Source organism: Pseudoxanthomonas sp. CCNWLY206-1 (assembly GCF_039710385.1).
Classification (GTDB): Bacteria; Pseudomonadota; Gammaproteobacteria; order Xanthomonadales; family Xanthomonadaceae; genus Pseudoxanthomonas_A.
In genome coordinates this window covers 158,626-337,298 of record NZ_JBDKXI010000006.1, presented here as the reverse complement: position 1 = coordinate 337,298, position 178,673 = coordinate 158,626, and the positions used below count along the sequence as shown (strand labels likewise).

Genomic DNA, 178,673 nt, shown 5'->3' with positions numbered 1-178,673 from the left:
GCGGGCGCCAGCACGTTGCCCTCGGCATCCAGCGGGACGAAACCGTGTTGCTGGCCCGACACCGCAATCGCCGCGATGCCGGCGCGGGTGGCCGCATCCAGTTGCGCGAAGCAGGCGCGCACGCCCTCGAGCCACCACGACGCGTGCTGCTCGCGGCTGCCGTCGTCAGCGCTGATCAGTTCCAGGGGCGCGCTGGTGGTGGCGACCACCTGCCGCTGCTCAGGGTCGTAGACCACCAGCTTGATGCTTTGGGTGCCGGCATCGAGGCCTGCGACGAGATTCATAAAAAAGCCTTCCCAAAAGTATGTGGAGCCGAGCTTGCTCGACTATTCACGATCGCCTGCCGTTGCGACGGCCTCATTGCTACCGACCCGTCGCTATCGCGGGGCGCAGCCCCGCTCTACGAGAGCGAGAGCATGCATGGCTTCCGCGCTGTGTTTGTGCGGGATGGCCGTTCACGCCTTCACCAACTTGCCGTTCTTGAGGCGAAGTTCAGCCGATTCGCCTGCTTTCAACTCGATATCCAATGTTTGACCGCCATAGACCACGTTGTAGGTGCCGCCACGTTCGCTACGCAGCAACGCATTGTCCAGCTTGCCGTTCTTCCAGCTCAGATCCACCCCTGCCGCGTTGCGGACCTTGAGGCCACGCACGGCACCGGCGCGCCATTCCGCGGGCAAGGCCGGCAGCAGGAAGATCGAACCGCCCCAGCTTTGCAGCAGCATTTCGGTAATGCCTGCGGTGCCGCCGAAGTTGCCATCGATCTGGAACGGTGGATGGGCATCGAACAGGTTCGGGTAAGTCCGTTGCGGACCCAGCAGCATGCGCAGGATCTGCATCGCGTGCTCGCCATCGCCCAACCGCGCCCACAGATTCAGGCGCCAGCCAATGCCCCAGCCGGTGGCGTCGTCGCCACGGATTTCCAGCGAACGCTTCGCTGCCGCCGCGAGTTTCGGCGTGTCGCGTACGTTGATCTGCGAACTCGGATGCAAGGCATAAAGATGCGAGACGTGCCGGTGATGGATCTCCGGCACCTGCATGTCCCAGTCTTCGCGCCATTCCTGCAGTTGGCCCGCTTTGCCGATACGGTCAGCCGGCAGTTGCTCGCGCAGTTGTTTCAACTGCTGTGCGAAACCAGCATCCACACCCAGCAGACCCGCCGCCTGGATGCATTGCGCGAACAGATCGCGGAGCAGTTGCGAATCCATCGCCGGTCCCGCACATAGAGCGGCGCCGTGCGGATGAATATTCTCGGGCGATATCGATGGGTTGGTGACTATCTCGCCGGTACCCGGATCGCGCACCAGCGTGGCGGCAAAGAACTCCGCCGCGCCTTTGAACAGTGGATAGATTTTCCGAAGGTAAGCCTCGTCGCGACCGTAGTCCCAGCGGTCCCACAACTGCTGCAGCAGCCATGCGCCGCCCATCGGCCACAGCCCCCACTCCGCGCCATCGATGGGCCCGGTCTGTCGCCACAGGTCGGTGTTGTGGTGCACGACCCAACCGGGCGCACCGTACATTTCCTTGGCCCGCCGCGCGCCTTTTTCCGCCAGGTCGAACAGCATGTCCTCCAGCGGTTCCACGCATTCGGGCAACGCATTGGCCTCGCTGGGCCAGTAGTTCATTTCGGTGTTGATGTTGATCGTGTATTTGCTTTCCCACGGCGGATCCATCAGATCGTTCCAGATGCCCTGCAGGTTCGCGGGCTGCGTACCGGGACGGGAACTGGAGATCAGCAGATAACGGCCGTACTGATGGTAAAGCGCGGCCAGCGCGGGATCGCCGCCGTTAGCGAAATGCTCGACGCGTTCGTCAGTGGGAAGCTTCGCTGCTTCGCTACTTCCCAGATCGATGGCAACCCGACGAAACAGACGTTGGTGCTCGGCGATGTGCGCTGCCCTCAGCGCTTCGTAACCGCGCTTCTGCGCGCCCGCGAGCTGCCGGCGTGTGATCGCCTCCGGGTCGCCGCTGACATCGTCGTAACGGCGATAGCTGGTAGCCGCGGTGACCAGCAGCACCACTTCATCCGCATTTTCGATCTCGATGCGGCCGCCGCGGATCTGCAATGAGCCGCCACGGGGAATCGCACGCACGCGCGTGGCGAACTTCAATTTGCCCTCGATGCCACGCCGCTCCGAGTTGCGGCCACGCAACAGCAGGGCGCCGTCTTCCACCGACACTTCGGTCTCTTGGTCGCTGTCCAGCGATATCCGCAGATTGATCGCGCCAGGCCGATCCGTGGCTACACGCATCACGATGCATTGGTCGACCGGCGAAACAAAGGCTTCGCGCGTGTGCGCGGTCTTCCAGGTATTGAACTGCGTGCGCGTGATCGCCGTATCCAGATCGAGTTCACGGCGATAGTCGTTGGTATCCGGGATATCGCGGAAATCAAGCACCACGTCGGCCAGCGGCTGGTACGGCATCTGCTTGAGCGGCCGCGCCATCATCTTGGCGTTGGCCAGCGCTTCGGCCTTGGCGTATTCGCCGGCGAAGATCAGCCGGCGTACTTCCGGCAGCGCTTCCAGCGCGCCGGAAGTATCCGCTTCGTACGGACCACCTGCGTACAACGTGTCTTCGTTGAGCTGCAGGCGTTCGTGTTCGATACCGCCCCACACCATCGCGCCCAGTCGACCATTGCCCAACGGCAACGCTTCCACCCAACGCGTCGCCGGCCGGCGATACCACAGTTTGAGCGCATCCTCCCCGGCGCTGCCCATGGCGGGTGAGGGCGTCGCCGCCCTCACCGCCGATGGCGCCAAGCCAGCGAGCGCGAGTCCCGCGCCCACCGCCTTGAACAATTCGCGCCGGGTCGGATCGACGCTCATGTCACTTCTTCTCCGACTGCTTCACGGTGATCGCCTTGCCGTCGTACTGCACGGTGGCATCGGTCGCCGGTTCCAGCGTGCCGGCATCGGCGCGTGGACCACTGATCCAGCGGACGCGGACTTCGCGCTTGGCCTGCATGCCGGGGAACGAACCCTGGCGTGCACCAATACTCAGTTCGCCGGTCTTTTCATTCCACGTCAGCGGAATGCGGCTGAACTCGCCTTTCTCGTAGCCGTAGCCCTTGCCGTCGTCTTCGTACAGCGAGAACTCGCCATCGGCACCGGTATAGACCACCACGGTGAGCGGGGCGTCCTTCTTCTCGTCCACGTACTGCTGCACCGGACCGGTCGGGATGATCGAACCGGCACGGACGAACAACGGCATGCGTTCCAGTGGTGCGGCGGCTTGAAGCGCCTGGCCACCATCGTGGCGCTGACCGGTATAGAAGTCGTACCAGGCGCTGCCGGCCGGCAAATAGACCGGACGTTGCGTTGCCTTGAACGTGGTCACCGGAGCCACCAGGAACGCCGGCCCGAACAGGTACTGGTCGTTGATGTCACGGACCTTGGGATCGCCCGGGAAATCCATCGCCATGCCACGCATCATGCTGCCGTCGTGGTGATAGGTATCGCCCGCCAGCGTGTAGACGTACGGCAACAGCGTGTAACGCAGGCGGTTGTAGTAGGCCATGCTGTCGTAGTACGGCGTGCCTTCCGGTGCGATGTTCCAGATCTCGCGGTACGGGAACTGGCCATGCGAACGGAACAGCGGCACGAACGCGCCGAACTGGAACCAGCGCGTGTTGAGTTCGCGCCACTCCGGCAGATGCGCCGGGTCCTGGTTTTCGTAGCGCTTCTCGACTGCGAAACCGCCCGCATCGAACGTCCAGTTCGGCAGGCCCGACATCGACAGATTCACGCCCGCGGACACCTGGTCGCGCATGTCGTCCCAACGCGAGACGATATCGCCGCTCCATACCGCCACGGCGTTGCGCTGGGTGCCGGCATAGCCTTTGCGCGACAGGATGAACACGCGCTTGTCCGGGTCGGCGGCACGGTCGCCGCGATAGACGCCCTGCGTGTGCGGCAACGGGAAGGAATTGAAGAACTCGGTGGACGGGCCCAACGCGGTCGGCGTGGTACGGGCCTTGCGCTCGCCGATGTCGATGTTGGAATGCAGGTCAGGTTCGTCCGCATCCAGCCACCATGCATCGAAGCCCTTGCTGTTGAGCTTCTCGTTCATCTGGCGCCAGAAGATGGCCTGCGCTTTTTCCGAGTATGGGTCGTAGAACGAGCTCAGATAGCCTTTGCCGATCCAGTCCTTCTCGCCCACTTCGACATTGCGCTTGTACATGAAACCGGCCGCATCCAACTCTTTGTAGTTGGCGGTGGTCGGATAGAACTTGGGCCACACCGAAATCATGATCTGCGTGTGCATGTCATGCACCTGCTTGACCATGCCATCCGGATCGGGGAAGTGCTTCTTGTCGAAATCGTGCGAACCCCAGGCGTCTTCCGGCCAGTACGACCAGTCGAGCACGATGTTGTCGATGGGCAGCTGGCGCTTGCGGTATTCGGCAACGGCACCGACCAGTTCATCCTGTGATTTGTAGCGCTCGCGGCTCTGCCAGAAACCGTAGGCCCACTTCGGCAACATCACCGCCTTGCCGGTCAGCTGGCGATAGCCCGCGATGACCTGATCGGCCGAGTCGCCGGCAACGAAGTAGTAATCGACCATCTGTCCGGCTTCGGACCACAGCGACAGGTCCTTGGCTTCGGCAGCAGGCAATGGGTCACGATGCAGCAGTGCGATGTAGCTGGGATCGATCAGTTTCCACTCGATCTTCAACTTGTGGCGCTTGCCCTGCTCCAGATCCAGCGCGAACTCGTGATGCCACGGGTTCCAGTTCTGGCGCCAGCGGTCGATCACCAGCTTGCCGTCGACCCACAGCTTGGCGTATTCGCTGGAATACAGAGAGAACGTATGACGGCCCGAGCTGAGCGCTTCGATCTCGCCCTCCCAGGTGACCTGCATCGGCTGGGTCTTGCTGGAGGCCTCCGCCGGGTAATTGGCCAGGTCCTTGATGTATTGGTAGTTCACCTCGGTCTCGCGGCGCTCGACCTTTTGAACCCCGTTGAGCGAATAGCGCGCGGTCAGCGCGCCTTCCTCGCCCTTGGCGTCGTACAGCTTCAGGCTCTTCGGCAGCGGCTGCAGGCCGCGCGGATCGCCCATGCGGGTGATCGCATTGTTGTCCCACAACAAACCATAGTTACGGCTGGACACCAGGAACGGCACCGCCATGTCCACGTTGTGCTGCAGCAGCTCGACGTCGCGGCCCTTCTGGTTCATCCAGCCCTGCTGGTGCTGGCCGAAACCGTAGATGGCTTCATCGTCCGGCGATTCGAAACGCTGGCGCACGCTGAGGTAGGACTTGCCCTCGACTTCCAGCGGGGCGAAGCTGCGGCCGCCATCGACTTCGGAGAGGATCGGCTTGCCGGCCGCATCGAAGAACGCCACCCGGCCACTGCTCAACGACACGTCCGCGGTGACGCGGGCCGTGCTCAGACGCAGGTGGCCATCCTGCTCGGCGACTTTGAATTCCGGCGCTGCCTTGCCCGCATCTTCCACCCGCATCAGGCTGGGCGTGCGGACGAAGTCGCCATCCGGATCGGCGCTGACGCGAATCACGCCATCGCTGACCACTTCCAGACGGACCGCGGCCGCGCCCTTGGTCGTGGGACGCACGATCACGCCATCTTCGATTTTCTCGTAGTGCTGCGCAGTGGCATCGCTACGGCCCGCCTCGGCATCCGCACCGCCGCAACCGGCGAGCAGTGCCACCAGCGGTAAAGCCAACCCCATCAAGTAACGCATCGTTTCACTCCTCATGTGGAGCCGAGTTCATCGGTTCCGGAAAATCTCGTGGAACCAGAATTACCGGCTCCGGATGTCTTGTAGAGCCGAGCTTGTTACATCCCCTGGGGGGGGCTCGGCTCCGGAAATTTTCAAACTTACGTGACGTCGGAAACTCTCAGCGGAGCAAGCTCCGCTCTACAAATCAATACGTCGCCAACTTCACTTTCAACATCTGATCGGCACTGGAGAAATTCAGGCCGTAATCGGTCTGGTCGCCGTTCCAGACGCGGCGAAACTTCCATTCGCCGTTCTCGTACGTGCCTTCCTCAACGCGATCATAGATCTGCCGTGCCGCTACCGCCGGATCGGCGGCCACGATAGTGACGCGAGCGTGGTAGGCCGTAACCAGGAATTCATCCGGGCCCACCTCGGCGATCAACGCGGCGCCCGTCGGCTTGGGATTGCCTGGCGGTTCGCCCTGGTACCAGAACTGCGGCACGCCATAGGTGACCACCGCGTTCCAGCGGTCATTGAGTTTCAACGTCTGTACCGGCTCGCCGCCTTGCTCCGCCGTGCCACGCACCTTGCCTTCGAAACTCAGCTTGGCCAGCACCCGCGCGGCAGGACGCACCAGGCGATAGTTCAGCGCGAACGGCTCCAGCGTTTCCGGGTTCATCTTCTTGGCGCCCAACGGATAGTTGGAATAGCGCGTGTAGTCGATGCCGAACGGCGACCAGCCGATCGCTTGCTGACCCAATGCAGCGAAGAAATAGCGGGCGAAGTCGGTGTCGTTGCCGGTTTCGGCGACGAACAAGGCATTGTCCTCGCGTGAATAGCGGTCCAGCACCGTCGTGTACTTCTCGTACTCGCGCAGGTAGATGTCCGGCGCCAGCAGATCGAGGTTGGGTCCGGCGGCCTTGTAGATGTCCAGCACGTTGTCGGTGGGGCCGCCGCTTTCGTATTGGCCCGGCAGGCCTGGAGTGAACGGATCACGCAGCGCGGCGTTCACGTACATCGGCAATGGATACTCGGCCTTGCCTGCGGCCGCGACCTGGTCGATGAAATGCGCGACGTGCCAAGCGTGGAAGTACTCATCCGCGTCGTTGCCGAACACCTCTTTCCAGGTGCCCGGCGTCTTGCTCATGCGCTTGATCAGCGCATCCGGCACCGCCGCATCGAACGCCTGCTGCGCCAGCGGAGAGAAATCGCGTGGCGCGCCATAGGTACCCGGTTCGTTCTCGGGCTGGATCATGATGACGGTGCGCTGCGGGTCCACCTGTTTCAGGTGGCGCATCAGCTGCACGAACGCCTTCTTGTCCGCTTCCAACGTGTCCTTGCCTAGCGGCGACAGCGAGTTCAGCGTGCGTCCGTCGGCGGTCATCACGCGCGGGAAGCGCTTGTTGTCCAGCTTGACCCACGCTGGCGCGTAGTTGGGGCCGTTGTTCTTCCAGGTCGCGAACCACAGCAACACCAAACGCACGTCGTGCTCGCGCGCCTGCGCCAGCAGCGTGTCCACGAAAGAGAAGTCGAACTGCCCTTCCTTGGGTTCGATCTGTTCCCAGGCAATCGGCACCATCACCGTATTCGGCTTGACCACATCAATCGCCGGCCAGACGTCTTTCAGCGCTTCCGGATAGTTGCTGGAGTTATTGACCTGGGTGCCCATGATCAGGAACGGCTGGCCATCGACCAGCAGCGCGTGGCGGCCATTCTCGGTCACCAGCTTGGGGATCGGCGCTTCCGCGGCTACCTGGGTTACCGGCTTTGCCTCGGCCTTGACGTCTGCCTTGACATCAGCTGGTGCGGGCGTTTCTTCGGCCGGCTTGCACGCTGCAAGCAACATCAACGCGGCGCTGAGCGCAGCGCAACGCAGCATCGATAAACGTGCCTTGTCCCGAAGGTTGCGTTGAATCATCTCTTTGTTCTCCTTGATGCGGGCATGCCGTTACCAAGCATCGGTACGGAAGGGCGATGCGGGCAAGCCATCGCGATTGATCAGGTTGGCGTCTTCGGGATTGTCGCGCCAGGCGTAACGCACCGCTTGGGGTTTTGCGACGGCATCGCTGCTGACGACGACGGTATCGCCATCGATGACGGCACGCGCCGGATGGAACTTGCGATCGGCACCGGCGATCTCGAAACCATGAAGTTCGTTGCCACTGCCGCGTATCGCCAAGGCGCTGTCGCCCAGGTCGAACACCACGCGTGCGCGGCCAGCTTCAAGACTCACGCTGCGGTAAACCGGCCCGGAATACACCAGCGTTTCGCCATAAACCACATGGCGTGCGGCCAACGCCAGCCGATGTCCGACCGTTTTCTTGTCTAGCGGATGGATGTCCTTGGCGTCGCCGACATCGATCGTCACCACCTGCGCGGTAGCGAGAAGCGCCAGCGTGCGCGATTGCGATTCGCGCAGCATTGCCCACGGGCTTTCGGTGCGGCCTTCGGTTGACACGTCCACGCCGCTGTCGAAGTTCGCCAGCTGTACCCAGAGGAACGGCAGTTGCGGCGCATTCCATTGACGCCGCCATTGGCCGATCAACGCGGGAAACTGCTCGCGATAGCGATACGCATCGGCCAACTTGTCGGCATTGGCCTCGCCCTGGTACCAGATGACGCCGCGCAGAGCATACGGCTGCGCGGGGAGGATCATCTGGTTGTACAGCAGCGTCTCGATCAGGTTCTTGCCATCGCTGGCATCGAGGCGAGCCTGGGCCACGCGGAACTTCCATTCGCGCGCGAGCGGCAAGCGGGTGCCGTCGGCGAGCTGTACATGCAGTTCCTCCGCGCTGCCATGAATGCCGCCGCCACCGCCATCATCGATCACCTTGACGGCCAGCACGTTGCGACCCGCGCGCAATGCCTTCGCAGGCACGTCGTACTGGCGCGGCGTGTTGTATTCGCGCGTGATACCGCCGACCGCAACGCCATTCACCCAGGCTTGATCTGAATCATCCACGCGGCCGAACGACACGCGCACGCCGTTGCGCGCCTGTTCCGCAGTCAGTTGAAACGAAGTGCGATACCAGCCCACACCGTCCAGGCCCAACCAGCCCGCTTCTTCCCACAGCACAGGCACGGCGATATCGACCCATGCCGAATCGTCCAGGTCGGCGACCTGCCAGCCGGTATCGTCCGCCGGCAGTGCGCCCCACTGCGCCAACTTGCCTTCCACGATGGCCATGTCGCGATCTTCTTTCACCCGCAGGTCGCGCATGCGCTTGGCCAGGCGGGTAGTCTCGATGCCCAGCGTCTGTCCATCCATCCAGGCTTCGACGCGGCTACCGCCCCAGGTACTGTTGATGATGCCGATCGGCACCCCGGTGTTGGCGCGCAATTCGCGGGCAAAGTGGTAACCCACTGCCGAGAATTCGCCCACGGTTTGCGGCGACGCCGCTTTCCAGGAACCTCCAACCAGACGCGTCTCCGGCTTCTCTGACCACGATTTCGGCACCTTGAAATGGCGGATCAGCGGATCGTTGGCGCTCGCGATGGCCTGCTGCGCATCTTTCGCCTGGTGCAGCGGCCACTCCATGTTCGACTGGCCCGAGGCCAGCCAGACATCACCCACCAGCACGTCCCTCACGGCGACGGGTTCACCATCCCCGCGAACACGCAAGGTGTACGGACCGCCGGCCTTGTGTGCAGGCAGCTCGACGCGCCAGGCACCGTCCTTAGCCGCGGTAGCGGTGGCGCTGCGGCCATCGAACTCCACTTCGATATTCGCTCCCGGCGAAGCCCAGCCCCATACCGGCAACGGCTTGTCGCGCTGCACGACGGCGCCGTCGGAGAACAACAGTGGCAACTCCACCTTCGCCTGTGCGCATGGCGAGAACAGAACCAGCGCGCCCAGCCACGCAAGCAACGGTTTCACCGGCCAATCTCCTGGTAGTAGTCGTGGATCACGTGCCAAGCCTGCTTGCGCTCACCACGTTCGGATAACAGTCCCTTGCGGTTATAACCCGCCTGGAACGGATGCAAACGTACCGGCGAACGGAAATCCGCCATGACCCAGGGGGCGACGCCGCGCAAAAATGGAATCCGCTTCAGCATGCGTAGCTGCTTGTTGTAGAACTCGGCCTGGAATTCCTCGTTCCAGGCACTGGCCACATCGTTCGCACCGTGATTCCCCAGTCGCGCTTCGGCACCGAACTCGGTGATAAGCAGCGGCTTGCCGAACGGCTTCCACACCGCTTGCTCAGGCTCCACCGGCCACGGCGTATACCAGCCGAAGTATTCATTGACGCCCACCACATCCAACGATGCGACCAGCGGATCGGAGACGGTGAGCGTATTGCCATGGAAGCCCGGGCCGTACAGCGCCGCTGATACCAGGCGGGTCGGATCCAACTCGCGGCTGCGTTGCGCCAGTGCGGCGAGCGCCGCATTGCGCTCGGGTCCCGGCGAGGTTTCGTTGGCGATGCCCCAGAAAATCACCGCAGCGCGATTACGGTCGCGACCGATCATTTCGCTCAACATCGTATCGAGTTTGGCCTGCATGCCGGCGTCGGCGAAATCGATGCCTTGATAGACGGGAATTTCCTGCCATAGCAGCAGGCCCATGCGATCCGCCAGTCGCACCAGATGCTCGCTGTACGGATAGTGCGACAGACGGACAAAATTGGCACCCAGTTGCTTGGCGTGCCCCAGCAGGCGTTCGGCATCGGCAGGCGAATGCGCGCGGCGGCTGTCGATCTCTTCGTGGAGATTGACGCCGCGCAGGAACACCGGCTTGCCGTTGAGCAGGATCTCATCACCGCGCACGGCGATGCTGCGGAAGCCGATCGCTTCTTCCAATGCATCGTCGGGAGTCGACACGCTCACTCGGTAGAGTTTCGGCTGCGCCGGCGACCACGGTTGGAAAGGTGCTTCGAAACTCAGTTTCGCCAGGCCTTCCGCATTGGTTTGCACGCGCGCGTCCACGCCGAGTTCGGCGATGCGTACCTGCACGGGTTGTTGTGGCGCTGCGCCAGCAAGCTTTACCCAGCCTTCCACCCGCCGCAGCGAACCTGGCGCCAGTTGGATGGCGTAATCCTGGATATAGGTCGCCGGTGTTTCCACCAGATCCACATCGCGGGTCAAACCGCCGTAGTTGAACCAATCGAAGCCTTGCGCCGGAATGCCGTCCTTGCGCCGCTGACTATCGACGTGCACCAGCAGCCGGTTCTCGCCATCACGCAACTTGCCGGTCAGTTCGAACTGGAACGGCGTGAAGCCGCCTTCGTGGCTACCCAGCTTCTCGCCGTTGAGAAATACATCCGTTCGATAGTTGGCGCCGCCGAAATGGACGAACAGGCGGCGGCCGCTACGCTGTGCCTTGATGAGATCGTATTCGAACGCCTTGCGGTACCACACCGAACCTTCCAACCAGGTCAGCTCCGGCCGCTGCGTGTTGAAGTCGCCCGGCACCTGCAAGGTGTTGCTGTCATCGAACCCGTACTCGAAGAAGTCATGCTTGCCGGTAGCCGTCTTGTCCTTCCACACAGCCTTCCAGTCGCCTATGCCAGAACCATAGGCGTCCACCAGCGCCTGCCATGGGCCATTGAGACTGCGGCGCTGGCGTGCTGGCAGGTTGGTCAGCGGCGACTGCAGATTGTCCACCGGTGCGGCAGATACTGGAGCAGGTGCTGCAGCGTCCTGGGGACGTGCGGTATAGCCTTGCGCTTGAGCGAACATCGGCAGAGACAACAGCAAGGCCACAGCAAACCAGCCCGCTCGCAGCGGGCTGGTTAACTCAATGCGGTTCACTTCAGCGCGGATCGCCATAAACGATTCCACGGCCGCCGGTGGCGAAGTAGACGCGCCCGTACACGCGCGGGTCGCCGGTCACATGCGAGATCTGGCCGAAGCGATGCGCATCGTCGTCGATGCGCTGCCAGCTGCGGCCGTCGTCGTCGGAACGGAACATGCCCACTTTGCCTTTCACCTGACCGTGCAGGAACAGCGTGTATGGCCCGCCTTCGGTACGCGGCTTGCCCAAGCCGAGCGAGAAAGCGTTTTCCACGTCGGGCAATCGTTCCAACTTGCCCGGGGACCAGCGCAGCAGGCCGCGCCAGGACGCGGTGATATACACCTTGGCGGTTTCGCTGGGCGACGGATGCACTTCCGCGCGGTGCCAGTCGCCCACGTCACCGGTACCACCGCCGGCTTCCTTGAACTCAACGCCGCCGTTGCCGCTGACATACAGCTTGCCGGTGCTTGCGTCGTAACCGTAGTAGATACCTTCATCAACGCGATCGGCCTCCACCACCGCACGTGCGGGAAGACCCTTGACCGCCTGCCAGCGCTTGCCGAAATCGTCGGTGATCCAGGTGCCGGCGTTCTTCGGCTGCCAGATGACGCGCTTGCCGTCGGCGGCGATGGTGATATGCCCGGCGCCCTCGCCTTCCGGTGGTTCGCTGGCGAACAGCGCCCAGCTTTTTCCGCCATCCAACGAGTACGCGGCGCGCACCTCGTTGTTGTTGCGATCGCGCACGGTGCCGCTGCGCACGATGATCGAAGGCGCTTTGCCGGCATAGGCGATGCTCTCGCCATTGGTCAGGCGTGGTCCGGCGAACTGCAGCGGCGGCACGGTCAGATCATCATGGCGGAAACCGTCGATGTCGCCCACCGCGCTGAGCAGGTGCGCGCCCTCCGGCGGGCTGATCAGGTCCAACGGGACGGTTTCTTCCAGATAGGTGTTCTTGAACCACCACTGCACACGCGAAGTGCCGTCGTCGAAGGCAGTCAGATTGCGTGACGCCCAGATGCCGTAGCCGGTGACGAACATCGCCTCGTCGGAGTTGTACGGATCGATTTCGATATCGGCCATCCAGTGCGGCGTGTGATCCGCCGTCCAGCGCGACACGCTGTGGTCGAAATCCGAACGCGCAAACAGCGCCTTCCATGTCACGCCGCCATCGATGCTTCGGAAGATGTCGTCGTGCGGTCCGTAGCGAGTGAATGTGCTGGCCAGCAGTACCTTCGGGTTCTGCGGATCCACCGTTACCGCGCCCCAGCCGAAACCGTCCTTCTCGGTGTCGATGGATTGCGGCGCCGGTGTGATTTCCGTCCAGGCTCCGGAGGCGGGAACGTACTTCCACACCGCGCCATTGCTCATCTTGTCCGGGCCCGGCAAGTCCGCATAGCTCAGGTAATAGGTACCGTCACTGCCACGCGCCATGTGGTTGGGTCGCAAACCGGTGGGCTGGCCAGGCACCGCGCGCCAGCTGCGGCCGCCATCGTCGGATTGATAGAGACTGGCTTCCTGAGTGGAAACACCGGCATAGAGCTTCGGTGTAGGCGCGCCCGGCTTGCCGCTGGCCGCTTCGAACGTCACGAACACGATGCCGATCTGTTGCGTGCGGTTGTTCCAGCCTTGTGCGCTGGCGGCTGGCGAAGAGGCGATGGCGGGGAAACTTTCCACTGGTTTCCAACTCGCGCCATGATCTTCGCTACGCCATAGTCCGTGACTACGCGAACCCAGGAACAGTACGCGGCCGTCGTTCGGATCGACCGCCAACCGTTCGCCGTTACCGCGCGAGAGTTCGTTGCCGCCCAGCTTGAACGGCAGGTCGCTGCGCTGGAATGTCGCGCCACGGTCTTGCGAACGCAGAATGGCGCCGTTGCCGATCTTGGGGTTGGTGTACGTGCCGGCGGCAAGGTAAACGCGATTGGGATCGGACGGATCGATGGCCAGGCTTTCGATGCCGAGCAGGTTGACGTCTTCCTTGCCGATCCAATCGGTCAGCGGTACCCAGCGCTTGCCCTTGGCGTCCCAACGATAGGCGCCGCCCACATCGGTGCGCGCATAGGCCAGGCCGCGTTCGGCAGGGTGATAAGTCAGGCCGGTGACGAATCCACCGCCACCAATGGCGACGTTCTGCCATTGGTAGGGCACATCGGCGGCAAAGGCTGCCGAAGAAGCAGCGCAAGCGAGAAGCGCCAGTAGCGCCGTTTGTCGCCAGCGGCGCAAGCGTGCAAGAACGCCCCGCGCTTTGCTTTCCCCTTTTACGCTTTCAACAGCCGAATGACGGGTCAAGAGGAATTGAGGGAGATTTGCTCCCTCTTTTGCCGGAATTGAATCATTGTCATCCCGGCGCACGCCGGGGCCCAGTACCTTGCACTCCCGGTACCAGAAGTCGCCAGGTCCCGGCCTGCGCCGGAGTGACGAATCTGGCAGGGCTTGATACGGAAATGCGCTAGCGGCCATCAGCGAACAGTCTCCATCAGGCGCGTCGAATCGACGCAGCAGAGCGAGAACCGCCACCCGCCTGCGCCCGCGCAAGGGAGAGGAAGCGCGAACGAAGGCGGGTGGACATGCTTGGTGCGCCTTACAGGCTGGCCCGCAAGGTGATGCCGTAGCGGCGATCGACCTTGTTGCGGGGCAGCTCGCCGATGTCTTTGATCGAAGCGACGATCAGTCCGGTGTTCCGGTTGATGGCCTGCGCCCGGGGAACGCTGCTGCGAATACCGATTACCACCGCCGTGTCCAACTCAACCGCACCTTTGTCTTCTCCGTCCGTTGCCGGTTGCACATGCTGCGCATGGGCTGTGGCGCTCAGCAGGGCGGCGAGGCTCAGGGCAGTGGCCGTGTGCTGGAGTTTGCGAATGGGTGTGCGAGCCACGGTCTGATCTGCCGGAGCACGGCGTTGTTGCCTTGACATCAAATTGTTCCCTCCCAGGGCACCACTTGTTACGAATACCGTTGTCCCAACTCGCCGGCGCACCGGTCGGCCTGGACTTTAATGTTGTGTTTTCAAGTCGATGGCCCCTGCACACTGCTGCCACCATTTTCCATGGCCAGACGTCAATCGACGGCATCGCGAGCGGCACGTCGACGTCCGTTCCGGATACATCGGCGTCTCCTACTCCGATGCAGCGAAATACCCTTACGGCAATTCGTCATCGCAAGGCCTGCAGCGATCACGCATCGCCCAATAGTTCAGCTGGACCGCAGGATAGGTTGCTGTGACATTCCACACCAATGAAATATTCGCCGCGATCTATATAACTATTGAATGATGCAGTGCGACATTTTTGCGCGAGTTTGCCGCTTTCAGCGGATGTCATGGATGTGGGGACGATGGCTCGCGTAGCGTGCGCTGTACACACAAGCGTTGCCGCTCCCGATTGCGCAACAATTGGTGCGCACAGCGCACGCTACGCAAACGTCAACAGCTCGCGGCGGGACGCCACTCCTACATGGGTCGGGCCGATCAAGGCGATTGCGGAATTCTTATTGCAAGCATGAGAGGTAGGCAGGTCGGGGCCACGTCCCGACGAAAAATAAAGACAAACGAGAGCGGGAAGAGGAGGAAACGCCCCGTCTTCCCGCCGTATCGCGCTTAGAACGTTACACGGATCGTCGCGGCGTACCGCCTGTCATTCACGTACCACGAGGTAACGCGCTCGCCAGCACCGTTCTGGTCCATGATCGTGCGTTGTTCTGCATTGTTGAGATTGTTCATCTCCAGGCCAATCTGCACGTGCTCGTTGAATCGGTAGAAGATCGAGCTGTCCAGCTGTCCGTAGTCGTCGCTGTACACCGGCAGCTTCCAGGCAATGTTGTCGTTGTTGCCGTTATAACCATTCGGTCCGACCGACAGTAGGTATTTGCTGCGCCAGTTGTAGGCCACACGGATCTGCCACGGTCCCTTCTCGTAGAACGCAGCTACGTTGTAGGAGTTCTTGGACAGGCCGTCGGCCGGCAGATCGCCGAACAGCGAGCCGTCGGTGTCGACCGGCTGCGCATCAACTTCGTTTGGCACTTTGGTCGAGCTGTCGATGTAGGTGTAGTTGGCCGAGATGCCGAAGCCATCGAATGGTGCTGGCAGGAAGTCGAAGAACTGGTTCCAGCCGATCTCGGCACCCTGGATGCGCGCCTCACCGGTGTTGATGGTGCGCGTGATCAAGTACTCGTATTCGTTGCCGTCAGCACCCGGATAGGGCACCAGTTGCGTCTGGTTGCGGAAATAGTCCTTGATGTCCTTGTGGAAGAAGTTGATCCAAGCCATGCCGCCCTTGTCCGGGTCGAAATACCACTCCAGCGACAGATCGAACTGGTTGGCCTTCATCGGCTCCAGATAGGGGTTGTCGGTGGAACTGCCGGTGAGGTTCAGCCGGTCGATCGGCACCGGCTGGCCCGGCTCTGGTGTGTAGCCTTCCTCAACATCGGCGTTCAGATCCTGGTAGGCCTGCATGTCGCTGAAAGCCGGTCGGGCGATGGCTTTGGAGGCTGCGAAGCGCACGATCAGGTTCTCGACCGGTTCCCAACGGAGATTCATGCTGGGCAACACGTCGGTGTAGGAATTGCGGGCGGAAATCGGCTCCGATCCAGCACCCAGATAGGGCGCAAGAGGTTGGGCTGGATAGACCAGGAACCCGCTGGCGGAATTCTCGGTACGCACCACACGCACGCCGATGTTGCCATCGAACAGCGCGTCATCGCTGCCGAAGTTGACCATCAAGTAGGCAGCCTCGGTCGTTTCGTCCTGCTGGTTGGTGTGCTGTGGACCAATCACGGTAGGCGAATACCAGGTCCAAGTGGAGCCATTTGCGACAGCCGCGTCGTGCAGAGCCACATAACTGGCAGGGAAGCCTAGCGCTGTGGACAGCACCGGAGCATAGAAACCGCCAGGAGTGTTGGCATCGCCGCGGTAGAAATTCTTGAACTGGTTCAGGTGGGCCAGGCTGGAATTGACCTGATCATTAAGATCCAACCCTGGCAGGCTCGCCAAGCCCATCCATGTCTGAAACAGCGCATGCCAGTTATAGCCGGTATCGATACTGGTCGCGTCGCGCTGGGTAATGCGTACGCCGCCCTTGATCGCTTTGATGAAGCCGCCATCGAAACTGTGCTTGAGGTCGGCGCGCCAGGCCAGTTCCTCGGCCAGGTTATCGTCCTGGTGATCCATCGTGAAACCCCAATAGTAGTTGCTGGGGTCCCCCGTGAACTGCTGGTCGACGCCGATGCGCGGCGTGCCGCCACCGAGAGCCACGTCGATGTACGGCACGTTGACGCCCAGCGCCACCGTGGAATCCAGACTCTCGGTGGTGGCCTTGATGTATTGGAAGTCGGTCGTTAGTTCGGTGGCTTCGCTGAGCGTCCACTTCAAGCCGAACGAGAAGTCGGTGGTCTTGGATTCGCGGTGGGAAGCGCGAATATCCGTTCCCATGGGGATGTCACCGGGCTGGATGAGCCGGCCAGAGCGGAACACATTACCGTCCAGCTCATAGGGCTGGCTGGTGTCGAGCGCGACCGCAAGCGGATCGTTCCCGACGAAGATGGCGTCCTCGTTCCAGAGTTCATCGTACCGGCTCTGGAAGACGGTGGCGTAGAGCTCGACGTCATCGGTAGGCTGCCACTGCAGGGCAACGTAAGCGCCTTGTCGTTCGCGCTCGTATTCCAGCGTGCGCCAGTCGGCGCCGCGCGGCAGCCAGAGTTCTTCGTTGGTGCCGTCGCCGTTCAGATCAGTGTTGCTGGTATTGAAGAATGGCCGCACGAACATGCCGTCGGTGCGGGTGGACAGCTCCGAGTGCGCGATATCGACCAAGAGGCCAACCTTGCCGACGCTGGTGTCCCAGTTGTTGCTGTACAGCGCCGAGGCAGAAGGCTTGTATTTCTCGGAGAAGTCGCCGTAGTTATAGCTGAAGCTGCCACTGATCCGCTGGCCGTCGAAGTCGAACGGCATGAAGGTGCGCAGGTCCACGCTGCCACCCAGGCCGCCTTCGATCATGTCGGCCTTCTGGTTCTTGTAGACGTCGACGCCGGCCATCAGTTCCGAAGGCACGTCCTGAAAGCTCAAGTTGCGTCCGCCGGAGGCGGAGAAGCTATCGCGACCGTTGAGTTCGGACCGTACCTGGGTCAGACCACGGACCTGCACGCCACCGCCTTCGGCCGAGAAGTGTTCCGGATCGCCCACCGACAGGAATCGGTCGATGGTCACGCCGGGGATACGCGACAGTGTTTCAGTGACGCTGCGATCGGGCAGCGCGCCGATATCCAGTGCGGTGACCGAATCGACGAAGGTGTCGGCGCTGCGCTTGATGTCCTGCGCCCGGTAGACAGAGCCGCGGATGCCGGTGACGGTGACCGTGTCCAGCTGGACGGCTTGTTGCTGCTCCGCGGCCGGCTGCGGTGTAGCTTGCGGCTGCGGTTCTGGTTGTGTCTGCGCCTGTGCCTGCGCACTCAACAAGGCTGCGATGCTTAGCGCGATGAGGGTGCGGGGGAATTGGATGCGATTGGAACGACGGCCCGCGGCCGTGTGTGCCGGCTGGCGGCGATGTTGCGTTGACATGGTTGTTCCCTCCCAGGACACATGACGAACGGTGATTTGAGTTGTATTAGCCGCGTGCGTCTGCGCGCACTACAGCCATTTCTGGCCAGTTATTGCGTAGCTCCGCCCTTGTGATTGCCGGGTTCCGCACCGCGCCAGCTCCGGCTCTGGCTTATATGTATGTTGTCGTCGTGCTCCGGCGTGCCGATGACCGGCTTCCCTCCGGTTTCCGCCGCCCGCCTTGTCTGGCGATCTTTGCCGTACCTGTCTCGTTGCTGGTCATAAAATGACCGAACGGCGACTTCAGCCGCAGCATAGGCGTGGTTGACATGCCCGACCAATGAAATATTGAGCGGTGGCTATGTCATTTCCGACATAGCACGCCCATCCCGAAGGTAATAACTGTTACTCGTTGCCGGCTTCGGGCAGTCGTGGCGAAGAAGCGGCAGGCGTCAGCGGTTCCGGATACAAACGGCGTGCCGTGCTTCGCAAGGCTTCCAGTACACGCTCGGCGCCCGGCGACAACAGTTGATCGCGACGGCGGATGATGCCGAAGAACTCCATGCGTACACCGAGTTGAATCGGCAGCACGGTGAGTTGATTGGATTGCAGATAAGGCGCCACTGATTCCACCGGCAACGCGGTCAACAGATCGCTGGTGCGCAGTAAGTTGGTGATGACCGGCAGCGACGAGGTTTCGATGATGTTGCGCGGCCGCTGTAGTCCGTGCTCCAGGAATACCGAATCCAACCGCGCGCGCAGCACGCTGGCAGCGGGCGGCAGAATCCAGCCGTATTCCACCAGGTCGGCATGTTCCAGCCGCGGGTATTGGGTGAGTGGATGGCCGGCACGGGCGATGACCGAGTGCGGTTCGTCCGCCAGTGGCTCGAACTGAAGTTCGCCCGCACCTTCAGGACCGATGATGCGGCCGATGACGATATCCAGGTGACCATCCAGCAGCTTGGCTACCAATGGACGGCTGTAGTCCATCTCCACCCGGATCAGTATGTCGGGATAGTCGCGCTTGACCATGGCGATGGCCTGCGGGACCAGATTGGTACCCGGATTTACCACGGTGCCGATGGACGCCTGACCCATCTGCCCACTGCGCATCGACGATATCTCGTCGTAGGCGCGGCCGATCTCCGACAGCGCCGACCGTGCGCGCCGGATCAGTATCTGGCCGTACCAGGTGGGCTCAACGCCGCGGGCGTGGCGTTCGAACAGCTTCACCCCCAGCATGTCTTCCATCTCGGCCAGCAGCTTGGACGCTGCAGGCTGGGTCATGCTGGCGGCCTCGGCTGCCTTCAGCACCGTGCGCTGCTCATATAGATGCAGCAATAGAAGTAAATGCCGTGTCTTCAGCCGCGACGCATTGAACCAGCTGGTGCTCGGTTGGACCATGCAGGCAACCCTCCCAGATCGCACGCTCTAGTATTCATCTACGGAATAGCATATGGCGAAAATTTCATTTGTCGAATATATATTTGCGGGCAGTCTATGTAATCGGTTCCCGGAGGAATGGCCGGCGCCGGACCGTAAGTCTTAAGCGGGTCGACTCACAAGCAGCACCCATGCGTGTTGTGTACGACCGTCCGACACAGGACGGCGGACATCGCTCGCATCATCGAACTGTCATGCCTGGAGGAGGGTCCATGGCGTATTCCAAACGCATCGGCTGCCTGGCCGCTGCCGCCTTGCCGATGACGTGCGCAAAACTTCGAACCTGTTCACGACCCGTCGTGAGCGAAGGCGGGCGGTTCGTGGCGGAGCGCAGCGTATGTGGAATACGTGAGCATTGCGGACACCGCACGCGGGCCGCCTGCCGAGCGCAGCAGGATCGCGAACGGGTTCGTTTGCGGATGTGGCCGTGAGCGGACGCCTACAAGGCAAGGTTGCACTGGTCACCGGCGCCGCCAGCGGCATTGGTGCGGCCACGGCTCGCTTGTTTGCCGACCAGGGCGCGCATGTTTTTGGACTGGACCGCAATCCAGCGACGCATGATGGGGTCAACCATGGTGACCGCATCACCCATCTCATCGCCGATATCACCGATCGGACTTCGGTGGAAGTCGCGGTGAGCCAGGCGCAAGAACGCGAACAAACCGAACTGCTGCCGTGCAAGCGCATTGGTCTGCCGGAAGAAGTGGCGTATACCGCCTTGTTCCTGGCCAGCGACGAAGCGCGCTATATCAATGCCACCGACATCCTGATCGATGGCGGCCGCTCACAGCTTTACCACGATTGATCCATCGCGACCGACACGAATATGAGTGCACACACCGACCCGCTGTATACATCGCCTTTTCGTCTGCCGCTGATCGCCATCCTGCGTGGCATCACACCGGGCGAAACGCTGGCGCATGTGCAGACGCTGTTGGACGAAGACTACGACGCCATCGAAATCCCGCTCAACTCGCCGGACTGGGCCGACAGCATCGGCGCGGCAGCCCGCAGCTTCGGCGACAAGGCCTGGATAGGTGGCGGCACCGTATTGCGCGAGCGCGACGTGGATGCGCTGGAAGCATTGGGCGCGCGCTTTATCGTCACCCCGAATACTCGCCCGGAACTGATCCGCTATGCCGTAAATCGCGGTTTGCGGGTGGTGGCCGGCTTTGCCACGGCATCCGAAGCCTTCGCCGCGATCGATGCTGGCGCGCAGATGCTGAAGCTGTTTCCGGCTTCGGTCTACGGCCCGGATCTGATACGCGCATTGCGTGCCGTGCTACCTCCTCTTCCTTTGTTCGTCGTCGGTGGCGTCAATCCCACCACGCTTCATGGCTATCTCTCCGCTGGAAGCACGGGCGCCGGCATCGGCGGCGAACTCTACAAACCGGGCCAACCGATCGAACGCACGCGCGACAGCGCACGTGCTTTCCGGCAAGCCTATCTCGAACATTCTTCTGCGAAGCCCGCTTCTGCGGATCACGCCTCCATGGACTCCGCCTCATGAAAATCGTGCGACTGAGCACTTATCACGCCGCGCCGCGGTGGCTGTTCCTCAAGATGGAAACCGATGAAGGTATCGTCGGCTGGGGCGAACCGGTCATCGAAGGCCGCTCGCGCACGGTGGAAGCGGCGGTGCACGAACTGTCCGATTATCTGATCGGCAAGGATCCCGCCCGCATCAATGATCTATGGCAGACCTTGTATCGCGGTGGCTTCTATCGCGGCGGTCCGATACTGATGAGCGCCATCGCCGGCATCGACCAGGCCTTGTGGGACATCAAAGGCAAGGCGCTGGGCGTGCCGGTCTACGAACTGCTGGGCGGCTGCGTCCGCGACCGCATGAAAACCTACCGCTGGGTTGGCGGCGATCGCCCCGCGGAAATCATCGCGCAGATCCGCGAACTGAAAGCGCTGGGTTTCGATACCTTCAAATTCAACGGCACTGAAGAACTGGCCTTGGTCGACAACGCCATCGCCGTCGATGCGGCGGTCGCCAAGGTCGCGGAAATCCGCGCCGCGTTCGGCAACACCATCAACTTCGGGGTCGATTTCCATGGTCGGGTGGGTGCGCCGATGGCGCGCGTACTGCTGCGCGAACTGGAGCCGTACCGTCCGTTGTTCGTCGAAGAACCGGTGCTGCCGGAACAATCCGAATACTACGGTCGCCTTGCGGATGCCACTTCCATCCCGCTGGCTGCCGGCGAGCGCATGTACTCGCGCTTCGAGTTCAAGCGCGTGCTCGCGGCGGGCGGACTGTCGATCATCCAGCCGGATCTCTCGCATGCCGGCGGCATCACCGAGTGCTTCAAGATCGCTGCGATGGCCGAGGCCTACGATGTGGCCCTGGCGCCACATTGCCCGCTGGGCCCGGTGGCGCTGGCCGCATGCCTGCAGCTGGATTTCGTTGCGCACAATGCGGTGTTGCAAGAACAAAGTATCGGTATCCATTACAACGAGCACGCCGACCTGCTGGACTACGTGCTGAACAAGGAAGACTTCAGCTGCGTCGATGGCAACATCGCCGCGCTGCCCAAACCGGGCCTGGGCGTGGAAATGGATGAAGAACGGCTGCTGCAAGCCAGCAAGAATCCGCCCGACTGGCGCAATCCCCTCTGGCGTCATGCCGATGGCAGTGTCGCGGAGTGGTGAGCCAGTGAATTTCCCAAACACCAGCGAGGAGATACCAATGACAGACGCAATGGCGGCCCTGGTTGTCGACAGCCGCTGTGCGTTGGGCGAAGGCATTCTCTGGTGCGATCAGCGTGCGGCCCTGTTCTGGACCGATATAGAAGGTTGCCGGTTGTGGATGCATACACCCGCTAGCGGCGCTACCCGCAATTGGCCGCTGCCGGACCGTCTCGGTTGCCTGGCATTGGGCCGAACGGGTCGCCTGCTATTGGGTTTGGCCAAGGGGCTGTATGCGGCGGATATTGATGCCGCTCTCGGCACCTCCTCCGACGCCGCGCTACCGTTGAAGCACGTAGCCGATGTGGAAGCGGACAATCATGAAACCCGCCTCAATGACGGCCGCGCCGATCGCCAGGGCAATTTCGTTTTCGGCACAAAGAGCGAACGCGCTGACGGCGCGCCGATCGGCAGCTTCTATCAATACTCGGTGAAACATGGACTGCGTCGCCTGGCGCTGCCCAACGCTGCCATTCCCAATTCGATTTGCTTCAGCCCCGATGGGGCGATCATGTACTACTGCGATTCGCCGCAGCGGCGCATTCTTTGCTGCGATTACAACGCGTCGACGGCGACCGTGTCCCATCAGCGGGTGTTCGCGGAATTGGACCATCCCACCGCCGAGCCGGACGGATCGATCATCGATGCCGAAGGCTGCCTATGGAACGCACAGTGGGGTGGCGGACAAGTGGTGCGCTACCGTCCGGATGGCAGCGTCGATCGCATTGTCGCGGTTCCCGCGAACCAGCCGTCCTGCTGCGCGATTGGCGGTGCGGCCTACGATCGCCTTTACATCACCACCGCGCGAACCGGACTGGATGACATCGCACTGGGCGCCGCTCCCGATTCTGGCGGGGTTTTCCAGTGGACACTGCCAGGCACATTGGGTTTGCCTGAAAGCCGGGTGGAAACACCATGATCGCGGTCGATTGGGGCACCAGCAGCTTGCGTGCGTACCGATTGGACGCGAAAGGCAAGGCGATCGAGCAACGCAGGGCCGATCTGGGCATTCTGGCTTGCGAAGGAAATTTCGCCGCCGCGCTCGCCACTCAGATCGATGGTTGGGACGACACCGACATCGTGCTCAGCGGCATGATCGGCAGCCGCAACGGCTGGCTGGAAATGCCTTACCTGGAATGCCCCGCCGGCATCCCCGAACTCGCCGCCGGCATGAAGCGCCTGGATGTGCCGGAGTTCGCTGGCCGGGCACTTTGGTTCGTTCCCGGCATGACGACCGGATCGGATCTGGAAGCACCGGATGTGATGCGTGGCGAGGAAACGCAGCTCTGCGGCTTGCTGGACACGATGAACCAGGGCACGCACATGATCTGCCTGCCCGGAACCCACAGCAAATGGGCGACGGTGCGGGAAGGACGCATCGCGTCTTTCGCTACCGCGATGACCGGCGAGGTCTACGCCCTCCTTCGCCAGCACAGCATCCTCGGCAAGCTGATGAACGCGGACGCGCCGCGCTTCGATGCCTACGCCTTCGACGCCGGCTTGCGGCGCAGTGCGCAATCAGGCGGTCTGCTGCACCACCTGTTCGGCGTGCGTACCGCCGGGTTGTTCCAGCGCTTCACCGAAGCCGCTCTACCCTCCTACCTGTCAGGTCTGCTGATCGGACATGAAGTGCACGCCTCCGAATTGCTCACGCGCGCGCCCCGCCCGGCACAGGTGCATCTGATAGGCAGCGACCGCTTGCTATCCGCCTACGCGCACGCCCTGCTAGCGCTGGGCATCGGCGTGCAACGCCATTCCGAGCAGCTCGCCGCATTGGGTATGTATCGGATAGCACGGACGCGTGGGTTGGTCGGCTGACCGGCTACAAGCCCAAAGCGAAACACCCACGCTTCTGTGGGAGCGCCGTCCTCGGCGCGAGCTCTTCGCTTTGTCGCGATCTGACGGGAGAGCTCGCGGCGGGACGCCGCTCCTACAAAAGCTAAGCACCCACGCTTCTGTGGAAGCGCCGTCCTCGGCGCGAGTTCTTCGCTTTGTCGTGATCTGACGGGAGAGCTCGCGGCGGGACGCCGCTCCTACAAAAGCGAAATACCCACGCTTCTGTGGAAGCGCCGTCCTCGGCGCGAGTTCTTCGCTTTGTCGTGATCTGACGGGAGAGCTCGCGGCGGGACGCCGCTCCTACAAAAGCGAAATACCCACGCTCCTGTGAGAGCGCCGTCCTCGGCGCGAGCTCTTCGCTTTGTCGTGATCTGACGGGAGAGCTCGCGGCGGGACGCCGCTCCTACAAAAGCGAAATACCCACGCTTCTGTGGAAGCGCCGTCCTCGGCGCGAGCTCTTCGCTTTGTCGCGGTCTGACGGGAGAGCTCGCGGCGGGACGCCGCTCCTACAAAAAGCGAAAAACCCATGCGCTGTTGGCGATAACAAATGGCAGCGGAGCAAGCTCCGCTCTACTTGGGGCGCTTCATGCGCAGCGTAGCGGTGTTGCTGGGCTACCAAGTGAACCGTACGCCCGCATTGCCTTCAAAGGACTTGCGCTCCTCGCCATCATCACCGCTGTCGATGGTGTAGTCGGCCACCGCGAACAGGCTGAAGCGGTCGTTGACGTTAAAGACCACGCCGCCACCGAATTCGATCGCGCTGAAACTCTGTTCCGTGACCACCAGGTCGCTGCCGAAACGGAGGCGATCTTCGCCGCCGAATCCGTGCCAGATGTTGAGCTTCAAGTATGGCTGCACCCATCCGTTCGAGGTGTCGTAGTTTCCAGCCAGGCGCAGGCCGAACCGGCCGATCACCGAGTTGTCGGAATCGAAAGCGATTTCTGAAAACGGATCCGTCTGGTTGTCGAAATCGATGCGTTGCCAGATCACTTGCAGCTGCGGCTCCAACGTCCAGCGGCCTTCATCCCTCAGTGCCCATGGAGAGCCGGCTTCGATCGATGCCATCAAGCCATCGCCTTCCAGGTCGATACCGATGCCGCGACTGGAATCTGCATTGCCGTCGTAGCGGCTGCCCATCAGCACGGCATCCAGATAGCCACCCTCCGCGCCGACGTGCGTCCAGTACAAACCGACATGCTTGTCGTCCAGCTCCAGAGTGCCGACGGCCAGATTGTTCCAGCCCAAGGCGAAACCTCTGACGTCGCCGTCGGTACGGGTACGCCCCACGAACAAGCCTACGTGGTCGCGCTGACCGTCGTCGGCTTCGCGTGCGAATACATCGACGCCGGCCTGCACGCCCCACAGCGAGCCGTCGAAAGTCGGGGCGACCGTGCCGTGCCAGCTCTGCTCGGTGTCCTGCCCCATCACTCTTCCCCAGGCGGAGCGCACAGCGCCTTCGCCGCGCAAAAGCCCTTGTTCGCCCTGGCGCTCATGGAAAGTGCCTAGTGAAACCAGCGCCAACTGATGCACTACCGGCGGTACCACGGCGTAAGCAGGCGTTTCGACGCGATAGAGCGGCACGATGGCAGCCGTCGATGCGGTCGCGCCGGGTGTCGGCGGCGCCGATTGTGTAGGCGTAGGTACCGGCGCCGGGTTGGTAGGCGTGGGCGGCACTGCCGGCGGCGGTGCTGGGGGCGTCGCCGCTGGAGGCGCCGGCGGCGGCGCCGGCGGAGGTGGTTCGGGCTGATCCGGCGGCGGCGGGGGTGCCGTTTCATCGGGCGGTGGTGGTGCGGGTGGCAAGGCCGGCGGCGGCGCGGCGGGTGGTTCTGGCGCCGTCGGTACCAAAGGCGGCGGCGGCTGCAATGGATCAGGCGCGGGAGCCGGCGCGGGAGCGGGTTGCTCAGGCGCGGGCGGATTTACCAAGGTCGACCGCAGATACCAGTTTTCCATTGTCCCTGCACTGACACCGCCCTTGAAGAGGAAATATTCGAAGGCGCCTGCTGCCACAGGCGCGGTCAACGCGAACGCACCGTCGGCCGTGCTGCCGCCATTGATGGCCTGCACCACCAGGATGCCGTCCAGCACCGTGGAGGCACCACCGCCGCCAAGATTCACGATGCCAAGTCCGGTGGTGCCGCTGGCGCTACCACCGGAGATCACCAACTTGTCCGACAGCGAGCTGTCGTCGCCAAGCACCGTCTGCAGGAACAATGCCGCGTTGTTGCCCACATAGTTGCCGGCGATCGTGAACGTATCGGTCGCGCCGCTGGCGCCCTGGGTCAGGTCGATCCGTCCAGAGTTGACCACGTTCACCAATTGTCCGGCGGAGAACGCCAGGACGGACGCGTTGGCGCCGTTGCCAGCGAACAACGTGCTGCTGGCATCCACGTTCAACGCGCCTGTGCCGCTTGCCGCATCGCCCAACGTCAGATTGCCGTCGAACGTCAGCTCGGTGTCGTCCGTCAGGTTGACGGTTTCCCAGTTCGCGAAGCGTGCGACGCCATGGGTGGATACGTTATCGAACGTCAGCGTATCCACGCCAACGCCGCCGCTGAGCAGCGGCATCGCACCCAGGTGCGAAGCGTTGAGATTGTGCAATATCGCCGAATCGGTATCCGCGCCCAAATCTATCGCGCCATAGATGATGCCGCCGCCATCCCACGTGAAAGCGTCGTCGCCGAAGCTGACCCGTACTTCACCGCGCACGACGCCGCCGGTGACGGTGACCACGTCATTGCCACCGCTGACACTGATGTTGCCGCCTATGTAGCCATCCTTGAGCAGAATGGTGTCGTGGCCGAAACCGGCGATCAGGTTGCCATCGATGGTGCCGCCGGACATATCGAAGAGGTTGTTGTCCAGCTTCATATCCACGCGACCGATCCGGCCACCGGTCATGGTGGCGGTGTCGCCATCTTCGAACACACCGACGATGCGACCGTTGTTCATGACAAACGTGTCGCGGCTATCGCCCTGCGACAGCGACCCGATCTGACCGGCGGTCATCAGGAAATCATCGACACCGTTGCCCTGCTGGACATTGCCGGTCACTCCTCCACCACTGACTTCGAACCGATCATCACCATCACCCTGGTTGACCGTATCCAGCTGGCCTCCGCTCAGGATCAAGGTGTCATTGCCCGCTCCCGACGTGACGGCGCCGGTGATCGAACCCGCCAGCATCTCCAGACGGTCATTGCCCGCACCGAAAGTCACTCCCGTCATGCCGGCAATGGTGCCGCGATTGGTCAACACGCCATTGGCCGTGCCGGAGAAAACAATGCCGGTGCCGGCCAGCGCTTGCACGTTGCCGTCGTTGATCACCGTGCCGCCGCCCTGCATGACGATGCCGGAACCGGATTGACTGGAAACCGTGCCGGTCGCCGCGTTCGTGATGGTATTGCCACTTCCCTCGGCCAGGATCGCGGCGGATGTATTGCCCGCTGTCAGCGCGATCGTCCCGCTATTGGTTACCTGGCTCTGGTCGCGCACGTGTACACCCGCACCGCTTCCGATGCTTAGGCCAGCTCCAGGCAATACGTTTACCGCCACGCCCGTGCTGCCCGCCACCGCTTGCACGCCTGTCGTATCGGGATTGGGAACGGCCGTATCGCAGGTGGCCGTCTGACCAGTGACGGGCGCGTGAAGATCGCACGTCGCTTGCGCCGCGAAGGGCAAGGTGAATACCAAACTGCCCAACAGACCGGCAGAGCCGTGCCGTAACCAGGCGGAAATGCAGACGGAAAGGCAACGGCGTTCGCTGACAGCCATGGGGGCGCTCCTGAAAACTGCGTTTCATGAAGCCCGCAAACATATGCGGGCGTGGAGTATTTCGCCTTGCATAGTCTGGCAACCGCCCGGCAAAAACTCGCCGAGTCCGTGGCTGCCTATGAGCCTTATAGACCTGTCAGCGAAAGCGTTCAAGCATTGTTCCTTTGTTTTTTTGATATTCGTGATCCTCATGCTTGATGCATGACCTTTGAGTGCGCTGCTGCTTGGCTGCTCGTCCTTTAAAAAGCCCTTAAAAACCGATCTGCAGACTGCATGCGATAAACCAATAATCCGGAGCCGCGCATGCTTACTCAGCTTCTACTTCCCATTCCTACGATGGCGGCCGAGGCTTACTTCACGCATTTACCTCGATGCACCGTGCCGTACTTCACGCATTTACTTCCACATTTTTCGACCGAGCTGCTGTCATGAATGCCGCCAGCCCAACCCTGCCACTGCGCACCGCCGCAAAATCGCCGGCGCTGACGGTGCGGAAGGCAACACCCTCTGATGGCGCCCTGCTGGGCGCGTTGTGCGAAGAACATGCGCAGCAGGTCGCGCATGAGCGCTGGCCATTCGGTCGTAACCGCGCCGATGCGTTGGAACTGATGGAAGCCTTGTTCGAAACGCCCACCCGCGCCTGGGCCTGGATCGCCTATGCCGATGGCCGACCGCATGGCTATGCCGGAGCCACTGCCGGTTGTTCACTGCTGGAGCGCGGCAACTATTTCCAGATCGAATCGCTCTACGTACGCGCCGGCGCGCAGGCACGGGAAGCCGAACGGCAGTTGTTCCTGCGCGTACTACGGATGGCACGCATGCTGGGCTGCCTCAACCTGCAATGGCGTTTGCCGGTGGATCAGGTTCAGCGCGTGCATGCCCAGTTGCCCGTGGGGTGTGTGCGCACGGCCTCGGTGCATTATGTGCTGCCGTTGGAAACGAATACTTATCTGCGGGAGCGGTCGCGTGTTTGAGCTATCGCTGTTTTCGGTTGTCGCACGCAGCCGCTTTGCCTAGTCACTCGTTCTTTTGGCCCCTCGGCTCTTGGCGCTGGCCGGGGTAGCTCATCGGGGTTGATGGTCTACGCGCTTGCCGCGGGCGCCACTTTGACCAGCCATTCGGGTACGTGTCGCCGGTGGTAATTTTTCGGCAGGCACTTGCTCGCTTTGCTCCCAAGATCGGGGCGCACGCCTCCGGCGCTTGCCCGTTCGCCGGGGCAAAGCAGTGCTTTGCCGCTAGAGCGCATCTGCTTTGTTGCCGCTACTGTGGCCTTAGTTTTGGCTATGGCCTTAGTTGTAGCTGTGGCTTTAGCTGTGCCTTTTGGCTTTGGCTTTGGCTTTGGATCTTCGGGGCCCCGTTTAGGCGCGGCAAGCGGGACGGGTAGAACCCCGCAGGGGCGGCGCACAGGATGTGCGTCGTTTTTGGCAGGCACATGGATGTGCCTTCCAAAAATCCCGGCCCGATTGCGGACCCGAAGGGCGCGCCGCCTGGGGCGTGTTTCTTTTGGTTACTTTTCTTTGCACGAGCAAAGAACAAGTGACGCCCGCGGCAGCGCGTAGATCACCCGTTCAAGTAGCCCATCCGCGCCAGAGCCAAGCTCGAGTGAGTTAGCTAGTTTTATCTACTTCAAAGTAGAACTGGTCACTAAGCGAACAGCCACAACGTCACACCCGACCACCACTCCCCAAAAACACCAACCTGACACCAAACCCGCGACCACCAATGCCATCACCCGTCGTCAGCATCGCCCCGTGCACACGCGCAATGCGCGCCACCAGCGACAAACCGATGCCGCTGCCTCGCTCGCCATTGCCATTGCTGCCGCGGAAGAACCGCTCGAAGATCCGCTCACGTTCTTCTTCCGCCACGCCAGGGCCATCATCACGCACTGTCAGCGCGACGTTGCCTGCGGCTGCATCGGCGCAGCAGGCGATCTCCACCCGCCCGCCTTCACGCCCATAACGCAGCGCGTTATCCAGCAGATTGCGGACCAGGATGCCCAGATCATCGAGGTTGCCTTCCACTTGGCAACTCTCGATCTCCAACACGATGGTCTGCCGCTTGCGGGAAGCGACCAGTTCGAACTCGCGCGCCACCATCGCCACCACCTCGGCCAGATCGACCGTACCGCGGTCGGTGCTGCCGCGTGCGCTGTCGACGCGCGCCGAATCCAGTAGCTGTTGCGCCAGGCGGGAGGTACGTTCTATGCCGCGCATCAGGCTATCCAATGCCTGCCGGGTTTCGTCCAGATCCGCCGCGTGCATGGCCACCTGCGCCTGTGTCAGCAAGGCAGCCAACGGCGTGCGCAGTTCGTGCGCTGCCTCGCTCAGGAACTGGCGCTCGCTTTGCAATGCGTGGTCCAACCGCGACAGCAATACATTGAACGAATCCACCAGCGGCCGCACTTCGTCCGGCAGGCCCGAACCCGGCAACGGCGTCAGATCCAGCGCCTGGCGCTCGCCCATGGCTTGTTGTACACGGACGACCGGCTTGAGCGATTTCCGCACCACCGCCCATGTCGCTACCGCCAAACCGGCCAACACCACCAGCGCCGTGAACAAACTCGCCGCCATCCAGCGCATCAGCTCAAATCGTTTCAACGACGCGGCATAACCCACTTGTACTTGCACGCGGCCGCTGGCGTCGGTGACCGCGAACACACGCCATGTCTCGCCGCCCAGCTGGGTATCCAGATAGCCATCGCGGAAGTCGCCACGCATCGGCGTCGAGGGCGCCTGGCGCGAGGCCACCACGCGTTCCCGCCCTTGAAGAATCCACACCTGGAAATGCAGATGGTCGAACTTGCCTTCCAGTGCCGTGGTGTTGGAAGGCAGCTGCAGATAGGATTGCGCGGCGGTTGCATCCAGGTCGTTGGGCAACGACAACAGTATCTGTTCACCGATGCTGCGCAGTGAGCGGTCCCAGTAGCCGCTTTGCTGCCGCGTCATCTGCATGCATTGGACAAAGAACCAGAGCGACCAGCCAATGAAGATGGTCAGGCTAAGCGTGACCAGCAGGCGAACGCGCAGTGAACTCATTCTCCCGCGTCTCCCAATCTATAGCCGTAGCCATGCACGGTGACGACCAGCTCTTCTCCCAGCTTGCGGCGTAACTGATGGATGTATACCGCGACGGTGTTGCTTTCGATGGTGCCGTTGCCGCCGTATAGACGATCCTCCAGGAAATCGCGGCTCACCACGCGTCCCTGGCTTTCCATCAAGGCCAGCAATGTGCGGTATTCATGCGCCCCCAGCGATACGCGTTCGCCAGCGCGAGTAACCGAACGCTCCGCCGGATTCAGCACCACATCGCGCCAACGCAATACCGGCGCGACCCGGCCCTGGCTGCGCCGCACGACCGCACGCAACCGGGCCAGCAGTTCGTCGCGCTGGAAAGGCTTGACGATGTAGTCGTCCGCGCCGCTGTCCAATCCGCGAATGCGGTCGCTGAGCTGGTCGCGGGCGGTGATGATCAGCACCGGCGTGGCATCGTAGCGGGCACGCATGGCCGCCAGTACATCCAGTCCGGAACCTTTCGGCAATCCGAGGTCCAGCAATACCGCCACATAGGCATGATCGATCAGGGCAACGCGGGCAGATGCCGCGTCCTCGCTGCGATCCGCGTGCCAACCGTCCTGCGCCAGCGCTGCCGTCAATGCATCGCCCAGCATGCGGTCGTCTTCGACCAGAAGAATGGAATCCATCAGGTTGATCTGTGCTCAAGCGCGGCCGGGAAGGATGGCCGAGCACAATTAAAACAGGTTTAAGAACCCATTCCGCCCCAGGAAAGCACGTTGTAGGAGCGGCGTCCCGCTGCGAGCTTTTCCGTCAGGTCGCGATAGAAGCGAAGAGCTCGCGGGGGGACGCCGCTCCTACAGAATTGATATTGGTCGCGCGGGTGCCGCCCCTAGCACCGGCCGCCGCGAAAGCGGCGGCCGGTGGGTGGTCAGTCACGACCACCAATGTTGTATTGCGCCGCTGCTGCATTGCTGATGATGCCGGAGAGCGGCAACAGCTGGGTCAGGAAGCGGTTCCAACGCGTGATGCCGGCCGGACCGACCCAGACCACATCGCCTGGGCGCAGCGAGAACTGATCGGCCAAAGCGAACGCGACTGGCGAGGTGGCGTCGAGGTGGTAAACCTTCGCCGGTGCGCTCTTCATATTTTCCACGCCGCGGATGACATACACCGCTCCGCCTTTGGACGTCACCGGATTCAAACCGCCGGTACGGCCCAGCGCCTGCGTCAACGTCATGTCGGTTGTCTTGAAGTTCAACGACTGCGGGCGCAGCACCTCACCCACCACATAGACTTCCTTGCGATCATTGAACGGCAGGAACAGGCGATCACCCGGCTTCAGGTAGATGTCCTGGGCAATGTTGCCGTTCCGATTCAACGCGTCCAGGTCGAGCGGATAGTTGCGTCCGTCGCGGGTAAGCACGAAGCCCGCGAGATCGGCCTGCTCCACATTGATGCGCCCCCGGCCGATCGCCTGGGCGAGCGTCACGGGCACCGTGGTGAATTCCTGTGGAGTCGTATCCTCAAAGGCACCTTGAAGTGCTACTCGGCTACCGAAGCCGACAACATTGACGTCCAGTTGCGGGTTGCGCAGGTAACGGCCAAGGCGTTCGGCCAAGGTGCTGCGTAGTTGCTCGATGGTCATGCCGGACACGTTGATCTTGCCGGCATAGGGATAGAAGAAGGTACCGTCCGGCTGCACCAGACGGCCGTTGGTGACGGCCTGTTGCTGGCTGCCGGCGGGCGTCGTCAACTCCGGATGATCCCAGACCGTCACCAGGATCGTGTCGCCGGGATGGATCTGGTATGAATCCGGCTTGTAGCTGGCCAGCTCAGGAGGAAGCTGCACAGCGCTAGTAGGTGCCGAGATCAGCTCTGGGGTGATGGGAATCATCTCAACGTCGCCGCCCTCCACCAGTGCGTGGTTCCCCGTCATCCGCTGACCTGGTCCTAGTGCGCATCCGGCAAGCATGGCGACCAATGCGGCCGCGCCAATACGAAGCATGATTTTCACCTTGATAGGCCCTCTTAAGCTCATGGCACCGGCATCTGGCGCTGAACGCCGTGCGCGGCTAATTGCGATGGGATATGCCGACTACCGATCGCTTGGTCCCGACAGCGCCAGCCAGAAAAAAGTGTGCTGCTGGTCGCGTTAGAAGCCTAAATTGGGGGTTGCGGTAAACGCGTGAAGGAACAAAGCCTGGTCTGCCGGCGTTCATAAAATCGTCTTCACGGACGCATCACATGACCACCTCTTCTCGATTTTGTAGATGCGCAACGGCCAACGCGGCGAATTCCTTCATCGCGCGGCCGCTGCGCCACAATGCGCTTGGCGACGGCAACCAGCTTCGGAGCCAGGTCATACGGCGTGCGCGCTCCGGTACGGGCACGGGCACCACGTGAAAACCGGCTTCGCGGAAAACCAGCACGGCACGCGGCATGTGCAAACCCGAAGTGACCAGCAGCACCGTGCGTACCCCACGCGGTTTGGCCAATGCCGCAGTGAACTGCGCGTTATCGCGAGTGCTGCGGCTGCGCTCCTCCAGGAGCAGCGCCGAATCCGGCACCCCAAGCCGATTGATGGCCTCCGCCATGCGCTGCGCCTCACTGATGCGCCCCGTCTTGCCGCCGGTCAGAATGATCACCGGTGCGCGTCCGGCCAGCCACGCGCGCGCGCCCGCCGCTACGCGACTGCTTTCCAAGTCGTCCAGCCGGATATTCTGCTTCTTGAGCCATCCGTAATATTGGCCACCACCCAGGATCACGATGGCGTCCGCTTTCGGCAGCGTTTCTTCATTCACTTTTGGATAGTGGAATTCGAGATGGCCGCGCAGCCAGTCCGAGGCCTGCGGGATGGACCAGGTCAGCGACCATGCCACCGCAAAGACAGCGAGTGCGATAGCCGCCTTGCGCCGACGCAACAATAGGCATGCCGCCCCGAATCCAAGCAACCACAGCGACAGTATCAGCGGGTAGGTCAGCGAGACGACGAAACTCTGTAACAATGACAGCATAGGCGCGCGTCAGATCACGATGGCACGCGTCACGAGCACGTAGAACACGGCGCATGAGGCGACAAGGCACATTCGTATTAGTAACGGATTGCGCAGGAATGCCACCCGGTTATGACAAAGCGCCGCCGCCAATATCAGCGATACGGCAAGCCAACCCGGCAACAGATAGCGATTGGAAAAAAAGCCCCAACCGACCGAGAAAAATGGCAACAGCAGGACCAGATAAACCGCGGTGCTGTCCTTGATTCTCTCCCGATAAGGGAACCGCACCATCGGTGCGAGCACGTGCGGCAACACGTACCAGAAGATCGAGAACACGGCGAAGTCTATTCGTACCCCCGATTCGAATCGGGTGGTGGCGGTGTACTCCATGACCAACTGATATACCGACGGCAAGGCAATGCGTACCGCCGCCATCGACAACCCGGACACATAGCAAAGAAAGGCCGCAGCGGCCAGATAGCGCTGGAAACTTGGCCGCAGTAGAAGCACCGGCGCAAATGCCAGATACAACAAAGAGGAGTAGTGAAAACTGGTCGCCAGCGCCCCCCACAGCGCAAACTTCCACCAATATCGCTGATGGAACGCCAGCAACGCGGCGAATATGAGCAGCGCCGCCAACCCCTGGCGAATGGCGTTGATCGACGCGTTGACAAACATCGGCGATATCAGCAGGAACATCACCGACGCGCTGAGAAGCGTAAAGAAGCCCGCGGTGGCACCGAGATAGTGGAAGTAACGACGGGTAGCGACGGCGGCGGTTCCCAGCAACAGCGCGAACAGCACCGTTTGATACCCGACCACACTCACGCCGATCTTCTGCAGCGCGTAGCTCAGATAGACGAACCCTGGTTCCAGCCGGGTTTCCACCAATCCGCCCCTCAGACGCTGATAGAACCCGGCATACGCATCCGTATCGGTACCCAGCTCAAGCGGCCGGGTACCGATCAGCCAGCAGGTAAAGACCGCGACCGCCAATAGCAGTATCAGGCTGAGCCCTGTTGCCGCCGCCGAGTGGGTGTTCTGCTGTGGCCGCAACGGCGAATCGCGGGCGGTCAAGATTGTCGTTGTCGTGGTCATGGGGAAGGATGACCTCCTGATTGGAAGCGGCGTAGCCATAGCACCAGATGGCGGCGTGCACGGCGGATCTTGCCAAGGCTGCGGGTGAACATGCGTTCACGCGCACTGACCAGGCCCATGCGCTGCAGTTCGTTGCCAACCTCCCGGCCAGCGCGGTGCATCGCGTCGAGGTCTCCACTAAGGCCACCCGCACCGAAGGCCGGCTTGTGCAGATAAGCCAGGACCTGGTTGACTTTGGCGCAGCGATAACCGGTATGTGCGATCTGCGCCCACAGCAGGTAATCCTCGACGTAGCGGAATTTCTCATTGAATCGAAATGGCAGGTCGCGCCGCAGTACAACCGAAGGAGTCGGAAACGGGTTGTTCAGCAGCAACCGGCGGCGGCTGACAATCCTCGTGCGTATCGGCTTGCGCAGCGGAAGCGATTCAAGACCACGTTCACGCACTTGCACTCGGTGCGAAATCAACGCGATCTCTGGATCGGCGGTAAGCGCCTGCATCTGCAACTCGAGTTTGCGCGGCGCCCAGGTATCGTCGGAATCCAGGAACGCGATGTATTCCTGGCCGGCCTGTTCCCAGCCCGCATTGCGCGCCCGCGACGGACCGCTGTTGACCGGCAGCGCAACAACCTTGATCCAGCCCGCAGGATACGCATCGGCGAGCGAACGCAGCATCTCCAGCGTGCCGTCTCCGCTGCAATCGTCAACCAGAAGGATCTCCGCGGGCGGCAACGTCTGCGCAGCAATCGACGCCACGGCGTCCCCCACAGTGTCGGTGCAGCGGTAGCAAGGGACCACCGCGCTAACAGGCGCGAACACCCGGGCCTGCAGGAATGGCGCGGAAACGTTCATGCCGCGACGGCCCTTCCCCACGGCGCGCGCAGGAAGATCTCCTGCGCCTGTTGCGTGTAGTCCTCGTGCGCAAGCGTCGGGATATCATGCTCCCCTAGCATCGCCTCGAATCCCTGTGCGAAGTCGGCGACGCCGTGATGTTGCGCGGTGATCCGCCGCGACCAGGGCAACCCGACGTCGTCGGCGAAGTCGACGCACTTCGGATGGTAGTCGACGATCATGAAAGGCACGCCCAGCATGTAAGCGACGATTGCGCCGTGCAGGCGCGTGCTGACGAACGCATCGCACTTGCCGATCGCTCGTGCGGTGGCGATCGGGTCGCCGCGATAGCGCACCAACTTCGCCGAAATCCCATGCGCGGACAAGCCCTGCTGCAACGCCTCGGACAGCGTCAGGTCGCCGTGCTCGGGATGATCATTGAGGCTGAAGATTTCCGGCTGCACACGATATCGGGTGTTCAGCTGCACCAGCGACTCGATCAACGACGCCTGAAGCGCAGAGGGTTCAGGCGTTGGATAGTTCGCACGGACGCTATAGCGGCACGGCGCGATGCCGATGCGCAGCGGTTCTCCGGGCGTCGGCAACTGCGGTCGTTGTGAACTTGGCAGCAACAACGGCAGTAGACCCGCAAGGTCGCGGCCATGATGGACACGGTCCGCCACTCCCATCGTGGCGGCGAGTTCGTAGGAACGGCGGTCGCGTACGGAGATATAGGAGAAATGACGCATGAAGGCAGCTGCCGAGTCCTGCGCCGCCTTGTCGCCAAACGGGCCGACAGAAACCCCTACCGCCGCCAGTTGCAGGCGACCGCGGCGCTGGGCGGACAACATGAGTGGGCGGCGAAACGAGCCATGGCCGTTAATCACCGAACCGCCGCCCATGACCAGCACATCGGTGTCGCGCACTGCACGAAGAAAACTGTAGAGCCGACTGGCTTGGCCGATCACATTCGTCGCGCCATAGGTACCCGGCGGATACCAGGCCGGCATGGTGTAGCGGGAACTGACGCCATCGATTGCCGGGCCGACCAGGCGCGGCCTGGCGTCCCAGAAATGTGGCGCGGCCGCGGTGCAAATCGCGCCGAACAGATCGTCGCCGAAGTTGCGCATGCCGTAGTAACCGGTAAAGCTGACGCGCAGGTTGCGCTCCATCATTCCTCCACGAATGTCTTGATGCGGCGTACGCCGAGATACATGGACAGCAGCAGCAAAATCTCCGCGACGACGGTAGCGGCGGCGGCGCCGAACTCATTGAACTCGGGGATAAGCAACACGTTCAGTACGACCGCCGCGACCGTCGCCCATGCCATGGCGCGGACTCGATAGCGCATGTGTCCGCCTGTGAGCAGCGCCGAACCCACCGACGTGGACAGAAAGCGGATGGGGACGCATAGCGCCAGCACCATCAGAATGCTGGCGACCAGGCGATATTCTTCGCCGAATATCCAAGGCACCAACCACGGCGCCGTGATGGCCAGTCCCACGCCAGTTACCAGTCCCAGCAGCAGCATGCCGAGGTTGCCTTGGCGGTAGACGCGCCAGAACTTGGGCTGATCGTGCACCGCCCAGCGATGCAGCTTTGAAAGCAGGAATTTCTGGTAAATGGTGGCCGGCAGCAGATAAATCGCGGTCATCACCGCCATTGCAATGCCGTAACGTCCCGCCTGCGTGTCGCCATTGATGTATTTCACCAGCACCGTACTTACCTGGAAAAACACCGGATAAAGTATAGCGGCCACTCCGTAAGGCCAGGCTTCACGCCATAGTTCGGCCATTCCCGGATCTGCCGATGGCGCAACGTCAGTACGCGGGCCATGTCCCTGCAGCTGCATCTGGCCGCTAAGCATGGCGCGCATCGGCGGATAGGTGATCGCGGCGACCAGCAGCCCCACCACGCCATATCCGACCGCGGCGGAGTAAGCGCTCATAGGCACGAGTAACGCCAGCAATGCGACCAACAGACGCCCAGCCGGCATCATCAGGTGCAGGCTGGCCAATGCGCCATAGCGGTCTTCCAGGCGCCATTTGCTGCCCACCAGATTGATCGCCAGCAAGCCCAGAATCACTGGCAAAAGCAGCAGCAGCGTGTCTCGCGTTCCCGCATCCACCGGCTTTCCAAGCAACGCCCATCCCACGATCAGCCCAATTGCCAGCAAGGTCGTCAGCGACGTAAACCGGAAGGACGAGGAAAGCCAGCGATCGGCCTGCCAGCCTTCCGCCCCGTATACCCGCAAGCGAAACTGCGAAAGGCCGAAGCCCGCCAGCGGCGCGACCATGGATACCGTGGCCAGCGATGAGGCGAACAGACCGTATTCGTTGGGACCCAGGCGCCGCGCAAGGATGGCTTGGGCCAGGAACACGAAGAACGCTCCCGCCATCGTGGCCAGCCACAGCATGGAAACCGCAGCGAATGCCGAACGCCATGCGCGCGGAATCATGAGACAACGTACTGCGGTGCCTCGTCCGTCAATGGCGTTCCCAGCAGTTCGCCATAAACGTCGATGGTTCTTTGAATGACAAGGCGTTCGTCAAAATGCCGCAGCGCTTGCTCGCGCGCCCGCTCGCCCAGTCTGCGAAGCAACGCACGATCATCATCCAGTTGCGCCAGCGCATCGGCCAACGAGCGGGCGCTACGCGGCTCGACCCGCAGGCCATCGACGCCGTGCTCGGTAACGACTTCCCGGCAGCCGGGCAAGCCCGTGGTGACCAGCGCCAATCCGCAAGCGGCGCCTTCAATCAAACTCTTGGGTACGCCCTCTCGGTAGTAGCTGGGAAGCGCCATCACGTCGACTTCGTTCAACAGGGCTGCCATGTCGTCGACATGGCCCAGCCACCGCAGTACGCCTTCCTGATGCCAGCGCTCCACTTCCTCGCGCCGTACCGATCCTGGATTTCCAGAATCCGGTGTACCCGCCAACAGGAGTTCGATATTCCGTCCTTGTTGACGCAGCAGCGTTGCCGCGTCCACATATTCGCGGATGCCCTTCTCCCAGAGCAGGCGCGCGGCCAGTATTACCCGTAATGGGCGTCCAGCCATGGTGTCGCGATCTACCGGACGGAAGCGTTGCGTGTCGACGCCGGAACTGCGAATCAGCCGGACCTTCTCCGCGGAAGCCAACCGGAGCGAGGTGAATGCCTCGGCGTCGTCCGGATTCTGCAGAATGATGCGGGAGTTCCCGCCGCCCAACGTGCGCCGCATCAGCTCACTGACGACAGGCCTCAGCACGCGCGCTTTTGGGTGATCGCTGGTGAACACATAGCCCATGCCGGCAACGGCATTGACCACCGCCGGAACCGTGGCGGCACGCGCTGCCAATGCGCCGTATACCGCGCACTTCACCGTGAAGTTATGCAGCAGATCGGGGCGCTCGTCTTTCAGCAGCTGTACCAATCTCCGCAGGACCACGGCTTCACGCAGGGGATTGAGGCTGGCGCGATTCATGGGCAACGTCAGCCAGCGAATGCCGTGCTCGGCGAACCGTCCGCCGAAGTCGCCCGGCGGCGAAATCATGACGGTATCGACACCCAACGACCTCAGCCGCAAAGCCGTGGTCAGTCTGAAGTTGTAGAGATACCAGTCCGTATTAGCGAAGAAGGCGAATTTCATCGTGCTTTTCACGTACCGCCTTTGTTCGCCAGGGAGTTGCCAGGAGTGTTCTCCTTCCGCAAACCCAAGTGACGCATTGCCATTTTTGCCGGCGCTTTCACCGGTCGGACAAATGCCCGGTAGAAGGCCCCCTTGATGCGATTCCCGCGTGGAATGCGCCAGCCGAAACCTTCGTCGACCGCATATAGGCAAGGATTGCAATACCCGCAAGGTTCCGTGCCGTGAGGCTTGTGGCAGAACCACGTCATGCTCAGTATGTCGAGCCAGCCGCGCTCACGGGCAATGTCTGCCGTTTCGCGCTTTCCGAGTTCGAACAACGGAAACGAGAATCCACCGAAGATCAAGAATTCCTTGGTCTCGCGATATTCGGGGTTGAGTCGATAGGTGCGATAGCCGCCGCCATCGGCCTGCATCACGAACGGCCCGATGATGCCCTGGATCCTCCCGCCCCGATGGCCCGCGGCGAGTTCGAGTTGCGCGATGTCCCGTTGCTGGCGGAACCGGGCCAGCCATTCGTACTGACTGCCGATGAATCTCTCCGCCACGATGCTGCGGAACGCACCGGTGATGCGGGCATCGGGCGCCAGGTCGGCCACGTCGAACTGCTGAAGCGGCGCCAACAGCTGTCGCGTGTATGGATATCTATCGAACAAAGCAGCGCGGATATGTTCCATTGCCGCGAGCTCGGTGCGGGTGGATGGCCGCGTGGGATCCAGCAGGTAGTGAGGTACGACCTCCCGGCGATGGAGCAGCAGCAGCTGCAATAGCTGAAAGGTCGAATCCCAGCCACCCGTCCAAAGCAGGTCCACGGGTGGGCGGACGGCCTGGCTTGTCGGTATGGTTTCGCTCGCAACGCTACTGGCGGATGCGCCCATGTCGTGGACCTGGCGTAGTTGAAAGTGGGGTATCACGCGGCATTCGGCAAGAGTTTCTATCTATCTGTCCCGATTTATGAACTGGGAAGATTTTGCACGGGCGCCGTGAAGAGCCAATGAGCGCGATAGGCTGCGTTTCTCAAGATAGTGGCGCGGCGTTAGTCAAGCATCTGCGACGGAAACTATCGTAGTGTTGCCGCTCATTCATTACCGTTTGGTAACGAAATTTTTGCAGGTATTTTCAGCGGACGTGGCCCGTATTCATGTAGTGAACATGCGCATTCATAAATCTAAATACGTGATTCACTAAGGTAAATAACCCTGCGCATGAACCCTTAATAGAAGTAAATACAAAATCCCATCACAAAAACGCAAATCCAGTGAAGCGAGAGTGAAGAACTGCGATAGATTAAAAAAATGGTCGCCAAGGTGGTTATCGGCAGGACGCGATAGACGCGATCTAACAAAGCACTCCAAACTGGGAAAACCTACTCCATGAGCAATAATGAACTCGCACGCGCTTCGTGCGAGCCAGGGATGGCGCGGCGCAAATTTTTGCGCAATTCGGCTTTACTCGCGTTGCCCGTCTCGCTTTCGGGCCTGGCCGGGCCCGTCATGGCCGCGGTCGCTTCCGCGAACTATTCACTGCCGTCCCTGCAGCGTGGCAGCACGGTCGTCAGCGTGCGCAGCTATGGCGCGCTGGGCAACGGCTCAAACGACGATACGGACGCCTTCCAGCGAGCTATCAACGCGCTGCCCTCCTCCGGCGGCACGGTCGATGTGCCGGCGGGTACCTATGTGCTCGACCCCACGGTTTCCGTCCGCCTGCGCAGCAACATGCATCTCAGGCTTGCTGATGGCGCCCAGCTGGCAGCCAAGCGAAACAGCAAGGACCGCGCCTATGTGCTGATGCTCTTCAAGGTGAGCAATGTCGAGATTTCCGGCGGACAAATCGTGGGTGACCGCGACAACCACTTGGGAACCACGGGCGAATGGGGTCACGCGATTCAGGTGCTGGGCTCCACCAGCGTCGTCATCCGCGATATCCACATTTCCAAGTGCTGGGGCGATGGCGTTTGTGTCGGCGGCGCGATGGTGGCCGATTCCGCTCCCATCCCTTCGCGCAGCGTCACCATTGCGAACATCGTCTCTACTGGCAATCGGCGCCATGGCCTGACCATTGCCAACGCACACGGCGTCAGGGTCTATGACAGCGAGTTCAGCAACTGCCACGGCCTGTCGTTTGGTTGCGGCATCGATATCGAGCCGAGCAACAGCAACACCGCATCGGATATCCGCATCGAGAACTGCCTGCTGGACAACAATCAGGCCAACGGCATCATGGTCTACAAGCGGGTCAGTACCGTCACCATCAGGCGCTGCACCATCACCAGCAATGCTGGTTACGGCATCCTGACCATTGCACCGCTGACCGGGTATATCTCGCAGAACCGGATCCGCCACAACTACCTCCAGGGGTTGATGTTGCGTGCCGGAACCTACAATTATAAGGTCGCCGGAAATTACTTCCGCAACAACAATACCAACCTCCACGGCGTCAGGACGACGGCAGGCGAGTACGTGACGATCTCCGGCTTGGTGGCTGGGAACAACGGCAACGGTGCTCATATCCAGAAAACGGACGATTGCCGCAGCATCAGTGTTACCACCAACTACTACGCGAAGTAGAGGTAGCGGTTCGTTTCACCCGAAGGATGCCGGCGCATAGCCGGCATCCTTTTTTGTGCGGCTATCACGCACCTGGGTAGGAGCGGCGTCCCGCCGCGAGCTCTTTCCCTCAGGTCACGATGAAAGCGAAGGGCTCACGGCGGGACGCCACTCCTACACGTTTTTGTTATTGGCCGCAGACCTCGACGTCACTCGACAAGGTTATCCGGGTCCATGCGGACCGCGATGCTGTCTTCCGCGATCCTTACCTGCTGCTTGCCACCGCGGCCGCGGTCATTGCCCTTCAGTCGGTTTCCGGCAACACGCACGTTGCGCGAGCCGGTGCGCAGGTTTATGCCGCGCAGCGTATTCTCGCGAATGATGTTGCCGATGAAGACGCAGTCGATGGCCGTCACCGCCAGAATGCCGTCACCTCGATTGCGCTCGATGGTGCAATTTCTTATCGTCACGTCGGCGGCACGCTTGAACAACGAGATTCCGGGTCCGCGGTTGCCGCGCACCAAACAGTTTTCGATCACAATGTCGCTCGCCACATCGGTATCGGGCTCGATATCGATGCCTGCACCTGGCGGTATGCCGCCGGTGCCGCTGAATTCGCAGTTGCGGACGCGGACGCGTCGCGAACTTCCGATGGTAAGGCCCTGGCGGCGGTTTTCGCTGCAGACCACTTTCTCGAACACGTAGTCGCGACCAGGGCGACTGGGCTCACCGGGATGCTTGATTCCACCCGCGGAAATACCGTCGCCCCAGCAGCGTGAAATATGGATGTTGCGAATGGTGACGCCGGAGCAACCACGGATTCGAATACCGTGCCCCCATTCGCCGGTCGTTCCCAGGTGCGAGTCGCGATCGCCAATGATGCGTCCACCGGAAATTTCCACATCTTCCAGCTCCTCTGCCAGCAGCACGTAGGCGCGGGGAGCGGCATTGGCCTTGGCCAAGAGCCTGGCGCCGGTGGCCATGGACAGATGCATCCGGCTACGCAGCTTTACGTTGCGCGTCGGGTCGATGATATAGGCGCCGGCTGGCACGTATACCGTGCCGCCGTCCTTCGGCAATGCGTCGATCGCCTCCTGGAAGGAAGACGTGTCGTCGGCGATGCCATCCCCCTTGGCGCCATGGTCGCGCACATTGAGCCTGGCGCTTCCACGTGCCCTGGACGTGGCCACGGGCGCAGCGAACGCGACGCCCATGCCACAGAAGACCAAGCCCGAAGCGGTCAGCGTGAGCAAGCCGCCCAGGAAGTCTCTCCGCGCGGAAGATCCAGAACTTTCTTCCGGATCGGGACTCTCCGGATCGGAATACCTGGAGGCAGGACTCATGCAGCAACCGTCTGCGCCGCAAGCTCACGCTGCGAAGCGATCTCGCGACGGTGCTGGACCAACCAAGGCAAGACGATGGCCAGCAGATAGAACTTGGAGGCGTGATATTTGTTGTCCAGCCGCCGGCGATTCCTGTCCAGCCAGGGTACGGCGCCCGGCAGCAGATCGCTGGTTTGTTCCGCATAACTGCGCACGTGATCGAAGCGCTGCGCGGCCAGGCCGCACAGGTCGAACCGGAAGCTGCCCTTCTTGCGTACGTAAGGCAGGTCCTCGCCGAAGCGGGTTGCGATGTGCTTGCGTATGAGCATCTTGTTGACGTGGGTGACCGGGTCCACCTTCTGGTCTCGCGGCACCTCGCGATGAATCCACTCGCGCAGCGTGTGATCGCAGAACGGATACGCCGCGTGCAGCGACAAGGCGCTGGCGGTGTACAACCCCTTGGCGAATGCGCCCGCCGAGCCGGCGATGGACATCGACATGTCGCGCCACTCCCACAGACTGGTCGCCGATGCGATCTCATCGTTGAACAGCGCCAGGCGGGCGCGCGACTCGCGCGAGATGGGGCGGCCGAACAAGCCATCGACTTCGGCATCGCTGAAGCGCGAGCCGGGAAAGACTCGTTCGATGGCATTCATCTGCAGCGTTCCCAGCATGAAGCAGAGCTGGAAGCTGCGGTCTACCAATGGCAGCTCGGCCACATTGCTCGGCAGGCGGATGTTGCGCGCCAGCCGCGCGAGCAGCCGTTGTTGCCGGTCCACGGGCGTGCCGAAGTAACTATCCGCGCCCAATCCATCGATGACGCCATCGCCACCCCGCGCTGCGACCTCGGTGGCAAGGTCCACATAGGAAAGCAATGCAAAGTCGGCCGTCAGCAACGGCATGCGATCAGCCACGCTGACGTAGCGATCGAACGCTCTGCCGGGATCGCATACCAGCGCCTCATGGCGCAGGCCAAGCGTCTTGGCGACATGGCTTGCCGATTCCAGCTCGTTCTCCTCGCTGCCACCCAGATAGGTGAAGCAGGTGGTGTCGGGCCTGGCGTCAGCGATGGCGATCGCCAGCGTGGTGGAATCCTTGCCGCCGCTTTGCAGCAGCCACGGCGCCTTCATTTCGGAACACGAGTCGGTGACGGCCTGGCAGAGCAAACGGTGGTAGACCCCCACCCAGTCCTGGTCCTGCGTGGCGACTTCAGGCACCTCGCCTGCATTGCGGAACTTGAAATGGAACACTGGCGCCACGTGCATGTCCTGGTTGGGACTGAAGCCGAAGGTCACCAGTTTCACGTCCTCGAAGATCGAATGCGGCGGAAACACGAACGCGTTGCGCAATATGTCGGCCACGGATATGAGATCGATCCGTTCGCGCGCGGTACTTCCCTTCGTCAAAGCCGAGAAGTCCGGCTTGCCGTAGTAGGGGGACATGGTTATTTGCATTCTTGTTAGCTCACCCTAACTTCGAGTTGTTGCGGGCGGGGACGTACTCGTAATAGCTGTACGCGTACCGGCCGGCACCGCGCTTCTGCACGCCATTGAAAATGGCGCCCTTCACGCGCACGCCGTTCTGCTCCAGCCGCTGCTTGGCCAGTGCGATCTCACGCTGCTGGTTCAAGCCCCAGCGCACCACCATCAGGCAGGTTCCCACGTGGTGCCCGATGACCGCGGCGTCGGTTACCGCCAGCACAGGCGGCGTATCGATGACCACGATGTCGTAGCGCTGGCCAAGTTGATTAAGCAGGTCCGAGAACTTCGGATGCATCAGCAATTCGGAAGGATTGGGAGGCACCGAACCGCGTGATATGAACGACAGGTTGTCGGTTCCAGGGACACGGCGAATCGCGTCTTCCACACCGACCTCGCCGGATATCAGCTCGGACAAGCCACCTTCCCAGCGAACACCCATTGCCTTGTGCAGTGTGCCGCGGCGCATGTCGGCATCGATCAGCAGTACGCGTTGTCCCGCCTGGGCGATGGCCACCGCAAGGTTGGCGCAGACGAAGGTCTTGCCCACTCCCGGGCTGGGCGCGGCGATCATCAACAGATTATTTTTGGTTTTCAGGCGTGCGAAGTGCAGGCTGGTGCGCAGCGTACGCAAGGCTTCCATCGCCAGATCGGTGGGCGCCCGCAGGGCGAGCAGGTGCTGCCGTCCATCGCGGCTATAGCGGCTCTGATGCACGCTTAGCTCACGGCCCTTTTCGCTGTAGGGAATCGACGCATAGACGGGCAGGCCCAGCAATTCGATATCGATGGGATCCTCGACGCCGCGCCTGAAGGTCTGCTGCAGCAGGACGAAGGCAACCATCACGATCGCGCCCAGCAGGGTGCCGCCCGCCAGAACGGGGAGCGGTTGCGGCCATGCGGGATTGCGCATGTTGACCGCGGCCGGATCGATCACCAGTGCATTGCCCACCGCACTTGCGCGAGCGATGTCGAGTTGCTGCGCCTGGTCCAGCAGGCTGGCGTAAGTCTGATTGGTCACTTCGACATCGCGGTTCAAGCGGAACAAGCCCTGCTGGGTGTCAGGCAACTGTTTGATCCGCCCCATCAGCGCGTTCTTTTCGGCCTGGAACTGGCCTATCTGCCGCTGCAACGACTGGTACGAGGGATGCTCCGGCGTGTACCGGCTGGCAATCTCGGTCATCTGGATGCGCAGTTGCTGGATCCCTGTATCCAGCTGGATCGTCTGGTCGAGCAGCGCCTTGTTCTGCACACCGACATCCAGTGTCTGGGTACGATTCTGGAAATCCCGCAACGCGGCCTGTGCCTTCTCCAACTCATTGCGCACATTCGGCAACTGCTCGCTCACGAACTTCAGCCGCTTGGCCGCTTCGGCGGAATTGCGCGCGACGTTCTGATGCACATAAGCCTGCGTTATTTCATCCAGCACGCGTTTCGCCTTCAACGGATCCGTGTCGGCGTACGTCAAGGAGATGACGCCCGACATGCGGCCCTGTTCGGTGGCAATCACGTCACGCTTCAGGCCCGCCATGATCGTGGTGGTATCCAGGCGCTTGACATTGAAGCGCATGCCGGGATGAGCGTTAAGTTCATCCACCCGCACCTTGATGCCATTGCTGTCCACATCCTGTCCCGCGCGGCCTTGCACCAGCACGCGGCCCTCGCCATCGGACATTGTGTAACGCCCTCCCTCGCCGACATTCATCTGCAAGGGAACGTCGATGTACTCCGGCGGCACGTCCAAGCGCGCGATCTTGACGCGCTCGCCACCCCAGCCATAGCGGCTCAATCCGAACCAGGGTGAAGCCAACTCACCTGGCTTCGACGATTGATACTGGCGCGCGATGAAATCGCCGATAAGCGGAAACCGGATAGGTTCTACGGCCACGTCCAGATCGAGCTTCTCCAGCGCCTCGCCCAGCACTCGACGTGAGGTCAGCAGCTGGATCTCGGTAGCTGCCGGTGCTTCGGCTGGCGACGGCGCAGCCATCGCCGTGCTGGTGTTCAAGCCAGGCACGTTCGGCAACCTGTTCTGGACCTGGACTACCGCGTTGGCTTCGTACTTGGGCGTGGCCAGCACGATATAGGCCAGGCTGGCCAGCAGGAACAGGCCCGTTCCCAGCAGAATGGTCCGCTTGTTCTCCGAGAGCGTCGTCACCAGTGACGGCAGGTCGATGTCGTCATCATGAATCGTCGGCGTCTGACCGCGCGTGGCGGTCCTCGTTATCAGATGGGTAGCCATAGTGCTTCACCAGTCGAAGTGGGTGTAACCGCGCGCGCCTGCAATGGAAACTTGTCAGCGCTGCGGTCGAGTTGCGATAGCCGGTTCCCGCGTCCACGGTTCGGTGGATGCATCAGGGTCATAACACCCCCCGGATACCTTGCAGGCCTGGATTGAGAAGCGGGCCTGTGTCCCGCGTCGGGATCTCGGACATGTTTTTTGTGGGAAACAGGCCCGCCAATGCTTCAATGATGCGTTGGCATGCGAGGTCTTCGTCGCTCCAGTCTTCCGATTCCAGGCACATCGCTTCGTAAGCCTGCTGTTCGCTCAGCAGCGTCAGGATGCGATCGGCCATGGTGGTCGGATTCGGGCCGACCGCTTTGACATTGGCGCGATCGATGACGTCCACCTGATAAGCGCCGTTCTGTACCACCAACACCGGCTTGCCCAGCGCCGCTGCCTCGGCCTGGGTTTCGCTGTCGGCCAGGATCAGGTGCGCCGCATTCAGCAGGTAGACCCAAGCCAGGTAGTCCTGCGAATCGATGGCATGCACATTGTGGAAAATGCTCAATGGCGCCTCGGCGCTGTCGAGCGAACGGCGGATCAACTCAGCGGGGCAGGCGATATCGATTTCCGGATGCCAGGGCGCGACGCGGCGCAGCGCGCCGGCTATCGCGCCGGCGTTCTCGGACATGCATCCACGACAGGCGACCAGGAGCAACGGACTGCCCGCACGCAGGAAGGGAAACCGTCGCGCCATGTCCTGGTTCAGCACGGCATCCCGCCGCAGACGCTCCAAGGCCATGTGCAATGTCTCGACGGCGGTATCGCCGGTCACCAGCACACGATCGGCGGGAATCCCTTCGGACAACAAATCCCGTTCGGCATGTTCACTGTGGGTGACGTGCAGCGAGGCCAGGGTATGGACGATCTTCCGGCTGGCTTCGTCATGGAGATGGCTGGGAGCGGAGTCCGGATGCCCGGTATCGATACTCACCACCGGGATGTGGCGGTAGTAGGCCGCCAGGGCCGTGGCCAGCGTGGTCGATGCATCCTCCGGCACCAGCACCAGATCCGGCTGGATTTCATTCAATACGCGTTTCATCCCACCCAAGGTGGCAAAAGCAGCGTCGGCCGGATCATCGCCGGATCCCGCTTCCAATTGCACATCCGGCTGCAGATCGAACAGCCGCAGCACCTGCTCCGCGTCGTGGCTGGGCGCCGCGGTGACGCACACAGTGGAGTCGAAGCGCTCATCTTGCGAAAGCGCCTGGGCGATCGGGCCCATCTTGATGGCGTCAGGCCCAGCCGCAAGCACGCATAGCGTCCTGACCGCCGATGACGCCTCTACGATTGATATATCCGACTGGAAATCCCCTTCGGGTGCCTCTTCCATCAGCGCCTGCGATGGAACCGGTGCGATGCGTTCCAGCGCCAGCTTGCGGTCGCTGGCAACGGAACTCCATGGCATCGCCGGGCCAGCCGACGGCGAGCGCCACTGCTTCGGCTTACGCAGCCACGCCAGCAGCGCGGGCAACCACAACATGTAGGACGCCAGCACTGCCACGAAAAGTGCGGCACTCACTGTTTCGGGCGCATTGCGCAACGCATAGCCCAGCATCACCAGCACGCCACTGGCGGATACGATAGCCACCAGCGCCATGCGCGGCGGACAGCCGGCATCGACCAATAGATGATGCAGGTGCTGCCTGTCCGGCTTGAATGGCGAGCGGCCAAGCCTGATGCGCCGGTGCATCACGGCCAACGTGTCCATTACCGGCAATGCCACGCACCACAGCACGTCGACGGGCGCCATCCGGCCCACGCTGCGATGGCTTACGTAAACCAGGCTCCAGGCCAGCAGGAATCCGATCAGCGTGCTGCCCGCATCGCCCATGAATATCTTGCGCCCATCCGGCCAGCCAAGATTGACGAACAGGTAGGGCACCAGTGCGGCGAATAGAATCTGAAGCAGCAACAGCACACCGGGTGCGGACAAACCGGCGGTGTCGTAAAGCAGGACGGCGGCGATACTGACCATCGCCATGGCGGCAGCCAGACCGTCGATGCCATCGAGCATGTTGAAGGCGTTGATCAGCCCGATGACGGCAATGACGGTTACGGGAATCCCGATCAGGCCGAGGCGGAAACCGTGGATGCCGAGCAGATCGCCCAGATGATCGATATAGAAGCCGGAGACCACGATGACCATGGCTGCAGCGGCGGCTTCTATCAGCAATCGCGAGCGAACACTGGTGTCCTTGACATCGTCTACGACGCCCGCGGCGACCAGCAAGGCTCCGCCCGCCATCAGACTCATGACGAACCGGTCCAGATATCCCAGATAAGTAAGCCCGACCAATGTTCCGAAGAAAAAGCACAGGCCCCCAATCAGGGGAATACGGCCGCGATGGCGCTTACGGGCGTCTGGCTTGTCCACCAGCCCCAGACGCCGAGCCCAGGGACGCATCGAAAAAATGGCGACTAGGGTGACCGCCAGTGCGATAGCACTGGCCGCCACCAATTTGGGGTTCTCCATGCACCTTTGCCTCGGATTGTTTTACTAGTTGTTTGGAATCCGTGTGCACCTGCACGTACAACAACCACGCCCCTCAGCGGTTGAACCTCCGTGCAGCTATGCGGCTTTTCCACCGGCGTCGCGCACGCAAGCCGTCCTGTTATAACGAAGCGAATTTAGTGGAAAAAATCTGATGACGGGGTGAAGAACAGACTGCATTCTGATGAAAGGGGATTACACGCCATCATTATTACGTGCCCGGACAGCCAGACGTGAAAGTGGTGTCACGTGTTAAAAGACGAGCTAAATGCGAGGGCACCAATGCTTGATACTTTCATCGATCATCTGGTACGCGCGCTCGTACGCGGAGAGATCCCGGCCATAAGGATCCGGAATCTCCAGGTTGCCCTGCCATTTACCCAGTAGATGGATTTTTCCACGAGCGCCCGGCGCCAACTTCGATAGTGCGGCCACATGCTTTTTTTCCATGGCCAGCACGATATCGGCGTCCTCGACCAGAGGTCGGTTTACCCGATGGGAAATGTGTTTTTCCCCATTAAATCCCCGCTCCGCCAATAGCGCGGCGGCCTTCGGATCCATGGGATTTCCGTAAACGGCGGCCAATCCAGCGGACTTGATCGAGAACCCATCGCTCGGCAGCACGCCTCGAAGTATTACTTCGGCGGTCGGGCTGCGGCATAGATTTCCTACACAGACAAACAGTATGCGTTTTGACATCAGTCAATAGTAATGATTAAACCTTCTTCACCGAGAATCCACTTTACTCATCGTTGCTCTCTGTTATTACTTCACACGGCCGTCACGATGTTTTCAACGAATCGAACGGCATAATTTCACCCGGCTATCACCATAATGAACTCGCTTCTTTTTTCGTCCCCTCATTCGCTGGCGCTTCCCAAAGCCCGCGTTGCGCGGAAGGCAAGAATATCGCGCGCGGCGAGCCCCTACGCGACAATCTCCTGGTGAGTAAATGCTTGCATGGCCGTCGAATGCCATAGAAAAGGCGCCCCGCAAACACGAGGCGCCCACATGGACTCTCACCCGTTCTCCGCTCAGTGCGGCGCGGCGACACCCTTCAACAGCTTGTCCGATGCCTTCCGGTCGCCGCTGTAGGCAAAGTTCGACAGCGATACCACGCCGACCAGGCGCTTGTCACGATTGACCACCGGCATTCTGCGTAACTCAAGATCGGCCATGTTGCGGGCGACATGATCGATGTCTTCGTCGTCGTAGCAGTACTTGATGTCGGTGGACATCGCTTCCTGCACCGTGGTGTCCGGTGACTTGCCCTGGGCGACGGCGCGCACCGCGATATCGCGGTCGGTGATGATGCCTACCAACCGGTCATTGGTGCCTACGGGAAGGCTGCCGATGTCCATCTTCTCCATCAGCATCGCGGCATCGCGCAACGTATTGTTGGGCGACACGACGCATACGTCGGTCGTCATCATTTCGTGCACTTTCATCGCTTGCTCCTCGGTTCGCTTGTCCGAAAAGCCTATCCATCCGGCAATAAAAGCATGGTGAAAAAAAGCGTCGGCGGCTGTGAATAGCCCCCGACGCTTTACATGATCTTGGTTTATGTCGCGATTGCGCGACTGCCCGCTATTGCCTGGTGCGGGTACTTCCTAGCGATCCGCCCATGCGCTGCCATACCTGCTGAAGCAGCTCACGCATGACATGCCAATCCATGCGGTCCATTCTGTCGAATCGTTCGCTGTACTTGGCCTCCAACGTGCGCAGTAGCTCATCCAGCGGGATCTTGTGGTGTTGCAGATAGGCATCGTAGGCGAAAAGCAGGCTGGGCTCGTATTTCTTGAACGGCACACCGGGTTCATAGAACCCGTACTCGTGTATGTCCCTTTTCCATTGCTCCAGCTCCGCCTTGATGTCCACGACCTCGCAGCGGAAACGACCACTTGACGGGTACTGATTCAAACTGCCCATCTTCAAGACCTCCTTGGTGGGGTGGATGACGAAGATATTCATGAATACGCTGCGGGATGTAAATTCCGCATGGAGAGGAGGTTAAAAGACTGGAAAAATGCCCACCTGACCATGGCCGCGCCGGGGCCCGCGTTCATATGCTTTTTCCATCGCTCATCGACCATGCCGTACACCCCCTGAATCACGCCGCGCACTAACAAACAGCAGACACCCCCTACACCCGGCTTTCGCAGGCAACGCCTTATAAAGGCCGCGTGGGTGCCATACCTCCTTGGGTTGGCCAAGCCTGTATTCGGAAACTTCGCAAAGAAGCCTTGACCCAGGACCCACTGGAGAATCGACGCAACACCGGTTCATTGGTATTGCGAGAATTGCGGGTCAACCTCGTCTGGATCGCCTTTCGATTCTCCGCTGCGGAAAAGGGCGACACCCAGGCGGTGGTAGGTGCCGCTCCCGGGATGTGCCATCGGACTCGCGCAAAGCGGCCGATCTCCTCCCGCGATGTCCTTTCTACGCGGGTCACGGTTTCTGCTCCCCCGGCGCCCGCGATTTTTTTCGAACAAGGACGGCATGCGTCGACCGGTTATCCTGTGCGGATGCCGCTCCGAACGATATCCGCAACCCGTTATGTCACCCCGCTCCGTGAGGGCGGCTCCATGCCCGCGGTGATCGAAGCCGATGACCAAGGCATGTACGTCCTCAAGTTTCGCGGTGCCGGACAGGGACCGAAAGCGCTGATCGCCGAGTTGGTGGCTGGCGGCATCGCCCGGGCGCTGGACCTGCCTGTGCCGGAGATCGTATTGGCGGAGCTGGACGCGGACTTGGCAAGGACCGAAGGCGACCCCGAAATCCAGCATCTGATCCGGGCTAGCGCCGGCCTGAACCTGGCGTTGGATTATCTGCCGGGCGCGGTGAATTTCGATCCGGTGGCGGAGCAGCCTACGACTGATCTCGCGTCGCGAATCGTCTGGTTCGACGCCTATGTCAGCAATGTCGACCGTACAGCGCGCAACACGAACTTGTTGATGTGGCACCGGCAGCTATACCTGATTGATCACGGCGCGGCGCTTTACTTTCATCATGGATGGGATGGCCGCAGCGCCGGCGCCGACAAGCCTTTTATCCTGATCAAGGATCACGTGCTGCTGCCGTGGGCCGAGAAGCTGGCTCAAGCCGACGAGGAATTGGCGGCCAAGCTGGACCGCCGCGTTATCGCCGACATCGTGGCGCAAGTGCCGGATACCTGGCTGGAAAGTAACGACGCTTTCGCTGGGCCGGCCGAGCAACGTGATGCGTATGTCGACTATCTTGTGCTGCGCCTGGCACAGCGCCAGGCATTCGTGCAGGAGGCGATCCGTGCGCGCGCTTGATACGTACGACTATGCGGTGATCCGAGTGGTGCCCCGAGTGGAGCGGGAAGAGTTCCTCAATGTCGGCGTCATTCTGTCCTGCGAAAGGACCGGGTTTCTCGACGCCCGTATCGAACTGGACGAAGCCCGGCTGCTGGCCCTGGACCCCACGCTGGACCTGGAATCCCTGCGTCGCCACCTGGACGCCATACCCGCGATCTGCCGCGGCGGAGCCGAGGCTGGCCCGATAGGACTGCTGCCGCAGCGCGCCCGTTTCCATTGGCTCACCGCCAAGCGCAGCTCCATCATCCAGACTTCGCCGGTGCACATGGGCAAGTGCAGCGACATGCCGGCCATCCTGGAACACCTGATGGACCGCATGGTGCGGCCGCCGCGATGAGTGCGTACCGGCGCCCTACTTTCGCCCGTCGCCTGTATCGACGCGCATGAGTGTCTATGTCGATGACGCCGTGACGTTGTGGCGCGACCAGCGCTGGGCTCACTTGATGGCCGACACGCTGGATGAGCTGCACGCCTTTGCCGATCGCCTGGGCATCCCACGGCGTGCTTTCCAGAACAAGACCAGCGGCGCGCATTACGATCTTCCCGCTGATGTGCGCGAGCACGCCATCCAACTCGGCGCCATTCCCATCTCGCGTCATCGCGATCGCGATCTCGTCCGCGCCGTCATTCGCAACGCCAAAGCGCAAGGACGCGGACTGGCGCCCTGACTTCAGCGGCTTGTCGGCATGTCGAGATAGCGAGCATCGAACCGCTGCAACCGCAGCGGTTTGCCAGCCAGCGATGGTTATGTCGCCAACATCAACGAACGGAGTGTTCTCGCGTGGCGGCTCCCCACGAACTAAAGCGGGAATATTGTCCAGATAGTTCACGCGATCATCGTCGCGATAGAGCGCAATGACGGCATCCGCCAAGCATCGTCGGCGAGAGTGTGGTGGGACCGCCTCTGTGGGAGCCCGTGCATCAACGTCGCGACTTGCGTCGCTCCCACAAGGATTTCGTCCGGCATTTTCCTAGTCGCTGCTGTACCTATTGCGCCAGTCCATCGGCGATGCCGCATTGATCATGCGCTCCGCCTCCCGCCGGGCCGCTTCATCGGCAACGCGGAGACGTTCGTTCGTGACCCACTGTTGGCGGCCGCGTCCTTGCTGCTTGTTTCGCAGCGCTCGTTGCTCGCGTTGCTGTGATTTCGAGGCGCCAAGGTCTTCAGCGCCACGGATGGCGTCGTTGACGTTGCCATCGACCAGGTTGCGCACGTGGTGACCGTTACCTTGCGGCCCTATCTCTTTATCGATGGGGTGCGGCGGAGCTGGTGGTGCAGGTGGTGCCGGTGGCGCGGGAGGAACGGCGGGAAGCACAGACGGTTCCGGAGGCGGTGGAGGCATGGGAGCGGCAGGAGGTGTGGGAGGTGTTGGGGCCACTGGCTCGACTACCTGGGCCAACCTCTCAGCCTGCGCCGTCTGGGCCAGGAGGTGATGAGACGTTGCGCCGGACAACACGATCGCGGTCGTAAGTACGAGCGTACTGGCGCGAAGAGGCGAAGAGTTTCGCTGCAGCATGAGCGGTCTCCGTTAGGCATAGGAAAGGCGTGAGCGGAGGAACGCAGGTCCCCGCCGTCTGGAAGTACACGGACTTTCTTTCAGTGATCGAACTCGACCAGCCTCTACTCGCTAAAGAGGGAGCGAAGATGCATTTTCTTCGTGTGCCCGGAGGCGCACGGACCTCCCTTTACCGAGGTGGGGCATTCCCTGCTCACTGCAGTCGTTGCGCCAATCCCTTCGCGATAGCCGCATCGATCAGCCGATCAGTTTCACGTTGCGCCGCCTCACTGGCTAGGCGCTGACGCTCGCCCAGAGCTTGCTGCTGGCGGCTGAGTTCCTGCTGTTTGCTTTCAAACGCGTGTTGTTCGCGCCCGAGCTGATCCTGTTGTTTTCCCAATGCCGCGAGACGCTGTTCGATGGCGGACACTTCGGCCTCGCTGGCATCGGAGCCAGTGTTCACGCTGCGAGCGACTGCGGCGGCAAGCTGGGCAGCGAGTTCACCTTGCTGCGCCCCGATTTCGCCCTGCCGAGCACCTAACCCGCCTTGTTGCGCGCCCAGCTCACCCTGCTTCGCGCCCAGTTGGCCTTGCTCTTCACCCAGCTTCGCCACCGGCGCATGAGCCGCTTGCAAGCGGCGGAGGGTAGCCGCGTCGCGCACCACATACTTGTTGCCATCCTTTCGCACCCACAGCAACGCCTCGCCATTGCGTTGTTGCGACTTCGCGGCGCGGAGATCGCCGGTGCTACCAACAGCGTTGGTCGTAGTGCCATCGATCAGCACATACGCGTAGTCGCTATTGCTATGTGTCCAGCTGCCTCGGGTGACAAGGGGAGGCGCGGGTGGCACGGCAGGAACACCTGCCGCCACGACAGAAGGAACCGGTGGCGCCTTGGGAGGTGCGGGCGCCGCCGGTGGTGCAGGAACGATGCGGGAAGCAACCATCGTCTGCGAAGATGCCATTGCGTTGGGGGTCTCCATCGGCACCGGGACAGGTACCGGAACCGGGTTCGAAGTTGGTGCGATGGTTTGAGCCGCGTGGGCGGTAACTCGATAAGGCACCACGCCGACCAGTGCGACCGCGAGCGTCAGTGCCAATGCACTGGCGCGCAGAGGCGAAGCATTCTGCTGCAACATGAGCAGCCTCCGTTTGAGCATGAGGAAAGTCGGTGAGGCGCTGGCCAGGCCGGCGCTTGGACGAGCCGCAACACCGAGCCGCACGAGCAAGCGACCATAGTCGCCCGCGCAGTGAGGATTCCCAGCCAGCACGGCGGCATCACAGGCGGCTTCGCGGGCGAAGGCGTATTCGCGCGCGGCCAGATGCGCGAGCGGATGAAAGAAAAAGACATGCTGCGCCAACGCAGGCAGCAGACCCCACCACAGATCGCCGCGCTGCAGATGCGTCAGCTCGTGGGTGAGTGCCATGTCCAGTTCGTCGGCATCCAGCGATGGCAGTCGATGGGCAGGCAGCATCAGCACTGGGGACCAGGGGCCAATCAACTGGGGTGAGCTGATAGTGGATGACAACCTGAGTGTCGGTGCCTTGCGCATGCCATGCGCTTCCGCGGCGAGTTTCAACGCCTGCACCAATGTGGCGTCACGGCACGGCACCGACTCCCGCAGCAGGCGACGCGTCGCAAGATAGCCCACCAAAGTGCGGGTGATCATGAAGCTGAGGCCCAACAGCCACAGCAACGACAGCGCCGAAGGCCATGACCAGGCGGACGAGGGAGGGGCAACGGCGACAGACAGCGACGACGCCTGCGGCGCAGCGGGCATGACCGCTGTGGCGTTTGCAGCCGCCGTTGCTGCGAACGGCTGCAAGGGGGCAAGCATCGCCGGCATTTCGGAGTCGGCCGGAAGCAACGGCAGCGCCAACGGACTGGTCCATAACACGCCCACTACTAACTGCAGGGCGACCAGCCACCATAGCCAGCAACGTGCGGCCGCCGGCAAACGCGGCAGCAGACGGCACAACGTCCACACCACGGCCACCAATAACGTGGATTGCACGCTGGCGGCGAACAGGCGCGGGGCCAGGATTTCGCTGATGTATTCGAGCGCCATGTCAGCTCTCCTTGCGCTTGGACTGAAGCGTGGCGACCAAGGCTTCGAGTTCCGCCAGCTCGCCCTCGCTGACTTCGGTGCGTTCCGACATCCAGGCGACAAAGGGCGAAACGGAACCTTGCAGGGTTTTCTCGACGAAGCTGCCGACCGCGCTACGCATCACATCGTCTGGACGCGCGACCGGCGCATAGCGGTAGACCCCGTTTACATGACGGCGGCGCAGATAAGCTTTGGCACGCAGGCGTTCCATCATGGTCAGCACCGTGGAGCGAGCCAGGCCGCGCGATTCGGCGAACGCGGCGGCTACTTCGCCCACCGAAGCCTCCCCGTGCTCCGACAGATACTGGAGCAATGCCAGCTCCTGATCGCCGATGGTTTTTTGCGACTTGGCCATGAGAGTTCCTTGACTACACCTGTAGTCAACATGCCTCATGACTACATCTGTAGTCAACCCTGCCTGAAGTCATTCTCGGCGGTTTGCCGACGAACGGTAGGGGCGGGGTTTTCTCACCCAGTCCCTGCCGGGCGCCACCGCGTAGGTACAAACGCTGGTTATCCCGGTGTACCGCGCTGTCGTAGGAGCGGCGTCCCGCCGCGAGCTTTGCCGTCGCGACAGGGCAACAGCGAGAGCAGAGCGCTTCGGGTCCAGCTGATCTCATCTGCAAAAAGCACTGCAGAAGCGGACGGATATCGAATCGCGATTTAAATGGCGGCCTGGGCCATGACAGGCCGCAGACCGCCAAACCCTCACCGCGATCAAACCGTCATCGTTCGCCTTTGCTCGCGTTCTTGCTCCTGCTGCGGCTGGACCAGATTCTCCTGCTGCAACTGCGCAGTGCTCTTCTCGATGGGTTGCGAAACCGCCTGCGCTTTGTCGGCATAGACGCGGTGGTGGGCTGGGTCGTCCATGGCGCCCTGCACTGCGAACAAACCTGCCTGATTGGAACTCTGCACCACGTGATCGATGCGGGTCAGCCCGCTGGCGCGCGCATCGAACACCAACGTGCCGGCGGCGTTCTCCAACTCCTGGCGGTTCTTGAACGCCTGAGGGCCGAGTTGTTCCAGACCTTTCACCGCCTGCTGATACATCGCATTGTTCGGATGACGCGGTTCCGACAGCAATGGCGACTGTTCCGCTCGCTTCAACGCATCCATTGTCTGTGGTCCGACGATGCCATCGCCTTTAAGTCCATGCGCCAACTGGAACGCCAAGACTGCCTCCTTGGTGCGATCGCCGAAATCGCCGTCGGCGCGGAGCGGTTGGCCACTTCCATCGCGATAGCCGAATCGGTTGAGCGTTTCCTGCACATGGCGGACATCGTCGCCACGCGAGTCTTCGCGCAACGTTGCGCTGGCTGCGCGCGCAGGCGCTTCGGCCTGATTCCGGCCGGGCGTATCCTGGGTCTGCGTACGCTCGCCCGAGGTGGTCACCGCCTTCCAGGCATCATTGGGCGACATGCCCTTCTCGATGTTCGCCCGATAATCAGTGCGCATCTGGTTCAACGCTTCGGCCGATTGCTCCGGCGTGATGCTGGCGCGATTGGCGCCACCGTAATAGCTCCTGCCGTCCTTGTCGGGATCGCCGAAGCTGGCCCATTCCATCGCCATCGCCCGTTGCGCAGAATGCAGCGTGGCGCCCGGCTTGCCGGTGATGTAGTCGTGCACGGCGGGCCGCTTTTCGACGATCAGGTATTCGGAAAAGATCTTGTCCTGTAGTTCCGGAGTGAAACGTTCGTTCGGGTCCAGACCCAAGGCGCGCACGCCGCTGTCCATCGTTGCGGGAATGATCTGGTATTTGCCCACGGCAAATAGCCGGTCGGGATCTCGCCGCGGCAGGTGCTGCAATTCCTGTACTTGTCCCAAGGTCAATCTTGAGAAGTCGATCGGGCCGTCGCTTCCCCGGATGCGTTCCTTGCCGTCGGCGTCGACGTAGGTACCGCGGTTGTAGGCGTTGTATCCGGCAGCACCGGACTCACCACGCCTCATCAGTTCAAGCAGTGGATTTTCGCTCATTTAAAACTCCATTTTCTGTCAAGTTGGTTGGATGGTTGACCTGAAGAAACTTCATCCAGAATCTTCTTCAGCCATGGCGAACCGGCATCCGCCGTTTCGCACTACGCATCAGGCCCTTGCTTAACCTGATCCGTTTCCGGTGCCTCTTGCACCGAGAGGTACCTGCGAGCTTTTGCTCGCAAGCGCCGTACTGCAGCCCCGCCGGTTCAGGCGTTGCCGGCTTTGCCGGAACGCCATCGACTCACGGGGCGGAATCCTTGGAGAAGCTCCACTTGGAAAGTTGCAACCGCGAGTCTTCCCCCGACACATTCCAGTCCTCGACCATGCCGTAGCCGGTTGCCTCCAGGCTTTCGCCGCTGCCGTCGTGCCGGAAGCGCACCAGGCAATGACCATCGCCACTGCATGCGCTCAGCTCGGTCATCTCATCGCAGACTTTGCAGCTCGCCAGGTTTGGGTCCTGTGAACACACGGCCGCATGGTTCTCGCCAACCACATTGGCTTTGCACTGCGCATCGGGCACGGGAGTCCAGCCCTGCGCCAGCACTTGTTTGCGGAAGTCCGCATAGGCCATCCCGGCTTTCAGTTCCGCTTCCAAGGCGGCGCTAGCGGTTTGGGTCTTGGTTTCCTCCATGGGGACACTCTCCGATGCAGTGGGTTGGGTTGAAGGCGGCGCGGCCGTGGCGGCTTGGTCGGCATCTGCAGGCGCCTCGGCGCTACAGGCGGACAGTAGCAGTGCCACTAGCAGGCAGGCGATCTTTCTATGCCTCATGAACTTTCTCCTTGACGTTGTTGTTACTGCAGCTTGCTGTTCATCCTATGAGCTATCAGTACGTTTGCGGGCAGGTTGGCGCTCAAGAAAGACGCTCCAACTAGGGGACCCCCGCTTGGCGAAGCGAACCGGAATTGGATGACCAACGGATCGGCGTGCAACTCGTGGGACCGTGCCGACTGACCAACCTTCCCTGAGGATCGCTCCCGTCTTTTTTACAGCCGGCAACGCTACTTTGCCACGGGTCGATCAGGAAAACTCCTTGTGACTACACCAGCTTGGCGGGTATCAAAAACAGCCAGAGCCTCACATTTGCGCCTTGCCTTTTTGCAGACCTCTTTAACCCCTTTTTTTTCCGTCGCTCTCGCTTAGTCCACCAGAAGCGAGCAGCGAGTCCTGAGCATCCTTATACAAAATGATGACTCCATTGCTATTCCAACGTCCTATCTTGCATTTCAGTTGGCTGTCTTTCTCGCATCGAGCGAGTGAATCGGCCCGTTTCAATTTAGCAGTGCGAGACCACTTCTTTCCGGAGCGGCTCTCTTCTACTTGCCGCCACTTAAGGGATGTTTCTTCGGATTAAGCTTTTCGAATTGGAGCATGGCGGAACGTTGAAAGTGGTACGGCATTCCAAAGGCGTAGCAGAGGTTTCGATTTATTCGGCTTGAGCTGCGTAACTGCAATCGGAATAATAGACATGGCAGCCGGTATCGGAAGCCGCGCACGTTTTCATGCCTATTTGCGTCGCCTCATCTGCCGTCGCGACGCTAGCGGTGTTGTACCCCTCATCGGAATGGGAGCGCATCCCACATCACCTTGACCGTCGATAGAGTAGTAGTGCCCGGCCGGGCAGGAGTCACCTTCAGCGTAGCTCACGCCAGAAAAATCAAGCAATCCAAGTCCCAAGAAATACATCTTTCGCAAAGAAAACTTCACGCAAGCCTCGTGCCATGGGTGATCCACGTAGTGAACACGAAGCTCACCTAGTCTGGACCGGGTAGCTGCAATCGGAATAGTAGACACGGCAGTTAGTATCGGCAGCCGCGCATATCTCCATGCCTATTTGCGTCGCTTCCTCTATCGTTGCAGCCCTGGCTGTATTGAGCTTACTGCTTCCCAGGATCATCACACCGCACTGGTTGTAGTACGTCAGATCGACCCTGCAGTTATCCCCGCCCTTGGCTTGGCAATCGATCAGCGCGGCGTTCTCTGCCTCCTGCTTACTTCGCGTCCCAACAGCGGTTCCCAGGCTGCCTTTCTCTCCGTCAACCGCAATAGCCCCCCAGCGGGTTTGCCATTCAGGTGAACTGGGTTGCACAGGTTGTGAGCTACCGCCATAACCGGGGATCGGGGCACATCCCACAGCACCCTGTCCACCGATGGGGTAATAACCAGGCGGGCAATGCCCACCCTCAGCCATTACGTATCCGCTAACTACCAACAAGCTGAAAGCCAGAAATATTCTTATCATCATGTCTTCTCGGTCGAGCTGTTTTCCCGTTTTATAACATCGTGATGAACCGCTCCCCTACCGTAGTTTGGATTGGCGGCTGGGTTGCCGAACCCGCCCGCTCCAACAGGAGAATTTCCCTCTCTTTCAGTATTCTGCGCTAACGCTCCCGCGCCGCCACGATACGCCGGCTCACCCGGGCGACTTCCCACTGGTGCGCCACCGCCGCCGCCGAACTGCGAGAACGCCATGAACTGTCCCAGCGTTCCCTGGAAGAACATCGCCGCCATCGGCGGGGCGCTGATGATGAGTGCGGTCAGGATCAATCCCATGCCGCCTTGCTGCATGGCTTGGCTGGTCATGCCGTCGGTGAAGTTGGAGCCCAAGATCGACCCTACCAGGGCGGTCGTCCAGAACGCCGAAGCTACCCGCGTTACCATCTCCAGTGCTATGGACACCATGGCGCTCAGCACCGCCATCGAGAACATCGTGCCGATGCCGTAGAACAGCCATTTACTGAACAACTGTTTGGTCTGGTCGAACAGCAGACATAGGATGAAAAGCGGTCCCATGCCAATGAACAACGCGATTGCCACCTCGTAAAGCAGCAGCATGGTGCCGCCGGTGATCGCGGGGCCTCCGGTACCCAGGCCCACGAACCACATCGCCCGCGTCTTGGCACTATCCAAGGTCGGATCACTGACGACATCCAGTGCGTCGATGCTGGAAAGCGCCACCTGCATCCAGGCCAGGTTCTTGTCGATATTGTCCTCCGGTGCTTCGTGTTCGCCGGTGACAATCCAGTTGATTTCTTCCTTTACGTCTTCGGTAAGGAAGTCGTGCAGCCCCGATCCGAATATGCCCATGGTGGTGGCTGCGCTGACGATCAGCACAGCGCGCAGCGAATTGGTGACCAACGCCATCATCGACTCGCGCGACTGCCCGGTGATGATGCGGTAACCGTGCACCATTATCCACAGCGTCAACAGCGTCAAGGCGATGCCTCCGACCCATTGCATGGCATTGCCCATCATCTCGATGCCAAATTCCCTTATCTCACTCCGGAGATAAGTCAGGATCGACCGGAAGAAAACGAAGTCCCCCAGCGATTGCGCCTGCAGATTCAGCCAGTCCCGCAGACCGCCCGTTCCCAGCCACCCGCTCATGATGTCGATTCCCTTGTTCATTGCTGCGCCTGCCATTGCCATGCTCGGGCCAAAGTACCGGCGCCCCCCTGATTCGTTTCCGCGCCGGACAACGCCAACGCGGACTCCCTTGCCTTCAGCCTACGTGCCACTACTGCCGCTTCCGATCAGTTGCCGACCTGCAGCGCGCCCGCCAGCACGCCGGTTTTCACCAGCGTCCCGATCGGATTGTTTTCGCCTTTCAACGCCAGGCTGGCCAGAAGCTTCTGATTCTCTTCCATTGAGCTGATGTAGGCGTCGTACATCTGCATGCGCGAGCTCCAGGTCTGGAAGTTCACGTTGAGCTTGTTGCTGGCCTGCAGAGCGTTGTTGTTGCTGGCCTCGACGTTGCCCTGGTTATTGCTGGCGTCGCGCTGGCTCTTCAACTGGCCGAGCATGGTTTCCAACTCCGGCACGGTCTGCCTCATGAAGCGGACGGTCTCGTTGTATTTCGCGTTGCGCGTCATCTGGATGTTCGCGCAGATCTTCTTCTGCTGCTCGGTGATATTTCCCGTCGGATTCAGGTTGAACACCTGCGTCAGGCTACTCAGGCTGAAGCTGCTGCTTGCGCATCGCTCCCTCACCATGTAGTCGTCCGGGACTTCGGTCATCTGCTGGCCGCGCGGCAGGCCGAAGTTCATCATCAGGCTCTGCATGCGGATCAGTTGCTGCTGGTAGTGGCTCAAGGTCTGCTGCCAGCGCATTGCCTGTTCGCCATACTCGGCAATATCGAAGCTCTTCTGGGTAATCTGGGTAATGATGTTCTGTATGGTGTGTATGGGATCGTGGAACACGACCGCATTAGCGCCACCAACCGCCAAAGAGCACATCAAAGCAAGGCTGGCCAGCACCGGTTTCCTGTACTTGCGCTTGGCCGAACTATTTTTACCATCGATGCTCATAGCAACTCCTTTATCCGTCTTGAGACTTTCAAACAAGGCGTGCCGAGTGTCCTGTTCTTCGGCACGTGCCACCATTCCTTATGCGTCCATGGCGCGCGCATTGTAGGGACTCGATCGGGCCGCCGCTTTCTTCCCGGATCCCTTTCTTTGCGCATAAAACTCGGACAGCCATTGCTCGGGACGCAATTCATTGCTTGGAACGCCCGTGGCGATTGCCTGCTGCTGCAGCACTTCATGCATGATCTCGATGTTGTCCGTCGAGGCTGAGATCACCGCCAGGGCATCGTCCATGCCGCGCAGGTTGAGCTGACAGACGCTGGAGGCGTGGCCCTGCTTGACCAGGAAGCAGCGCGAGCGCTCGTCCAGGCTTACCACCACCTGGTACTCGGCATCGGTGAGCTTGAGCCCGTTGATGTAGTCCTCGCGGCTGGCATTCGGGTTAGGCAACAAGATCAGCGTGGCGGTCTGCTCGATCAGCGCCGCCGATATGTCGCTTGCCAAGGCATCCTCCGGACTCTGGGTGGCGAAGATACCCAGGCCGTTCTGTTTACGGATGGTCTTTTGCTTGTTCTTGGCGAATTCCTTCAGTCCGCCCTTCCCATCGAGGATCTTCCAGAACTCGTCCATGACGTAGATCAGTGGACGACCGTCTATCAGCGCTTCCAGGCGGTGCAGAAGGTAGTTGATGACCGGTACGCGGACCTCCGGATTATCGATGATATCGGTGTAGTCGAATCCGATGATGTTGGCCTTGCTCAGGTCGATGGTGTCTTCCGGATTGTCGAATACCCAGCCCAATGCGTTGCCGGCCGTCCACTTGCGCATGCGCGCGAACAGGCCGTCGTCGCCCATGTTGGGCAGGCTCTTCTGGAAGTTGGTCATGTTGCGCAGGCGCATGGGCGTGTCGAGCATGTTCTCGACCGCACGGTAGATCTCCTCTTCCTCGCGCGAGGTGTAGTTGATCTTGCCCGCCAGCACCTTGATCAAGTCGGCCAGGAACTGCACATTGGCTTCGTTGCGCTCGCAATGGAAAGGGTTGAAGCCGGTGGGCTTGCCGCTTTCCAAGGCCAGGTAGTTGCCGCCGCAGGCGCGCACGAAGATCTCCGCGCCACGGTCTTTGTCGAAGAAGAAGATCGTCGGCGACGGCTTGAGCTTCTGCACCTGGCTGAGCAGGAAGTTGATCAGCGCCGTCTTGCCGGTACCAGACTTGCCGATCACCATGGTATTGGCGATGGCTTTTTCGCCCAGCGAGTTCTCTGCCGGATGGGTTGCGTGGAAATTGAAGTAGTAGGGCTGACCATTGGTGGTCTGCAGCGTCGTAACGCACTCACCCCATGGATTGTTGTCCTTCTTTCCTGTCGCGAAGTTATGTAGCGGGCACAACCCCAGGAAGTTCAACGAGCTGACATTGGCCAGGCGGGTACGGTATTTCCAATTGCCCGGAAGCTGCGAGTAGAACGAGGACGTCACCGCCAGGTCTTCCTTGGCCGATACGAAACCCGCATTGGAAAGTTCCGCCCGCGCGGTGGCGATGTTCTGGGAAAGCTTCTCCTGGCTTTCCGCATACAGCGCCAGGATGAAGTGGTATTCCCCGAGCACGAAATTGCCCGACGCCAGCTGATCCATCGCATAGTCCAGCTCGACAATCTGGCTGACGGCCTTGTCGCCGGAGGAAACCATCATGCCTTTGGTGCGATCCAGAACTTTCAATGCATCCTGCCGTCCCATCGGACTGAAGGAATGCGTGATCACGTATTCGAAGTCCAGGTATTTCAGACCGTTGAGGATGCCGGGATAGGTTCCATCAGCGTATTCCTTGATATTGAGGATGGCGCCGAAATGATTCGCACCATTGGGAGTATTGACGACGAAGTCACCGGTCTTTGCCGAGAACATGTGCCGGCTGACCGGCAGATAGGCGTACACGGGGGCCTGCAACACGGGCACTGGCTCGTCGATACGGTTGAGAAGATAGCCGAAGAACTCCAGCGCTTCGGAGAAAACCACACCGTTCTTGGCCTCGTACATGCCCAGACGATACGGCGAGTAGTCCTTCAGGACGGCCTCGACGTTACCCGCCAATTCCTGGATCTTGGTAATCGCCTGCTCCTGTTCCGCCTGCAGCTGGCTGACATTGGCCGACTTCTCGACGAACCGCTTACCCGTCACCACCGGCCGATAGATCATGGTCAGATAGAGCTCGTTCTGCATGATCTTCTGCGACGACAACGCATTGAAGTACGCGTCCGACATTTCCTGGTTGAATGCCTGATCAAACTTGCTGTGGGTGTTGATACGCCGGCGGCGGCGCACATCGTGTACCCAGAACGCCACATTCACGTAATCCGGGGCGCGCAGCGTCTGCAGCATCCGGTTAAAGGTGTTATGGCGATGCTCGATTTCCCACTCCTCCCGCCCCACGAACGGTAAGCCACCCAGGTGCCACACCATCAGGTAGTCGCCACCGGTGGTTTTCAGCACCGTGGGAGACACATGGGTGGAAATAGGAACGAATTCGCTGATGGGGGTGTCCGGATTGAACATGAGCTTGTTTGTTGCAACTCCCTTCTATGACTGAATCAATCTCAGGCCACCGGCTGCGGTGAAACCCATGGCGCCGCGAGCGGCGCCGAGGGACCAACACAATCCGCGGCGCTATTTGCCGGCGGGCTTCTCGCGATAACCATTGGGCGTGAACACCCACATACCGGAGTGATGCTTCACGTTGCGCACCCTGAACTTGAACTGCCATCTCAGGCCGAGCAAGCGGAAGATCATTTCGTCGCGACGGGCCATCTGGCGCATCACGAAGATGACCACGGGTATCAGGAACAGGAACAGCAAATTGAAGTACATGGCCATCAGCAAGCACCCGCCCGCACCCAGGAAGAACGGCACGTAAGGCACACCCAGGAACATCGCCGGGCGGGTGCAGCCGCGGAACAGTACGTTCTTATGCATAGCGGCTGTAGACGGCGTCCATCAGCATTGCGGTGGTGGTACATTCCGTGGCTTCCGGCAGCAGCATCTTGGCAACCTGGGTGGCGGCGCCGATCAGCAATCCACCGATCAGAAGGGGAGCCACGTCGCCGATCCGCTTATGGGCGAAAGCGATCTGGTAGCCAGCGAAGATGATGGCGATGGTGACCACGGCGATCGATGCCATGTTCAGCAGGCCTTGGACGTTGCTGAAGAAGCCGCAGACTTTTTGGTCGGTGCCCGCAAAATCTTGTGCTAGTGCTGGCATAGTCAGTACAACAATCAAAGCGGTGGCTTTCAACAAGCCGACGGTCAGTATCTTGGCCTGCTCGGCTATCGCTTTCTGTGTGGTTGCCTTCATTGTTTTCTCCTTTTCGACGGGTGCGGAAGAGCCTGGCGCGTTGGGTGGTGGTGACGTTCCAGAACGTTGAATTCCGCGTTAAAAAACGAACGCCTCGTCCGCTGCAAGCGGGGGAAGCGGCGGTCGCTGCGGCGCCGCTGGCGGCGTCGCGTTGACCAGAACGGGCTGCGATTCTTGCGGCATGGCGCTGGCGACAGCGACATCCCCCAAAGATGCGGCCGGTGTTACGGCTTGCGGTTGACCGGCCAATGCCGGAGGCGGCGGCGCGAACGGTTGCAACGGCGGCACCGCTGCCTCGATGATCCGCCGTTGTGCCGGCGTCTGCGTCGATTGCAACGGGTAGCGGGTCACTTCCACCACACGGCGCGAAGGCTTGCTCACTACTTCGATCGCACCTTCCGGCGTGGCGGGTGCGCGCGAGCCATTGCCGTTCATCGACGCGTATATTTTCTGCACGTAGCCATGGCGATAGCCGGTGGTGAAGTTACCCGAGTAGTAGCAACTGAACGACTTGCCCCAATTCTTGCCCGAACGGTTGTAGCACTCAGCCAGGATGCGCGAACCGGCCTGCAAATTGGGGCAGGTTTCAAACGCTTTCGCGTAGGAATCCAGGCCGTATTTGCTCAGGTTGTAGCGGTTGACCTGCGCCAGTCCTAGCGAAAAGTTGTATCCCCTGCTCTCCAGCATGCTAACCGTGGCCAGCGCCTCCGCCAGATTTTTGGGCTGTCGCAAAAGACGGCCGCCCACCACGCCAATGGCGTAGGGGTTGTACGACGACTCCACGCGCACAACGTGATGCATCACGTTCGCGGGGACCGCCAGTCCAACGCAGCCGATCAGTTCGAGGCCAGGCAACATGGCATGGGTCTCCTGTACGCGATCTTCTCCATACGAATCGAGTCACTCATTGAACGTACGCTCCGGGTTGAAATCGATGCCCGTGATGTAGCGGCGTCCGGCGTGCGCTTTGATATGCACCAGTATGTCGATGGTCATCATCAGCAACCGCTTGATGACGGCGAATTCCAGGCCGGCGCCTTCGGCCGAGGCCTTCACCATCAGCGCCAGCTGATCCCAGGTCTGGGAAGTGCTGCCGGCGTGGCAACTGGTGATGGACCCCGGATGTCCGGAAGCACAGTTCCTGATGAAGTAGAAAGACTCGTCGCCACGCAGCTCGGCCAGGATGATGCGGTCGGGCTTCATGCGCAGGCACGCTTCCATGCAACTCTTCGCAGTGACGTTGCTGGAGCTCTGGCCGCCTTTCGAGTACAGCAGGTGCACTGCGTTGGGTTGGCTGATGAAGAGCTCCCGCGCGTCCTCGATGGTGACCAGCCGCTCGTTGTCCGGTATGTGGTTCACCAGCGATTTCATGAACGTCGTTTTGCCGCTGCCGGTAGCGCCGGAAACGACGATGTTCTTCTTGTACAGCACGGCCTTCTTGAAGAACTCCGCGTAGTTGCGCGAGTAGCGCAGTTCCAGCAGTTCACGATCGTGCTCGCTGAGCGCGTGGGTCTGCTCGAGGATCTGATCAAAGAATCCATCTTCGTGGTACTGCACCAGGGTCTTGGTGTGCTTCGAGGGTAGACGGATGGTGATGGACACCTTGCCCGCATCGCACGCGGGAGGAATCACGAACTGCGCACGCTGTCCGGTGGGAAAGGTCAGCGATACCACGGGATCCGTATCGGTGATCCGTTGCCCGGTATTGCTTTCGTTGACCACGGCGGTGCAGAACTGCCGGGCACGCTCGAAGTTCAAGGTAGGCACTTCGACTCTGCGCCAGCCATCTATCGTTTCAAGATAGAGCTCGCCCGGCCTGTTGATGCATATCTCGGTGACGTCCGGCGAGCTCATGTACTCCAGGATGCCCAGCACGTCGTACTGGTAATCCAGGAAATCGCTTGAGACGCGGGCGACGGGCGAGAAGTCGGTATCCATGGCGGCCGGCAGGTTCACTGTCAGTACTGAGCCAGCACGCCGGAGAAGTCGACGTCCTTCGCCACGTAGACGTTGACGACGGTGCCCTGGTTGATCGTCAACGTGGGAGGACGGCGATTGTCCAGCGCCTGGTTGGCCAAACGCTCCATGGTTCGCGCGGTGGCGCTTTCATAGGGAGATTGCACCGCCAGCCCCGAACCGGTGATCGTGGTGGTTTCCGGGCCATGCTCGGCGGCAGCATATTTGAATGCATCGCTGATCAGGCTGACCAGCAGTGCGGACGAAATGCGGCTGCCCCAATGGGCGTCGTACTGTCCCGGGTAACCCGCGCCGCCCAGATTATCGATGCCCGGGCTGGCCATATTGATGTCCATGCCGGTGGGCGTAGTGATGCGATCCCAGATGACGGAGACGCGCGGCACTCCACCCAGGCCGGAACTGTACTTTCCGAGGACCTTGGACCCTTTCGGTATCAGCAGGCTGCGACCATTGATCGAATAGATAGGCTCGGTGACCACGCAGGAGGTAAACCCCGACACATCGGTGATGATCCGGGTCTCCAGCACACAACGAATATAGGTGCCGCGTACCAACAGCGCGCCCGGCTTGTTGATGAACCGGGCGCTGGTCGGCTTCGCCTCGATCGGGTCAGCAGCAGCGGGAGCGCCCTGACCGGCCTGCGCACTGGCCATCATCGCCTTCATGTAGGCGTCGCTGGGGTCGCTCTGTCCACGCGACTCGCCGGATCTTTCCATCATCATCCTGCGCTCGAGCAGACTGGGGCCACTGGGCTCCTGCGGCGACTCCGGATATGCGCTGGCGTAGGTCGGCTCAGGAGCAGGTAGCGGCGGCAGCTCGGTCGACGCAGCCGGGGCCATTTCGATCGGCTCGGCGGGTGGTGCACTGGCCAACGGCGCTTTAGGAAGATCCGGTATCACCACCGTTTCCTCGCGCGGTTTTACCTGCTCATCCTTACCCGAGGCACCCCTGAACATCAGAACCGCCGCGATCACCAGTACTCCCAGGATTCCGGCCAGGAACACCAGCGCCTTCCGGTTCAAGCGCTGAAGCTCGCTGGATTTCAACGTGGGTGCATTGGCGTCGAGATCCGGTGGCGGCGATCCTTGCTGCTGTGTGTAGTAAGGGTTCGCACCCATACCGCTGTCGCCGGCGGCTTCACTCCGGTGCGAGCGCTGATTGGAATCGTAATCGCCCTGCTCTTGCGGACGATCGGGCGGGTTTGGCGGCACGTTCTGGCTCATTTCTGCTTATTCCTCCGCAGGCCGACGACGTTCTTTCCATGACGGATCACCAGATAGGGATAGGTGCCGTGAACGACCAAGGTGTTTTTCTCAACAGTGGTATTGACTACGAAATCCTCGCCGTCTTTACGCTCGCGTCCGAATACAGCCGGGAAATTCCCGGTCGGGAAGCTCTTGAGGTCGCTCATCCTGATGTAGGTGAACTGGCCGTCATCGTAGACAGTCGTCGGAATCAGCCAGGCCTGCTTGGTACGAGTGGCGTAGTCGTAGTCGAAGTTGTACGCCCGGTTCTTCTCGAGCACCGTGCTCAACTCCGGGACAAGCTCTTCCTGCTTGGCCGTCTTTGGGGCGAATTCGGTATCGCTGGGATAGGTGAACGCGACCTTGTACTGCACCCCCGCCCGCTTCGCCTGTTCCAGGCTTGTCCAATCGGTCGCCACCACTTTCAGTTCGAAGATGTAGGTATGCATGGCCGTGCGGATCACCATGTTGGTATCCACGTCCACATTCTTCGGCTTCAGATAGAAGACGTTGTCGCGCCGGGTGAGTTCCCAGCCAGTGCTGAAGCCGGTGCTGTAATCCAGCACTTCTTCATGCGGGCTGAGTTCGACCTGGGTGGTGATTCCCAGCGCGGTGCGGATGACGTAGACCTGGTCTGGCTTGTATTCGTATTCATCGACCACCTGCGCCTGGGCATACGCAGGCATCGCGACGACCGCCGCGATGGCCGCGTACAGGATCCAGGTCAAGCAGTACTTACTGATGCGATTCATCGACGGCTAGCTCCGTTAGCGTTGGGGTCTACCGGCGCAATCGCCGGAGCAGGCGCCGGGTTCGTTTTGGCTGGGGTTCCTGCGGGTAATGCGGCATCCGGATTGCTTGGTACCTGCCCAGGCACTTGGCCACCGGGGCCGGTCGGCAGCATCGGCTGGCCGGGAACCGGCGGAGCCATCGGATCGACCGGCATCGACGGCGGCGCCTCGGGATAGCCCGGCAGCGGTTGCGCTTCGCCAGGATTGGGTTCGGACTCTGCTGGCGGCGAGGCGGCGTAATCGTTGTCGACGCGATAGGACGTGACACGAAAGCCCAGCGGGTTTTCGATGCGATCCTTCTCGCTCATTTTCAGATTGGACTTATAGGTGAATTCGAGCGTGGCCAGCATGCTGTCCAACGGACGCGAGGCGCCGGTGGATTTATCGTAGATGCTGCGTTGAAAGCGTACGGTCGCGCCCTTCGGAGCAACGCCATTACCGCCGCCGATCAACACGATGCTCAGAATCTTGACGCGTATGGCGCGCGTTTTTCCGTAGATCTGATAAGGGCTTTGAGGGTTGTTCGGAGAATGCAGCGCCGTATAGCCGGACGAAACCTCCGGCGTGGACATGGTGTACACGGTGGTCCAGTCACGCAGATTCATCAGCGCCACGTCGTAGGACTCACGCGCCATTACGAAATGAGCGACGTTGCTGCGGTTGATGGCTTCGCTGGCGGTGATGCTGTTGTTGGTGAAATCACCCTGCAAGCGGGCGACGGTGCTGGTACCGGTATAGGCGTCGGCCATCACCAGATAAGGCACTTTTTCCTTGAGCGGAAGCATGTAGAAATATCCGCCGGCCAAGATCAGGGACATCAGCACCGCGCTCCATGCCACCAGCCACGCGCGACGCTCGCTGCGACGGGCGACATCGGCGATGGTCAGCTCGAAGCTGACCGATTTGGAGACCGCGTTCTCTACTTTCGGTGTCGCTTTATTCTTACCAAACATCATGGACTTCCGTGACAAATAGCGACGTTGGACAGCACAACCAGGGAAGTGCGCAACCAGGCTCCTGGGCAACCACTGGGCTCATGCGATCGCATGACAGCATCAGTCCGAACTCGTTTCCGGCTCGCTTCCGCCCTGGGCCGGCACTGCGGCCGGCTCGGCATACCGCACCACGATCTGAGTGCCTTCTGCTGCGACGGACAATTGCTGATCGGCATACACCGCGCTCAGCTGCGACACCGCGTCCTGCACGCTGCCGGTACGGATCGACGCGACCGGCGCGTGCAACGTGAAATCGGAAGGATGCAGATACGACAGCGTCATATTCGAATCCTTGGCCCAACGCTCCAGCATTTTCTTCAGCGTCCCGTCCATCGGCGACGCCTGGAAAACGTAGGACTGGTGAAGAGGAATGGCTTCCGTTGTTTCCGAGAAACGGTTAACGGCTCGCCAGCGCCCACCGTAGTCGGGGGCGGGCGTGGTGCCGCAAGCTGCAAGCGCGGCGGGCAGCATGAGCGCCCAGAAAATGGAACGAACAACTGACTTCAACTTCACGCTTCCGCCTCCTTGTTGGAAATGATCGTGGTGGTGTCGAGAGTGCGCACCTTGGTATGGCGCAGCCGAAGGCGCGGCATTCGTCGACGACGAAGCGATGTGTTTGGCAATCGCGTATCGCCGCCTGGCGCAGATATGCGCGCCAGGTTGGACTCGACAGCTTTCATGTAAACGGCCGTGGCGCAGGACATCCCCGCGGCACTCGCGTACTGATGAATTCCCAAAGCTCGCCCCTGTTTTCTTGCACGCCGGATAATTATTTCCGGCATATCCCTGCAGCTGATACATCAAGCATCCCGCTCTTTTTAAGCTGTTCCCCAACGTCCTGTTTCTTGTCGCGAACCAAAATGCCAGTGGACTCAGCGAACAAGACTTACTGCTGTTTGGCGAAGGTATCTCGCGTTACACAACGCGGTCAATAGCAAATCATCCGCCCTATGTGATGAGATGCGCGTCACGTGCGCCGCATCACAGAGGACAGATGTATATGCATGTGTTTCACAAAACAGAAGCAAACACGTGTTACTACACGCATTTACCAAATCCTTCACATTTATAAACATTGCAGGCAATTCAATGCCTGCATTTTGTTTACGCGCCTAGAAATGCACCACAGGAACTTCCACCTTCGGAAGCAGCCGGTCAGTGAAGTAACGATCTTTGTAGTATTTGATCTTGTCGCACTTCACGGGGTGCGGTATTCCTTCATACAGGAATACTTCCTTGTCGGGACCCATGGCCTTGAGCTCCTGCGGAAGCATCAGTGCGCGCCGCTCCTCGGATTCGCTGCGCGATACCTCACGTCCGCGCGTGATGTTTTGCTTGCGCACGGTGGTGTAGCCGAGCATTTCCGAATAATCGTTGGCGTCCTGCTGCTCGCGGGGTGCGTAGATTATCTGCAGCGCGTGATTGGTAATGATGGTTCGTGAGACTTCTTTTCCGTACGTGGCGTCGAGTTGCGCCATGCTTTGGATGATGGGCAGCAAGCGAATGTTGTAGCCCGCCATGTAGGAAACCGCCGAAGCGATGATGTCGACCTTTCCTATCGAGGTGAACTCGTCCATCAGCAACAAGCACTGATGCTTGAGCTCGGGATTATTCTGGGGCAGCTCGCGGGTGTTCAAGTTGATCAGCTGACTGAAGAACAGATTGACGATCAAACGGCTCTCCGCCAGCTTGTTGGGCTGGATGCCGATGTAGATGGTCATCCGACGCCTGCGTACATCGGTCAGCAGGAAATCGTTCGCACTGGTAGCGGCGTCCAGCACCGGATTGATCCAAGCGTTCAAGGGCTCCTTGAACGTGCCCATGATGGAAGCAAAGGTCTCGTCCGCCTGCGACAGCAGGTTGGCGAACGCCGAACGCGCATTGCTGCTCAGGAAGGGCTTCTGCGATAGCACCTTCAGGTACGTCCTGAGATCCGTACCGTCGCCGGAAGACACGCGATAGATGGCACCCAAGGTGGGGCTGCTGCCTCCTGGAAATCCGTTGGCCTGCGTGTCGTCCCAGTTTTCGAACAAGTACAAGGCGAAGGCCATGAAGGCATTGCGTGCCTGGCTGACCCAGAATTTCTGATCGTCGGAACCATCCGGATACAGCATGGCGGCGATGCTCATGAGGTCGGACACGCGGAAAGCCGGATCCTTCGATACGTAGCTCAACGGATTCCAACGGTGCGTCCGCCGGTCCTCGGCGAATGGATTGAACAGGTAGATCTCATGCCCTTGGCTTTTGCGCCAGCCGCTGGTCAGGTCGAAATTCTCCTGCTTGATGTCCAGGACCACCATGGATTCCTGATAATCGAGCAGATTGGGAATGACCACGCCCACGCCTTTGCCGGAGCGAGTGGGCGCAGCCAGGATCACGAACTGTTGTCCGCCCAGGCGAACCAGCTTGCCGTTGAACTTGCCCACTACCACGCCGTCCTTGGACGTTTTCAGCAAGCCATGCTTGGTCAGATCGCCTGTCGTCGCGAACCGCGCGTCGCCATGAATTCCTTTCTTGGCAGGCTTCAACAGCCACACCAGCGGGATCAGACTGGCCGCTGCCGGCACTCCGAATCCCACATAACCCGCCATTTTGATCTTGCCTACGTACGGCGCGACCTGTGGCAGATCCAGCGCCTTTATGTACTGCCAATAGGTGGTGGCCTTCAGCAGGCCCGCGTCGAGTCCCAGTAACAGCAGCGTCAGTGCACCCGAGAGATAGTTGCCTGCAAACAAAGCGGCCAATATCAACACTATGGCGAGGATTAATTTGGGTCTACTCAATGATCGTTCCTCCTTGAACCGGGAAGCTTCGCGGCCCGGCGACTTGGGTTATCGGCGGCGTTTGCGGGCAGCCGTGGTGGGCGTTGGACGAACCTGTTCCGGTTCCCGGTCTGCCTCGGCCAGCTCCGTCGCCCATCGCTTGGCATCGTTCAAGGTCAGTTCTCGACGCACCAGGCCACCGGCCGAGGTAATCACCGCATAACCAATCGGATCATCCGCAAGCGCGGATGGCGCCGCTTTCAACTCGACCACCTGATAACGTCCTTGGACCATCAGCACGGGACCGTACTCGACTGGCCCCGCTGGATCATCGGTTAAGTACATGCGTCTATCCCCTTGGTAGCAGTCCCCGTATCGCTCTTCACTAGCCAGATCGGGCATGAAGGCCCTATAGCGGGACAACGGCTTACTGCCCCTGCGGGCAGCACCCGCAGCGGCATCCTCCTTTCAGGGGCCGAGTATTCAATACGCTTGCTTGCATTTGCAACCGGGTCTCACACCTATGTCCGGACGCCGCTGATCAGAGCGTGTCACTACCCCGTCGCAAATCGATGCCCATCACAGAAGCGAGTTGCTGCATCGCTTCATCGTCACGACTGAGGGCTGTCCAGCCGGCGTAGGCATCGTTTCCGGTGCTCCAGTTCCACAACGTATAGCCGTGTTCGCGCAAGCGATCGTACGCCGTGTTCAATAACGCGGGCACGTCGGTGCCCTCCAGAAAATCATCATCGCTGGGATCGCCACCCCAATCGATGTCGATGCCATAACGCGCGGCCAGCTGATTAAGACAGTCGATCAGGACTTCACTGTCTTTTTCATCCACGTAGAAACCCGATGTCCAATCGATAACTTCTTTGATGAACCAGATAGTCTGGTCACCGGCATCAGGTTCGCCTGCCGCGTCGCGGTAGGCAGCAAACTGGCGCAGCGCGGTCTCTTCGTCACCGGGGTTGATCAGCGTCAGGAGATTCCAGACCAGGGCTTCGGCGTCGTCCAGATCAATGTCGTCCTCATCCTGGAAGGCATGGTCGAAATTGTCGTCGGGGTCGAATTCTTGGTCAGGCAGGGACATGAGGGCGGGCCGAAAGAAGTGCGCGGGTATCGCGGCGTGCCGATATGCGAAAAAGGCAATGCGATGGCTGTTTTCGCATTATCGCGCTTTCGTGTCGCCGCTGCGGTCATCTTCGGATGTGTGGTCTCCGTGAAGGTGGGTTGCCCGGCCCCTTTCTCTGGCGGCTGGGCGAACAGCAGCGGAGCCCCAAGTGGATGCAAGCACAGGCTCCGCTCTACGTGGCGCGGCTTTTGGAGGTTGGGCCGCCCCATAAAGCGATCCAAGGCGGTCTTGGTTTATCCTTGTCGGCCCTGTGGCGCTGGCCACGATGCAGCCATCGATTTCCATGACCGACACACCTCCCGACCGCTTGGCTTCCGACCCGCATAGCCCTTTCCACGATGCCGAAATGCTGGACCGTGGCATTGGCATCCGCTTCAACGGTGTGGAACGCGACAACGTGGAAGAGTATTGCGTCAGCGAGGGCTGGATCCGCGTACCGGTAGGTAAATCCAAGGACCGCCGCGGCAACCCCATGACACTGAAGATCAACGGCCAGGTAGAAGCTTATTTCCGCGGGCAGGAGTGAATCGCTTCAGGGGTATGGCAAGCGCGTGATAACCGCACAATCCGACACCGCCGGCATGGCACAATCGCCGCTTGCGCCGCAGGGCGTCATTGGGAGGAACGCATGAAGTTCGCACTGCTGATCTACACCGACGACACGATGTTGGAAGAGCTGCCCTCGGGGGCCTACGACACCATGATGCACAGCTGCATAACGCATGCCGATGAACTTCGCGCGGATGGCAAGCTGTTGGATTCGCAGCAGCTCGAAGAGCCCGTGACCGCGAAATCGGTCCGTATACGCAACGGCCGGACTTCGGTGATGGATGGTCCGTTTGCCGAGACCAAGGAAATCCTGGGCGGCTTCAATCTGATCGAAGCGGAGAGCATGGAAGAAGCGGTTCGCATCGCACAGGAATTCCCGTGGACCAAAACCGGTTGCGTGGAGGTTCGTCCCGTACGCGATTTCGAGGAAGTGCGTCGCAGGGTGGGCGCCTGACAAGCGGCAGATTCGCCTGGCAACTTCTCGCAAGGAAGCAACGGATACCCGCGACTCCGGCAACGGATGTCGCCGCGCTCAGATAAAGATGTGAGCGCTCGAGCGCCGACGCATGTCCGTCGGCGCTCATTTCACGCACGAATGCCACATTGGTGCACTGGCACCGCTTCGCACACGCCGATCATTTCGCCTTCATAGCCGCATTCGACGCGATGTTTACGCCGCATGCGCCACGCTGCGGTGTGAACAGTCGCGAGAGTGCCGGATGACATCGAGCCAGTGGCAGGACTTCGTTGCCGTAGCGTGGCCCTTGTTGATCGCGTTGGTCCTGGGCCTGATCGTGCAACAGGTGCTGCTGGCGATCGCCCGACGCGCGCGCAGGCACGCCGCGGAGTACCTGCGAGCGCGTATCGCGCAAGTCGTCGCCGCGCCCGCGGCCATCGCACTGCCGCTGTTCTTCCTCAGCGTGGCCGTACGCGCCACCACGCTACCGCCGGAATGGATAGCCAACATCCAGCACGCGCTGGGCATCGGCGGATTGCTCTGCCTGACTTGGCTGGCAGTACGCGCGATCGGCGCGGTGGAGCGGCGCATCCTGCGCGAGCATCCGGTGGAAGTGGCGGACAATCTGGCGGCACGCCGGATACAGACGCAGACCCGGGTAATCAGTCGAGTGGCTCAGGGTGGCGTGGTGCTGATGGGCGTTTCGATTGCACTGATGACCTTTCCCACCATTCGCCAGATCGGCACCACGCTGTTGGCATCAGCCGGCATCATCGGCCTGGTGGCGGGCATCGCGGCCAAGCCGGTGTTCGGCAATCTTATCGCCGGCCTGCAAATCGCCATCACCCAGCCGATCCGCCTGGACGATGTGGTGATCGTGGAAAACGAATGGGGCCGTATAGAAGAGATCACCAGTGCGTACGTGGTGGTTCGCATCTGGGACGAGCGGCGCATGGTGGTGCCGTTGACATGGTTCATCGAACATCCTTTTCAAAACTGGACGCGGACTACTTCCGAGCTGCTGGGCACCTCTTTCCTGTGGCTGGATTACCGCACCCCGATGGCGGACATACGTGAAGCGTTGCAGCGCATCTGCGAGACGGACGAACGCTGGGATGGGCGCGTCTGCGTGGCGCAGATCACCGAGACCGACCAGACCACCGTGCAAGTGCGGCTGTTGGTCAGCGCGCGCAACTCCGGTGACCTGTTCGATCTACGCTGCGCGGTGCGCGAACGGATGATCGATTATCTGGTACACGCGCATCCGCAGTCGTTGCCGCGGCTGCGCATGGATCTCGCGCGCGACGAAAGCAACGCGCCGGCAACGCCCGGCGAGGCGTTGCGCGCCGCTCAGGCCACCAGCGAAGTCACCGAGCACACCCGTTCCCCCGGCGCCGAAGACGTCACTCCCGCTGATGCTGCGAAGGAGGCGGCGACGCGGACGCCGCCGCCTTCTTATGAAGGCACGTGATCAGTCACGAAGGCATCTGATCTACTGCGGACAACGGCGCGACCACCTCCACCTCCGCCGGATCGCTAGCCGGATACTGCCTGCGGTAAAGCACGCACAAATAAAGCATGCAGACCAGTGCGAACATGTTGAGCGCAATGGCGACATTGCTACCCAGATTCAATACGTCGAACTGAAATGTGCTGCCCACCTGATACGCGAACCCGGTGTGCGAAGTGGTCATGTTCCACCACACGCCCAAGTTGGCGGGTGCCCAGAAAACATACGTCACCACGGGCGAGATCAGTTGCGGCACCTGCAGCGCCCAGAACACCAGATTCAATGCCACGGCGTGGCGATGGCCTTCCAGCATCCACAAGCCGGCCACGATGCCAACCAGGTAAAGCAGCGCGAACATCACCAGGATGATGGCGCCCAATGCATTCAAGCTCTGCTGCCCGGCAATTACCGTCGTCAGTACCGCCAGCCCAGCTCCACCGCCCACGATGGGAAGTAGCCCCAGCGTCCGCCTCAGCCATGGTTTCATCGGCCTCTCCCCGTTCGCGGCACGTTAGCAGCCGCCAACGTCCAGACAATGCGGACTACGTTGCATATCCGCACACTCGCCGCGGACGCCTCGGCTACTCCGCCGTGGCTCCGCCCAGGTGACGCGCCAAGAAGGCCAGCAGACGGGTGTAGTACTCGCGCCGGTGCGGCTCGGTGTAGAAGCCATGCCCTTCGGTGGGGAAATACAACGTCTCCACCGGCGTCCCGGCAGCCTTCAACGCCTTTTCCATTTTCTTGCTGTGGCTTATTGGCGCGCGATCGTCCTTGCCGCCCGCTGCCATGAACACCGGCACCTTGATGTTGCCGGCCAAGGTGGTGGGCGAACGCGCTGCCAAGGTGCTTCGCTCGCCTACCCAATCGTTGGCCCAGGTTTCCAGCCACCGCGTAACCCCGGCATCGTCCTTGTGCATCGCGGGCAGATCGTAGACGCCCACGTACCCTGCGGCGCAGCGGTACAACTCGGGCTCCATCGCCGCACCCATCATCGCGGCGTAAGCACCGTAGCTCGCACCGTAGATACAGATACGCTGCGGATCCGCGATCTTCTGCTCGATCGCCCAACGAGTAGCATCGGTCAGATCGTGCTGCATGGTGCCGCCCCACTGGCGCGCGCCCGCCTGGTGAAAAGCGCGACCATAGTTGCCGGAACCGCGGAAGTTGATGCGCAGGACGGCATAGCCCGATTGCGCCAGCATCTGCGTTTCGATGTCGAAGCTCCACTCGTCGAAGATGCCGAACGGCCCGCCGTGCGGCATCACCACGAGTGGCAGCGGTTCGGTCGCGGCATTCAGCGGCGCGGTGAGAAAGCCATGCAATTCCAAGCCATCGCGCGCCTTCAACGTCACCGCGCGTGTTGGCGCCATCAAGGCCGGATCGAGCCATTCGCGGCGGCTGAATACCCGGTCGGCGCGCTTCTTCACCGTGTCGTACAGGAAAAAGTCGCCCACGTTACGATCGCTCCATACGTTCAGCAGCAACAAGCGGCCATCGCTGGTCGCCGAAGTAATGAAGAGCGCACTATCGGGAAACGCTTTCTCCAGCGAGCGGTACATGCGCGCCGTGGGTGAAGCTTCATCGAAGAAGCGGCTACGAGCGCGGTCGGAAGTGAAAAGCGCGCCGACCGGCTCCGCCGCGTTGTGCTGGTGCAGGATCTCGTACGGATCAACCGTCGCATCGCGCAGCAATTCGCGACGGTCGCCACTGTCCAGATTCACCGCCACGATGGCGTCAGGCCCTTGCGGGTGCTCCACCTGAAGGTAGGCGGTGCGGCCATCGGCCGAGAAACCCAGCGGCTTTTCGACGCGATGGGTCTTCGCTTCGTCGTTCATCAGCTTCCACTCGACGTCATTGCTGTCGCGGTAGTACAGCTTGCTGATGTTGTCGTTTCCCGCACCGCGTGCGAATCGCACCAACCCTTGCGCATCGGTGGCGAAACTGGCGCGCCGGATCGGGGCGCTGGCGACTCGCCAAAGCTTGCCATTATAGATGTTCAGCCGCTCCACGTTGGTCATGGGATTGGCGCTGAACGTCCTCATGCTGATCAGCACATGGCGCTCATCATTGGGCAGGTCGTCGATCAGGAAAGCGGCGCGCGGTTCAGGCCCCCCGAACCGTACCGTGTTGGGGGAGTAATCCGTTCCGTACGGGCTGACCAGCAGCTTCGATTGACTGCCGTCGGCATTGATCGCATAGAGCTCGCCTGTGGCGTAAGGCTGGTCCTCAGAGCCGTACTTCTCGGCCATGCTGACCACGATGCGCTCGTTGTTGGCCCACCAGAAGTCGTGCACCACCGAATGTTTTTCGCCACCCACATTGGCGGTGATCTGCTTGTCCGAGCGCCGGATGACCACCAGAGCGGTACGATCTTCCAACGGCACCGTCATTGCGTAGTACTCGCCGGTGGGCGATATCTTTATCTTCTCCAGGCCGTCCTGTTTCAGGAACTTCGCCAGATCCACGGCGGCCACAGGCGCAGCCACCAGCATCGCCGCAACGGCGATGCATACTTTCCAAACCTTCATCCCTGACTCCCCCGAGCCCTAATTCGTGGCAAGAATGTAACCGCAGAACAGAGGCTTGTGGCGCCCCTTGATCACTTCCATACGTAAGAACGAGGGTGGGACGGCCACCGGCGTGGCCACGGCGGCCCAACGGCTGGACACTGCACCTCATGGTGGCGGAACGAAAATTGGCCCAGGAGAGAGGGTCGCGCCAACCTGTCGCCAACCCGTTTAAGTCCCAACCTTCCTCGGTCTGCCCCGCCTTTCGCGGCGCGGCTTTCGCTGGAACCAACCCTCTCATTTCAAACAGACGCTTAAAGCGCGGCGAACTTCGGCGATCTGGACAGCATTGCCGGGTTCCCGCAGACTGCCGCCCTCCACTGGAGCACTCGATGGCAAAGCTGCTGGTCCTACATGGTCCCAATCTCAACCTGCTCGGCAGCCGCGAGCCGGGGATATATGGCCATGCGACCCTGCCTGACATCAACGCCCAGCTGGCGGCGCAGGCCGCCGCCGCAGGGCACGAGCTGACCTCCTTCCAGTCCAATGCCGAGCATGCACTGGTGGACCGGGTACAAGCCGCGGCAGGCGATGGCACCGCGTTCATCCTGATCAACCCGGCCGCCTTCACCCATACCTCGGTCGCTCTGCGCGATGCGCTGGCGGCCGTGGCGCTGCCCTTTATCGAAGTCCATCTGTCCAATCCGCATGCCCGTGAGCCCTTTCGCCACCACAGCTATTTCAGCGATCTGGCGATCGGCGTGGTTTGCGGCTTTGGTGCCGACAGCTACCGATTCGCGCTGGATGCCGCCGTGAAACGGCTGGGCGAGCACGCATGAGCCATTGCCAGAGCGCGTGGCCGGCCCTGGCATGGGACCCGATTCCGGCACTTGCCACCCACACCATCACCCCGTGCCGTCATCGCCGGCGCGAACATCACCACACCCGCTGACATCTTTACCGAGATATTTGCCGATCAATTGCTCCACTACTGAACGGCATTCACCACACACCTAAGAGGCCCCTATGGATCTTCGCAAAATCAAGAAGCTCATCGACCTGCTGGAAGAATCGAATCTCGCCGAAATCGAGATCAAGGAAGGCGAAGAGTCGGTGCGCCTGGCCAGGGTGCCCAAGGGTCATTACGCCGCGCCGGCTCCCGCACCGATGATGATCCAGGCAGAGGCTCGCCCACAGCCACCGATGCCGATGACATCACCAACCGAAGCCTCCACCGGCGGCAGCGCCAAGCCGGCCAGTAATCTGCCAGAAGGACACGTGGTGCGCGCACCGATGGTAGGCACGTTCTATCTTTCGCCAGCACCGGACAAACCGCCGTTCGTCGCCATCGGCCAGGCCGTCAAGACCGGCGAAACCTTGGCGATCATCGAAGCGATGAAGATGTTCAACCCGATCGAAGCCGATGTATCCGGCACGGTGGTGGCGATCCTTACCGAAAGCGGCCAGCCGATCGAGTTCGACCAGCCGTTGTTCGTTATTGGATGAAGCGGGAACGGGGAATCGGAACAGGGAATGAAACCTCCCATTACCGACATTCCTCGTTCCCTGTTCCCCGTTCCCGTCTTTGAGAACTTCCATGCTCGATAAAGTCGTTATCGCAAACCGAGGCGAAATTGCGCTGCGCATCCTGCGCGCCTGTCATACGCTCGGCATCCGCACCGTGGCCGTGCACTCCACCGTCGATCGCAATCTGAAGCACGTGGCGATGGCCGACGAATCGGTCTGCATCGGGCCGGCGGCATCGGCGGACAGCTATCTCAACATTCCCGCGATTATCGCCGCGGCGGAAGTGACCGATGCGCAGGCCATCCATCCCGGCTACGGCTTCCTGAGCGAGAACGCCGACTTCGCCGAACGCGTGGAGCAATCCGGCTTCGTCTTCATCGGCCCCAAGGCCGACACCATCCGCCTGATGGGCGACAAGGTGGAAGCGATCCGCGCGATGAAGGCCGCGGGCGTGCCGTGCGTGCCTGGTTCCGGTGGTCCGCTGGGTGACGACATCGTCGCCAATACCAAGATCGCCCGCGAGATCGGCTACCCGGTGATCATCAAGGCCGCGGGTGGCGGCGGCGGACGCGGCATGCGCGTGGTGCATGCGGAAGCGGCACTCAGCAATGCCATCTCCACCACCAAGTCGGAAGCCAAAGCCGCCTTCAGCAACGATCAGGTCTACATGGAAAAATTCCTGGAAAACCCACGCCACGTGGAGATCCAGGTACTAGCCGATGGACAGGGCCATGCCATCCATCTGGGCGAGCGCGATTGTTCGATGCAGCGCCGCCATCAGAAAGTCGTGGAAGAGGCACCCGCGCCCGGCATCAGCGAAAAGCAGCGCGCCGAGATCGGCAAGGTCTGCGTCGAAGCCTGCATCCGTATCGGTTATCGCGGAGCCGGCACGTTCGAATTCCTGTATGAGAACGGCCACTTCTACTTCATCGAAATGAACACCCGCATCCAGGTCGAGCATCCCGTTACCGAAATGGTTACCGGCATCGACCTGGTCGTCGAACAACTGCGCATCGCCGCCGGGCAAAAGCTGAGCATCAAGCAGGAAGACATCGTCCTCAACGGCCACGCCATCGAATGCCGCATCAACGCTGAAGACGCGGAGACGTTCGCGCCCAGTCCCGGCCTGATCCAGCACTTCCATGCGCCGGGCGGTCCGGGCGTGCGCGTGGACACGCATATCTATGAAGGCTATCGGGTGCCGCCGAATTACGACTCGATGATCGGCAAGCTGATCGTGCACGGGCCGGACCGCGACACCGCCATTGCCCGCATGCGGGTGGCGCTGAGCGAAATGGTGGTCGACGGCATCAAGACCAATATTCCGCTGCAGCAGCGCATCATGCGGGACCGCGGTTTTCAGGCCGGCAGCCAGAACATCCATTACTTGGAAAAGCGATTGGCCGAGCGCAAGAACAAATCGATTGCGCTGGTCTGATGCTCCTGCGTGGCTCTTGCCTTCTGTAGGAGCGGCTTTGCTTCTGTAGGAGCGCCGTCCCGGCGCGAGCTTTTCCCGTCAGGTCGCAATAAAGGCAAAAGGGCGACGAAGCTCGGCTGTTCACCATGTCGACGCGCTGCGGCGCGTTCTTGAACGAGCGCACGAATGACTATCGGGGCGCGGCACGAGCCCTTTCTGTCAGATTGCGATTAAAGCAAGAGCTCGCGGCGGGACGCCGCTCCTACAAGAGCCAAAGACCGCCGCGGCCGTTCCCGCCTTTGTAGGAGCGGCGTCCCGCCGCGAGCTCTTTCGGTCAGATGCGATAGAAGCGAAAAGCACTGAAGCCTGCTGTTCGCCATCTGGACGCGCTGCGGCGGGACGCCGCTCCTACGGTAATAGCGCTCCAGAGGCCGCTCCTATCTGTCTCCCGCTGCAGCCTGCTGCGTGCCTTGCACAGGCGATGTGCCCGCCGCGGATTTCGGATCGACGATCATGATGGTTTCGCTGGAGCCGTCAGGCCAGACGATCTTGAAAGTGCTGCCGGGCGGTAACGCAGAGAAAGGCGTGCCGCTGGAGGCGCGGTAAACCGCGGCCGCCTGAGCTGCGCCCAGCGTCCTGACTTCTTCGGGCGATTGCACCGTGGTCACCGATACGTGAGTCAGGTTCCGGTACTTCGGACTCAAGGTGTCGATGACGGCACTGGCAGCCACTACCGTGTAGCTGACGAAAAGCAGAATCCAGAACCAGAGCTTCGCCCGTTGTACAAAGCGCGTACGGTTCATTTTGCGACTCCTGGGTTATACAAAAGAGCGTCCACCATTTCCTCCAGTTTGTCAGCCCCTTGCCGGGGCACTCCCGCGTCAAGGACGAAGGCGCTGAAGTCCTGCGAATTATCGCGCGAACATATTCCGCCATTGGCGCAGTACGTTGTCATCAGTGTGCTATCGGGTCCGCATTCCTGGCCCAGTTCGCACGCGGCTACCACCCATGCCAGTTCGGTAAGCGTGGTACCGGACACTTCGCCAAACGTATCCACGTCTTCGCTGGCGGCGGTGCCCATGGCGGGCGAGACGGCAACGTAGGCCTCGGGATCGCGCGAAATCCGCACGCGCCTCACGAGATCTTTTTTGTAGTCGTCGCTATCGAAAAGCGGCGCGCCCATGGCGAGCAGCGAGGCTTCGGCCACCACACTGCCGGCCTGCGCGGCTTCTTTCCGCTTGGCGACGATGAACGTTGGCGACAGATTGTCGCTGGGTACGAACCGGGCGCAGCGCTGGCTCACGCGCTCGCGCGCGGCTACCAGCGCAGCCGTATTGGGAAGCCTCAGTTCCGCCATGGCGTCCGTATCGCCAGCATAGCCCGCAGGATTCATCGCGTAGCCCATACAGTATTCATAGACGCGGCTCACCAGCCATAACGCTTCCGGGTCGCCAGCGCGCTCCCTGGCCGTCAGGCCGCGCGCGTAAGCGTAAAGATCATCTGCCGCTTCGAATTCCGCGCGCGCGGGGAAGGCGCGCCGGGATTCGGCGTTCATGGTTGAACGGACTGCTGTACGGGATCGGTAAGAACTGACGTTTTGGTTCGCCGCCTTCCGGCTCTGCGCGTCGACCACCGCGTCGGTCATGGCAGCAGGAGGCACGGTTTCGCCACGGCCGTACCACGCCACGGATGCCACGGCCACCGCCAGTCCGGCAAGCGTAAGCAGTAGCGGCTTGTTTGGCATAGCAACCGTTTTCCTGACCGCCATATCCTTCATCAATGCACCGGAAGTGTTCTTCGGGTCCTGAGCGATCGTGGAACGGCAAACCCGCCACGACCCGGAATCCGACCAGATAGCGCCGCCGCATTCGATTACAGGGAGAGCGTAGTCTAAACCAGATACCCGGCGTCGCCGCCCGACCGTATCGACGCGCTGCGGCAGGGACGCGCGCAGGAAAGCGCTATCGGGGGCCGGCTCCCGTCAGGTATCGTTCCATGCTTGGCTGGCCACGACCCGGAGTACCGGCTTGCGAGCCGGCCGACGAATTCGCTGCCAAACGTCACACACGTCCATCCCAAAGCCCTCTCCTCCGAACGGCGTCATGCCCTACCTAGAACTTTCCCTGCGATGCCGTGAATCCGATCAGCCACGCTACGAAACCGCGCTGGAAGATGTCGGCGCACTATCGGTCACCTTGTTGGATGCCGATGCGGATACCAGCAACGAGCACGCCATTCTCGAGCCTGGCGTCGGCCAGACGCCGCTGTGGAATGCCTTGGTGCTGACGGCGCTGTTTCCCGCGGACACCGACGCGCTACTGCTGTTGGCCGCGCTGGAATCGTTCGATCCAGGCCTGGACTGGACGCAGGCCAGCTTCCGCACCGTCGAAGACCAGGACTGGGAACGCGCCTGGTTGGACCAGTTCAAACCGATGCGCTTCGGCACACGCACCTTTATCGTGCCTTGGAATCATGCACTGCCCGAAGGCGCCGACGCTCCCGACGCAGCCGTGGTCAGGCTGGATCCGGGACTGGCATTCGGCTCCGGCACCCATCCGACGACCGCGTTGTGCCTGCAATGGCTGGACCAGCTGGCCACACAGGGCGAACTACAGGACCAGGCGGTGCTCGACTTCGGATGCGGCTCCGGCATCCTGGCGCTGGCGGCGCTGAAATTGGGCGCCGCCAAGGCAGTAGGTGTCGACAACGATCCGCAAGCGTTATTGGCGACGGCCGACAATGCCGAGCGCAACGGCATCGCGGATCGTTTGTCGGTGTACCTGCCAGAAGACGAACCCGCGGCCACTTACCCGATAGTGCTCGCCAATATCCTGGCATCGGCACTGGATGCATTGGCCGACACATTGGCTTCGCGGGTCGCCAGCGGCGGTCGCATCGCACTTTCCGGCATCCTGCATGGACAGGAAGATGAACTGCTGACGCGCTATGCGCCATGGTTCGATCATCTGGTCGCTACGCAGGAAGGCGATTGGATGCGTATCGACGGCGTGCGCCGCTGACTTGCCTCCGGTGCGCCCAGCATCCGTCGCCGGCTTACCGCCGCACGGGCAGGCGTGATTGAATACGACCATGTTCGCCGCATGCCCGCATTGCCACTTCCTGATTGCTCTGCATCCGCAGAAACGCGTCGTGCCGACGGTCTGCCCACGATGTGGCAAGCAGGTGGACGATGGTTCTTCCGCAGCCGTGGAAGCCGCAGGGGTCGAAACCGGCGAAGAAATGCCGACAGGGTCTTCGACCTTGCAGACCACGGCGGACGTGAATGCAGATCCGGCTGAAGCCGACGCTGCAATGCACAATCCGGAGACCGAGACACTGGATGCGAGTGTCACTAGGGACAACGCGAACAGCGAGGAAAAAACAGCGGCGGACTCGCCACGACGGGAAGTTGAAACGGGCGACGACACTGATCACGTCGCGATCGTCACCGTAGCGGAAGCGAGCGCCGTCGCAGTTCCTCGCGAGAATCCGGCGCCGTCCCTGACGAATGCGAAAGCAATACCCAACTTCACGCGCGCCACGCGCACCACCGGAGTGCGGTCAGGCGTTCCAAAATGGCAGTGGGTTGCTCTGATCGCACTTTCGCTGCTGCTGGCGGTACAGACGTTACTGGCAGATCGCGCGCGCCTGGCCGCCGACGCCAGCTGGCGTCCCTGGGTTGCGCATCTCTGCAGTGTCTTCCGCTGTTCGATACCGGTGTGGCGTCAGCCCGAAGCCTTCACGATGCTAAGCCGCGATGTGCGGCCGGTGGCCGGCAGTCCCGGGACATTGCAGGCGCAGGCGACGTTCCGTAACGATGCGCACTGGGCGCAGGCTTGGCCCATCGTTCTACTGACGCTTAAAGATGCCGACGGCCGTACGCTGGGCGCACGCGCATTGATGCCATCGGAGTACCTGGACGCGGGTCAGGACCAGAGCGAAATCGCGCCCGGCCAGAGCGCGCAGATCGCGGTACGGATACGAGAACCCAGCGCCAATGTCGTCGCCTTTTCGTTTGACTTTCGTTAGTTGAAGCAAATCCGACAAAAAGCGGATGCAGCGACGCGTGTCAGGCGCTAGACTCGTCCCCCCGCCAAAAACGCACAAGTAGAAGGCGGGTGCCTCGTTCCGTTGTATCAGGGGATTTCGTGTGAACGCCGCCTCCACTCGTCAAGACACCCGTGGCACTCCCAAGCCGCCCTTACGCGAACACGTCGCGCAGTCCGTGCGCCGTTATCTTCGCGATCTGGACGGCAGCGAGGCCGATGACGTCTATGAAATCGTATTGCGCGAAATGGAGATTCCGCTGTTCGTAGAAGTGCTGAACCATTGTGAAGGCAACCAAAGCCGGGCTGCCGCCATGCTGGGCATCCACCGCGCCACGCTACGCAAGAAGTTGAAGGATTACGGCTTGGTGTAGGCATGGAACCCTTCCTATAGGAGCGACGCTTGGATAGGCGCCCTGGCTATAATTGGCGCTTCCCCTCCGCTTCGCCTAACCATGACCGTCAATCTCCAGCCCGTGCGCCGGGCGCTGCTGTCCGTTTCCGATAAAACCGGCCTGATCGATCTGGCCAATGCGCTTTCCGCGCACGGCGTCGAGCTGTTGTCCACGGGCGGCACGGCAAAAACCTTGCGCGATGCCGGGCTGAAGGTTCAGGACGTCTCGGAGATCACTGGCTTCCCGGAAATAATGGACGGCCGGGTCAAGACATTGCATCCGAATGTCCATGGCGGGCTGCTGGGCCGCAGCGGCATAGACGACGTCGTGATGACGCAATACGGCATCGCTCCCATCGACCTGCTGGTGCTGAACCTCTATCCGTTCGAAAGCGTCACCGCTCGCGGCGACTGCACGCTGGATGAGGCAGTGGAGAATATCGACATCGGAGGTCCCGCCATGCTGCGCGCAGCCGCCAAGAATTTCGCGCGCGTGGCTGTCGCTACCGACCCCGCGCAATATGCCGGCATCATGGAGGAGTTGAAGGCCAACGACGGTGCACTGTCGGCCTCGACGCGTTTTCACTTGTCGGTGGCCGCGTTCAACCGTGTCGCTCAGTACGACGCCGCGATCAGCAACTATCTTTCCGCGGTTACCGACACTTCTGGAGCCGTCGCTACACGCAGCGTGTTCCCCGCCCAGCAGAACGGCAACTTCATCAAGGTCATGGACCTGCGCTACGGCGAGAATCCGCATCAACAGGCTGCGTTCTACCGCGACCTGTATCCGGTGCCTGGCACGTTGGCGACGTTCCAGTCGCTGCAAGGCAAGGAACTGAGCTACAACAATCTGGCCGACGCCGACGCCGCATGGGAATGCGTGCGTCAGTTCGAACATCCCGCCTGCGTGATCGTCAAACATGCCAATCCCTGCGGCGTGGCTCAAGGAGCTGCTTGCGGCGATGCCTATGAACTGGCCTACGCCACCGATCCGACGTCCGCTTTCGGCGGCATCATCGCCTTCAACCGCAAGTTGGACGCGGCAACGGCGAAAGTGATCCTGGAACGGCAGTTCGTGGAAGTGCTGATCGCACCGGATTACGAAGAAGGCGCGCTTTCCGCCGCGGCGAAGAAGCCCAACGTCCGCGTGATCCGCATTCCCCATGGCGAAGGCCGCAACAATACCGACGTCAAGCGCGTGGGCTCGGGCCTGCTGATGCAGACCGCGGATAACCGCGAAGTGACCAGCGAAGAACTGAAGGTCGTGACGAAGCGCGCGCCGACGCCCGCCGAACTGTCGGATTTGTTGTTCGCCTGGCGCATCGCCAAGTTCGTCAAATCCAACGCGATCGTCTATGCCAAGGACCAGCGAAGCATTGGTATCGGTGCCGGCCAGATGAGCCGCGTGGTCAGCGCCAAGATCGCCGCACTGAAAGCGGAAGAAGCCAAGTTGTCGGTACCTGGTTCGGTGATGGCATCGGACGCCTTCTTCCCGTTCCGCGATGGTATCGATGCTGCTGCGGCCGCCGGTATCAAAGCGGTCATCCAGCCGGGTGGTTCGATGCGCGACAACGAAGTCATCGCCGCCGCGGACGAACACGGCCTGGCGATGGTGTTCACCGGCGTACGCCATTTCCGCCACTGACGTGAAGCGGCCGTAACGCATCTTGCGGCAGACTTCGTAGCCACTTCGAAGTTAATTCGAAAAACGCCTATGTGGATCCGCACAGAAACCCAGGCAGATCATGCCGCGATCGACGAAATCCTGGGTGCGGCGTTCGCGCAGGCGCCAGGCGGCGGGCAGGTTGAGCGCAGCATTGTCGAAGCGCTTCGCAAAGAAGGGGCACTGACGCTATCGCTGGTCGCCGATATCGATGGCCGCATTGCCGGCCATATCGCTTTTTCTCCGGTGATCATCGGAGATAGAGCGAACGGTTGGTACGGGCTGGGGCCGCTAGCGGTCGCGCCGGGCGATCAGAGACTCGGAATCGGCAGCGCACTGGTTCTCGCCGGAATAGCGGAACTGGAACGACTGCGCGCACGTGGCTGCATGGTGTTGGGTGAGCCGGACTACTACGCGCGTTTTGGTTTCCGGCACATGCCGGAGCTGATGTATCCGGACGCGCCGGCGGAGTACTTCATGGCGCTGCCTTTCGGCGAGCATTCGGTGCAGGGGCATGTTGCTTATCATCCGGCGTTCGTCGCCCCATAGAATCCGCCAGCGAGCTCACACGGCAGCGATTTCGCTCTCGGTAGAGCGGAGCATGCTCCGCTGTTCTTCGCGGGCATATGCACAAAACAGCCGAGCAAACTCGCGCTACGAACGCCCGGATGGATTCGTCCAAGCTGCTGTAGAGCCGAGCCTGCTCGGCTGATCGTTCCGAAGCCCGTACGCGAAAAGCAGCAGAGCAAGCTCCGCTCTACGAGAGCGACATCATCGGCATCTGACGTAGAGCCGAGCTTGCTCGGCTGATCGGTCCGGCGCCGGTGCGCGAAAAGCAGCGGAGCAAGCTCCGCTCTACGAGAGCAACATCATCGGCATCTGACGTAGAGCCGAGCTTGCTCGGCTGATCGGTCCGAAGCCCGTACGCGAAAAGCAGCGGAGCAAGCTCCGCTCTACGAGAGCAAAATCACCGGCACCTGACGTAGAGCCGAGCTTGCTCGGCTGATCGGTCCGAAGCCGGTGCGCGAAAAGCAGCGGAGTCCCAAGGGGATGTAACAAGCTCCGCTCTACGAGACGCACCATAAGCGGCGATTCGCTATCACTTGCCGTTGCGACGGCCTCTTTGTTACTAACTCGGTGCTACCGTGTGGCGCAGCTCCGCGCTACGAGAAGCGTCGATGTATCAGTTTCCGGGGAGCTGTGCGACGGCCGGGTCGCGCCCCGCCGACGCCTCACGTAGAATTCTCTGCCCAAGATCAAGCGCTTTACGCCAGGAGCAGGCATGAAAGTCCTCATTATCGGTTCTGGCGGACGCGAGCACGCACTGGCCTGGAAACTGGCGCAGTCGGCACGCGTGGCCGAAGTGCTGGTGGCACCCGGCAATGCCGGCACCGCCACTGAGGACAAGTGCCGCAATGTCGACGTCAAAGTGACGGATATCCCGGGCTTGCTGGCGCTGGTGAAGAAAGAAGATGTTGCGGTGACGGTGGTAGGGCCGGAAGTTCCGCTGGTAGCCGGTGTGGTCGATCGCTTCCGCGAAGCCGGTCTGCGCATCTTCGGCCCCACTGCGGCGGCGGCGCAACTGGAAGGCAGCAAAGCCTTCGCCAAGGATTTTCTGGCACGCCACGGTATTCCCACCGCGTTCTATTCGGTATTCACCGACGTCGAACCGGCGCTTGCCTACGTGCGCGCCCATGGCGCTCCTATCGTGATCAAGGCCGACGGACTGGCTGCCGGCAAGGGCGTCATCGTGGCGATGACCCTGGAAGAAGCCGAAGCCGCGGTACGCGACATGCTGTCTGGCAATGCCTTCGGTGACGCCGGTGCGCGCGTGGTCGTGGAGGAATTCCTGGAAGGAGAGGAAGCCAGTTTCATCAGCATGGTGGATGGCAGGACCGCGCTACCGATGGCGACGTCGCAAGATCACAAGCGTGTCGGCGATGGCGACACCGGTCCGAATACCGGTGGCATGGGTGCGTATTCGCCCGCGCCGGTGGTCACGCCGGAAGTGCATGCGCGGGTGATGCGTGAAGTGGTGGAACCCACCATTCAGGGCATGATCTCCGATGGCGTGCCTTTCACCGGATTTTTGTATGCCGGTTTGATGATCGATGCTTCCGGCGCGCCCAAGGTCATCGAGTTCAACGTCCGCTTTGGCGACCCGGAAACCCAGCCGGTGATGCTGCGCCTGCAGAGCGATCTGCTGGACCTGGTGGACGCCGGGATCGATGGACGCTTGCACGAGGTGCAGGCGCAGTGGGATCCACGTCCTGCGGTGGGTGTTGTGATGGCCGCCGAGCACTATCCCGACACGCCGCGTGTCGGCGACATCATCAATACCTGGGATGTACCGGAGCCGGAGAACACCAAGGTCTTCCACGCCGGTACGCAGGTGGAAGGTGAGCACGTCATCACCGCAGGCGGCCGCGTGCTGTGCGCCTGCGCCCTGGGCGACAGCGTAGCCGACGCGCAGAAGCGTGCGTATTCGGTGGTGGCGGGTATTTCCTGGCGCGGCGAGTTTCACCGCCACGACATCGGCTGGCGGGCGATCGAGCGCGAACGCGGCTGATTGGGTCTTCTCTTGTAGGAGCGGCGTCCCGCCGCGAGCTCTTCGCTTCTATCGTGATCTGACGGAAAGAGCTCGCGGCGAGACGCCGCTCCTACAGGTGCATGTTGATCTGACGGAAAGAGCTCGCGGCGGGACGCCGCTCCTACGGGTACATGTTGATCTGATGGAAAGAGCTCGCGGCGAGACGCCGCTCCTACCGTCGGGACGCCGCTCCTACAGGTTGTTGTCGGACGACCGCAAACCACTGTCAACGAACGTCTGCTAGTCTCCGCCTATTCACGGAGGGCGCATGTCGAGCCATAGCCAGTTTGCCTTGCTCAAACAACGGCGGTTTCTGCCGTACTTCATTGTCCAGGCGCTGGGCGCCTTCAACGACAACGTCTATCGACAGGCCATTATCGGCTTGCTGGGCTACATGGCCGTCAGCGCGGAAGACAAAGCGCTCTACTCGATGCTGGCGCCGGCCATTTTCATCCTGCCCTACTTCCTGTTCTCGTCCATTGCCGGACAGTTCGCCGAGAAGCTCGAGAAATCCCGCCTGATCCGCATCACCACGGCGATGGAGATCGCCATCATGTCGCTGGCAGCGGCCGGTTTCCTGATGCAGAACATGACGGTGCTGCTGGTGGCGTTGTTCTGCACCGGCGTGCAATCGACATTGTTCGGTCCGGTGAAGTATTCGATCCTGCCCTCCGTGCTGAAGCCTGAAGAACTGACGGGCGGCAATGGCCTGGTCGAGATGGGCACCTCGATTTCCATCCTGGTCGGCATGATCTTCGGCGGGCTGATTTTCACGCTGGCCGGCACGCAGGGACCGGTCGTAGCGGCCACCGCGATCATTGTCCTCGCCATCGCCGGCAATCTGTTGTCGCGGCTGATTCCGCGCGTGGATGCGGGTGCGCCGGAGCTGAAGATCAACTGGAATCCAATTCCGGAATCCATCGCCATCTGGCGGCTCACCCGCAAGCAGCTGGCCGTCCGCAATGCGGTGTTGGGCGTTTCATGGTTCTGGTTCTTCGGCACCATGCTGACGTCGCAGCTGCCCGCGTATGCCGAGTTGCATCTGGGCGCACTGCCGCAGGACACGACCATCTACATCTTCGGTCTTGCGCTGTTCTCGATCGGTACCGGCGTGGGCTCGCTGCTGTGCGAGAAGTTCTCCGCGCGCACGGTGGAAATTGGCCTGGTTCCGTTCGGCGCTTTCGGCATGAGCGCATTCCTGCTGGATCTGTATTTCGCCCGCAGCGGTCTGCCGCCGATGCGCGGCCTGACCGTCGGCAGCTTCCTGTCCGCACCGGGCAGCACGCGCATCATCATCGACCTGTTGGGTATCGGCTTGTTCGCCGGCTTCTTCGTGGTGCCGTTGTTCGCGCTGATCCAGAGCCGCACGCCGCGCGAGGAAATGTCGCGCGTGATCGCCGGCATGAACATCCAGAATGCGCTGTTTATCGTGGCGGCGGCCGGTATCGGCTTGTTCGTGCAGCGCGTGCTGGATTGGACCATCCCGCAGGTGTTCCTGGGGCTGGCGATCGCCAATGCGGTGGTGGCGATCTATATCTTCACCATCGTCCCCGAATTCCTGATGCGCTTTCTCAGTTGGGTGCTGGTGCGCGGTCTGTACCGGCTGCGCATCCGCGGTATCGAGCAACATGTCCCCGATGAAGGTCCCGCGCTGCTGGTCTGCAATCACGTCAGCTATATGGACGCATTGATCCTGTCGGCCAGCGTGCCGCGACCGGTACGCTTCGTGATGTATTACAAGATATTCAACATCCCGGTGATGAGTTGGATATTCCGAACCGCCAAGGCGATTCCCATTGCCGGCGCAAAGGAAAACCCGGAACTGATGCAGCGCGCGTTCGACGAGATCGATGCCGCGCTCGCCGATGGCGGCATCGTCGGCATCTTTCCGGAAGGCGCATTGACCAAGGATGGCGAGATAGCGGCGTTCAAGTCCGGTGTGGAACGCATTCTCGAGAAGCGCCCGGTACCCGTCGTGCCCATGGCGCTCAAGGGCATGTGGAGCAGCATGTGGAGCCGCCGCGATACCCGGATGGGACGCATGCGTGTTCCCCGCCGCTTCCGCGCGCATGTGGAAGTAGTGGCGGGACCGCCCGTGGATGGTGCCCACGCGGATGCGGACATGCTGGAAACCCAGGTACGCGAGCTGCGCGGCAACGACGCCTGAGACCCCATAAAAGCACCTTGGGAAGGCTATTCGCTATCGCCTGCCGTTGCGACGGCATTGTTGCCGCTAACTCGGCACTATCGCGGGGCGCAGCTCCGCTCTACGGGCAGGTTCTGACTTCCGTAAGCTCGGCGGCTCGGTTACGCTAAGCGCCGGGGGATTCGTCAGATGGCCGCAGCTCGCTTGTGGCGGCTCCGCCTCACGTCCGCTTGGGGAAATCCGGAATGAGTTCAATGCCGCCGCTGCCGCAAGGCTCCAGCGAATATGTGCCCAACAATCTGGTATGGGCCATTCTTGCCACGCTTTTCTGTTGCCTTCCGTTTGGCATTGTTTCGATCGTCTATGCCTCCCAGGTGGATGGCAAACGCGCGGCGGGCGATATCGACGGCGCGCGCGACGCGTCCCGCAAAGCCGGGCAATGGGCGATCTGGTCGGCTATCTCCCTTCCGATATTGATGATTGTCTGGTTTGTCTTCTTCGGCGGCCTGGCGATGCTGGGCGGACTGAGCAGCTAGACTTAGGCCGCTCATGATGGCGGCACATTTGCTACAACAACCTCCTAGGAGATTCCGATGAGCGCCACCCCTCCGCTGCCCAACGATGCGCCCGGGAATATCCCGACCTATATGGTGTGGTCGATCCTGTCCACGATCGGCTCCGTGATCATTTGCTGCCTGAGCTGCGTCAGCTTCCCCGCCATCATCACCGGCGTGGTCGCCATCGTTTTCTCTTCGCAGGTCAACGGCAAGCTCAACCGCGGCGATATCGCCGGCGCACAGCAAGCTTCGAGAAACGCGAAGATCTGGAACTGGGTCACCACCGGCATCATTATTTTTGCGATCGTGGCAACGATCATCTGGTTCGTCGCTGTGGGACCGGAGGCTTACCTGGAATACATGGAAGAATTCCGTCAGCAGATGGAACAAGCGAGCTGACGTGTCGGCCGCACGATATTCAATATATGCCTTGCTCGCGGGAGCTGCTGTCGCAGTTCCCGTAGGGGTTTGGCTGCTTTTGAATTTCGATCCCAATGCCCCCGGCAATCCGTTTCCGGCCTGCATGTTCCGCGCCCTCACCGGCTACTACTGCATCGGCTGCGGCGTGACCCGGGCGCTGCACGCGCTGGTGCATGGCGATGTCCTCGGCGCATTGTCGATGAACCCGCTGGCGATCCTGCTGCTGCCCATCGTTCCGCTGATGATCGCCGGTTCCTACGGTTGGAAGCCCCGCGTCCTGTCGCCTTTGATGGCGCTGCTGGTGGAGCCGAAACTCTGGCTGGTCGTGCTGCCCGGGTATTGGATCGCGCGCAATCTGCCTTGGTTTCCTTTCTCGTTATTGGCTCCCGGCTGATGGATGCCGCGCCTTAGTTTTACCGCCTGATTCAATCAGGTTTTTCTGAAGTGCACCGACCAACCGCTAGGAGCTGTTCCCTGTGAATACAAGTCAAACTTACGTCCCCAACAACCTGGTCTGGGCCATTCTGTCCACGCTGTTCTGCTGCCTGCCTTTGGGCATCGTATCGATCGTCTTCGCTGCCCAGGTCAATGGCAAGCTGGCCGCCGGTGATGTGCAGGGTGCGCAGGAAGCTTCCGACAAAGCCAAGAAATGGGCGATGTGGTCGGCGATCGCCGGTGTTTCATTGGCCGTGATCTACCTGATCTTCATTTTCGCCATGGGTGGCATGGCTGCGATGCAGCAGTAAGTGTTGTCTGTGTTTCCGGCAGGTACGTCCTGCCGGAAACATGGCTCAAGAAATATCGGTCAGCGCTGTCTGGCGCGCCGTGTAGGAAAAGCTCGCGCCGGGACGGCGCTCCTACGTGGATTCGATTACGTTGATTCGATAGTGATCGTTTGCGCGAAGCTCAGCTCACCCAGCCCGCAATCACGAACAACGCCAGCACCGCCAGCCACAACAGCAGAATGCGCCACACCAGGCTCATCGCGTCCCGCAGTTCAGGCAACTCGCGCATGGCCTGCACCATGCCTTCTTCAGCGTATTCCTCGGCCTCTTCCGCCAGTTCGCTTCTTACGCTGGCGCGCGCCGCCTGGCCCAGGAAATCCGACTCCCACTGCCACTGATTGCCACCCGCAGCGCGCCACGCGTTGAACACCGTGTCGAAGTTGCCGACCAGCGCCATGGCCAATGTCATCAATTGCGCCACCGGCCAATCAAGCAGACCCAAGAAGCTTCGAACACCGGCCAGTGTCGCCGGCGGCAGGTGGCGGGCGAATTCGCCCTCGCTCGCCAGCGCGACAAGGCGATAAAGCAATCCGCCTACCGGACCGAGCAGCAGGAACCAGAAAAGCACGCCGAACCAGCGCCGCAACGCACTGCGGAACACCGCCTCGACCAATGCCGGACCATCAGTGGCCATGGCGATGGACTCATCCTGCGGCCACAAGCGCGCAATCGCTTCGCGCCTCGCCTGCGAGTCATGGGCATCGATAACAGCCTCGACGTCCACATCCAGATCGCGCGGTCCCCAGGCATAGACAAGTACGACGATCCCGAACAACAGGCCGATCAAACCGAAGACCGGTTCGTCCAGCGCCCATTGCAACAAGCCAACCAATATCAGCGGGGGCAGCAAGGCGATGGCGATACCGTAGCGACCCCGCCAAACGCTGCCTTCCTGGAAATGTTCACTCAACCAGTGCAGCCAGTGCCCGTACCAGTGAAACTGCCGCGCGGACGTAGCCAAGGCCGGCGCCACATGGCCCAGCACCAACGCGACGACCACGGCAACCAAAGTGATGGACATGCGGCTTCCCTCCGTCGCTGGATTTTAGCTTGATTGGCCGTTAACGGCGGGTCTTGCCGGGTTACCCAGGCGATGGCGGATCATCATGTGTTGAAGCGAGTCATGTGCCGGAGCGAGCCATCATTCCGGCATACCAGTATTCGATCAGCGAACGCGCAATCGAAATCGATGGCGACAACAGCAGGCCATCGCCGTCGTCTTGGCCATGGCGTTGACGCGCCGCGCCGATCTCCTCCACGGTGAACCAACGCGCGTCTTCCAATTCGCCATCGACTTGCGGCTCGTCGGGTTCGGCTTCGGCGGTGAAACCCAGCATCAGCGAACCGGGAAAGGGCCACGGTTGCGCCGCCAGATAACGGCTGTGACGGACGCGGACGCGGGCTTCCTCGAATACTTCGCGGGCGACGGTTTGTTCCAAGGTTTCGCCAGGCTCAACGAAGCCCGCGAGCACTGAGTAGCGACGCGCCGGCCAGGAAGCCTGGCGGCCCAGCAGCAAACGCTCTCCATCGCTCACCGCCACGATCACGGCCGGATCAGTGCGTGGGTAGTGTTCGGCACCACATCGCGCACAACGGCCCAGATAGCCCGCACGAAAGAATCCGATGTCGCCGCCGCAGACACCGCAATAGCGCGTGCGCGAATGCCAATGCAGCAGCGCACGGGCCATGGCGAAAACACCAGCTTCGAAGTCGGACCACACCGCGGCGGCGCGGCGCAGATCGATGCTTTCCGGCGCGGTGAACGCCACGTTGGCTGCATTGATGGCGAACCACGCGGTTCCGTCTTTCAGGCCCAGGAAAATCGCGGTGCCTGGACCGCCGCCAAGCTCGGCGCCGGTAGGTGCCAGCAACCGGCCCGCGCCATCCACGCCGGCGTTGCCTTCGGCGTCGATCAGTAGAACGCGTGCTTGCGGCCACAAACGAATCAATGCATCGGCATCGTCACGCAAACCATCGGCACGGTCCAGCGTATTGCCCGCGAAAGCAAAACCGGAAAGCGCAGGCGCAGACGGGGAGTTACCGAACACGCGGTAGCGACTTACATACTGAAACTGCTGCCGCAGCCGCAGGTGGTCTTGGCGTTGGGGTTGCGGATCACGAACTGCGCGCCTTGCAGGCTTTCCGCGTAATCCACTTCCGCACCCATCAGATATTGAAGGCTCAGTGGATCCACCAGCAGCGTCACCCCGTTGGTGTCCACAGCGAGATCGTCCTCGGCGCGGTTCTCATCGAACTCGAAACCATATTGGAATCCGGAACAACCGCCACCCTGGATGTAGACGCGCAGGGCGAGCGCTTCGTTGCCTTCTTCCTGGATCAGTTCGCGCACCTTGGCGGCCGCCGAGACGCTGAAATTCAGCGGGCGATCGATCGACTGGTAGTCGGGCGCGGGGGATGCGCTGGGGAGAGAAACGACAGTACTCATGGCCGAAGCATGGGGGTTGAGCGTGACTAGTTCAAGCTGGCGGCGCCCACGGCACTGACCTTTCCGGTGGCCGCGGCCCACGTGAAGGACTGTTCCACGGCAGACCCGCTCTGTGGCGTCAGCCGCACGGACACCCGCACCGGCTGGAAATCCGGCGGCAATACAAGATCGCCTTCCACCTGCTGGAAGTACTTGAAGGAATACGGCAGGCCAGGTTCGCTGGCCTGTTGCCGCAGATCGGACCAACCCAGGCGCTGCAACTTGCCATGACGGGTGCCTTCCACCGACACCAGCAGGCGCCCGGCGTTGACCGCGCCACGGTTCAGATTCTGGGTAAGCGTGACGGTGAAATGCCACGCCTGATCGGTCTGCGGCGCTATTTTCAGTTCGTGCACCGCCAAGCCGCGGCGTTGTGCGGTCGCGCCCACGAAACGCTCGTAGAACGCCACGTCGGCGCGCAAACCGGCGATTTCTTCGTCGCGTTCGGCCAGCGTGCCCTGCAGGTCGCGGTTGGCGTCGCGGGTGATCTGGTCCGAACGGGCCAAAGTCGCGGCGCGCTGCTCCAGTTCATCGATGCGGCTTTGCTGATCGCGCGATTGCGCCGCCGAAGGCGGAGCTCCCTGCATGGGAGCGAGTATCTGCCACAGCCCCCAGCCCCCAAAGGACAGCGAAACCAGGACAAGCACGACCACGGCGTAGCGCCCAAGCGGCAACGGGCCGGGCTTTTGCGCAGGAGGGGTCTGATCCATAGCCGGGCAGCATAGCCCCGGCTGACTAAGGGCGCTCTGAACAGAACGCCGCCGCCGCTCAATATCGGGCGTCGGCCATCACCAGCTCTTCAGCTTCGGTCCGGGTCCCGGCGGCGGAGGCCGCCTGCATGGCATCGGCATGAATCAGGCGACCGGTCAGTTGGGCGCCGGCACTCATCTCCACGACCTTGTAGTACAGGTTGCCCTGCACGCGCGCCTTGGCTGCCAGTTCGATCCGCTCTTCGGCGTAGACATCGCCGACCAGGCGGCCGTTGATCACCACCACGGGGGCGCGCACTTCGCCTTCGATGCTGCCTTGCTCGGCGAGCGTGATCACGGCGCGCTCGCCATCTTCGGCCAGCACCTTGCCCTGGATGTGGCCTTCCACGTACAGGCCGCCGCTGAATATCAGATCTCCCCGCAACGTCACTTGCGGGCCGATGAGAGTGTCGATGGCGCCGACGTCCGCGCGCGTGGGTTTGTTCTTGAACATGTTTATTTGCCTCCAGCTGAGGTAGCGAGTTTCCAATCGAATGCCTGTTCCACCGCCACATCTTCGCCGCGCAGCGTCACCTTGACGCGCTGCGGGGTGAAGTCGCGGGGCAGCATGACGTTGCCATTCAGCTGCTGAAAGTAGCGGAATGAGTATTCCTGACCGGCGGCGCTCGGTTTCTGGTGCAGCTCGTCCCATTCCACCGTCGCCAGTTGCCCATCGCGAACGCCCTCCACCAGGAAGCGCATCTGCCCCTGGCTGATCGCGGCGCGATTCAGTGTCTGGGTCAACATGATCTGGTAACGCCACGTGCCGCCCGGCTCCACGGCAAACTCCGCCAGATGCACATTCAGCCCTTTGCGCTGACCGGTGGAGCCCACCAGGCGCTCGTAGAAGGCGACGTCCGCACGCAGGCCGGCGATTTCTTCATCGCGCTCGGCCAGCGTGGCCTGGATCTCGGTGTTGGCGGCGCGGCTGATGCGGTCCGATACCGCCAGGGTGGCTTCGCGTTGGCTCAGTCCCCGCAGCTGGTCCTTCTGCCGGTCGAGTTGCTTCTCCACCTGCTGCAGACGCCCGATGGTGTATGAAAGGCTGGGTGCGGCGGTATAGGTGGCCGCTATCCAGGCAGCCACCACCGACACTCCCCAGGCCAGGACGGCCAAGGCCAGCGTGAACCGCCGCCGTGAAGGCTGGCGCGGGACGATCCGGTAGCGTGAAGGAGGATGCGCGGTCATTCGAAAGCCTCCCGGCCTGCGTGGCAGAGCCGAAAAGGGGGCCTATACTCGTGGGTCCAACAGAACCGCTGAGTCTATAGGGAATCGCTGGGATGTCCGAAGCACATCTTTTCGTAATTGGGATACTGTTGGCATGGATGGCCGGCATCCGCGTCTATCTGACTGTTTTTGGCCTTGGCCTGGCAGGCGCCTTGGGCTGGCTGGATCTTCCGCCGGCGCTGCAAGTCACACAATCCTGGTGGGTACTGGGTACCTCCGGCGCGCTGGCGATCACCGAGTTCTTCGCGGACAAGATTCCCGGCGTGGATTCGGGCTGGGACCTGCTGCAGACCCTGGCGCGCGTGCCGGCCGGGGCATTTCTGGCCGCGGCCACCTTGTCGCCGGATGGCAACCTGAGTGGCGGCGCGCTGGCGGCGGGTGCCGGTGTGGCACTCACCAGCCACCTGCTGAAAAGCGGTTCGCGCGCCTTGTTGAATACATCCCCGGAGCCCGTCAGCAACTGGACGGCGTCGGTCACGGAAGACGTCGCGGTCGTCGGCGGCCTGTCGTTGGCCTTTACCTACCCCTGGTTTGCGTTATCGATAGTAGTGGGAGTGTCGCTGCTGGTGGCGTTGCTGGTGTGGTGGGTCTGGCGCAAGCTGTCGCGCGGGCTTGGACGCCTGCTGAGGCCGTCAGGAGAAAGTTCTTCCTTGTCATGAAACCGATCTGTCATATAACGACTGTACGCCCGTCCATGCACGTGAACTTCACCGCATAATGGGGCTCAGCTTGGGGAAGCCTGATGTCTGCCACCGATTCGACACCCCGCTCGCCGGGTGAGCCTTCGCGTTCGCGGCTGCGAGCGGAATCACCGCCGCCAGCCTATTGGCGGCGCTGGGCGAGCGATGCGCCGGCTGCCGACGCAGAAGAGCCAGCGACTTACCCGCCGGCGGCCGAAGCCACCATCGCCGTCGACAGCCTGCCGGATATGCGGGGCTCGAACGGCGAATTCGCGGTCAATGGCGCCCCCATCAATGAGCCGGTTCCGCCGCCAGTTGTCGAGCCCGTCGCCTCGAATCAGAAAAAGCCTTCCTTGATCGCTTCCCTGCCTCCTTCCCGACGCTCGGCCGCCGCCAGTCAGCCGCCCTCAGCGGCGGCTCCCGCCGAAGACGCCGATGGGCAAACCAAGAAAGAGAAGGAAACTCCGTACCGCATCCTGATCGTCGAAGACGATCGCGGCCAGGCATTGTTCGCCCAAAGCGTGCTGCACGGCGCCGGCATGCAGGCCGAAGTGCAGATGCGTTCCGACGGCATGCTGGATACGCTGCGCCGCTTCAAACCGGATCTGGTGCTGATGGATCTGCACATGCCGGGCCAGGACGGCAAGAGTCTGACCATGCTGATCCGCCAACAACCCGAATACCTGCACCTGCCCATCGTCTTCCTGACGGGCGATCCGGATCCGGAACGGCAGTTCGAAGTGCTGGAAAGCGGCGCCGACGATTTCCTGAACAAGCCCATTCGTCCGCGCCATCTGATCGCTGCCGTTTCCAACCGCATCCAGCGCGCGCGCCAGCGCAGCCTGCCGACGGCGCCCCGCCACCCGATCAATGTCGAAACCGGACTGCCCACGCGCACCTCGGTCATGCAGCGGCTTTCCGAAGCGCTGCAGCAACATTCGCGGGGCGGCTTGTTCTTCCTGGAAATCGGCAGCGCGCTCAGCCTGCGCGAACGGTATGGCTACGCTTCTTTCGAACACCTGATGAACCTGGCGGGCCGGCGGATGGCGGCGGTCGCCGATCCGTATCCGGTCGCGCGCCTCAACGACAACAGCTTTCTGATCTTCGCCAACGGTCTGGATGAAACCCAGCTGGACCAGCACGCGCAACGGTTGCTCGACGGGCTGACGTCGCATGCTTTCCAGGTCCGCGAAGATGAAACGCTCCATCTGCATGGATCGATCGGCTACACCGCGCTGGCGCGGGGTTTCGCCGACGCTGGCAGCGCTTTGGAAGCCACCGAACGCGCCGTACTGCAAGCGCGCCTGAAGTCATCCAACATGGCCGCCTACGAGCCAGCGCAGGTGGATGAAAGCAGCCCGCGGATATCGCTGGACGATGGCCAGTTCGAACTGGCTTACCAGCCCATCGTGGCGGTGACCGGCAGCGGACAGGCGCAGTACCAGGTGCTGTTGCGGATGCGTCAGCCTGACGGCTCGTTGCTGCCGGCGTCGCAGGTAATTCCCGCTGCCGAATCGGCCGGCGGCATCGCGCAGATCGATCATTGGGTGCTGGAGCACGCGCTGTTCGTCCTGGCCGAGCGTCAGGCGACGGGGCCGTCGCTACGTTTGTTCGTTTCGCAGTCGCCGCGTTCGCTGGCCCGCGAAAGTCACGCGCAATGGTTGTTGGACATGTTGTCCGCGCGCGGCATCGAAGGCACGTCGCTGGTGATCGACCTGCGTCTGGCCGATGCGTTGGTGCATACCGTCACCTTGCGGCAGTTCTGCCAGCAATTGATGCCGGCCGGGGTGCAGTTCTGCCTTAGCCAGTTCGAACCCGGCCAGGAAGCCAATGCCCTGCTGACGCAGCTGCCATTGGGCTTCCTGCGCGTTTCCAGCCGTTTCGCTGATGCCCATACCGATCCGGCGCTGCGCGATCAACTGCGCAGCGTGATCGACCAAGCGCACCGACAAGGTTTGCAGGTGATCGGTCAGCAAATCGAAGAACCGCAGGCGGCCGCCGCCATGTGGATGGGCGGTGTCGACTTTATCCAGGGCAATCTGGTGCAAGCCGTCGGCACCGAACTCGGCTTCGATTTCCAAAACGCGGTGCTTTAACCATGCCGGCCCGCGGGCGAACTCTGGTCGCCCCTTGGCTGGCGCTGGTGGCGGCTGCCGCCACGGCGGCATTCCTGTTGTTGCGTCAGCTCGGCGTCGACGGACCTTGGGCGTTGCTGGGGTTGGCCGGCGGCGCGCTGACATTGCTGCTGGCGCTAATCGCGGCATTCGGCGCGCGCGGTCTGAGTCGCCGGCAGATGGGCGTGGAAGCACGGGCCGCCATAGCGGAATCCGAACGCGACAACCTCCGGCGCGAACTGCAGCGCCACGACCGGCTGGAACAGGACCTGATGAAGGCCAAGCAGTCGGCGGAAGCCGCGGCGATGGCGAAGGGCGAATTCCTGGCCACCATGAGCCATGAAATCCGTACACCCTTGAACGGCATCGTGCCGATGCTGGACATGCTGTCGCGTGCGTCGCTGGCGCCCGACCAGCGCGAGATGCTGAATACCGCCAGCGCGTCTTCGCATCAACTGCTGCGCATCGTCGACGACATCCTTGATTACTCCAAGCTGGAAGCCAACAAGTTGGAACTTGAGATCACCGGCTTCAACTTGCGGGAATTGCTGGACGGCGTGCTGCAACTGATGCATCGGCCAGCGGAAAACAAAGGCCTGCGCTTGACACTGCAGCTGGATCCTTCCGTCCGTCTGCCGGTGCGTGGCGATCCCGTGCGTCTGCGCCAGGTGCTCAGCAATCTTGTGGGCAACGCGATCAAGTTCACCGAGCGCGGCACGATCACCGTCGTGGTACGCCGCCTGGGCGAAACCGCCGCACAGCATCTACTGCGTTTCGAAGTGCGCGACACCGGCATCGGTATCGATGATGAAACACGTAGCCGCTTGTTCCACTCCTTTACTCAAGCCGACGCGTCCACCACGCGCCTCTACGGCGGCACCGGCCTGGGCCTGGCTATCTGCAAACGCATCGTCGACCTGATGGGCGGGCGTATCGATGTGGTGTCGGAAGTCGGCCGCGGTTCGTCGTTCTGGTTCGAAATACCGCTGATGAAAGTCATCGGCGATCTGCGTCCACGCAACGACGGCACGCTGGATCACGGACGCGTGTTGATCGTGTCCCCGGATAAGCGTTTGCGCCAACGACTTTCGATGCTGGTTACCAACTGGGGCATGCATGCCACCGCGGTGGAGACCACGCAGGAGGCGCTCGACCGTTTGCGCCTGGCCAATGAGCATGGCCGGTACGACTACATGGCGGTGCTGGCCGATGCCGGTGGCATACGCAGCACCGCGCGTGCGTTGCATCGCGCGCTCGCGCGCCGTTCCGACCCCGATGGCGTGCGCCTGGTCTGGCTATACGGCGATGACGTGGTGCCTGAGGAACTTCATGCCGGCAGCACGCTGCTACCGCGGCAAGCGCCGGATGCGGATTTGCGTGCTTCGTTGTTGGGTGCGCAGCCTGAGACACCGCCGGCGACACCCGATGCGCCGACGATCGACGATATTTTCCCTGCCGCCGATCTGGACGCCGAACCCGCCGCGATGCCCGTTTCCGAGTCGCTGCAAAAAGCGATCGCCAGTGCTGAAGCCGCGTCCAGAACGCCTGCCAGCGCGCGGCTGCTGTTGGTCGAAGACAATCCGGTGAATTTGCTGGTGGCGCAGAAGTTGCTGCTGGCGCTGGGTTTCGAATGCGAAACCGCGCCGGATGGCGAGGTGGCCTTGAAACGCATGATCGCCGAACCGTTCGATCTGGTTTTCATGGATTGCCAGATGCCGGTGCTGGATGGTTACGCCGCGACCCGACGCTGGCGCGAGCGAGAAGCCGAACGGGAGTCCCGCCACCGGCTGCCCATCGTGGCGATGACCGCCAACGCCATGGCGGGCGATCGTCAGCGCTGCCTGGATGCCGGCATGGACGATTACCTGGCTAAACCGGTGTCGCGCGAGCAACTGGAAAGCTGCCTGCATCGCTGGCTGCCGAACCTGATGAAGTTCGCCTTGCGCAATGCCGCACCTGTCGCGGAACCCGCTGCTCCCGTTCCCGCGTTAGCCACCGCACGTCCGCCGTCGCAGAGTTTCCCGGTGCTGGACCAGAGCCTGCTGGAAGAGCTGCGAGAAATCGCCGGCGACGAAACCGCGCGCATCATCGGCTTGTTCCTGGAAGATGCGCCGCGACTGATTTCCGCGCTGGAAAAAGGCGCTGCCATTCCGGACCTGGACGCCATGCGCGATGCCGCGCATACGCTGAAATCATCCAGCGCCAATGTCGGCGCCTTGGCGTTGTCGGCCGCCGCCAAACGGGTGGAACTGGGTGCGCGTGCGATGAAGCTGGAGCGCCCGGCCGTGGCCGTGGCGCTGGTCATCGCCGAATACGCGCGTGCGCGTCTGGCGCTACAGGGTTATGCCTCGCAACAACTGGGCCGCCCATTGACGGCCGCAGGCCAGACTCACTCGTCTTCGAGCTTCGTCAGCAGATAATTCTGTTCGCCGATACGGTCGATCACCGACAGCTGGGTTTCCAGCCAGTCGATATGTTCTTCCTCGGAATCAAGAATGTCGGAGAACAACTGACGGCTGACATAGTCGGAAGCCGATTCCGCATGCTTGATCGCTTCGCGCAACACCGGCAACGCTTCGTATTCCAGCGCCAGATCGCACTCCAACACTTCGCGCGGATTCTCGCCGATGCGCAACTTGCCCAGCGCCTGGAAGTTCGGCAACCCATCGAGAAACAGGATGCGCTCGGACAATTTGTCCGCATGCTTCATCTCATCGATGGATTCCTTGTATTCGTGTTCGGCCAATTCCTTCAGACCCCAGTTCTTCAGCATCTTGGCGTGCAGAAAATACTGGTTAATCGCGGTCAGCTCGTTATAGAGCGCCCGGTTGAGAAACTCGATGACCTTGGCGTCGCCCTTCATGGCCGTGCTCCGTCGTGCGTGGGATGACGAAGCCTAGCGATTTTGCCCATGCCATGACGTAACGCGAATCGTGTTCATCTGGAGAGCCGGGAATGGGGAATGGGGAATGGGGAATGGGGAATGGGGAATGGGGAGACGGGAGACGGGAGACGGGAATCGGGAATCGGCGAGCAGCGCACCACCTGCTTTGCCTCCCCCTTTTTAAAAGGGGGATTGAGGGGGATTTGCTCTTGCTCTTGCCTTCCTCTCTCAACAAACAAAAACGCCGGCCCCAGGCCGGCGATCCATCAACTCTTGAAACACAACGCTCTAGGCGCCGTAAACCCTCAAGCCGCGTGCGACAGCCCCAAAATCGGCAACAAAGACTGCCGCTCGCCATCCGCATGAACGCTCTGCAGCACTTCCACCGCCGTATCCAGGCAACTGCCGCAACTGGCACCGCACCCGGTGCGCATGGTCAGTTCGGCCACGTTGCGGACGCCGTTGGCGGCAGCTTCGCGGATCTGGCTTTCAGTCACGCCATTGCAGATGCAGACGTACACGGTGGCTCGGTTCCTACAGGCCCCATCGGCCTAGGTGCCATTCCACCCGGAATGAGAATGATTGTCAATTGTTTCCGGTTTCGCCGCTTTGGCCGTATTTACGTGCCGAGCGGTTGCGCGGGCGGCAGCGCCGGGCGCCTTCGGATGTCCATGGGTCGTGCAGCATCTGCGGGACCGCCTGTGGCCCGGCCACATGCCGCGCGAACGGCGCCAGATGGCCCAGCGCGCGGACATAGACCGTGCGCTTGAACATCACCACATGCTCGATGGGGTACCAGAAATCCACCCATCGCCAATGATCGAATTCCGGGGTGTCGGTGGCGTCCAGGCGCAGATGGGTTTCGTCGCCGACCAGCCGCAGCAGAAACCAGACCTGCTTCTGGCCAATGCAAACCTGGCGTTCATTGCGGCGCACGGCGCGGTGCGGCAGGCGATAGCGCAACCAGCCGGGGGTGGCGCCTAGAACCTCGACATGTTCGGGCAACAGGCCGGTTTCTTCGCGCAATTCTCGATACATCGCCTCGACCGGCGTCTCGTCGGTGTTCATCCCGCCCTGAGGGAACTGCCAGCCGTCCCGGCGCACCCGTCGCGCCCAGAACACCCGTCCATCCGGGCGCATCAACACGATGCCGACGTTAGGTCGGTAACCGTCCGGATCGATCACGATGCGGACTCCTGAATATCTACTGGCTCCGACTGTGCCACGGCCGCGCCCGCCCCACAAGCCAGCCCCGCCAGATTGACAGAAAGCCGCCGAACCTGAAAAATGTGCGGTTCCTGTACGGCTATGTAGCTCAGCCGGTTAGAGCACAGCACTCATAATGCTGGGGTCGGTGGTTCGAGTCCACCCATAGCCACCATTTCGCGTTACTCCGAAGTCCAACAAGAGCTGGAATTCCCCAAAATCGGCGGGATTCCGGCTTTTTTTGTGCCCGCTGTGGTCCGCATTGTTCCCTTGCAAGCCATCGGCCGGATGTTCAAGCGACCTCACGGGAACGAACGGCAGAAATCCCTGCCCGGTGGCTCTGATCAAAAGCGACAAGTGAAAAATGGGTGCCGCGCGCGTCTTTTTTTATCTGCGGATCGGCTAGTTCGGCCGCTGCCGACCTACTCACAACGAGACTGCTTAACACACCTTGGTGCAGTGGGTTCCGGCCGTATCGATGACCTGCAACGACCACCTTGGTCATGCGAGAGGATGTAGCACGCACCTGAATATGAACAACATTAGGTTGCGAATACAAAATAAAGTTGCATTTTTACCGGAAAAATATAATTTAATTTTGTATGGCCAAGCGGACCCCACCCACTCACCCCACAGCTCAGCGCCAGATCGAAGCCCTGGGTCGGCGCCTGCGCGCAGCGCGGCTGCGCCGGAAGATGACGCAGGAGATGCTGGCGGCGCGCGTGGGTGTCAGCGTGCCCACCATCGGCAAACTGGAAGACGGCAACCCGTCGACCAGCTTGGCCACCATGCTACGTGTGCTGACCGTGCTGGGGCTGGCTGCGGACGTGGATCTCATCGCCGCGCAAGACGTGCTTGGACGCGAATTGCAGGACAACGAACTCAGGCATCCCTATTCGGCGAATACGCCGCCATCGCGGACACTATCTCCGCGCACCCCGCCAACCCGGTCACCTCCTGCCCTACCGCGGGGTCGTAAGCCGTGAACGAGCTGGATGTTTGGATCGACGACGAATCTCTCGGTGGTTGCGTGCCCGCGGGGCGTCTGACGCGGTCAGCGAGCAGGACCGGGGATGCGATCAGCTTCGAGTACGACGACAGTTGGCTGGCCGATGCCGGCCCGGTGCGCGCGTTCGCGCTGGACCCGGAGTTGCACCTGGCTGGGGGTCGTCTTTACGCCCGCGAAGGCGCTAGCGCGCTCACCGGCGCCTTCATCGATTGCTCCCCCGACCGTTGGGGCAAGCGACTGATGGACCGACGTGAAGCTATCGAGGCGCGCGAGCAAGGCCGTCGACCGCGCAACTTGCGCCCGTGGGACTACCTGATCGGCGTCAACGACGAATCGCGCATGGGTGCATTGCGTCTGGTGGACCCGGAGTCCGTGCGGTACGTGGACGACCGCGCACTGAGCGCGCCACCGATGACCGAGTTGCGCGAGTTGGAAGCGATTGCGGCGCAAGTGGAGGACGGCGAGACGGACGACTCCGAGCAGATGGCGCGTTGGATCATGCAACTGGTGGCGCCAGGTGCATCGCTCGGCGGCGCGCGACCCAAGGCGAGCTTTCGTGATCCAAGCGGTCAGCTCTGGCTGGCGAAGTTCCCGGTCAGCGATGACCGCCATGACGTGGGGCTGTGGGAATTTCTGGCCTACCGGCTCTCGATTGCCGCCGGCATCGACATGCCCGGCGCCAAACTGATGCCCCTGTCGAACCGCGGCCACACCTACGCGGTGCAGCGCTTCGATCGCACACCGAACTCGCGCCGCGCGTTCGCCTCGGCGATGACCCTGTTGGACATCACCGAGAGTGAGGGCCGCAGCTATTTGGACCTGATCCAGATCATCGAGACTGCCGGTACCTCGCAGCAGATCGCGCGCGACCTGGAACAGTTGTTCCGTCGCGCCCTCTTCAACATCCTTATCGGAAACCGCGACGACCACCTGCGCAATCATGGCTTCCTGCGCGTGGGCGACGGCTGGCAGCTGTGTCCGGCATTCGACGTCAATCCGAACCCAGACAAGGACCATCATGTGCTTGCGATCAATGAGGCCGACCCGTCGCCGGATTCAAGCCTGCTGCTGGACACGGCGGACTACTACCGGCTCAGGCCAGCGGCGGCGACCGCTGTCGCCGAACAGGTGCGGGGAGCACTACGCGATTGGGAGCGTGTCGCACGGGAACTGGGTGCACCTGCCGCGGAGGTGGCGAGGATGCAGAGCGTCATCGACGTCGATCGTTGATGACCCTGGTGCCGTCGCTGCGCCGCTCCTGCCCTAAGAACCTGTTCAAAGCGGATGATCCTCGTCCAAACACCAAGCATCGCCTTAGGCGCGACGGACGAATTCCACGTTCTTTTTTATCGACGCATTGCTCGGCGTCCGCGTCCGCTGGGATATACATTGGGATCGGGGCATTCCGCCTGAGCTGCGGTACCAGGATCAGGGCGAGCACCTGCTCGCCCCGATTGCCTGCGCTTGGATCTACCTAGCGGGATCAGTCTTTTCCCGTCGCCTGGGCGTCATGCGCTGCGCGATCAATGACCTCGGCAACGACCTTCGCCTGGGTCATGTACACCGCATGGCTGGCGGGTGTGTAGGTGATCTTGGCGTCGATGCGCTTGGCCATATGCACCAGCATCGCCTGATCGAAAGCTTTGTCTTCGGTCGCGATCACCGCCCAGCTGGGCTTGGTACGCCACGCCGCCTGCGTCAGCCGGGTCTCGAACACCGACATGTTGATCGGCACCTGCGAGTCCCGCATGAAGGCGGCATCGGCATCACTGGCGTCATGGGCGAAACCTGCCTTGAACTTCTGCGGGTTCAAGTGACCGTAGCCGTCCTTCTGGATATCGATGACGAATTCCGGCGTCGCCGCAAAACCCTGATACTGCTGCGCCGTCGTTTCACCGGCATCCGGCGCCAATGCGGAGACATATACCAGCCCGGCGACCTTGGGATGCACACCCGCCTCGGTGATGACCGTGCCGCCCCAGGAGTGGCCGACCAGAATGGCGGGCCCATCCTGGCGATCCAGCACGCGCTGAGTGGCCTGCACATCGTCGGCAAGCGAGGTCAGCGGGTTCTGCACGATCGTCACCCGGTAGCCGCGCCGGGTCAGATCGTCATAGACCCCGCGCCAGCCGGAGCCATCGGCAAAGGCGCCGTGGACCAGGACCACGTTCTTTACCGGGCTGTGGTCGGAACCAGGGCTGGGGCTGGCGGCTTGTGCCAGCGGGGTGATGGCGGCGGCCAACGCGGTGGCCAGAACGACGGGGATGAGCTTGATCATGGGAGTGTCCTCGATGGTGGCTAGGAGATGGATGGCACCCGGCCTGCTGGCCGGTGGACATACTTTGCTGGCCGCCACGGGACTATGGGTGACGTAAAGTCTTTAAAAGTTGACTTATCGTGTTGTCGCCTATTCGGTGGTGTCCGCCAACTTGGATGTAAGCTCGCTGGTGTTCGGGGGAACATTCAACAAGGGGGTAGTCAATGTCGCGATGGACGGAGCAATTCAAGAACCACTCGTTTCATACCCAGTGGGCGAACCTGGAAACGGCCGTAAACTCGAAGGAACTAGTGGTGGGAGTGGAACCAGCATACGCGTTGGAACTCTCGCGCCTACGGAAGATCATCTCGTACATCGGCTCAATTGTAGACAACGCTGACCCCGAGATCGCAGGCACGCAGCCTTTAGATAACATGCAGACCTTCGTAGGGCTGATGTTGAGTGAACTCTCTACAATGCCCGAGGCAGGCAATCTGGGGCACCTTCAGACTGCCAACTCTCAAGCAGACCAAATGCTCTCATTTGCCATGCAGGTGCCCTTCAATGCAGTTGGTTCGGCGAGAACTACTCTGACGAAAGCTGCTACGGCTTATTCCGAGGCGATGGGAGAGTACGCCACCCGCTACGACCAACACATGCGAGAGCTCGCGGCGTCAGCAGAAAATGATCTGGACGTTTTGAAAACCAAGCTGGAAGCTGCCGAGAAGACAATTTTCAAGCTAGAAGCGAGGATTGGTACGAATGAGGCCGCGACTCAGACCCAACTTGCAGAGTTCAACAGCTCATTTCAGGTCAGTGAAGCAGCGCGTGGAGAACGCTTTGAAACCTATGTAGTGAAGTTTCAGGACAAAACGGATGCCCACTTCCAAGAAATGATCATGAAGAGCGCCAAAGGTTTGGAGGCTCTTAGTAAGTATCAGGAGGATGCGCATCAAGTCCTCGGCACCGTGGTGAACACTGCTCAAGCAGGCTCGTACGCGTCATACGCGAGCGAAGAAAAGAAGAATGCCAACCTCTACCGCTACGGCGCGATTACTGCGATGGTCTTGGCTGCACTCATCATGTTCATGCCCGAGTTGATTGGCTACTACCAACTTGGTTCTGCCCACACGATTGATTGGAAGCAGGCCCTTTACCGCCTCGCGTTCTCAGCCGCCCTCTTCGCCCCAGCGTACTACTTGGCGAAGGAATCGAGCACGCACAGAACGAATGAAGTATCAAACCGGCGAAGGCAGCACATTCTCATGACCATCGAGCCTTATCTCGCTCTACTGGATAAGGCTAAAGCTGATGAGATAAAAGCTGAGGTCGCGAAGAACATTTTCTCGGACAACTCTCCAACGGCTGAAGTCAAGAACGGCGACGCGAGCAACTTGATTGCACAGATGACGAACTTCTTGAACTCGCTGGCGAAGCACCGCAAGTAGGCGGACTGAGTAGGAAGCCGCAAACATGGAGAGCATTGAAGAAGAGGAGTACGTGTTCTTTCGCACGGCTAGTGCCGATGTGGACGAAGCTCTGGCGACTATTCGACTGGTGGATTCAACTTATCCCGTTCGAGTTCAGTATGCGTTGATTCGCTTTTCTGTGATCTGCTACATGCGGCCCTTTAGGTCTGCGAACACCAAGTTCCTTCACGCACAGCAAGCTGGGCCGCGCGCCAAGAAGATCAAATTGAACGAATGTTCCATCCCCTCGGCACTCATCCCCCTGCACACGGAACTTGCGTTGTACCGAGATAGCACCTACGCCCATACCGACATTGACAAGCGCAATCCACAGCTCAGCTATTGGAAAGACAGTCCGTTCGAGTTTCCGATAAGGTTTAAGGTAGTGGAAAGCAAGCCGCTTCACATTCACCAATCCCGAATCGTAGAACTTTACGAGGCAGTTGCTCGCAATATTGCATCTCGCCTTCGTTCGTTCGAAGATGACGTCAGGACAAACTTTAAAGAAGATTGATTGCTGCAGCATCATAGGGGTAGTACACCATACGGTGCGCTGTGGATTAGTCGTATAGCCGGACCCTGAGGTCCGGGTAGCACGCAGGATGGGATTTGGCGTTGGGCTACTTATAGATAATAGGGAGAGTAGTGATCATGGCAACAGCGAAGAAAAAAAAGACAAAGCCCGCTCGCAAGAAAGCCGCGGAAGCGACGTCGGATAGATCGATCTCCCCACCCGCCAAGTATCCGCGCAATGCAGTCGATAAGTCCCTGAGAATTCCGAAAGCAATTCTTGAACAGAATGCGGGAAAACCATGTACGGTCAAAGAATCGGCTAGCTTTTTGGGCGTGGGCGACGCTGGCCCGTATCAAGTAGAAGTGAGCTCTGGCATCAAGTACGGGTTCCTTGAAAGGCCTACCCCTGGACAGATTGCCGTTACGGAGCGCGCCAAACGCGTGCTGCGTCCGCAGGACCCGCAGGACAAACTAGATGGCATGCGAGACGCAGTGCTCAATGCGCCTGTCATATCGGATGTCTACGGACATTATCGAGGCGAGAATCTTCCAGACAGTCAGTTCTTTCATAACGCGCTTGTTGATACCTTTGGCGTGCCATCCGATAAAGTTGCCGAATTTCAGGACATCTTTATCGAGTCCCTGAGGGCTGCGGAGCTACTGACCGAAAGTGATGGAAAGCATCGGATCATTGATGTTTCTCAGGGCTCCAATGTAACTGGATCACGATCACCAACATTGAAGAAGCTAGAAAAATCGGTGAAAGTTGATGCAGGCGATTCGTGCTTCGTCATGATGCCTTTCGCGGCTCCTCTCGGCGACTATTACTCCAAAATATACAAGCCGGCGATTGAAAAGGCGGGCTTGCGAGCGGTACGAGCTGACGCTGACATATTTGGGACCGGAAAAATCATCGATCAGATCTGGGCGGGAATTAACTCCGCGAAAGTCCTAGTTGCCGAACTTACCACTCGAAATCCGAATGTCTTCTACGAACTTGGCTTGGCCCACGCGCTTGAGAAACCAGTAGTACTTGTTTCATCCAATGAAGCAGACATACCTTTTGATCTGAAGCACATTCGCGTCATCTACTATGATATGACCGACCCATTTTGGGGGAGCAAACTCCTGGACAAAGTGGCAGAAAATATTCTCTCTGCCATTGAGCATCCGGAGGAGGCGGTACTGAAAAGATCGCTACAGAAATAGATCATGAGCGCAGCCCAACAGATCTTTGCGGCCGACACTCGCCTTCGCTGAGTCCACGACTGAAGCGCGGTGTTAGGCGCATGGAAGATTCCGAGAAAATTCCACTAAATCCGCTGTCGGCGGACATCTAGGCTCTGCGTTCATCATAGAAAGCTTATTCATTCGCCTTGCTTACCGCTCTGTTCACCCGCCTCCCGGTCCCCCTCCCGCATCTCGTACCACATGCCATTAAGTATGGCGAAGCTAGCCGCCAATCCAACGCCCAATATCCACGAGAAATACCACATGGTTGCGACTCCTTAGTAAGCGTTGTGGTTTTGGCCGACGCTGTCGTTGCTCACCTTGCCGCGCAGGACGCGGAAGACCCAGGCGGTGTAGAGCAGAACGATGGGGAGGAAGAAGGCGGTGACCAGCAGCATGATGAAGAGTGTCATGTGGCTGGAGGATGCGTCCCAGAGGGTCAGGCTGGCTGATGGGTGGGTGGACGATGGCAGCAGGAAGGGGAAAGTCGCGAAGCCTTCGGTGAGGATGATCGAGGCCACTGACAAGCCGGATGCCATGAAGGCCAGCCCTGCCCGTCCGCTGCGCAGGAAGATGGCGCTCAGTAGTGCGCCTGCTACGCCGAGGATTGGGAATAGTCGGGTCCAGGGCATCGATTGGTAGTTGCTCAGCCAGGCGCCGGGTGCGGTGATTGCTTGTTTCGCCAATGGGTTTGAGGCGCCGGCGGGGTCGACGGTTCCCAGCAATGCATAGCCGTCCACGCCTTTGGCCAGCCACACGCCGGCGAGCACGAACAGCACGGCAGTCAGCAGCGCGGCGATGGCGCCGTAGCGGCGTGCGCGTAGTGCGATGTCGCCATCGGTTTTCATTGCCAGCATGCCGGCGCCATGCATGACCAGCATCGCCACGCTGACCAGTCCGCACAGCACGGCGAACGGCGACAGCAAAGCGAAGAAGCCGCCGGTGTAGATGGGCCGCAGGTTTTCGTCGAAATGGAATGGTGCGCCCAGCAATACGTTGCCCATCGCGACGCCGAACACCAGCGCGGGGACCACGCCGCTGACGAATAGCGACCAATCCCACACGGCGCGCCAACGCGGGTCCGGCACTTTGCTGCGGAACTTGAAGCCGACTGGGCGCAGGATGAGTGCGAACAGGATCAGGAACATGGCCATGTAGAAGCCGGAAAAACTCACTGCGTACAGCGCGGGAAACGCGGCGAAGATGGCGCCGCCACCCAGGATCAGCCAGACCTGGTTGCCTTCCCACACCGGGCCGATGACGTTGAGTACGACGCGCCGTTCTTCGTCGCGGCGCGCGACTGCTGGTAGCAGCGTGGCCACACCAAGGTCGAAGCCGTCCATTACTGCGAAGCCGATCAGCAATACGCCCAGCAGCAGCCACCAAATCAGGCGCAGGGTTTGGTAGTCGAGTGGAATGGTGTCCATGGGTGGGTCTCTATTGGGGGACGGTCTGGCGGCTTTTCTGGTCAGGTCAACGGCGGATGTCGGTCAATTCGGTGCCTTTAGTTTTTCAGGGCATTGAAGTCGCTGGGTCCCGGCGTTCGCCGGGATGACGGGATGATTGTTGACGCCTTTCTGATAAGTCGCTGGGTCCCCGCCTGCGCGGGGATGACGGTAGTTGCTCATGTCGTCTCGCCCTCATCTCAGGCGGTGGCGGGCTGTGCGCCGGTGACAACGGCGTCCAGTGCTTCGGCGGTGGCCTCCGGTCCTTTCAGGATCAGCTTGCGCATCAGCCATATCTCCACCACTGCCAGCACGGTGTACAAGGTGATGAAGCCGATCAAGGTGGTGAGGATCTGATGCAGCTGCAATCCGGAGGCGGCGAAGAACGTGGGCAGTACGCCATCGATTACCCACGGTTGCCGGCCGTACTCGGCTATCAACCAGCCCAGCTCGATCGCCACCCACGGCAGCGGCAGGCTGTAGAACGCCAGCTTCAGGAACCACTTGTATTTGTCCAGCCGCTGCGTGGTCGCCAGCCAGAACGCCAGGGTAAAGAAAGCAATGAAGTAGAAGCCCAGCCCTACCATGATGCGGAAGCTCCAGAACAGCGGCGCGACTCGGGGTACGGTGTCGAACGCGGCTTTGGAGATTTCCTGTTCTGTCGCGTTGGCGATGTCTTCGCGATAGCGCTTCAGCAGCAAGGCGTGGCCGATATCGCGCCAGTGCGCTTCGAACACTTCGCGCGCCTGTGCGTCTTCGCGATCCTTGCGCAGGCGTTGTAGCGCTTCGTACGCCACCAGGCCGTTGCGAATGCGAACCTCGGCGCGTCCCACCAGTTCCAGGATGCCGGGCATTTCGGTGTTCAACGAACGGGTGCCGATCAGTCCCATTACGTACGGGATGTGCAGCGTGTAGCTGTTGGTGCGGGTTTCCTGGTCGGGAATGGCGAAGGCGTTAAAGCCCGCGGGCGCCGGTTCGGTTTCCCACATGGCTTCGATGGCCGCGAGTTTCATTTTCTGGCTTTCGCCGGCCACGTAGCCGCTTTCATCGCCCAGCACCACCACCGACAGTGACGCCGCCAGGCCGAAGCTGGCCGCCACCGCCATGGACCGCTTGGCCAGATCGCGGCTGCGGCCGCGCAACAGATAGAACGCGCTGATGGCCATGACGAACATGGCGCCGGTCACGTAGCCGGCGCTGACGGTGTGCACGAATTTCGCCTGCGCCACCGGGTTGAACAGCACCGCGGCGAAGTCGGAGATTTCCATGCGCATGGTGTCGGGGTTGAACACCGCGCCGACCGGGTTCTGCATCCAGCCGTTGGCGATCAGGATCCACAGCGCGGAGAAGTTGCTGCCCAGCGCGACCAGCCAGGTGACCATGAGGTGCTGCACTTTCGACAGCTTGTCCCAGCCGAAGAAGAACAGCCCGATGAAGGTGGCTTCCAGGAAGAACGCCATCAGCCCTTCGATGGCCAGCGGCGCGCCGAAGATGTCGCCGACGTAGTGGCTGTAGTAGGACCAGTTGGTGCCGAACTGGAACTCCATGACGATGCCGGTGGCCACGCCCATGGCGAAGTTGATGCCGAACAACGTGCCCCAGAACAAGGTCATGCGCCGCCAGATATCGCGCCCGGTCATCACATAGACGCTCTCCATGATGGCGACCATGAAGGACAGGCCCAGCGTGAGCGGCACGAACAGGAAGTGGTACATCGCCGTCAACGCGAATTGCAGGCGGGACAGTTCGACGACGGTCATATCCGGCATGGGGGCAGCTTCCCGATAGGTTGAAGGTATTCTGCGCCCGCGGACCTTCCTGCGGGATGCGACAAGACGTCGCAGGTGCTCCGTACGGTTACAAGAGAGAATGCGGGCAATGAGCAGAACCCACATCAGCCGACTTTCCAATGGATGACACCGCCGCAGCCTTGCCCGACCCGGCCCTGCGCCGATCGGTCGCGCGCCGGCTGGATGCATTGGGGGCGCCTGCGCGAACGCGCTTGCGCTGGGCGGCAGCCGCAACGGTGGCGGCCGGCTGGCTGTTGGTGCCGCAGGCGGCGATGATCGCCTGGGCCGTGCAGCGGGTCTTTGTTGAAGGCGCTTCGCCGGCTGCGGCCGGCGTTCCGTTGGCGTGGCTGTTGTTGATTGGATTGCTGCGCGCGGGGCTGGGTTGGTGCGGTCGCCGCTGGGCCGACGATGCCGTCGAGACCGTCCGCCTGCGGTTGCGGGAGACCATCGTGCGCCGGTTGTTCGCGCAGGGACCGTTGAAGTTGCGCCAGCAGCGCAGTGGCGCACTGACCGAGCTGATGGGCACGCATGTGGATGCGATGGAAGGCTACTTCGGTGGCTTTGCGCTGGCGCGGATCGAAGTGGTGGCGGTGCCGTTGTTCTTGCTGGCCGCGGTGTTCTTTGTCGATCGCATCGTCGGCACGGTGCTGCTGTTGACCATGCCGTTGATCCCGCTCTTCATGATGCTGGTGGGCTGGGGTGCGGAAGCAGCCAGCCGTCGTCAGTTGCAGGCGCTGACGCGGATGAGCGGCCATTTTGCGGATCGTTTGCGTGGCCTGGGTCTGATCCGGTTGTATGGCCGGGCCGAAGCGGAACTTGCGGGCATTGCCGATGCCGCCGACAGCCTGCGCGAACGCAGCTTGAAAGTGCTGCGCATCGCGTTTCTATCGTCGGCGGTGATGGAGTTCTTCGCTTCGCTCAGCGTGGCGATGGTGGCGATGTATCTGGGCCTGACCTATCTGGGCATGTTGAATTTTCGTGGTCCGCCGTTGACCTTGGGTATTGGGGTTTTCTGCTTGTTGCTGGCGCCGGAGTTCTATGCGCCGTTGCGACGGCTGGCTGCGCATTATCACGACCGCGCTGGCGCGCTGGCGGCGTTGGGCGAGTTGGAAACTGCGCTGGAGACCACCTTTGATGGCGATGCCAAGGCTTCCCTCGCCTCACCTCACGTCGAAGATGCAAACAATGAGCGTGGTGCGCCGGCGATTGCTGTGCGGCATGCCGCACTGAAACCGCATGGCGCGGCACATGACGTGCTGGCGGATGTGTCTTTCGAATTGCCGACAGGCGGACGCTTGGCAGTGATCGGTCCCAGTGGCTGCGGCAAAAGCACGCTGCTGGAAGCGTTGGCGGGATGGTTGCCTGCATCTTCCGGGCAAGTGCTGGTACCCGCCGGTACTCGCATCGGTTATGCGCCGCAACGGCCGTTTCTATTCCACGCCAGCATTGCCGACAACCTGCGCATGGCATGTCCCCATGCCACCGATGCTCAACTGCACGCGGCTGCGGAAGCGGCACAGGTGATGGCATTCGCGGCGTGTCTGCCGCAAGGGCTGGATACGGTGATTGGCGAACGCGGCTTCGGTTTGTCCGGTGGCGAAGCGCGCCGTATTGCGTTAGCGCGTGTGTTCCTGCGTGAGCCTTCGCTGTTGCTGCTGGACGAACCCACCGCCTTTCTCGACCCGCAAACCGAAGCGGCCCTGCTGCGCGCGATTGCGGAGTTTTCGCAAGGACGCACGCTGGTGATAGCAACGCATAGCGCGGCTGCGCTGCGCATCGCCGATCAGGTGCTGCGGTTGCCGGAAGGTTCGCTCTCTCAGCAGGTGGCGGAACGGTGAAAGCGTCAGACGGCTACCGCGAAGTTTTCGCCAAGCACACCCGGCCGATTGCGTTGGCGATCGGCTTGCTGTTGCTCACGTTGCTGGCGGGCACCGGCCTGCTGGGCTTGGCCGGCCACTTTCTTACCGCGGCGGCGCTGGCAGGTACTGCTGCGGTGGGTTTCAACTTCTTTGGGCCTTCCTCCGGCATCCGTGCGTTGACCTTCGCGCGCATCCTGTCGCGCTACGCGGAAAAGCTGGTGGGCCATGACGTCACCTTGCGCCTGGCGCGCGACTTGCGCGTGTGGTTCTTCGCGCGTGTGTTGCCGCTGGCGCCGCTGGAGTTGGGCCGCCACCGCGTGGGCGATCTGCTGGCGCGGTTGGTGGCGGATATTGAAACGGTCGACGGTTTGCTGGTGCGGGCCATCGGGCCGCTGCTGGCGTTGAGCGGATTGGCGCTGGTGTGCGTCGCGGTGGCGCTGGTGGTGCTGCCTTCGGCCGGTATGTTGCTGGCGGTGATGGTGTTGCTGCTGGGTTTCGCGATTCCGGTTGCGACCACGATGGGCGCACGCACGCTGGAACGCGAACGCGCCGATAGTCGCGCCGCGCTGCGTTACGTGGTGCAGGAAGCTATTGAAGGTGCCGCTGACTTGGCTGCGCTGGATGCTGGCGACGACTGGATCACGCGGATCGACCAGCGCAGCCGAGCGCTGGCGCAATGCGAGCGGGCGCGCAAGCGGCGGCTTTCCGCGGGAACTGCTGCGCATGCGTTGATCGCCGCGCTGACGCTGCCGGTCGTGCTATGGCTGCTGCTCGACGCCGCTTACATTGGCACGCTATCGCCGCCTGCTGCTGCCGGTCTTCTGTTCATGACCGTGGCGTTGCTGGAAGCCGCTGCGGGAATCGGCCTGGCGTGGCAATCCTGGCAGGCGGCGAAGGCTTCTTCTCGACGCTTGCGGCAGATTGCCGGGCAGACAACGCAGGTGGTTATCGCCGAACCGAGGTTGCCGGTACCCGAAACCGGTGAGCTGCAGTTGAGCAACGTGCGCTTCCGCTGGCCGGGCGATCCGCGCTGGGTGCTGGATGGTATCGATCTGCGGCTGCGGCCGGGCGAACGCGTGGCGCTTTGCGGGGACAGCGGCGCCGGTAAATCTTCGGTGATGGCCTTGGTGCTGCGCTTGTGCGATCCGGAAGCAGGTGATGTGCGTTTTGGTGGAAGCGATTTGCGCCACTTCGACCCAGCGCAGTGGCAACGCCGGTTGGCTTGGCTGCCGCAAGAAGCGCCGGTTTTTGCTGGGCGGGTGCGCGACAACTTGCGGATGGGCGATCCGGATGCGGACGATGCGCGGCTTTGGGATGCGTTGGCGCAGGTGAAGCTTGAGGCGTTGTTCCGCGAATCGGCGCATGGCTTGGACACGTGGGTGGGCGAGAACGGCGCCACCTTGTCGGCCGGGCAATCGCGCCGGCTGGCGCTGGCCCGCGCGCTGCTGCGGGATTCGCCGATCCTGCTGCTGGACGAACCGACCGAAGGCCTGGACCACGACACCGCGACTGAATTGTTGCAAGACCTGGCGCTGGCCAGCGGCCACCGCAGTGTGTTGATGATCAGTCATGACGATCTGCCGGCAGGCGTGGTGCATCGGCGGTATCGGTTGTTGGATGGGCGGTTGTGGGAGGAAGGCGCGCTTCCGGTGGAATGATCGGCACCGTAAAAACACCGTAGGAGCGCCGTCTCGGCGCGAGCTTTTCGCTTCTCCGCGATCTGTCGGAAAGAGCTCGCGGCGGGACGCCGCTAAGGCGGTGGGATGGCTGTGGACATTTGCTCCTGTAGGAGCGCCGTCTCGGCGCGAGCTTTTCGCTTCTCCGCGATCTGACAGGAAGAGCTCGCGGCGGGACGCCGCTCCGCGCCTCGATAGCCAATCAGCGTGCGGGATCAAGAGCGCGCCGCAGCGCGTCCGAATGGCGAACCGCGGGCTTCGCTTTTCGGCTTTTGCTTGATCTGACGGAAAGAGCTCGCGGCGGGACGCCGCTCCTACAATGGCGGCGGGGGCGGCACCACCCTACAGCCTTGCCAACTGAACCCTTTTTCACCCTGAACAGCCGGTTTTCCCCCTTTAGACGCCAAGATCGGTTACAGTGCGCTCCGTTTGCCAGCGGCCGTTCGTTTCCCCAATGGTCCGCCGTCGCCGGGATTTCCAAGTGAGATCCCGCGCCCGCCCCGCTCCGACTTCTTTCGTTGCGCAAACTCGGAACCGCCGCTTTGGCGACTCCGCACACCCTCTCGCAGCGCGGTTTCAGGGAACGCTTCGAGTAACGGTCACTCCGCACCTCGCGTTGAACGTTTGCCGCACAAGCTTGTGCGACCGTCAGTTCGTGTGTCCGGCCGGCCGACTTTGGAGCTTCAATCGCAATGTCTTTCGAAAATCTCGGGCTGATGCCCGCTCTGCTGCGCGCCCTCAATGACGAGGGTTACACCCAGCCCACCCCCATCCAGACCCAGGCCATCCCGGTGGCGCTGGAAGGCCACGACCTGCTGGCTGGCGCCCAGACCGGCACCGGCAAGACCGCCGCGTTCGGCCTGCCGCTGATCCAGCACCTGGCCACCTCGCCGCAGGAAGTGTCCGCCCGCGGCCCGCGCAAGCCGCGCGCGCTGGTCCTGACCCCTACCCGCGAACTGGCCGTGCAGGTGCACGACAGCCTGCGTGGTTATGGCAAGTACCTGCGCATCCCCAGCACCACCATCTACGGCGGCGCCGGCATGGGCCCGCAGCTGGAAGCGCTGCGCCGCGGCGTTGACCTGCTGGTGGCGACACCTGGCCGTCTGATCGATCACATCGACCGCCGCAGCGTTGACCTGTCCGGTATCGAGATCCTGGTCCTGGACGAAGCCGACCGCATGCTGGACATGGGCTTCATGCCCGCCATCAAGCGCATCCTGGCCAAGCTGCCCAAGCAAGGCCGCCAGACGCTGCTGTTCTCGGCCACGTTCGAGGAAAGCATCAAGCAGCTGGCGATGGAGTTCATGCACAACCCGCAGCAGATCCAGGTGACGCCCAGCAACACCGTGGCCGACACCATCAGCCACCGCGTGCATCCGGTGGACGGCCACCGCAAGCGCGACCTGCTGCTGCACCTGCTGGCCGCCGATACCCGCGTGCAGACGCTGGTCTTCGGCCGCACCAAGCATGGCTGCGACAAGCTGACCAAGTTCCTGGAACAAAGCGGCATCCAGGCCGCGGCGATCCACGGCAACAAGTCGCAGGGCGCCCGCCTGCGCGCGTTGAAGGACTTCAAGGCCAGCCGCATCAACGTGCTGGTGGCGACCGACATCGCTGCACGCGGTATCGATATCGACCAGTTGCCACGCGTCATCAACTACGACCTACCGATGGTGGCCGAAGACTACGTTCACCGCATTGGCCGTACCGGCCGTGCCGGTGCACAGGGCGAGGCGATCTCGATCGTGGCGCAGGACGAAGCCAAGCTGCTGCGGGCGATCACCCGCATGCTGAAGCGCGACGTGGAAATCCGCGACGTGCCTGGCTTCGAACCGCAGACGCCGATCCGCTGGGGCAACAACAACCCCGCCGGCGAGCGTCCGGCCGGCAACCAGGCACCGCGCAAGCATGCCCGCCGTCCGCACTCCGACGCGCCGCGTCACGCGCATGCGGGTCCAAAGAAGCACAGCAGCGGCGCGCGTGATGGCGCCCGCAAGCCCGGCGGTTTTCGCCAGGGTCCGCGCGCCTAAGCAGCATCGCCTTGCCACCTCTTTCCGTCCGCGGAGAGGGGTGAGCGAAGGGTTTGAATCAAGCGGTCGTCGTCACGCATTTGCGCGGGGCGGCGGCCGTTTCGCCGAGATCTACTGCAACACCCACCTACAATACGCACCATGGATATCTTCAAGGTCTTCACCATCGAAGCGGCGCATCGCCTGCCGAACGTACCGGCCGGGCACAAGTGCGCGCGCCTGCATGGGCACTCGTTCCGTATCGAACTGCATGTCTCCGGCGACCTGGACCCGCATACCGGCTGGGTGATGGATTTCGCCGACATCAAGGCGATTTTCAAGCCGATCTACGAGCGGCTGGATCATCATTACCTCAATGACATCGAAGGCCTGGAAAATCCCACCAGCGAGCGCATCGCGGTATGGATCTGGGATCAGCTGAAGCCGCAGCTCCCGCTGCTGAGCGAAGTGGTGGTGCACGAGACGTGTACTGCGGGTAGTCGCTACCGCGGTTGATGGCACCGTTTTTGTGGGCGCGGCATTTTGCGGTCGATTGCCCTCGGTCGGTTGCTTTGGGATCGATTGCTTTTGAACGCCGAAAAGCGAAGCCCACCGTTCGCCAATTGGACGCGCTGCGGCGCGCTCTGGGTTGCGCACCCTGATGGGCTATCGAGGCGCGGAGCGGCGTCCCCGCCGCGAGCTCTTCCTGTCAGATCGAGGTGGAAGCAAAAAGCTCGCGCCGAGACGGCGCTCCTACGAGAGCCAGAGCCACCGCAGTCATCCTTAGTCTGTAGGAGCGGCGTCCCGCCGCGAGCTCTTTCCGTCAGATCAAGCAAAAGCCGAAAAGCGAAGCCCACGGTTCGCCAATTGGACGCGCTGCGGCGCGCTCAGGGTTGCGCGCCCTGATGGGCTATCGAGGCGCGGAGCGGCGTCCCGCCGCGAGCTCTTCCTGTCAGATCGCGGTGGAAGCAAAAAGCTCGCGCCGAGACGGCGCTCCTACGTTGCGCTAATGCTCCTCGGCCGCTCTCGCCTGTAGGAGCGGCGGGACGCCGCTCCTACAAGGGCGTTGGCCGCTGCAAGCATTTGATTCTGAATAGGAACCTACCGTTCGTCGGAAAACCATACGGCTGTTGTTGCATTGCAACAAATGACTCTATATGCTGCGACGCAACATAACGGCAAATCCTCTGGAGTACGCCATGTCCGCCCAATTCAACGACACTTTCAGCACCTTCACCCACCAGTTCGCCGCTGCCGCTTCGCGCGCCAATCGACTGGCGCTTGAGAACGCTGAGGCCATCTTCGGCGTGCAGCTGAAGACCTTCGAAAAGAACATCGACGCCACCACCGCTTACTTCAGCGAGCTGGCCGAAGTCCGCGATGCCGAAGCCTACAAGACCTTGTGGCCGAAGGGCCTGCAGGTTGCGAAGGACAATGCCGAGCGCCTCGTGGCTGCCAGCCAGGAAGTATTCGGCGTGAGCCTGAAGACCGGCGAAGCGCTGGGTCAGCTGGCCAAGTCGCAGATCGAAACCGTGACCGACAGCGTCCAGGCCTCCGTGGCCAAGGCGACCAAGACGGCCAAAGCTGCCAAGTAAGTAGGAGCGCCGCTTTGGCGGCGTCCCGAGGGTAGGAGCGGCGTCCCGCAGCGAGCTCTTCCTGCCAGATCGCACTAGCTTCAGAAAAACCTGTTTTACGCACGGCTCCCCTCCCTCCGTGCGGCCGACCCGGCAGCCCCCACGCTGCCGGGTTTTTTATTGGCTAAAAAATTTCGGCGGAATAACAAGCCTCCACGGCGTTTCGCGGACTCCCATGCCGTCATCCCAGCGAAGGCTGGGATCCATCTTGCTCTCAAGTGAAAAGCCAATGGATCCCAGCTTTCGCTGGGATGACGATGCGGAGAACCTTTGTATTACTCAGACTTGAGCCAATTGGCAGCTCAGCCTCAGACCCACCGCGCGCGCAGCGCACGCTACGGGGGCAGAGTCAGGTACCGCGCCAGCGCACGCGCATCCGCCGCTGGCGCATACGGAAGACGACCCCAACAAGGCACCGGCATCCGCGATTGCAACAGCGCGAAGTTTTCATCGCGGCGTTCCATCTGCGGGTCTACCTCGTTGGCGATCCAGCCCACCAGCCTGGCGCCATCCGCCAGCACCGCGCGCGCGGTGAGCCGCGCGTGGTTCAGGCAGCCCAGGCGCATGCCGATCACCAGCACCACCGGCAAGCCCAGTGCTTCCACCAGATGGCGCTGGTCCAGCGTTGCGGTCAGCGGCGCGGCCCAACCGCCTACGCCTTCCACGACGATCACGTCGGCTTGCGCGCGTAGTCGTTCGAAGGCGGCAAGGATGGGCTCCAGCGTGATCTCCACACCCGCTTCGCACGCGGCGATCTCCGGCGCCAGTGGTTGTGGCAAGGCGTAGGGGTTGAGATCGACGTAGGCCGGCACCGGATCGCTGGCGGACTGCAGGGCCAGAGCATCTTCGTTGCGCCAACCCTCCGCAGTCGCATCGCAACCGCTGGCGACGGGTTTCATGCCTACGGCGTGCAGTCCTTGGGCACGCAAGGCATGCAGCAAAGCGGTGCTCGCCATTGTCTTGCCCGCGCCGGTGTCGGTGCCGGTGACGAAGACGCTATTCACTTTTCACCTCGCCGCGGGCAAAACCGAACGTCCAGGTCCGCTTGCGTCCGTATTCCCACCATTACTGCGTTGTTCTTCCTATGCATCGGGCCATGATAAGACCGCGCACCGCCGGGCCATCCATAAAGGGCTAAAATCAAGCAATGTCATTCGCCAACCAGACTTTGACCGGCAGCAAGCCGGAACAGTACGCGCAGCTGCTGGCCCAGGCGCGCGCGCTGGTAGCCGGTGAAACCGACCGCATCGCCAACGCCGCCAATCTGTCGGCGCTGGCGTATCACTCGCTGCCGGATCTGAATTGGGTCGGGTTCTATTTCTACGATGGCAACGAGCTGGTGGTGGGCCCCTTCCAGGGATTGCCGGCCTGTGTGCGCATCGCTTTGGACAAGGGCGTCTGCGGCGCCGCGGCACGTACCCGCCAGACACAGCGTGTGGAAGACGTCGACGCCTTTCCCGGCCATATCGCCTGCGATGCGGCGTCGCGGTCGGAACTGGTGGTGCCACTGGTGAAGGACGATCGCTTGATCGGGGTGTTCGATCTGGATAGTCCACGCGTCGGCCGCTTCGACGAGGAAGACCAGCAGGGCCTGGAAGCCATCGCCCAGGCATTCCTGGAATCGCTGGCATGACCGTCAAACTGCGCAATATCGGCCCGAAGTCGGCCGCATGGCTGCGACAGGTGGGCCTGCGGACGGGAGAAGACCTGGCCGCGGTCGGATCGGTGGAAGCCTTCATGCGGGTCAAGCGCGCCGGCTTCCGTCCCAGTCTCAACCTGCTGTACGCATTGGAAGGCGCGTTGCTGGATTGCCATTGGCAGCAGCTGCCGGAGCACCGCCGCGGCGAACTGCTGGTGGCCTACGATGCCGCCGCCGCGCTGCTGCCTCCGCCGCGCGGGCGGCCCGCCGCTGCGCCGGTAACCACGACGCAGGGCTCCCAGGATGACGAAGGCGCCGCGCCGTCGTTCGACATGTTCGATTCCCCCAGCGGCGGCGGCGACAGCGACGACTGAGCCAAGGATCTTACGTTGGCTGTCAGCCTGTCATAGCGGCAGTGTCGGCATGACCATCCTGTGGGAGCGATGTAAGTCGCGACCGGAAATATCAACGTCGCGACTTACATCGCTCCCACAAGGAGTTCATCCGCGCCTCTGTAGAGCCGGGCACGCTGAGCCGGGCACGTTGTTCCCCGCACAAGCACATCTGCGCCTATAATCTCGGCGCTTCAAGGTGACCTGCTGGCGGATCTCGCCATCGGGTTGAAACGGGAAGCCGGTGAGCCAAACAGGCAATTCCGGCGCTGCCCCCGCAACGGTAAGCGAGTAGCACCAAGGCAACCGCCACTGTGCGACGCACGGGAAGGCGCCAAGGTCGAGCGCGATAGCGCGCTCATTCGCAAGCCCGGAGACCGGCCTTGGAGCTCACTGGTTGCGATGCGGAGGGCGTCGCGGCGTGCCGTGCGCCGCGTGCGCACCGTTCGCTCGCTTTCCCTTTTTCCTCGCGACTCCACGTTCCGCTATGCGCTTGTGCGCGATGGAGTTGATTCATGTCGTTCCGGTTTCCGGCTTTCCGTACCCTTTCTCTGGCCATCGCGCTGGGCCTTCCCGTTGTGGCGGCTGCGCAAAGCGGCGACAGCATCACTGACGACAATGCGACCGATCTGGACGAAGTGATCGTCACCGGCACCCGCACTGAAGTCTCGGTGCGGGACAGCCTGGTACCGGCGCAGGTGATCGGCCGCGCCGAGATCGAACGCAGCCAGGCACGATCGCTGTCGGAATTGCTGCGCGGCCGCGCCGGTGTCGGCTTTTCCAATCAGGGCGGCCTGGGCAAGATCACCACACTCAATTTGCGCGGGACCGAATCGGATCACGTGCTGGTGCTGATCGATGGTGTCCGCATCGGCTCCGCCACCGCCGGCCTGCCCGCGCTACAGGACCTGCCGATCGATCAGATCGAACGCGTTGAAATCGTGCGTGGTCCACGTTCCAGTCTCTATGGTTCGGAAGCCATTGGCGGCGTCATCCAGATCTTCACCCGTCGTGGCGGCAAGGGCTTGTCGCGCAACTTCCGCGTTGGTGGCGGCAGCAACAACCTGCGCGAAGCCAGCGGTGGTTTCAGCTATGGCGGCGAACGTGCTTGGTTGGGCGCCAGCGCGGCCTACCAGAAGACCGACGGCATCAATGCGTGCCGGGGCACCGCCGGTGATTCAGCCAATCCTTTCGGCGCCGGCTGCTTCACCGACGAGCCCGACCACGATGGTTATCGCAACGTGTCGTTGAATGTGCGCGGCGGTTTGCGCTTCGGCAATGCCTGGACGCTGGAAGGCAATTTCCTCAACGCCGACGGCGAGAACGAGTACGACGGAAGCTTCGTCAATCGTTCGGAAACTTTGCAGCAGGTGATCGGCGGCAAGCTGCGTTACGCACCTTCGGACAAGTTGAACGTGGTGCTGTCGGTCGGCCGCAACAAGGATCATTCGGACGATTATCTGGATGAACTGTTCATGGGCGTCTTCCAGACACGCCGCGACATGGCGTCGTTGCAAGCCGACTTCGGCCTGGCGGAAGGGCAACTGTTGACGGCCGGCCTGGATTGGCAGGACGACGTGGTGAAGAGCGATACCGAATTCACCGGCACCAGCCGCGACAACAAAGCCGGCTTCGTCGAATACCAAGGCACGTTTGGCAAGCACCAACTGCAGGCCAGCCTGCGCCAGGACGATAACGAACAGTTCGGCGATCACGCCACCGGCAGCGTTGGCTATGGCCTGTCGCTGGGCAAGGGCCTGAAGCTGACGGCCAGCTACGCCACTGGTTTCAAGGCGCCGACGATCAACGACCTGTACTACCCCTTCTTCGGCAATCCTGATCTGAAACCGGAATCGTCCAAAAGCCTGAACGTGGGTGTCGCACAGTACGCGGACAGCTGGAACTGGACCTTCAACGTGTTCGAGAATCGCGTGGACGATCTGGTTTCTTATGACTCCAGCATCTTCCTGCCGAACAACATCGACAAGGCGCGTATCCGCGGTGCCGAATTCACTTTCGATACGCAGATCGCCGGCTTCGATATTTCCACTCAACTGAGCCACGCGGATCCGCGCAATCGTACGCGCACCACGCCGACCGGCGCGGACAACCTCAACTACGATAACCTGCTGGCCCGCCGCGCACGTAATACCGGCCGCATCGATATCGATCGCCGCTTCGGCGATTTCCGCATCGGCACCACCCTGGTCGGTGCCAGCCACCGCTACGACGATGCCGCCAACCAGGTGCGTCTGGCGGGCTATGGCACGCTCGATCTGCGGGTGGAGTACGCGATCAACGATGAGTGGACGTTGCAGGCGCGCGCCAACAATGTGTTCGACCGCGAATATGAAACCGTGGCTTGGTACAACCAGCGCGGTCGTGAGTATGGATTGAGCCTGCGGTATCAGGCGCAGGATTGATCCGCGTTTCCCTTGTTTATATCAGCCCGGCTTCGGCCGGGCTTTTTTCTCGTGGTTGTTTGCACGCACTCATCGTGTGGGAGCGACGTGAGTCGCGACCGGAAACATCAACGTCGCGACTCACGTCGCTCCCACAAGGTTGGTTTATCGCTTTGCACCGTTCCCGGCGCGAGCTCTTCGCTTCTACGCGATCTGATGGGAAGAGCTCGCGGCGGGACGCCGCTCCGCGCCCCGATTACCGCTCAACATGCGCGTTCAAGAGCGCGCCGCAGCGCGTCCGGGTGGCGAACGGAGGGCTTCGTTCTTACGCGATCTGTTGGGAAGAGCTCGCGGCGGGACGCCGCTCCTACAAAAGCGACGAACCACACAAGGCTTACAAAGGAATTAATCCGCTCTACACGGCATCGAACAACGAGCCCTGCTCCACCACTTCTTCGCGCTCGCGGAATCCCGACAATCCCACACCCACCAACCGGTAAAGCGTGTCCGGCGGCAGGTCCACGCGGTCGCGCAGCGACAGCGCGATAGTGGTGAATTCTTCGACCGAGGCGGGCGGAACGTCGGGCGTAAAGCTGCGGGTAAGAATGCGGAACTGCGCGGTCTTGAGTTTCAGCACCACGGTATGGCCCACGCGCTCGGTCTTGCGCGTGGCTTCCCAGGTTTTTCCCGCCAGTTGTCGAATCGCTTCGCCCAGTTCGCCGATCGGCAGGTCGCGGGCGAACGTGTCTTCGGAGGAGATCGACTGCACCGGTTGATTCGGTTCCACCGGCCGCTCATCGATACCGCGTGCGCGCCGGAACAGACTGCCGCCGAAGCTGCCGAATCGTTGTTCCAGTTCCTCTCGCGGCAAGGCACGCAGATCACCCACGGTCTCGATGCCCAGCGCCTGCAACTTGCCCAGCATCACCTTGCCGACGCCCGGAATGCAGCCAACCGGCAACGGCGTCAGGAAGCCTTCCACCTGGTGCGGACGCACGACGAACAGACCGTCCGGCTTGCGCCAATCGGAGGCGATCTTGGCCAAGAACTTGTTGGGCGCCACGCCGGCCGATGCGGTCAGCGAGGTCTCTTCGCGGATTTGCGTGCGAATGGTTTCGGCGATGGCGGTTGCCGTCGGCAGTTCGGATTTCGGCTCGGTAACGTCCAGGTACGCTTCGTCCAGTGACAGCGGCTCCACCAGATCGGTATGGCGCAGGAAGATTTCCCGCACATGCCGCGACACCGCCTTGTAACGGCTGAAATCCGGCGGCACGAACACGGCCTGTGGACACAGGCGTTCGGCACGTACGGCAGGCATCGCTGAGCGGACGCCGAATTTGCGGGCCTCGTACGATGCGGCGCACACCACCGAGCGACTGCCGCGCCACGCCACGACCACGGGCTTGCCGCGCAGCGACGGATCGTCGCGCTGCTCCACCGAGGCGTAGAACGCGTCCATGTCGATGTGGATGATCTTGCGCATGCGCCCATTGTGCCGCCGGAGCGTCGCAGTGGGTGCTATCAAGGCGTCTCGGTTCAACCGTAGAACCATGTAGGAGCGCCGTCCCGGCGCGAGCTCTTCGCGTGTGTCGCAATCTGACAGGAAGAGCTCGCGGCGGGACGCCGCTCCGCGCCGCGGTAGCCACTCAGCGCACACGATCAAGAGCGCGCCGCAGCGCGCCTGGATGGCGAACGGTTGGGATTCAATCGCTTTTGCTTTCATCGCGATCTGACAGGAAGAGCTCGCGGCGGGACGCCGCTCCTACATCGGCATGTCGATGACCCGACGCTGGGTACGACGGGAATCCCAGCGCGCGTGCGTATCTCTACCGATCCACGGCTTTGCGGCCTATCGCCGGATCGTCGGTAAAGAAGCCGTCAATGCCGGTCTTCAGATAGCTGCGGATCTCGGCGATGGCGCCCGCTTCATTGCGGGTCCGCGGGTCTTCTCCCTGCCATAGCGCGCGGGGAAGGAACTGGTTTTCCGGTCGGAAGGTGTACGGCTGCACTTGTAGTCCGGCGGCATGGGCATCGCGCACCAGTGATGTCGGCTCGCCCAGTTGGCCCTGTTTGTCGACCGGGATGATGCTGCGCGAATACGGACCGATGGCATCGGCGTATTTCGCGATGGTCTGTAAACCGGAAGGCGTCATCATGTCGGCGTAGCGAAGCTTGCCTTTGGCCGCCAGTACGTCGCCGGGCTGTTCCTCCGGATCACCCAGCAGCTGCAACAAGCGGATATTGCCCCGTGAATCGCCCAGCTTGCCGCGCAGTTCGCGCAGGTTGGCGGTCTCGAAGGATTGAATGGTCACCGGTGCCGTGCGCGTATAGGCGTTCGCTGCTAGCGTCTCCAGTAGTTTCTCTTCCATCGCCAGGCCGATGCTCTGGAAATAGGTTGGATGCTTGATCTCCGGGATCAAGCCGATGACCCGTCCACGCGCGGCGGATTCGGCGGCTACCAAGGCGATGATTTCTTCCAGCGTGGGTATTTCGTACTGGCCGTCATAGCCGGTGCTGCGCAGCTGCGGCAGGCGTTCGCGGGCACGCAAGGTCTTCAGCTCAGCCAGCGTGAAGTCCTCGACGAACCAGCCTTCGACTTCTTCGCCATCGATGGCGCGCTTGCGTTTGCGGTCGGCGAACTCTGGCCGCGTCGCCACGTCGGTGGTGCCGCTGATCTCGTTTTCATGGCGCGCCACCAGCACGCCGTCGCGCGTGGAAACCAGATCTGGTTCGACCATGTCCGCGCCATCTTCGATCGCCTGCCGATACGCCGCCAGCGTGTGCTCCGGACGCAGCGCGCTGGCGCCGCGGTGGCCGATGACCGCCACCCGTTCGGCAATGGGGCGCTCTGTGGCAGCGGCAGGGAGTGACGTCACGGTGATCCACCCCGTCGCGGCGACGGCAATGGCAAACAAGAATCGCTGCATGATCCGGTCCTCATGGCGAAGATATAGCGCGCATTGGCAACACCGCGCCAGCGTAAAAAGCGCAAAGCCCGACAGGAGCCGGGCTTTGAGTGCGACGCGGGAGGAGAGAGGTGCCGCGTTGCGAGGCGTATTCTCCATGCCGATTGTTACAGCCCGGCGACGGCAACGGATGCTCGCTGTCGGGCAGGTGCGTTCTCGTAGAGCGGAGCTTGTTACATCCCCTTGGGGGGGCTCCGCTGCTCTACGCGCGAGCCATGAATCCTCTTGGCGTCGGAAAAAGCAGCCGAGCAAGCTCGGCTCTACGTCGGCCACCCGCGGATATGCGCTCCCCGTAGAGCGGAGCTTGCTCCGCTGCTCTTCGCACGAGCCATGAATCCTCTTGGCGTCGGGAACAGCAGCCGAGCAAGCTCGGCTCTACGTCGGCCGCCCGCGGATATGCGTTCTCGTAGAGCGGAGCTTGCTCCGCTGCTCTTCGCACGAGCCATGCACCATCTTGGCGTCGGGAAAAGCAGCCGAGCAAGCTCGGCTCTACGTGGGTCAGCCGCGATTGTTGGCTATTCGACGGTGACCGATTTGGCCAGGTTGCGTGGCTTGTCCACGTCGGTGCCGCGCGCCAGGGCGGTGTGGTAGGCCAGCAGCTGCACGGGAATGGTGTGCACTACCGGGCTCAGCACGCCGGTATGACGGGGCGTGCGGATCACGTGGACGCCTTCGGATTCGGTGAAGTTGCTGTCCTGGTCGGCGAACACGAACAGCTCGCCGCCGCGTGCGCGCACTTCCTGCATGTTCGATTTGACCTTCTCCAGCAGCTTGTCGTTGGGCGCGATGACGACCACCGGCATGTTGGCGTCTACCAGCGCCAGCGGGCCGTGCTTGAGTTCGCCGGCCGGGTAGGCCTCGGCGTGGATGTAGGAGATTTCCTTCAGCTTCAGCGCGCCTTCCAGGGCGATGGGATAGTGCAGGCCGCGGCCAAGGAACAATGCATCGGACTTGGGCGCGAAGCGCTCCGCCCAGATGGCGATCTGCGGCTCAAGGTTCAACGCGTGCTGCACGCTGCCGGGTAGGAAACGCAGCTGCTCCAGATAATCGGCTTCCTGCTCCGGCGTTACGTTGCCGTGCAGCTTGCCCAGCACCACGGTGAGCTGGAACAACGCGGCCAGCTGGGTAGTGAATGCCTTGGTGGAAGCGACACCGATTTCCGCACCGGCGCGGGTGTAGCAGACCAGTTCGCTGGCGCGCGGGATGGCGCTCTCCGGCACGTTGCAGATCGACATCGTGTGCTGATGGCCGAGCGACTTGGCGTATTTCAGCGCTTCCATCGTGTCCAGCGTTTCGCCGGACTGGGAAATGGTGACCACCAGGTGCTTGGGATTGGCGTAGGCCGCGCGGTAGCGGTATTCGCTGGCGATCTCCACGCTGCATGGCAGGCCCGCAATGGCTTCGATCCAGTAGCGCGCGGTCAGGCCGGCGTAATAGCTGGTGCCGCAGGCGAGGATCTGCACACCCTCTACGTCTTTCAGCACCGCTTCGGCATTGGCGCCGAACAACCGGGGCGAGAAGCCTTCCTCGATCACCGCTTCGATGGTGTCGGCGATGGCGCGCGGCTGCTCATGAATTTCCTTCTGCATGAAATGGCGGTACGGGCCCAGTTCCAGCGAGGCCAGCGACACGTCGGAGACATGGATTTCGCGCTGGATCGGCTGGTTGTTGCCATCGAACACGCGCACGGCATTGCGCGTCACTTCGGCGGTATCGCCTTCTTCCAGGAAGATCACCTGGCGGGTCGCCTGGAGGATGGCCGATACGTCCGAGGCGATGAAGTTTTCGCCTTCGCCCACGCCGATCAGCAACGGACAACCCATGCGCGCACAGACCATGCGCTCGGGTTCCTTGCGGCTCACCACCGCCAGCGCATACGCGCCGGTCAGTTCCTTGACCGTGCGTTGCAGGGCGCCCAGCAGGTCGTCGCCTTGCTTCAGGTAATGGTGGATCAGGTGCGCGATGACTTCCGTATCGGTCTGCGATTCGAACTCGTAGCCCAGCTGGCGCAGACGCTCGCGCTGTTCTTCGTGGTTCTCGATGATGCCGTTGTGCACCAGCGCCACGCCGTAGCTGATGTGCGGATGTGCGTTGGCTTCCGTCACTCCGCCATGTGTCGCCCAGCGGGTATGGCCGATGCCCAGTTGGGCGTTGAAGCCTTCGGCGGCCGCCGCACCCTCCATCTCCGCCACGCGGCCGGTACGGCGTACGCGACGCACATCATGGGCCTCCACCACCGCGATGCCGGCCGAGTCGTAGCCGCGGTATTCCAGCCGCTTCAGTCCTTCGATCAATACGGGGACCACATCGCGATCCGCGATCGCGCCGACAATGCCGCACATAGGCCACTACCATCCTGTGTTGAATAGACCGAAATTCTACTTGTCCGGCGTCGTCGACGCGTGTCCGGCAAGTGTCCGCGGACACGCGGACACCATTACGAAGCGGGACAATCCCCTTAAAATCAATACTTTATGTCTGGCATGCATCCTGCTTACAAGAGCGGGACACCATACATAACGCATGCCATCGATGATTCGGGACACCTCCGCTCAAGACCGCCCTCTCAGCCACTCGCAAAGCAGCGCTCCGTGGCGCCGCTGGATCCTGCCCGTCGGCGGTGGCCTGGTGCTGCTGATCTGCATTGTTTTCGCCGCCCGTGGCTGGTTGTCCGGCTCCAGTTCCTTCGATGCCAGCCGGGTCCGCATTGCGGAAGTGAAGCGCGGCGACCTGGTCCGCGACATCGCCGCCGAAGGCCGGGTGATCGCGTCCAACAGCCCCACCCTCTATGCCATCGCCGGCGGCGTGGTCACGCTGAAGGTCGTGGCGGGCGACGTGGTGAAACAAGGCCAGCCGCTGGCCGAAATCGACAGCCCCGAATTACGCAGCAAGCTGGCCCAGGAACAGGCCACGCTGGCCAGCCTGGAAGCCGAAGCCAGCCGCGCCACCCTGGATGCCACCCTCGCCCGCGCCAACGCCCGCAAGCTGCTGGACCAGGCCGAGATCGCCCGCCAGGCCGCGGAACGCGATCTGCAGCGCTACCAGCAGGGTTTCGATGGCGGTGCGGTGCCGAAGATCGAAGTGATGAAAGCGCAGGACGAGCTGCGCAAGGCCGAGATCGGCTTGGCTCACGCAAGCAAGGATTTCGGACTGCAAAGCGAAGGCGCCGGCCTGGATACCCGCAACAAGAGGCTGCTGGCCGACCGCCAACGTTCGATCGTGGTGGAAGTGCAGCGACAGGTCGACGCGTTGACGCTGCGCGCGCCCTTCGACGGACAAGTCGGGCAGGTGCAGGCCGGGCAGCGCTCGAACGTGGCCATCAACGCACCTGTCCTCAGCGTGGTCGATCTGTCGGCATTCGAAGTGGAGATCAAGGTGCCGGAGAGCTTCGCCCGCGACCTGGCCATCGGCATGCCGGCCAAGCTCACCAGCGGCAGCGGCGAACCGTATCCCGGCGAAGTCTCGGCGGTCTCGCCGGAAGTGGTCAACGGCGAAGTCAACGCGCGCCTGCGCTTCAGCGACAAGCAGCCGCCCGGTCTGCGCCAGAACCAGCGCCTGAGCGCCCGCATCATGATGGACACGCGCCGCAACGTGCTGATGGTCGAACGCGGCCCCTTCGTCGAACAAGGCAACGGCCGCTACGCCTACGTCATGGATGGCAGCTCCGCCGTGCGCCGTCCGGTGCAACTGGGCGTCAGCAGCCTCAGCGCGGTCGAGATCCTGGGCGGCTTGAACCCCGGCGAGCGCGTGGTGGTCTCCGGCAGCGATCAGTTCGGCGATGCCGAGCGCGTCTCTATCAATTGAGTTCTGAAACGCAAAGCAAAAGCAAATCCCCCTCATTCCCCCTTTAAAAAAGGGGGAGGCAGAAAAAGCAAGAATACTTTTCGTGCTTATCGCTTACCGCTCACCAACAAAGGACTTCGTCATGCTCGATATGCGCTCGGTTTCCAAGGTCTACCGCACCGAACAAGTGGAGACGCATGCGTTGCGTTCCCTCGACCTGCAAGTACGCGAGGGCGAGTTCGTCGCCGTCACCGGTCCCTCGGGCTCGGGCAAGACGACCTTCCTCAACATCGCCGGCTTGTTGGAAACCTTCACCGGTGGCAAATACCACCTGGACGGGGAAGACGTGAGCGGCTTGTCCGACGATGCGCGTTCGCAGCTGCGCAATCGCAAGATCGGCTTCATATTCCAGAGCTTCAATCTGATTCCTGACCTGAACCTGTTCGACAACGTCGACGTGCCGTTGCGCTACCGCGGCATGCCGGCCAGCGAACGCAAGCAGCGCATCGAAGAGGCGCTGTCGAAGGTCGGCCTGGGCTCACGCATGCGCCACTATCCGTCCGAGTTGTCCGGCGGCCAGCAACAACGCGCCGCCATTGCGCGCGCGCTGGCGGGTAGCCCCAAATTGCTGCTGGCGGACGAACCTACCGGCAACCTGGACTCGCAGATGGCGCGTGGCGTGCTGGAACTGCTGGAGGAAATCAACACGCAAGGCACGACCATCATCATGGTCACTCATGACCCGGAACTGGCCGCTCGCGCGCAGCGCAACGTCCACATCGTGGATGGCGCCGCCACCGACGTGATCAAGGAAACGCGACTGATTTCCGCTGTCGGCCTGGATGTCGACCTTGCTTCCGCACAAGCCTGAGGCACCGCCATGTCCCATCACGACGACATTCCTTTTCGTACTCGTTACCGCAAATGGCTAGGCGTTGCGGCGCTATTCTTGGTTTGCGCATCCACGCTTCCCCCGTTGTTGGCCGGCGGCAACGATGCCTCGCGATTGCTGGATGCGGTACGCGCCAATCGTCCGGACCTGGTCCGGCAGCTGGTGGCGCAAGGCACGGACATCAATGCCACTCAACCTGGTGACGGCTCGGCGCTTATCGTGGCATCACGCGGCGGCAACCTGGCGATGGTCGATGCGCTTATCGCCATGGGCGCCGATGTCAATCATGCTTCGCATAGCGATGGCACTCCATTGATTGCAGCGGCCGGCGCAGGCCAGGTTGCCGTTGTCGAACGACTATTGGCGAAGGGCGCGAAGATCGATTTCGTTGCGGCTGACGACGAAACCGCACTCATCTCGGCCGTCCGCGGCAACCACGTGCAAGCAGTCGAATCGCTGATCCGGCATGGCGCCGACGTCAACCTGGGCGTTCTCGCCAACGGCACGCAATGGCGCACTCCGTTCAACCAGGCGCGCGACACCGCCATCCGTAACCGCTTGGCCGACCGGGGCGCGACACGCGACGGCATCCGCCGGCGCTGATGCGCGTCTTTCCTTCTGCACCCGGCGGCGCGTGCGCTGCCAGCCACACATCCATGGAGTGACATGATGTTCAGTTACTACTTCCAACTCGCGCTGCGCAGCTTTCGCCGCAACAAGGTGCTGACCGCGCTGATGGTGGTCGCGATCGCGCTGGGCATCGGCGCCAGCATGACGACGCTCACCGTGTTCTACATCCTGTCCGGCGATCCGCTGCCGGGGAAGAGCCATAAGTTGTTCTTCCCACAGATGGATCCCCGGAACATGGACGGCTATGTCGCCAGCGAGGAACCCGAGGAACAGTTCACCCGTTACGACGCCGAAACACTGTTGCGCGAGAAGAAAGGCGACCGTCAGGCGTTGATGACAGGCGGTGGCTTCAGCATCGAGCCCGACAAGCAGGGCTTGTCGCCATTTGTCGTGGATGCGCGCTACACCTCGACCGATTTCTTCCCGATGTTCGAGGTGCCGTTCGCCCACGGCAATGGCTGGTCAGCGGCGGACGACGATGGCCGTGCACGTGTGGTGGTGATCGCCAAGGAGCTCAACGACAAGCTGTTCGACGGCGGCAACAGCGTGGGCAAAACCATCCGCATCGAACAGAACGAGTTCCGTGTTGTAGGCGTACTGAAGGAGTGGCGTCCGACGCCGCGATTCTACGACCTCAACATGGACCGCTATGGCGAAGTGGAGCAGGCTTTCGTGCCGTTCTCCACGGCCGTCGAGCTGAAAATGGGGCGTAACGGATCGATGAACTGCTGGGGTGAAAACACGAGCGGCGATGAGATCGGCCTCAATGCGCCCTGTACCTGGATGCAGTACTGGGTCCAGCTGGACACACCCGAAAAAGTTTCCGCTTATCGCCAGTACCTCAGCAACTATTCCGATCAACAACGCCGTGCCGGCCGCTTCGAACGCCCCACCAATACCCGCCTGCGCAACGTGATGGAATGGTTGGATCACAAGAAGGTCGTACCCAACGATGTGCGCCTGCAAACCTGGTTGGCCTTCGGCTTCCTGCTGGTCTGTCTGATCAATACGGTTGGGTTGCTGCTGGCCAAGTTCATGCGCCGCAGCAGCGAGATTGGTGTGCGCCGCGCGCTGGGCGCCTCCAAACGCGCGATCTTCGCACAGGCGCTGGTCGAGGCCGGCACCGTTGGCTTGGCCGGCGGCGTGCTGGGCTTGATCTTGGCGCTGTTGGGACTGTGGGCCGTGCGCCAGCAGCCGGCCAGCTATGCCGAACTGGCTCATCTGGATCCGGTGATGCTGCTGACGACTTTCATCCTGGCGATCGTGGCCAGTGTGTTGGCCGGGCTGTTGCCGGCTTGGCGCGCCTGCCAAGTGACACCCGCCATCCAGCTCAAATCCCAATAACTTGCATCCCGAGTTTCGCTAGCAGATTTCTTGCTGGACTCGGATGACATCACGGAGAACTGCCATGGAAATCCGCCCCATCTTCTCGGCGCTGCGGCGCCACAAGACAGCCGCCGCACTGATCGTCGTCGAGATCGCGCTTAGCTGCGCCATTATTTGCAATGCCTTGTTCCTGATCAGTGGACGCCTGGAACGCATGGGCCGCGTCAGCGGCCTGGCCGAGAAGGAAATCGTTCGCATCCAGTTGACTGGTATCGGCCGCAGCGATAATCCCGAAGCACTTACCAAGACCGACCTGGCCACCTTGCGCGGCTTGCCAGGCGTCAAGTCCGCCACTTCGGTCAATCAGGTGACGTTCGGCAGCTCGTCCTGGAACAGCGGCGTGCGGCTGTCACCGGACCAGACCCACAACGCGCTTAACTCCACCACCTACCTGGGCGATGAAACGCAGATCGATACGTTGGGGCTGAACCTGATCGCTGGCCGCAAGTTCAACCGGGAAGATGTTGTGAATTGGGAAGCGCTGAACAAACCCAACTCCGACGTCAAGATTTCCGCCGCCATCATCACCAAGAAAATGGCCGACACCTTATTCCCTGGAGAAGATGCCATCGGCAAGGAGCTCTACAGCTGGGGCGATTATCCCACCAAGGTGGTTGGCGTCGTCGAACACCTGGTGCGCCCCAATGACTACGGCGGTCCGACCGGGAATGAATACTCGATGATGTTTCCGGTCGATATCCCGTATTCCATCGGCGGGAACTACCTGCTGCGGGTAGATCCGGACCGTCGTGGGGAGATTCTGAAGGCGGCTGAGGAAGCCCTGGTACGCAACAGTCCCAACCGGATCATCCTGGAGAAGCACACGTTCGAGGAGATGCGCAGCGACTATTACCGCCAGGATCGCTCCATGGCGTGGCTGTTGGTGGCGGTGTGCATCGCGTTGCTGGTCGTAACGGCACTGGGCATCGTCGGCTTGGCCAGTTTTTGGGTGCAACAGCGCTCCAAGCAGATCGGTGTGCGTCGCGCATTGGGTGCGACAAAACGCCAGATCCTGCGTTATTTCCAGACCGAGAACTTCCTGCTGGCAACGCTGGGTATCGTGCTGGGCATGGCAATGGCCTACGGCATCAATCAGCTGCTGATGGGCAAGTACGAGTTGCCGCGGCTGCCGCTTTACTACCTGCCCGTAGGCGCGGTGCTGTTGTGGTTGCTGGGCCAGGCTTCCGTGCTGGGTCCCGCTATTCGTGCCGCAGCCGTACCACCTGCCGTGGCGACACGCAGCGTTTGACGTCTTCCAGTTCGCGCCTTCCCGCAAGCAGCGGGAAGGCGATGACTTTCGGTTGGTCCCATCGGGTGGGTCATGGAACTCCGTTCCCCATTTCTCCTGTTATGTCGGCACAAGGGAACCGCCACGTTGCTGATGGTGGAGATCGCCATTGGGTTCGTGTTGCTGTGTCTGGCGTGGCAGGCGGTTGTTCGTTATCAAGCCAGAATCTCGGCGCCCAGCGGCATCGCCGACACCGAACTGCTGGCGTTCTACCCGCTGGTGAAAGGCGTATCGCCTATCGACCCGGATGAACTGGTGAACCGGCTTCGAGAAATACCTGGCGTGCGCCAGGCAACACTCAGCAACCAGGTTCCGTACGCGACTACGTCCTGGAACACCGTCGTATCGTCTCGCCCCGGGATGGACAAGGGGCATTCGGTCGCCAGCGTTTACTTCGACAGTGGTTCATTGGCGAAGACACTGGGCTTCCGGCCATCGCAGGGGCGCCTGTTCCAGCACAATGAGTACACGACGTTCAGTACCTCACCGACACAGGTACCACACAGGGAACTTCCCGCACTCGTCAGCACCGCGCTGGCGCAACGTCTTTATCCGGGTGGCTCTGCATTGGGAAGCCCCATCTATGGCATGCCGCAGCCAATGAGGGTGGTCGGCATTGTCGACCGATTGCCGCAACCGAAAGGAAGCCGCGGACATGCGACCGAATCCGCCGCGCTGATACTGCCGCTGAAACCGGCGGACGCAGCGAACTGGTTCTTGCTGGTTCGCACCGGCGCTGATCGGCGCACCGAAGTGGCCGCCTCCGTGCAGGCTTACCTCGCCCGTCTGTTTCCCGAGCGCGCCGCGGCAAAGGCAGTGACGCTTGAGGAGCTGCGGCATACCTACTTCCAGGACGACCGCCGATGGGCATGGACCCTCGCCGCGTGCGCCGCGGGCTGGTGGCTGCTGACCCTGCTGAGCATCGCCGTGGCCGGCAATCTATGGGTGCAGCACAGCGCGTTGCGCATCAGCTTGCATCGCGCGGTCGGCGCAACGCAGCGACAGATCGTACGAATCCTGCGGTTTGAAAATCTCCTGTTGGCAGCCGGCGGTGTTGCACTCGGCTGGCTATTGTTCGCCTTCGCCGTCGACCGCCTGCCAATGCCACGGCCGGCGGAGCCGCTACCGGTCTATTGGCAGGCCGTGGTTGCGCTGGCCATCGGATTTTTCACCCAACTGGCCGTCAGCTGGCCCGCACGGCGCGCTGCGCGGGTTTCGCCTTACCGGGTTACCCGCAAGCCGGTTAGGCTATAGCCATGCCAACCATTCTCGTTATCGACGACAACCCCGCCGTCAGCACCGCACTGGAAGTCCTCTTTTCACTGCACGACATCGCCACCCTGCGCGCCGACTCACCGGAAGCGGGCTTGGCCTTGCTGCAACAGGAATCCGTGGACCTGGTGATCCAGGACATGAACTTCACCGCTGACACCACTTCCGGAGATGAAGGCGAAGCGCTGTTCGCTGCGATCCGTACGCGCCACCCGGATTTGCCGGTGATTTTGCTGACCGCGTGGACGCATCTGGAAAATGCCGTTGGCCTGATCAAGGCCGGCGCAGCCGACTACGTGGCCAAGCCGTGGAACGACCGGAAGCTGCTGGCGACCGTCAACAATCTGCTGGAGCTCGCCGAAGCACGCAGCGAACTCGACCGGCGCCGCAGCCGCGAGCGTCGCAGCCGCGACCAGCTTTCGCAGCGTTACGACTTGCGCAACCTGGTATTCGAAGATCCCGCCAGCGAGCGCATCGTCGCGTTGGCCTGCCAAGTCGCGCGCTCCGATCTGCCGGTGCTGATCACGGGCCCCAATGGCGCGGGCAAGGAGAAGATCGCCGAGATCATCCAGGCCAACTCCAGTGTGAAGCAGGGACCGTTCGTGACGTTGAACTGCGGCGCGTTGCCTTCGGAGCTGATCGAAGCCGAGCTGTTCGGCGCGGATGCCGGCGCCTACACCGGTGCCAACAAGGCGCGCGAAGGCAAGTTCGAAGCCGCGGACGGCGGCACGCTGTTCCTGGATGAGATCGGCAACCTGCCGCTGGCCGGACAGATGAAGTTGTTGCGGGTGCTGGAAACCGGGCGCTTCGAGCGACTGGGTTCCAACCGCGAACGCCACGTCACCGTGCGGGTGATCAGCGCCACCAACGCCGACCTGCCGACGATGATCCGCGATGGGCAGTTCCGCGAAGACTTGTATTACCGGCTCAACGCGATCGAACTGAATTTGCCGCCATTGGCGGAACGACCCGGCGACATCCTGCCGCTTGCCGATCGCTTCCGTCCCGACGACAAGGCCTTCGCGGAAAGCGCCCGTAGCGCGCTGCTTCGCCATGCATGGCCAGGCAACGTACGCGAGCTGCGCAATGTCGTGCAGCGTGCTGGCTTGCTGGCCACAGGCGAACGCATTGAAGCGGCCGACCTGAATCTGCCCAAGCCGCCTCCGGCAAAATCCACCACCACGGAAGAACCGGACCGCGCCGATGTCGAATCGGCGCTGGCGCGTGCGCGTGGCGTCATTGCACAGGCGGCGGCGGAGCTTGGCCTGAGCCGACAGGCGCTGTACCGCCGCATGGACCGTTTCGGTATCCCACGCGAATGATGCGCCGCTCGCTCGCTGGCCGTTTGTTGGCCTGGTTGCTGCCGCTGCTGCTAGCCGCGATTGCGCTGCCGTTGCTGCTGTTCCAATGGCTTCCTGATATACGCGTGGTCGCTTTGGTCTCGGTGCTGGTCGTACTCCCTGCCGCCATGTGGACGATCAGTCGTGCACTGGCACCGACACGCTCGCTGTTCCGCGCGCTTGCAGGCAGCGTCAACAGTTATCGCGACGGCGAATACAACTTCGGTATCCACTGGCGCGGCCACGATGAGTTGGGCGAGTTGGTGCAGGCGCACGGCGAGCTTGGCGACGTATTGCGCGAACAGCGCCAGGGCTTGGTGCAACGCGAGTTGCTGCTGGACGCGATGGTGCAGAACACACCGGTGGCGATGCTGTTGATTTCCGCCGGCGGCGATGGTGTGCGGCGAGTGGTATTCGCCAATATCGCCGCACGCAAGCTACTGCACGGCGGCTGGAAGCTGGAGGGACAGGATTTCGACACGCTGTTGGCGCAGGCGCCCGTCGAGATGCGCGAAGCCATGGCGCGCGGCGGCGACAGTCTGTTCGCGGTCGGCAACGAAGAGGAAGACGAAGAGGAGCAGGTCTACCATCTGGCGCGCCGGCAGTTCCGCTTGAACGGACGCCACCACGAACTGCTGCTGTTGCGCTTGCTGACCAACGAGCTGCGCCGGCAGGAAGTGCAGACGTGGAAGAAGGTTATCCGCGTGATCAGCCACGAGTTGAACAACTCGCTGGCACCGGTGGCATCGCTGGCGCACTCGGGCGCAGAGCTGGTGCGGCGTGGCCGCCATGATCGGCTGGAGGAAGTGTTCGGCACCATCGAGGAGCGCGCACGCCACCTGGAAGGCTTTATTCGCGGCTATGCGCGTTTTGCCAAACTGCCGCAACCGCAGTTACAGACAGTCCAATGGATGGCGTTCCTGAGCAGCCTGCAACGTCAGATCGGTTTCGAGCTGGAGATGCCGTCATCGGAGTTGGAAGGCCGCATCGACCCATCGCAGATCGAACAGGCACTACTGAACCTGTTGAAGAACGCGCATGAGTCCGGCTCCGGCAGCGATGGCGTCAGCCTGCGCCTGACCCGGCTACCGGGATGGCTGCGTATCGAGGTCATGGATCGCGGCAGCGGCATGAACGATGCGGTGCTGCAGAACGCGCTGGTGCCGTTCTATTCCACCAAGCGCAATGGCACCGGCTTGGGCCTGGCTCTTACCCGCGAAATCGTGGAAGCGCATGGGGGCCGCCTATCGCTGCACAACCGCGAAGGCGGCGGTTTGTGCGTGGCGATCCAGTTGCCGGAAGCCGGCGTGTAGCGTGCGCTGCGCGCACGACGGGACATTAGACAGCCCCGACCCTCGGCCTCTGCATGGATCCACTTTGTGGGAGCGACGGCTTTCAACAGCCGAATGGCTGGTCAAGTCGCAACGTTGATGTTTCCGGTCGCGACTTACCGGTACCGGCATGCCGGTACCACTCCCAGGCTTGGCTTCGTTTCGTATGTTGTTGCCGGATGTTGGTGTAGGAGCGCCGTCTCGGCGCGAGCTCTTCGTTCTTACCGCGATCTGGCGGGAAGAGCTCGCGCCGGGACGGCGCTCCTACGCACATAGGGCCTTTATCGTTGAAGGCCACGTTCATTGCTACCTCTTCTTCGGCCGTTGCCAACCATCAACGCTCATCTGTCTCCCATGCGATGGTCAACTGTCGGGTATGGATCTACTTTGTAGGAGCGACGGCTTTCAGCAGCCGAATGGCTGGTCAAGTCGCAACGTTGATGTTTCCGGTCGCGACTTACCGGTACCGGCATGCCGGTACCGCTCCCAGGCTTGGCTTCGTTTCGTATGTTGTTGTCGGAGGTTGGTGTAGGAGCGCCGTCCCGGCGCGAGCTCTTCGCTCTTACCGTGATCTGACGGGAAGAGCTCGCGCCGGGACGGCGCTCCTACAACATAGTCGTTTCTCGAAGGCCGCGTTCGTTGCTATTTCTTCTTCGGCCGTTGCCAACCATCAACGCTCATCTGCCGCCCGCGGGCGATGGTCAACTGATCAGACGGCGCGTTCTTGGTGATGACCGACCCCGCACCGATCGTCGCGTTCTTGCCCAAGGTCACCGGCGCTACCAGCGCAGAATTGGAACCGACGAACACGCCGTCCTCGATGGTGGTCACCGACTTGTTCACGCCGTCATAGTTGCAGGTGATGGTGCCGGCGCCAATGTTGACGCCGCTGCCGATCACGGCATCGCCGAGATACGTCAGGTGGTTCGCCTTGCTACCAACACCCAGCGTGGTCTTCTTGGTCTCGACGAAATTGCCGATATGCACGCCGTCCGCGAGAACGGTGCCGGGGCGCAGCCTGGCATAGGGGCCGATCTGGGCGGCGCCCTCTGTCACCACGCCCTCCAGGTCGCAATGCGCACGTACCTGCGTGCCTGCCCCCAACCTGACGTCCTTCAAACGGGAAAATGGACCGATGCTGACGCCATCACCCAGTTCGACCGTGCCTTCCAGCACCACGTCCACGTCGATCTGCACGTCGCGGCCGACGACGACCGTACCGCGCTGATCGAAACGCGCCGGGTCCAGCAAGCGCGCGCCCTGAGCGCACAACTCGCGTGCGGCTTGTCGCTGGTACGCACGCTCCAGTTGCGCCAGCTGCCAGGGATCGTTGGCGCCTTCGGCTTCGATGGGATCTGCGATCACCACCAGTTCGGCCGGCGCGAATTCTTCGGCGGCCGAAGCGAAGACGTCGGTAAGGTAGTACTCGCCTTGTGCGTTGTTATTGGACAGCGCAGATAACCAGCGGCGCAGCGCGGTCGATTCCGCGGCGATGATGCCGGTATTGATGGTTCGGATACGGCGCTGCTCATCGTCGGCGTCCTTGTGTTCGACGATGGCGGCGACACGGCCTTCGGAGTTGCGGACGATTCGGCCGTAACCGCTGGGGTCGACCGGTTCGGCCGCCAACACGGCCAAGCGGCCTGGCACATCCAGCAAACGTTGCAGACTCTCCGTCCGGGTCAGCGGCACGTCGCCGTACAGCACCAGCACCGTGGCCGCATCCGGCACCTGAGGCATGGCCTGCGCCACCGCATGCCCCGTGCCGAGTTGCTGCGCCTGCTCGGCCCATTGCAGATCGGCCTGATCCGCGAACGCCGCCCGCACCTGATCGCCGCCGTGGCCATAGACCACATGGATGCCCGCCGGATTCAATGCGCGCGCCGCGGCGATCACATGTCCCAGCATCGGCCGGCCAGCAATCGGCTGCAGCACCTTGGGCAAGGCAGACTTCATTCGCTTGCCCTCGCCAGCGGCGAGGATGATCACGTGTAGTACGCTCATTGATGCTTCCATACGCTAGACGCGGCGACGCGCAGATACGACGATGTTAGCAATTACTCGTTCCTTTCCAAGGTGATTTGATGCTCCGACAGCGATCTTCCGCTTGGTTCGCACCGGCGGTGTCCGCCTTTGTTTACGTAACGCTGTCGGTGCTGACACAAGGCCAGGACGCCAACTGGGATCTGCGCAATTACCACCTCTATACCCCGATCGCGTTGATGGAAGGACGCTGGGGCCACGATATTGCCGCGGCGCAGCTACAGACCTGGCACAACCCCACTTTGGACTTCCCGTTGGCCTGGATGATCCACTCCGGTGCGCCGGGCTGGCTGGTATCGATCTGGCTGGCCGTGCCCGCCTTCATCGCGTTGTTCTTCGCGCTGCGGCTGATGGACCAGCTGTGGCCCTCACAGCGTTCCGGTTTCAGAACGGGCGTGGCGGGACTGCTTGCGGTGACTGGCGCGGCGGTAATGCCCGGGATTGGAGCGAGTTTCAATGACGCCTTTGTCGCCGCAGGGGTATTGCCCGCGCTGTGGTGGGCAGTCGACTCCCAGCACAAGCGCGGCGCCTGGGCGACCTGGTTGCCCATCGGCCTGCTCGCAGGCGCTGCCGCAGGACTCAAGTTGACCGCAGCCATGTACTGTCTCGGGTTTGTAGCCGCCGCGATGGTGGCTGGGCCTGCGCGTGCCATGCCCGCGCGGCTGGTCGCGCTAGCCATCGGCGGCATCACGGCAGCGGCGATCACCGCCGGCCCATGGGCCTGGCGCTTGTGGCAGGAACACGGCAACCCTTTGTTCCCCTATTTCAATCAATGGTTCCAGTCGCCCGACGCATTGGCCATGGCCTACAAAGACGAACGTTTCCTGCCGAAGGGTTGGTTCGACACGTTGATGGTGCCCTTTCATTTACTGACGGATAACCGCCGGTTCTCGGAGAACACGCTCGCGGACCCGCGGTTGTTGCTGGGCATGGCCGCAACGGTGCTGACGCTGGTGTCTGCATTGAAAGCGCGCGGAAGCGCTTTCCGCGAGGCCAGTGCCACAGTTTCTCCTTGGCTGCTACCTGTCTTCCTCTTGGTCAGCTATGTGGTGTGGCTGCAGCTCTATGGGATCTATCGCTATTTGTTTGCATTGGAACTCGTGCTGTCGGTCATGATCGTTGGCACGCTTTCGACGTTCGCCGCCAGACGCTTCTACCGAACAATATTGGTCGTCTTTGCGCTGCTGATGGTAGTGGTGACCAACCGTCCGGGTTGGGGTAGGCAGTCGTTTAGTTCGCCGATGGTGCGCGTCGAATTTCCTTCCATGCCTACCAACAGCTTGGTGGTGCTGGCGGAAGACGATCCGCTTGCGCACGCGGTGGCTTTCCTGCCCCGGCAAGTGGCGGCGATATCGATCCACAACAACTTCATGGATCCCGCACGCTGCACCCGGTTACAGGCGCAAGCAGAAGAGCGGATCCGGCGCCATACCGGCTCCTTCTATCTGTTGCGCGAGATAAAGGACTCGCCGGCCGCCATCGAACCCTACAAGGCCTACGGGTTATCGATTCAGGGCGCGTGCGTGCCTATCGTCGATAGCCTGAGGGATCTCCAGCTCTGCCCGCTATCGCGTACGGAGATCAAGCCGCCGATTTGTCTTTCGTCAGCAGCTGATCGCTGATCAAGCGAAGGATCTCGTTGGAACGGCGGTTCATGGTGTCCAGTATCAGGCCGGTCGCCATCGATACCACGCCTATCAGGACGCAGGCGACGGCGAGCACTGCCGTCGATGGATGGGTCACGAGTCCGGTCCGGGTGAACTCCTGGATCACGATGGCGCCGAAGCCCAGGCCGGCCAAGGTGCTCAATGCCGCCAGCACGCCAAAGAACAGCAGTGGTCTTAGATCCTTGAACAGGAAGAAGATGGTCTTCAGTACCCGCAAACCGTCGCGATAGGTATTGAGCTTGGAATGACTTCCGTCCGGCCGCGTGCCGTATTCGACCGTGCGTTCGGCCAGAGTGAATCCATTGGCAAGAGCGAAGACGGTCATTTCGGTTTCTATCTCGAACCCGCCCGACAATACCGGCATGGTCTTTACGAAGCGGCGCGAGAACGCGCGATACCCGGACAACACATCGCGCACGGGGTGTCCGAACAAAAAGCCAATGGCGCTGCGCACCAAGCGGTTGCCGAAGCCATGGAAGCGGCGGAAAGAAGCGGTGTCGTGGGATTCCAGGCGTGTGCCGACCACCATATCCGCACGCCCATTCACGATATCCTCGAGCAGATCCCGCGCTGCATCCGCCGGATAGGTGTCGTCGCCATCCACCATCAGGAACACATCGGCGTCGACGTCGCGGAACATTGCGCGGACCACTCGACCCTTACCCTTCGCCAGAACCCGACGGACGCTGGCGCCCGCCTCCACCGCGATTTCACCGGTACGATCCGTGCTCGCATTATCAAAGACCCAGATGTCGGCTTCCGGAAGTGCGCGGCGGAAATCCGTGACGACCTTGGAGATGGTCTGTGCTTCGTTGTGGCAGGGGATCAATACAGCGATACGCACCACGGCATCCTTTTGATGGGTCATTCGGGTAATGGTAACCGCGGCTTGCGGATGCAGCACCTGAATGGTTTGGGCGTCTTCCTTATCCACGCAGCGCGGGAGTGAGGATGAGTTGCTTGTCTGGCGACTTTACGCGGGGACCATCGGAACGCTCGGCGTACTTCCAAGCCGGACAAGCGGGCGGGCGGCGGATACAGGAGGAACAGATTCGGATGACTTCAACCCGTTCTGAAACAACGGGTACACGCCTACCGCCCTGTCGTAACATGCCGCCATGCCTAAACATTCCGACAGCTCCGTGTGGCTCAAACAAGGAATGAGCTTCATCGTTGCCGGCGCATTGCAACTGCTGCTGGACTGGGCAGTGTTCGTTGCGCTCACTTCGCTGGGTGCGTCACCGGTCGTCGGCAATCTTGCCGGACGTGTCTGCGGTGCCTTGCTGGGTTTCTGGCTCAACGGGCGGGTAACTTTCGCCGATCAGGGCCAACCCAGGCTCGGCTGGCGCCGTTTCCTGAGATTCCTGGCCGTCTGGCTGACCCTGACCTTGATCAGTACGGTGTTGGTGGCCAGCACCGCGAGCCAACTGGGGTTGCAGCAAGCTTGGCTGGCGAAGCCTATTGTCGAAGGCGGGTTGGCGGTGGTGGCGTTCTTCTTGTGGCGGCACTTGGTCTATCGCTGAGATCCAGGAGCCACTTGTTCACCATCCGGACGCGCCGCGGCGCGCTCTTGATCGTGCATATCGAACGATCGCGGGGCGCGGTTTATCGCTGGTAGCCATTGGGGCAAACTCCTTGCGACTGTAGGAGCGACGTCAGTCGCGAAAGGCTTTAGACACGGATCAACACGGATCAACACGGGTAGAAGATATTCGATGCTTTATCCGCTTTTATCTGCGTTGATCCGTGCCTGAAAACATCTTTCGCGACTGACGTCGATCCTACAGGTGCATTCCTAAAGCGCATCCAAAAAAAACGCCGGCGCAAAGCCGGCGTTTTGAATTGCAGTGCGGTGTGGAACTCAGTGCTTCAGGTTCTTCCGCAGACGCTCCAGGGCGCTCAGCTGGGCGATGCTCATGGCCAACTGGGCCTGGGCTTCCTCTGCACTCATCTTCGGGTCGCGATGAGCCAGGACGCGCTCGGCTTCTTCCTTGGCCTTGCGGACGGAGGCTTCGTCGATGTCCTGGGCACGAATGGCGGTGTCGGCCAGCACGGTCACGACCTGCGGCTGCACTTCCAGGATGCCGCCGGAGATTGCGAAATCGAGATGCTCGCCGCTGGGCAGCGTCACCACGACCTTGCCGGGCTTCAACCGGGTAATCAGCGGCGCGTGCTTGGGCGCAATGCCCAGCTCGCCCAGTTCGCCGGTGGCAACCACCAAGGTGGCTTCACCATGGAAGATCTCCTGCTCGGCGCTGACGATGTCGCAACGGATGGTGCTCATATCTCTCTCGCTTCGCTCGTTCGATGGGAATCGGGAATGGAGAATCGGGAATGGGCAAGGCCGACTCCAGTTCCTGCTTTCACGATTCCCTATTCCCTATTTACGATTCCCAAGATGGCCGCTTAAGCGGCCATCTTCTTGGCCTTCTCGACGGCCTCTTCGATGCTGCCGACCATGTAGAACGCCTGCTCCGGCAGGTGGTCGTACTCGCCATCGACGATCGCCTTGAAGCCGCGGATGGTGTCCTTCAACGAAACGTACTTGCCGGGCGAACCGGTGAACACTTCGGCCACGTGGAACGGCTGGCTGAAGAAGCGTTCGATCTTGCGGGCGCGCGACACGGACTGCTTGTCTTCTTCGGACAGCTCATCCATACCCAGGATGGCGATGATGTCCTTCAGTTCCTTGTACTTCTGCAGGGTGGACTGCACGCGGCGCGCGGTGTCGTAGTGCTCGTGGCCGATGACGTTCGGGTCCAGCTGGCGGCTGGTGGAGTCCAGCGGATCCACCGCCGGGTAGATACCCAGCGAAGCGATGTTGCGGCTCAGCACGACGGTCGCGTCCAAGTGGGCGAACGTGGTGGCCGGCGACGGGTCGGTCAGGTCGTCCGCGGGCACGTACACGGCCTGGATCGAGGTGATCGAACCGGTCTTGGTGGAAGTGATGCGTTCCTGCAGCACGCCCATTTCCTCGGCCAGCGTCGGCTGGTAACCCACCGCCGACGGCATGCGGCCCAGCAGCGCCGACACTTCGGTACCGGCCAGCGTGTAGCGGTAGATATTGTCGACGAACAGCAGCACGTCCTTACCCTTGCCCGACGCGTCCTTCTCGTCACGGAAGTACTCGGCCATGGTCAGGCCGGTCAGCGCGACGCGCAGACGGTTGCCCGGCGGCTCGTTCATCTGGCCGTACACCATCGCCACCTTATCGAGGACGTTGGAGTCCTTCATCTCGTGGTAGAAGTCGTTGCCCTCGCGGGTACGCTCACCCACGCCGGCGAACACGGACAAGCCGCTGTGCGCCTTGGCGATGTTGTTGATCAGTTCCATCATGTTGACGGTCTTGCCGACGCCGGCGCCGCCGAACAGGCCTACCTTGCCGCCCTTGGCGAACGGGCACATCAGGTCGATCACCTTGATGCCGGTTTCCAGCAGTTCGTTGGTCGAGGACTGGTCTTCGTAGCTCGGTGCGGCACGGTGGATTTCCCAATGATCGGTGGCCTGCACTTCGCCGGCCTCGTCGATCGGGCGGCCCAGCACATCCATGATGCGGCCCAGTGTGCCCGCGCCAACCGGCACGGAAATCGCGCGGCCGGTGTTGTTGGCTACCAGGTTGCGCTTCAAGCCGTCGGTGGAGCCGAGGGCGATGGTGCGCACCACGCCGTCGCCGAGCTGCTGCTGCACTTCCAGCGTGATGGCGGTGTTTTCCACCTGCAGCGCGTCGTAGATCTTCGGCACTTCGGTACGCGGGAATTCGACGTCGACGACGGCGCCGATGATCTGCACGATCTTGCCCTGGGTGTTGGTGGCGTTCATGTCACTACTCGCTATATTTTCGAAAGTTTTCGGGTGCTCGGGAAAACCGCGCGGCTTTCCCGAACATCCGCTGGATCGTTCCCGCCCGCCTATTGGCGGACGGGAACAGGTTCAAGCTATTACTCGCACTTCAGCATGGTGACCGTTTGAGCGAACTGATCGTTCGCCTGGGTGCAGGCAGCCGAAAGACCGCTCTTGTCAGGCATCGCTTCCCACTGTGCCTTCGACTGGTCGATGGCTTGCTGGAAGGCGGTCGCCGAGGCGTTGCCGCTCGACTTGGCGAAGCATGCCTTGGCGCGATTCAGATAGTTCTCGCACTCTACCGGCAAGCCGGAGTTGGCAGGCGCAGCGGCAGCGGTGGCATCGGCGGCCGGAGCAGCAGCATCCGCAGCCGGGGCAGCGGTGGCATCAGTCGCAGCCGGGGCGGCAGTATCTGCAGCCGGGGTAGCGGCAGCATCAGCGGCCGGAGCAGGTTCTTCCTTCTTGCACGCTGCGAGGGCAGCGCACAGGGCTACGGCGATCACGAATTTTTTCATTACAAGGTCCTTTGAATGGGGATGATTCGGTGATGCTCTTCATTGCGCGGTGAAGCTTCCTACTTCAACTACCGGATCATCGTTGCGCGACGACAGCCCAGCAAAGCAAACCGGTAACAAAATCAGACCGCCGCCGCACCGCCGACGATCTCGGAAATTTCCTGCGTGATCGCCGCCTGGCGGGCCTTGTTGTAGACCAGCTGTAGCGTTTCGATCAGTTTGTTGGCGTTGTCGCTGGCGGCCTTCATGGCCACCATGCGTGCTGCATGTTCGGATGCGATGTTTTCCAACACCGCCTGGTACACCAGCGATTCGATGTAGCGCGTGATCACGTGATCCAGCACCGTCGCGGCATCGGGTTCGTAGATATAGTCCCAGTCGTGGTGCGCCACCTGCGTGTCAGCGGCCGGCAACGGCAGCAGCTGGTCGAAGCTGGCCTTTTGCGTCATCGTATTGACGAAGCCGTTGTAGACCACGTACACGCGGTCGAGCCTGCCCTCGGTGTACGCGTCCAACATCACTTTGATCACGCCGATCAGCTGGTCCAGCTTGGGGTTGTCGCCCAGGTGCGACACGCTACCCAGCATGTCGACCTTGACGCGGCGGAAGAACACCGATGCCTTCTGGCCGATCGTCACGACGTCGACTTCAGCGCCCTTGTCCTGCCACTGGCGCACTTCGCCGAGCGCCTTGCGGAACAGGTTGTTGTTCAACCCGCCCGCCAGACCACGATCGGAAGAGATGACGATGTAGCCGACGCGCTTGATGTCCTGGCGCTCGACCATGAAAGGATGCTGGTAATCGGTATTGGCTTGAGCCAAGTGGCCGATCACCTGCTTCATGGCGCGCGCATAGGGGCGCGAGGTCTTCATCCGCTCCTGCGCCTTGCGAATCTTGGAGGCCGAGACCATCTCGAGCGCGCGCGTCACCTTGCGGGTGTTCTGCACACTCTTGATCTTGGTTTTTATTTCGCGTCCGCCTGCCATCTTTGCTCGCTCTGCTCGCGGGAATCGGGAATGGAGAATCGGGAATCGGCAAAGCCGTCCGGTTCTTCGTTCCTACGATTCCCTGTTCCCGATTCCCTATTCCCGGCTCTTACCAGGTACCCGTCTGCTTGAACTCGGAGATGCCCTTCTTGAAGGCGCCTTCGATATCGTCGTTCCAATTGCCGGTGCTGTTGATCGTATTGATCAGGTCGCCGGCGGTATTGGCGAAGTGAGCGTGCAGGCCCTCTTCGAACGCCAGGACTTTGTTTACCGGCACGTCGTCCAGGTAGCCTTCGTTGACGGCGTAGATCGACAGCGCCTGATCGGCGATGGACATCGGCTTGTACTGCTTCTGCTTCATCAGTTCGGTAACGCGCTGACCGCGTTCCAGCTGCTTGCGGGTAGCTTCGTCCAGGTCCGAAGCGAACTGCGCGAACGCGGCCAGCTCACGGTACTGCGCCAGCGAGATACGGATGCCACCGGACAGCTTCTTGATGATCTTGGTCTGGGCGGCGCCACCGACGCGCGACACCGAGATACCGGCGTTGACGGCAGGACGGATACCGGCGTTGAACAGATCGGTTTCCAGGAAGATCTGGCCGTCAGTGATCGAGATCACGTTGGTCGGTACGAACGCGGACACGTCGCCAGCCTGGGTTTCGATGATCGGCAGCGCGGTCAGTGAACCGGTCTTGCCCTTTACCTGGCCATTGGTGAATTTCTCCACGTAGTCCTCTGACACGCGCGCGGCGCGTTCCAGCAGACGGCTATGCAGGTAGAACACGTCGCCCGGGTAGGCTTCGCGGCCCGGCGGACGCTTCAGCAGCAGCGAGATCTGGCGGTAGGCCACGGCCTGCTTGGACAGATCGTCGTACACGATCAGCGCGTCTTCGCCGCGATCCAGGAAGTATTCGCCCATGGTGCAGCCGGAGTAGGCGCTGATGTACTGCATCGCGGCCGATTCCGACGCGGTGGCGGCCACCACGATCGTGTGCGCAAGGGCGCCGTTTTCTTCCAGTCGGCGTACAACGTTCGCGACGGACGAGGCCTTCTGGCCGATCGCCACGTACACGCACTTAATGCCGGTACCCTTCTGGTTGATGATGGCGTCGATGGCCAACGCGGTCTTGCCGGTCTGGCGGTCGCCGATGATCAGCTCGCGCTGGCCGCGGCCGATCGGGATCATGGCGTCGACCGACTTGTAACCGGTCTGCACCGGCTGATCGACCGACTTGCGCCAGATCACGCCCGGTGCCACGCGCTCCACCGGCGCGGTCAGCTTGGCGTCGATCGGGCCCTTGCCGTCGATCGGCTCACCCAGTGCGTTCACCACGCGGCCCAGCAGTTCGTTGCCGACCGGCACTTCCAGGATGCGGCCGGTGGTCTTGGCCACGTCGCCTTCGCGCAGCTGCTCGTAGTCGCCCAGCACCACCGCACCCACGGAGTCACGCTCCAGGTTCAGCGCCAGTGCGTAGGTGTCGTTCGGCAGTTCGATCATTTCGCCCTGCATGACGTCGGCCAGACCGAATACACGCACGATGCCGTCGGACACGCTGGTCACGGTGCCTTCGTTGCGCGACTCGGCGGCCAGCTTGACCTTCTCGATGCGGGTCTTGATCAGTTCGCTGATTTCGGAGGGGTTGAGCGTGGTGGCCATTTCTTGGTTCCCTTGTGCAGCCGTTGCCGGCCGCGGTTTAAATGAATTCAGTGCGTGAGCGCGGTCTGCAGGCGGGTCAACTTGCCCTTCAGCGAGCCATCGATGACGATATCGCCGGCATCGATCACCGCGCCGCCGATCAGCGATTCGTCGATCGCCGTAGCGATTTCGACCTGGCGCCCGAAGCGTTTTTCCAGTGCGGCCTTGATGATGTCGATTTCGCCAGCCGGCAGTGCCGCGGCGGAAGTGACCTTGGCCTTGACCACCTGTTCGGCCTCAGCGCGTAGTTCTTCGTACAGTCCCGCGATCTCCGGCAACTGCGCCAGGCGGCGGCCATCGGCGAGCAGGCTCAGAAAACGGACGAACGACTCGCTGGCGTTTTCCGGTGCGAGGAGTGCCACCGCATCGGCCTGGGACAGCTGCGGATTGGGCAGCAGCGCGGCCAGGCGCGGATCGGCGGCGGCGAGCGCCGCGAATCCCAACGCATCCGACCACGCGGTGAAGTTGCCTTCTTCGCGCGCCACCGAAAAAGCAGCGCGAGCGTAAGGGCGGGCGACGGTAAGAGCCTGGCTCATCGGTCAGCGGGTCCCGGTCAGATTTCGGCGGCGAGTTCGTCGAGCAGCGCCTTGTGGGCGTTGGCATCGATTTCGCGCTTCAACAGTTTTTCGGCACCGCTTACGGCCAGCGCGGACACGTGCTTGCGCAGTTCCTCGCGGGCACGTGTCGCCGCCGCTTCGATTTCGGCTTCGGCCGTCGCCTTCTGGCGATTGGCTTCGACGATCGCTTCGTTCTTGGCCGCATCGACGATCTGGTTGGCACGGGCATGCGCCTGATCGATGATCTCGTTGGCCTTCAGACGCGCTTCCTTGAGCGCCTCGTTGACCTTCTCCTGCGCCTGCGCCAGGTCCTTCTGGCTACGGTCGGCGGCAGCCAGACCTTCGGCGATTTTCTGCTGGCGTTCTTCAATCGCGCTCAGCAGTGGCGGCCAGATTTTTGTCGCAATAATCCAGATCAGACCGGCAAACGCCAGCGCCTGGGCGAAAAGAGTCAGACCAATGTTCATGGGATACGCTCTGCCTATGGTGTAAGCCGAGCGCGCCAATGCGCGCGCCCGTCATCATCACAGCGAACGACCGCCTGGCCGTTCGCTGCAATTCCGCTAAATCAGCCGGCCAGGGTCTTCGCCTGCTCCAGGAACGCAGCAGCCAGCGGGTTGGCGAACGCCAGCAGCAGCGCCACGGCGACGGTGATGATGAACGCGGCGTCGATCAGGCCGGCGGTGATGAACATGCGGACCTGCAGTACCGGGATCAGTTCCGGCTGGCGAGCAGCGGACTCCAGGAACTTGCCGGCCATGATGGCCAGACCCAAGCCGGCGCCCAGAGCGGCCAGGCCGATCATGATGCCGACGGCGAGGACGGTGGAACCCTGAATCTGGGCGAGGTTGGACAGGATGGTTTCCATGGTTATCTCCGGAACTATGAGTGCTTAAGTGAGTGAAACGCTTAGGTGAAGGTGAAACTTAAACTTTAGTGGCTGTCTTCCGACAGGCTCAGGTACACGATGGACAGCATCATGAAGATGAAAGCCTGCAGCGGAATGACCAGCAGGTGGAACAGCATCCAGCCAAGGCCGAATGCACCGCCTGCCAGGGCGCCCACGATGCCGGCGCCGCCCAGGACCCAGATCAGCAGGAAGACGATCTCGCCGCCGAACATGTTGCCGAACAGTCGCATGGCCAGCGAGATGGGCTTGCTGATCCACTCGACGATATTGAGGATGAGGTTGAAGGGCACCATCCACTTGCCGAACGGCGCGGTCAGGAATTCCTTGGTGAATCCACCCAGCCCCTTGGAGCGGAGGGCGAAGAACAACATCAGGAAGAACACGCTGATCGACATGCCCAACGTGGCATTGACGTCCGCGGTGGGTACCGGCTTCCAGTAGTGCACGCCCAACAGTTCCAGCGGCTTGGCGATGAAATCCGCTGGAATCATCTTCAGCAGATTCATCAGCAGGATCCAGAAGAACAGGGTGATCGCGATCGGCGTCACCAGCTTGCTGGTGCCGTGATAGGTGTCGCGGGCCTGCTTGTCCACGAATTCAAGCATGATCTCGACAAACGCCTGCCATTTGCCGGGCACGCCCGCAGTGGCCTTGCGCGTCGCCATCCAGAAGGCGAAAACCATCAGCAAGCCCATCAGGATGGAAGTAACGATGGTGTCCACGTGGATAGCCCAGAAGCCACCTTCCTGAACCTGAAAGGTCAGATTCTGAAGGTGGTGCTGGATGTAACCGGTGGGAGTCAGTGCCTCGCCCGCCATGTTGGGACCTTATTCGTTTTAGAGACGCCTGGCCGCAGCCAGCATTTGTGCTATCAATCCGGTGATCATGCCGGCCATCAACGGCAAGGGCGCCAATTTGCACACCCCAACCCCCAACAGCAGCACCGCGAACACCACGACCCACTTCAATACAACGCTGACCAGCAGCCGCAGCATGGCCGCCCCTGCCGGCACTACGCCGCCGCCGAAGGCTACCCTGGCTGACGCCAGACCACCCGCGACCACCGCCAACCCTCCGACCGCCGCAGCCAGAGCCTGCGGAAGGCCCCAGATCAGGAAGACCAGCGCGACCAGCAGTACCGCTGCCAGTTGGTAGACAACGGCGCGCAACGCTAGCCGCCGGCCCGCAGCGACGGAATTAAGCACGTGAAAGCCCTACGGATTGGCGGGGTACAAGGCCTGAAAGCGCCTCGCCGAGCCGCAAAAGTATAGCAGGCGCCCAATTTGACCGACAACCGGCAAAAGTGCGGGACGTTGATTTCGAGGGGCCGCACCTGTAATTCCCGCCCTTGCGCTGCGCATCGGTTCTGACTCCGCGTCGCCTATTCATTTTTTTATCGCAAATTTTCCGGAACTTTGACGAAACGGACCGGTCAGTGACTGCAAGGTCTGCCGCTCAACTTCCTCGTCCGATGCTCCGCTCAGCAGGCCTCACCGAAGCCCCGGCCGTCCGGGGCTTCGTTTTTTTTGCGATACGGACTCCACTTTGCGACGTACTTGGCAGTTCCACATGCCGATTTCGAACTGCGCGCGTTTTTCACCGCTCGTCGACCGATCAGCCGACAAGGTGGGCTTACTCCTGGCCCGCTTCCCCCAACGCGGCTATTGAGTCGGAACGAGTCAGAACTCGACCGGATCAATCTCTCATCCCTTCCTCCCTCCGTTGCGAGAAAGGAAGGGAAGGCACTCACCGTTGCAGTGCCGCATCTGTAAGGCGGGCCAGGAAGCCGCACGTTGAAAATGGAGCGACCTTACGATGATCAAATCGAGCCGTGCCCTACCGATTCTGGCGCTGATCGCAGCTGTTGCAGGGCCAGCGCATTCCCAAGAACAACCAGATGATCGTTTCACGCTTCGGCTAGGCGCCATGAACGTGAGCGCACAAGGCGAATTGAATGGCGCCACCCAGTACCTGGATCAGGATTTCCGCTTCTCGGAAGATTTCGATTTCGGTGGCGATGAGCTGGTGCCACGCATTGACGGCGTATTTCGGATCAGTCCACGCAATCGGCTGGTGTTCGATTATTTCCAGTACGACAAAGATCGGCGGGCGACCTTGGGTAGCGATCTTTCCTACGATGACATCACCATTCCGGCAGGCAGCTTCGCCAAGGGCGAGGTGAAGTTCCATCTGGCGAGCCTGATGTATGACTACGCGGCGGTCGATACGCCAAGTTTTGGCGTCGGACTGCAGGTAGGTGCCCAATGGGCCAAGCTGGAGGGTGAGGTTTACGCCGAGGCCGGCGAAGACAGCTTCAGTGCTCGCTCCAGCGAAGATGGCTATGCGCCCGTGGTGGGCCTGCGCCTGACGGCTACCCCCAGCGAGAAATGGCTGTTCAACGTGCAAGGCCAGTATTTGGATACGGACTGGGGCGACTTCGGCGACTACGAAGGCAGCGTCACCCGCGCCAATGCGCTGGCCGAATATCGCTTCAATGAAACTTTCGGCGTATTTGTCGGCTACGACTGGTTCAAGCTGGATGTCGAGAAAAGCGGCAGGGATGGATTGCTGGGACTGGATCAGCGATTCAAAGGCCCTATCGCGGGCGTGACCTTGGCGTTCTGAGAAGCCGGGAATCGGGAATAGAGAGTAGGGAATCGCGAGCGGCGACCGACCTTGTACCCGCACCGTTTGGCGCCGCGACATGGCGGCTTCGATGGTTCGCAGGGTGCCCTGCAAAGGCCAAACGCTTCAGCGAGGCGTCCCGCTCGATCGATAAGCTATATCTATCGAAATAGTCGTTCGATTGCATTGGACTTCGTCCACGCCGCCTCCATAATGAGATCAATTCTCATTTGGAGGCGCTCGTGAACAAGACCCTCAGTTTCGCCGCCCTGCATTTCACCGTCGCCTTTCTGCTGGGCTGGCTGTTTACCGGCAGCCTGCTGGTGGGCGGCGCGCTCGCGCTGGTCGAACCGGCGTGCAATACCGTGGTGTTCCATTTCCACGAAAAGGTCTGGAAGCGGATCGAGCAGCGGCGGGCTCGGCGCAGTGAGCAAGCTGCTGCTATGGCGTTGTGATGCGGGATCCGTCCTTGTGGGAGCGACGTAAGTCGCGACGAAGCTTTACCGGTAAAGCTTCATCGCGACTTACGTCGCTCCCACAAGGATGGGCATGCACATAAAAACGCCGCCTCAAGATGAGGCGGCGTTTGTTGTGTTGACTGCCGCCGCAATGCAGCGCAGGAGTTACTTCTTCTTCGGAATATACAAATCAGTGATGGTGCCGTCGTACACCTCGGCTGCCATGCCCACCGATTCGCCAAGCGTGGGGTGCGGATGGATGGTGTGGCCGATGTCTTCGGCTTCCGCGCCCATCTCGATCGCCAGCCCGATCTCCGCGATCAGGTCGCCCGCGTGCACGCCGACGATGGCGCCGCCGATGATACGGTGGGTGTCTTCATCGAAAATCAGCTTGGTGAAGCCCTCGCCGCGGCCGATGCCTACTGCGCGTGCCGATGCGACCCAGGGGAACTTGCCCACGCCAACCTTGAGCCCTTTCGCCTTGGCTTCGGTTTCGGTCACGCCTACCCAGGCGATCTCTGGATCGGTGTAGGCCACGGACGGAATCACTCGCGCCACCCATTCTTTCTTCTGTCCGGCGGCGACTTCCGCTGCCAGCTTGCCTTCGTGCGTGGCCTTGTGCGCCAGCATCGGCTGACCGACCAGGTCGCCGATGGCGAAGATGTGCGGCACGTTGGTGCGCATCTGCTTGTCGACCGGGATGAAGCCACGTTCGGTGACCTGCACGCCCGCTTTGTCCGCGTCGAGTTTGCCGCCGTTCGGCGCACGGCCTACCGCGACCAATACGCGGTCCCAGGTCCCTGATTCCAACGCCGGCTTCTGGCCTTCATCCGCGCTCTCGAACGACACGGTGATGCCCTGCTTGGTAGCGTCTACCTTGGCGGCCTTGGTCTTCAGATGCACGGCCACGCCCTGCTTCTTCAAACGATCCGCCAGCGGCTTGACCAGATCCTTGTCGGCACCCGGCATCAGCTGGTCCATGAATTCGACCACTGTCACTTCACTGCCCAGCGCGCGATACACCGTGGCCATTTCCAGGCCGATGATGCCGCCGCCGACGACCAGCAGTTTCTTCGGCACATCATCGAGTTGCAGCGCATCGGTGGAATCCATGATGCGCTTGTCGTCCCACGGGAAATTGGGCAGCTTCACCGCCTGCGAGCCGGCGGCGATGATGCATTGCTCGAAACGCAGCAACTGCGTCTTGCCATCGTCGCCGGTGATTTCCAGTTCGTTGGCGGAAACGAACCGGCCAACACCTTGGACGGTGCGCACCTTGCGCTGCTTGGCCATGCCGGCCAGGCCTTTGGTGAACTGGCCCACGACTTTGTTCTGCTTGAAATCGCGCAGCTTGGCGAGGTCGATCTTGGGTTTGCCGAAATCCACACCGATGTCAGCCGAATGCGAGGCTTCCTCGATCAGCGCGGCCGCGTGCAGCAGCGCCTTGGACGGAATGCAGCCCACGTTGAGACAGACGCCGCCCAAGGCGGGATAGCGCTCGATCAGCACGGTATCCAGGCCGATATCGGCAGCACGGAACGCGGCGGTGTAACCGCCGGGACCGGAACCCAGCACCACCATCCGGCATTCGATATCGGCGGGCTTGCCGGTACCCAGCGCCGGCTTGGGCGCGGAGGTCGGGGGAGTAGCCGGAGCCGCGGGCGAAGGTGTCACGGGCGCGGGCTTGGGCGCTTCGGTTGCCGCGGCGGCGGCGGCCGGCTTCGCTGCCGGAGCCTCTCCTGCGCCTTCGGTTTCCAGGATGGCTACGACGCTGCCTTCGGACAGCGCATCGCCCAGCTTGACCTTCAGTTCCTTCACCACGCCGGCGGCGGACGACGGCACTTCCAGCGTCGCCTTGTCCGATTCCAGCGTCACCAGGCCCTGGTCCTTCTTCACCGTATCGCCTACGGCAACCAGGATTTCGATGACCGGCACATCGGTGTAATCGCCGATGTCGGGGACCTTGACTTCAATGGTATTCGCCATCGCAACTCTCTTTGGTAGGGCGGATTCTTGACCCGCCATTGGCTTTCAGGACGACGGTAGACGGCGGGTCGAGACCCGCCCTACAAATTCACAGCAGCAGGCCTCATAGCGGCAGGCCTCATAGCAGCACGCCTCACAGCAGCACGCGACGCATATCGGCCAGCAGCTGCGCCAAGTAGGCGGCGAAGCGAGCGGCGGAGGCGCCATCGATGACGCGGTGGTCGTAGCTCAGCGACAGCGGCAGCATCAGGCGCGGCTGGAACTGCTTGCCATCCCATACGGGTTGGATCGACGACTTGGAGACGCCCAGGATGGCCACTTCCGGCGCATTGACGATAGGCGTGAACGCAGTGCCGCCGATACCGCCCAACGAAGAGATCGAGAAGCAGCCGCCGGACATTTCCGCCGGGCCCAGCTTGCCGTCACGCGCCTTCTTGGCCAGCTCTCCGGTTTCCTGCGCCAGCTCCACCACGCCTTTCTTGTCGACGTCGCGGATGACCGGAACGACCAGGCCGTTGGGTGTGTCGGCGGCAAATCCGATATGGAAATATTTCTTCAGCGTGAGATTTTCGCCGCTGGCATCCAGGGACGAGTTGAAGTCCGGGAATTTCTTCAGCGCGGCCACGCTGGCCTTCATCAGGAAGGCGAGCATGGTCAGCTTGATGCCCGCTTTCTCATTTTCCTTGTTCAGCGCCACGCGCAGCGCTTCCAGGTCGGTGATGTCGGCGAGATCGTGCTGGGTGACGTGCGGGATCATTGCCCAGTTGCGCGCCAGGTTGGCGCCGGAAATCTTCTTGATGCGCGACAACGGCTGGGTTTCGATTTCGCCGAACTTGGTGAAGTCGACCTTCGGCCAGGGCAGCAGATTGAGACCGCCACCGGCACTGGCTGCCGGGACCGTCGCGCCAGTTGTGGCGCCACCGGCCAACGCGGATTTCACATACCGCTGCACATCTTCCTTGCTGATGCGGCCGGCATGCTCGGTGCCTTTCACCTGATTCAGGTCCACGCCCAGTTCGCGTGCGAACAGGCGCACCGATGGGCTGGCGTGCGGCACTTTCTCCGGCATCACGCGATCAGCGTTGAACTCGACCGGAGGCGAACGCGGCGGCGAGGCTTCCGGATCGATGCCGGGGCGGTCATCCAACACGCGCGATGCCGCTGGCGCAGTCGAGGCGGCCGAGGAGGCGATTTCGCGCTGGGCAATCTTGTCCGGCACCACCGGCATGGCGACGGGTTCCACCCGGGTGGCGGTTTCGGCGGTGCGGTTTTCCGGGCTCTTCGACAGCGGCTCCTTCGGCGGTTCCTTCGCGGCCTCCTTCGGCGCGGCGGCCGCGGCTGGCTTGGCTTCGGCGGCGTCGCCGGTCTCGATCAGCGCCACCACGGCGCCTTCGGAAAGCTCATCACCCAACTTGACCTTCAGTTCCTTGACCACGCCAGCGAACGGCGAAGGCACTTCCAGCGTGGCCTTGTCCGACTCCAGCGTGACCAGCCCCTGGTCCTTGGTGACGGTGTCGCCGACAGCCACCAGTATTTCAATGACAGGTACATCGCTGTAGTCACCGATGTCGGGAACTCGTGCTTCCTTGATGTCGGCCATGCGGAACTCCAGCGATTCGATTCGAAAGGGGAACCCCTATTGTGGCCATACGCGCGCGATGCGCCAACCTCTGTCGGTGATTATTTTTGTCCTGGCACAGGACATCGCGCCGCTAAAACGATGGCGCCCGCAGCCTTGCGGCTACGGGCGCACGGGAAAATCCCGGTTGGGTACGGCGCTATTCCTCGGTGGTATCGCTTTGGTCCGGCTTGTTTTCCAGCAAATTCAAGCGGCCACCATCGGGCAGACGATACGCAAGCGCATCGTCCAGGCGGTCCAGCTCCTGCAAATTCCCGCAGAGCTTCTCGGCGCGGGCTTCCAGTTGCTTGGCACGCGGTTCCACTTGGGCCTCGATCTGCTTGTCCAGGTTCTCCATCTTTTTCAGCCGCTCGGTATCGCCGGTGAAGGCGCTGCGCACCGCACCACCTACGATGTCGCCGATGATCAAGGGCACCACCTCGCCCACGGTCTGGCCGATGGCCTCGCCCATCGCTTCGCTGCTGAAACGATTGGCGCTGATGGAGCGCGCCAGACGCTTGTCGATCGTCTTGCGCGCCTTGTCCAGCGAAGTGCGGGTATTGGCAGGATCGTTGCTGAAACCCGCCGCGACTTCGGTCAGCGCGGCAAATGCGATCTCGGTGGCATCGCGTGCGATCTCACTGGCCAGTGGCATGGTTTTGCGCGCGTTGCGTTCGAACTCGGCAACTCGCTGAGTGTCCTCCTTGCTTAAAGCCACCCATCGATCATCCAGGAACAAACGCCCCTGGCGCATCACCACCCATTTGGGCTGACCGCTGTCGCGAGTGAAGATCACGCTGCGCTCATCAATGGTGAGGTCGTAGTCGCTCTTGATATTGCAGCGGATTTCCTTGGCCTGCGCGCTGGCGGCCAGCAGCATCAATCCCAGCGAGGCGATAGTACGGCGCATGTAGCGATGGATCATCAGAGCACTCCCGCAGTATCAGATGGGCTTAGCATGCCACCGCTGAAGGCTGCCGCCGCCTGCCGAACGGCGGTATGACCTTCGTCATGCTCCCATCGATCATTGCTCACAAATAATCCCGCAATGGCGTCCATGCTTCCGTTAACCGTTCCAGCCCAAAAGCGGCGTTGGCAGGACTGGTCGAAGGCAGCGGCAACAGGGCGATCCGTCGTCGATCGAGAGCAATATCCAGCCGAGGCTGAACATGGCGGCGAAAAGCCTCGGCCGCCTTGCCGCCATTGAAGGCGATGACGCGCAGTTCCGTCCATTCGGACAGGCGCTCCGCGATGGGGTTCGGTATTTCAGTATCGCGCACGATCGCGGTGTCCAGGCTGCCGCTGCGCTGGCACTCCCCAATCACGTCCCATAAGCCGATTCCAGCCGCGTGCAACGCATGCAATCGCGATTCATAGGATTGCCCGGCATCGACGCCGCACAAGCGGTGCATCAGCGGCCAGAAGCGGTTGCGCGGATGCGCGTAGTACTGGCCCGCGCTCAGCGATGCGCCGCCCGGCATCGAGCCCAACACCAATGCGTGACATCCCGGGGCAATTCGCGACGGTAGTCCGCGCAACGTGATGGACACCGTCAACCGCCTTGCGCGGCCCAGGGACGAACCACCAGCAACGCACCGACCGCTACCAATACGGCACCCACCACTCGCAGCAGATCGACGGGCTGGCGTGTGTGCAGCACACCGAAATGGTCGAGCAAAAGCGATCCCATCAGCTGTCCGAATACCACCAGGCAGATCAAGGCAGCTGCGCCCATGCGCGGAATCAGCAATGTGGAAGCGGCAACGTAGACCGCACCAATGGCACCGCCGGTCCATGCCCACCAAGGCACCTTGCCCAATACGGAGGCTTCGAACGCCGGCCGCGACGCCAGCCACCACAGCACCAGCACGCCGGTGCCGACGGAGAACGAAACCAGGGAAGCGAACACCGCCCCGAAAGTCTGCTTTCCCAAAGCCGCATTGATCAGCGCCTGCAACGGCAACAATGTGCCGATAAGTATCGCCAGTCCCAAACTCACAGCATTCATTCCGATTCTCCCGCACCAGAAACGCGTCACGATACGGGAAGCCGCATCAGGAAAATGACATCGGATGGCGGCAAAAGCACTGGTTCTTCACATCCCGCAACGTGCAATGCAACGAATGCGACAGAAAGCCCGCTTATCTACGAACCAACGAAACGCTCATTCTTCATCAGGCACAATGTCCGGCATGGCAGCTGCGACCCCCCTTCGCCGCCCGCCGCCACCTTCATTGAACGACGCTTGCGCGCTGTTCCTGGATGTGGACGGCACTTTGCTCGATTTCGCGGTCCAACCGGATCGCGTCAGCCTGCCCGCAGGTGCATTGCCCATCATTCAAGCCATCAGCGACCGGCTGCAAGGCGCCGTGGCGTTAGTCAGCGGACGCCCGCTGGAGCAGTTGGACCGGCTGTTCTCGCCGTTGCAACTGCCCGCGGCCGGACTGCATGGCCATCAGTTTCGTGGCGGGGCGGCATCAAGGCCGCCGGAAACCTCGCCCGCGCTCGACCGCTTCAAACGTGAAGCAGCACGCTTCGCGGGTGAATATCCCGGCGTGGCGGTCGAAGACAAAGGCAGCCACGTGGCGTTGCATTGGCGCGCGGCACCGCAAGCGGCGGACTACGTACGCGCCTTCGCCGAAACCCTTATCGGGAATATCGAAGGCTACCGGCTGCAACCGGGCGACCATGTTGTCGAACTGGTTCCGGCACACGTCGACAAAGGTCGCGCAGTGGTAACGATGATGCGGGACCCGCCCTTCAGTGGGCGTACGCCGGTTTTCGTCGGCGACGACCTGACCGACGAGTATGGGTTCGAGGCCGTGCATAAGCTGGGCGGCTGGAGTGTGCTGGTCGGCGAGCGCGAAAGCAGCCACGCCACCTACGCACTCGCCGATCCCGCTGCGGTGCACGTCTGGCTGCGCGCTCAATGCCCCGCGGAGGCTCCCCCTGCAGGCGCCCTGCTTCCTGGATCCGACGACGGAGAGACCGCATGAATCAAGCTAGCCCCGACCTGGCCAGCCTCGACCTGGGCGTAATCGGCAACGGCAGCTTTGGTGCATTGGTCGACAAACGCGGACGCGTGGTGTGGAGTTGCCTGCCCGCGTTCGACGGTGATCCGGCGTTCTGCGCGCTGCTCTCGCCGCGCGATCACGATGGCGGCGATTTCTCCATCGAGCTGGAAGATTTCGTCGACAGCGAGCAGAGCTACCTCAAGAACACCGCCATCCTGCGCACCGTGCTGCGTGACCGCCATGGCGGCGCCGTGGAGATCATCGACTTCGCACCACGCTGGCGCCGTCACGATCGGTTTTATCGCCCGGTCATGCTGATCCGACAGGTGACTCCGCTCTCGGGCAGTCCGCGCATCCGCGTACGTGTGCGGCCGCTGGCGGATTGGGGCGGACGCGTGCCCGACTCCACCTGGGGCAGCAACCATGTCCGCTGGCTGCTGCCCGATTTCACCTTGCGCCTGACCGGCGATGTACCGGTGCGGTTCATTCGCGACGAGTCGGCTTTCGTTCTTAGCCATCCGATGAATCTCGTGCTGGGTCCGGACGAATCGCTGACCCGCGGCGTCGCCGGCTTCGTGCGTGAAGCACGCGAGCACACCGCCGATTACTGGTACGAATGGGTCCGCTATCTATCCATACCGCTGGAGTGGCAGGACGCCGTCATCCGTAGCGCCATCACGTTGAAGCTGTGCCAGTACGAGGACAGCGGCGCGATCATTGCCGCGATGACTACCTCCATCCCCGAGGCACCCAACACTTCGCGCAATTGGGACTACCGCTATTGCTGGCTGCGCGATGCGGCGTTCGTGGTCAGAGCGCTGAACCGGTTGGGCGCCACGCGCACGATGGAAGGCTTCCTGCGCTACATCTTCAACATCGCTACCGGCGACGGCACGCTGCAACCGCTGTATGGCATCGGGTTCGAGGAACAACTCCATGAGCACGAGGTCGAGACGCTGTCCGGCTATCGCGGCATGGGTCCGGTGCGGCGCGGCAACCTGGCGTGGATACAGAAGCAACATGATGTGTATGGCAGCGTGGTGTTGGCCTCGACCCAGCTCTTCTTCGATCAGCGCTTGGTCGACCCGGGTACCGAAGATACGTTCAAGCGCCTGGAACCTTTGGGTGAACGCGCCTTCGCCTTGCACGATCAACCCGATGCCGGACTGTGGGAATTCCGTAGCCGCGCCGAAGTGCACACCTACACCAGCGTGATGTGCTGGGCCGCGTGTGACCGCCTGGCCAAGATCGCCGCACGCTTGCAACTAGACGAGCGCGCGATGCACTGGCGTCAACGTGCGGACACGGTGAAGGCCAGGGTGCTGGCCGAAGCCTGGAGCGAGGAACGCGGGCATTTCACCGACACTTTCGGCGGCGAACGCCTGGATGCTTCGCTGTTGCTGCTGTCGGATATCGGTTTCATCGCAGCGGAGGATCCACGCTTCATCGGCACCGTGGACGCGATTGGGCGCTTCCTGCGGCGCGGCGATGCGCTGTTCCGCTATATCGCGCCGGACGACTTCGGCACGCCGGAAACCAGCTTCACGCTGTGCACCTTCTGGTACATCGACGCGCTGGCCGCTATCGGACGCAAAGAAGAAGCACGAGAGCTGTTCGAACGCATCCTGGCGCGCAGGAATCATCTGGGATTGTTGTCGGAGGATCTCGCGTTCGAAGATGGCGAAGCGTGGGGCAACTTCCCGCAGACCTATTCGCACGTCGGCCTGATCATTGCTGCCATGCGCCTGTCGCGCTCCTGGCAGGAGGCTTCGTGAGTCGCCTGGTGGTGGTGTCGAACCGGGTCGCGTTGCCCGGGGAAAGTCGTGCGGGGGGACTGGCGGTGGGGTTGCTGGCCGCGCTGCGAGAGCGTGGCGGCTTGTGGTTCGGCTGGAGCGGCAAGGTCACGCGCGAGGAAAGTGGCCGCCTGCATGACCAGAGCGACGGCGGGATCCGCTTCGTCACCATGGATCTCAATCGTCGCGATCACGACGCGTACTACAACGGTTTCGCCAATCGCACTCTCTGGCCGCTATTGCACTTCCGCCTGGACTTGGTGGATTACGACCGCGCCACGCGCGAAGGCTATCGCCGGGTCAATGCCTTGTTCGCCGAAAAGCTGGCGCCGCTGTTGCGCGAAGACGACATCGTCTGGATCCATGACTACCATTTGATTCCCCTGGCGTCGTTGCTGCGCGAACGTGGCGTCGGCTGTCGCATGGGGTTCTTCCTGCACGTTCCCATGCCTTCGTGCGATCTGATGGTGGCGCTGCCGGAACATGAAGTCCTGTTCCGCAGTCTCTATGCCTACGATCTGGTTGGCTTCCAGACGCAACGGGACGTGGATCGGTTTCTCGCCTATGTGCGGCTGTTCGGCGGCGGCAAGCTGTTGAAGGATGGCTGGTTCGAAGTGCCGGGCGGACGGCGGGTGCGCACTGGCGCATTCCCGATCAGCATCGATACCGAACTGATCGCCACCCAGGCGCGCGCCGCCATGGGCAAGCCAGCAGTCAAGTCGTTGCGTGCTAGCCTGCAACCGCGGCAATTGGCGATCGGCGTGGATCGGCTGGATTATTCCAAGGGCTTGCCGGAACGTTTCCATGGCTACGAGCGCTACCTGGAACGCCATCCAGACCAGAAGGGGCACCTGACTTACCTGCAGATCGCGCCGATCTCGCGCGGAGACGTCGCCGAATACCAGACGTTGCGCAACCAGTTGGAGCAGATCGCCGGCCACATCAACGGCAATCATGCCGAACCGGATTGGACGCCGCTGCGCTACGTCAACCGCAACTTCGCCCATGCCACATTGACCGGTTTCTATCGCATGGCGCGCGTGGCGCTGGTCACGCCATTGCGCGACGGCATGAACCTGGTAGCCAAGGAATTCGTCGCCGCGCAGGATCCCGAGGACCCCGGCGTGCTGGTGCTTTCACTGTTCGCCGGCGCCGCCGACGAAATGACCGAAGCGCTGATGATCAATCCCTACGATCTGGATGGCGTGGCGGATGCCATCGCGATCGCCGCCACCATGGCCAAGTCCAAACGCATCGAGCGCTGGCAGGCGATGATGCAGACGCTGCGCAGTAACGACATCAATACCTGGCGCAAGCGCTATCTGAGCGAGTTGGAATCGGGCTGAACTCAGAGCCGACTGCTCAACGTGTGGGAGCGACGTAAGTCGCGATGAAGCTTTACCGGTGAAACTTCATCGCGACTTACGTCGCTCTCACAATAGGACATCACGTCGAAAGTGCCCAAGGAACGAGTACGAATATTCGTTCGGTTCAAAACGAAACTGAACCTTCGCTGGATTTTCCATGATCAATTCATTTCGCGAACGGGCCGAGGTTCATGCCGGTTTGGTTACCGTGCGCACGCCCTTTGGGCACATAACAGAAAATTAAGGAGCTCCCCCATGAATTCCATTCGTTCTTTGACTCTCGCCGTGGCCTCTTTGCTGGCCTTCGCGCCTGCCGCTTTCGCGCAGGACACCACTGATACCGCTGCTGGCAAGCGTTTCGCCGTCGTAGGCGGCGCTGCCATCCTGCAGCCTGATTCCGATCCCCTGCCAGGTGCACGCATCGACGTCGACGGCGGCACCGCGCCGACGCTGAGCGCCAGCTGGTACGCCACCGACAATATCGCCATCGAACTCTGGGGCGCTGCTGACAAGTTCAATCATCGCGTCCGCGGCGACCAAGGCAAGATCGGCAGCATCGATCAGCAGCCGATCGCGTTGAGCGGCCAGTATCACTTCGGCGCGCCGGACAAGGCCATCCGTCCGTTCGTGGGCCTGGGCTATTACGAGTCCAACTTCAGCAACGAGAGCATCGGCGGTGATGGCGCGCACGTAGGCTTGGACACCGCGAAGGGTGCCATCGCCACTGCCGGCGTCGACTTCAACATCACCAGCCGCTGGTTCGCCCGCGCCGATGCCCGCTACATGAAGGGCGACTCGGAGATGCGGATCGCCGGCCAGGGCACGGGTGAAGAACTGACCATCGATCCATGGACCGTGGGTGTCGGCATCGGCGCGCGCTTCTGATCCAGTCAGCGTTGCGATACCCAGGCGGCGGGTCTTCACGGACCCGCCGCCTTTCTTTTGCCGCCTTTCCTTTTATGGAATCCCTTCTTTATGGAATACAAATTCTGCGAATACGTGGCCTTAGCAAAGCGCCGGGTAGCGTGTGGGTGAGTAACGAATCCATACGGAGAAGCGCCATGCCCACCGTTCGACTGCGTGTAAGTGCCAGTGAAGACGTTAATCAAGAGTTGATGAATAACCTGCAATCCATCGAAGGTATAGAGCATGTGGAGGAAGTGGGCGACCTGATGCCACATGGAGACGATGAGGATTCGAGTTCGGCCGGTCTTCCTGACGATGCTTCACCTGGCTTTCATCAGCTGGAAATCGAAGCCCCAAACGAAGAAGGTGTGCGTCGCGTTTACGCGCTGGTGGAACGAGCCGCTAACAACGACCGGTTCAAGGGTGCGATCGAGATCGTAGACGAGTTCTGATCGGCCGCGCGCGCCTACCGCAGCAACCGCGCCAGCCGTGCTAATCGCCATTTCAACCCCCAGGCGTAAGCCAAGTAGTACCCCAGCAACAGGCCAGCCACGGCCAGCAGGCTGGCGTGATCCAGTGCGGCGAGAAAACTTTCCGCCTCGCCGCCGCGCCATTGCCGATACACCTGCACGAATCCCATGACGATGCGTCCAGCGATCAACAACGTCAGCGCCAATGTCAGCCAAGGATTAGGGCGATAGAACAGCCCCAGCGGCGTAATTTCGAAACGAGTGATCGCAAGACCCAGGCCACCGATGACGATGCCAACCCCAAGGCCAGCTGCGGCATAACCGAGACTTCCGGGCCACCAGACCGCACTGATCGCGCTTACCATCACAAATACCGCGACCGACAGCAGCAGCCCCCACGCATTCACAGCCACCAGCCAGGGACGCGCCATCCTGCGCGCCTTGCCATAGCGATAGCGCTGCCAAAGCGACAGCGGCAGCAGCACCAGCCACAACACCAGCATGACGGCCAGCAGCAGGGGAATGATCAGGACGGGCATGCCCGGCATCATGCCGTATTGCGGGGAATGGGGAATGGGGAATGGGGAATGGAGAAAGCGGGAAAGCGGGAAAGCGGGAAAGCGGGAAAGCGGGAAAGCGGGAAAGCGGGAAAGCGGGAAAGCGGGAAAGCGAGCGAGGCTCTAGCTTTGCCTCCCCCTTTGTAAAGGGGGACTGAGGGGGATTTGCTCTTGCTGTTGCGTAGTCAAGGCCGCTCAGCTTCCACATGCACCTTTTCCCGGCGCAGCAGGTACAAACCGCTAGCCACGATAATCGCCGCGCCTATCCAGGTGATGCTATCCGGCAGTACACCCCACAACGCGACATCCAATATCACGCCCCAAAGCAACGCGCTGTACTCCAGCGGAGCGATCAGCGACGCCTCACCACGGCGGAACGCCTCCGTCAACGCCACCTGGGCCAGCGAGCCCGCCACCCCCACGCCGACGATGATCCAAATGTCGCCGGCAAGGAGCGGCTTCCATCCGGGGAGCGCCAATAGCCAGGCACCCAGCGACAGCAGCACCATGAACCAGAACACCATCGACTGCGTGCTGTCGCGCTGCGCCAGCATGCGCACCGTGATCGCGCCGGCGGCGTAGCACACCGCCGCGCCCAATATGGCCAACCCGCCCGCGGTCAGCATCCCCGCCCCGGTCGGCCGCAAGACCACCAGCACGCCGATCAGGCCGACAATGATCGCGATCCATCGCCCCGGGCCGACTTTCTCCTTCAACAACGGCCCTGCCATCGCGGTGACCAACAGCGGCGCGACGAACGTGATGGCATAGACGGTGGATAGCGGCAGCGTTCGAAGGCCGTAAACGAAGCCGACCATCATCGCGATACCCAATGCGCCACGCAGCAGATGCAGGGGCCAATGCACCCGCAGCAGGCTGCTCGGCTTGACCGTCGCAAATACCCATATCGCTACGATCGGTAGCGATGAAAGCCCGCGCAACGCCGAAACCTGCAGAGACGGGTAATGCGACGAAAGCAGCTTCAGGCCGGCATCCATCAGCGCGAACATCAGCACCGCCAGCAGCATCAGGCCAATGGCGGAAAGTTGGGGGTGGCGGGGAGTCATGCCGCATTATCACTTGCTCACAGGCGCAGCGCAGCGGGACCGCGTAAAATCACCGGCTAACCCGATGGAAACCCCGCCATGCCTTCTTTCGACGTCATTTCCGAAGTCGACCGCCACGAACTGACCAACGCGGTCGATCAAGCTAACCGTGAACTGTCCACCCGCTTTGATTTCAAGGGCGTGGACGCCAAGTTCGTGCTGGAAGAAAACGTGATCAGCCAGTCCGCGCCCAGCGATTTCCAGCTCAAGCAGATGTCCGACATCCTGCGCGCCCGCCTGATCGCGCGCGGCATTGACGTGCGCTGCCTGGAAGAAGGCGATATGGAATCCAACCTGGCCGGTGCCCGCCAGAAGATCACGGTCAAGCAGGGCATCGAGCAGAAGATCGCCAAGAAGATCGCCGCCACCTTGAAGGAAGCCAAGCTGAAGGTGGAAAGCCAGATCAATGGCGACAAGCTGCGAGTCAATGGCAAGAAACGCGACGATCTGCAGGAAGCCATCGCACTGTTGAAGAAAAGCGAGTTCGAGCTTCCGCTGCAGTTCGACAACTTCCGCGATTGAACATGGACCCGATCTCCGAAGAGCCGATCGCAGCCACCCGGCGCTGGCTCGAGCGGGCGGTAATCGGCCTGAATCTCTGCCCATTCGCCAAAGCCGTCTACGTAAAGCAGCAGGTGCGTTTCGTGCTGAGCGACGCAACGACACCCGAGGCCCTGCTGGAACAGCTGGCGGAAGAACTGGTGTATCTGCGCGATGCCGACCCCGAACAAATCGACACCACGCTGATCATCCACCCCGACGTGTTGACTGATTTCCTGGACTACAACGACTTCCTGGACAACGCGGACGCCGCCGTCGAAGCACTGGATCTGCAGGGCGTGCTGCAGGTAGCCAGCTTCCACCCCGAGTATCGATTCGCTGGCACCGCCGACGACGACATCGGCAACTACAGCAACCGTTCGCCCTATCCCACCCTGCATTTGCTGCGCGAAGCCAGCATCGATCGTGCGGTGGAGGTGTTTCCCGACCCCGATGTGATCGTCGAGAGAAACCTGGAGACGCTTGACAAGCTAGGCACGGACGGCTGGCGCAAGCTGTTCTCCGATTGAGTTCGATTCATCTCCGCAATCCGAGCTCTGTCGGGGGAATATGCAACCCGTTGTCGAAGGTTCTGGAACTGTCGCGACCAGCCAGTCCACATCGTTAGCGGCGCCAGAAAGGTTTATCTCTCGTGGCCTACAACCAGACCGAATGCCAATATGGATATTCGCCTGGATGACTCACCAGCCCAGCCCTCAGGGGATTGGACACGATATATCTAGCCGCAGGCTTGATGGTGGATTCGGTGCGGATAGCGCGATCATGGAATCCTTTTTCCCAAACCGCTCCCGTTGCCGGATATTCCGTCCGCATGCGGCGGGCGCTATTGCTCTTCAGCTTCTGCACGATAATCGAAAGGCTGTCCATGGCCCCAAGCTCGATCAGGCCGTGCCAATGATCCGGCATCAGCACCCAAGCCAACAACTGCGAGCGATACCACAGTCGCCGGTCGGTCATGGCCTGCGCAGCCAGGCGCGCGAGGTCATGATCTTCAAAGAGCTTGGCGCGGCTTGCGGTGGTGAACGTCACCAGATATATCTGGCCAGTGATGGGATTCCGGCCTTTTCTTAGTGTGGCGTAGCCCAGCATGCATGCGATCTCCGATCGGGAGCATGCATGGTTCACCGCTGTATCTCCCACTGCTATCGGGGAATTGCGGTTTCCGTTGTCAGAAGGTTCTGGAGCTGTCGCGACTCACGTCGCTCCCACCGTGACGATTAACTTGTGGGAGCGATGTGAGTCGCGACCGTATCAACCACCCACATCGAAAAGCTTACGCAGGTCTGCTTCCTCCAACGGCCGCCACTGTCCAGCCGGCAGATCGCCTAGCTGCAACCCGCCCACCTCGCTGCGGTGCAGTGCTTCCACATGGTTGCCGACGGCGGCGAACATGCGGCGGACCTGATGGTAGCGGCCTTCCGTCAATGTCAGCCGTGCATGGCGCGGGCCGAGCACTTCCAATCCCGCGGGTGCCAATGGCGTTTGTTCGGTTTCCAGCATCAGGGTGCCGCTGGCGAAGAGCGCGCTTTCATCGCCGCGCAGGTCTTGCGCCAATGTTGCTTCATAAATCTTGGGAAGCTTCGACTTGGGCGACACGATGCGATGCAGAAGCGCGCCGTCGTCGGTCATCAACAACAGTCCGCTGGTGTCGCGATCCAGGCGGCCCACCGGCGACAGCAGCGGCGAACGTAGCCGGAAGCGCGGCGGCAGCAAGTCGTAGATGATGCGGCCCGGATCCTTGGTGGAACAGGTATAGCCGACTGGCTTGTGCAGTAGCAGGATCAATCCTGGTGGCGGGTCCAGCGGTTCGCTATCGACGCGGATGTTGTCGTGATCGACGGGGTCATCGGCGTACAACACTTCGCCCGCGGCGTCGGTGACGCGTCCTTCGCGAAACATAAGTGCTACCTGCTTGCGGCTTCCGTAGCCGAGGTTGGCGATGTGCTTGACTATCTTCATCGTCTCAGCGTCTCGCCTTGATCGCTTCGATCACCTTGAAACCATCGCGCTCACCCGCCACGCGCACTTGGCCGAAGCTGGCATTGAGTGTCTCCTCGTAGGGAAGATGACGGTTGGCGACCAGCCAAAGACGGCCTCCGGGCTTCAGCGCTTCCGCCGCGACCGCGATGAAACGGCGGCCGATATCCGGCCGGTCCGCGCGGCTCTGCGTATGGAAGGGCGGATTGCTGACGATGAAATCGTAGCGTTTCGGCAGGCCGGTGGTGACGTCATGCCACAGATATTCCAGCTGCGCGGACGATGCCTGTTTCGCCAGATTCTGCTGCGCCAGATCCAATGCGCGGGCTTCGGCTTCATACAGATCGAGCGCCTGCACCTTGGGGCAACGCGACAGCACCTCAGCCGACAGGTAGCCAAATCCGGCGCCCAGGTCCGCGCCATGACCAGCAAGATCCGACGGCAATTTTTCGACCAGTAGCGATGATGCCGGATCGATGCGATCCCACGCGAATACTCCGGGCCGACTAATGAAACGGCCGTCCAAGATGGCCCGTGGCGAATCCAGCGCCAACCACTTGTCGCGCAACGTAGTGTCGATGCCGCCATCGAGCGGTCGAGTCCAGAAAGCGCGGCAGTGATGCTTGGTCAGGCTGCCGCCCAATCCGGTCAGCTGCTTCAGATCGCCCTCGCCGGACTTGGCGCCTTCGTTGTTGGTCATGCTCGCCACCACGGTGCCGCCCGGTGCCGTCAGTGCGGTGGCGCGAGCGAACAAGGCGCGCGCTTCGTCGCGTTGCCGCGGCGGCAGCACAAGCACCAGCGGATAGCGCACATCGGCACTTGCAGGTGAAGCCTCCGGAATGACCTGCAAACCTGCGCGCGAAAGCTCATCGGCGAACGGCTTGAAGCTCTGCTCGCATACCAGCCGTGCAAGCGGAAACTGCCGCAGCCCGGCGCCGTCGCGGGCGCGCAGGAACAACACATCTCCTGCAGGCCAAGTTAATGGTCCATGCGAGAACGGCAGGAACAACGTATCCAGCGCGGGATCGGAATGAGGAGTGGCCAAGATGCATCACGAAAAAGGAAAGGCGGTCGCGATTCTACCTGCCGGTGCATCCGCTCATGTCTTCTTGCGTTCGGCAACGGGGTGCGACCGTTTGTCGGGATGACGATTATCTTGTTAAAAAATAGTTGCACGAACAAAATAACCCGGGTATCGTGCGCGGCCTTCGCCTCTTGTGGCGATTTTTTCAGCTACCGCTTTTCAACGAACGTTTTTTTAGAAGACACCTCCATGAAACCTAACTTCGTCACCGCGATCGTGTTTGCCCTGTGGCCATGCCACGGCGCGGATGCCCGTGCGCGCCTGGCCTGCGACGGCCTGCGTGGCGAACGCAATCGGTACATGGACACCTGATCTACGGCTGAACTCCCTGGGAGATCGGCCACCCCGATCTCCCGAGGCAACGCGAACGCCCTCGGGTCGCAAGCCCCGGGGGCGTTTTGTTTCTAGCGTTCGCAAGGGATGCGTATGCATCGAAAGAGTTCAGTCAATCCCATCAACGGAACTTAGTTTCCGCCCTGAAGCATCCGGTGTGCCTGATTGCACGCCGAGGCAGGGGCGCGGCGGCAACGGGCGCATGTGCGCCGCGTTGTGATGCTTCGACGCGAGTGGCGCGGTATGGGTTGATGAAAGTTTAGGCGCAATGCGCCTACATGCATTGCCGGTTGGCGACAGCCGGCAATATGGAACATCGATCGAACACGTTTCAGCGGCATGGGTTACTGCTTTCATAGAGCAGGCCCGTCCGGTGCGCACGGCTTTGCCGTGGCGTATGCCGAAGCGTGGGAGAAGGTGTTTCACGAGCGGACGAAAGCTCAGCGGTCGAGCAGCGGCGAAAGCCGTTGGCACCGGTTCGAATCCGGTTCGTCCACCACTGGATAGCTCAGTTGGGTAGAGCAGCAGATTTGTAATCTGTCAGTCGCGGGTTCGACTCCCGCTCCAAACCATGACCTGTTACGTCATGACACCGGGACGAAAGTCCCCACCCGGAAACGCCCCATGCGGCGTTTCGTGCTCACGCCAAGGACGGTGTGGCACGGAACAAGGCAGCGGCGGTGCAGCCAGAGCCACGTCCTTGAGGCGGGCGGAACGGTATCGAAATCGACGCAAGCGGAACATCGCGAGCATCGACAGGCATGCCGGACTCCCCGCGGACAGCGCGCGATTCCCGCTGCATCGGCGTCACGGGGCGTTTCCACTTCTTACTCCCTCTCCTGCGAAGGCAGAGGAGGGTTGAGGAGGGGTTTCGTGGTTCATGAGATGCCACAGCACCCCCTCCCAACCTCCCCCTGTCTTCACAGGGGGAGGGGCCAGCAGCGCGGTAACCGATCCTCCGCGTGAGCACAGCATCAACGGATCGGACCACCAGAGCCGACAAGGAAATAAACCATGACTCTAAAGAGCATGTTCTGGACCAAGAGGGTCGTGATCGGTGACGGCGAACGCGGCCTGGTGTATCGCAACCGTCGGTTCGAGCGTCTGCTCGCGCCGGGCGTCTACACGTTCTTCGATCCGCTGGATCGAAGCGTCGTCGCCGTGCACAACCTGACCAAGCCGGAATACGCCGGCGACGCCGATGTGTTGATCGCACAGCTGGGTGCGGGTTTGTCCACGCACTTCGTGCTGGCGGATATCGGCATGCAGCAGGTCGGTCTGGCATCGAAGAACGGAAAACTTGAAGACGTGCTGGCCCCGGGTACTCGCAAGCTGTACTGGAAGGGTTTGATGCAGGTCGACGTGCAGACCGTGTCACTCGCTGGCACGCTGGAAATCGATGCCGCGGTGGTCAAGCGCCTGCGCCAGTTGGGCTTGTTGACCAAGGTCGCTGTAGCGGTCGATGTGCCCGCGCAATCGGCAGGCCTGCTGTTCATCGACGGCAAGTTGGTGAGCACGCTGGGTGCGGGTGCGTACGCCTTCTGGAACTTCCAGAAGAACGTGTTCGCGGAAGTGATCGACTTGCGCGTGCAGTCGCTGGAGGTCTCGGGCCAGGAACTGTTGACCAAGGACAAGGTGTCGTTGCGTGTGAACCTGGCCGCCAGCATGCGCGTGACCGACCCGGTCGCGGCGCGTACCAAGGTAGCCAAGTACGGCGATCACCTGTACCGCGAACTGCAGTACGGCCTGCGTAAGGCGGTTTCCGCCAAGACGCTGGACGAGCTGCTGGGCGACAAGGCCTCGCTGGATGCGGACATTTTCGCGTACGTGCGCGGCCAGGTCGGCGAGCTGGGCATGGAAGTGCTGGGCGTCGGCGTGAAGGACGTGATCCTGCCGGGTGAGATGAAGGACATCCTCAACGGTGTGGTGCAGGCGGAGAAGACGGCTCAGGCCAACGTGATCCGCCGCCGTGAGGAAGCGAACGCCACGCGTTCGCTGCTCAACACTGCGCGTCTGATCGAGGAGAGTCCGGTGTTGATGCGCCTCAAGGAGCTGGAGGCGCTGGAAAAGGTCACGGAGAAGATCGACAAGCTGACCGTGTTCGGCGGCCTGGATGGCGTGCTGAAGCAGTTGGTGAGTCTGAAGCAGTAGCACCGCCCCTTTCCCGCTCACCCCGCGTGAACGGGAGAGGGGGCAATTTTTACTTCAATGGAAGAAGCATCATGAACACACAACATTTCGAATGGCTGCATGCCGAAGGCAGCAGCACTCCGATCAAAGGCTGGGTACACGGCGTGCCGCTGGAAGCACAGGCGCACGAACAGCTGCGCAATATCGCGTCCATTCCCTTCGTTGGGCCCTGGGTCGCGGTGATGCCTGACGTGCATCTGGGCAAGGGCGCCACCGTGGGTTCGGTCATTCCCACCCGCGGCGCGATCATCCCCGCGGCGGTCGGTGTCGACATTGGCTGCGGCATGGCCGCGGTGCGCACCACGCTGCGCGCCAGCGATCTGCCGGACAACCTGGCGCAACTACGCTCCAGCATCGAGCGCAGTGTGCCGGTGGGCAATGGTCCTGGCGGCGAACACCGCCGTCTGCCGGACAGTCATGAAACGCGACTGGCGCAATCGGGTCTGGTGACGCGACTGGAAGCCATCAAGGCCAAGCACCGCAGGATCCGCACCGACAAGCTCGATCGCCAGATCGGCACCTTGGGCGGCGGCAATCATTTCATCGAAATCTGCCTGGATGAAACCGGCGCGGTGTGGGTAATGCTGCACAGCGGCTCACGCGGTACCGGCAACTTGATCGGCACCTACTTCATCGAACAGGCACGCGAGCAGTTGGCTCATCGCGTGCTCGGCTTTCACCTGCCGGACAAGGATCTGGCTTTCTTCATGGAAGGCGAGCCGTTGTTCGACGATTACGTGGAAGCGGTGTCGTGGGCGCAGGACTATGCCCGCGCGAACCGTGAAGCGATGATGGCGCGGGTGCTGGCGGAGATGCGCCACCGTCTGCCGAAGTTCCAGTTGGAGAAGCTGGCGGTCAACTGCCACCACAACTACGTGCAGAAGGAGATGCACGGCGGTGAGGAGCTTCTGGTCACCCGCAAGGGTGCCGTCAGCGCGCGCGATGGCGAGTTGGGCATCATTCCGGGCAGCATGGGCACGCAGAGTTATATCGTGCGCGGCAAGGGCAATCCGGAGAGCTTCCACAGCTGCAGCCACGGCGCAGGCCGCGTGATGAGCCGTACCGCCGCACGTCAGCAGATCACGCTGAAGCAGCACCGCGAAGCCACCGCCCATGTGGAATGCCGCAAGGACGCGGCAGTCATCGACGAATCACCGGCGGCCTACAAGCCGATCGATGCCGTCATGGCGGCGCAGAGCGATCTGGTGGAAGTGGTGCATACGCTGCGCCAGGTAGTCTGCATCAAGGGGTAGCTCGGCTGCCCGCGCCCCGGTAGCCGTACAGAGTGCGCGATTAAGAACGCGCCGCAGCGCGTCTGGATGGCAAACAGGCGGCTTCAATCGCTGTTCGGATTCTCTTGCGGGAGTGGTGGGGGGCGGGCCGGCCCCCACCCCCCCCCGACGCGGCAGCTTTGACCCACACCCCCCAAGTTTTTTTGTGGGCAAAACCAGAG

At 61.6% G+C, this 178,673-nt stretch carries 152 protein-coding genes, 3 tRNA genes, 3 pseudogenes and 1 riboswitch; of the genes and pseudogenes, 68 read left to right on the top strand and 90 right to left on the bottom strand.

Features of this window, described 5'->3' with window-relative positions; all coding sequences use genetic code 11:
- From AADW18_RS15445 to AADW18_RS15400, 10 genes are all read right to left on the bottom strand, one after another.
- The coding region (locus AADW18_RS15445; protein ID WP_337344276.1) for an FGGY family carbohydrate kinase at positions 1 to 284 on the bottom strand (284 nt) is incomplete at its 3' end.
- Positions 285 to 455: 171 nt separating this feature from the next.
- On the bottom strand, positions 456 to 2,828 hold the full coding sequence (locus AADW18_RS15440; RefSeq protein ID WP_337344275.1) for a glycoside hydrolase family 95 protein: 2,373 nt from the start codon (positions 2,826 to 2,828) through the stop codon (positions 456 to 458).
- A gap of 1 nt (position 2,829) precedes the next feature.
- Positions 2,830 to 5,703, bottom strand: a complete 2,874-nt coding sequence (locus AADW18_RS15435) for a TIM-barrel domain-containing protein (RefSeq protein ID WP_337344274.1) — start codon at positions 5,701 to 5,703, stop codon at positions 2,830 to 2,832.
- A gap of 184 nt (positions 5,704 to 5,887) precedes the next feature.
- Positions 5,888 to 7,600: a DUF5597 domain-containing protein gene (locus AADW18_RS15430; protein ID WP_337344273.1), complete on the bottom strand. Its 1,713-nt coding sequence runs from the start codon at positions 7,598 to 7,600 to the stop codon at positions 5,888 to 5,890.
- Between the two features lie 30 nt (positions 7,601 to 7,630).
- Positions 7,631 to 9,559, bottom strand: coding sequence for a sialate O-acetylesterase (locus AADW18_RS15425; RefSeq protein WP_337344272.1), 1,929 nt, complete (start codon positions 9,557 to 9,559; stop codon positions 7,631 to 7,633).
- A complete protein-coding gene (locus tag AADW18_RS15420) occupies positions 9,556 to 11,451 on the bottom strand; it encodes a glycoside hydrolase family 2 TIM barrel-domain containing protein (protein WP_337344271.1) in 1,896 nt (631 codons plus the stop codon). Before AADW18_RS15420 ends, AADW18_RS15425 begins: the two co-directional genes overlap by 4 nt.
- Complete coding sequence (locus AADW18_RS15415; protein ID WP_337344293.1) at positions 11,435 to 13,612, bottom strand: cellulase; 2,178 nt, start codon at positions 13,610 to 13,612, stop codon at positions 11,435 to 11,437. Before AADW18_RS15415 ends, AADW18_RS15420 begins: the two co-directional genes overlap by 17 nt.
- Before the next feature lie 385 nt (positions 13,613 to 13,997).
- On the bottom strand, positions 13,998 to 14,330 hold the full coding sequence (locus AADW18_RS15410) for a hypothetical protein (RefSeq protein WP_337344270.1): 333 nt from the start codon (positions 14,328 to 14,330) through the stop codon (positions 13,998 to 14,000).
- Positions 14,331 to 15,011: 681 nt separating this feature from the next.
- Complete coding sequence (locus AADW18_RS15405) at positions 15,012 to 17,963, bottom strand: TonB-dependent receptor (protein ID WP_337344269.1); 2,952 nt, start codon at positions 17,961 to 17,963, stop codon at positions 15,012 to 15,014.
- Positions 17,964 to 18,347: 384 nt separating this feature from the next.
- Positions 18,348 to 19,346 (bottom strand): LysR substrate-binding domain-containing protein, encoded by a 999-nt coding sequence (locus AADW18_RS15400; protein WP_337344268.1) that lies wholly within the window; start codon positions 19,344 to 19,346, stop codon positions 18,348 to 18,350.
- 466 nt (positions 19,347 to 19,812) lie between these two features.
- Here AADW18_RS15400 and AADW18_RS15395 point away from each other — a divergent pair, with 466 nt between their 5' ends.
- From AADW18_RS15395 to AADW18_RS15375, 5 genes are read left to right on the top strand one after another with little or no spacing between them, the layout of a single operon-like run.
- Positions 19,813 to 20,190: an SDR family oxidoreductase gene (locus AADW18_RS15395; RefSeq protein ID WP_337344267.1), complete on the top strand. Its 378-nt coding sequence runs from the start codon at positions 19,813 to 19,815 to the stop codon at positions 20,188 to 20,190.
- A 21-nt stretch (positions 20,191 to 20,211) separates the two neighbouring features.
- On the top strand, positions 20,212 to 20,895 hold the full coding sequence (locus AADW18_RS15390; RefSeq protein ID WP_337344266.1) for a 2-dehydro-3-deoxy-6-phosphogalactonate aldolase: 684 nt from the start codon (positions 20,212 to 20,214) through the stop codon (positions 20,893 to 20,895).
- Positions 20,892 to 22,040 (top strand): galactonate dehydratase, encoded by a 1,149-nt coding sequence (gene dgoD, locus AADW18_RS15385; RefSeq protein WP_337344265.1) that lies wholly within the window; start codon positions 20,892 to 20,894, stop codon positions 22,038 to 22,040. The genes AADW18_RS15390 and dgoD overlap by 4 nt, the downstream gene beginning before the upstream one ends.
- 37 nt (positions 22,041 to 22,077) lie before the next feature.
- Positions 22,078 to 22,995 carry an SMP-30/gluconolactonase/LRE family protein gene (locus AADW18_RS15380; RefSeq protein WP_337344264.1) on the top strand — a complete coding sequence of 306 codons (918 nt, stop codon included), beginning with the start codon at positions 22,078 to 22,080 and terminating at the stop codon, positions 22,993 to 22,995.
- Positions 22,992 to 23,894: a 2-dehydro-3-deoxygalactonokinase gene (locus AADW18_RS15375; protein WP_337344263.1), complete on the top strand. Its 903-nt coding sequence runs from the start codon at positions 22,992 to 22,994 to the stop codon at positions 23,892 to 23,894. Before AADW18_RS15380 ends, AADW18_RS15375 begins: the two co-directional genes overlap by 4 nt.
- A 630-nt stretch (positions 23,895 to 24,524) precedes the next feature.
- Here the strand turns inward: AADW18_RS15375 and AADW18_RS15370 are convergent.
- Complete coding sequence (locus tag AADW18_RS15370; RefSeq protein ID WP_337344262.1) at positions 24,525 to 27,683, bottom strand: autotransporter domain-containing protein; 3,159 nt, start codon at positions 27,681 to 27,683, stop codon at positions 24,525 to 24,527.
- A gap of 428 nt (positions 27,684 to 28,111) precedes the next feature.
- Between AADW18_RS15370 and AADW18_RS15365 the strand changes: the two genes are divergently transcribed.
- A complete protein-coding gene (locus AADW18_RS15365) occupies positions 28,112 to 28,657 on the top strand; it encodes a hypothetical protein (RefSeq protein WP_337344261.1) in 546 nt (181 codons plus the stop codon).
- A gap of 690 nt (positions 28,658 to 29,347) precedes the next feature.
- On the opposite strand, the gene AADW18_RS15360 is transcribed toward AADW18_RS15365, so the two are convergent.
- The 10 genes from AADW18_RS15360 to AADW18_RS15315 form a co-directional block, all read right to left on the bottom strand.
- Positions 29,348 to 30,721 (bottom strand): ATP-binding protein, encoded by a 1,374-nt coding sequence (locus AADW18_RS15360; RefSeq protein ID WP_337344260.1) that lies wholly within the window; start codon positions 30,719 to 30,721, stop codon positions 29,348 to 29,350.
- Entirely contained in the window at positions 30,718 to 31,386 is a 669-nt protein-coding gene (locus AADW18_RS15355) for a response regulator transcription factor (protein ID WP_337344259.1), read from the bottom strand. The genes AADW18_RS15360 and AADW18_RS15355 overlap by 4 nt, the downstream gene beginning before the upstream one ends.
- 242 nt (positions 31,387 to 31,628) lie before the next feature.
- Complete coding sequence (locus AADW18_RS15350; protein ID WP_337344258.1) at positions 31,629 to 32,705, bottom strand: polysaccharide biosynthesis/export family protein; 1,077 nt, start codon at positions 32,703 to 32,705, stop codon at positions 31,629 to 31,631.
- 235 nt (positions 32,706 to 32,940) lie between these two features.
- Positions 32,941 to 33,714 (bottom strand): YdcF family protein, encoded by a 774-nt coding sequence (locus AADW18_RS15345; protein ID WP_337344257.1) that lies wholly within the window; start codon positions 33,712 to 33,714, stop codon positions 32,941 to 32,943.
- 9 nt (positions 33,715 to 33,723) lie between these two features.
- Entirely contained in the window at positions 33,724 to 34,794 is a 1,071-nt protein-coding gene (locus tag AADW18_RS15340) for an EpsG family protein (protein WP_337344256.1), read from the bottom strand.
- Positions 34,791 to 35,645, bottom strand: a complete 855-nt coding sequence (locus tag AADW18_RS15335; RefSeq protein ID WP_337344255.1) for a glycosyltransferase family 2 protein — start codon at positions 35,643 to 35,645, stop codon at positions 34,791 to 34,793. The genes AADW18_RS15340 and AADW18_RS15335 overlap by 4 nt, the downstream gene beginning before the upstream one ends.
- Positions 35,642 to 36,796 carry a polysaccharide pyruvyl transferase family protein gene (locus AADW18_RS15330; protein WP_337344254.1) on the bottom strand — a complete coding sequence of 385 codons (1,155 nt, stop codon included), beginning with the start codon at positions 36,794 to 36,796 and terminating at the stop codon, positions 35,642 to 35,644. Before AADW18_RS15330 ends, AADW18_RS15335 begins: the two co-directional genes overlap by 4 nt.
- Positions 36,796 to 38,082, bottom strand: coding sequence for a polysaccharide biosynthesis C-terminal domain-containing protein (locus AADW18_RS15325; RefSeq protein ID WP_337344253.1), 1,287 nt, complete (start codon positions 38,080 to 38,082; stop codon positions 36,796 to 36,798). The genes AADW18_RS15330 and AADW18_RS15325 overlap by 1 nt, the downstream gene beginning before the upstream one ends.
- Positions 38,079 to 39,251, bottom strand: coding sequence for a glycosyltransferase family 4 protein (locus AADW18_RS15320; RefSeq protein ID WP_337344252.1), 1,173 nt, complete (start codon positions 39,249 to 39,251; stop codon positions 38,079 to 38,081). Before AADW18_RS15320 ends, AADW18_RS15325 begins: the two co-directional genes overlap by 4 nt.
- Positions 39,252 to 39,259: 8 nt before the next feature.
- Positions 39,260 to 40,162: a hypothetical protein gene (locus tag AADW18_RS15315; RefSeq protein ID WP_337344251.1), complete on the bottom strand. Its 903-nt coding sequence runs from the start codon at positions 40,160 to 40,162 to the stop codon at positions 39,260 to 39,262.
- A gap of 459 nt (positions 40,163 to 40,621) precedes the next feature.
- Here AADW18_RS15315 and AADW18_RS15310 point away from each other — a divergent pair, with 459 nt between their 5' ends.
- The gene (locus tag AADW18_RS15310) at positions 40,622 to 41,815 is read left to right on the top strand and encodes a right-handed parallel beta-helix repeat-containing protein (RefSeq protein ID WP_337344250.1); all 1,194 of its coding nucleotides are present in this window, start codon (positions 40,622 to 40,624) and stop codon (positions 41,813 to 41,815) included.
- A gap of 188 nt (positions 41,816 to 42,003) precedes the next feature.
- Here AADW18_RS15310 and AADW18_RS15305 read toward each other — a convergent pair whose 3' ends face one another.
- From AADW18_RS15305 to AADW18_RS15275, 7 genes are all read right to left on the bottom strand, one after another.
- Positions 42,004 to 43,137, bottom strand: coding sequence for a right-handed parallel beta-helix repeat-containing protein (locus AADW18_RS15305; protein ID WP_337344249.1), 1,134 nt, complete (start codon positions 43,135 to 43,137; stop codon positions 42,004 to 42,006).
- Entirely contained in the window at positions 43,134 to 44,558 is a 1,425-nt protein-coding gene (locus AADW18_RS15300) for an asparagine synthase-related protein (RefSeq protein ID WP_337344248.1), read from the bottom strand. The genes AADW18_RS15305 and AADW18_RS15300 overlap by 4 nt, the downstream gene beginning before the upstream one ends.
- A gap of 22 nt (positions 44,559 to 44,580) precedes the next feature.
- On the bottom strand, positions 44,581 to 46,833 hold the full coding sequence (locus tag AADW18_RS15295) for a polysaccharide biosynthesis tyrosine autokinase (RefSeq protein ID WP_337344247.1): 2,253 nt from the start codon (positions 46,831 to 46,833) through the stop codon (positions 44,581 to 44,583).
- Between the two features lie 118 nt (positions 46,834 to 46,951).
- Positions 46,952 to 49,351 (bottom strand): UDP-N-acetylglucosamine 2-epimerase, encoded by a 2,400-nt coding sequence (locus AADW18_RS15290; RefSeq protein WP_337344246.1) that lies wholly within the window; start codon positions 49,349 to 49,351, stop codon positions 46,952 to 46,954.
- Positions 49,352 to 49,633: 282 nt separating this feature from the next.
- Positions 49,634 to 50,068: a low molecular weight protein-tyrosine-phosphatase gene (locus AADW18_RS15285; RefSeq protein WP_337344245.1), complete on the bottom strand. Its 435-nt coding sequence runs from the start codon at positions 50,066 to 50,068 to the stop codon at positions 49,634 to 49,636.
- A gap of 335 nt (positions 50,069 to 50,403) precedes the next feature.
- Positions 50,404 to 50,817 carry a CBS domain-containing protein gene (locus AADW18_RS15280; RefSeq protein WP_337344244.1) on the bottom strand — a complete coding sequence of 138 codons (414 nt, stop codon included), beginning with the start codon at positions 50,815 to 50,817 and terminating at the stop codon, positions 50,404 to 50,406.
- Between the two features lie 139 nt (positions 50,818 to 50,956).
- Positions 50,957 to 51,340 carry a hypothetical protein gene (locus AADW18_RS15275; RefSeq protein WP_337344243.1) on the bottom strand — a complete coding sequence of 128 codons (384 nt, stop codon included), beginning with the start codon at positions 51,338 to 51,340 and terminating at the stop codon, positions 50,957 to 50,959.
- A 554-nt stretch (positions 51,341 to 51,894) separates the two neighbouring features.
- Here AADW18_RS15275 and AADW18_RS15270 point away from each other — a divergent pair.
- The 3 genes from AADW18_RS15270 to AADW18_RS15260 are packed head-to-tail and all read left to right on the top strand — an operon-like array spanning position 51,895 to position 53,378.
- On the top strand, positions 51,895 to 52,668 hold the full coding sequence (locus AADW18_RS15270; protein ID WP_337344242.1) for a HipA family kinase: 774 nt from the start codon (positions 51,895 to 51,897) through the stop codon (positions 52,666 to 52,668).
- On the top strand, positions 52,655 to 53,047 hold the full coding sequence (locus tag AADW18_RS15265) for a DUF3037 domain-containing protein (RefSeq protein ID WP_337344241.1): 393 nt from the start codon (positions 52,655 to 52,657) through the stop codon (positions 53,045 to 53,047). Before AADW18_RS15270 ends, AADW18_RS15265 begins: the two co-directional genes overlap by 14 nt.
- Before the next feature lie 46 nt (positions 53,048 to 53,093).
- Positions 53,094 to 53,378 (top strand): DUF4031 domain-containing protein, encoded by a 285-nt coding sequence (locus AADW18_RS15260; RefSeq protein WP_337344240.1) that lies wholly within the window; start codon positions 53,094 to 53,096, stop codon positions 53,376 to 53,378.
- Between the two features lie 303 nt (positions 53,379 to 53,681).
- Here the strand turns inward: AADW18_RS15260 and AADW18_RS15255 are convergent, their stop codons facing one another.
- The 19 genes from AADW18_RS15255 to AADW18_RS15165 all read right to left on the bottom strand — a co-directional run bounded on the left by AADW18_RS15255 (position 53,682) and on the right by AADW18_RS15165 (position 74,794).
- Positions 53,682 to 54,026, bottom strand: coding sequence for a hypothetical protein (locus AADW18_RS15255; protein ID WP_337344239.1), 345 nt, complete (start codon positions 54,024 to 54,026; stop codon positions 53,682 to 53,684).
- 394 nt (positions 54,027 to 54,420) lie between these two features.
- Entirely contained in the window at positions 54,421 to 56,274 is a 1,854-nt protein-coding gene (locus tag AADW18_RS15250) for a M56 family metallopeptidase (protein WP_337344238.1), read from the bottom strand.
- 1 nt (position 56,275) lies between these two features.
- On the bottom strand, positions 56,276 to 56,668 hold the full coding sequence (locus AADW18_RS15245) for a BlaI/MecI/CopY family transcriptional regulator (protein WP_337344237.1): 393 nt from the start codon (positions 56,666 to 56,668) through the stop codon (positions 56,276 to 56,278).
- Between the two features lie 362 nt (positions 56,669 to 57,030).
- Positions 57,031 to 58,287, bottom strand: coding sequence for a peptidoglycan-binding protein (locus AADW18_RS15240; protein WP_337344236.1), 1,257 nt, complete (start codon positions 58,285 to 58,287; stop codon positions 57,031 to 57,033).
- A gap of 241 nt (positions 58,288 to 58,528) precedes the next feature.
- Entirely contained in the window at positions 58,529 to 59,056 is a 528-nt protein-coding gene (locus AADW18_RS15235; protein WP_337344235.1) for a hypothetical protein, read from the bottom strand.
- A gap of 1,470 nt (positions 59,057 to 60,526) precedes the next feature.
- Complete coding sequence (locus AADW18_RS15230; RefSeq protein WP_337344292.1) at positions 60,527 to 61,672, bottom strand: type IV secretion system protein; 1,146 nt, start codon at positions 61,670 to 61,672, stop codon at positions 60,527 to 60,529.
- Positions 61,673 to 61,818: 146 nt separating this feature from the next.
- Positions 61,819 to 62,592, bottom strand: coding sequence for a hypothetical protein (locus AADW18_RS15225; protein ID WP_342961447.1), 774 nt, complete (start codon positions 62,590 to 62,592; stop codon positions 61,819 to 61,821).
- A gap of 78 nt (positions 62,593 to 62,670) precedes the next feature.
- Complete coding sequence (locus AADW18_RS15220) at positions 62,671 to 65,136, bottom strand: VirB4 family type IV secretion/conjugal transfer ATPase (protein WP_337344233.1); 2,466 nt, start codon at positions 65,134 to 65,136, stop codon at positions 62,671 to 62,673.
- 111 nt (positions 65,137 to 65,247) lie between these two features.
- Complete coding sequence (locus AADW18_RS15215; RefSeq protein WP_337344232.1) at positions 65,248 to 65,553, bottom strand: VirB3 family type IV secretion system protein; 306 nt, start codon at positions 65,551 to 65,553, stop codon at positions 65,248 to 65,250.
- Positions 65,546 to 65,932, bottom strand: coding sequence for a TrbC/VirB2 family protein (locus AADW18_RS15210; protein ID WP_337344231.1), 387 nt, complete (start codon positions 65,930 to 65,932; stop codon positions 65,546 to 65,548). The genes AADW18_RS15215 and AADW18_RS15210 overlap by 8 nt, the downstream gene beginning before the upstream one ends.
- A 78-nt stretch (positions 65,933 to 66,010) precedes the next feature.
- Positions 66,011 to 66,790: a transglycosylase SLT domain-containing protein gene (locus tag AADW18_RS15205; RefSeq protein ID WP_337344230.1), complete on the bottom strand. Its 780-nt coding sequence runs from the start codon at positions 66,788 to 66,790 to the stop codon at positions 66,011 to 66,013.
- A 42-nt stretch (positions 66,791 to 66,832) separates the two neighbouring features.
- Complete coding sequence (gene virB11 / locus AADW18_RS15200) at positions 66,833 to 67,870, bottom strand: P-type DNA transfer ATPase VirB11 (RefSeq protein ID WP_337344229.1); 1,038 nt, start codon at positions 67,868 to 67,870, stop codon at positions 66,833 to 66,835.
- Between the two features lie 20 nt (positions 67,871 to 67,890).
- Positions 67,891 to 69,132, bottom strand: coding sequence for a TrbI/VirB10 family protein (locus tag AADW18_RS15195; RefSeq protein ID WP_337344228.1), 1,242 nt, complete (start codon positions 69,130 to 69,132; stop codon positions 67,891 to 67,893).
- Positions 69,129 to 69,905, bottom strand: a complete 777-nt coding sequence (locus AADW18_RS15190) for a TrbG/VirB9 family P-type conjugative transfer protein (protein WP_337344227.1) — start codon at positions 69,903 to 69,905, stop codon at positions 69,129 to 69,131. The genes AADW18_RS15195 and AADW18_RS15190 overlap by 4 nt, the downstream gene beginning before the upstream one ends.
- Positions 69,902 to 70,897, bottom strand: a complete 996-nt coding sequence (locus AADW18_RS15185) for a VirB8/TrbF family protein (RefSeq protein ID WP_337344226.1) — start codon at positions 70,895 to 70,897, stop codon at positions 69,902 to 69,904. Before AADW18_RS15185 ends, AADW18_RS15190 begins: the two co-directional genes overlap by 4 nt.
- Before the next feature lie 102 nt (positions 70,898 to 70,999).
- Positions 71,000 to 71,410 carry a TcpQ domain-containing protein gene (locus AADW18_RS15180; protein ID WP_337344291.1) on the bottom strand — a complete coding sequence of 137 codons (411 nt, stop codon included), beginning with the start codon at positions 71,408 to 71,410 and terminating at the stop codon, positions 71,000 to 71,002.
- A 641-nt stretch (positions 71,411 to 72,051) separates the two neighbouring features.
- Positions 72,052 to 73,722 carry a type IV secretory system conjugative DNA transfer family protein gene (locus AADW18_RS15175; RefSeq protein WP_337344225.1) on the bottom strand — a complete coding sequence of 557 codons (1,671 nt, stop codon included), beginning with the start codon at positions 73,720 to 73,722 and terminating at the stop codon, positions 72,052 to 72,054.
- Between the two features lie 48 nt (positions 73,723 to 73,770).
- The gene (locus tag AADW18_RS15170; protein ID WP_337344224.1) at positions 73,771 to 74,046 is read right to left on the bottom strand and encodes a hypothetical protein; all 276 of its coding nucleotides are present in this window, start codon (positions 74,044 to 74,046) and stop codon (positions 73,771 to 73,773) included.
- Between the two features lie 196 nt (positions 74,047 to 74,242).
- Positions 74,243 to 74,794 (bottom strand): hypothetical protein, encoded by a 552-nt coding sequence (locus AADW18_RS15165; protein WP_337344223.1) that lies wholly within the window; start codon positions 74,792 to 74,794, stop codon positions 74,243 to 74,245.
- A 325-nt stretch (positions 74,795 to 75,119) separates the two neighbouring features.
- On the opposite strand from AADW18_RS15165, the gene AADW18_RS15160 reads away from it, so the two are divergent.
- From AADW18_RS15160 to AADW18_RS15150, 3 genes are all read left to right on the top strand, one after another.
- Entirely contained in the window at positions 75,120 to 75,362 is a 243-nt protein-coding gene (locus tag AADW18_RS15160; protein WP_337344222.1) for a DUF3297 family protein, read from the top strand.
- Positions 75,363 to 75,464: 102 nt separating this feature from the next.
- On the top strand, positions 75,465 to 75,839 hold the full coding sequence (locus AADW18_RS15155; RefSeq protein ID WP_337344221.1) for a YciI family protein: 375 nt from the start codon (positions 75,465 to 75,467) through the stop codon (positions 75,837 to 75,839).
- Positions 75,840 to 76,104: 265 nt separating this feature from the next.
- Positions 76,105 to 77,313, top strand: a complete 1,209-nt coding sequence (locus tag AADW18_RS15150; RefSeq protein WP_337344220.1) for a mechanosensitive ion channel family protein — start codon at positions 76,105 to 76,107, stop codon at positions 77,311 to 77,313.
- Positions 77,314 to 77,317: 4 nt separating this feature from the next.
- Here the strand turns inward: AADW18_RS15150 and AADW18_RS15145 are convergent, their stop codons facing one another.
- Both AADW18_RS15145 and AADW18_RS15140 read right to left on the bottom strand, forming a co-directional pair.
- Positions 77,318 to 77,839: a hypothetical protein gene (locus tag AADW18_RS15145; RefSeq protein ID WP_337344219.1), complete on the bottom strand. Its 522-nt coding sequence runs from the start codon at positions 77,837 to 77,839 to the stop codon at positions 77,318 to 77,320.
- A 94-nt stretch (positions 77,840 to 77,933) separates the two neighbouring features.
- On the bottom strand, positions 77,934 to 79,880 hold the full coding sequence (locus tag AADW18_RS15140) for a S9 family peptidase (RefSeq protein WP_337344218.1): 1,947 nt from the start codon (positions 79,878 to 79,880) through the stop codon (positions 77,934 to 77,936).
- 371 nt (positions 79,881 to 80,251) lie between these two features.
- Between AADW18_RS15140 and aroQ the strand changes: the two genes are divergently transcribed.
- The 3 genes from aroQ (at position 80,252) to accC (ending at position 82,824) form a co-directional block, all read left to right on the top strand.
- Positions 80,252 to 80,698 carry a type II 3-dehydroquinate dehydratase gene (aroQ, locus tag AADW18_RS15135; RefSeq protein WP_337344217.1) on the top strand — a complete coding sequence of 149 codons (447 nt, stop codon included), beginning with the start codon at positions 80,252 to 80,254 and terminating at the stop codon, positions 80,696 to 80,698.
- Positions 80,699 to 80,885: 187 nt separating this feature from the next.
- The gene (gene accB, locus AADW18_RS15130) at positions 80,886 to 81,365 is read left to right on the top strand and encodes an acetyl-CoA carboxylase biotin carboxyl carrier protein (RefSeq protein ID WP_337344216.1); all 480 of its coding nucleotides are present in this window, start codon (positions 80,886 to 80,888) and stop codon (positions 81,363 to 81,365) included.
- 91 nt (positions 81,366 to 81,456) lie between these two features.
- Positions 81,457 to 82,824, top strand: a complete 1,368-nt coding sequence (gene accC / locus AADW18_RS15125; protein WP_337344215.1) for an acetyl-CoA carboxylase biotin carboxylase subunit — start codon at positions 81,457 to 81,459, stop codon at positions 82,822 to 82,824.
- Positions 82,825 to 83,240: 416 nt separating this feature from the next.
- Here accC and AADW18_RS15120 read toward each other — a convergent pair whose 3' ends face one another.
- Complete coding sequence (locus AADW18_RS15120; protein ID WP_337344214.1) at positions 83,241 to 83,606, bottom strand: hypothetical protein; 366 nt, start codon at positions 83,604 to 83,606, stop codon at positions 83,241 to 83,243.
- Positions 83,603 to 84,448: a hypothetical protein gene (locus AADW18_RS15115; RefSeq protein WP_337344213.1), complete on the bottom strand. Its 846-nt coding sequence runs from the start codon at positions 84,446 to 84,448 to the stop codon at positions 83,603 to 83,605. Before AADW18_RS15115 ends, AADW18_RS15120 begins: the two co-directional genes overlap by 4 nt.
- 457 nt (positions 84,449 to 84,905) lie before the next feature.
- Here AADW18_RS15115 and prmA point away from each other — a divergent pair, with 457 nt between their 5' ends.
- The 11 genes from prmA (at position 84,906) to AADW18_RS15060 (ending at position 95,365) form a co-directional block, all read left to right on the top strand.
- Positions 84,906 to 85,823 carry a 50S ribosomal protein L11 methyltransferase gene (prmA, locus tag AADW18_RS15110; protein WP_337344212.1) on the top strand — a complete coding sequence of 306 codons (918 nt, stop codon included), beginning with the start codon at positions 84,906 to 84,908 and terminating at the stop codon, positions 85,821 to 85,823.
- Between the two features lie 70 nt (positions 85,824 to 85,893).
- Positions 85,894 to 86,832 (top strand): DUF3426 domain-containing protein, encoded by a 939-nt coding sequence (locus tag AADW18_RS15105; RefSeq protein ID WP_337344211.1) that lies wholly within the window; start codon positions 85,894 to 85,896, stop codon positions 86,830 to 86,832.
- 121 nt (positions 86,833 to 86,953) lie between these two features.
- On the top strand, positions 86,954 to 87,223 hold the full coding sequence (fis, locus tag AADW18_RS15100; RefSeq protein ID WP_337344210.1) for a DNA-binding transcriptional regulator Fis: 270 nt from the start codon (positions 86,954 to 86,956) through the stop codon (positions 87,221 to 87,223).
- A gap of 81 nt (positions 87,224 to 87,304) precedes the next feature.
- A complete protein-coding gene (purH, locus tag AADW18_RS15095) occupies positions 87,305 to 88,888 on the top strand; it encodes a bifunctional phosphoribosylaminoimidazolecarboxamide formyltransferase/IMP cyclohydrolase (protein ID WP_337344209.1) in 1,584 nt (527 codons plus the stop codon).
- Positions 88,889 to 88,957: 69 nt separating this feature from the next.
- Positions 88,958 to 89,455: an N-acetyltransferase gene (locus AADW18_RS15090; RefSeq protein ID WP_337344208.1), complete on the top strand. Its 498-nt coding sequence runs from the start codon at positions 88,958 to 88,960 to the stop codon at positions 89,453 to 89,455.
- A 733-nt stretch (positions 89,456 to 90,188) separates the two neighbouring features.
- Positions 90,189 to 91,475 (top strand): phosphoribosylamine--glycine ligase, encoded by a 1,287-nt coding sequence (gene purD / locus AADW18_RS15085; protein WP_337344207.1) that lies wholly within the window; start codon positions 90,189 to 90,191, stop codon positions 91,473 to 91,475.
- Positions 91,476 to 91,764: 289 nt separating this feature from the next.
- Positions 91,765 to 93,663, top strand: coding sequence for an MFS transporter (locus tag AADW18_RS15080; protein ID WP_337344206.1), 1,899 nt, complete (start codon positions 91,765 to 91,767; stop codon positions 93,661 to 93,663).
- Positions 93,664 to 93,887: 224 nt separating this feature from the next.
- The gene (locus AADW18_RS15075; RefSeq protein WP_337344205.1) at positions 93,888 to 94,178 is read left to right on the top strand and encodes a CD225/dispanin family protein; all 291 of its coding nucleotides are present in this window, start codon (positions 93,888 to 93,890) and stop codon (positions 94,176 to 94,178) included.
- 57 nt (positions 94,179 to 94,235) lie between these two features.
- Complete coding sequence (locus tag AADW18_RS15070; RefSeq protein ID WP_337344204.1) at positions 94,236 to 94,598, top strand: CD225/dispanin family protein; 363 nt, start codon at positions 94,236 to 94,238, stop codon at positions 94,596 to 94,598.
- A gap of 22 nt (positions 94,599 to 94,620) precedes the next feature.
- Complete coding sequence (locus tag AADW18_RS15065; RefSeq protein ID WP_337344290.1) at positions 94,621 to 95,013, top strand: DUF2752 domain-containing protein; 393 nt, start codon at positions 94,621 to 94,623, stop codon at positions 95,011 to 95,013.
- An 82-nt stretch (positions 95,014 to 95,095) separates the two neighbouring features.
- Positions 95,096 to 95,365, top strand: a complete 270-nt coding sequence (locus tag AADW18_RS15060; protein ID WP_337344203.1) for a CD225/dispanin family protein — start codon at positions 95,096 to 95,098, stop codon at positions 95,363 to 95,365.
- A gap of 160 nt (positions 95,366 to 95,525) precedes the next feature.
- Here the strand turns inward: AADW18_RS15060 and ampE are convergent, their stop codons facing one another.
- The 6 genes and pseudogenes from ampE to AADW18_RS15030 all read right to left on the bottom strand — a co-directional run bounded on the left by ampE (position 95,526) and on the right by AADW18_RS15030 (position 99,826).
- Positions 95,526 to 96,425, bottom strand: a complete 900-nt coding sequence (ampE, locus tag AADW18_RS15055; RefSeq protein ID WP_337344202.1) for a regulatory signaling modulator protein AmpE — start codon at positions 96,423 to 96,425, stop codon at positions 95,526 to 95,528.
- Positions 96,426 to 96,525: 100 nt separating this feature from the next.
- On the bottom strand, positions 96,526 to 97,452 hold the full coding sequence (nudC, locus tag AADW18_RS15050; protein WP_337344201.1) for an NAD(+) diphosphatase: 927 nt from the start codon (positions 97,450 to 97,452) through the stop codon (positions 96,526 to 96,528).
- 11 nt (positions 97,453 to 97,463) lie between these two features.
- A complete protein-coding gene (gene erpA / locus AADW18_RS15045; protein ID WP_337344200.1) occupies positions 97,464 to 97,850 on the bottom strand; it encodes an iron-sulfur cluster insertion protein ErpA in 387 nt (128 codons plus the stop codon).
- Positions 97,851 to 97,876: 26 nt separating this feature from the next.
- Positions 97,877 to 98,599 (bottom strand): DUF6776 family protein, encoded by a 723-nt coding sequence (locus AADW18_RS15040; RefSeq protein WP_337344199.1) that lies wholly within the window; start codon positions 98,597 to 98,599, stop codon positions 97,877 to 97,879.
- A gap of 136 nt (positions 98,600 to 98,735) precedes the next feature.
- Positions 98,736 to 99,092: pseudogene (locus AADW18_RS15035) on the bottom strand (polymer-forming cytoskeletal protein); the annotation flags it as partial.
- 2 nt (positions 99,093 to 99,094) lie between these two features.
- Positions 99,095 to 99,826, bottom strand: a complete 732-nt coding sequence (locus AADW18_RS15030; RefSeq protein ID WP_337344198.1) for a DUF6776 family protein — start codon at positions 99,824 to 99,826, stop codon at positions 99,095 to 99,097.
- A gap of 92 nt (positions 99,827 to 99,918) precedes the next feature.
- On the opposite strand from AADW18_RS15030, the gene AADW18_RS15025 reads away from it, so the two are divergent.
- The 3 genes from AADW18_RS15025 to AADW18_RS15015 all read left to right on the top strand — a co-directional run bounded on the left by AADW18_RS15025 (position 99,919) and on the right by AADW18_RS15015 (position 105,079).
- Entirely contained in the window at positions 99,919 to 100,524 is a 606-nt protein-coding gene (locus tag AADW18_RS15025) for a DUF4126 domain-containing protein (RefSeq protein WP_337344197.1), read from the top strand.
- An 83-nt stretch (positions 100,525 to 100,607) separates the two neighbouring features.
- Positions 100,608 to 102,641 (top strand): EAL domain-containing protein, encoded by a 2,034-nt coding sequence (locus tag AADW18_RS15020; protein ID WP_337344196.1) that lies wholly within the window; start codon positions 100,608 to 100,610, stop codon positions 102,639 to 102,641.
- Positions 102,642 to 102,643: 2 nt separating this feature from the next.
- Positions 102,644 to 105,079 (top strand): ATP-binding protein, encoded by a 2,436-nt coding sequence (locus AADW18_RS15015; RefSeq protein ID WP_337344195.1) that lies wholly within the window; start codon positions 102,644 to 102,646, stop codon positions 105,077 to 105,079.
- Here AADW18_RS15015 and bfr read toward each other — a convergent pair.
- The 3 genes and pseudogenes from bfr to AADW18_RS15000 all read right to left on the bottom strand — a co-directional run.
- The gene (gene bfr, locus AADW18_RS15010; RefSeq protein ID WP_337344194.1) at positions 105,049 to 105,522 is read right to left on the bottom strand and encodes a bacterioferritin; all 474 of its coding nucleotides are present in this window, start codon (positions 105,520 to 105,522) and stop codon (positions 105,049 to 105,051) included. The two genes, AADW18_RS15015 and bfr, sit on opposite strands and share 31 nt — an antisense overlap.
- Positions 105,523 to 105,848: 326 nt before the next feature.
- Positions 105,849 to 106,064 (bottom strand): (2Fe-2S)-binding protein, encoded by a 216-nt coding sequence (locus AADW18_RS15005; RefSeq protein WP_337344193.1) that lies wholly within the window; start codon positions 106,062 to 106,064, stop codon positions 105,849 to 105,851.
- 172 nt (positions 106,065 to 106,236) lie between these two features.
- Positions 106,237 to 106,728: pseudogene (locus AADW18_RS15000) on the bottom strand (RNA pyrophosphohydrolase); the annotation flags it as partial.
- 119 nt (positions 106,729 to 106,847) lie between these two features.
- Between AADW18_RS15000 and AADW18_RS14995 the strand changes: the two are divergent.
- From AADW18_RS14995 to AADW18_RS14985, 3 genes are all read left to right on the top strand, one after another.
- Positions 106,848 to 106,924: transfer RNA gene (locus AADW18_RS14995), tRNA-Met, on the top strand.
- A 427-nt stretch (positions 106,925 to 107,351) separates the two neighbouring features.
- Entirely contained in the window at positions 107,352 to 107,735 is a 384-nt protein-coding gene (locus tag AADW18_RS14990; protein ID WP_337344192.1) for a helix-turn-helix transcriptional regulator, read from the top strand.
- Positions 107,732 to 108,988 carry a HipA domain-containing protein gene (locus AADW18_RS14985; protein ID WP_337344191.1) on the top strand — a complete coding sequence of 419 codons (1,257 nt, stop codon included), beginning with the start codon at positions 107,732 to 107,734 and terminating at the stop codon, positions 108,986 to 108,988. Before AADW18_RS14990 ends, AADW18_RS14985 begins: the two co-directional genes overlap by 4 nt.
- 253 nt (positions 108,989 to 109,241) lie before the next feature.
- Here the strand turns inward: AADW18_RS14985 and AADW18_RS14980 are convergent, their stop codons facing one another.
- Entirely contained in the window at positions 109,242 to 110,036 is a 795-nt protein-coding gene (locus tag AADW18_RS14980) for an alpha/beta hydrolase (RefSeq protein ID WP_337344190.1), read from the bottom strand.
- A 299-nt stretch (positions 110,037 to 110,335) separates the two neighbouring features.
- On the opposite strand from AADW18_RS14980, the gene AADW18_RS14975 reads away from it, so the two are divergent.
- From AADW18_RS14975 to AADW18_RS14965, 3 genes are all read left to right on the top strand, one after another.
- Positions 110,336 to 111,463, top strand: a complete 1,128-nt coding sequence (locus AADW18_RS14975; protein WP_346842731.1) for a hypothetical protein — start codon at positions 110,336 to 110,338, stop codon at positions 111,461 to 111,463.
- A 25-nt stretch (positions 111,464 to 111,488) separates the two neighbouring features.
- Positions 111,489 to 111,998: a hypothetical protein gene (locus tag AADW18_RS14970; protein WP_337344188.1), complete on the top strand. Its 510-nt coding sequence runs from the start codon at positions 111,489 to 111,491 to the stop codon at positions 111,996 to 111,998.
- Positions 111,999 to 112,135: 137 nt separating this feature from the next.
- On the top strand, positions 112,136 to 113,206 hold the full coding sequence (locus tag AADW18_RS14965) for a hypothetical protein (RefSeq protein WP_337344187.1): 1,071 nt from the start codon (positions 112,136 to 112,138) through the stop codon (positions 113,204 to 113,206).
- A 158-nt stretch (positions 113,207 to 113,364) separates the two neighbouring features.
- On the opposite strand, the gene cydX is transcribed toward AADW18_RS14965, so the two are convergent.
- The 3 genes from cydX to AADW18_RS14950 all read right to left on the bottom strand — a co-directional run bounded on the left by cydX (position 113,365) and on the right by AADW18_RS14950 (position 116,441).
- Positions 113,365 to 113,493 (bottom strand): cytochrome bd-I oxidase subunit CydX, encoded by a 129-nt coding sequence (gene cydX, locus AADW18_RS14960; protein ID WP_337344186.1) that lies wholly within the window; start codon positions 113,491 to 113,493, stop codon positions 113,365 to 113,367.
- A gap of 12 nt (positions 113,494 to 113,505) precedes the next feature.
- The gene (gene cydB / locus AADW18_RS14955; protein ID WP_337344185.1) at positions 113,506 to 114,654 is read right to left on the bottom strand and encodes a cytochrome d ubiquinol oxidase subunit II; all 1,149 of its coding nucleotides are present in this window, start codon (positions 114,652 to 114,654) and stop codon (positions 113,506 to 113,508) included.
- 218 nt (positions 114,655 to 114,872) lie between these two features.
- Positions 114,873 to 116,441, bottom strand: coding sequence for a cytochrome ubiquinol oxidase subunit I (locus tag AADW18_RS14950; RefSeq protein WP_337344184.1), 1,569 nt, complete (start codon positions 116,439 to 116,441; stop codon positions 114,873 to 114,875).
- A gap of 140 nt (positions 116,442 to 116,581) precedes the next feature.
- On the opposite strand from AADW18_RS14950, the gene cydD reads away from it, so the two are divergent.
- The 5 genes and pseudogenes from cydD (at position 116,582) to AADW18_RS14925 (ending at position 123,601) form a co-directional block, all read left to right on the top strand.
- Positions 116,582 to 118,300 (top strand): thiol reductant ABC exporter subunit CydD, encoded by a 1,719-nt coding sequence (gene cydD / locus AADW18_RS14945; protein ID WP_337344183.1) that lies wholly within the window; start codon positions 116,582 to 116,584, stop codon positions 118,298 to 118,300.
- Positions 118,297 to 119,979 (top strand): thiol reductant ABC exporter subunit CydC, encoded by a 1,683-nt coding sequence (gene cydC / locus AADW18_RS14940; protein ID WP_337344182.1) that lies wholly within the window; start codon positions 118,297 to 118,299, stop codon positions 119,977 to 119,979. Before cydD ends, cydC begins: the two co-directional genes overlap by 4 nt.
- Before the next feature lie 710 nt (positions 119,980 to 120,689).
- Positions 120,690 to 121,961, top strand: a pseudogene (locus tag AADW18_RS14935) (DEAD/DEAH box helicase); the annotation flags it as partial.
- A gap of 207 nt (positions 121,962 to 122,168) precedes the next feature.
- The gene (gene queD / locus AADW18_RS14930) at positions 122,169 to 122,522 is read left to right on the top strand and encodes a 6-carboxytetrahydropterin synthase QueD (RefSeq protein ID WP_337344181.1); all 354 of its coding nucleotides are present in this window, start codon (positions 122,169 to 122,171) and stop codon (positions 122,520 to 122,522) included.
- A 683-nt stretch (positions 122,523 to 123,205) separates the two neighbouring features.
- Positions 123,206 to 123,601, top strand: a complete 396-nt coding sequence (locus AADW18_RS14925; protein WP_337344180.1) for a phasin family protein — start codon at positions 123,206 to 123,208, stop codon at positions 123,599 to 123,601.
- Positions 123,602 to 123,975: 374 nt separating this feature from the next.
- Here the strand turns inward: AADW18_RS14925 and bioD are convergent, their stop codons facing one another.
- Positions 123,976 to 124,644 (bottom strand): dethiobiotin synthase, encoded by a 669-nt coding sequence (bioD, locus tag AADW18_RS14920; protein ID WP_337344179.1) that lies wholly within the window; start codon positions 124,642 to 124,644, stop codon positions 123,976 to 123,978.
- Positions 124,645 to 124,787: 143 nt separating this feature from the next.
- Between bioD and AADW18_RS14915 the strand changes: the two genes are divergently transcribed.
- From AADW18_RS14915 to btuB, 3 genes are all read left to right on the top strand, one after another.
- Entirely contained in the window at positions 124,788 to 125,273 is a 486-nt protein-coding gene (locus AADW18_RS14915; protein ID WP_337344178.1) for a GAF domain-containing protein, read from the top strand.
- Positions 125,270 to 125,653: a TfoX/Sxy family protein gene (locus tag AADW18_RS14910; protein ID WP_337344177.1), complete on the top strand. Its 384-nt coding sequence runs from the start codon at positions 125,270 to 125,272 to the stop codon at positions 125,651 to 125,653. The genes AADW18_RS14915 and AADW18_RS14910 overlap by 4 nt, the downstream gene beginning before the upstream one ends.
- A 198-nt stretch (positions 125,654 to 125,851) precedes the next feature.
- A riboswitch (cobalamin riboswitch) is annotated at positions 125,852 to 126,072 on the top strand.
- 114 nt (positions 126,073 to 126,186) lie between these two features.
- Entirely contained in the window at positions 126,187 to 128,094 is a 1,908-nt protein-coding gene (gene btuB / locus AADW18_RS14905; RefSeq protein WP_337344176.1) for a TonB-dependent vitamin B12 receptor, read from the top strand.
- Positions 128,095 to 128,488: 394 nt separating this feature from the next.
- Here the strand turns inward: btuB and dinB are convergent, their stop codons facing one another.
- The 3 genes from dinB to glmS all read right to left on the bottom strand — a co-directional run bounded on the left by dinB (position 128,489) and on the right by glmS (position 133,381).
- The gene (gene dinB, locus AADW18_RS14900) at positions 128,489 to 129,556 is read right to left on the bottom strand and encodes a DNA polymerase IV (protein WP_337344175.1); all 1,068 of its coding nucleotides are present in this window, start codon (positions 129,554 to 129,556) and stop codon (positions 128,489 to 128,491) included.
- A gap of 343 nt (positions 129,557 to 129,899) precedes the next feature.
- Positions 129,900 to 131,000 (bottom strand): glycerophosphodiester phosphodiesterase, encoded by a 1,101-nt coding sequence (locus tag AADW18_RS14895; RefSeq protein ID WP_337344174.1) that lies wholly within the window; start codon positions 130,998 to 131,000, stop codon positions 129,900 to 129,902.
- Between the two features lie 554 nt (positions 131,001 to 131,554).
- Entirely contained in the window at positions 131,555 to 133,381 is a 1,827-nt protein-coding gene (glmS, locus tag AADW18_RS14890; RefSeq protein ID WP_337344173.1) for a glutamine--fructose-6-phosphate transaminase (isomerizing), read from the bottom strand.
- Between the two features lie 190 nt (positions 133,382 to 133,571).
- On the opposite strand from glmS, the gene AADW18_RS14885 reads away from it, so the two are divergent.
- The 8 genes from AADW18_RS14885 to AADW18_RS14850 all read left to right on the top strand — a co-directional run bounded on the left by AADW18_RS14885 (position 133,572) and on the right by AADW18_RS14850 (position 142,943).
- The gene (locus tag AADW18_RS14885) at positions 133,572 to 134,843 is read left to right on the top strand and encodes an efflux RND transporter periplasmic adaptor subunit (protein ID WP_337344172.1); all 1,272 of its coding nucleotides are present in this window, start codon (positions 133,572 to 133,574) and stop codon (positions 134,841 to 134,843) included.
- A gap of 121 nt (positions 134,844 to 134,964) precedes the next feature.
- Positions 134,965 to 135,693: an ABC transporter ATP-binding protein gene (locus AADW18_RS14880; RefSeq protein ID WP_337344171.1), complete on the top strand. Its 729-nt coding sequence runs from the start codon at positions 134,965 to 134,967 to the stop codon at positions 135,691 to 135,693.
- Positions 135,694 to 135,702: 9 nt separating this feature from the next.
- Positions 135,703 to 136,317: an ankyrin repeat domain-containing protein gene (locus tag AADW18_RS14875; RefSeq protein WP_337344170.1), complete on the top strand. Its 615-nt coding sequence runs from the start codon at positions 135,703 to 135,705 to the stop codon at positions 136,315 to 136,317.
- A gap of 66 nt (positions 136,318 to 136,383) precedes the next feature.
- The gene (locus AADW18_RS14870; RefSeq protein ID WP_337344169.1) at positions 136,384 to 137,688 is read left to right on the top strand and encodes an ABC transporter permease; all 1,305 of its coding nucleotides are present in this window, start codon (positions 136,384 to 136,386) and stop codon (positions 137,686 to 137,688) included.
- A 64-nt stretch (positions 137,689 to 137,752) separates the two neighbouring features.
- A complete protein-coding gene (locus tag AADW18_RS14865; RefSeq protein WP_337344168.1) occupies positions 137,753 to 138,979 on the top strand; it encodes an FtsX-like permease family protein in 1,227 nt (408 codons plus the stop codon).
- A 72-nt stretch (positions 138,980 to 139,051) separates the two neighbouring features.
- Positions 139,052 to 140,272 carry an ABC transporter permease gene (locus tag AADW18_RS14860; protein ID WP_337344167.1) on the top strand — a complete coding sequence of 407 codons (1,221 nt, stop codon included), beginning with the start codon at positions 139,052 to 139,054 and terminating at the stop codon, positions 140,270 to 140,272.
- 2 nt (positions 140,273 to 140,274) lie between these two features.
- Positions 140,275 to 141,612: a sigma-54 dependent transcriptional regulator gene (locus AADW18_RS14855; protein ID WP_337344166.1), complete on the top strand. Its 1,338-nt coding sequence runs from the start codon at positions 140,275 to 140,277 to the stop codon at positions 141,610 to 141,612.
- Positions 141,609 to 142,943 carry a HAMP domain-containing sensor histidine kinase gene (locus AADW18_RS14850; RefSeq protein WP_337344165.1) on the top strand — a complete coding sequence of 445 codons (1,335 nt, stop codon included), beginning with the start codon at positions 141,609 to 141,611 and terminating at the stop codon, positions 142,941 to 142,943. Before AADW18_RS14855 ends, AADW18_RS14850 begins: the two co-directional genes overlap by 4 nt.
- 660 nt (positions 142,944 to 143,603) lie before the next feature.
- On the opposite strand, the gene glmU is transcribed toward AADW18_RS14850, so the two are convergent.
- The gene (gene glmU / locus AADW18_RS14845) at positions 143,604 to 144,965 is read right to left on the bottom strand and encodes a bifunctional UDP-N-acetylglucosamine diphosphorylase/glucosamine-1-phosphate N-acetyltransferase GlmU (protein ID WP_337344164.1); all 1,362 of its coding nucleotides are present in this window, start codon (positions 144,963 to 144,965) and stop codon (positions 143,604 to 143,606) included.
- 80 nt (positions 144,966 to 145,045) lie between these two features.
- Between glmU and AADW18_RS14840 the strand changes: the two genes are divergently transcribed.
- On the top strand, positions 145,046 to 146,626 hold the full coding sequence (locus AADW18_RS14840; protein WP_337344163.1) for a hypothetical protein: 1,581 nt from the start codon (positions 145,046 to 145,048) through the stop codon (positions 146,624 to 146,626).
- On the opposite strand, the gene AADW18_RS14835 is transcribed toward AADW18_RS14840, so the two are convergent.
- Complete coding sequence (locus AADW18_RS14835; RefSeq protein ID WP_337344162.1) at positions 146,586 to 147,539, bottom strand: glycosyltransferase; 954 nt, start codon at positions 147,537 to 147,539, stop codon at positions 146,586 to 146,588. The two genes, AADW18_RS14840 and AADW18_RS14835, sit on opposite strands and share 41 nt — an antisense overlap.
- Before the next feature lie 250 nt (positions 147,540 to 147,789).
- Between AADW18_RS14835 and AADW18_RS14830 the strand changes: the two genes are divergently transcribed.
- A complete protein-coding gene (locus AADW18_RS14830) occupies positions 147,790 to 148,194 on the top strand; it encodes a GtrA family protein (RefSeq protein ID WP_337344161.1) in 405 nt (134 codons plus the stop codon).
- Between the two features lie 338 nt (positions 148,195 to 148,532).
- Here AADW18_RS14830 and AADW18_RS14825 read toward each other — a convergent pair whose 3' ends face one another.
- The 10 genes from AADW18_RS14825 to AADW18_RS14780 form a co-directional block, all read right to left on the bottom strand.
- Complete coding sequence (locus AADW18_RS14825; protein WP_337344160.1) at positions 148,533 to 148,955, bottom strand: F0F1 ATP synthase subunit epsilon; 423 nt, start codon at positions 148,953 to 148,955, stop codon at positions 148,533 to 148,535.
- 122 nt (positions 148,956 to 149,077) lie between these two features.
- Positions 149,078 to 150,490, bottom strand: coding sequence for a F0F1 ATP synthase subunit beta (gene atpD / locus AADW18_RS14820; RefSeq protein WP_337344159.1), 1,413 nt, complete (start codon positions 150,488 to 150,490; stop codon positions 149,078 to 149,080).
- A 119-nt stretch (positions 150,491 to 150,609) separates the two neighbouring features.
- The gene (locus AADW18_RS14815; RefSeq protein ID WP_337344158.1) at positions 150,610 to 151,026 is read right to left on the bottom strand and encodes a DUF5339 family protein; all 417 of its coding nucleotides are present in this window, start codon (positions 151,024 to 151,026) and stop codon (positions 150,610 to 150,612) included.
- A gap of 122 nt (positions 151,027 to 151,148) precedes the next feature.
- The gene (atpG, locus tag AADW18_RS14810) at positions 151,149 to 152,012 is read right to left on the bottom strand and encodes a F0F1 ATP synthase subunit gamma (protein ID WP_337344157.1); all 864 of its coding nucleotides are present in this window, start codon (positions 152,010 to 152,012) and stop codon (positions 151,149 to 151,151) included.
- 109 nt (positions 152,013 to 152,121) lie between these two features.
- Complete coding sequence (gene atpA, locus AADW18_RS14805) at positions 152,122 to 153,669, bottom strand: F0F1 ATP synthase subunit alpha (RefSeq protein WP_337344156.1); 1,548 nt, start codon at positions 153,667 to 153,669, stop codon at positions 152,122 to 152,124.
- 47 nt (positions 153,670 to 153,716) lie between these two features.
- Positions 153,717 to 154,244 (bottom strand): F0F1 ATP synthase subunit delta, encoded by a 528-nt coding sequence (locus AADW18_RS14800; RefSeq protein ID WP_337344155.1) that lies wholly within the window; start codon positions 154,242 to 154,244, stop codon positions 153,717 to 153,719.
- Between the two features lie 17 nt (positions 154,245 to 154,261).
- The gene (locus AADW18_RS14795) at positions 154,262 to 154,732 is read right to left on the bottom strand and encodes a F0F1 ATP synthase subunit B (RefSeq protein WP_337344154.1); all 471 of its coding nucleotides are present in this window, start codon (positions 154,730 to 154,732) and stop codon (positions 154,262 to 154,264) included.
- 101 nt (positions 154,733 to 154,833) lie between these two features.
- Complete coding sequence (atpE, locus tag AADW18_RS14790) at positions 154,834 to 155,133, bottom strand: F0F1 ATP synthase subunit C (RefSeq protein WP_337344153.1); 300 nt, start codon at positions 155,131 to 155,133, stop codon at positions 154,834 to 154,836.
- A 65-nt stretch (positions 155,134 to 155,198) separates the two neighbouring features.
- Positions 155,199 to 155,993 carry a F0F1 ATP synthase subunit A gene (gene atpB, locus AADW18_RS14785; RefSeq protein WP_337344152.1) on the bottom strand — a complete coding sequence of 265 codons (795 nt, stop codon included), beginning with the start codon at positions 155,991 to 155,993 and terminating at the stop codon, positions 155,199 to 155,201.
- An 18-nt stretch (positions 155,994 to 156,011) separates the two neighbouring features.
- The gene (locus AADW18_RS14780; protein ID WP_337344151.1) at positions 156,012 to 156,380 is read right to left on the bottom strand and encodes an ATP synthase subunit I; all 369 of its coding nucleotides are present in this window, start codon (positions 156,378 to 156,380) and stop codon (positions 156,012 to 156,014) included.
- Positions 156,381 to 156,993: 613 nt separating this feature from the next.
- Between AADW18_RS14780 and AADW18_RS14775 the strand changes: the two genes are divergently transcribed.
- Both AADW18_RS14775 and AADW18_RS14770 read left to right on the top strand, forming a co-directional pair.
- Entirely contained in the window at positions 156,994 to 157,800 is an 807-nt protein-coding gene (locus AADW18_RS14775) for a hypothetical protein (protein ID WP_337344289.1), read from the top strand.
- 242 nt (positions 157,801 to 158,042) lie between these two features.
- Positions 158,043 to 158,255, top strand: a complete 213-nt coding sequence (locus AADW18_RS14770; RefSeq protein ID WP_337344150.1) for a DUF2061 domain-containing protein — start codon at positions 158,043 to 158,045, stop codon at positions 158,253 to 158,255.
- A 168-nt stretch (positions 158,256 to 158,423) separates the two neighbouring features.
- On the opposite strand, the gene lpdA is transcribed toward AADW18_RS14770, so the two are convergent.
- From lpdA to AADW18_RS14745, 5 genes are all read right to left on the bottom strand, one after another.
- The gene (lpdA, locus tag AADW18_RS14765; RefSeq protein ID WP_337344149.1) at positions 158,424 to 160,244 is read right to left on the bottom strand and encodes a dihydrolipoyl dehydrogenase; all 1,821 of its coding nucleotides are present in this window, start codon (positions 160,242 to 160,244) and stop codon (positions 158,424 to 158,426) included.
- Positions 160,245 to 160,377: 133 nt separating this feature from the next.
- Complete coding sequence (locus tag AADW18_RS14760; protein ID WP_337344148.1) at positions 160,378 to 161,844, bottom strand: dihydrolipoyllysine-residue acetyltransferase; 1,467 nt, start codon at positions 161,842 to 161,844, stop codon at positions 160,378 to 160,380.
- A gap of 178 nt (positions 161,845 to 162,022) precedes the next feature.
- Positions 162,023 to 162,787: a DUF2884 family protein gene (locus tag AADW18_RS14755; protein ID WP_337344147.1), complete on the bottom strand. Its 765-nt coding sequence runs from the start codon at positions 162,785 to 162,787 to the stop codon at positions 162,023 to 162,025.
- A 106-nt stretch (positions 162,788 to 162,893) separates the two neighbouring features.
- Positions 162,894 to 163,412, bottom strand: a complete 519-nt coding sequence (locus AADW18_RS14750) for a DNA-deoxyinosine glycosylase (protein WP_337344146.1) — start codon at positions 163,410 to 163,412, stop codon at positions 162,894 to 162,896.
- A gap of 2 nt (positions 163,413 to 163,414) precedes the next feature.
- A complete protein-coding gene (locus AADW18_RS14745; protein ID WP_337344145.1) occupies positions 163,415 to 163,870 on the bottom strand; it encodes a DMT family transporter in 456 nt (151 codons plus the stop codon).
- Positions 163,871 to 164,054: 184 nt separating this feature from the next.
- Between AADW18_RS14745 and otsB the strand changes: the two genes are divergently transcribed.
- The 5 genes from otsB to AADW18_RS14720 all read left to right on the top strand — a co-directional run bounded on the left by otsB (position 164,055) and on the right by AADW18_RS14720 (position 169,394).
- Positions 164,055 to 164,858 (top strand): trehalose-phosphatase, encoded by an 804-nt coding sequence (gene otsB / locus AADW18_RS14740; protein ID WP_337344144.1) that lies wholly within the window; start codon positions 164,055 to 164,057, stop codon positions 164,856 to 164,858.
- On the top strand, positions 164,855 to 166,651 hold the full coding sequence (locus tag AADW18_RS14735; RefSeq protein ID WP_337344143.1) for a glycoside hydrolase family 15 protein: 1,797 nt from the start codon (positions 164,855 to 164,857) through the stop codon (positions 166,649 to 166,651). The genes otsB and AADW18_RS14735 overlap by 4 nt, the downstream gene beginning before the upstream one ends.
- Positions 166,648 to 168,015 carry an alpha,alpha-trehalose-phosphate synthase (UDP-forming) gene (gene otsA, locus AADW18_RS14730; RefSeq protein WP_337344142.1) on the top strand — a complete coding sequence of 456 codons (1,368 nt, stop codon included), beginning with the start codon at positions 166,648 to 166,650 and terminating at the stop codon, positions 168,013 to 168,015. The genes AADW18_RS14735 and otsA overlap by 4 nt, the downstream gene beginning before the upstream one ends.
- A gap of 276 nt (positions 168,016 to 168,291) precedes the next feature.
- Positions 168,292 to 168,921, top strand: coding sequence for an OmpW family outer membrane protein (locus AADW18_RS14725; protein WP_337344141.1), 630 nt, complete (start codon positions 168,292 to 168,294; stop codon positions 168,919 to 168,921).
- A 176-nt stretch (positions 168,922 to 169,097) separates the two neighbouring features.
- On the top strand, positions 169,098 to 169,394 hold the full coding sequence (locus AADW18_RS14720; protein ID WP_337344140.1) for a hypothetical protein: 297 nt from the start codon (positions 169,098 to 169,100) through the stop codon (positions 169,392 to 169,394).
- 14 nt (positions 169,395 to 169,408) lie between these two features.
- Here the strand turns inward: AADW18_RS14720 and AADW18_RS14715 are convergent, their stop codons facing one another.
- Positions 169,409 to 169,951 carry a DUF1453 domain-containing protein gene (locus AADW18_RS14715; RefSeq protein ID WP_337344139.1) on the bottom strand — a complete coding sequence of 181 codons (543 nt, stop codon included), beginning with the start codon at positions 169,949 to 169,951 and terminating at the stop codon, positions 169,409 to 169,411.
- A 203-nt stretch (positions 169,952 to 170,154) separates the two neighbouring features.
- Complete coding sequence (locus AADW18_RS14710) at positions 170,155 to 171,036, bottom strand: DMT family transporter (RefSeq protein ID WP_337344138.1); 882 nt, start codon at positions 171,034 to 171,036, stop codon at positions 170,155 to 170,157.
- 78 nt (positions 171,037 to 171,114) lie between these two features.
- On the opposite strand from AADW18_RS14710, the gene AADW18_RS14705 reads away from it, so the two are divergent.
- Positions 171,115 to 171,597, top strand: a complete 483-nt coding sequence (locus AADW18_RS14705) for a YajQ family cyclic di-GMP-binding protein (protein WP_337344137.1) — start codon at positions 171,115 to 171,117, stop codon at positions 171,595 to 171,597.
- 2 nt (positions 171,598 to 171,599) lie between these two features.
- On the top strand, positions 171,600 to 172,145 hold the full coding sequence (locus AADW18_RS14700) for a DUF1415 domain-containing protein (RefSeq protein WP_337344136.1): 546 nt from the start codon (positions 171,600 to 171,602) through the stop codon (positions 172,143 to 172,145).
- A 127-nt stretch (positions 172,146 to 172,272) separates the two neighbouring features.
- On the opposite strand, the gene AADW18_RS14695 is transcribed toward AADW18_RS14700, so the two are convergent.
- The 3 genes from AADW18_RS14695 to AADW18_RS14685 form a co-directional block, all read right to left on the bottom strand.
- A complete protein-coding gene (locus AADW18_RS14695) occupies positions 172,273 to 172,725 on the bottom strand; it encodes a transposase (RefSeq protein ID WP_337344135.1) in 453 nt (150 codons plus the stop codon).
- Between the two features lie 162 nt (positions 172,726 to 172,887).
- Positions 172,888 to 173,595, bottom strand: a complete 708-nt coding sequence (locus AADW18_RS14690) for a 16S rRNA pseudouridine(516) synthase (RefSeq protein ID WP_337344134.1) — start codon at positions 173,593 to 173,595, stop codon at positions 172,888 to 172,890.
- 4 nt (positions 173,596 to 173,599) lie between these two features.
- On the bottom strand, positions 173,600 to 174,658 hold the full coding sequence (locus tag AADW18_RS14685) for a class I SAM-dependent methyltransferase (RefSeq protein WP_337344133.1): 1,059 nt from the start codon (positions 174,656 to 174,658) through the stop codon (positions 173,600 to 173,602).
- Between the two features lie 228 nt (positions 174,659 to 174,886).
- Here AADW18_RS14685 and AADW18_RS14680 point away from each other — a divergent pair, with 228 nt between their 5' ends.
- The 5 genes from AADW18_RS14680 (at position 174,887) to AADW18_RS14660 (ending at position 178,473) form a co-directional block, all read left to right on the top strand.
- The gene (locus AADW18_RS14680; protein WP_337344132.1) at positions 174,887 to 175,009 is read left to right on the top strand and encodes a hypothetical protein; all 123 of its coding nucleotides are present in this window, start codon (positions 174,887 to 174,889) and stop codon (positions 175,007 to 175,009) included.
- A 451-nt stretch (positions 175,010 to 175,460) separates the two neighbouring features.
- Positions 175,461 to 175,529, top strand: a tRNA-OTHER gene (locus tag AADW18_RS14675).
- Positions 175,530 to 175,602, top strand: a tRNA-Thr gene (locus AADW18_RS14670).
- A 457-nt stretch (positions 175,603 to 176,059) separates the two neighbouring features.
- The gene (locus AADW18_RS14665; RefSeq protein ID WP_337344288.1) at positions 176,060 to 177,181 is read left to right on the top strand and encodes a slipin family protein; all 1,122 of its coding nucleotides are present in this window, start codon (positions 176,060 to 176,062) and stop codon (positions 177,179 to 177,181) included.
- A gap of 68 nt (positions 177,182 to 177,249) precedes the next feature.
- Positions 177,250 to 178,473, top strand: a complete 1,224-nt coding sequence (locus tag AADW18_RS14660) for an RtcB family protein (protein ID WP_337344287.1) — start codon at positions 177,250 to 177,252, stop codon at positions 178,471 to 178,473.
- Positions 178,474 to 178,673 lie beyond the last annotated feature (200 nt).

Excerpts from the sequence above, each read along its gene's own strand:
- AADW18_RS15245 (WP_337344237.1), bottom strand. The coding sequence starts at position 56,668 with ATGGCCAAGTCGCAAAAAACCATCGGCGATCAGGAGCTGGCATTGCTC.
- AADW18_RS15235 (WP_337344235.1), bottom strand. The coding sequence starts at position 59,056 with ATGAGGCATAGAAAGATCGCCTGCCTGCTAGTGGCACTGCTACTGTCC.
- ampE (WP_337344202.1), bottom strand. The coding sequence starts at position 96,425 with ATGTCCATCACTTTGGTTGCCGTGGTCGTCGCGTTGGTGCTGGGCCAT.
- AADW18_RS14705 (WP_337344137.1), top strand. The coding sequence starts at position 171,115 with ATGCCTTCTTTCGACGTCATTTCCGAAGTCGACCGCCACGAACTGACC.
- AADW18_RS14840 (WP_337344163.1), top strand. The coding sequence starts at position 145,046 with ATGCTCCGACAGCGATCTTCCGCTTGGTTCGCACCGGCGGTGTCCGCC.
- cydB (WP_337344185.1), bottom strand. The coding sequence starts at position 114,654 with ATGGACACCATTCCACTCGACTACCAAACCCTGCGCCTGATTTGGTGG.
- AADW18_RS14850 (WP_337344165.1), top strand. The coding sequence starts at position 141,609 with ATGATGCGCCGCTCGCTCGCTGGCCGTTTGTTGGCCTGGTTGCTGCCG.
- AADW18_RS15105 (WP_337344211.1), top strand. The coding sequence starts at position 85,894 with ATGTTCGCCGCATGCCCGCATTGCCACTTCCTGATTGCTCTGCATCCG.
- AADW18_RS14815 (WP_337344158.1), bottom strand. The coding sequence starts at position 151,026 with ATGAAAAAATTCGTGATCGCCGTAGCCCTGTGCGCTGCCCTCGCAGCG.
- AADW18_RS15090 (WP_337344208.1), top strand. The coding sequence starts at position 88,958 with ATGTGGATCCGCACAGAAACCCAGGCAGATCATGCCGCGATCGACGAA.
- AADW18_RS15205 (WP_337344230.1), bottom strand. The coding sequence starts at position 66,790 with ATGTTGCCTGGCCTCGAACTGATCGGCTGCGTTGGACTGGCGGTCCCC.
- AADW18_RS15020 (WP_337344196.1), top strand. The coding sequence starts at position 100,608 with ATGTCTGCCACCGATTCGACACCCCGCTCGCCGGGTGAGCCTTCGCGT.
- AADW18_RS15365 (WP_337344261.1), top strand. The coding sequence starts at position 28,112 with ATGAATGCCGCCAGCCCAACCCTGCCACTGCGCACCGCCGCAAAATCG.
- AADW18_RS15340 (WP_337344256.1), bottom strand. The coding sequence starts at position 34,794 with ATGACCACGACAACGACAATCTTGACCGCCCGCGATTCGCCGTTGCGG.
- AADW18_RS14910 (WP_337344177.1), top strand. The coding sequence starts at position 125,270 with ATGACCGTCAAACTGCGCAATATCGGCCCGAAGTCGGCCGCATGGCTG.
- atpD (WP_337344159.1), bottom strand. The coding sequence starts at position 150,490 with ATGAACGCCACCAACACCCAGGGCAAGATCGTGCAGATCATCGGCGCC.
- AADW18_RS15300 (WP_337344248.1), bottom strand. The coding sequence starts at position 44,558 with ATGTCCCCCTACTACGGCAAGCCGGACTTCTCGGCTTTGACGAAGGGA.
- AADW18_RS14870 (WP_337344169.1), top strand. The coding sequence starts at position 136,384 with ATGTTCAGTTACTACTTCCAACTCGCGCTGCGCAGCTTTCGCCGCAAC.
- AADW18_RS14720 (WP_337344140.1), top strand. The coding sequence starts at position 169,098 with ATGCCCACCGTTCGACTGCGTGTAAGTGCCAGTGAAGACGTTAATCAA.
- atpA (WP_337344156.1), bottom strand. The coding sequence starts at position 153,669 with ATGGCCACCACGCTCAACCCCTCCGAAATCAGCGAACTGATCAAGACC.
- AADW18_RS15410 (WP_337344270.1), bottom strand. The coding sequence starts at position 14,330 with ATGTCAAGGCAACAACGCCGTGCTCCGGCAGATCAGACCGTGGCTCGC.
- AADW18_RS15240 (WP_337344236.1), bottom strand. The coding sequence starts at position 58,287 with ATGAGCGAAAATCCACTGCTTGAACTGATGAGGCGTGGTGAGTCCGGT.
- virB11 (WP_337344229.1), bottom strand. The coding sequence starts at position 67,870 with ATGGATACCGACTTCTCGCCCGTCGCCCGCGTCTCAAGCGATTTCCTG.
- purH (WP_337344209.1), top strand. The coding sequence starts at position 87,305 with ATGACCGTCAATCTCCAGCCCGTGCGCCGGGCGCTGCTGTCCGTTTCC.
- AADW18_RS14895 (WP_337344174.1), bottom strand. The coding sequence starts at position 131,000 with ATGCAGCGATTCTTGTTTGCCATTGCCGTCGCCGCGACGGGGTGGATC.
- AADW18_RS14915 (WP_337344178.1), top strand. The coding sequence starts at position 124,788 with ATGTCATTCGCCAACCAGACTTTGACCGGCAGCAAGCCGGAACAGTAC.
- AADW18_RS15285 (WP_337344245.1), bottom strand. The coding sequence starts at position 50,068 with ATGTCAAAACGCATACTGTTTGTCTGTGTAGGAAATCTATGCCGCAGC.
- AADW18_RS14695 (WP_337344135.1), bottom strand. The coding sequence starts at position 172,725 with ATGCTGGGCTACGCCACACTAAGAAAAGGCCGGAATCCCATCACTGGC.
- erpA (WP_337344200.1), bottom strand. The coding sequence starts at position 97,850 with ATGAGTACTGTCGTTTCTCTCCCCAGCGCATCCCCCGCGCCCGACTAC.
- AADW18_RS14875 (WP_337344170.1), top strand. The coding sequence starts at position 135,703 with ATGTCCCATCACGACGACATTCCTTTTCGTACTCGTTACCGCAAATGG.
- AADW18_RS15195 (WP_337344228.1), bottom strand. The coding sequence starts at position 69,132 with ATGAGCCAGAACGTGCCGCCAAACCCGCCCGATCGTCCGCAAGAGCAG.
- AADW18_RS14710 (WP_337344138.1), bottom strand. The coding sequence starts at position 171,036 with ATGACTCCCCGCCACCCCCAACTTTCCGCCATTGGCCTGATGCTGCTG.
- AADW18_RS15420 (WP_337344271.1), bottom strand. The coding sequence starts at position 11,451 with ATGGCGATCCGCGCTGAAGTGAACCGCATTGAGTTAACCAGCCCGCTG.
- AADW18_RS14860 (WP_337344167.1), top strand. The coding sequence starts at position 139,052 with ATGGAACTCCGTTCCCCATTTCTCCTGTTATGTCGGCACAAGGGAACC.
- AADW18_RS15260 (WP_337344240.1), top strand. The coding sequence starts at position 53,094 with ATGAGTGTCTATGTCGATGACGCCGTGACGTTGTGGCGCGACCAGCGC.
- AADW18_RS14665 (WP_337344288.1), top strand. The coding sequence starts at position 176,060 with ATGTTCTGGACCAAGAGGGTCGTGATCGGTGACGGCGAACGCGGCCTG.
- AADW18_RS15225 (WP_342961447.1), bottom strand. The coding sequence starts at position 62,592 with ATGAGCATCGATGGTAAAAATAGTTCGGCCAAGCGCAAGTACAGGAAA.
- dinB (WP_337344175.1), bottom strand. The coding sequence starts at position 129,556 with ATGCGCAAGATCATCCACATCGACATGGACGCGTTCTACGCCTCGGTG.
- btuB (WP_337344176.1), top strand. The coding sequence starts at position 126,187 with ATGTCGTTCCGGTTTCCGGCTTTCCGTACCCTTTCTCTGGCCATCGCG.
- AADW18_RS15025 (WP_337344197.1), top strand. The coding sequence starts at position 99,919 with ATGTCCGAAGCACATCTTTTCGTAATTGGGATACTGTTGGCATGGATG.
- AADW18_RS15120 (WP_337344214.1), bottom strand. The coding sequence starts at position 83,606 with ATGAACCGTACGCGCTTTGTACAACGGGCGAAGCTCTGGTTCTGGATT.
- purD (WP_337344207.1), top strand. The coding sequence starts at position 90,189 with ATGAAAGTCCTCATTATCGGTTCTGGCGGACGCGAGCACGCACTGGCC.
- AADW18_RS15430 (WP_337344273.1), bottom strand. The coding sequence starts at position 7,600 with ATGATTCAACGCAACCTTCGGGACAAGGCACGTTTATCGATGCTGCGT.
- AADW18_RS15040 (WP_337344199.1), bottom strand. The coding sequence starts at position 98,599 with ATGGATCAGACCCCTCCTGCGCAAAAGCCCGGCCCGTTGCCGCTTGGG.
- AADW18_RS15080 (WP_337344206.1), top strand. The coding sequence starts at position 91,765 with ATGTCGAGCCATAGCCAGTTTGCCTTGCTCAAACAACGGCGGTTTCTG.
- AADW18_RS14755 (WP_337344147.1), bottom strand. The coding sequence starts at position 162,787 with ATGATCCATCGCTACATGCGCCGTACTATCGCCTCGCTGGGATTGATG.
- AADW18_RS14865 (WP_337344168.1), top strand. The coding sequence starts at position 137,753 with ATGGAAATCCGCCCCATCTTCTCGGCGCTGCGGCGCCACAAGACAGCC.
- AADW18_RS15075 (WP_337344205.1), top strand. The coding sequence starts at position 93,888 with ATGAGTTCAATGCCGCCGCTGCCGCAAGGCTCCAGCGAATATGTGCCC.
- AADW18_RS15330 (WP_337344254.1), bottom strand. The coding sequence starts at position 36,796 with ATGGAGCGCAACCTGCGCGTCAGCTTTACCGGTTACTACGGCATGCGC.
- AADW18_RS15405 (WP_337344269.1), bottom strand. The coding sequence starts at position 17,963 with ATGTCAACGCAACATCGCCGCCAGCCGGCACACACGGCCGCGGGCCGT.
- AADW18_RS15275 (WP_337344243.1), bottom strand. The coding sequence starts at position 51,340 with ATGAATATCTTCGTCATCCACCCCACCAAGGAGGTCTTGAAGATGGGC.
- AADW18_RS14965 (WP_337344187.1), top strand. The coding sequence starts at position 112,136 with ATGGCAACAGCGAAGAAAAAAAAGACAAAGCCCGCTCGCAAGAAAGCC.
- aroQ (WP_337344217.1), top strand. The coding sequence starts at position 80,252 with ATGGCAAAGCTGCTGGTCCTACATGGTCCCAATCTCAACCTGCTCGGC.
- AADW18_RS15230 (WP_337344292.1), bottom strand. The coding sequence starts at position 61,672 with ATGAGCGGGTGGCTGGGAACGGGCGGTCTGCGGGACTGGCTGAATCTG.
- AADW18_RS15160 (WP_337344222.1), top strand. The coding sequence starts at position 75,120 with ATGACCGACACACCTCCCGACCGCTTGGCTTCCGACCCGCATAGCCCT.
- AADW18_RS15400 (WP_337344268.1), bottom strand. The coding sequence starts at position 19,346 with ATGGTCCAACCGAGCACCAGCTGGTTCAATGCGTCGCGGCTGAAGACA.
- accC (WP_337344215.1), top strand. The coding sequence starts at position 81,457 with ATGCTCGATAAAGTCGTTATCGCAAACCGAGGCGAAATTGCGCTGCGC.
- AADW18_RS15355 (WP_337344259.1), bottom strand. The coding sequence starts at position 31,386 with ATGGATTCCATTCTTCTGGTCGAAGACGACCGCATGCTGGGCGATGCA.
- AADW18_RS15215 (WP_337344232.1), bottom strand. The coding sequence starts at position 65,553 with ATGCATAAGAACGTACTGTTCCGCGGCTGCACCCGCCCGGCGATGTTC.
- AADW18_RS15190 (WP_337344227.1), bottom strand. The coding sequence starts at position 69,905 with ATGAATCGCATCAGTAAGTACTGCTTGACCTGGATCCTGTACGCGGCC.
- AADW18_RS15360 (WP_337344260.1), bottom strand. The coding sequence starts at position 30,721 with ATGAGTTCACTGCGCGTTCGCCTGCTGGTCACGCTTAGCCTGACCATC.
- AADW18_RS15380 (WP_337344264.1), top strand. The coding sequence starts at position 22,078 with ATGACAGACGCAATGGCGGCCCTGGTTGTCGACAGCCGCTGTGCGTTG.
- AADW18_RS14980 (WP_337344190.1), bottom strand. The coding sequence starts at position 110,036 with ATGATCAAGCTCATCCCCGTCGTTCTGGCCACCGCGTTGGCCGCCGCC.
- AADW18_RS15390 (WP_337344266.1), top strand. The coding sequence starts at position 20,212 with ATGAGTGCACACACCGACCCGCTGTATACATCGCCTTTTCGTCTGCCG.
- glmU (WP_337344164.1), bottom strand. The coding sequence starts at position 144,965 with ATGAGCGTACTACACGTGATCATCCTCGCCGCTGGCGAGGGCAAGCGA.
- accB (WP_337344216.1), top strand. The coding sequence starts at position 80,886 with ATGGATCTTCGCAAAATCAAGAAGCTCATCGACCTGCTGGAAGAATCG.
- AADW18_RS15145 (WP_337344219.1), bottom strand. The coding sequence starts at position 77,839 with ATGAAACCATGGCTGAGGCGGACGCTGGGGCTACTTCCCATCGTGGGC.
- AADW18_RS15370 (WP_337344262.1), bottom strand. The coding sequence starts at position 27,683 with ATGGCTGTCAGCGAACGCCGTTGCCTTTCCGTCTGCATTTCCGCCTGG.
- AADW18_RS14990 (WP_337344192.1), top strand. The coding sequence starts at position 107,352 with ATGGCCAAGCGGACCCCACCCACTCACCCCACAGCTCAGCGCCAGATC.
- AADW18_RS14880 (WP_337344171.1), top strand. The coding sequence starts at position 134,965 with ATGCTCGATATGCGCTCGGTTTCCAAGGTCTACCGCACCGAACAAGTG.
- AADW18_RS14760 (WP_337344148.1), bottom strand. The coding sequence starts at position 161,844 with ATGGCCGACATCAAGGAAGCACGAGTTCCCGACATCGGTGACTACAGC.
- bfr (WP_337344194.1), bottom strand. The coding sequence starts at position 105,522 with ATGAAGGGCGACGCCAAGGTCATCGAGTTTCTCAACCGGGCGCTCTAT.
- cydX (WP_337344186.1), bottom strand. The coding sequence starts at position 113,493 with ATGTGGTATTTCTCGTGGATATTGGGCGTTGGATTGGCGGCTAGCTTC.
- AADW18_RS14830 (WP_337344161.1), top strand. The coding sequence starts at position 147,790 with ATGCCTAAACATTCCGACAGCTCCGTGTGGCTCAAACAAGGAATGAGC.
- AADW18_RS14885 (WP_337344172.1), top strand. The coding sequence starts at position 133,572 with ATGATTCGGGACACCTCCGCTCAAGACCGCCCTCTCAGCCACTCGCAA.
- AADW18_RS14680 (WP_337344132.1), top strand. The coding sequence starts at position 174,887 with ATGAAACCTAACTTCGTCACCGCGATCGTGTTTGCCCTGTGGCCATGC.
- AADW18_RS15310 (WP_337344250.1), top strand. The coding sequence starts at position 40,622 with ATGAGCAATAATGAACTCGCACGCGCTTCGTGCGAGCCAGGGATGGCG.
- atpG (WP_337344157.1), bottom strand. The coding sequence starts at position 152,012 with ATGGCAGGCGGACGCGAAATAAAAACCAAGATCAAGAGTGTGCAGAAC.
- AADW18_RS15150 (WP_337344220.1), top strand. The coding sequence starts at position 76,105 with ATGACATCGAGCCAGTGGCAGGACTTCGTTGCCGTAGCGTGGCCCTTG.
- AADW18_RS14855 (WP_337344166.1), top strand. The coding sequence starts at position 140,275 with ATGCCAACCATTCTCGTTATCGACGACAACCCCGCCGTCAGCACCGCA.
- queD (WP_337344181.1), top strand. The coding sequence starts at position 122,169 with ATGGATATCTTCAAGGTCTTCACCATCGAAGCGGCGCATCGCCTGCCG.
- AADW18_RS15180 (WP_337344291.1), bottom strand. The coding sequence starts at position 71,410 with ATGCTGCCCGCCGCGCTTGCAGCTTGCGGCACCACGCCCGCCCCCGAC.
- AADW18_RS15335 (WP_337344255.1), bottom strand. The coding sequence starts at position 35,645 with ATGAACGTTTCCGCGCCATTCCTGCAGGCCCGGGTGTTCGCGCCTGTT.
- AADW18_RS15165 (WP_337344223.1), bottom strand. The coding sequence starts at position 74,794 with ATGTCCCTGCCTGACCAAGAATTCGACCCCGACGACAATTTCGACCAT.
- AADW18_RS15140 (WP_337344218.1), bottom strand. The coding sequence starts at position 79,880 with ATGAAGGTTTGGAAAGTATGCATCGCCGTTGCGGCGATGCTGGTGGCT.
- AADW18_RS14745 (WP_337344145.1), bottom strand. The coding sequence starts at position 163,870 with ATGAATGCTGTGAGTTTGGGACTGGCGATACTTATCGGCACATTGTTG.
- AADW18_RS15170 (WP_337344224.1), bottom strand. The coding sequence starts at position 74,046 with ATGTACTTAACCGATGATCCAGCGGGGCCAGTCGAGTACGGTCCCGTG.
- AADW18_RS15345 (WP_337344257.1), bottom strand. The coding sequence starts at position 33,714 with ATGCTGTCATTGTTACAGAGTTTCGTCGTCTCGCTGACCTACCCGCTG.
- AADW18_RS15220 (WP_337344233.1), bottom strand. The coding sequence starts at position 65,136 with ATGTTCAATCCGGACACCCCCATCAGCGAATTCGTTCCTATTTCCACC.
- AADW18_RS15435 (WP_337344274.1), bottom strand. The coding sequence starts at position 5,703 with ATGCGTTACTTGATGGGGTTGGCTTTACCGCTGGTGGCACTGCTCGCC.
- atpE (WP_337344153.1), bottom strand. The coding sequence starts at position 155,133 with ATGGAAACCATCCTGTCCAACCTCGCCCAGATTCAGGGTTCCACCGTC.
- AADW18_RS14725 (WP_337344141.1), top strand. The coding sequence starts at position 168,292 with ATGAATTCCATTCGTTCTTTGACTCTCGCCGTGGCCTCTTTGCTGGCC.
- AADW18_RS15320 (WP_337344252.1), bottom strand. The coding sequence starts at position 39,251 with ATGAAATTCGCCTTCTTCGCTAATACGGACTGGTATCTCTACAACTTC.
- AADW18_RS15185 (WP_337344226.1), bottom strand. The coding sequence starts at position 70,897 with ATGTTTGGTAAGAATAAAGCGACACCGAAAGTAGAGAACGCGGTCTCC.
- AADW18_RS15155 (WP_337344221.1), top strand. The coding sequence starts at position 75,465 with ATGAAGTTCGCACTGCTGATCTACACCGACGACACGATGTTGGAAGAG.
- glmS (WP_337344173.1), bottom strand. The coding sequence starts at position 133,381 with ATGTGCGGCATTGTCGGCGCGATCGCGGATCGCGATGTGGTCCCCGTA.
- AADW18_RS15280 (WP_337344244.1), bottom strand. The coding sequence starts at position 50,817 with ATGAAAGTGCACGAAATGATGACGACCGACGTATGCGTCGTGTCGCCC.
- AADW18_RS15305 (WP_337344249.1), bottom strand. The coding sequence starts at position 43,137 with ATGAGTCCTGCCTCCAGGTATTCCGATCCGGAGAGTCCCGATCCGGAA.
- AADW18_RS14690 (WP_337344134.1), bottom strand. The coding sequence starts at position 173,595 with ATGAAGATAGTCAAGCACATCGCCAACCTCGGCTACGGAAGCCGCAAG.
- atpB (WP_337344152.1), bottom strand. The coding sequence starts at position 155,993 with ATGGCGGGCGAGGCACTGACTCCCACCGGTTACATCCAGCACCACCTT.
- AADW18_RS15350 (WP_337344258.1), bottom strand. The coding sequence starts at position 32,705 with ATGCTTCGTATTGGCGCGGCCGCATTGGTCGCCATGCTTGCCGGATGC.
- AADW18_RS14735 (WP_337344143.1), top strand. The coding sequence starts at position 164,855 with ATGAATCAAGCTAGCCCCGACCTGGCCAGCCTCGACCTGGGCGTAATC.
- AADW18_RS15115 (WP_337344213.1), bottom strand. The coding sequence starts at position 84,448 with ATGACCGACGCGGTGGTCGACGCGCAGAGCCGGAAGGCGGCGAACCAA.
- AADW18_RS14950 (WP_337344184.1), bottom strand. The coding sequence starts at position 116,441 with ATGCCGGATATGACCGTCGTCGAACTGTCCCGCCTGCAATTCGCGTTG.
- AADW18_RS14925 (WP_337344180.1), top strand. The coding sequence starts at position 123,206 with ATGTCCGCCCAATTCAACGACACTTTCAGCACCTTCACCCACCAGTTC.
- AADW18_RS15015 (WP_337344195.1), top strand. The coding sequence starts at position 102,644 with ATGCCGGCCCGCGGGCGAACTCTGGTCGCCCCTTGGCTGGCGCTGGTG.
- AADW18_RS14835 (WP_337344162.1), bottom strand. The coding sequence starts at position 147,539 with ATGACCCATCAAAAGGATGCCGTGGTGCGTATCGCTGTATTGATCCCC.
- AADW18_RS14800 (WP_337344155.1), bottom strand. The coding sequence starts at position 154,244 with ATGAGCCAGGCTCTTACCGTCGCCCGCCCTTACGCTCGCGCTGCTTTT.
- AADW18_RS14700 (WP_337344136.1), top strand. The coding sequence starts at position 171,600 with ATGGACCCGATCTCCGAAGAGCCGATCGCAGCCACCCGGCGCTGGCTC.
- AADW18_RS15210 (WP_337344231.1), bottom strand. The coding sequence starts at position 65,932 with ATGAAGGCAACCACACAGAAAGCGATAGCCGAGCAGGCCAAGATACTG.
- AADW18_RS15270 (WP_337344242.1), top strand. The coding sequence starts at position 51,895 with ATGCCGCTCCGAACGATATCCGCAACCCGTTATGTCACCCCGCTCCGT.
- AADW18_RS15070 (WP_337344204.1), top strand. The coding sequence starts at position 94,236 with ATGAGCGCCACCCCTCCGCTGCCCAACGATGCGCCCGGGAATATCCCG.
- AADW18_RS15375 (WP_337344263.1), top strand. The coding sequence starts at position 22,992 with ATGATCGCGGTCGATTGGGGCACCAGCAGCTTGCGTGCGTACCGATTG.
- lpdA (WP_337344149.1), bottom strand. The coding sequence starts at position 160,244 with ATGGCGAATACCATTGAAGTCAAGGTCCCCGACATCGGCGATTACACC.
- AADW18_RS14715 (WP_337344139.1), bottom strand. The coding sequence starts at position 169,951 with ATGCCCGTCCTGATCATTCCCCTGCTGCTGGCCGTCATGCTGGTGTTG.
- AADW18_RS15030 (WP_337344198.1), bottom strand. The coding sequence starts at position 99,826 with ATGACCGCGCATCCTCCTTCACGCTACCGGATCGTCCCGCGCCAGCCT.
- AADW18_RS15290 (WP_337344246.1), bottom strand. The coding sequence starts at position 49,351 with ATGGAGAACCCCAAATTGGTGGCGGCCAGTGCTATCGCACTGGCGGTC.
- AADW18_RS15440 (WP_337344275.1), bottom strand. The coding sequence starts at position 2,828 with ATGAGCGTCGATCCGACCCGGCGCGAATTGTTCAAGGCGGTGGGCGCG.
- cydD (WP_337344183.1), top strand. The coding sequence starts at position 116,582 with ATGGATGACACCGCCGCAGCCTTGCCCGACCCGGCCCTGCGCCGATCG.
- prmA (WP_337344212.1), top strand. The coding sequence starts at position 84,906 with ATGCCCTACCTAGAACTTTCCCTGCGATGCCGTGAATCCGATCAGCCA.
- AADW18_RS15295 (WP_337344247.1), bottom strand. The coding sequence starts at position 46,833 with ATGGCTACCCATCTGATAACGAGGACCGCCACGCGCGGTCAGACGCCG.
- AADW18_RS15325 (WP_337344253.1), bottom strand. The coding sequence starts at position 38,082 with ATGATTCCGCGCGCATGGCGTTCGGCATTCGCTGCGGTTTCCATGCTG.
- otsB (WP_337344144.1), top strand. The coding sequence starts at position 164,055 with ATGGCAGCTGCGACCCCCCTTCGCCGCCCGCCGCCACCTTCATTGAAC.
- AADW18_RS14795 (WP_337344154.1), bottom strand. The coding sequence starts at position 154,732 with ATGAACATTGGTCTGACTCTTTTCGCCCAGGCGCTGGCGTTTGCCGGT.
- AADW18_RS14970 (WP_337344188.1), top strand. The coding sequence starts at position 111,489 with ATGGAGAGCATTGAAGAAGAGGAGTACGTGTTCTTTCGCACGGCTAGT.
- AADW18_RS15250 (WP_337344238.1), bottom strand. The coding sequence starts at position 56,274 with ATGGCGCTCGAATACATCAGCGAAATCCTGGCCCCGCGCCTGTTCGCC.
- dgoD (WP_337344265.1), top strand. The coding sequence starts at position 20,892 with ATGAAAATCGTGCGACTGAGCACTTATCACGCCGCGCCGCGGTGGCTG.
- AADW18_RS14825 (WP_337344160.1), bottom strand. The coding sequence starts at position 148,955 with ATGAGCACCATCCGTTGCGACATCGTCAGCGCCGAGCAGGAGATCTTC.